The 223,647-nt window shown below is 63.6% G+C and carries 224 protein-coding genes, 3 tRNA genes and 7 pseudogenes (1 of these 234 running past the window's edge); 110 read left to right on the forward strand and 124 right to left on the reverse strand.

What is annotated here, in order from left to right; genetic code table 11:
* Positions 1–163: 163 nt before the first annotated feature.
* The 5 genes from ACODNH_RS09185 (at position 164) to ACODNH_RS09205 (ending at position 6,728) form a co-directional block, all read left to right on the forward strand.
* Positions 164–676 (forward strand): DUF58 domain-containing protein, encoded by a 513-nt coding sequence (locus tag ACODNH_RS09185; protein WP_434531275.1) that lies wholly within the window; start codon positions 164–166, stop codon positions 674–676.
* The gene (locus ACODNH_RS09190; protein ID WP_306709567.1) at positions 673–2,907 is read left to right on the forward strand and encodes a transglutaminase domain-containing protein; all 2,235 of its coding nucleotides are present in this window, start codon (positions 673–675) and stop codon (positions 2,905–2,907) included. Before ACODNH_RS09185 ends, ACODNH_RS09190 begins: the two co-directional genes overlap by 4 nt.
* A gap of 44 nt (positions 2,908–2,951) precedes the next feature.
* Complete coding sequence (gene yciH, locus ACODNH_RS09195) at positions 2,952–3,245, forward strand: stress response translation initiation inhibitor YciH (RefSeq protein WP_004516073.1); 294 nt, start codon at positions 2,952–2,954, stop codon at positions 3,243–3,245.
* 248 nt (positions 3,246–3,493) lie between these two features.
* On the forward strand, positions 3,494–5,806 hold the full coding sequence (locus ACODNH_RS09200) for a peptidase (protein ID WP_306709580.1): 2,313 nt from the start codon (positions 3,494–3,496) through the stop codon (positions 5,804–5,806).
* A gap of 40 nt (positions 5,807–5,846) precedes the next feature.
* On the forward strand, positions 5,847–6,728 hold the full coding sequence (locus tag ACODNH_RS09205) for a DMT family transporter (RefSeq protein ID WP_306710467.1): 882 nt from the start codon (positions 5,847–5,849) through the stop codon (positions 6,726–6,728).
* A gap of 5 nt (positions 6,729–6,733) precedes the next feature.
* Here ACODNH_RS09205 and ACODNH_RS09210 read toward each other — a convergent pair whose 3' ends face one another.
* Complete coding sequence (locus ACODNH_RS09210; RefSeq protein WP_004590650.1) at positions 6,734–6,898, reverse strand: DUF7331 family protein; 165 nt, start codon at positions 6,896–6,898, stop codon at positions 6,734–6,736.
* 122 nt (positions 6,899–7,020) lie between these two features.
* Between ACODNH_RS09210 and thiD the strand changes: the two genes are divergently transcribed.
* Both thiD and ACODNH_RS09220 read left to right on the forward strand, forming a co-directional pair.
* Positions 7,021–8,406, forward strand: coding sequence for a bifunctional hydroxymethylpyrimidine kinase/phosphomethylpyrimidine kinase (gene thiD, locus ACODNH_RS09215; protein WP_306709582.1), 1,386 nt, complete (start codon positions 7,021–7,023; stop codon positions 8,404–8,406).
* A gap of 75 nt (positions 8,407–8,481) precedes the next feature.
* Positions 8,482–9,117: a DsbA family oxidoreductase gene (locus ACODNH_RS09220; protein WP_306709583.1), complete on the forward strand. Its 636-nt coding sequence runs from the start codon at positions 8,482–8,484 to the stop codon at positions 9,115–9,117.
* A gap of 36 nt (positions 9,118–9,153) precedes the next feature.
* Here the strand turns inward: ACODNH_RS09220 and ddh are convergent, their stop codons facing one another.
* Complete coding sequence (gene ddh / locus ACODNH_RS09225) at positions 9,154–10,080, reverse strand: D-2-hydroxyacid dehydrogenase (RefSeq protein WP_306709586.1); 927 nt, start codon at positions 10,078–10,080, stop codon at positions 9,154–9,156.
* Between the two features lie 8 nt (positions 10,081–10,088).
* Here ddh and ACODNH_RS09230 point away from each other — a divergent pair, with 8 nt between their 5' ends.
* Positions 10,089–10,319: a universal stress protein gene (locus tag ACODNH_RS09230; RefSeq protein WP_373567967.1), complete on the forward strand. Its 231-nt coding sequence runs from the start codon at positions 10,089–10,091 to the stop codon at positions 10,317–10,319.
* Between the two features lie 31 nt (positions 10,320–10,350).
* Here ACODNH_RS09230 and ACODNH_RS09235 read toward each other — a convergent pair whose 3' ends face one another.
* The 4 genes from ACODNH_RS09235 to ACODNH_RS09250 form a co-directional block, all read right to left on the reverse strand.
* Complete coding sequence (locus tag ACODNH_RS09235; protein ID WP_306709588.1) at positions 10,351–10,869, reverse strand: HPP family protein; 519 nt, start codon at positions 10,867–10,869, stop codon at positions 10,351–10,353.
* 74 nt (positions 10,870–10,943) lie between these two features.
* A complete protein-coding gene (locus ACODNH_RS09240; RefSeq protein ID WP_306709590.1) occupies positions 10,944–11,711 on the reverse strand; it encodes a hypothetical protein in 768 nt (255 codons plus the stop codon).
* Between the two features lie 62 nt (positions 11,712–11,773).
* On the reverse strand, positions 11,774–12,121 hold the full coding sequence (locus tag ACODNH_RS09245; protein WP_306709592.1) for a thioredoxin family protein: 348 nt from the start codon (positions 12,119–12,121) through the stop codon (positions 11,774–11,776).
* A 77-nt stretch (positions 12,122–12,198) separates the two neighbouring features.
* Positions 12,199–12,759, reverse strand: a complete 561-nt coding sequence (locus ACODNH_RS09250) for a sugar O-acetyltransferase (RefSeq protein WP_306709594.1) — start codon at positions 12,757–12,759, stop codon at positions 12,199–12,201.
* A gap of 165 nt (positions 12,760–12,924) precedes the next feature.
* Between ACODNH_RS09250 and ACODNH_RS09255 the strand changes: the two genes are divergently transcribed.
* The gene (locus ACODNH_RS09255) at positions 12,925–14,901 is read left to right on the forward strand and encodes a DUF460 domain-containing protein (protein ID WP_306709596.1); all 1,977 of its coding nucleotides are present in this window, start codon (positions 12,925–12,927) and stop codon (positions 14,899–14,901) included.
* Positions 14,902–15,018: 117 nt separating this feature from the next.
* Entirely contained in the window at positions 15,019–16,065 is a 1,047-nt protein-coding gene (locus ACODNH_RS09260; protein ID WP_306709598.1) for a sensor histidine kinase, read from the forward strand.
* 11 nt (positions 16,066–16,076) lie between these two features.
* On the opposite strand, the gene ACODNH_RS09265 is transcribed toward ACODNH_RS09260, so the two are convergent.
* From ACODNH_RS09265 to ACODNH_RS09295, 7 genes are all read right to left on the reverse strand, one after another.
* Positions 16,077–16,322 (reverse strand): DUF7470 family protein, encoded by a 246-nt coding sequence (locus tag ACODNH_RS09265; RefSeq protein ID WP_004590621.1) that lies wholly within the window; start codon positions 16,320–16,322, stop codon positions 16,077–16,079.
* Positions 16,323–16,360: 38 nt separating this feature from the next.
* Positions 16,361–16,771: an SCP2 sterol-binding domain-containing protein gene (locus tag ACODNH_RS09270; RefSeq protein WP_005537091.1), complete on the reverse strand. Its 411-nt coding sequence runs from the start codon at positions 16,769–16,771 to the stop codon at positions 16,361–16,363.
* Positions 16,772–16,888: 117 nt separating this feature from the next.
* Entirely contained in the window at positions 16,889–17,611 is a 723-nt protein-coding gene (locus tag ACODNH_RS09275; protein WP_306709601.1) for an ABC transporter ATP-binding protein, read from the reverse strand.
* A complete protein-coding gene (locus ACODNH_RS09280; RefSeq protein ID WP_434531276.1) occupies positions 17,608–18,420 on the reverse strand; it encodes an ABC transporter ATP-binding protein in 813 nt (270 codons plus the stop codon). Before ACODNH_RS09280 ends, ACODNH_RS09275 begins: the two co-directional genes overlap by 4 nt.
* Positions 18,413–19,522, reverse strand: coding sequence for a branched-chain amino acid ABC transporter permease (locus ACODNH_RS09285; protein ID WP_434531277.1), 1,110 nt, complete (start codon positions 19,520–19,522; stop codon positions 18,413–18,415). Before ACODNH_RS09285 ends, ACODNH_RS09280 begins: the two co-directional genes overlap by 8 nt.
* Positions 19,519–20,436 (reverse strand): branched-chain amino acid ABC transporter permease, encoded by a 918-nt coding sequence (locus tag ACODNH_RS09290; RefSeq protein WP_434531278.1) that lies wholly within the window; start codon positions 20,434–20,436, stop codon positions 19,519–19,521. Before ACODNH_RS09290 ends, ACODNH_RS09285 begins: the two co-directional genes overlap by 4 nt.
* Positions 20,437–20,466: 30 nt before the next feature.
* Positions 20,467–21,759 carry an ABC transporter substrate-binding protein gene (locus ACODNH_RS09295; protein WP_306709609.1) on the reverse strand — a complete coding sequence of 431 codons (1,293 nt, stop codon included), beginning with the start codon at positions 21,757–21,759 and terminating at the stop codon, positions 20,467–20,469.
* Positions 21,760–21,899: 140 nt separating this feature from the next.
* Between ACODNH_RS09295 and ACODNH_RS09300 the strand changes: the two genes are divergently transcribed.
* Entirely contained in the window at positions 21,900–22,871 is a 972-nt protein-coding gene (locus tag ACODNH_RS09300; protein ID WP_306709610.1) for a proline racemase family protein, read from the forward strand.
* Between the two features lie 71 nt (positions 22,872–22,942).
* A complete protein-coding gene (locus ACODNH_RS09305) occupies positions 22,943–23,779 on the forward strand; it encodes a proline dehydrogenase family protein (protein ID WP_306709611.1) in 837 nt (278 codons plus the stop codon).
* Positions 23,780–23,803: 24 nt separating this feature from the next.
* Here ACODNH_RS09305 and ACODNH_RS09310 read toward each other — a convergent pair whose 3' ends face one another.
* Both ACODNH_RS09310 and ACODNH_RS09315 read right to left on the reverse strand, forming a co-directional pair.
* The gene (locus tag ACODNH_RS09310) at positions 23,804–24,451 is read right to left on the reverse strand and encodes a hypothetical protein (RefSeq protein WP_434531279.1); all 648 of its coding nucleotides are present in this window, start codon (positions 24,449–24,451) and stop codon (positions 23,804–23,806) included.
* 220 nt (positions 24,452–24,671) lie between these two features.
* Positions 24,672–25,388: a helix-turn-helix domain-containing protein gene (locus tag ACODNH_RS09315; RefSeq protein ID WP_005537081.1), complete on the reverse strand. Its 717-nt coding sequence runs from the start codon at positions 25,386–25,388 to the stop codon at positions 24,672–24,674.
* Positions 25,389–25,578: 190 nt separating this feature from the next.
* Between ACODNH_RS09315 and ACODNH_RS09320 the strand changes: the two are divergent.
* The 8 genes and pseudogenes from ACODNH_RS09320 to ACODNH_RS09355 all read left to right on the forward strand — a co-directional run bounded on the left by ACODNH_RS09320 (position 25,579) and on the right by ACODNH_RS09355 (position 32,537).
* Positions 25,579–27,103: pseudogene (locus ACODNH_RS09320) on the forward strand (aldehyde dehydrogenase family protein).
* On the forward strand, positions 27,096–27,224 hold the full coding sequence (locus ACODNH_RS09325) for a hypothetical protein (RefSeq protein ID WP_306709614.1): 129 nt from the start codon (positions 27,096–27,098) through the stop codon (positions 27,222–27,224). The pseudogene ACODNH_RS09320 and the gene ACODNH_RS09325 overlap by 8 nt, the downstream one beginning before the upstream one ends.
* Positions 27,225–27,346: 122 nt before the next feature.
* Positions 27,347–27,634, forward strand: coding sequence for a translation initiation factor eIF-1A (gene eif1A, locus ACODNH_RS09330; protein ID WP_004516096.1), 288 nt, complete (start codon positions 27,347–27,349; stop codon positions 27,632–27,634).
* 42 nt (positions 27,635–27,676) lie between these two features.
* Positions 27,677–28,612, forward strand: coding sequence for a serine/threonine-protein kinase Rio1 (gene rio1 / locus ACODNH_RS09335; RefSeq protein ID WP_306709618.1), 936 nt, complete (start codon positions 27,677–27,679; stop codon positions 28,610–28,612).
* Between the two features lie 275 nt (positions 28,613–28,887).
* The gene (locus ACODNH_RS09340; RefSeq protein WP_434531280.1) at positions 28,888–29,937 is read left to right on the forward strand and encodes a two-component system sensor histidine kinase NtrB; all 1,050 of its coding nucleotides are present in this window, start codon (positions 28,888–28,890) and stop codon (positions 29,935–29,937) included.
* A 231-nt stretch (positions 29,938–30,168) separates the two neighbouring features.
* Positions 30,169–31,302 (forward strand): hypothetical protein, encoded by a 1,134-nt coding sequence (locus tag ACODNH_RS09345; protein ID WP_306709622.1) that lies wholly within the window; start codon positions 30,169–30,171, stop codon positions 31,300–31,302.
* A gap of 118 nt (positions 31,303–31,420) precedes the next feature.
* A complete protein-coding gene (locus tag ACODNH_RS09350; RefSeq protein WP_005537076.1) occupies positions 31,421–31,969 on the forward strand; it encodes a KH domain-containing protein in 549 nt (182 codons plus the stop codon).
* 127 nt (positions 31,970–32,096) lie between these two features.
* Positions 32,097–32,537: an acyl-CoA thioesterase gene (locus ACODNH_RS09355; RefSeq protein WP_306709627.1), complete on the forward strand. Its 441-nt coding sequence runs from the start codon at positions 32,097–32,099 to the stop codon at positions 32,535–32,537.
* 72 nt (positions 32,538–32,609) lie between these two features.
* Here ACODNH_RS09355 and ACODNH_RS09360 read toward each other — a convergent pair whose 3' ends face one another.
* The 5 genes from ACODNH_RS09360 to ACODNH_RS09380 form a co-directional block, all read right to left on the reverse strand.
* Positions 32,610–32,873: a hypothetical protein gene (locus ACODNH_RS09360; RefSeq protein WP_004959237.1), complete on the reverse strand. Its 264-nt coding sequence runs from the start codon at positions 32,871–32,873 to the stop codon at positions 32,610–32,612.
* Complete coding sequence (locus ACODNH_RS09365; RefSeq protein WP_306709630.1) at positions 32,870–33,106, reverse strand: hypothetical protein; 237 nt, start codon at positions 33,104–33,106, stop codon at positions 32,870–32,872. The genes ACODNH_RS09360 and ACODNH_RS09365 overlap by 4 nt, the downstream gene beginning before the upstream one ends.
* Before the next feature lie 80 nt (positions 33,107–33,186).
* Complete coding sequence (locus ACODNH_RS09370; RefSeq protein WP_306709632.1) at positions 33,187–33,384, reverse strand: hypothetical protein; 198 nt, start codon at positions 33,382–33,384, stop codon at positions 33,187–33,189.
* A gap of 340 nt (positions 33,385–33,724) precedes the next feature.
* A tRNA-Thr gene (locus ACODNH_RS09375) sits at positions 33,725–33,796 on the reverse strand.
* Between the two features lie 67 nt (positions 33,797–33,863).
* The gene (locus ACODNH_RS09380; protein WP_306709634.1) at positions 33,864–34,520 is read right to left on the reverse strand and encodes a DUF7114 family protein; all 657 of its coding nucleotides are present in this window, start codon (positions 34,518–34,520) and stop codon (positions 33,864–33,866) included.
* Positions 34,521–34,580: 60 nt separating this feature from the next.
* On the opposite strand from ACODNH_RS09380, the gene ACODNH_RS09385 reads away from it, so the two are divergent.
* Positions 34,581–35,255 (forward strand): enoyl-CoA hydratase/isomerase family protein, encoded by a 675-nt coding sequence (locus ACODNH_RS09385; protein ID WP_306709636.1) that lies wholly within the window; start codon positions 34,581–34,583, stop codon positions 35,253–35,255.
* Between the two features lie 38 nt (positions 35,256–35,293).
* On the forward strand, positions 35,294–36,064 hold the full coding sequence (locus ACODNH_RS09390) for a DUF3105 domain-containing protein (protein WP_434531281.1): 771 nt from the start codon (positions 35,294–35,296) through the stop codon (positions 36,062–36,064).
* Between the two features lie 22 nt (positions 36,065–36,086).
* Here the strand turns inward: ACODNH_RS09390 and ACODNH_RS09395 are convergent, their stop codons facing one another.
* Positions 36,087–36,920: an NAD+ synthase gene (locus ACODNH_RS09395; protein ID WP_434531282.1), complete on the reverse strand. Its 834-nt coding sequence runs from the start codon at positions 36,918–36,920 to the stop codon at positions 36,087–36,089.
* 207 nt (positions 36,921–37,127) lie between these two features.
* Here ACODNH_RS09395 and ACODNH_RS09400 point away from each other — a divergent pair.
* The 10 genes and pseudogenes from ACODNH_RS09400 (at position 37,128) to ACODNH_RS09445 (ending at position 44,651) form a co-directional block, all read left to right on the forward strand.
* Positions 37,128–37,198 (forward strand) — tRNA-Gly (locus ACODNH_RS09400).
* 151 nt (positions 37,199–37,349) lie between these two features.
* Positions 37,350–38,356 (forward strand): annotated as a pseudogene (locus tag ACODNH_RS09405) (AAA family ATPase).
* A gap of 185 nt (positions 38,357–38,541) precedes the next feature.
* On the forward strand, positions 38,542–38,850 hold the full coding sequence (locus ACODNH_RS09410; RefSeq protein ID WP_004516108.1) for a 30S ribosomal protein S24e: 309 nt from the start codon (positions 38,542–38,544) through the stop codon (positions 38,848–38,850).
* Positions 38,851–38,985 (forward strand): 30S ribosomal protein S27ae, encoded by a 135-nt coding sequence (locus tag ACODNH_RS09415; RefSeq protein WP_004590578.1) that lies wholly within the window; start codon positions 38,851–38,853, stop codon positions 38,983–38,985.
* Positions 38,986–38,994: 9 nt separating this feature from the next.
* Positions 38,995–40,656: a bifunctional N(6)-L-threonylcarbamoyladenine synthase/serine/threonine protein kinase gene (locus tag ACODNH_RS09420; RefSeq protein WP_306709648.1), complete on the forward strand. Its 1,662-nt coding sequence runs from the start codon at positions 38,995–38,997 to the stop codon at positions 40,654–40,656.
* Positions 40,657–40,854: 198 nt separating this feature from the next.
* Positions 40,855–41,130 (forward strand): DUF5808 domain-containing protein, encoded by a 276-nt coding sequence (locus ACODNH_RS09425; protein WP_004590574.1) that lies wholly within the window; start codon positions 40,855–40,857, stop codon positions 41,128–41,130.
* Positions 41,131–41,244: 114 nt separating this feature from the next.
* Positions 41,245–41,916, forward strand: coding sequence for a non-canonical purine NTP pyrophosphatase (locus ACODNH_RS09430; RefSeq protein ID WP_434531283.1), 672 nt, complete (start codon positions 41,245–41,247; stop codon positions 41,914–41,916).
* Positions 41,906–42,028, forward strand: coding sequence for a hypothetical protein (locus ACODNH_RS09435; protein WP_306709653.1), 123 nt, complete (start codon positions 41,906–41,908; stop codon positions 42,026–42,028). Before ACODNH_RS09430 ends, ACODNH_RS09435 begins: the two co-directional genes overlap by 11 nt.
* A complete protein-coding gene (locus tag ACODNH_RS09440) occupies positions 42,018–42,815 on the forward strand; it encodes an SDR family NAD(P)-dependent oxidoreductase (protein ID WP_434531284.1) in 798 nt (265 codons plus the stop codon). Before ACODNH_RS09435 ends, ACODNH_RS09440 begins: the two co-directional genes overlap by 11 nt.
* A gap of 132 nt (positions 42,816–42,947) precedes the next feature.
* Entirely contained in the window at positions 42,948–44,651 is a 1,704-nt protein-coding gene (locus ACODNH_RS09445; protein WP_434531285.1) for a methyl-accepting chemotaxis protein, read from the forward strand.
* Positions 44,652–44,667: 16 nt separating this feature from the next.
* Here ACODNH_RS09445 and ACODNH_RS09450 read toward each other — a convergent pair whose 3' ends face one another.
* The 3 genes from ACODNH_RS09450 to ACODNH_RS09460 all read right to left on the reverse strand — a co-directional run bounded on the left by ACODNH_RS09450 (position 44,668) and on the right by ACODNH_RS09460 (position 47,367).
* On the reverse strand, positions 44,668–45,144 hold the full coding sequence (locus tag ACODNH_RS09450; RefSeq protein WP_306709659.1) for a DUF7384 family protein: 477 nt from the start codon (positions 45,142–45,144) through the stop codon (positions 44,668–44,670).
* 384 nt (positions 45,145–45,528) lie between these two features.
* Positions 45,529–46,194, reverse strand: coding sequence for a potassium channel family protein (locus ACODNH_RS09455; protein ID WP_306709661.1), 666 nt, complete (start codon positions 46,192–46,194; stop codon positions 45,529–45,531).
* Positions 46,195–46,251: 57 nt separating this feature from the next.
* Positions 46,252–47,367: a hypothetical protein gene (locus ACODNH_RS09460; RefSeq protein WP_434531286.1), complete on the reverse strand. Its 1,116-nt coding sequence runs from the start codon at positions 47,365–47,367 to the stop codon at positions 46,252–46,254.
* Between the two features lie 379 nt (positions 47,368–47,746).
* On the opposite strand from ACODNH_RS09460, the gene rnz reads away from it, so the two are divergent.
* Positions 47,747–48,682, forward strand: coding sequence for a ribonuclease Z (gene rnz, locus ACODNH_RS09465; RefSeq protein ID WP_306709665.1), 936 nt, complete (start codon positions 47,747–47,749; stop codon positions 48,680–48,682).
* 42 nt (positions 48,683–48,724) lie between these two features.
* Positions 48,725–49,798, forward strand: coding sequence for a Gfo/Idh/MocA family protein (locus ACODNH_RS09470; protein WP_306709667.1), 1,074 nt, complete (start codon positions 48,725–48,727; stop codon positions 49,796–49,798).
* Between the two features lie 9 nt (positions 49,799–49,807).
* On the opposite strand, the gene ACODNH_RS09475 is transcribed toward ACODNH_RS09470, so the two are convergent.
* Positions 49,808–50,419: a DJ-1/PfpI family protein gene (locus ACODNH_RS09475; RefSeq protein WP_373567959.1), complete on the reverse strand. Its 612-nt coding sequence runs from the start codon at positions 50,417–50,419 to the stop codon at positions 49,808–49,810.
* Positions 50,420–50,527: 108 nt separating this feature from the next.
* On the opposite strand from ACODNH_RS09475, the gene ACODNH_RS09480 reads away from it, so the two are divergent.
* Together ACODNH_RS09480 and ACODNH_RS09485 are read left to right on the forward strand one after the other, a co-directional pair.
* Positions 50,528–51,406: a PhzF family phenazine biosynthesis protein gene (locus ACODNH_RS09480; protein ID WP_306709672.1), complete on the forward strand. Its 879-nt coding sequence runs from the start codon at positions 50,528–50,530 to the stop codon at positions 51,404–51,406.
* Between the two features lie 59 nt (positions 51,407–51,465).
* Complete coding sequence (locus ACODNH_RS09485) at positions 51,466–51,837, forward strand: VOC family protein (RefSeq protein ID WP_306709674.1); 372 nt, start codon at positions 51,466–51,468, stop codon at positions 51,835–51,837.
* Positions 51,838–51,870: 33 nt separating this feature from the next.
* Here ACODNH_RS09485 and ACODNH_RS09490 read toward each other — a convergent pair whose 3' ends face one another.
* From ACODNH_RS09490 to ilvA, 5 genes are all read right to left on the reverse strand, one after another.
* Positions 51,871–53,349: a transporter gene (locus ACODNH_RS09490; RefSeq protein WP_306709676.1), complete on the reverse strand. Its 1,479-nt coding sequence runs from the start codon at positions 53,347–53,349 to the stop codon at positions 51,871–51,873.
* A gap of 349 nt (positions 53,350–53,698) precedes the next feature.
* Positions 53,699–53,780 (reverse strand) — tRNA-Ser (locus ACODNH_RS09495).
* A gap of 29 nt (positions 53,781–53,809) precedes the next feature.
* Positions 53,810–54,013: a hypothetical protein gene (locus ACODNH_RS09500; protein WP_306709678.1), complete on the reverse strand. Its 204-nt coding sequence runs from the start codon at positions 54,011–54,013 to the stop codon at positions 53,810–53,812.
* A gap of 99 nt (positions 54,014–54,112) precedes the next feature.
* On the reverse strand, positions 54,113–54,322 hold the full coding sequence (locus tag ACODNH_RS09505) for a DUF1328 family protein (RefSeq protein ID WP_004590543.1): 210 nt from the start codon (positions 54,320–54,322) through the stop codon (positions 54,113–54,115).
* A 253-nt stretch (positions 54,323–54,575) separates the two neighbouring features.
* Positions 54,576–55,787 (reverse strand): threonine ammonia-lyase, encoded by a 1,212-nt coding sequence (ilvA, locus tag ACODNH_RS09510; RefSeq protein ID WP_306709680.1) that lies wholly within the window; start codon positions 55,785–55,787, stop codon positions 54,576–54,578.
* Between the two features lie 287 nt (positions 55,788–56,074).
* Between ilvA and ACODNH_RS09515 the strand changes: the two are divergent.
* Positions 56,075–57,708 (forward strand): annotated as a pseudogene (locus ACODNH_RS09515) (potassium channel family protein).
* A 193-nt stretch (positions 57,709–57,901) separates the two neighbouring features.
* On the opposite strand, the gene citZ reads toward ACODNH_RS09515, so the two are convergent.
* The gene (citZ, locus tag ACODNH_RS09520; protein ID WP_306709686.1) at positions 57,902–59,047 is read right to left on the reverse strand and encodes a citrate synthase; all 1,146 of its coding nucleotides are present in this window, start codon (positions 59,045–59,047) and stop codon (positions 57,902–57,904) included.
* Positions 59,048–59,281: 234 nt separating this feature from the next.
* Here citZ and ACODNH_RS09525 point away from each other — a divergent pair, with 234 nt between their 5' ends.
* On the forward strand, positions 59,282–60,505 hold the full coding sequence (locus tag ACODNH_RS09525; RefSeq protein ID WP_434531287.1) for a potassium channel family protein: 1,224 nt from the start codon (positions 59,282–59,284) through the stop codon (positions 60,503–60,505).
* Here ACODNH_RS09525 and ACODNH_RS09530 read toward each other — a convergent pair.
* Entirely contained in the window at positions 60,502–60,762 is a 261-nt protein-coding gene (locus ACODNH_RS09530) for a DUF7536 family protein (protein ID WP_434531288.1), read from the reverse strand. The genes ACODNH_RS09525 and ACODNH_RS09530 overlap by 4 nt on opposite strands.
* A 99-nt stretch (positions 60,763–60,861) precedes the next feature.
* Here ACODNH_RS09530 and ACODNH_RS09535 point away from each other — a divergent pair, with 99 nt between their 5' ends.
* Positions 60,862–61,818: a succinylglutamate desuccinylase/aspartoacylase family protein gene (locus ACODNH_RS09535; RefSeq protein ID WP_306709690.1), complete on the forward strand. Its 957-nt coding sequence runs from the start codon at positions 60,862–60,864 to the stop codon at positions 61,816–61,818.
* Positions 61,819–62,013: 195 nt separating this feature from the next.
* Positions 62,014–63,078, forward strand: coding sequence for a pyridoxal-phosphate dependent enzyme (locus ACODNH_RS09540; RefSeq protein ID WP_306709692.1), 1,065 nt, complete (start codon positions 62,014–62,016; stop codon positions 63,076–63,078).
* Here the strand turns inward: ACODNH_RS09540 and ACODNH_RS09545 are convergent.
* From ACODNH_RS09545 to ACODNH_RS09555, 3 genes are all read right to left on the reverse strand, one after another.
* Entirely contained in the window at positions 63,075–63,278 is a 204-nt protein-coding gene (locus ACODNH_RS09545) for a hypothetical protein (protein WP_306709694.1), read from the reverse strand. The two genes, ACODNH_RS09540 and ACODNH_RS09545, sit on opposite strands and share 4 nt — an antisense overlap.
* Before the next feature lie 56 nt (positions 63,279–63,334).
* Positions 63,335–63,541 (reverse strand): hypothetical protein, encoded by a 207-nt coding sequence (locus ACODNH_RS09550; protein ID WP_306709696.1) that lies wholly within the window; start codon positions 63,539–63,541, stop codon positions 63,335–63,337.
* Between the two features lie 257 nt (positions 63,542–63,798).
* Positions 63,799–65,064 carry a tRNA(Ile)(2)-agmatinylcytidine synthase gene (locus ACODNH_RS09555; RefSeq protein WP_306709698.1) on the reverse strand — a complete coding sequence of 422 codons (1,266 nt, stop codon included), beginning with the start codon at positions 65,062–65,064 and terminating at the stop codon, positions 63,799–63,801.
* 129 nt (positions 65,065–65,193) lie between these two features.
* On the opposite strand from ACODNH_RS09555, the gene ACODNH_RS09560 reads away from it, so the two are divergent.
* Positions 65,194–66,162 carry a transcriptional regulator gene (locus ACODNH_RS09560; protein WP_306709700.1) on the forward strand — a complete coding sequence of 323 codons (969 nt, stop codon included), beginning with the start codon at positions 65,194–65,196 and terminating at the stop codon, positions 66,160–66,162.
* Positions 66,163–66,220: 58 nt separating this feature from the next.
* Here the strand turns inward: ACODNH_RS09560 and ACODNH_RS09565 are convergent, their stop codons facing one another.
* A complete protein-coding gene (locus tag ACODNH_RS09565) occupies positions 66,221–66,469 on the reverse strand; it encodes a glutathione S-transferase N-terminal domain-containing protein (RefSeq protein ID WP_306709703.1) in 249 nt (82 codons plus the stop codon).
* Positions 66,470–66,554: 85 nt separating this feature from the next.
* Entirely contained in the window at positions 66,555–67,106 is a 552-nt protein-coding gene (pyrE, locus tag ACODNH_RS09570) for an orotate phosphoribosyltransferase (protein WP_306709705.1), read from the reverse strand.
* A gap of 86 nt (positions 67,107–67,192) precedes the next feature.
* Here pyrE and glmM (ACODNH_RS09575) point away from each other — a divergent pair, with 86 nt between their 5' ends.
* Entirely contained in the window at positions 67,193–68,572 is a 1,380-nt protein-coding gene (glmM, locus tag ACODNH_RS09575; protein WP_306709707.1) for a phosphoglucosamine mutase, read from the forward strand.
* On the opposite strand, the gene ACODNH_RS09580 is transcribed toward glmM (ACODNH_RS09575), so the two are convergent.
* From ACODNH_RS09580 to ACODNH_RS09610, 7 genes are all read right to left on the reverse strand, one after another.
* Positions 68,557–69,708 carry a DUF7118 family protein gene (locus ACODNH_RS09580; protein ID WP_434531289.1) on the reverse strand — a complete coding sequence of 384 codons (1,152 nt, stop codon included), beginning with the start codon at positions 69,706–69,708 and terminating at the stop codon, positions 68,557–68,559. The two genes, glmM (ACODNH_RS09575) and ACODNH_RS09580, sit on opposite strands and share 16 nt — an antisense overlap.
* The gene (hisI, locus tag ACODNH_RS09585) at positions 69,708–70,070 is read right to left on the reverse strand and encodes a phosphoribosyl-AMP cyclohydrolase (protein WP_053966672.1); all 363 of its coding nucleotides are present in this window, start codon (positions 70,068–70,070) and stop codon (positions 69,708–69,710) included. Before hisI ends, ACODNH_RS09580 begins: the two co-directional genes overlap by 1 nt.
* Before the next feature lie 47 nt (positions 70,071–70,117).
* Positions 70,118–71,143 carry an A24 family peptidase gene (locus ACODNH_RS09590; protein WP_306709713.1) on the reverse strand — a complete coding sequence of 342 codons (1,026 nt, stop codon included), beginning with the start codon at positions 71,141–71,143 and terminating at the stop codon, positions 70,118–70,120.
* A 102-nt stretch (positions 71,144–71,245) separates the two neighbouring features.
* On the reverse strand, positions 71,246–71,635 hold the full coding sequence (fer1, locus tag ACODNH_RS09595) for a ferredoxin Fer1 (RefSeq protein WP_306709715.1): 390 nt from the start codon (positions 71,633–71,635) through the stop codon (positions 71,246–71,248).
* 125 nt (positions 71,636–71,760) lie between these two features.
* Positions 71,761–72,969 carry an inorganic phosphate transporter gene (locus ACODNH_RS09600; RefSeq protein WP_434531290.1) on the reverse strand — a complete coding sequence of 403 codons (1,209 nt, stop codon included), beginning with the start codon at positions 72,967–72,969 and terminating at the stop codon, positions 71,761–71,763.
* Between the two features lie 54 nt (positions 72,970–73,023).
* On the reverse strand, positions 73,024–74,181 hold the full coding sequence (locus tag ACODNH_RS09605) for an inorganic phosphate transporter (protein ID WP_306709718.1): 1,158 nt from the start codon (positions 74,179–74,181) through the stop codon (positions 73,024–73,026).
* 152 nt (positions 74,182–74,333) lie between these two features.
* Complete coding sequence (locus ACODNH_RS09610; protein WP_434531291.1) at positions 74,334–75,206, reverse strand: hypothetical protein; 873 nt, start codon at positions 75,204–75,206, stop codon at positions 74,334–74,336.
* A 110-nt stretch (positions 75,207–75,316) separates the two neighbouring features.
* On the opposite strand from ACODNH_RS09610, the gene hisA reads away from it, so the two are divergent.
* The gene (gene hisA, locus ACODNH_RS09615; RefSeq protein ID WP_434531292.1) at positions 75,317–76,051 is read left to right on the forward strand and encodes a 1-(5-phosphoribosyl)-5-[(5-phosphoribosylamino)methylideneamino]imidazole-4-carboxamide isomerase; all 735 of its coding nucleotides are present in this window, start codon (positions 75,317–75,319) and stop codon (positions 76,049–76,051) included.
* Here hisA and ACODNH_RS09620 read toward each other — a convergent pair.
* Entirely contained in the window at positions 76,048–79,740 is a 3,693-nt protein-coding gene (locus tag ACODNH_RS09620; protein ID WP_434531293.1) for a glycoside hydrolase family 97 catalytic domain-containing protein, read from the reverse strand. The genes hisA and ACODNH_RS09620 overlap by 4 nt on opposite strands.
* Positions 79,741–79,891: 151 nt before the next feature.
* Between ACODNH_RS09620 and ACODNH_RS09625 the strand changes: the two genes are divergently transcribed.
* Positions 79,892–80,494, forward strand: coding sequence for a class I SAM-dependent methyltransferase (locus ACODNH_RS09625; protein WP_306709725.1), 603 nt, complete (start codon positions 79,892–79,894; stop codon positions 80,492–80,494).
* Between the two features lie 7 nt (positions 80,495–80,501).
* On the opposite strand, the gene ACODNH_RS09630 is transcribed toward ACODNH_RS09625, so the two are convergent.
* Positions 80,502–80,894 (reverse strand): nuclear transport factor 2 family protein, encoded by a 393-nt coding sequence (locus tag ACODNH_RS09630; protein WP_306709727.1) that lies wholly within the window; start codon positions 80,892–80,894, stop codon positions 80,502–80,504.
* Between the two features lie 97 nt (positions 80,895–80,991).
* Here ACODNH_RS09630 and mutS point away from each other — a divergent pair, with 97 nt between their 5' ends.
* The 9 genes from mutS to ACODNH_RS09675 all read left to right on the forward strand — a co-directional run bounded on the left by mutS (position 80,992) and on the right by ACODNH_RS09675 (position 91,522).
* Positions 80,992–83,757 carry a DNA mismatch repair protein MutS gene (mutS, locus tag ACODNH_RS09635; protein ID WP_434531294.1) on the forward strand — a complete coding sequence of 922 codons (2,766 nt, stop codon included), beginning with the start codon at positions 80,992–80,994 and terminating at the stop codon, positions 83,755–83,757.
* A gap of 74 nt (positions 83,758–83,831) precedes the next feature.
* Positions 83,832–85,772 carry an ATP-binding protein gene (locus ACODNH_RS09640; RefSeq protein ID WP_434531295.1) on the forward strand — a complete coding sequence of 647 codons (1,941 nt, stop codon included), beginning with the start codon at positions 83,832–83,834 and terminating at the stop codon, positions 85,770–85,772.
* A 99-nt stretch (positions 85,773–85,871) separates the two neighbouring features.
* Positions 85,872–86,888, forward strand: coding sequence for an ABC transporter ATP-binding protein (locus tag ACODNH_RS09645; protein WP_306709734.1), 1,017 nt, complete (start codon positions 85,872–85,874; stop codon positions 86,886–86,888).
* Between the two features lie 19 nt (positions 86,889–86,907).
* Positions 86,908–87,753 carry an ABC transporter permease gene (locus ACODNH_RS09650; protein ID WP_306709736.1) on the forward strand — a complete coding sequence of 282 codons (846 nt, stop codon included), beginning with the start codon at positions 86,908–86,910 and terminating at the stop codon, positions 87,751–87,753.
* Positions 87,754–87,860: 107 nt separating this feature from the next.
* Positions 87,861–88,700: a LolA family protein gene (locus tag ACODNH_RS09655; protein WP_306709738.1), complete on the forward strand. Its 840-nt coding sequence runs from the start codon at positions 87,861–87,863 to the stop codon at positions 88,698–88,700.
* 61 nt (positions 88,701–88,761) lie between these two features.
* The gene (locus ACODNH_RS09660; protein ID WP_306709740.1) at positions 88,762–89,946 is read left to right on the forward strand and encodes a LolA family protein; all 1,185 of its coding nucleotides are present in this window, start codon (positions 88,762–88,764) and stop codon (positions 89,944–89,946) included.
* Between the two features lie 363 nt (positions 89,947–90,309).
* Positions 90,310–90,681, forward strand: coding sequence for an ArsR/SmtB family transcription factor (locus ACODNH_RS09665; RefSeq protein ID WP_049909028.1), 372 nt, complete (start codon positions 90,310–90,312; stop codon positions 90,679–90,681).
* 1 nt (position 90,682) lies between these two features.
* Positions 90,683–90,994, forward strand: coding sequence for a DUF7521 family protein (locus ACODNH_RS09670; protein ID WP_306709744.1), 312 nt, complete (start codon positions 90,683–90,685; stop codon positions 90,992–90,994).
* Between the two features lie 78 nt (positions 90,995–91,072).
* Positions 91,073–91,522 carry a hypothetical protein gene (locus tag ACODNH_RS09675; RefSeq protein WP_306709746.1) on the forward strand — a complete coding sequence of 150 codons (450 nt, stop codon included), beginning with the start codon at positions 91,073–91,075 and terminating at the stop codon, positions 91,520–91,522.
* A gap of 14 nt (positions 91,523–91,536) precedes the next feature.
* Here ACODNH_RS09675 and ACODNH_RS09680 read toward each other — a convergent pair whose 3' ends face one another.
* From ACODNH_RS09680 to ACODNH_RS09695, 4 genes are all read right to left on the reverse strand, one after another.
* Positions 91,537–91,737, reverse strand: a complete 201-nt coding sequence (locus ACODNH_RS09680; protein WP_004959541.1) for a hypothetical protein — start codon at positions 91,735–91,737, stop codon at positions 91,537–91,539.
* A 64-nt stretch (positions 91,738–91,801) separates the two neighbouring features.
* Entirely contained in the window at positions 91,802–92,308 is a 507-nt protein-coding gene (locus ACODNH_RS09685) for a hypothetical protein (protein ID WP_434531296.1), read from the reverse strand.
* A gap of 95 nt (positions 92,309–92,403) precedes the next feature.
* Complete coding sequence (locus tag ACODNH_RS09690; RefSeq protein WP_306709752.1) at positions 92,404–93,669, reverse strand: HAD family hydrolase; 1,266 nt, start codon at positions 93,667–93,669, stop codon at positions 92,404–92,406.
* Between the two features lie 108 nt (positions 93,670–93,777).
* Positions 93,778–93,921 (reverse strand): hypothetical protein, encoded by a 144-nt coding sequence (locus ACODNH_RS09695; RefSeq protein ID WP_306709754.1) that lies wholly within the window; start codon positions 93,919–93,921, stop codon positions 93,778–93,780.
* A 135-nt stretch (positions 93,922–94,056) separates the two neighbouring features.
* Between ACODNH_RS09695 and mutL the strand changes: the two genes are divergently transcribed.
* The 3 genes from mutL (at position 94,057) to ACODNH_RS09710 (ending at position 98,518) form a co-directional block, all read left to right on the forward strand.
* Positions 94,057–96,207 (forward strand): DNA mismatch repair endonuclease MutL, encoded by a 2,151-nt coding sequence (gene mutL, locus ACODNH_RS09700; RefSeq protein WP_434531297.1) that lies wholly within the window; start codon positions 94,057–94,059, stop codon positions 96,205–96,207.
* Between the two features lie 79 nt (positions 96,208–96,286).
* The gene (locus tag ACODNH_RS09705; RefSeq protein ID WP_434531298.1) at positions 96,287–97,231 is read left to right on the forward strand and encodes a sugar kinase; all 945 of its coding nucleotides are present in this window, start codon (positions 96,287–96,289) and stop codon (positions 97,229–97,231) included.
* Positions 97,232–97,432: 201 nt separating this feature from the next.
* Entirely contained in the window at positions 97,433–98,518 is a 1,086-nt protein-coding gene (locus tag ACODNH_RS09710) for an aminomethyltransferase family protein (RefSeq protein ID WP_306709761.1), read from the forward strand.
* A 6-nt stretch (positions 98,519–98,524) separates the two neighbouring features.
* On the opposite strand, the gene ACODNH_RS09715 is transcribed toward ACODNH_RS09710, so the two are convergent.
* The 5 genes from ACODNH_RS09715 to ACODNH_RS09735 form a co-directional block, all read right to left on the reverse strand.
* Positions 98,525–99,127 (reverse strand): IMPACT family protein, encoded by a 603-nt coding sequence (locus ACODNH_RS09715; protein WP_306709763.1) that lies wholly within the window; start codon positions 99,125–99,127, stop codon positions 98,525–98,527.
* A gap of 63 nt (positions 99,128–99,190) precedes the next feature.
* Entirely contained in the window at positions 99,191–99,526 is a 336-nt protein-coding gene (locus ACODNH_RS09720) for a 2Fe-2S iron-sulfur cluster binding domain-containing protein (RefSeq protein ID WP_306709766.1), read from the reverse strand.
* Complete coding sequence (locus tag ACODNH_RS09725; protein WP_306709768.1) at positions 99,526–100,029, reverse strand: ACT domain-containing protein; 504 nt, start codon at positions 100,027–100,029, stop codon at positions 99,526–99,528. Before ACODNH_RS09725 ends, ACODNH_RS09720 begins: the two co-directional genes overlap by 1 nt.
* Before the next feature lie 75 nt (positions 100,030–100,104).
* A complete protein-coding gene (gene hisB, locus ACODNH_RS09730; protein WP_306709770.1) occupies positions 100,105–100,692 on the reverse strand; it encodes an imidazoleglycerol-phosphate dehydratase HisB in 588 nt (195 codons plus the stop codon).
* Between the two features lie 42 nt (positions 100,693–100,734).
* Entirely contained in the window at positions 100,735–101,496 is a 762-nt protein-coding gene (locus ACODNH_RS09735) for an alpha/beta fold hydrolase (RefSeq protein WP_434531299.1), read from the reverse strand.
* An 82-nt stretch (positions 101,497–101,578) separates the two neighbouring features.
* Between ACODNH_RS09735 and ACODNH_RS09740 the strand changes: the two are divergent.
* Positions 101,579–103,442 (forward strand): annotated as a pseudogene (locus ACODNH_RS09740) (cation:proton antiporter domain-containing protein).
* A gap of 18 nt (positions 103,443–103,460) precedes the next feature.
* Here the strand turns inward: ACODNH_RS09740 and ACODNH_RS09745 are convergent.
* The 4 genes from ACODNH_RS09745 to ACODNH_RS09760 form a co-directional block, all read right to left on the reverse strand.
* Complete coding sequence (locus tag ACODNH_RS09745; protein ID WP_306709776.1) at positions 103,461–103,652, reverse strand: DUF7511 domain-containing protein; 192 nt, start codon at positions 103,650–103,652, stop codon at positions 103,461–103,463.
* A gap of 350 nt (positions 103,653–104,002) precedes the next feature.
* Positions 104,003–106,786, reverse strand: a complete 2,784-nt coding sequence (gene alaS / locus ACODNH_RS09750; protein WP_306709778.1) for an alanine--tRNA ligase — start codon at positions 106,784–106,786, stop codon at positions 104,003–104,005.
* A gap of 64 nt (positions 106,787–106,850) precedes the next feature.
* The gene (locus tag ACODNH_RS09755; protein ID WP_306709780.1) at positions 106,851–107,480 is read right to left on the reverse strand and encodes an archaellin/type IV pilin N-terminal domain-containing protein; all 630 of its coding nucleotides are present in this window, start codon (positions 107,478–107,480) and stop codon (positions 106,851–106,853) included.
* Positions 107,481–107,572: 92 nt separating this feature from the next.
* Complete coding sequence (locus ACODNH_RS09760; protein WP_306709782.1) at positions 107,573–108,550, reverse strand: replication factor C small subunit; 978 nt, start codon at positions 108,548–108,550, stop codon at positions 107,573–107,575.
* Positions 108,551–108,629: 79 nt separating this feature from the next.
* Here ACODNH_RS09760 and samp2 point away from each other — a divergent pair, with 79 nt between their 5' ends.
* From samp2 to ACODNH_RS09775, 3 genes are all read left to right on the forward strand, one after another.
* Complete coding sequence (gene samp2, locus ACODNH_RS09765; protein WP_306709783.1) at positions 108,630–108,830, forward strand: ubiquitin-like small modifier protein SAMP2; 201 nt, start codon at positions 108,630–108,632, stop codon at positions 108,828–108,830.
* A 25-nt stretch (positions 108,831–108,855) separates the two neighbouring features.
* Positions 108,856–109,236: a GNAT family N-acetyltransferase gene (locus tag ACODNH_RS09770; RefSeq protein ID WP_306709785.1), complete on the forward strand. Its 381-nt coding sequence runs from the start codon at positions 108,856–108,858 to the stop codon at positions 109,234–109,236.
* A gap of 75 nt (positions 109,237–109,311) precedes the next feature.
* Positions 109,312–109,887 carry an RDD family protein gene (locus ACODNH_RS09775; RefSeq protein WP_434531300.1) on the forward strand — a complete coding sequence of 192 codons (576 nt, stop codon included), beginning with the start codon at positions 109,312–109,314 and terminating at the stop codon, positions 109,885–109,887.
* A 2-nt stretch (positions 109,888–109,889) separates the two neighbouring features.
* On the opposite strand, the gene ACODNH_RS09780 is transcribed toward ACODNH_RS09775, so the two are convergent.
* From ACODNH_RS09780 to larB, 4 genes are all read right to left on the reverse strand, one after another.
* On the reverse strand, positions 109,890–111,287 hold the full coding sequence (locus tag ACODNH_RS09780) for a phosphoglucomutase/phosphomannomutase family protein (RefSeq protein ID WP_434531301.1): 1,398 nt from the start codon (positions 111,285–111,287) through the stop codon (positions 109,890–109,892).
* Between the two features lie 91 nt (positions 111,288–111,378).
* Positions 111,379–111,663: a GIY-YIG nuclease family protein gene (locus ACODNH_RS09785; RefSeq protein ID WP_434531302.1), complete on the reverse strand. Its 285-nt coding sequence runs from the start codon at positions 111,661–111,663 to the stop codon at positions 111,379–111,381.
* Between the two features lie 27 nt (positions 111,664–111,690).
* Positions 111,691–111,840 (reverse strand): DUF7563 family protein, encoded by a 150-nt coding sequence (locus ACODNH_RS09790; protein ID WP_420182198.1) that lies wholly within the window; start codon positions 111,838–111,840, stop codon positions 111,691–111,693.
* A gap of 102 nt (positions 111,841–111,942) precedes the next feature.
* Positions 111,943–112,707, reverse strand: a complete 765-nt coding sequence (gene larB / locus ACODNH_RS09795; RefSeq protein WP_434531303.1) for a nickel pincer cofactor biosynthesis protein LarB — start codon at positions 112,705–112,707, stop codon at positions 111,943–111,945.
* A gap of 290 nt (positions 112,708–112,997) precedes the next feature.
* On the opposite strand from larB, the gene ACODNH_RS09800 reads away from it, so the two are divergent.
* On the forward strand, positions 112,998–113,165 hold the full coding sequence (locus tag ACODNH_RS09800) for a hypothetical protein (RefSeq protein ID WP_004517708.1): 168 nt from the start codon (positions 112,998–113,000) through the stop codon (positions 113,163–113,165).
* Between the two features lie 47 nt (positions 113,166–113,212).
* Here ACODNH_RS09800 and rpiA read toward each other — a convergent pair whose 3' ends face one another.
* Complete coding sequence (gene rpiA, locus ACODNH_RS09805) at positions 113,213–113,899, reverse strand: ribose-5-phosphate isomerase RpiA (RefSeq protein WP_306709797.1); 687 nt, start codon at positions 113,897–113,899, stop codon at positions 113,213–113,215.
* Between the two features lie 58 nt (positions 113,900–113,957).
* Between rpiA and ACODNH_RS09810 the strand changes: the two genes are divergently transcribed.
* Positions 113,958–114,134 carry a hypothetical protein gene (locus ACODNH_RS09810; RefSeq protein ID WP_373567960.1) on the forward strand — a complete coding sequence of 59 codons (177 nt, stop codon included), beginning with the start codon at positions 113,958–113,960 and terminating at the stop codon, positions 114,132–114,134.
* Between the two features lie 83 nt (positions 114,135–114,217).
* Positions 114,218–115,531 carry a phosphoglucosamine mutase gene (glmM, locus tag ACODNH_RS09815; RefSeq protein WP_434531304.1) on the forward strand — a complete coding sequence of 438 codons (1,314 nt, stop codon included), beginning with the start codon at positions 114,218–114,220 and terminating at the stop codon, positions 115,529–115,531.
* A 192-nt stretch (positions 115,532–115,723) separates the two neighbouring features.
* On the opposite strand, the gene ACODNH_RS09820 is transcribed toward glmM (ACODNH_RS09815), so the two are convergent.
* The 8 genes from ACODNH_RS09820 to ACODNH_RS09855 form a co-directional block, all read right to left on the reverse strand.
* The gene (locus ACODNH_RS09820; RefSeq protein ID WP_044952319.1) at positions 115,724–115,882 is read right to left on the reverse strand and encodes a DUF7563 family protein; all 159 of its coding nucleotides are present in this window, start codon (positions 115,880–115,882) and stop codon (positions 115,724–115,726) included.
* 206 nt (positions 115,883–116,088) lie between these two features.
* Positions 116,089–116,673 carry a DUF7090 family protein gene (locus ACODNH_RS09825; protein WP_306709802.1) on the reverse strand — a complete coding sequence of 195 codons (585 nt, stop codon included), beginning with the start codon at positions 116,671–116,673 and terminating at the stop codon, positions 116,089–116,091.
* 46 nt (positions 116,674–116,719) lie between these two features.
* The gene (locus ACODNH_RS09830) at positions 116,720–117,157 is read right to left on the reverse strand and encodes a DUF2391 family protein (RefSeq protein ID WP_306709804.1); all 438 of its coding nucleotides are present in this window, start codon (positions 117,155–117,157) and stop codon (positions 116,720–116,722) included.
* Between the two features lie 264 nt (positions 117,158–117,421).
* Positions 117,422–118,099: a uracil phosphoribosyltransferase gene (gene upp, locus ACODNH_RS09835; protein WP_188852436.1), complete on the reverse strand. Its 678-nt coding sequence runs from the start codon at positions 118,097–118,099 to the stop codon at positions 117,422–117,424.
* Between the two features lie 40 nt (positions 118,100–118,139).
* Complete coding sequence (locus ACODNH_RS09840; RefSeq protein WP_434531305.1) at positions 118,140–120,941, reverse strand: TRAP transporter permease; 2,802 nt, start codon at positions 120,939–120,941, stop codon at positions 118,140–118,142.
* A complete protein-coding gene (locus ACODNH_RS09845; RefSeq protein ID WP_306709810.1) occupies positions 120,938–121,426 on the reverse strand; it encodes a DUF1850 domain-containing protein in 489 nt (162 codons plus the stop codon). Before ACODNH_RS09845 ends, ACODNH_RS09840 begins: the two co-directional genes overlap by 4 nt.
* Positions 121,427–121,487: 61 nt before the next feature.
* Entirely contained in the window at positions 121,488–122,528 is a 1,041-nt protein-coding gene (locus ACODNH_RS09850) for a TAXI family TRAP transporter solute-binding subunit (RefSeq protein ID WP_434531306.1), read from the reverse strand.
* A gap of 199 nt (positions 122,529–122,727) precedes the next feature.
* Positions 122,728–123,420 (reverse strand): type 1 glutamine amidotransferase domain-containing protein, encoded by a 693-nt coding sequence (locus ACODNH_RS09855; RefSeq protein WP_306709814.1) that lies wholly within the window; start codon positions 123,418–123,420, stop codon positions 122,728–122,730.
* Positions 123,421–123,677: 257 nt separating this feature from the next.
* Here ACODNH_RS09855 and ACODNH_RS09860 point away from each other — a divergent pair, with 257 nt between their 5' ends.
* Positions 123,678–124,376 carry a DUF5828 family protein gene (locus ACODNH_RS09860; protein ID WP_151101502.1) on the forward strand — a complete coding sequence of 233 codons (699 nt, stop codon included), beginning with the start codon at positions 123,678–123,680 and terminating at the stop codon, positions 124,374–124,376.
* Positions 124,377–124,569: 193 nt separating this feature from the next.
* Here the strand turns inward: ACODNH_RS09860 and ACODNH_RS09865 are convergent, their stop codons facing one another.
* Complete coding sequence (locus ACODNH_RS09865; RefSeq protein ID WP_306709817.1) at positions 124,570–124,851, reverse strand: hypothetical protein; 282 nt, start codon at positions 124,849–124,851, stop codon at positions 124,570–124,572.
* Between the two features lie 126 nt (positions 124,852–124,977).
* Here ACODNH_RS09865 and ACODNH_RS09870 point away from each other — a divergent pair, with 126 nt between their 5' ends.
* Complete coding sequence (locus ACODNH_RS09870; RefSeq protein ID WP_306709819.1) at positions 124,978–126,177, forward strand: inorganic phosphate transporter; 1,200 nt, start codon at positions 124,978–124,980, stop codon at positions 126,175–126,177.
* Between the two features lie 4 nt (positions 126,178–126,181).
* On the opposite strand, the pseudogene ACODNH_RS09875 reads toward ACODNH_RS09870, so the two are convergent.
* A pseudogene (locus ACODNH_RS09875) lies at positions 126,182–126,396 on the reverse strand (hypothetical protein).
* Positions 126,397–126,572: 176 nt separating this feature from the next.
* Between ACODNH_RS09875 and ACODNH_RS09880 the strand changes: the two are divergent.
* Positions 126,573–127,256: a hypothetical protein gene (locus tag ACODNH_RS09880; protein WP_306709823.1), complete on the forward strand. Its 684-nt coding sequence runs from the start codon at positions 126,573–126,575 to the stop codon at positions 127,254–127,256.
* Positions 127,253–127,852, forward strand: coding sequence for a DUF6517 family protein (locus ACODNH_RS09885; RefSeq protein ID WP_306709825.1), 600 nt, complete (start codon positions 127,253–127,255; stop codon positions 127,850–127,852). The genes ACODNH_RS09880 and ACODNH_RS09885 overlap by 4 nt, the downstream gene beginning before the upstream one ends.
* A 42-nt stretch (positions 127,853–127,894) precedes the next feature.
* On the opposite strand, the gene ACODNH_RS09890 is transcribed toward ACODNH_RS09885, so the two are convergent.
* From ACODNH_RS09890 to tnpC, 4 genes are all read right to left on the reverse strand, one after another.
* The gene (locus ACODNH_RS09890) at positions 127,895–129,760 is read right to left on the reverse strand and encodes a carbon starvation CstA family protein (protein ID WP_306709827.1); all 1,866 of its coding nucleotides are present in this window, start codon (positions 129,758–129,760) and stop codon (positions 127,895–127,897) included.
* Positions 129,761–129,934: 174 nt separating this feature from the next.
* A complete protein-coding gene (locus ACODNH_RS09895) occupies positions 129,935–130,909 on the reverse strand; it encodes an ArsA family ATPase (RefSeq protein WP_434531307.1) in 975 nt (324 codons plus the stop codon).
* The gene (locus ACODNH_RS09900) at positions 130,909–131,205 is read right to left on the reverse strand and encodes a hypothetical protein (RefSeq protein ID WP_004517689.1); all 297 of its coding nucleotides are present in this window, start codon (positions 131,203–131,205) and stop codon (positions 130,909–130,911) included. Before ACODNH_RS09900 ends, ACODNH_RS09895 begins: the two co-directional genes overlap by 1 nt.
* Before the next feature lie 230 nt (positions 131,206–131,435).
* Positions 131,436–132,890: an IS66 family transposase gene (gene tnpC / locus ACODNH_RS09905; RefSeq protein WP_434531308.1), complete on the reverse strand. Its 1,455-nt coding sequence runs from the start codon at positions 132,888–132,890 to the stop codon at positions 131,436–131,438.
* Positions 132,891–132,943: 53 nt separating this feature from the next.
* Between tnpC and ACODNH_RS09910 the strand changes: the two genes are divergently transcribed.
* Entirely contained in the window at positions 132,944–134,218 is a 1,275-nt protein-coding gene (locus ACODNH_RS09910) for a CobW family GTP-binding protein (RefSeq protein ID WP_434531309.1), read from the forward strand.
* Here the strand turns inward: ACODNH_RS09910 and ACODNH_RS09915 are convergent.
* The 3 genes from ACODNH_RS09915 to ACODNH_RS09925 all read right to left on the reverse strand — a co-directional run bounded on the left by ACODNH_RS09915 (position 134,215) and on the right by ACODNH_RS09925 (position 135,280).
* Complete coding sequence (locus tag ACODNH_RS09915; RefSeq protein WP_434531310.1) at positions 134,215–134,421, reverse strand: hypothetical protein; 207 nt, start codon at positions 134,419–134,421, stop codon at positions 134,215–134,217. The genes ACODNH_RS09910 and ACODNH_RS09915 overlap by 4 nt on opposite strands.
* A gap of 100 nt (positions 134,422–134,521) precedes the next feature.
* On the reverse strand, positions 134,522–134,935 hold the full coding sequence (locus tag ACODNH_RS09920) for an SRPBCC family protein (protein WP_306709836.1): 414 nt from the start codon (positions 134,933–134,935) through the stop codon (positions 134,522–134,524).
* Between the two features lie 30 nt (positions 134,936–134,965).
* A complete protein-coding gene (locus ACODNH_RS09925) occupies positions 134,966–135,280 on the reverse strand; it encodes a hypothetical protein (RefSeq protein WP_434531311.1) in 315 nt (104 codons plus the stop codon).
* Positions 135,281–135,403: 123 nt separating this feature from the next.
* On the opposite strand from ACODNH_RS09925, the gene ACODNH_RS09930 reads away from it, so the two are divergent.
* The gene (locus tag ACODNH_RS09930; RefSeq protein ID WP_005536916.1) at positions 135,404–135,616 is read left to right on the forward strand and encodes a hypothetical protein; all 213 of its coding nucleotides are present in this window, start codon (positions 135,404–135,406) and stop codon (positions 135,614–135,616) included.
* Positions 135,617–135,669: 53 nt separating this feature from the next.
* On the opposite strand, the gene ACODNH_RS09935 is transcribed toward ACODNH_RS09930, so the two are convergent.
* The gene (locus tag ACODNH_RS09935; protein ID WP_434531312.1) at positions 135,670–136,041 is read right to left on the reverse strand and encodes a cupin domain-containing protein; all 372 of its coding nucleotides are present in this window, start codon (positions 136,039–136,041) and stop codon (positions 135,670–135,672) included.
* Between the two features lie 50 nt (positions 136,042–136,091).
* Complete coding sequence (locus tag ACODNH_RS09940; RefSeq protein ID WP_434531313.1) at positions 136,092–137,480, reverse strand: hemolysin family protein; 1,389 nt, start codon at positions 137,478–137,480, stop codon at positions 136,092–136,094.
* Positions 137,481–137,578: 98 nt separating this feature from the next.
* Here ACODNH_RS09940 and ACODNH_RS09945 point away from each other — a divergent pair, with 98 nt between their 5' ends.
* From ACODNH_RS09945 to ACODNH_RS09955, 3 genes are read left to right on the forward strand one after another with little or no spacing between them, the layout of a single operon-like run.
* Positions 137,579–137,857, forward strand: a complete 279-nt coding sequence (locus ACODNH_RS09945) for a glutaredoxin family protein (RefSeq protein WP_188852411.1) — start codon at positions 137,579–137,581, stop codon at positions 137,855–137,857.
* Positions 137,857–138,366 carry a redoxin domain-containing protein gene (locus tag ACODNH_RS09950; RefSeq protein WP_434531314.1) on the forward strand — a complete coding sequence of 170 codons (510 nt, stop codon included), beginning with the start codon at positions 137,857–137,859 and terminating at the stop codon, positions 138,364–138,366. Before ACODNH_RS09945 ends, ACODNH_RS09950 begins: the two co-directional genes overlap by 1 nt.
* A gap of 2 nt (positions 138,367–138,368) precedes the next feature.
* Positions 138,369–138,953: an L-threonylcarbamoyladenylate synthase gene (locus ACODNH_RS09955; protein ID WP_434531315.1), complete on the forward strand. Its 585-nt coding sequence runs from the start codon at positions 138,369–138,371 to the stop codon at positions 138,951–138,953.
* Positions 138,954–138,987: 34 nt separating this feature from the next.
* On the opposite strand, the gene ACODNH_RS09960 is transcribed toward ACODNH_RS09955, so the two are convergent.
* Both ACODNH_RS09960 and ACODNH_RS09965 read right to left on the reverse strand, forming a co-directional pair.
* Positions 138,988–139,650 carry a CRISPR-associated protein Cas4 gene (locus tag ACODNH_RS09960; RefSeq protein WP_434531316.1) on the reverse strand — a complete coding sequence of 221 codons (663 nt, stop codon included), beginning with the start codon at positions 139,648–139,650 and terminating at the stop codon, positions 138,988–138,990.
* Positions 139,651–139,768: 118 nt separating this feature from the next.
* On the reverse strand, positions 139,769–140,389 hold the full coding sequence (locus ACODNH_RS09965; RefSeq protein WP_306709848.1) for a conditioned medium-induced protein 4: 621 nt from the start codon (positions 140,387–140,389) through the stop codon (positions 139,769–139,771).
* Positions 140,390–140,533: 144 nt separating this feature from the next.
* Between ACODNH_RS09965 and ACODNH_RS09970 the strand changes: the two genes are divergently transcribed.
* Positions 140,534–142,621 (forward strand): (Fe-S)-binding protein, encoded by a 2,088-nt coding sequence (locus tag ACODNH_RS09970; protein WP_306709850.1) that lies wholly within the window; start codon positions 140,534–140,536, stop codon positions 142,619–142,621.
* A gap of 46 nt (positions 142,622–142,667) precedes the next feature.
* Positions 142,668–142,871, forward strand: a complete 204-nt coding sequence (locus tag ACODNH_RS09975) for a hypothetical protein (RefSeq protein ID WP_306709852.1) — start codon at positions 142,668–142,670, stop codon at positions 142,869–142,871.
* A gap of 110 nt (positions 142,872–142,981) precedes the next feature.
* Here ACODNH_RS09975 and ACODNH_RS09980 read toward each other — a convergent pair whose 3' ends face one another.
* Entirely contained in the window at positions 142,982–143,731 is a 750-nt protein-coding gene (locus ACODNH_RS09980; protein ID WP_306709854.1) for a potassium channel family protein, read from the reverse strand.
* A gap of 72 nt (positions 143,732–143,803) precedes the next feature.
* On the reverse strand, positions 143,804–143,941 hold the full coding sequence (locus ACODNH_RS09985) for a hypothetical protein (protein WP_306709856.1): 138 nt from the start codon (positions 143,939–143,941) through the stop codon (positions 143,804–143,806).
* A gap of 179 nt (positions 143,942–144,120) precedes the next feature.
* Here ACODNH_RS09985 and ACODNH_RS09990 point away from each other — a divergent pair, with 179 nt between their 5' ends.
* The 6 genes from ACODNH_RS09990 to ACODNH_RS10015 all read left to right on the forward strand — a co-directional run bounded on the left by ACODNH_RS09990 (position 144,121) and on the right by ACODNH_RS10015 (position 148,931).
* A complete protein-coding gene (locus tag ACODNH_RS09990) occupies positions 144,121–144,849 on the forward strand; it encodes a competence/damage-inducible protein A (RefSeq protein WP_306709858.1) in 729 nt (242 codons plus the stop codon).
* Positions 144,850–144,895: 46 nt separating this feature from the next.
* Entirely contained in the window at positions 144,896–145,876 is a 981-nt protein-coding gene (hemB, locus tag ACODNH_RS09995) for a porphobilinogen synthase (RefSeq protein ID WP_434531317.1), read from the forward strand.
* 103 nt (positions 145,877–145,979) lie between these two features.
* A complete protein-coding gene (locus tag ACODNH_RS10000) occupies positions 145,980–146,675 on the forward strand; it encodes a DUF4129 domain-containing protein (RefSeq protein WP_434531318.1) in 696 nt (231 codons plus the stop codon).
* Entirely contained in the window at positions 146,672–147,199 is a 528-nt protein-coding gene (locus tag ACODNH_RS10005; RefSeq protein WP_306709864.1) for a DUF7269 family protein, read from the forward strand. Before ACODNH_RS10000 ends, ACODNH_RS10005 begins: the two co-directional genes overlap by 4 nt.
* Positions 147,196–148,452 (forward strand): DUF58 domain-containing protein, encoded by a 1,257-nt coding sequence (locus ACODNH_RS10010; protein ID WP_306709866.1) that lies wholly within the window; start codon positions 147,196–147,198, stop codon positions 148,450–148,452. Before ACODNH_RS10005 ends, ACODNH_RS10010 begins: the two co-directional genes overlap by 4 nt.
* Complete coding sequence (locus ACODNH_RS10015) at positions 148,449–148,931, forward strand: DUF7519 family protein (RefSeq protein WP_306709868.1); 483 nt, start codon at positions 148,449–148,451, stop codon at positions 148,929–148,931. Before ACODNH_RS10010 ends, ACODNH_RS10015 begins: the two co-directional genes overlap by 4 nt.
* Before the next feature lie 71 nt (positions 148,932–149,002).
* Here ACODNH_RS10015 and ACODNH_RS10020 read toward each other — a convergent pair whose 3' ends face one another.
* Both ACODNH_RS10020 and ACODNH_RS10025 read right to left on the reverse strand, forming a co-directional pair.
* Positions 149,003–150,352: an ATP-binding protein gene (locus ACODNH_RS10020; protein ID WP_306709870.1), complete on the reverse strand. Its 1,350-nt coding sequence runs from the start codon at positions 150,350–150,352 to the stop codon at positions 149,003–149,005.
* The gene (locus ACODNH_RS10025) at positions 150,352–151,962 is read right to left on the reverse strand and encodes a methyl-accepting chemotaxis protein (RefSeq protein ID WP_306709872.1); all 1,611 of its coding nucleotides are present in this window, start codon (positions 151,960–151,962) and stop codon (positions 150,352–150,354) included. Before ACODNH_RS10025 ends, ACODNH_RS10020 begins: the two co-directional genes overlap by 1 nt.
* A gap of 464 nt (positions 151,963–152,426) precedes the next feature.
* Here ACODNH_RS10025 and ACODNH_RS10030 point away from each other — a divergent pair, with 464 nt between their 5' ends.
* The 6 genes from ACODNH_RS10030 (at position 152,427) to ACODNH_RS10055 (ending at position 158,267) form a co-directional block, all read left to right on the forward strand.
* On the forward strand, positions 152,427–153,755 hold the full coding sequence (locus tag ACODNH_RS10030) for an ammonium transporter (RefSeq protein WP_306709875.1): 1,329 nt from the start codon (positions 152,427–152,429) through the stop codon (positions 153,753–153,755).
* On the forward strand, positions 153,748–154,110 hold the full coding sequence (locus ACODNH_RS10035) for a P-II family nitrogen regulator (RefSeq protein ID WP_005536890.1): 363 nt from the start codon (positions 153,748–153,750) through the stop codon (positions 154,108–154,110). Before ACODNH_RS10030 ends, ACODNH_RS10035 begins: the two co-directional genes overlap by 8 nt.
* 9 nt (positions 154,111–154,119) lie before the next feature.
* Positions 154,120–154,578 carry an HTH-type transcriptional regulator Lrp gene (gene lrp / locus ACODNH_RS10040; RefSeq protein WP_434531319.1) on the forward strand — a complete coding sequence of 153 codons (459 nt, stop codon included), beginning with the start codon at positions 154,120–154,122 and terminating at the stop codon, positions 154,576–154,578.
* A gap of 120 nt (positions 154,579–154,698) precedes the next feature.
* Positions 154,699–156,054, forward strand: a complete 1,356-nt coding sequence (locus ACODNH_RS10045) for a substrate-binding protein (protein WP_306709880.1) — start codon at positions 154,699–154,701, stop codon at positions 156,052–156,054.
* Positions 156,055–156,094: 40 nt separating this feature from the next.
* Positions 156,095–156,739: a chemotaxis protein CheC gene (locus tag ACODNH_RS10050; protein ID WP_306709882.1), complete on the forward strand. Its 645-nt coding sequence runs from the start codon at positions 156,095–156,097 to the stop codon at positions 156,737–156,739.
* Positions 156,740–156,911: 172 nt separating this feature from the next.
* Positions 156,912–158,267: a substrate-binding protein gene (locus tag ACODNH_RS10055; protein WP_434531320.1), complete on the forward strand. Its 1,356-nt coding sequence runs from the start codon at positions 156,912–156,914 to the stop codon at positions 158,265–158,267.
* A gap of 264 nt (positions 158,268–158,531) precedes the next feature.
* Here ACODNH_RS10055 and ACODNH_RS10060 read toward each other — a convergent pair whose 3' ends face one another.
* The 3 genes and pseudogenes from ACODNH_RS10060 to nasA all read right to left on the reverse strand — a co-directional run bounded on the left by ACODNH_RS10060 (position 158,532) and on the right by nasA (position 164,468).
* Complete coding sequence (locus ACODNH_RS10060) at positions 158,532–160,298, reverse strand: nitrite/sulfite reductase (protein WP_434531321.1); 1,767 nt, start codon at positions 160,296–160,298, stop codon at positions 158,532–158,534.
* Positions 160,299–160,720: 422 nt separating this feature from the next.
* Positions 160,721–162,042, reverse strand: a pseudogene (locus tag ACODNH_RS10065) (MFS transporter).
* 320 nt (positions 162,043–162,362) lie between these two features.
* Positions 162,363–164,468 (reverse strand): assimilatory nitrate reductase NasA, encoded by a 2,106-nt coding sequence (gene nasA / locus ACODNH_RS10070; protein ID WP_306709891.1) that lies wholly within the window; start codon positions 164,466–164,468, stop codon positions 162,363–162,365.
* A gap of 177 nt (positions 164,469–164,645) precedes the next feature.
* Here nasA and hemL point away from each other — a divergent pair, with 177 nt between their 5' ends.
* Positions 164,646–165,983 carry a glutamate-1-semialdehyde 2,1-aminomutase gene (gene hemL / locus ACODNH_RS10075; RefSeq protein ID WP_434531322.1) on the forward strand — a complete coding sequence of 446 codons (1,338 nt, stop codon included), beginning with the start codon at positions 164,646–164,648 and terminating at the stop codon, positions 165,981–165,983.
* 1 nt (position 165,984) lies between these two features.
* A complete protein-coding gene (locus ACODNH_RS10080) occupies positions 165,985–166,797 on the forward strand; it encodes an HVO_0234 family beta-propeller protein (protein WP_306709896.1) in 813 nt (270 codons plus the stop codon).
* 36 nt (positions 166,798–166,833) lie between these two features.
* Here the strand turns inward: ACODNH_RS10080 and ACODNH_RS10085 are convergent, their stop codons facing one another.
* Complete coding sequence (locus tag ACODNH_RS10085) at positions 166,834–167,943, reverse strand: PAS domain-containing response regulator (RefSeq protein WP_306709898.1); 1,110 nt, start codon at positions 167,941–167,943, stop codon at positions 166,834–166,836.
* A 235-nt stretch (positions 167,944–168,178) separates the two neighbouring features.
* On the opposite strand from ACODNH_RS10085, the gene prs reads away from it, so the two are divergent.
* Positions 168,179–169,033 carry a ribose-phosphate diphosphokinase gene (gene prs / locus ACODNH_RS10090; RefSeq protein WP_306709900.1) on the forward strand — a complete coding sequence of 285 codons (855 nt, stop codon included), beginning with the start codon at positions 168,179–168,181 and terminating at the stop codon, positions 169,031–169,033.
* A gap of 162 nt (positions 169,034–169,195) precedes the next feature.
* Here prs and ileS read toward each other — a convergent pair whose 3' ends face one another.
* Both ileS and ACODNH_RS10100 read right to left on the reverse strand, forming a co-directional pair.
* Positions 169,196–172,420 carry an isoleucine--tRNA ligase gene (gene ileS / locus ACODNH_RS10095; protein ID WP_434531323.1) on the reverse strand — a complete coding sequence of 1,075 codons (3,225 nt, stop codon included), beginning with the start codon at positions 172,418–172,420 and terminating at the stop codon, positions 169,196–169,198.
* A gap of 82 nt (positions 172,421–172,502) precedes the next feature.
* Positions 172,503–172,673, reverse strand: a complete 171-nt coding sequence (locus tag ACODNH_RS10100; protein WP_306709906.1) for a DUF4177 domain-containing protein — start codon at positions 172,671–172,673, stop codon at positions 172,503–172,505.
* 100 nt (positions 172,674–172,773) lie between these two features.
* Here ACODNH_RS10100 and ACODNH_RS10105 point away from each other — a divergent pair, with 100 nt between their 5' ends.
* Genes ACODNH_RS10105 through ACODNH_RS10115 form a run of 3 tightly spaced genes read left to right on the forward strand, consistent with a single transcriptional unit; the run spans position 172,774 to position 174,631 of the window.
* On the forward strand, positions 172,774–173,397 hold the full coding sequence (locus ACODNH_RS10105) for a uracil-DNA glycosylase (protein ID WP_306709908.1): 624 nt from the start codon (positions 172,774–172,776) through the stop codon (positions 173,395–173,397).
* A 34-nt stretch (positions 173,398–173,431) separates the two neighbouring features.
* Positions 173,432–173,860, forward strand: a complete 429-nt coding sequence (locus ACODNH_RS10110) for an HIT family protein (protein WP_306709911.1) — start codon at positions 173,432–173,434, stop codon at positions 173,858–173,860.
* A 42-nt stretch (positions 173,861–173,902) separates the two neighbouring features.
* A complete protein-coding gene (locus tag ACODNH_RS10115) occupies positions 173,903–174,631 on the forward strand; it encodes a ParA family protein (protein WP_434531324.1) in 729 nt (242 codons plus the stop codon).
* Here the strand turns inward: ACODNH_RS10115 and ACODNH_RS10120 are convergent.
* Positions 174,628–175,002 carry a universal stress protein gene (locus ACODNH_RS10120; protein ID WP_306709915.1) on the reverse strand — a complete coding sequence of 125 codons (375 nt, stop codon included), beginning with the start codon at positions 175,000–175,002 and terminating at the stop codon, positions 174,628–174,630. The genes ACODNH_RS10115 and ACODNH_RS10120 overlap by 4 nt on opposite strands.
* A gap of 386 nt (positions 175,003–175,388) precedes the next feature.
* Between ACODNH_RS10120 and ACODNH_RS10125 the strand changes: the two genes are divergently transcribed.
* Positions 175,389–176,126, forward strand: coding sequence for a ribonuclease H-like domain-containing protein (locus ACODNH_RS10125; protein ID WP_306709917.1), 738 nt, complete (start codon positions 175,389–175,391; stop codon positions 176,124–176,126).
* 95 nt (positions 176,127–176,221) lie between these two features.
* On the opposite strand, the gene ACODNH_RS10130 is transcribed toward ACODNH_RS10125, so the two are convergent.
* From ACODNH_RS10130 to ACODNH_RS10140, 3 genes are all read right to left on the reverse strand, one after another.
* Positions 176,222–176,527 carry a hypothetical protein gene (locus tag ACODNH_RS10130; protein WP_306709919.1) on the reverse strand — a complete coding sequence of 102 codons (306 nt, stop codon included), beginning with the start codon at positions 176,525–176,527 and terminating at the stop codon, positions 176,222–176,224.
* A gap of 145 nt (positions 176,528–176,672) precedes the next feature.
* A complete protein-coding gene (locus tag ACODNH_RS10135) occupies positions 176,673–176,840 on the reverse strand; it encodes a hypothetical protein (protein ID WP_306709921.1) in 168 nt (55 codons plus the stop codon).
* A gap of 136 nt (positions 176,841–176,976) precedes the next feature.
* Complete coding sequence (locus ACODNH_RS10140) at positions 176,977–177,609, reverse strand: rhomboid family intramembrane serine protease (protein WP_306710473.1); 633 nt, start codon at positions 177,607–177,609, stop codon at positions 176,977–176,979.
* Positions 177,610–177,699: 90 nt separating this feature from the next.
* Here ACODNH_RS10140 and ACODNH_RS10145 point away from each other — a divergent pair, with 90 nt between their 5' ends.
* The gene (locus ACODNH_RS10145; protein WP_306709923.1) at positions 177,700–177,990 is read left to right on the forward strand and encodes a hypothetical protein; all 291 of its coding nucleotides are present in this window, start codon (positions 177,700–177,702) and stop codon (positions 177,988–177,990) included.
* 8 nt (positions 177,991–177,998) lie between these two features.
* Complete coding sequence (locus ACODNH_RS10150) at positions 177,999–178,448, forward strand: GIY-YIG nuclease family protein (protein ID WP_306709925.1); 450 nt, start codon at positions 177,999–178,001, stop codon at positions 178,446–178,448.
* Here the strand turns inward: ACODNH_RS10150 and leuS are convergent, their stop codons facing one another.
* The 5 genes from leuS to ACODNH_RS10175 form a co-directional block, all read right to left on the reverse strand.
* Positions 178,449–181,127, reverse strand: coding sequence for a leucine--tRNA ligase (gene leuS, locus ACODNH_RS10155; protein ID WP_306709927.1), 2,679 nt, complete (start codon positions 181,125–181,127; stop codon positions 178,449–178,451).
* Positions 181,128–181,402: 275 nt separating this feature from the next.
* Entirely contained in the window at positions 181,403–182,449 is a 1,047-nt protein-coding gene (locus ACODNH_RS10160) for an ABC transporter permease (protein ID WP_306710475.1), read from the reverse strand.
* Positions 182,450–182,459: 10 nt separating this feature from the next.
* Positions 182,460–183,740, reverse strand: a complete 1,281-nt coding sequence (locus ACODNH_RS10165) for an ABC transporter permease (RefSeq protein ID WP_306709929.1) — start codon at positions 183,738–183,740, stop codon at positions 182,460–182,462.
* Complete coding sequence (locus ACODNH_RS10170) at positions 183,737–185,293, reverse strand: ABC transporter ATP-binding protein (protein WP_306709931.1); 1,557 nt, start codon at positions 185,291–185,293, stop codon at positions 183,737–183,739. Before ACODNH_RS10170 ends, ACODNH_RS10165 begins: the two co-directional genes overlap by 4 nt.
* Positions 185,294–185,459: 166 nt before the next feature.
* Positions 185,460–186,623, reverse strand: coding sequence for a BMP family lipoprotein (locus ACODNH_RS10175; RefSeq protein ID WP_373567961.1), 1,164 nt, complete (start codon positions 186,621–186,623; stop codon positions 185,460–185,462).
* 157 nt (positions 186,624–186,780) lie between these two features.
* Here ACODNH_RS10175 and ACODNH_RS10180 point away from each other — a divergent pair, with 157 nt between their 5' ends.
* Entirely contained in the window at positions 186,781–187,974 is a 1,194-nt protein-coding gene (locus ACODNH_RS10180) for an inorganic phosphate transporter (RefSeq protein WP_434531325.1), read from the forward strand.
* A gap of 26 nt (positions 187,975–188,000) precedes the next feature.
* On the opposite strand, the gene ACODNH_RS10185 is transcribed toward ACODNH_RS10180, so the two are convergent.
* Both ACODNH_RS10185 and ACODNH_RS10190 read right to left on the reverse strand, forming a co-directional pair.
* Complete coding sequence (locus ACODNH_RS10185) at positions 188,001–188,432, reverse strand: universal stress protein (protein WP_434531326.1); 432 nt, start codon at positions 188,430–188,432, stop codon at positions 188,001–188,003.
* Positions 188,433–188,743: 311 nt separating this feature from the next.
* On the reverse strand, positions 188,744–189,340 hold the full coding sequence (locus ACODNH_RS10190; protein WP_434531327.1) for a homing endonuclease associated repeat-containing protein: 597 nt from the start codon (positions 189,338–189,340) through the stop codon (positions 188,744–188,746).
* Between the two features lie 133 nt (positions 189,341–189,473).
* Between ACODNH_RS10190 and ACODNH_RS10195 the strand changes: the two genes are divergently transcribed.
* The 3 genes from ACODNH_RS10195 to fer all read left to right on the forward strand — a co-directional run bounded on the left by ACODNH_RS10195 (position 189,474) and on the right by fer (position 191,617).
* On the forward strand, positions 189,474–190,082 hold the full coding sequence (locus ACODNH_RS10195) for an IMP cyclohydrolase (RefSeq protein WP_306709940.1): 609 nt from the start codon (positions 189,474–189,476) through the stop codon (positions 190,080–190,082).
* A gap of 83 nt (positions 190,083–190,165) precedes the next feature.
* Complete coding sequence (locus tag ACODNH_RS10200; protein ID WP_434531328.1) at positions 190,166–190,864, forward strand: metallophosphoesterase family protein; 699 nt, start codon at positions 190,166–190,168, stop codon at positions 190,862–190,864.
* A gap of 90 nt (positions 190,865–190,954) precedes the next feature.
* On the forward strand, positions 190,955–191,617 hold the full coding sequence (fer, locus tag ACODNH_RS10205) for a ferredoxin Fer (protein WP_434531329.1): 663 nt from the start codon (positions 190,955–190,957) through the stop codon (positions 191,615–191,617).
* 14 nt (positions 191,618–191,631) lie between these two features.
* Here fer and ACODNH_RS10210 read toward each other — a convergent pair whose 3' ends face one another.
* Positions 191,632–192,807 carry an aspartate kinase gene (locus ACODNH_RS10210; protein WP_434531330.1) on the reverse strand — a complete coding sequence of 392 codons (1,176 nt, stop codon included), beginning with the start codon at positions 192,805–192,807 and terminating at the stop codon, positions 191,632–191,634.
* A gap of 200 nt (positions 192,808–193,007) precedes the next feature.
* On the opposite strand from ACODNH_RS10210, the gene ACODNH_RS10215 reads away from it, so the two are divergent.
* Positions 193,008–193,406, forward strand: coding sequence for a hypothetical protein (locus tag ACODNH_RS10215; RefSeq protein WP_434531331.1), 399 nt, complete (start codon positions 193,008–193,010; stop codon positions 193,404–193,406).
* Positions 193,407–193,412: 6 nt separating this feature from the next.
* Here the strand turns inward: ACODNH_RS10215 and ACODNH_RS10220 are convergent, their stop codons facing one another.
* The 4 genes from ACODNH_RS10220 to ACODNH_RS10235 form a co-directional block, all read right to left on the reverse strand.
* Positions 193,413–194,387, reverse strand: coding sequence for a YndJ family protein (locus tag ACODNH_RS10220; RefSeq protein WP_434531332.1), 975 nt, complete (start codon positions 194,385–194,387; stop codon positions 193,413–193,415).
* The gene (locus ACODNH_RS10225; RefSeq protein WP_434531333.1) at positions 194,384–195,058 is read right to left on the reverse strand and encodes a DUF4166 domain-containing protein; all 675 of its coding nucleotides are present in this window, start codon (positions 195,056–195,058) and stop codon (positions 194,384–194,386) included. Before ACODNH_RS10225 ends, ACODNH_RS10220 begins: the two co-directional genes overlap by 4 nt.
* A gap of 233 nt (positions 195,059–195,291) precedes the next feature.
* Positions 195,292–196,683, reverse strand: a complete 1,392-nt coding sequence (gene thrC, locus ACODNH_RS10230) for a threonine synthase (protein WP_306709952.1) — start codon at positions 196,681–196,683, stop codon at positions 195,292–195,294.
* Positions 196,684–196,748: 65 nt separating this feature from the next.
* Positions 196,749–197,138 carry a helix-turn-helix domain-containing protein gene (locus ACODNH_RS10235; protein ID WP_434531334.1) on the reverse strand — a complete coding sequence of 130 codons (390 nt, stop codon included), beginning with the start codon at positions 197,136–197,138 and terminating at the stop codon, positions 196,749–196,751.
* Between the two features lie 504 nt (positions 197,139–197,642).
* Between ACODNH_RS10235 and ACODNH_RS10240 the strand changes: the two genes are divergently transcribed.
* Positions 197,643–198,476: an orotate phosphoribosyltransferase gene (locus ACODNH_RS10240; RefSeq protein ID WP_434531335.1), complete on the forward strand. Its 834-nt coding sequence runs from the start codon at positions 197,643–197,645 to the stop codon at positions 198,474–198,476.
* Between the two features lie 88 nt (positions 198,477–198,564).
* Here ACODNH_RS10240 and argF read toward each other — a convergent pair whose 3' ends face one another.
* The 11 genes from argF to ACODNH_RS10295 form a co-directional block, all read right to left on the reverse strand.
* The gene (gene argF / locus ACODNH_RS10245; protein ID WP_434531336.1) at positions 198,565–199,461 is read right to left on the reverse strand and encodes an ornithine carbamoyltransferase; all 897 of its coding nucleotides are present in this window, start codon (positions 199,459–199,461) and stop codon (positions 198,565–198,567) included.
* Position 199,462: 1 nt separating this feature from the next.
* Positions 199,463–200,524, reverse strand: coding sequence for a [LysW]-lysine hydrolase (locus ACODNH_RS10250; RefSeq protein ID WP_306709960.1), 1,062 nt, complete (start codon positions 200,522–200,524; stop codon positions 199,463–199,465).
* On the reverse strand, positions 200,521–201,648 hold the full coding sequence (locus tag ACODNH_RS10255) for an aspartate aminotransferase family protein (RefSeq protein ID WP_306709962.1): 1,128 nt from the start codon (positions 201,646–201,648) through the stop codon (positions 200,521–200,523). Before ACODNH_RS10255 ends, ACODNH_RS10250 begins: the two co-directional genes overlap by 4 nt.
* The gene (locus ACODNH_RS10260; protein WP_306709964.1) at positions 201,645–202,505 is read right to left on the reverse strand and encodes an acetylglutamate/acetylaminoadipate kinase; all 861 of its coding nucleotides are present in this window, start codon (positions 202,503–202,505) and stop codon (positions 201,645–201,647) included. The genes ACODNH_RS10255 and ACODNH_RS10260 overlap by 4 nt, the downstream gene beginning before the upstream one ends.
* An 18-nt stretch (positions 202,506–202,523) precedes the next feature.
* A complete protein-coding gene (argC, locus tag ACODNH_RS10265) occupies positions 202,524–203,561 on the reverse strand; it encodes an N-acetyl-gamma-glutamyl-phosphate reductase (RefSeq protein WP_306709966.1) in 1,038 nt (345 codons plus the stop codon).
* Positions 203,558–204,454: a lysine biosynthesis protein LysX gene (gene lysX, locus ACODNH_RS10270; RefSeq protein ID WP_306709968.1), complete on the reverse strand. Its 897-nt coding sequence runs from the start codon at positions 204,452–204,454 to the stop codon at positions 203,558–203,560. The genes argC and lysX overlap by 4 nt, the downstream gene beginning before the upstream one ends.
* Positions 204,455–204,538: 84 nt before the next feature.
* A complete protein-coding gene (gene lysW / locus ACODNH_RS10275) occupies positions 204,539–204,703 on the reverse strand; it encodes a lysine biosynthesis protein LysW (RefSeq protein ID WP_004959888.1) in 165 nt (54 codons plus the stop codon).
* A 165-nt stretch (positions 204,704–204,868) separates the two neighbouring features.
* Positions 204,869–206,368, reverse strand: a complete 1,500-nt coding sequence (gene argH, locus ACODNH_RS10280) for an argininosuccinate lyase (RefSeq protein WP_434531337.1) — start codon at positions 206,366–206,368, stop codon at positions 204,869–204,871.
* A 4-nt stretch (positions 206,369–206,372) separates the two neighbouring features.
* Complete coding sequence (locus tag ACODNH_RS10285) at positions 206,373–207,635, reverse strand: argininosuccinate synthase (protein ID WP_306709974.1); 1,263 nt, start codon at positions 207,633–207,635, stop codon at positions 206,373–206,375.
* A 400-nt stretch (positions 207,636–208,035) separates the two neighbouring features.
* Positions 208,036–208,821: a hypothetical protein gene (locus tag ACODNH_RS10290; protein ID WP_306709976.1), complete on the reverse strand. Its 786-nt coding sequence runs from the start codon at positions 208,819–208,821 to the stop codon at positions 208,036–208,038.
* A 137-nt stretch (positions 208,822–208,958) separates the two neighbouring features.
* Complete coding sequence (locus ACODNH_RS10295) at positions 208,959–210,053, reverse strand: helix-turn-helix transcriptional regulator (RefSeq protein WP_306709978.1); 1,095 nt, start codon at positions 210,051–210,053, stop codon at positions 208,959–208,961.
* A gap of 158 nt (positions 210,054–210,211) precedes the next feature.
* On the opposite strand from ACODNH_RS10295, the gene ACODNH_RS10300 reads away from it, so the two are divergent.
* The 5 genes from ACODNH_RS10300 (at position 210,212) to ACODNH_RS10320 (ending at position 216,060) form a co-directional block, all read left to right on the forward strand.
* A complete protein-coding gene (locus tag ACODNH_RS10300; RefSeq protein ID WP_005536815.1) occupies positions 210,212–210,400 on the forward strand; it encodes a DUF7554 family protein in 189 nt (62 codons plus the stop codon).
* A gap of 40 nt (positions 210,401–210,440) precedes the next feature.
* Complete coding sequence (locus ACODNH_RS10305) at positions 210,441–210,950, forward strand: 2'-5' RNA ligase family protein (protein WP_306709983.1); 510 nt, start codon at positions 210,441–210,443, stop codon at positions 210,948–210,950.
* A 189-nt stretch (positions 210,951–211,139) separates the two neighbouring features.
* Positions 211,140–211,562: a PPC domain-containing DNA-binding protein gene (locus ACODNH_RS10310; protein WP_306709985.1), complete on the forward strand. Its 423-nt coding sequence runs from the start codon at positions 211,140–211,142 to the stop codon at positions 211,560–211,562.
* Position 211,563: 1 nt separating this feature from the next.
* Positions 211,564–215,751: a DNA-directed DNA polymerase II large subunit gene (locus ACODNH_RS10315; RefSeq protein WP_434531338.1), complete on the forward strand. Its 4,188-nt coding sequence runs from the start codon at positions 211,564–211,566 to the stop codon at positions 215,749–215,751.
* Positions 215,752–215,844: 93 nt separating this feature from the next.
* Entirely contained in the window at positions 215,845–216,060 is a 216-nt protein-coding gene (locus tag ACODNH_RS10320; RefSeq protein WP_434531339.1) for a hypothetical protein, read from the forward strand.
* 32 nt (positions 216,061–216,092) lie between these two features.
* Here ACODNH_RS10320 and serA read toward each other — a convergent pair whose 3' ends face one another.
* Together serA and ACODNH_RS10330 are read right to left on the reverse strand one after the other, a co-directional pair.
* Positions 216,093–217,679: a phosphoglycerate dehydrogenase gene (gene serA, locus ACODNH_RS10325; protein WP_434531340.1), complete on the reverse strand. Its 1,587-nt coding sequence runs from the start codon at positions 217,677–217,679 to the stop codon at positions 216,093–216,095.
* A gap of 146 nt (positions 217,680–217,825) precedes the next feature.
* Positions 217,826–217,993, reverse strand: a complete 168-nt coding sequence (locus tag ACODNH_RS10330; protein WP_164734753.1) for a DUF7556 family protein — start codon at positions 217,991–217,993, stop codon at positions 217,826–217,828.
* Positions 217,994–218,366: 373 nt separating this feature from the next.
* Here ACODNH_RS10330 and ACODNH_RS10335 point away from each other — a divergent pair, with 373 nt between their 5' ends.
* The 4 genes and pseudogenes from ACODNH_RS10335 to ACODNH_RS10350 form a co-directional block, all read left to right on the forward strand.
* On the forward strand, positions 218,367–219,212 hold the full coding sequence (locus tag ACODNH_RS10335) for a CBS domain-containing protein (protein ID WP_306709995.1): 846 nt from the start codon (positions 218,367–218,369) through the stop codon (positions 219,210–219,212).
* On the forward strand, positions 219,209–220,945 hold the full coding sequence (gene glyS / locus ACODNH_RS10340) for a glycine--tRNA ligase (protein WP_434531341.1): 1,737 nt from the start codon (positions 219,209–219,211) through the stop codon (positions 220,943–220,945). Before ACODNH_RS10335 ends, glyS begins: the two co-directional genes overlap by 4 nt.
* Entirely contained in the window at positions 220,946–221,545 is a 600-nt protein-coding gene (locus tag ACODNH_RS10345; RefSeq protein ID WP_306709999.1) for a dolichol kinase, read from the forward strand. It abuts the gene before it with no gap.
* Positions 221,546–221,611: 66 nt separating this feature from the next.
* Positions 221,612–223,647 (forward strand): annotated as a pseudogene (locus ACODNH_RS10350) (DEAD/DEAH box helicase); it runs 462 nt beyond the window's last position.

Raw genomic sequence — 223,647 nt, forward strand, 5'->3', positions numbered from 1 at the left:
CTGCCGGCGACGGTGGCGTACCGGGTCACTTACACAGCCCGGGGTGAGCAACGGGTTGGCCCCATCGAGGCGACGGTGACGGACGCGCTGGGACTTATCGGCGAGAGCTACACCATCGAGAGCGATAGCGACGTACTCGTGTATCCGCCCGTCTACCGACTGGGTGGCACAGACGCGTTCGCACGAACGTTCACGCCGGAGAGCGAGGACCGGCAGTCGTTTCGACCGGCTACGCGAGTACGTCAGCGGCGACTCGCTACGGGATGTTCACTGGAAATCCAGCGCCAAGCGCGAGGATCTGTTAGTCAAGGAGTTCGCTGATGACCGGAGCGACCGGACCCTGCTCGTCGCTGCGGAGGCCCGCGAAGGCCATGCCGACGAAATGGCCGCCGCCGCAGCAACGATCACGATGGCCGCGCTGGAGAGCGGTCTCGCGGTCGAACTCGCCGTCCCGAACGGCACGGTCGAGCAGGGGTACGGCGACACCCACCGGACGCGACTGCTCGAACTGCTGGCCCGGGCTGACGCGGGCCAGACCGGCCGGGTGGATGACGCTGACGTGGTCGTCACGGCCAACGGCGACGGGGTCACGGTGTCGGTCGACGGCCGCCGCCAATCCTTCGCTGCTGTGACCGCCAGTCAGGACAACCCCATTGCAGGCGAGGTGAACGGATGAGCGCCGGCGTCGCGGAACGAGTCCGCCGCCAAGTCCCGTGGAGTGGGTCACGAATACTGGCATTGCTTGCGGCGGCGCTGGCAATCGGCGCGCCGCTGCGGACGATGTACTATCTCAGCGACGTGGTCGGCGACCCGACCCTGTTTCTGGCGCTCACCGCGCTCTCGCTTGTCGGCGCGACGCTGCTGGCCCGTGTACTCAGACCGCCCCTCGCGGTCGGTGTCGGCGCAGTACTGTTCGCCGGGGGACTCATCGCATACATACTGAACCTCTCGACGAATCCGGCGATAGCGGAGCTTCTGGGCGACACCGCCGCCCTGCTGACCGGGCGGTCGCTGCTCCAGATCGCCAAAGTTAGGCTGTGGGTGCTGTCGTTCGCGCCGGCACCGGTGTTTCTGACGTGGTACTTCGCGCTGCGGCGCTGGTACGTGACGGCGACAGTGGCGGCCGGCACAGCGCTCGCGTTCTTCGCTCTGACGACCGACGCCGGTGTGGTAACGACGCTGCTGGGTGTGGTCGGCATCGCAGCGACGATCGGCTTCGGGACGCTCGATACGCTGTCGGCGGACGAGTCGGCAGACCTGACGAAGCGGCCCGACGCGCTGACTGGCAGTGACGGAACGGAGCACGCGGACGATGACGGCGACGGCATCGACGCCGGGCGGCGCGCTGTCCTCGAACAGTTGGCGGCGATAATCGTGATCCCGACGGCGCTGTCACAGGTGCCGATCACCCGAGACAGTTTGCTGTCGTACGACGACGGATCAGAGGGCCAGACTGTCGAGGGGAGCCTCTTCGACGCCGGAGAGTCCCTTTCAGTACGCGGGAGCATCTCGTTGACGCCGGAGATCCGGTACACGGTCGAAAGCGAGGAACCGCGCTACTGGCGGGTCGCCTCTTACGACCGCTACACCGGCAACGGGTGGGTACGGACGGAGAACCCGATCCCGTACGACGACCAGCGCCTCGACTCTCCTGAGGGAGAAACCCGGACGCTTCGACAGGAGTTCCGGGCAGAGTCGACCATCGGGACCGTTCCGGCTGCTTGGAAGCCCGTCCGCTACTCGGGGGAGCCGTCGGTATCGGTCTCCAGCGAGGGCGGGTTCCAGCCCGACGGCACGCTGTCGACGGGCGACAGCTACGAGGTCAGGAGCGAACTACTCGTGGCGGCCCCGGACGGGCTGCGCGAGGCCGGCACTGACTACGACGATACGACTGCGGAGCTGTACACTCAGCTCCCCGACAGCACGCCGGACCGGGTCGCGGAACGGACAGCGATTCTCACCGCGAACGCCGAGAACCCCTACGAGACGGCGCTTGTCGTCGAGCGGTGGCTGCAGGACAGCAAGAACTACTCACTTGACGTCGACCGCCCCGATTTCAACGTCGCGGACGCCTTCCTCTTTGAGATGGACGAGGGGTACTGCGTCTACTTCGCGACGACGATGGTGACGATGCTCCGGACCCAGGGCATCCCGGCACGCATGACCGTCGGGTACACCGCCGGCCAGCGAATCGACGAGAACCAGTGGGTCGTGCGCGGGCTCAACTCTCATGCCTGGGTCGAGGTGTACTTCCCCGAACAGGGCTGGGTACAGTTTGACCCGACGCCATCCGGGCCGCGTGAGGCGGTCAGACAGCAACGTATCGAAGACGCGAGTTCGGACGAATCGTCGCCCACCGTCGGCGACGGGAACCCGGTAGAGCAGTACACGCCATCCGACACGTCGACGCCCGCCCCGCTGACTGAGACCAACGGGACCGAGACCGAGCCGACGGAGACACCAACGGCCACGGAATCCGACACACCCACCGGCACAGCAGGGGAGTCAGACACGGACGAGAGAAGGGAGCTGCGCCTGCCGGAGCTCCCGTCGCGCGAGGAGATGACCCTCGGGGTCGTCGCGTTGCTCGGCATCGCGGCGGGCGCGCGCCGGTCCGGCCTCAGCGAGCGAGCCTACCGGGCGGTGTGGCTGCGCTACCAGCGCCGTGTGGACCCCGAGACCGACGTCGAGCTGGCGTTCCAGCGGGCTATGTATGTCCTTGCGAAAGAACACCGAAGCCGCAAGGGCGGAGAGACGGTACGGGCATATCTCGACGCAATAGGGGCCGGCGACCGGGTCCGGCGGCTGGCGACGTTACGGGAGCGACTCCGGTACGGCGGTGAGATCGACGAAGCGATTGCCGACGAAGCCGTCGAAATCGCCGACGGGATCGTCTCCGAGCGATAGTCCCCGACAGTGTTTAATAGGTCGTGTTCGTAGGCGCGATTGTAATGTCGGAAGTCTGCTCGACGTGCGGGCTGCCTGAGGAGCTCTGCGTCTGTGAGGACGTCGCTAAGGAGTCCCAGGAGATTAACATCCGCATCGACGAGCGCCGTTACGGGAAGGAGGTAACGATTATCGAGGGATTCGACCCGAAAGACGTCGACATGGACTCACTGTCCTCAGACCTCAAATCAAAGTTCGCCTGCGGTGGCACTGTTGAGGACGGGCAGATAGAGCTCCAGGGCAATCACACGGGCCGCGTCGAGGATTTCCTCCGCGACAAAGGTTTCAACGTCGCCTGAACTCCTGACTGCCAACGGTTCTCGTGAGAGCGCCGTGGCAAGCCGCTGCTGTGTCCTGCTCGCCAGCTTTTCAGCCCGGTCTGCTCGCGAGTGGTCGCTGCGGTCGGCTACGAGTGGTTCAGGCCTGACTGTTTTTTGCCATCGTGGGAGCTCCCGGCAGCGGTCGGTCAACCCAAGTGTTGGTGCATGATACCGACACCCAAAATCGGCGGTCAAGTATTTCAACCACGGGGCGGTAACTGTTTGCAATGTTCGGTGTACCCCGGCGGGTGGTGGCCGTCGGACTCGTGGTGCTTCTCCTTGGTGGGGGGATCGCGTCGCTCCCGGCGGCGGCGACCGCTGACCACGGGACGGTGGCCGGGGCTACCGACGGAGCGGCGGCTGGAGCCGACGAAAACTGTACGTACAAAACCGAGACGACATCGGCTCAGCGTGGACAGGCAGTTGAGGCGGTGCAGTCGTCGACAGCCGCCAGCGAGTCGAATGGCTCGATACTCCGGACGGGAAGGGCCGAGACGTATCGACGGCAGCCGCGCGGACAGGGTGGAGACACAACCGGAATGGCAGCCCCAGCAGAGGCCAACATAGAGACGGGGACGGCCACGTCGGGGACGACACAGACCAGCGACGGTGACGTGATTCAGCAGACACAGACCTACGCACGTGTGACCGAAGAGCCGGGTGAAGTCGCGGTGACCGTGGCCTACGAGGTCCCAGACCGGGTCGTCAGCCTCGAAACGCACGTCCCAGCAGAGGCGACAGTGACCGAAACGAGCGGATTCGAGCGCCTCAACGAGTCCGTGTACGAGTGGGAAGAAACGACAGATACGGCGACGATCAGCTACCACATTAACCCGAATCAGACCATCAAAAAGAGCGGTCCAGAGGGATCCGAGGGCCGATATCTCAGCGTCGATACGGGCGAGTGGGCGCTGCTCACGCGGTCGCGAACGCCGACGCGCTGGCGCTACACTGGCCAGGACCCCGTCAGGTACAACCGCACGCTCCAGACGGCAGGCCCGGGTGCGGCGGGCGAGGAAATCGTGTATCTCGGCGAAGTGGCGACCTTCGAGGAGACGGCACACAACCAGACGTTCACACTGGCTGTCCCGGAACGGGCGACGATGACAGCCTCGCCGATTTCAGTCCTCGACTCGATGGCGAACGCGTCGAACGCTCTCCGAGTGGGTGACCGTGACGAGCAGGTGTTCGTCGTCGCCGCGCCGTCCGGGGCTGTCGACTGGGGCGTCGAAGGGTATCAGATCGGTGACGCGGATATGTGGGTCCAGTCCCGGCAATCGCTGGATACCGCCAACAACGTCTGGCTCCACGAGTACGTCCATAGCCGGCAGGCCTACGAGACGACACGGGAGACGCGGTGGACGGTCGAGGGCTGGGCGACATACTACGCTGCGGCCCTGACGCTGGAACAGAACCGGATCGGGTTCGACGAGTTTCGGGCACAGCTTGCAGCAGGCGGGCTGCCAGTCTACAGCGACGTGACATTGACTGACAGGTCAAGCTGGACGACCAATGCGAACTACAGGAAAGGGGCGCTCGTCGCCGGGCGAGCGGATGTCCATATCCGCTCGGCTACTGGCCGTAACCAGACACTCCAGAGCGTGTTTCAGTCGCTGAACGGCTACCGTGACCCGGTCACGCAATCGCAGTTCCTCACCGAGTTCGAGGCCGCTGGCGGGGAAACCGTCCGGAACACGACCGCGACGGAGACCGAGACGACAGCGACGGTGACGATGTGGAACGGGACGACACATCGACGCTTGTTCGGCGCGATTCCCGCCCGTATCGGCTACAGCCTGCCACCGGTCGATCAGACGGACGCCTACCGCGCAGATAGTCTCTACCGGTCGAACGCACCGGTTGGCGGGAGCGAACCGATCCGGCTGGCGACCAACGAGACGCTCGCGGTCGATGCGGTCGTCGAGAACGCCGGCGGTGAGGCGGGGGCGTACAACGTAACGCTCGCGGTCAACGAGACCGTCGTCGCCGCGAAACGGGGCCAGATCGAACCAGGGGTACGGACCGAGGTCGAAGTGTCACACACGTTTGCCGACCCTGGCCGATACGTCATCAGCGTCGACGGCGATACCGTCACTATCGTGGTGACGGAACCGGCAGCCGCCAGCGTGACCGACGTCACCGCGAGTTCGAGAGAAGTCAGGCAGGGTGACAGGGTCGACGTGACCGCTACTGTCGCCAACGACAACGGTATTCCGGGGACGATAGCGGTCGAGTTCCGCCGCAACGATGTCGTGTTCGCTGAGCAGCGGCTGTATCTCCCGCCACAGGCGATGAGAACGGTCGCGCGGACAGTCACCCTTGACGAACCCGGAACAGTGTCGCTATCAGCGGGTGACGGACGGAACACGACGATGGTCGATGTGGTCGTTTCGACGAGAACGGCGGCATCAACGTCGACGCCGACGGAAATGCGCACAGACAGACAGACGACAACTGGAACGGGCGACGGCTTTACCGCGCTTGTAACCGGACTCGCAGTGTTACTTGCGGTGCTGATTGCCCGTCAGCGTCGTTCCTGACACGAGCCCGAAGGGAACAGTTATTGCGGTCGGCCGGTCGTTGTCAACCGTGAACGTCGGAATCGCGTACGCCATCCTGTCGGCGCTGGTGTTCGGGGTATACCTGTTCGTGATGAAGCGGTGGTTCACCGAATACCCATCTCCCGTGTTCCTGTTGCTTACCTACAGCCTGGTCCCCATCGTCTACCTCCCGATCGTCTTCATCAGCAACGAGCCATTCCTCCCGGCGGGAAACCGTATTAACGTCCTCTCGTCGATACTCGCCGTGACGGCAGTGACGGCAGTGGGACTGCTCACCCTCTTTCGGGCGATCCGCGTCGGCGAAGTCTCCTACGTTTCGCCGATCAGCAAAATCGTTCCCGTGTTCGTGTTGCCGCTGGAAGTCGGCCTGCTGGGCCAGCACCTCTCACCACTGCAGGTCGGCGGCGTCGTCGTCGCGACCGCCGCCGTCTACGTCGCGAACTGGCAGGGCACAGCGTTACTGGCCCCGCTCAAACGAGCCCGACAGTCCCGGCCCGCACAACTGGCGCTGCTATCGGCAGCGGCGTTCGCACTCGTCGATGTAAGCAAGCGGGTACTGATGCAAGAACTGGCTATCGAACCGACGACATATATCCCGGTGATGGCCGTCGGCATCGCCGCGTTGATGACCCCGTTCGCGTTCCGGTACCAGGTCCCACCGGGGTGGCGAGGGGACCTCCCGAAGTTCGTCGTCGCGGCGATGTTCGTCGCCTACGCGAACCACATCGTGTTGCTGTCTTTCCAGTTGCTCCCAGCGAGTATCGTCTCACCTATCGTCAACGGGCAGGCTATCGTCGCCGTCATTCTGGGTGCGATTGTTCTCGATGAGGCGCAGTTCCGAGCACGCCTGGCCGCTGCGGGGCTGGCTATCGTCGGTATCGCAATGATATCGGTCGGATAGAACGGTTAGGCCGACTTTCGCTCCGAGGAGCAGCCAACCTGTACCGCATAGCTCGATTGAAGCCACGCGGTCGGGTTCTCGGTGTCGTAGACGACGACGTCGCCGCCGCCAGTAGTGAAGCTGCCGTACTGCTCGTCGGAATCGGTAGTATCGCGCGACGCTGGTTCCATTGTGGTACAAGGGCACATCCGACACAGCGCTACATAAATGTTTCTCAGATGTGGTATGAAGTATTATTAGCATACTAGGATTTACCCGCATGATATCGTCCTACTGAGAGACCAGCACCGATATGTGGCCGCCGGCAAAGGCCTCAGACATGACACGAACGGACGCCCCAGTAACACCGCCAGTCGTGCTGACCGTCGCCGGCAGCGACTCTGGTGGCGGGGCCGGCATCCAGGCCGACCTCAAGACCATCGAGGCCTGTGGCGGCTTCGGGACCAGCGCGATCACGAGCGTGACGGCACAGAACACCACGGGCGTACAGGGCCAGCATCTGCTCCCGATTGAACAGATCGAGGCCCAGATCGAGGCGGTCACGGAGGATTTCGACGTGGCCGCGGTCAAGACGGGGATGCTCGCGACCAGCGACGTCATCGACCTAGTCGTGGACCACGCCGCCGACCTGCCGAATCTCGTCGTCGACCCGGTGATGGTGGCGGCTTCGGGCGACCGGCTACTGGCCGCCGAGGCCGAAGACGCCTACAAGACTCTCATCGCTGAAGCGACGGTTGTCACGCCGAACGCCGACGAAGCCGCCGTCCTGACCGGGCGCGATGTCGACGACCCTGCGGCCGCGGAACGGGCAGGCCGTGACCTCGTTGAGATGGGAGCCGACAGCGCGCTCGTGAAGGGGGGACACGTCCCAGGCGACGCCGTCGTCGACACCCTCGTGACCGAGGACGGGGTGACGACGTTCCGCCACGACCGCATCGACACCGAGGCCACTCACGGCTCCGGCTGTACGCTCTCTTCGGCCATCGCAGCACAGCTGGCCCACGGCGACGACCTGCCAACGGCGGTCGGAAGTAGTATCGACCTACTTGCGAGCGCGGTCCGGTACAACGTCGACGTCGGGGAGGGCCCAGGCGCGGTCCACCACCTCGTCCAGACGCGCAACGACGCTGCGCGCCATCTGACGAGCGAGGCCGTCGAGCGGGCTGTGTCGGCGCTCGTCGATGCGGACGTGTCGGCGCTGGTCCCCGAGCGAGGGCTAACCGTCGCCGGCGCGACACCCTACGCAGAGACACCGGACGCGGTCGCCGCCGTCGAAGGCCGTATCACCCGGACGATGGACGGCGTCCGGCCAAACCGCGGCGTCCGCTTCGGCGCATCGACGACAGTAGCTCGCGCCCTGCTTGCTGCCCGGGAGCACGACCCAGCGGTCCGGTTTGCCGTCGACTGCCGGCTGACCGACAGCATCGAGGACGCGCTGGCGTCGCTGGACGGGCCTGTCGCTGCGTACGATCCCAACGAGCGACCGGACGGGGTTTCCGACGACGCTATGGCGTGGGGCGTCGGTCAGGCATTCGAGACCAGCGAGGGGACACCGGTCGCCGTCGTCGGCCGCGAGGGCGTGGGTACCGATGGGCGCGTGACACTGTTCGCAGCGGACGCTGACGACCTCGTCTCCCGGGTGGAGACCGTCTACAGGACCATCGAGGACGACGTGTAGCCGGTCAGTCGGTCGTGCGTTGGTCCGACACAGACGGTGGCCGCGTTTAACCGCGAGCAACGCATACCCAGACGTATGAGTGAGACACAGTCGAGCGAGCGGATCACGGTCTTCTCGGACTACGTCTGCCCGTTCTGTTATCTCGGACGCGAATCGCTCAGGCAGTACCAGTCGACGCGTGAGGACGAACTGGAGGTCGATTGGCATCCTTTCGACCTTCGGAGCGGGAAGCGCAATCCCGACGGCTCCATCGACCACACCGTCGACGACGGCAAAGACGAGGACTACTACGAGCAGGCCAAGGAAAGCGTCCGCCGGCTGCAAGCGAAGTACGACGTCGAGATGGATCTGGATATCGCCACCGACATCGACTCGCTGCCCGCCCAGATTGCCTCCTACTACGTCAAAGAACACTACGACTACGAGACGTGGCTGACCTTCGACGTAGCCGTCTTCGAGGCGCTGTGGCAGGACGGACAGGATATCGGCGACGAAGACCTGCTGGTCAATCTGGCCGAGGACGCGGGCGTCGACGGCGACGAAATCCGGTCGGCGCTCGCGGACGACGCTCTCCGCTCTGCGGTCCGCGAGAAATTCACTGCGGCCAAGCGCCAGGGCATCACCGGCGTCCCGACGTTCGCCTACGATGGCCACGCCGCCCGCGGCGCGGTTCCGCCCGAGCAGCTCGAACGGCTGGTCGAAGGTGCCTGAGCGAGGCGAACAAAGCGGCATTGCCTGCGCCTGAGCTCACGCGACGCGGTTCCGCAGTGATTCGCCGTGTGTGACCCGTTCGATGTTTTCCTCAACAAGTGCCGCGATGTCCTCGTGATACCGGCTCGTGGACGCGGCGACATGTGGCGTCACGATGGCCGACTCGTGGTCCCAGAGCGGATGGTCGCTCGGGAGCGGTTCCGCCCAGTGGGCGTCCAGAGCCGCCCCCGCAATCGTCCCGTCGTCAAGGGCGTCCAGCAGCGCGTCCTCGACGACGACCGGTCCCCGGGCGACGTTGACGAGGTAGCTGTCAGTCCGCATCTGTGCAAGGAGACTGGCATCGGCCATGCTCTCGGTCTCCTTGGTGAGCGGACAACACAGCACAACGAAGCGCGCGTCGGCGACGGCGGTGTCCAGTTCGTCGGGCGTGTATACGCGCTCGACGTTCTCGGCGGGATCACCGGAGCGGCGAACGCCGACGACGTCCATCCCCAGCGCACCGGCCCGTTCAGCGACGCCCTGACCGATAGTGCCCAGTCCAACCATGCACACCTGCTCGCCAGTCAGCGTGAACGGCGCGTCGTACGGTTCCTGTGTCCAGTCGTTGTCGCGCTGCCGGTCCCGATAGACGTGGAGGCGGCGGGCGAACGCCGTCAGGTAGCCGACGACAGTCTCTGGGACGGTGTCGCCGTGGATACCGGTGCTGTTCGTCAGCGCCGTCCCGGTGGCCTCGTAGGCAGCCACGTCGAACTCGTCGTAGCCCGCCCGGATACCGTGAACCCAGGTGGCGTCCAGAAACGCGTCCCGCGGCGAGAAGGTGACGACGCAATCACCGGCATCGAATGAGGCGTCGTCGCCGACAATCTCGACGGGAATGTCAGGCCCCTGTAGCGCGGCGACCATCGACTCCAGCGGACAGGCCTTCGCAACCGACTCGTGGACAGCGATTCTGGAGATATCCATATCCGTCCCTGCAGCGGAGACAGTATAGTCCTTTTCCGGAACGCGGCAGGGTCTCCAGCCGATCAGTTCCAACGACTACCGAGCGCGTCGACGCCGTCACGGAAGTTCCCGCGGACCTCGTCGTAATGGGAACCCACGGCCGGACCGGGCTGGACCACTATCTTATCGGAAGCGTCGCGGAGACGGTCGTCCGTGAATCACCAGTGCCGGTGCTGACCGTACAGTTGTCTGAGGAGTAAGCCACGGTGGCCAGAGTCCTGCGTGACCGCATCACCCATCGACCAGGCCTAGCCGGGACGGATTAGTAGCTCGGTGGTACGCGGACAACACGAGCGCGTGGAACGCGACGAGGACACCGACACCGACGACGATGACTGCGACCTGCAGCGGGGTCGAGAGCAGCCCTAGCGAGACGATGAGCGTCGTCGCACAGGCCGGCGCGTGAACCGTATCGGTCGCAATCATCCCCCAGCTCGTCACGACGAGCGAGAGCGTCGCACTCGCAACGAGGCGGAGCCCGGCCATCGAGAACGCCGCCGGGTCCGCGACCAGCGAGACGCCTGTTGCGAGCAGGACGTACGCGACAAGCCCAGCGAGACCGCCGATGAGATGGCTCACGACGACGCTGACCAGTCCTGTCCGGTCGCGGTCCCGCTGAAACGCGAGCATGAACGCAGACGGGCCGAGACTCGGGAAAATAAACGGTTGCCCGGTCACCCACGCGAGCGTTCCGAGGACGACAAACAGCACGCCAGCGTACAGGCTCGTCCCGACCCGATGCCGTCGCATTGCTCCCGGTAGGAAACTGGACGGATAAGACAGTCACGGTCCGACAGAGTCGACCCGAGTGGAGACGACAGCGGTCAGAGAGCCGCCATCGTCGTGTCGTCCTCGCTCGGGGCCGACGGTGGCCGCCCACCACTCTCGCGGAGTTGCTCAAACGCGACTGCGATAACCGCAGTGCTGTACAGCGACAGCAGCGGTTGGAAGACGATAGTCGGTAACTGCGAGGCCGGCCCCGAAAGCGCCAATGCGCCGAGGAGCCCGATAGCTCCGCCGAGGAGCCCCGCAGCAACAACGACGATGAACAGCAGCCCAAACAGCGCTATCCGGTCGCCCTCGGTGAGCCGGTAGCTCTCTTTGAGCGCCGCGATGAAGTTCCGATCTTCGACGATGATGTACGGTGCCATGAAGACGAACGCAACGTACGCAAAGATACCGGGGATAATGAGCAATATCGACCCGATGAACACCAGCAGACCGTAGACGAGTCCGCCGACCAGCACGTTCACCATCGCGAGTGGGACATTCCGTGTGAACGCTCCCTCGGGGAAGCTAGTGCGTGCCCCAGCGACAAACGTTCGGAAAGACACGATAGTGAGATACAGTGAGATCACGGAGCTGACAGCGATACCGGCACCAGCAACAGTAAGCGGGATGTCGAAGGTGAGCGGCATAGCTGCGGCAATCTCACCGTATCCCAGTCTGGCATAGGACGTCGCCAGAATAGTGTTTAGCAGTGCCTGCAAGCTAACTATCAGGGCTAAAAACGCTGCGAGTAGTATCCCGCCGGTACGACTGAACAGCCGGTACCCCGCCTCTTCGAGGGCGGAGCCGATTTGGAGGGCCATCGTCGGACCACTTCGACAAGCAATGGCAAAAGTGTTGCTTCAGTGTGACAATGCAACCCAGTTCACACGTCCGATTCCGACCCGCGCTCGACGAACTCGATCAGGTCCTCAGCCGGGACGAATCCGTCGGCACGGCGGTGAATCAGGTCTCCGTCAGCAAATAGCAGGAACGTCGGCACGCTCCGGACATCAAACGCGTCGACAGCATCGAGGTCGTGTTTCGGATTGAACACGATCACTGTGGCGTCAGTGGCTTTCGCAGCGATGTCAAGTATCGGCTCCATCGACTTGCAGATAGTACAGCCAGTTGTTCGGACCATCACCAGCACGCGGTCATCCGTCGCCAGTACGTCGTCGAGTTCGTCCCGTGTTTCGACCGTCTGAACGCTGTGTTCCGTTTTCGTGTCCATGGGGGCAGTACGTGCCACAGCGCGAAGAACCCCGCGACGAGTCACGCTCGTTCGGCCGCAACTGCTGTCCGGGGCCGTCAGTCCTCGATTTCACGGACGACCGACGCGGGGTTGCCCTGAACGACGACGCCAGCGGGAACGTCGTCAGTGACGACTGCGCCAGACCCGATGACGGCGTCGTCACCGACGGTGACGCCCGGGTTGATGACCGCCTGCCCGCCGACCCAGACGTTGTCGCCGATAGTCACCGGCTTCCCGTACTCGACGCCGCTGCGTCGTTCATCCGGGTCGAGCGGATGCGTCGCGGTGTAGATGTGGACGCCCGGCCCGAGCAGGCAGTCGTCGCCGATATCGACCCGGCAGACGTCCAGTACGACGCAGTCGAAGTTCGCGTAGAACCCCTCACCGACGTGGATGTTGTCGCCGTAGTCACACCGGAACGGCGGTTCGACGTGGCAGTCCGCGCCGACCGAGCCGAACAGGTCCTCGATGAGCGCCTGTCTGGTGTCAGTGTCTGCCGGGTCGGTCTGGTTGTACTCCCGGGTGAGTTCGTTCGCACGCTCACGGGCGGCGACGAGTTCCGGGTCGCTCGCGTCGTAGCGCTCGCCAGCGAGCATCTTTTCTTTTTCAGAGGGCATGCCGACCAGCCTCCGGAGTCTCTCTCGCGGTGCAGCGAGGGATAGTCATAGTGGGCTGTCGAAGCGCCCTGATAAGAGATGTTGGGGTCGGCATCGCGTCCCGAAACACGACCCACCCTGCTAGCCCGGAACGGATTTATAGTCGACCGTCGCCTACCATGGTTCGTGAACCGCACGGCAGCGCTCGACGCAGTCGTCTTCGGTGTCGACATCCAGAGCGGCGACGTGCGCGGCGACGCGCCGTCGTACGCGCTGGTGGTCTTCGACGGGGAATCAGTCGAGCGAGACGTGGTCTCGCGGCGGAAGCTCCGCCGGCGCATCGAGGACGAGGAGCCGGCCATCGTCGCGACGGACAATATGTACGAACTTGCCGAGGACAAGGACGCTCTGATCCACGTCCTCGGGTCCCTCCCCGACGAAACGAAACTGGTGCAGGTGACCGGCGACGAGCGGCCCGAACCGCTTTCCCGGGTCGCCAAACGTCACGGCGTCCCCTACGGCAAGGACCCGATGGAGGAAGCCGAGGCCGCGGCCCGGCTGGCCGCCGCCAACGTCGGGCAGGAGGTGTCCGCCTTCACCGATACAACAGAGGTGAAGGTCTCGCGGGGCCGCTCGACCGGAAAAGGCGGGTGGTCAGAGGACCGCTACACCCGGCGCATCCACGGCGCAGTCCGGAAGCGAACGCGCGATATCGAGTCCGAGCTCGACGCTGCCGGCCTGGAGTACGAGCGGGACGTGACAGAGAAGTATGGCGGGTTCTCCAACGCCGTGTTTCAGGTCTCGGCCCGACCACAGGACATCCCGGTATCGAGAGCCCGGTCGGGCGACACGCGCGTCGAAATCGAGCGACAGCGGCGGGACGGCATCGAGTTCAAGCCGCTCGCGAAACGGCGCGACCACGTCGTCGTCGGCGTCGACCCCGGAACGACGACGGCCGTTGCCATCGTCTCTCTGGACGGCACTGTACTGGACGTGTACTCCTCACGCACTGACGACGCCGCCGCGACGACGGAGTGGATTATCGAACGCGGACGGCCCGTCGTCGTCGCCGCCGACGTGACGCCGATGCCAGAAACGGTCGAGAAGCTCCGGCGCTCCTTCAGCGCCGCCGGCTGGGAACCCGACACCGACCTTCCGGTCGACGAGAAGAAACACCGGACCCGGGAGGAGGCGTACGACAACGACCACGAGCGAGACGCGATGGCCGCCGCCCTCTACGCCTTCGACAACCACGCCGACCAGTTCGAGCGCGTCGCGGGCAAGGTCCCGCCACAGTACGATGTCGGACCGGTCATCGACCGCGTCGTCGCCGGCGAGGAGAGCGTCGAAACAGTGTTGCGGGACCTCGAAGACGACGACAGTGAGGACGAGGACACCACGGCGCACGAACCGCGGGAACTCACCGACGACGAGAAGGAGATCAAGCGGCTGAACGCCCGCATCGAACGGCTCGAATCACACGTTGACGACCTCAAAGAGACAATCAAGCGCAAGGACGACCAGCTCTCGGAGAAGGACAAGCAACTGGAGAAGGCCCGCAGCGAGGGCCGGCGCGAGGTCAGAAAAGACCGCGAGGTGACGCGGCTTCAGCGGCGTAACGAGGCCCTCGAACGGAAAGTCGATGAGGAGGAGGAGAAACGCGAGGCGCTGGCCGACAAGCTCGAGAGGCTGAAGGCGCTGTGGAAGCTCGATCACTCGAACTTCGCCGATGTCTCAGAGAAACAGGAGGGGCTGACCCCGGTCAAGGTGGTCGAACAGTTCACCAGAGACGCCATCGCCGACGCTGATGAACGGTTCGGCCTCGTTGAGGATGACATTGTCATGTTCCGGGACGCCTCGGGCGCGGGCCGGTCGACGGCCCAGCAGCTGGCGGATATCGACCCGAAAATCGTCCTCCGGAACGGGAACCTCTCTGACATCGCCGATCAGGTGCTGTTTGATAACGACATTCCTGTCGCGCCAGCGGAGATGGTCACCGTACAGGAAGTGGACGAACTGGCCGTCACCCGCGAAGGCGAAATCGAGGCGGCAATCGAGGACTGGGAAGAGCGCGCCGCCGACCGCCGGAAGGAGCAGAACGCGGAGATGGTCGACCAGATCATCAGCGAACACCGGGCTGACCGGCCGACGAGCGAGAACTAGGTACTGTGTTGGCGGCCGGTGAACAGTCGCTAGCCGGCCCCGCCACCGGTGCGGGACTGCTCCGACAGCGAGCCAGCCGTACTGCGTAGTTATGTCCTTCGGGTGCGTCTGTCTCGCATGGAAGACCAGTGTCGTGTTCTGGCGGCCGCGGTCGAGACTCTCGACGATGTCTTCTACGTCTACGACGCAGACGGCAAACTTGCGTACTGGAACACTCGGCTGAACGAGCTGTTCGACCTGACGGATAGCGAACTGTCGGGCACAGAGCCGACCGAGTTCTTCGTCGCGGATGACCGGGAAGCCGTTGAAGTAGCTCTCGAGGAGGTGTTCGAGTCGGGTCAAACGACCGTTGAAGCGCGGGCCGAGACGACGGAGGGGGTGGTGACGTTCGAACTCAGCGGCCGGCTCCTCACGGCGGACGACGGCACAGTTCAGGGGTTCAGCGGTGTCGGCCGGGATATTACGGACCGGCGGGAACGGGAGTGGCACCTCCAGCGACAGAACGAGCGGCTCACAGAGTTCGCTGACCTGCTGGCACACGACCTCCGGACGCCGCTTGCCGTCACTAGTGGCCACCTCGAACTCGCTGCCGAGGAGCTGTCGGTCGAGCGTATCAACGCCGCCAGAGATGGGTTAGGGCGGTTAGAATCGATTATCGAGGACCTGCGGACCGCAACCAGAGACGGGGCGCTGGCAGCCGACGAGCAGGCCGTCGATATCGCTGACGTGGTAACGACGGCGTGGACCCACGTCGAGACCGACAGCGCAGTGCTGGAACCTCCGCCATCGATACTGATTGAAGCTGACCCAAAGCGATTGCTCCGACTGTTCGAGAACGTCTTCGCTAACGCCGTCACACACGGGCCTGAGCGCAATGAACGCGCAGCCGATGAGGAAGATGGAGGCGACGCCACCGAAATAACGGTTCGCATCGTACCGACACCCGACGGCTTCGCGATCGAGGATGACGGCCGGGGAATCGCTCCCGACGAACGGGAGCGGGTGTTCGAACCGGGCGCGTCACGGGCGGCTGACGGGACCGGCTTCGGTCTCTATATCGTCAGGACAATCGCCGAAGCCCACGGCTGGACAGTGCGTGTCACAACAGGAGAACACGGCGGTGCACGGTTCGAATTCGATATCGATGCGGACACCGCCTGTTAGTCGTTTCCGCTTCAGGGCATCCCGTCGCCGCCCATACCGCCACCGCCCATACCGCCGCCACCCATACCGCCCATGCCGCCACCAAGTCCGAACGCGCCGAGCAGGCTCGTGACGAGGCCGTAGACGACCAGTCCGAGGCCCCCGACGACGAGAGCGATGCCGACGGCGACGATGGGTGCCTTCCACGCGACCAGACCGATGCCGGCGAGCAACACGACGATACCGCCGATACCAACCGCACCGAGTTTATCCAACATACCCGTGTTGGTCCGGCGGGCGGACAAAAGCCCGTCGGTCAGTACTCGAACTCGGTGTCGACGTTCTGTGCCGCCGCGACCATTTCGGCGATAGTGTCCTGCCGGCGAAGCAGCCGCATCGTGTCGCCCTCGACGTCAAAGGTTCCGTCCATCGCGGCGGCGGAGATGTCGAGGTCGCCCTGCAGCATCGTGACCCACTCGCTGTAGGGGCCACGGAACGCGAAGTCGTACTCGGGGTCTGCGACCGTTCCGGCGGCGGTACAGACGCCGTCCTTGATCACAACGACGAACTGTATCGGTTCACCGGTGTAGGCGTCGTCGGCACGGATTTCGAAACAGAATACAGCGGTGAAGTCGTCAGCGCTGTCAGCGAACGCGGCCCGCTCGTTGATCCGGTCGCGCCACGCGGCGGCCCAGTCATCGGCGTCGGTCGGCAGCGTCACAGTCATTGGCAGGCGGTATGCAAGGGGGGCTTTTCTGTGTTGCCTTGTCCTTTCGAGTGCAATACCCGAGAAGTCATCGCTGTGGCTCCGCGGCGAACGCGAGGAAAACTGTCGAGCGAGGTCTCAGCGGCGTGATTCGCCGCCGAGATACAGCCGAGACACCTCGGGGTCGTCGAGCAGCGAGTCGGCCTCACCCTCGAACTTGACCGTCCCCTGGTCAAGGACGAACCCGCGGTCGGAGATGCCCAGTCCCTCACGGGCATTCTGCTCGACCATCAGGATCGACGTGCCGAGTTCGTTGACTGTCTCTACGTCGTCGAACACTTCCTTGGCCGTGTTGGGAGCCAGCCCGGCACTTGGCTCGTCGATGAGCAACACGTCGGGCTCCATCACGAGCGCGCGGGCGAAGGCCAGCACCTGCCGCTGGCCGCCCGAGAGCGTCTTGGCGTTCGCGGTACGCTTGTCGTCGAGGATCGGGAACCGGTCGTACAGTTCGGCCACGGTCTCGTCGAGGCCGCCGTCACGAGCGACTCCGCCCATCCGGAGGTTCTCGTCGATGGTCAGCGAGCCGAACACGTTCTCCGTCTGTGGGACGTAGCCGACGCCGATACGGACGATGTCCTCGGGGGCCATCCCGCCGATTTCGCGGTCGCCGAGACGTACCGAGCCGGTCCAAGGCTCCAGCATACCGAACACCGTCTTGAGAACGGTAGACTTGCCGGCCCCGTTCGGGCCGACGAGACAGGCGATTTCCCCCTCGCCAAGGGTCAGCGAGAGGTCATCGAGCACCTGTACTTCGCCGTAGCCGCTGTCGACGCTGTCGACAGTGAGGATGGGGTCGGTCATTCCGACGGCCCTCCCAGATAGGCGTCGATGACGCGCTCGTCGCTCCGGACCGCCTCGGGTGGCCCCTCAACGAGGACACTTCCCTGATTGAGGACGATAATCGGGTCGGCAAGCCGCATGATGAAGTTCATGTCGTGTTCGATGATGAGGAAGGTGATCCCCTCCTCGTTGAGTTCCTCGATGAACCCGGCGAGTTTGTCGGCCAGCACGGGGTTGACACCGGCGACAGGCTCGTCGAGGAGCAGCAGATCGGGTTCGGCCATCATTCCGCGGGCCAGTTCGACCAGTTTCATCTGTCCGCCCGAAAGATCCGTCGCAGGCTGGGTGGCCAGATCACCGATCTCGAACCGTTCGAGCATCTGCTGGGCCTGTTCCAGCGATCGCCGTTCCTCCTGTTCGACGGTACTTGGCGATGTGAACAACGGGATTATCGATTCCCCGGTCTGGTTGTGTGGCCCCACCAGCAGCGCCTCCCGGACGGTCATCCCCTCCGGTTTTCGTGGCGTCTGGAACGTCCGGATCATCCCCTGATCGGCGATTTCGTGGGGCTTCTGGCCAGTCACGTCGACGCCGTTGACCGAGACGGAGCCTGCATCAGGCTCATAGAAGCCCGAGACGAGGTTGAACAGCGTCGATTTACCGGCCCCGTTCGGGCCGATGAGGCCCGTAATCGTGCCGCGTTCGACCTCGATGGACGCGTCGTCCGTTGCCACGAGGCCGCCGAAGCGTTTCTCCAGCCCCTCAGCACGGAGAACGGGGTCGGCCTTCCCGAGGACGGGGCCGTCGGAGACGAGCGACTGCTCACTCATCGCGACCGCCCCCCAGCGAGTCGGGCCAGATAAGTTCGCGCTCCGGCGGGAGAATCCCCTCCGGGCGGAGCCTGACGATGAAGATGATGAGCAGCCCGACCAGCATGAGTCGGAAGGGCGCGGCACCGATTGGTAGCGCCCCGGTGTCAGTCAGGAAGCGCGTCCCCTGCTGGATAGCGACGATTGTAAACCCACCAAGCATCGCGCCGCGGTCGCTGCCAGTGCCGCCGAGGATAACGGCGACCCAGACGTAGAACGTCGTGATGGGCTGGAGGTCCTGCGGGCTGACGAACAACACGAGATGGGAGTAGAACACGCCCGCAAGCGCCATGATGAGGCTCCCGATGACGAACGCCTGCATCTTGAACGCGAACGTGTTCTTGCCCAGCGTCTCCGCAAGGTCCTCGTCGGTCCGGATTGTCCGGAGGACGCGGCCCCACGGCGACTGGTGGATGCGCCGGAGGAACAGGTAGACGGCCGCGACGATCACTGTGACGAGGACGACGTTCAGGAAGCTGGTGACGACCGACTGACTCATGTTGAACACCGGCGTCCCGCCCACGTTGAACACGTACGGGTAGGTCAGGTCGCCGAGCACAGGCCAGTCGGAGAAAAACAGCGGGATGCCGGTCAGACCGGCGCTGCCCGCCGTCCACTGCGATTCGTTGAGGATGAAGATACGCACGACCTCCGCGAGCCCCAGTGACGCGATCGCGAGGTAGTCATCGCGGAGTTTCAGCGTCGGATAGCCGATGAGTACCGCGAGCACCGCGGCGAGGGCGAGACCACCAAATAGCGCGACGACGGGGCTAACACCGCCGGAGATCGGTGAACCGGACGCCGTCAGCAGTGCGGTCCCGTACGCGCCGAGGCCGAAGAAGGCCGCGACGCTGAAGTTGATCATGCCACCGTACCCCCACTGGACGTTCAACCCCATCGAGAGGAGCATGTACATCGCCGACAGTCCGATGAGATACAGCAGGTACGCTGGTGCGAGGACGCCGGTCAAAACCGCCACGAGCAGGAGCGCAGCGAGCGCGCCGAGCAGTCCCACGACGCCCTTCTCACGAGGCGAGTACGCACCGACATCAAGCGTGCTCATGTCATATCACCTGCGATGCCGCGGGGCCTGACAAGCAGGACCGCGACCATGATGACGAACGCAACAGCCGGCGCGTAGGCGTTACTGATCGGAAGGCCAACATCGCTAAGCAGCGGCGTCAGTTCATGGAGCATCCCGATGAGGAGCCCACCGAGCATCGCGCCGTACACCGACCCGATACCGCCGAGGATGACTGCGGCGAACACGACCAGCAGAATGTTGAACCCGATGCGCGGGTCGAGCTGGCTGTACAACGCGAGGAAGACGCCGCCGGCGGCAGCCAGGGCGCTTCCGACGACCCACATGACAAGGATGACGCGGTCAGTTCGAATACCGCTCACGCGTGCGAGATCGGGGTTGTCAGCTGTCGCACGCATCTTCCGGCCCAGCGTCGTCCGCTGGAGCAGGAGATGTAGGCCGGCGACGAGAACCGCCGCGCTGACGATGATCGCAACGTCTCGCTGTGTCACGGCGACATCAAGTGTGTCAAGCAGCACCGGAATCGGCCCGCTACGGCGGATATCGTACTGCAGGAAGTCCGTCCCGAAGGTCGCCTGTAGCACCGCGCGGTAGACGAACGCCACGCCGATGCTCGTGATGAGCAGCCCGATTGAGTCCGTATCGAGGGGCTTGTACACGAAGATATGGGTGAGGACGGCAACGACGGCGGCAAGCGCCATCCCGACCGCCAGAGACAGGAAGAACCCAACCGGGAGACCGAGAACGGTGCCGCCGAGGCCGCCGAACACACCGAACGCGACGAACGCCCCGTAGGCACCGAGCGTCATCGTATCGCCGTGTGCGAAGTTCGCAAAGTCGGCGATGCTGTAGACCAGCGAGAGACCGATACTCCCGAGGATGATGATACTACTGAAAACGAGCCCGTTTGCCAGGTACTGTAATATCTGCGCCATTGGTGAAAATGGGAAAGGGTTGTGGCCGCGTTAGCCCTCGATAAAGCCGCTGGATTCGTACGCGTGGTCCACAACTTCGAACACCTGCAGCAACCCGACGGGATCACCGTTCTCGTCAAGGTCGATGGGGCCGCTCACGCCGGTATAGTCCACGTCCGACGGAGAGCCACCGTTGGCCAGAATTTCGTGTGCATCCTCGTAGGTGGTCGCCTCCTCACCCTCGGGACGAGTCACGTCCCGGACGACCTCCATGAGCGCCGAGCCCGTGAACTCGTCGGCGGCTTCGATAGCGAGTGCGCTGACGACCACCGCGTCGTAGGCATAGGCCGACCACGACGTTGGTTCCTCGCCGAAGCGCTCTTCGAACTCTGAGACGAACGCCTGGTAGTTCTCGGCGTCCTGCGGGACGCTCGGAACCACAGCTTTCATTCCGTTGAGGCTACCCTCGGGAGCGGATTCGAGGACTTTTGGGCCCTTGACACTGTCACCGCCGTACCAGGCGGCTTGGTCGGTGACACCCAGATCGAACGCCTCCTGGGACATCGTTGCGAACTCCGGCTGGTAGGTGATGAACACCCACGCGTCAGCGTCGGTGTCAGACATCGAGGAGATGGTGCTGCTGTAGGAGGATTGGCCCTGATCGTGGGGTTCATTGTAGACAATCTCCCCGTCGTAGGCTTCGATGAAGGCCTCACCGACGGACTGGCCGTAGTCGTTGTTAATCCAGGCCAGGGCAGCGGACTCGTTGCCGTCCTCGTTGAGGAGCGACGAAATTGCCTCCGCCTGAGCCTTGCCGGCCGGTGGCATCCGGAGCAGGTCCGGGAAGTTCGTCAGGTTCGGGCTAGTGCTGTTCTGGCTGATCTGGACGACGTCCGTGTTCTGGACGACGCTCTCGTGGATGGCCGTGCTGACGCCGCTCCCGACAGTGCCGATGAGCAGCGGGACCCCTTCCTGATTGACGAGCGTCTGGGCTGCGCTGACCCCACCCTGACTCGTACTCTGGTCGTCCTGCTGTGAGATCGCCAGTTCGCCGCCACTGACACCGACGGAGTTGATATCGTCGAGCGCGATTTCCTTGCCGCGCTGGTTCCGCTGACCGAACGCCGACAGTGACCCGGAGAGGCTGTCAACCATCCCGATGGTGTAGGTTTCGGACCCGGAGTCCGTCGAGGAATCCGTCGCGGAATCCGTCGATTCGCCGTCACCCCCATCACCTTCGTCGGGAGCACCACCGGAACAGCCGGCGAGGCCGACGAGCCCGGCACTGGCAGCGGCTTTGATTACGCTTCGCCTGTCAATCGAACGCGTGTCATGGTCGTTCATGGTATACTGATATCCTTTTTCGTAAGTCCCTGTATAACCCTGTCACCGTCCATGGTAGGCACCATGTTCTCCACGGCATACGAGAAGCCGTGAATTAATACTTCTGGAACGCGTTTGCCGCATAGAGTATCGCTACGGCTATGGAACGAACGGAGTTCATCACGGTAGACACGCACACGGGTGGGGAACCAACACGCATCGTCCTCGACGGTATCGAGGCCAACACGCTCACCGGAGCGACCGTCCGGGAGAGACGCGACCAGTTCAAAGCCACGGCTGACGGCGTCCGGAAACTCCTCATGCAGGAGCCCCGCGGACACGCAGGCATGTTCGGAGCAGTCCCGGTACCGACCGACCGGGCTGACCTCGGGGTTTTCTTCATGGATACAGATGGCTATCTGGACATGTGTGGTCACGGCCTCATCGGAGTCGTCACCGCACTCATCGAACGGGGCGAGCTTCCCGAAGTGCCAGAGCTGACTGTCGAAACCCCCGCCGGACTGGTCGACGTGACGGTCGAGATAGCTGACGGCGTCGTCCGTCGCGTTGCGTTCGAAAACGTCGACAGTTACGTCTGTGAGACGGTAACCGTCGAACAGGACGGCGTCCCGGTCGAAGCTCGTATCGTCTATTCCGGGAACTACTTCGCCGTCGTCGACGCTGACAGTCTCGGCGTCACGCTCAACAGCGAGGACGCCACGCAGTGTATCGACCCCGCACTGGAACTCCGCCGAGCAGTCAACGACGCCGCACCCGAGGACCCAGTCACCGGTACGCGGGCGACCGTCTCAGCAGTCGAACTCACAGCTGGCGGCGACGGCGACCGGAGCTGTGTGGTGTTCGCCGACGGCTCCGTCGACCGCTCCCCCTGTGGAACAGGCACGTGTGCGCGGTTGACGCTCCATCACGTCGACGGCGACCTCGCCGTCGGCGAGCGTGTCGAAGTGACTGGCCCGGTCGGGTCGACATTTGAGGGGTACATCACCGATACCAGCGTTGACGGAGGGGTAACCGTGACCAGCCCGGTCGTCTCGGGTACAGCGCATATCACGGGCGAGCACACGTTTTACCGGGACGACGACGATACGCTCGGCAGTTTTACTCTCGTTTGATTTCAGGCGTTATAGACTGATTTTTTTGGTAGGGGGTGCGTTTAGGCTGATATAGTGGCGTAGTTTCGATAATGATTCCGCCGATAGCAAACAACTTCGTCGCCGGGGAGACAGCGCCGGGGGCGCTCGACCACGTCGCTTCGCTCAACGATGACGACGTCAAGGGCATCCTAAATCTGCTTGGCGAACACTACGACGAGCGCCAGCCAGCCGACGAGGACGCAGACCAGTACATCGAGTTGGTCAAGGAAATCGACAGGAGCGGCCTCGACTGCTGTATCTCAGTCAAGCCCTCGCAGATCGGACTTGACGTTGGCGACGACGTATTCGTCGAGAATCTTGAACGTATTGTCGCAGCGGGTGACGACCGTGATGTCTTCGTCTGGGTCGATATGGAGGACTACACTACAACCGACGTGACCCTTGACGCGTACGAGCGACTCGTTACGGAACACGAGGGCGGCGTCGGCGTCTGTACGCAGGCGAACCTCAAGCGGACGCCCGAGGACCTCGAACGGCTTGCACCCCTTCCCGGGAAGGTCCGACTAGTCAAGGGAGCCTACTCCGAGCCAAAGAGTGTCTCCTACAAGAAGAAAGAGCGCGTCAACGAAGCCTATCGAGACTGTCTCGAACTGATGTTCGAGGAGTTCGAGGGCGGCGTCGCCGTCGGCAGCCACGACCCGGCGATGATAGACTACGCGAAGGACCTCCACGACGAGTACGGAACCGACTACGAGGTGCAGATGCTGATGGGCGTCCGCGACGACGAACAGCGCGACCTCGCCGCCGAGGGCGTCCCGATGTGGCAGTACATCCCCTACGGCGACAAGTGGTTCTCCTACTTCTACCGGCGCGTCCGCGAACGCAAGGAAAACGCGCTGTTTGCTGTCCGAGCCGTGTTGAGTTAGAGTAGCTGTTGGCTACGTGCTGCCCTATCCTTCGAAGCAGGCAACGGGATTCCCATTCTCCCACGGGTCGGGGTCTAGCGAATCGGCCCCATCGAAATCGTTCCGGGTCGTTCTGGCACGGACGGCCCGTGTCGAGCTGACATAGTACGTGACATATTGAGTTATATAGTCGAAGTCCATCCCGGGGTGAATCCGTCCGGAGCCGATGTACTGCAATCGGATGACAGCCGAATTAGTTGGCCCCGGGGCGACCCAGGTACTCTGGACGGAGATGTCGAACCGCGTCAGGTAGCTATCGGGCTTGCCGTCAGTCGTCATGTCAGTGTTCGCTACCATCTCGGCGTTCTGCCGGTAGGCCAGTTCGAACGCGGTGACGTACTCGACCATGCTCTGGCCCGCTAGCTCCGATGGCGGCTGCCCAGGATACGCACGGGGAGCAAGCGACCCCTCGCGGTCGATTGGTTCAGCAATCGGTCTCGAAACGGCCGAACAGGACACGTTCGGGGGCGTTTCCGGAATCTGGGTTGCCCATCCAGTGGCCGATGTCGGTGTCTCTGTGGCTGTCAACGTCTCAGTTGAGTCAGTCCCGTCGAGAGTGCGACATCCGGCTGTGGAAAGCCCCACCCCACTGGTGCTGAGTGCCTTCATAAGATGACGGCGTGTTATCTCCATAGCACACGTGGCAGTAGCATCTCCGGTAGTAAACGGTTTCAGGACGTTCAAGAATACGTTTGAGCCACCCCTCTCATTGATCTGAGTGCAACAGAGTGACCTATTCTGCTCAGTCAATCCGAAAGCAAACGGTCCTCACTGAGAGTCGAATTCCCGTTGTCAACGCTCTGGGTCGATTGACGGAGAACCGGTGCGAGCGGCTCTACACCCTTCCGCTGTGCTACTGGTCCGGATCGAGCAGTTTCGCTTCTGCTTTCCGGAGGTGTTCGAGCAGCGTCGTCTTCGAAACGCCGAGTTTCGACGCGAGTTCGCGTGTCGAGATACCCCGTGGCCACGCGTAGTAGTCCTCCTGTCGGGCAAGTTCGAACGCCTCGCGCTGGCTGTCCGAGAGGCGGTCCATCCGTCGGAGTTGCTTCGGATTGCCGCCGCCAGCGGATGTGATTCGTGTGACTTCGATATCGGCCGACTGCTCCTCGCGGATTTCGTCGAGAAGTGACTCGGCTTCGTCACGGGAGTCCGGGAAGAACACCGGCCAGTGCTCGCGACCGTGCCGGACCCGAACCGGGTCGTTGTGGATGAACCCCCGCGAGAGCAGGCTGTCGCTGATGGTGTTGTCCGGGTCGTACTCGACGAACAATTCGCGGGTCGTGTTCCCCGGCGACGAGCCTGTGCCGGTCGCGCCGTGGCGCTCGCGCAGCTCCAGCACAGAGTCTGTCAGTGACGAGTCGCGAGTCGCATCGATGAGAGCCTCAACGTCGCTAATACTGTCGGCGTATGCGGTGAACAGGCCCTTCACGCTACCGTTCTGTGTGTTGTACACGCCGTGGGCCAGTAGCCCAGCCGCCGTCTTGTCGGTGACTTCGAGCGTCCAGCAGTCCGGATGCCAGATGCTCAGGGTAAGCTGGAGTCCCCCGTGTTGTGATTGTGCGTTACTCATACTGAGCGCCCTCCGTATGAAGGGATGCTAGGGATAGCCACGATGTGGATGCAAATAAAGGTGCGGTTCATAAGGGGAACACCGACCATGGGAGATAATGCCTGATTATGGATGACATATCAGGTTATTGCCGTCCCCCCTGACCATGGACGGTGGAACATATTGGTAGGGGACGCGTACAGTACCTATCATGAGTACAGACGACTCACGTCGACACTACATCGACGGTGAATGGACGACAGGCACCGGCGACGAAACGTTCACAAGTCAGAACCCGGCCACCGGCGAGGCACTCGCCTCGTTCCACCGCGGAACCGAGGCCGATGTCGACCGCGCACTGGCCGCGGCAGAGGACGCCTACGACGAGTGGCGCTCGCTCTCGCACATCGACCGCGCGGAATACCTCTGGGACATCTATCACGAACTGCGTGACCGCCACGAGGAACTCGGCGAAATCGTCACCATGGAATGTGGTAAGGAGATCAGCGAAGGGCTGGCCGACGTCACCGAGTCCTGGCATATGGTCGAGTGGGCCGCTGGCAACGCCCGTCACCCCCACGGCGACGTGGTACCGTCGGAAATCGCCAGCAAGGACGCCTACATGCGGCGCAAGCCGAAGGGCGTCGTCGGCTGTATCACCCCGTGGAACTTCCCGGTCGCCATCCCGTTCTGGCACCTCGCAGTGACGCTGGTCGAGGGCAACACCGTCGTCTGGAAGCCCGCCGAACAGACCCCATGGTGTGCCCACATCATCGCTGAGATGTTCGAAGACTCGGGCATCCCGGACGGCGTGTTCAACCTCGTGCAGGGCTACGGCGACGCCGGCAACGCTATCGTCGAGGATGACCGCGTCGAGACGGTCCTCTTTACCGGGAGCGCCGAAGTCGGTCACAAGATCGCCTCCAAGGTCGGTGGCGAGCCCGGCAAGATCGCCGCCTGCGAGATGGGTGGGAAGAACGCTGTCATCGTCACGGAGGAAGCCGACCTCGACATCGCCGTTCACTCGGCAGTGATGTCTCAGCTTCAAGACGACTGGCCAGCGCTGTGTCTCCTCGGAGCGCCTCATCGTCCACGAAGACCTCTACGACGAATTCAAGGAACGGTTTGTCGACGTTGCCGAGGACATCGCCGTCGGCGACCCACTGGAGGAAGACACCTTCATGGGGCCGCTCATCGAGGACGACCAAGTCGAGAAATTCAAGCGCTACAACGACCTCGCCCGTGAGGAGGGCGCGAACGTGCTCGTCGACCGCGCCGACCTCGGTGCCGAGGAGATTCCCGATGGCCACGAGGAGGGCCACTGGGTCGGCCCGTTCGTCTACGAAGTCGACTACGACGAGGACCTGCGGTGCATCAACGAGGAAGTGTTCGGTCCCCACGTCGCGCTACTTGAGTACTCGGGTGACTTCGACAAGGCGCTGGAGATGCACAACAGCGTCGACTACGGCCTCGCCGGCGCCATCATCTCCGAGGACTACCGCCAGATCAACCAGTTCCGCGACGAGGCGGAAATCGGGCTCGCCTACGGCAACCTCCCGTGTATCGGTGCGGAAGTCCACCTGCCCTTCGGCGGCGTCAAGAAGTCCGGCAACGGCCTCCCGAGCGGCCGCGAGGTCATCGAGGCTGTCACCGAGCGCACCGCCTGGACGCTGAACAACTCCAAGGACATCGAGATGGCACAGGGTCTGTCGGCGGACATCATCACCGATGAGTAAGTCCGTCCAGTCGCCGGAGATCGGTTCCATCTGCCCGCGCTGTCGCGGCGAGACGACGACGGCGAAAGGCATCGAGACCTGCACCGACTGCTCGTGGGTCGGCTGCCTCGGCGCTGACTGACGCGACGACCGCGGTTTTCTATACGGCCCCAGCGTCTGTCCCACGCCGTGACGGGGGCCACGGACCGGGTTCATGGTCCAACTTTTCCAAACCTTAAACCTCTCCCCGTCGAAGTACCGAATATGAGCGACAACGACAGCAGAAAGAACCTGCGGATGCCGGAAGAGGACGAGGTGTTCGCCGTCGTCATGGACATGCTTGGCGCGAACCGCGTCAAGGTACGCTGTATGGACGGCGTCGAGCGCACAGCCCGGATTCCGGGCAAGATGCAAAAGCGGATCTGGATACGCGAGGACGACGTGGTCCTCGTCGAACCCTGGGACTGGCAGGACGAGAAAGCCGACATCACGTGGCGCTATGAGAAACAGGATGCCGACCAGCTACGCGAGGAGGGACATATCCAGGAGTAGCCTGATTATGTATCTGGCTGCGCGCTCGACGGAGGCACAAGCGTGACAGAGGGGCAGTTCGGCCTGCTCGATACGGACGACGTCGACTCACCGGGTGACGAGTGGGAAGAGGTCGACGTTTCCGACACGGAAGCCGACCGCATCGCCCGCAAACGGGACCGCGAGTTCAGCGAGTTCCGTGAGCGCATCAAGGACGCTGACCAGTTCAAAGTCGAGGCCAGCGTTTTCGACGACGCGACCTACGGCGCACTGTACAAGCTCGTGCAGGACGGCCACATCGACGCCTTCGGCGGGCCGATCTCGACCGGCAAGGAAGCCAACGTCTACACGGCCCTATCGGGCGAGACAGAGGTCGCCGTCAAGGTGTACCGCATCAACGCCTCCGATTTCAAGGATATGCGGAGCTATCTCGACGGCGACCCCCGCTTCGAAGGGATCGGCTCGGACAAGAAGAAGGTCGTCACCGCGTGGGTCCGCAAGGAATCGTCGAACCTCAAGCGTGCCCGTCGGGCCGGCGTTCGGACGCCGGAGCCCATCGCCGTTGAGCGGAACGTCCTCGTGATGGAGTATCTCGGGACCGAGGAAGGCCGTAGCAAGCGTCTCAGTGAGGTCCACATCGAGAACCCCGAGACAGCCTACGAGGTCGTCAAGGAGTACACCCGCCGGCTGTACGACGCCGGCCTCGTCCACGGCGACCTCTCTGAGTACAACATCGTCTTCCACGAGGGTCAGCTGTATATCATCGACCTCGGGCAAGCGGTGACCATCCACCATCCTAACGCCGACGACTTTCTGGAACGGGACTGCCGCAACGTCGCGAACTTCTTCGCTAGGCAAGGCGTCGACGCCACGCCAGAGGAACTGCTCGCGTACGTCCGAGAGTACGCGACGCCGAAAGACAAGGCCGACACCGCGCCGGGGAGCAACGATGACGCCGTTCCGCAAGGAACACCGGCCGACCGTCGCGACGACGAGTAGTCACCATCGTTCTGCTCGCATGGAGAGATTTTTGCAAGTGAGAACGTGTTTCCGTGGCTATAGGTGAAGTGCGATTAGTACCAGTCATGCCGACGGTTTCTGGAGAGATATCCACAGTACTGCGCGTCTTTCACCCGGTTTCTCACAACTCATTTGATTGTGAAAACCACAGTGCGTAAACTGTTAGCTCTTGAATATATCAGCATGAGTTGCGTGTCACAGTGCTTTTCATGCTGGCTGAGTCGCCATTGGCCTAGCCCAAGTAGGTGCGACTGATGGACACCGACCCAGCAGACAGCAGTTCGGACCAGCAGACAGCACACAGCGGCGACTCGGTGTCTGAGCGCCTCATCGAGGGACTGTCTTCGCATGCTGTGTTCATGCTCGATACAGATGGTACCATTACGACGTGGCCCGAGCCAGCAGCGTCGCTGTACGGCTACGACCGGGTCGCGACGGTCGGCCAGCACGTCGACATGCTGTTTGCCGACCCTGAGGAGATAGAGACAACCGTTGAGTCACTGCTGACGGAGGCGGCTGACGGCCCCGTCGAGACACAGCACTGGCACCGGCAGGCTGATGGGTCCGTGTTCTGGGCAACCCTCTCGCTCTCGCCGCTCGGGGACGGAGACCCGGAGGGGTTCGTCGCAGTCAGCCAGGATACCACCGAGAAACACCAGTACGACAAGATGCTCGAACGCCAGAACGATCGGCTCAAGGAGTTCACCGACATCCTCGCTCACGACCTGAAGAGTCCACTCAGTGTTATCTCCTCACGGGTACATCTGGCCCGCGAAACCGGTGACGAGGAACACCTCGACGCGCTCGAAGAAACAAGCGACAGGATGGCCCGCCTCGTCGACGACCTGCTCCGTGTTGCCAAGCAGGGAAACGTCGTCACCGACCCAGAGACAACGAACGTACGGGCCGTTGTTGACACCGCCTGGGAGGGGAGCGGCGAAAGCACCGACCGAGGCACGCTCCATTACGCGGATATCGGCGCAGTGAGCGCAGACGCCGACCGCCTCATCGAACTGTTCGAGAACCTCTTTCAGAACAGCATTCGACACGGCGATGGGGCCGTTATCGTCCGCGTCGGTCCGCTTGAGAACGGCTTCTACGTCGAAGACGACGGCCCGGGGATCCCAGCAGAAATCAAGGACGATGTGTTCGACCATGGATTCACCACTGCCGAGGACGGGAGTGGCTACGGACTCTCTATTGTCCGAACCATCGCAGGCGCACACGGGTGGGACATCCTCGTCACCGACAGCAACATGGGCGGGGCACGGTTCGAAGTCACCGGTGTCGAGTTTCTGGGCTGACAGCGGGATCGGCAGACCGCTGTTCCGGTGCGGTGTCCGGTCCCCGCTTCACTCGTCTATTGTGGACGAGACCCCCCGTTCGAGCGTTCTCCTCGTGGGTGAGTATCCCACAGAAGCAGAAGAACAATAACCGATGGGGCAGTGATGCCCAACGACGAGAGACCGCCACGGCTACACGACCCCCGCCATCCACCCATGGGACGCCCTCCAACCCCCACGACCGGACAGATAGTGCCGCTCGTTGTCCTGCTCGGGATAGCCGCCCTTGTTGCCGTCTCCGGAGTCGCCACCGGCTTCAGCAACGCGGTACCCAATGAGACACACTCGGGGAGTACCACACACAGCCACGCCACCACAACCGAGGCAGCGACGCCACAGCCAGCGTGTTCGGTGCAAGACGAGCACCCAGACATGCCGGATACAGGCTCGGCATCCCACTATATCGATGGACTTGGAGCCGCATCGACAACCAACTGGACCGCCGGTGAAACCCTGCGTATCGGCGCAGACGGGGACTGTTCGCTCGGCGTCCGTGCCAACGACACCGCGACACTGACCGCGGCGACAGTCAACACCAGTCAGGGGACTGTGACCGGTGTCGTCGACGTGGGTCGCGGCGGAGCGTTTCGGGTTGTCGAGCGCCCTGACGGAAACACCACAGCGTCAGTCTCCATCCGGAATGTCGGCCGGGAAAATAACGACCGTGTCGACATTGTCTCGACGAACGAGAGCGGAACAATGGTGACTTCCGAGCGCGTCACAGCTCCTACCGGTCGGTTCTTCGTGGTCGAAATCCAGTGGTATCCAAACGGGACCGCACAGGTCGCGCTGTGGGATACTGACCGGCAGCGCCAGCAACGCGTGACCAGAACGGTTTCGACCAGCGCTGAAACCTCCTTCTGGCAAGTCCAGCTCGACGGCCGGGCGTATCTCGACGAAATCGCAGTTGGGTCCCACAACACGGAGCCGGCCGACACCGGGGAGGCTGACAACGGAGAGGCTGACACCGAAGACAGCGAGCAGTCAGCAGCAACGCCCGTCCAGTCCACAGCCTCAGCGGCGCAGAGTGATGAAACAGGGACACCGGAAACCTTCAGTTACAATGTCGGGCCCGAGGAAAGCGAGCCCGAAGAATCCCAGTCCGGCCTCTTTTTGGGTCCACTCATAGCGATAGGTGGGGCACTCATGTACCGGTATGCATACGGTGTCACGAAGTTCAACGAACAGATGGACGCCATCGGGAGCACAACCCGCTCCGGCGAGGTCGAACCCGCCGACTGGAACGTCGTGCTTACGAAACTGGTCGGTGCGGCCGGGAGTATATTCGGCCTCATCTGGTTTCTCACCACGGTATTTGATGGCTGACCGGCCACACCTCGCCGTGTAGTCTGCAGTCCGAACCGGCCGACGGTGAGGTACGGTGCCGAAGGCTCCGGACGCCGAAGTTTTAAACAGGCAGACCCTCCTACAGAGAGGTATACTTATGCAACACGTGAAGATTCCGCAGGACCGTATCGGTGTGTTGATCGGCGAGGGCGGTGAGACCATGCGCGAAATCGAGTCGCGCGCAGAAGTCCGGCTGGATATCGATTCCGAGGACGGCACGGTGAAAGTCGAGTCCGTCGGCGATCCCGTGACGGCGCTGAAAGGCCCCGACATCGTGAAGGCCATCGGCCGCGGATTTGCGCCCGACGACGCGCTGGCGCTGCTTGAAGACGACATGATGATGTTCGAACTCATCGACATCGAGGCCGCCTCCCGCAACAAGAACGACTTCCGACGCCAGAAGGGTCGTCTCATCGGCGAGGGCGGCCGGACGCGGGAGCTCATGCAGGAACTCTCCGGCGCCGCCGTGGTCATCTACGGGTCGACGCTTGGGATCATCGGCGGCCCCGAACAGGTCGACGCCGTGCGAGAAGCCGCCGAGATGATTCTTGACGGCGCGCCCCACGGCTCCGTCTACTCGTTCCTCGAACGCAAACACAACGAGATGAAGCACAAAGGCCTCGAATATCACCAGTTCACCGGGTAATTCCGGTAGTTCGACTGCGTGACTGGCGCTTGCGCCTCACGGCGACAGTATAAGCACGTACGGTTGCCGTCAGGTCCCATCAGGGGCGCACCACACCGTTTTGCCGGCACAGGCTCTACGAGGAGGTATGCCGACCATCGCCGAGACGCACATCGTCAACCGCGAGCGCGTCCAACCGACCCACGCCAACAACTACAACAGCGCCCACGGGGGAATCGTCATGAAGTGGATGGACGAGATCGGCGCTATGTCGGCCATGCGGGCCGCCAGAGAATCCTGCGTGACCGCGCAGATGTCTCGCGTCGACTTCGAACGACCGATTCCAATCGGCGACACTGCCCTCATCGACTCCTACGCCTACGCTACGGGCCGAACCAGCGTCCGAGTCCGCATAGAGGTCGCGCGCGAGGAGCCACACACGGGCGAAACTGAGGAGACGACCAGCGCGTACGCCACCTTCGTCGCCGTCGACGACGGGAAACCGACGCCCGTCCCCGAACTGACTGCCGAGAGCGAGGAGTGCAAACGGTTGCGCGAAACGGCACTTGCAGAAGAGCCGGATCAGTAGCAGTCGACAACCGGTAGCATAACGTCACCGCCTGGCCACTAACTGCGGCTCTCTGTAGTCGAGTAGCGACTGCTACGGTGTTTCAAAGTAATCGAGCATATCCAGCACCGCGCCCATGATGAAACTGATGACACTGATGACCAGAACAAGCCCAGTGAGAAGTGTCGAAATCGGAGGGTTCAGCAGAAACTGGAAGCCAGCGATAAAAACGCAGGTAACCATCCCGACGACCAAGAGAAACGACCCTGCGCTTGGGTCCTCACCGGTGAGAAATTCGAGGCCATTGAGGAAGCCCGACGTCTGTGGCTGTTGTTCCTCAACGACGTCCTCACTCATTGGTCGGCCTCAGACTGTGCCGTCGCTGCCTCCTGAATAATCTGTACGAGATGCGATACCCAGAGTCCGCCGGTAAATCCGAATAGTGCGGAGACGACGACGGCTTTGGTGAGGGTGCCAAGCGGAGAGGCTGCCGCTACCAGACAGAGCGCTCCGAAGAGGAGCATCATGCCGTACTGGATTCTTGTGTCGAGGTCAATGCGTGCAATGGTCTGCGTGAAGCTTGAGCTCATATGGCGGTGGTGGTGGCTGGTCGGGACGTGATTACGCGGCGGTTGATACATGATGTGAATCGACGGCAACACCTGGGCAGTTAGCGTCCGCTTGGAGCAGCCGTTTGATTTCGCGGTGCGAAGTGAGGCCGCGGATGTGTGGGCCAGAAACCGATAAACTGGTCCGACTGTTTGTCGCCGCGGAGGGCGTAGAAATACAGCGTCAGCGCAACGGACGCCGGAGCGGCGGTCGCTTCAGCTTGCGAGGCCGCGTCTATCTTTCCCTGCGTGGTACTCACATGCAATGTTAGGCCTACTCCGGTATATCCCTTTGCAAGGGGTCAGCAGAACTGGCGACCTCAAATGTCCCCAGTCGGTCAACCGTCGGGATTGCAACTGCCACTAGCAACACTATCCACTTACGAACCACTAGGAGCCTGCGCGGTTGGTTCTCTTGGAGAAAGTCTCATTGAAACACACGCGGCGGGATTGCGCAGAGATGAAACTCCACGAAGCTCGTTCGTCGCAGAAAGCATAGGCTGGAATTTGAACCAGAGATTCAAATCCTGGAGCAGTCTCTCACATCGACACGTGACGTGGCGCGACGAGACGCGCTACTTGCAGGTTGTCTCCAAGAAGAGCCTAGGCCGGAATTTGAATCCGGGGTCTCGTCCTTACCAAGGACGCGCTTTACCGCTAAGCTACCCAGGCACGCATCAATGTGTATCCGGCAATTGTCTAAAGTCGTTTCGATTCGGGGCCGGTGTGTCGATTAGTATCAGTGGTCGGCGGCGGCCTCGGTTCCGTCCCCGGATGGCTGTTCGGCCCCTGCCCGCGCTCGGAGCGCATCGGCGACCTCCTCACCGAGCAACTCGTCGTTCGGTGGAAGGCCGTCGACGGCCAGTTCAGTCGCGTACTCGCGGAGTGTCGGGGTGGGTCGGATGCTTGCGGCGGTAACACCGGCGACCACGGCGAGCTCCAGAATGTCCGTTTCGAGCGCGGTGTCGAGGCTTTCATCGTCAGTCGTCTGACGGACTGTCTGGTCGTGGCCGAACGAACGGACGACAGAGACAGCGGCGTCGGCAGCTTCGGTTCTGGCAAGTAGGTAGAACCCACGCGAGACGAGGATATCGGCGATGAGGATATCCAGGTCGGCTGTGTCGCGGTCGCCGTTGACCCAGGGGTCGTCGTGGGCCAGTTGGCGAGTGAGCGAGAGCCCCTCGTAGATGAGTTGGACGCCGGCGGCTCTGTCAGCGACGCCGTCAGCCAAGTCAACCGGTGGGTCGCTGGTTGCGCCCGCGCTGACGAGCGTGAGGACGCCTGGCGCCAGCGACGCGTCGTCAAGGCGAGCGTCGATCCGCTCGTGAAGCCGGTCAGGCTCGACATCGTCGACCGCCGCCAACGCCGCTCGGCGAACTGCCGCCACTTCCTCCATTATGAGGGTCTAGCGACGGGAAGGGCAAAGACCTTTGGAAACCGCAGAGTCACAGCAGCCATGGTACAGACCACGAGCGGCGATGATATCCGGACCCTGACGCTCGACCGGCCCGACCAGCGTAATGCGCTGACCAGCACGGCGCTGCGTGACCTCGAAGCGGCAGTCGAGTCAGCGACCGAGCCAGTGCTGTATCTCCACGGCGCTGGCGAGGCGTTCTGTGCCGGCGCGGACCTGGACGAGGTCAAGGCTCTCGATTCAGAGAGCGCTGAGGCGTTCGCAGCGCTGGGTCAGCGGGTCGCCCGGACGCTCGAATCCTACGACGGAGCGGTCGTCGCCGGTATCGACGGCGCAGCACGGGGCGGCGGCGTCGAACTGGCGCTGGCCTGTGATATCCGTGTCGCGACGCCAGACACGACGCTGGCGGAAACAGGGGTCAAACTCGGCCTCTTTGGTGCGTGGGGCGGGACAGCGCGGCTCCCCGACATCGTCGGGACCGGCGATGCGCTCGACATCGCGCTCTCCGGCCGAACGCTCGACGCCGAGACGGCGCTACAGATGGGGCTGGTCTCGCGGGTGGCTACGGAGCCTCGGGCTGTCGCTGAAGAGGTGGCGGCTGTCGATGCGGACGCGCTTCGAGTGCTGAAGGCACGGATGCGAGACGATGCGGACAGGGAAACACAGGAGCGCCGCGAACAACAGGCCTTCGCCGACCTCAACGCGAAGCCTGAGTAGGAAAGGGTACAAGACGACGCCTCGCATACGGACCGCCAATGGTCGACTGTGAGTACTGCGCGGAATCGTTCGACGGTGACGACGCCTATCTCGACCACCTCGCCGAGACCCACGACGGCGAGCTGGGTGCGATTGACCGACGGCGCGTCGAGGAGCACACCGGTGATGAGGCGGGGAATGCCCTCTCGGTCGGGCCGATTGTTATCGGCGTTGTCGTGGTGTTTGCTATCGGGCTCACAGTGTACGTGACTCAGTTGAGCGGTGGCGACGGCGGCAGCGACGCAGACCTCATTGGGACAGCGGGCGCACAGCCGCTTTCGGCAGTCGAAGCCACTGGGGTCGAAGCGTCGTCACTGGACGACACCGGCGACAGTGACCGACTGGCCGGTGTCGAACAGTTCCCGAACCGGGGGAACAACCACGTCGAAGACGGGAGTGCGATCGACTACCAGCGGTTCCCGCCGCTCTCTGGGACACATTACGCCTCAGCGGAGGAGGCAGGCTTTTACGAGGCGACACCACTGCTTGGCTCGCTCGTCCACACGCTCGAACACGGCGCGGTTATCGTCTACTACGACCCCGACGAGGTCTCGCCTGCAGCCAGACAGAGCCTTCGAGAATTCTCCAGTGTCCATACCGGCACTTGGCGGAGCGTCGTCGCCGTCCCGAACCCCAACGACGACCCACGAGCGACCTACGTTGTGACGGCATGGCAGCACGAACTAACGATGGACAGCTACGACGCCGAAACGATCCACGCATTCCTCTCGGAGTATCTGGGTCGCGGCCCGGAGAACCCGGTTCGCTAGCGGCTAAAACGAGGGGAAAGGATCAGTACAGCGGGTCCGGACCCGGCGGCATCGCTCGCTTGTGGGCGCTCGATTCGTACATCTCGCGAACAGTCTCGACGACATCGATCGGGACACCGAGCCGGTCGGCTGTCGCGGCCGCCGGAACACCACCGTCGATGTGCAGAGCAAGGATGGAGTCAAGTGTGTCGTAGTCCATCCCCATCTCGTCGGCGTCGGTCTGACCGGCCCACATCTCGGCGCTGGCGGTCTTCTCCGCAAGGTCATCGGGAACGCCGACGTGTTTCGCCAGCTGCCGGACCTGTTGCTTGTACAGCGCCGCGATGGGATGGCAGTCGACCGCACCGTCGCCGTACTTCGTGTAGTAGCCGACCAGCGCCTCGCTCCGGTTCCCGGTGCCCAGAACCAGCGCCTGCTCGTGGTTGCCGACGAGATAGTTCAGCACCGCCCGACAGCGAACCCGGAGGTTGCCGACGGCGAGCTGGTCGCCCTCGGCGTCGGGGTAGGCGTCGAGGAACGCGTCGACCAGCGGATTGATCGCGATGACGTCGTACTCAATCCCAAGCAGGTCGTTTGCCACCCGCTCGGCGTCGCTCATGTTGTCAGCACGGTTGACCTCGCTGGGCATTACGAGTCCGTGAACGGCGTCACGGCCAAGCGCTTCGACGGCCAGATGCGAGACGAGCGTGCTGTCGATGCCGCCCGAGAGCCCCATCGCCACGGTGTCGACACCGGCGGCGTCGACCTGTGCCTCGATGAACGAGGTGATATGGTCGCGGTGCGCCTCCAACTCAGCCTCGGAGAACGTCAGGTTCAGCGGCTCATCGGCACGGACAATGGATTCGGCCGTTGCCATGTCTTCTAGTTGGACGGACGGAACTAATACCCATCTATCGACGTGATATTTTCGGACACGCGTCCAGTCAAAACGCTACGTTCAAGTGCAGTCACTGTTGACAGTTCGGTACGGGGTTCGCAGGTCCGACTGACCTGCAGTCTACCACAACGCGCCGGTGGTGAGCGGTTCCGCAGGAACCGCGAGCCTCGGCGCCGACTGCAACGAGCGCCGGTGGTCCAGTGGTAGGACATTGCCTTCCCAAGGCAATAGCCCGGGTTCAATTCCCGGCCGGCGCATTCCTTGCATTCATTCGCCGCCCGATGTTCGCGAACCAGTGGTTCGCTCACTCCCGGCCGGCGCACTCCCTTCTGTCGTTTGCCACTGTGAGCGACACAACCCGCGGACCGCGGGATACTTGTTGGGGCCGGGCATATCCAGAGCCAACAGATGGACGCGCCGCTGTGGACGGAGACACACGCCCCGGAGTTGTCGGATATCCGCCAGCCAAAGGCTCGCGAGCACCTGCAGGGAGCCATCGAGGAGCCGATGAATCTCCTGGTCCACGGGCCGAAAGGAAGCGGGAAGACGGCCGCTGTCCGGGCCTTTGCCCGGGAGGTCCACGAGAATCCCGACGCGGACTTTACCGAACTCAACATGGCCGATGTGTTCGGCATGACAAAAAAGAGGTCGCGAACGACCCGCGGTTCGCGTCGTTCATCGACAGCAAGCGACGGCGCGAGTCCTCGAAGGCCGACCTCATCAACCACGTGCTCAAGGAGTCCGCGAGCTACTCGCCGGTGTCAGGCAGCTACAAGACCATTCTGCTGGACAACGCCGAAGGGATGCGCGAGGACTTCCAGCAGGCACTGCGTCGGGTGATGGAGCAGTACTACGAAGCGACGCAGTTCGTCATCGCGACGCGTCAGCCCTCGGCTGTTATCCCGCCGATTCGCTCGCGGTGTTTCCCGGTCGTGATGCGCGAGCCGACCCACGAGGAAACAGCCTCGGTACTGGAGGATATCGTCACCGCAGAGGGCGTCGATCACGACGACGACGGTATCGAGTACGTCGCCGGCTACGCGGAGGGGGACCTCCGGACAGCAGTACTGGCCGCCCAGACTACCGCTGAAGCCGAGGGTGAGGTGACGATGGACGCCGCCTTCGAGACGCTGAACGCCGTCGAAGCCGACGACCAGGTCGAGCAGATGATCGACGCGGCCGAAGACGGGCGCTTTACCGACGCTCGATCGACGCTCGATGACCTGCTCGTCGACGAAGGGTACGGTGCGTCCGACATCCTCGATGACATGCTGGAAGTGGCCCGGTCACGCTACTCCGGGGACCGGCTGGCCGAAATCCACACGATGGCCGGCGAGACGGATATGGCGCTCGTCGACGCGGCAAACGAGCGAATCCATCTCTCACACCTCCTCACACAGCTGGGCGGGCAGTAAGGGCCGGCGTCCAGCCGCTATCGCTCTGGCAGTGTTGTACCGGACACAGCTAAGCGCTACAGCACGTTCTCGTTCCATCACCGAACCACGGCACGGCGCGGCCACACGGAATCGCGGACGGAGACGGCGTCAGCCGCTTCGAAATCCTTTTACGCGCTTCGGCGGGTAGATACGGACAACGAACCATGGATATCGACATCATCGAAGAAGACGAGAATCCCATGTTGCACCGCACGGACGTCCGGTTCGAGGTCGTCCACGACGAAGCCACCCCTTCCCGTCTCTCTGTCCGCGACTCTCTTGCGGCCACGCTGAACAAGGACGCCGAAGAAGTCGTCATCCACAAGCTCGACACCAAGTTCGGGATGCGGAAGACGGTCGGCTACGCGAAGGTCTACGACAACCCCGAGTACGCCCGCGACGTCGAGCAGGACCACATGCTCGAACGCAACAAGATCGTCGCTGACGGCGAAGAGGAAGCGGAGGAAGCATAGATGCCACACAACGAGTACTACAGCGACGACGGCGAACTCGACCGTGAGACCTGTCCTCGGTGCGGTGACACCGTCCTCGCCGAGCACGAGGACCGCCAGCACTGCGGCAAGTGCGGCTACACCGAGTGGAAGTAAGGCCGCCCGATGCGTATTCTGGGTATCGAAGGTACTGCCTGGGCAGCCAGTGCTTCGGTGTTTGAGACGCCGGACCCAGCGCAGGTAACCAACGACGACCACGTTTTCATCGAAACTGACGCGTACGCGCCAGACAGCGGCGGCATCCACCCGCGCGAGGCCGCCGAGCATATGGGCGAAGCCATCCCGACCGTCGTCGAGACGGCCATCAAGCACGCACACGAGCGAGCGACTGCTGGCGGGGTGGACGGGAGCGGCGAAACCGGTGCACCAATCGACGCCGTCGCCTTCGCTCGTGGCCCTGGACTGGGACCCTGCTTGCGAATCGTCGCCACAGCCGCTCGGGCGGTCGCCCAGCGCTTCGACGTGCCGCTGGTCGGCGTGAACCACATGGTCGCCCACCTCGAAGTGGGCCGCCATCGCTCGGGCTTCGATTCCCCGGTGTGTCTGAACGCCTCCGGCGCGAACGCCCACATTCTGGGCTACCGGAACGGCCGGTACCGCGTGCTGGGCGAAACGATGGACACCGGCGTTGGCAACGCCATCGACAAGTTCACGCGCCATATCGACTGGTCCCATCCCGGCGGACCGAAGGTCGAACAGCACGCCCGGGACGGCGAGTACCACGAACTGCCCTACGTCGTCAAGGGGATGGACTTCTCCTTCTCGGGCATTATGAGCGCCGCCAAGCAGGCCGTCGACGACGGGGTCCCGATAGACGATGTCTGTCGCGGGATGGAGGAGACCATCTTCGCGATGCTGACGGAAGTCTCCGAGCGGGCGCTGTCGCTGACCGGCGCTGACGAGCTGGTGCTTGGCGGCGGCGTCGGCCAGAACGACCGCCTCCAGCGGATGCTCGGCGAGATGTGCGAGCAACGCGGGGCAGAATTCTACGCTCCGGAAAGCCGCTTCCTGCGGGACAACGCGGGGATGATAGCGATGCTCGGCGCGAAGATGTACGCGGCCGGCGACACCATCGCCATCGAGGATTCCCGAATCGACTCGAACTTCCGGCCCGACGAGGTGGCCGTCACCTGGCGCGGGACCGAGGAATCGGTGGACAGCTATCGGGTGGCAGCCAACGAAGTCCAAGGCGCGGAGGCGACCGTCCGCTTCGACGGTGATCGAGTTATCAAGGAGCGCGTGCCGCGGAGCTATCGCCATCCGACGCTGGACGAGCGCCTCAGGATTGAGCGGACCCGGCAGGAAACCCGGCTCACCAGCGAGGCGCGCCGACACGGCGTCCCGACGCCGCTGGTCCGAGATGTGGACCCTCAAGAGTCGCGCATTGTCTTCCAGCGCGTGGGCGACATGGATCTCCGCGAAGGGCTGTCCGAGGCGCGTGTCGCGGACGTTGGCCGCTGGCTCGCTCGCATCCACGACGCCGGCTTCGTCCACGGCGACCCGACGACGCGGAACGTCCGAGTGGGTAGCCACAACGACCAGGCCAACCGGACGTTCCTCATCGACTTCGGTCTCGGCTACTACACACAGGAGGCCGAGGACCACGCGATGGACCTCCACGTCCTCGCCCAGTCGCTCGCCGGAACCGCGGACGACCCCGAGGCGCTGCTGTCGGCCGCTGAAGACGCCTACCGGACTGAGAGCGACCACGCCGACGCGGTGTTCGCCAGCCTCGACGATATCGAGGGTCGAGGTCGGTACCAGTAGGGCTGTGCGGTGGCAGCAGCGGTTAGAGTCCGGCGGCGAAGCCGCCGGTTCCCCGGAATCGCTACTGGCGATTCCGGCCTTTTTCGCCCACGTTTTTGCAAGCGGGGGTACCCGCAGGCCGCACCGGGGCCGAGGACACCCCTCGCAGCAAAAAGGTGGTGGACAAATGGTTTAACCTCGGCCCGAATAGAACGCAGTATGGCAGAAAAACCCCAGTCGGGAACGTTGTTCGGCGTGCCGTACAACTTCGAACGACCGAGCCTCAAGCGGTTGGTGTCGGCCTATTGGAAGCCAGGCGATGACATGCTGGTCGAAAAGCCATTCGGGATCGGCTACACCCTGAACCTGGCGAACTGGCGCTCGTGGGTCGTGCTGGCGGTCGCTGGCGTGATGCTGTATCTCGAACGCGGCGGCAGCAGCGAGGAATTCGAGTCCGAGAGCGAGGACGAACCGGTCGAAGTCGTCGTCGACTGAGACGGGGTGTAGCGAGGGTCCGGTACGTACCTGGCACGGCCCGGAAATAATCTACAGCAGTCCGCCTGCGCGGAGTTTCGACGGCTCTTTTATCGCCGGTCGCCGTGTGCCGGTATGCTCAATTTTGTCACGACCAACCCCGGGAAGGTCCGGGAGGCGACCGAGTATCTCGACGACGATGTCCAGCAGTTCGACTTCGACTACCCGGAAGTGCAGGCCGACGACCTGAGAACGGTCGCAGCCGAGGGCGCGCGAGCGGCCTATCGGGCGGCTGGCGGGCCAGTCATCGTCGATGACGCGGGACTATTCATCGACGCCTTCGATGGGTTCCCCGGCCCCTACTCCTCGTACGTCGAGGACACCGTCGGCGTTGATCGCGTCTGGCGCATGACCGAGCTGGAGGACGACCGCGGTGCGGCGTTCAAAACGGTCATCGCCTACTGTGACGGCGAGGGCTTCGAGGCGACGCCGGATCCGGACGGTATCGACCGCGAGGACCGGCGCGGACAGGACCTGTCAGCCGACGACCGCGGTGCGGCAACGACGGACGAGCAGGTTCACGACGGGAGCGCGGCGCAGAGCAGCGAGACAGTGCCGGTCAAACTGTTTGAGGGGCGCGTGAACGGCGACATCGTCGCCCCGCGCGGCGAGGGTGGGTTCGGCTTCGACCCCATCTTCGAGCACGACGGAGCGACGTTCGCGGAGATGAGCACCGAGCAGAAGAACGCGATTTCTCATCGCGGGCGGGCGCTGGCGAAGTTCGCGGAGTGGTACGGTGAGCGGTAGCGAACCGTCCGTCGAGAGATGCAGTGCATCCCTCGGAAGTTCCAGCGACGGGGGGCCGACGGTGCTGGAACCCGAAGCGACAACGGTCGCGGAGTGGTACGGTGAGCGGTAGCGACGTACCGGTCGTCGGGACCGGTGGCACCGCCTTGATAACCGGTGCGTCAGCGGGCATCGGCGAAGCGTTGGCACGCGAGTTCGCCGCACGCGGACACGACGTAGTGCTGGTCGCCCGGAGCGAGGGGAAACTGGAGCGGTTGGCCGACGACCTCGAAACGAGGAGAATCACGGCGACGCCCGTCGCAATGGATCTCGACCATGCGACGGCCGCCGAGGATCTGTACGAGGAGGTGACCGAGCGCGGTCTGGACATCGATGTCCTCGTCAACAACGTCGGCGTGGGGACCTACGGACCGTTCGCCGAAAGCGACCTCGACGCGGAGCGAACGCAACTGCGGCTGAACGTCATGCTCCCCGTCGAGCTGACGCGGCTGTTCATCGACGAGTTCGACGACGGTGGCGCGGTTATCAACATGGGGTCAGTCGCCGGGTTCCAGCCGGGGCCGAACCTCGCCGGCTACTACGCGAGCAAGGCGTACATCAACAGCTTCAGCGAGGCGCTCGCCGAGGAGTTTCGGGGGACACCAGTCGACGTGACGGTGGTCTGTCCCGGCCCGGTCGACACCGAGTTTCAGGAACGAGCCGGGATGGAGGATTCGACGGTCGGGTACGTCGCCTCGAATACGCCCGAAGCAGTCGCATCGGCAGCCTACGAAGGGGCCGCCGCTGGCGAGACAGTCGTCATTCCACAGCGGTCGATGCGGCTTGTCGACCGACTGGTACGGGTGACACCCCGCTGGGTCGTCCGGCGCGTTGCAGCGCTGGTCAATCGGGACAGATAGAGAATCAGTTCCGAAACTGCTCTTGATTACAGCATCCATATCGTCTCCAAACTGTTTTTTGGCCACTAACCCCTTTTCAATCTCCGAGAATTAGACTCGAACCTTATTATACACTGTAAAAAAAAGGTGCGTATGCTCACAGACCCCGTCAGACAATACAAAGCGGTGATACGTGGATCGCTTGATGTTTTTGGCGTCTCCGGTTCAGTCGAACGGAAGGTGCTCGCGGCCGTCGGGTTGCAGTTTGTCGCCTCGGTCGCACTGGCAGTTGTCTCGCTTGTCGCTACCGGGACCGTCAGGTTCGTCGTCACTGGCGTATTGCTCGCTGGCGCTATCGTTGCGTTCGCCAACACGGTGTTCATCACCCGCGAGGATTTCGTCGAGCCAATTACAGCGATGGCCGCAGGTGCGGACCATATCGCCTCTGGCGAGCTCGATGTAGAACTGCCCGAGAGCGAGCGTGACGACGAGGTTGCCGAATTGCTCTCGTCGTTTCGCTCGATGCAATCCTATTTGCTGACAGTGTCCGAGCAGGCCGACGCGCTCTCCCGGCAGGAGTTCGACGCTGATATTCTCGATGAGGACGTGCCCGGAGCTTTCGGTCAGTCACTGGAGCAGATGGCTGCCAGTATGGACGATTACACGACCGAACTCCAGACGATGACCAGCGACCTCGAACGGCGCTCCCAGGCGCTCAACAATCTCGTCGTCGCATTCGGTGACGCTGCCGAACAAGCGAAAGACGGGGACCTGACGGCCACTATCGACGATGACTTCGCGGCCGACGACGAGCAGTTCGACGCCGTCGTCAAGAACTACAACGACCTCGTGACGACGCTGGGAGAGACGGTCGCAACCGTCGCCACGTTCGCAGAGGACGTCGACGAGACGAGCGATCACGTCACCCGGAGCGTCAAGGAGATAGACGACGCGAGCGACGAGATCTCCCGGTCGGTGCAGGAGATTTCGGCTGGAGCCAGCCAGCAGGCGTCGCGCCACGACGACGTCGCATCCGAGATGAACACACTATCTGCCACCGTCGAAGAGATCGCCGCGACCGCGGAAAACGCAGCCGACACTGCCGAGAAGGCGACACGGCGTGGCCGCGAGGGACGTGCGGACGCCGAGCAGGCGATCGACGAACTCGACGAGATGGAAGCTCGTATCGACGACATCGCCGTCGCGGTCGAAAGTCTGGTCGACCAGATCAGCGAGATCGACGACATCGTCGAGGTCATCACGAACATCGCCGAGCAGACCAACATGCTCGCACTGAACGCCTCCATTGAGGCGGCTCGTGGGGACGGAAGCGGTGATGGATTCGCCGTCGTCGCCGACGAGGTGAAAACACTCGCAGAGGAGACCCACGACGCCGCGACGGACGTGTCGGACCGCATCGAAGCGGTCCAGAACGAGGCCGGCGAAACCGTCAGCGACGTGGAAGCGACAAACCAGCAGGTGACAGATAGTGTTGCGACCATCGAGTCGGCGCTCCGGGACTTCGAGGATATCGTCGACGTGCTCGGCGAAGTTAACGCCTCGATTCAGGAGATATCGGGCGCCACCGCCGAACAGGCAGAGACCACGCAGGAGGTCGTCGATATGGTCGACGAGGTCGCGGCAGTGAGCGAACAGACCAACGAGGAGTCAGAGGCCGTTGCCGCCGCCACCGAGGAGCAGACAGCGACGATTACCGAAGTGACCACCGAAGTACAGGAGATGGCAGCCCAGACCGATGACCTGCGTGAGGTGCTTGCGGTGTTCGACATCGATGAGGGCGCTACTGGGCCATCAGGGTCGGTCTCCGCAACCACGGTAACGACGGCTGACGACTAAGCAGCAAAATCACTTGCTACGCACGTGGGTCCAAGTCTGGGCCGGGATACTCGCCATCTTCGACGACGGGGTACAGTGACTCCGGGTCGAACAGGCGAGCGAAGGCGTCCGGCGGTCTGACACTCAGAGACATATGACGGTTGAGTGACGCGCTGGTCCGAGCGCTGCGCAGGTCGTCCGCATATGAAAGCAAGTGCTGTGCGCCACCCCGGTAGGCCGAGGCCAGCGCAGGATGGTCGCTGGCCGGGTGATCCACGATGTCACAGTCGGACTCGATCCGTGCCCGCCAGGCAGTTGCCAGGTCCTCATCGGCGAGGTCCGCGATAACAGCGCTGGCATCGTCTAATAGGTGGTCACTCGCGACAAGCGTGACCCACGAATGCCGGCGGATGTGGTCGATAGCAGCACGTGCATCGCTCTCTGGCCCACACAGTAAGTCGGCGGCGAGGACATCGGCATCAGCGACGACACGCGCCGGCGACGGCTCATGCATCGCCGTTGTCCTCCGCACGGTGCTCTTCGAGGGCCGCACAGACACCCTCAACCGTGGTCTGGTGGTCCGCCGCACGTTCGAACAGCGTCGCCCAAGTCATAGCAGGAGGCAGTGGCTGAACAGGCAAAAATCCGTGCCGTCTGTCGTCTGTCTGTCGCTTGTCTGACGGGCATTTATGCTTACCGATAGCATTCCACCGGTACGGGCGCGCTTCCACGGCTCCAGTGGATGTCGGTGACACTGCGTGCCATCCTATCCTCCCCAGGCGCGCCCGGACACCGCGATCCTCCCTTTCATATTCTACTCCCCCCGGCCTTCGTCGAAGACGGCGGGTGCTGTCGATTTAAAAGAGACTACGACGACGCGGGATGGCATCCCGGAATCTCAGGCAGACGCGTCGCCCCGGAGCGTCGCTCGAATGTCGTCCAGCCCGCCGGGATCAGCCATGATCGCGACACTGTCGCCGGGTTCGATTTCGGTCTGTGGGAGCGGAATCGTCATGGGTTCGTGGTCCGTGCCGTGTGCGTAGATGTGCGCGTCGCCGGGAAGGTCCACCTCAACAACCCGTTTCCCGATGAACGGGGAACCGTCGGGAATGCGGATACTGGCGACCGAGAGTTGTTCGGTCAGGTCAGCGAGGACGTTGAAGTCACCGCCCAGTAGTGCCGTCTTCGCGCCGGCCGCGCCGAGTCGCTCGGGGTAGATTATCTCGTCCACGTCAGCGGCGTACTTCTCGTAGATTTCCTCGCGGTAGTCGGCGTCGATCCGCAGGACGGTCCGACAGCCGAACTCCTTGCCGATCATACAGGCGGTGAAATTCGTGTTCAGATCGCCCGTGAGACCACCGATAGCGTCCGCACTTTCGATGCCGGCATCGACAAGGACGCTCTCCTCGTTGCCGTCACCCTGGATTGTCTCGAATCCGGTTTCCGTGGCCCGTTCGAACTTCACAGGGTCGTTATCGACGATAACGACTTCGTGACCCTCGCTCTGCAGAATCCGTGCGGTCCGGATGCCGACGCGGCCATAGCCAACGATAACGAACTTCATGGACTACGGTACGACGGCCACCATTAAAAATGTGAACGGGTGACAGGGTGGTGCGGGTTAGGCTTCTGTCGTCGCGTTTTCTTCAGTCGCGTTGTCCGTTTCGTCAGTCTCGTCCGTTGACTGCTCTTCGGTCTCGTTCACTGGCGGTTCTTCCGTCTCGTTTTCGGGCGGCTCTTCGGTTTCGTCTACTGGTGGTTCCTCGGTCTCGTCCGCGGTCGGCTCCCCGGTCTCGTTCGCTGGTGGCTCCTCGGTTTCGTCTGCTGGTGGTTCCTCAGTCTCGTTCGCGGGCGGCTCTTCAGTTTCGTTCTCTGCCGGCTCTTCGGTTTCGTTAACCGGTGGTTCTTCAGTTTCGTTCGCTGGCGGTTCCTCGGTCTCGTTCGCTGGCGGCTCTTCAGTCTCGTTCGCTGGCGGCTCTTCAGTCTCGTTCTCTGCCGGCTCTTCGGTCTCGTTTTCGGTCGGCTCTTCAGGTACATCGATAGCAGACTCGATGGTAATCTCGGCGAACGCACCGTCATCGCGCGTGAAGACGCTGTGGGTGTACGTATCCAGCTCGATATCAGTCGTGTCGACTGTGAACGTCACGTCCGTGGATTCGTTCGCGTCAAGGGTCACGGACTCAGAGGCGAGCGGCTGGCCACCCAGTCGGAACTCGACGGTTTGTGTCGTGTTGAAGCCGTTCGGGTTGGTGACGGTCGCGTTGACGGTGACGTTGTCACCGGCAGTGACGTTCGTCGGCGCGTCGAGGCTATCCAGCGTGAACGAATCGGAGACGGTAACGGGAGCGACCTGCCCATCATCGCTGGTGAAGACACCGTGGCGGTAGTCCCCAGGTTCGATGTCCGTCGTGTCCGCGGAGAACTGGACGGTTGCGCTCTCGTTGGGCGCAAGCGTGACCAGCGTCCGGTCGACAACAGCTCCATCGAACCGGAACGCCACGGATTCAGTCACCGAGGTGTTCTCGTTGTTCGTGACCGTCGCAGCCACGTCAGCAGTCGAGTTCGGGGCGACGCTCTGCGGTGCGGTCAGGGAGTCGACGGTGACTCCTGTGTTCCCTGCCTGTTCCAACGGCGATTCCTGTTGCGCTGTCACGCCCGGTACAGCCCCGACCTGTGCGGTGAGGCCGCCGACGACGAGTAGCGCAGCGAAAACGGCGAGTGTGCGAGTGTTTATCATAATTTGGTTCTGGAATGATCGGACGACAATGCGAACGATTCGACGGGTGAGTAACACATAAACCGGCGAGACAGTTCAATAGAATATAACCACCTGCTAAGTCAGCCCCCTGTTACCGCCGGATCGGGAAAGTAAGACTGACCGACACTTACCCAGTATTAAATTGTTTTGCTGGTGATTAAGCTCTTGACAGAGAGGAGGCAAGATGGTCTGAGAAGGCGGAAAGCGGCCGTTGGTGTCGGTCAGTGCGAATAGCTGTGTCACCACTGGATACACATACGCCCGTCCCAGCGACCCGACCGCATCGGGCGAAGGGTGCTACCACACCCGTGGCGCCGCCCTTTCGACACCGGTTTACCCGTCGACAGTAGAGGATGCGATGACCATGCGCGTGACGTTTCTCGGGACGAGTGGGGCCGTGCCGACGACCCAGCGCAACACGAGCAGCATCTTCGTCAACCGCGACGGCGATTACCTCCTCTTCGACTGCGGCGAGGGCACACAGCGACAGATGATGCGCTTTGGCACCGGCTTCGCTATCGACCACCTGTTCGTCACGCATCTCCACGGCGACCACGTCCTCGGGATTCCGGGGCTGCTCCAGACGTGGGATTTCAACGAGCGCGAGCGCCCCATCGCCATCCACGCACCGGCGGGCACGCGCGGGAACATCAAACAGCTCATTCAGGCCAACGGGACGACGCCTTCGTTTCCCGTCCGCATCAACGAAGTGTCGGCCGGCGACGTAGTCCTCGATCGGTCGGAGTACGAGATTCGGGCAATTGAGACGGCCCATCGCTGTGCTAGCGTTGGGTATGTCCTCGACGAGGACGACCGGAAAGGGAAGTTCGACAGGGAGAAAGCCGAGGAGGAGTTCGGCATCCCGCCGGGGCCGAAGTACTCCAAGCTCCACCGCGGTGAGGCCGTCGAACACGAAGGTGAGACTATCCAACCAGAGGCTGTCGTCGGTCCGGCCCGCCCCGGCCGGCGATTCGTCTACACCGGCGATACGCTGCCGACGGAGAACGTCATCGAGGCGAGTGAGGACGCGGACCTGCTCGTCCACGACGCTACCTTCGCCGAGGACCGGAAAGAGCGAGCGAAGGCGACGGCGCACTCAACCGCCCGGGAAGCCGCCGACGTGGCGCGACAGGCCGGCGCGTCAACGCTGGCGCTGACCCATATTTCGACGCGCTACGCCGCGAGCGCCGACGAGCTAGTCGACGAAGCCCAGGACGCGTTCGACGGCGAGGTCGTGCTCGCCGAAGACGGGATGGAGCGCCGCGTCGAGTTCCCGGACGCGGACGAGTACTGATGAGATAGTGCAGCATTTATTCCTCGAAGCGATAACGAAGCCATGACACACAGATTAGTCCACGTCGGTCTGGGGGGCCAGGGGTCCACCTGGGCAACAGACGCGATTCCGCCGAACGTTCACGACGACCGAATCGAGGTCGTCGCCGCGGTCGATACCGACCCGGAACGACACGAACTGGCCGAGCGGGAACTCGGACTGTCGCCCGAGGAGTGCTACACCGACCTCGAAACCGCGCTCTCGGAGCGGCCGGCCGATATCTGTTCTATCGTGACACCGCCGTCGACCCACGAGGCCGTCGTGGAGACGGCACTCGCCCACGACCTGCATATCATCTCGGAGAAGCCAATTGCTGATACACTGGAAGCGTCGGTCCGTGTCGCCGAGAAGGTCGAGGAAGCCGGCAAGAAGATGGGCGTCACGATGAGCCACCGGTTCGACCGGGACAAGACGACGTTCCGCCGGGCCGTCGAGGAAGCCGGCGACATCGATTATCTGACGGCCCGGTACACGGGCAACGTCCGCGAGCGCGGCTTCTACGCCGACTACGTCTACGAGATGGACAATATGCTCCTGCTCGACGGCGCAATTCACCACCTCGATATCCTCGCGTCGCTGGCCGATTCGCCCTGCGAGCGGGTGTACGCCGAGACGTGGACGCCGGAGGAAGCAGACTACGACGGTGACTGCAGCGGCCTCGTGACGCTACACTTCGCCGACGGGACCCGCGCCCAGTACGAGGGCAGTTACGCCAACGCGACGACGCTGAACGGCTGGGGACACGAACAGTTCCGCGCCGAGTGTTCGGATCAGACGGTCCTCCTCGACCGCCGCGATGTCGAGCGGTTCCATGCCGACGCGTACGACACCGGAAACTTCGAGAGCATCGGCAAGGGCGACGGCAAGACGGTGCCGCTGGCCGAACGGCCCCACTGGAAGAACGCCTGGCTCATCGAGCAGTTCTGTGACTGGATCGACGGCGGCGAGCCGATGCCGACGAACGTCGACAGCGTCCTCCAGTCGATGGCCATCGTCTTCGCCGCCATCGAGAGCAGCGAGACCGGCGAGGCCGTTGACGTGCAGGCGCTGCTCGACGACGCCCGCGCGAACGCCTGATTTCAGGCGCTACGCCGATTCACCCCGGAACACGTCACCGCGGGGCTCGTACTCCATCTCATCACAGACAGTTTCGGCCACATCCGCGCCCCACTCGCGTTCGACGAGGTGGACGGCGAGGTCTAGCCCGGACGTGACACCGCCACAGGTTAGAACATCGCCGTCGTCGACGACCCGGGCGTCAACCACCGTCGCATCGGTCGCTCGCAGGTCCTCGATTGCGCCGCCATGTGTCACTGCGGGTCGACCCTTGAGCAAGCCGGCCCGGGAGAGAACCATCCCGCCGGTACAGACGCCGGCGACAGTCGTACCCCGGTCGTGTGCCGCTGCGACAGCGTCGGGCAGGTCCCCGCGTTCGGTCTCCGTCCAGACGCCGGCCTCGCTTCGGTCGTTCCACCCGCCGCCGGCCACGACAAGCAGGTCTGGGGTCACGTCGGCGAGCGGGCCGTCGGGTTCGACCCGGAGTCCGTGGCTCGCAGTGACCGTGTCCGACTCGCTCACCGAGCGAAGCGTCACATCCCACGATGCGCCAAAGCGCGCCGCGTTCTCGAACACCTCGTAGGGCCCGATGGCGTCCAGTTCGTCGAACCCGTCGAAACAGGCGATTGCAACAGTGTCCATGCCCATAACACGGCTGACAGCGAGAAATAGCCCGGTGGCTTCGAGGGACTCGGTACCACCTGACAGGTATTCGGAGTGTTCTTTGGGAGCGACGCCGAGCGAATAGGTATGTCCCACCCGTTTCACATCGTCGACGTGTTCGCACAGGAGCGATACGCCGGGAACCAACTCGCCGTCGTGACCGACGCCGGCGACCTCCACGAGGACGAAATGCAGGCCATCGCCGCCGAGATGAACTACTCCGAGACGACGTTCGTTACTGGCGAGCCGACCGACGGTGCGTGGCCGGTCCGCATCTTCACTCCCGCCGCCGAGATACCCTTCGCCGGCCACCCGACCCTCGGAACGGCACAAGTCATCCGGGACCACCTGGCCGACGGGAACCCCGAAACAGTGACGCTGGACTTGCCCGTCGGTGAAGTCCCGGTCGAAGTGCGAGAGCGCGACGGGCGCGAAACCCTGTGGATGACGCAACAGGCCCCCGAGTTCGGCGAGCAGTTGGCCCACGAGGACCTCGCCGCCGTGCTCGGTCTGCCGGCTGACCGACTGGACCACGACTGGCCAGTCGAAATCGTCTCCACGGGGCTGGCGACGATTGTCGTCCCGGTGGCCGACCGCGAGGCGCTGGAAGCCATCGACCTGGACCGGGACGCCTACGACGCCGTGACCGGCGACCGAGAGGCAAAGAACGTACTCGCCGTCTGCCGAGAGCCCCGAAGCGACGACAACGATCTCGCCGTCCGCGTGTTCGCGCCGTTCTACAACGTCCTGGAGGACCCCGCGACAGGCTCCTCGAACGGCTGCCTGGCCGCGTATCTCGCCCGCCACGAGATGCTCGGCAGCCCTGCCGTCGAGGCCCGTGTCGAGCAGGGCTACGAGATGGGGCGACCGTCGCTATTGCATCTCTCCACTGACGGTAGCGGCGAGGATATCAGCGTCCGGGTCGGCGGCAGCGTCGTTCCCGTCGCTCGCGGCGACCTGCTGTAAGCGGCCGCGATAGCTGGGTTACCGGCACACTCATTTCGCCCCGTCCATAACGCCGCGGCATGGACCTTGCACACACCGCGATCTGCGTTTCGGACCTCGACCGAGCGATGGCATTCTACGACGCGCTGGGCTTCGAGGAGACCAACCGCTTCACGCTCGACGGCGTCGATAACGTCTACCTCGGCCGGGACGGCGACGGTGATCTGCAACTGCGCCACGACCCCGACCGGACCACCCCGGTCGCGCCGAACCGCGCCGACGTGGACCACATCGCGTTCACCGTTGATGATGTTGAGGAAACCTTCGAGACAGCCATCAACGCCGGCGCTGCGCCGGTGCTCGAACCGACACAGATTGATGCTGCCGATGCCTTCGCCGCCTTCGTCGAGGACCCCGAAGGGTACACGCTGGAGTTCTACCGCTGGCTCTGAGTAACGGCATCCGTAGGAACGAGCAGGTGATGGTCACCCGAACAGGGAGCGAGCGCGACTGCGCCACAGCGTTGCCGTCCGGGCGGCGACGAGTCGGGCCGGTGTGGACACGGCGACAAGGAAGCCGCCGAAGCCGACGAGACACGTCGCGGCGGCCAGGCTAGCAACGACAATCGGGGAGAGGCCGGCACGGGTGAGGCCGGCGACCGTTCCGGTCGTGAGTGCGAACGAGACGCCGAGGCCGACGGTGAGGGCTGCCGCCACCCTGGGTTCGATCGGAATCCGTCCGAAGACAGACCGGGAGTAGTAGAGGACGTACCCGAAGATGACCAGATTCATCACGGCGTATCCGGCGGCCCCGGCGACCGCTCCGAACTCCGCACCAAATATCGCTGGGACTGGAACGCTGAACACCAGTCCGTAGAGCTTCGTGCGAAAGCTCACGCTCGGTTTCCCGACACCCTCGATGGCGTGTGAGGTGAGCGTCCAGAAACCCCGAAGGATGTTCACGCCACCGACGAGCAGGACGGTCGCCGAGAAGACGGTCTCCGAACCGGCGAAGGCGATCCGCGCGACCACGTCGTGGGCGGCCAGCAAGTAGCCGAAGACAACGAAGGTGACACCCGTCCCGCCGGTGACCGCGCCGTCGAGATATGCGAGCTGCATATCGCCAGCGGAGGAATCCCCACTGACCTTCGTGAGCAGCGGGGAGGAGAGCCGCCAAGAAATCGTCGCGCCGAAGTCGGCGAACCGGTCGGCGGCCTCGTAGATGCCGACGGCCGCCGGGGTCGCGACGATGCCCAGCACGTACACCGGCATATTGTACGACAGGCGGTCGAAGACCTGGTCCGGGACACTCCACTTGGCGAAGTGCCACGCGCGTTCGGCGGCGTGTCGGCCCGGCAACGTCGGGACAACGCCCAACGCGACGGCAACGGGGACGAGCACTGCCAGCCGAACCCCAGCGACAACGAGCAGCAAATCGCCAGCGGTCGCCAGTGTCGAGGCCAGCGCCAGCAAGATGACGAGTTGGATAGCGCTCTGCGTACTGGTAAGCCATGTTTCCACGCTCGGATAGCCGATGGCACCGACTAAACTCGTCACAATCATCGACAGCGCGACCGCGAGGGCGTACAGTCCGACAGGGGCGAGCAGTCCCGGTGACACCACCGTATTGCGGACGATGACACCGGCCAGCGCAGCCACGGCCACACCGGCGATGAGGAGATAGCCGAGGGCGAATAGCAGTGCCAGTCCGAGGTACGGGCCGACGGCTTCGCCCCGTTCGCTGCCGACCTTCTGCAGCGTCTGGCTGATGCCCCGAATCGGGCGGAGGATGAGCGAGACCGAGATGCTGATGAAAAAATACGTGCCGGTCGCCCCGGGCGACGTGACGAATGCGTAGACGATGCCGCTGAGAACGAACAGCGTCGTCGAGAGCAACGCTCCACTGGTCGTCCGAATCGAGGAGTCCAGCAGGTCTATTTCGTCACCGTCGCGCTGTTCGACCATCGACCAAGTATCAGTGCTGGGGGCGTGAAAACGGTGGGGTGGGTCGATGGGGAGAGACGCACCGATGTGCCAGAAGCGGGCGCTCCTCACTCGCAGTCAGTCGCAGAAGACGCCCGCTCACGGTTCACTTCGTTCACCGTTTGCGTTTTCCGAGGTTCTCACGTCGTTCGAACCTCGCTACGCCAGGACAGGGATTTGAACAGATGGTAGACGTTCCGGGCGTGTGGCCTCCACTTCGTTCGGCCGTTCCGGGGCTGCGACTACCGTGCTCAAATCCCAGTTGTCAGCGTTTCACGACTGCTGGCTCGGTCGTCGCTGTCGCTCCTCACTCGCAGTCAGTCGCAGAAGACGCCAGGACTGGGATTTGAACCCAGAATCCCGAAAGGGAACACGCTTTCCAGGCGTGCGCCTTACCGTTCGGCCATCCTGGCACGTACTTCAAGAGTGCGAGGGCGGGCGATTAAGGGCTTTCGTTTCCGAACAGCCGGGGTTGCATACGGTATGAGGCGAGCGTCGCCCCGACACCGACGGCGACAGCGACACCAGCTTTGGCCGATATCGACACCGGCGTCCCGGCCAGCAGTTCGTAGCCCTGGATGAGAACCAGAAACGCGAGGGTCCCAACGACGCCCCACAGAAGGCTACCCTTCGTTCGTGGGTCCATCAGCTCTCCCCGCTCCGTGCTGTTGTGTCGGCAGGTACTGTACGTGCAGACCATCGCATACACAAAATGGTGGTCGCTGCGACTAAAACATCGCCGGAATCAGAGCAGGAGCGTGACGAGCGCCAACACGAGGAAGATGACGATGAGGAACTTCGCGACGCGGAAGCTCAGCCCGGCGATGCCACGGAACCCGGCAATCCCAGCGACGACGGCGAGAATCACCAAGACGACCGCGTAGTACAACAGCCCGCCACCGGACTGCAGCGGCACGGTCACAGTCGATGGCGCAGCGAACGGGAGTGCTACCATCCAGACCACCGGTTACGGGGATGTCGAGAGATCTGGAGCACAGTACTAGCGTGCAGCGATGCCAGTGATGACATATACACCTGTTCCGGCCGTTGCAGCGCCAGTGTTGTGCTTGCGAGGGCGAGACAGTGTGCAGTGGAACCGGTCAGAAACGGTCCCGTTGGGTTGCGATGACGCGGGCGTTGATAGGTCAGGCCCTATTGGTCCAGCAGGGCCTTCATATGCAGGCCATCTGGTGTCTCGGGCGGAGCAGTCAGACGAGCACGTCGACCTCGTACCCTTCGTCGGTGAGCGCGTCGATGAGTTCGTCGACGTGGTCGTGGCCGCGGGTCTCAAGGTCCAGTTCGACCTCGGCCGAACTCATCGCCACGTCGCGACTGGTCCGGTCGTGCTCGATGCCGTAGATGTTGACCTGCTCGCGTGACAGGACCTCGACGAGTTCTTCCAGCGCGCCGGGGCGGTCCTGAAGGACGGTTCGGATTTTGAGATAGCGACCGGTCTCGACGAGGCCGCGCATAATGACGTTGGTCAACATGTTCAGGTCGATATTCCCGCCACACAGCGCGGGGACGATCGTCTCGTCGTCCTCGAAGTCGAACTTCTCCTCCATGACAGCAGCCAGCGCAACGGCACCCGCGCCCTCAGCAAGCGTTTTCGAGCGCTCTAACAGCGTCGTCAGCGCGACAGCGATTTCCGAGTCTGACACCGTCACGACCTCGTCAACGCGATCGCTGATGACGTCGAACGTCTGCTCGCCGACAGTACGGGTGGCGATGCCGTCGGCGATGGTCTCGACACTATCACGCTCGATGCGGTGGCCCTTCTCCAGGGATTCGGCCACGCTGGAGGCCCCCTCGGCTTGCACGCCGATGACGCGGATGCGTTCGTCCTTGCCTTTGAGCGCTGTGGCGATGCCGCTGATGAGCCCGCCGCCGCCGATAGGAACGACGACCGTATCAACGCCGGGGAGATCCTCGTAGATCTCCAGTCCGATGGTCCCCTGTCCCGCCATTACTTTCTCGTCGTCGAAGGCGTGGACGTAGGTTCGGCCCTCCTCGCGTTCGAGTTCGTGGGCGTGTTCGGCGGCTGCGTCGTAGTCCCGGCCGTGGAGGACCACGTTGCCGCCGTAGCTCCGGGTCGCCTTCACTTTCGAAACCGGGGCTCGTTCCGGCATCACGATCTTCGAATCAACGCCGATTCGCGTGGCGGCCAGCGCGACCCCCTGAGCGTGGTTGCCGGCACTCGCTGTGACGACACCAGCCTCCCGTTCAGCGTCTGAGAGCGACGCGATACGGTTGGTCGCACCCCGTATTTTGAACGACCCCGTGCGCTGGAACAGTTCGAGTTTGAGATGGATATCCGCGCCCGTCATCGCGGAAAACGTGTGCGAGTAATCAAGCGGTGTGTGTCTGGCCGTCTCGGAGACGGTGTCCTGTGCCGCGAGGACATCCTCAAATGAGAGCATGCGAGTGGCTATTCACCGGACCATGTTATACTGTGGGCCGACTATGCAGTCTCGGCAGATGTTACAGTTGCAACTACACGGGTAGTGGCCTGAAACGGAAAGGGGGAGCGTGTGACTGCACGCGGGAGAACGAACGCGATTGACTTAAATCCCGTCGTAGCGCGGTGAAAGTGAAAGTGCAAGACAGCATCCGGGTAGAGTTGCGCACCGCTACTGCTCGTCACAGGACGCGACCGTCGGCTAGCCGGACAGAACTGTTTTACACTCGGTATCCCAGAACGTAGTAGATGGATACCTGGCTGCGACGGACGCTATTGTATATCGTCGCGCTTGGCGGCATCATTCTGGGGTATGCGTTTGCATACGACTACGGAATGGTGGCGTTTGAAAACGATCCGCAACCGTTCCTGCGGTCGCTTCGCGTCGTGGTCGAAACGTTCACCACGACCGGGTACGGCTCGGACGCACCATGGAGCACCACGGAGATGCGGCTGCTCGTCATCGTGATGGATATCACCGGCGTCGTGCTCATTTTCCTCGCACTTCCGGTGTTGCTGTTTCCGCTGTTCGAAGAGGCGATGGCGACGAAAGCTCCGAACACCGTCGAGAACGGCCTCAGCGATCATGTCGTTATCTGTCAGTTCTCCCCCGCGGTGAAACGCTCGTCACCGAACTCGACACCTGGGACGTTGACTACGTCATCGTCGAACCAGACCGGGACCGGGCTAACGACCTCTATGAAGACGGGTACTATGTCATCCACGCCGACCCACAGTCCGTCGATGGACTCGAACGAGCCCATCTGTCATCCGCCCGCGCACTGGTCGCTGACGCGTCCGACCAAGTCAACACCAGTATCATCCTCACTGCCCGCGAGGTCGACGAGTCCGTCCAGACCGTCAGCGTTGTCAAGGAGCCCGACCGCGCGAAGTACCACGACCTCGCCGGCGCCGACGCCGTCCTATCGCCGCGCGGACTGCTCGGCGAGAGCCTCGCGAGCAAGGTGACGACCGGCGTCTCGACGACGCTCGGGGACTCGATAGAGATCGGCGAGGACTTCGACATCGCCGAACTGCCAATCCACCGCGGGAGCGATCTCGTCGGAACGACGCTGGCCGACAGCGGCATCCGCGAGGAGACCGGCGTCAATGTCATCGGCGCGTGGTTCCGTGGCCAGTTCGTGAGTCCGCCCGACCCCGACGCCGAGCTTGACGGTAGTACAGTCCTACTGGTGTCGGGGACTGAGTCCCAACTGGAGCAGCTCAAACAGCTGACCCTCTCCAGCGTGCGTGGCTTCCGCCGCGGAGAGACGGTAATCATCGGTGCCGGCGAGGTCGGCCAGACGATCACGTCAGCGCTTACGAACGCCGGGGTGCCGCATACGGTGCTTGATCAGACCGACGCACAGGGCGTCGATGTCGTCGGCGACGCGACAGATCCCGAAGAGCTACGACACGCTGGCGTTGGCACAGCCAGAACGGTTATTCTCGCCCTGTCGGAGGACACCGATACCGAGTTCGCGACACTTGTCATCCGTGACCTCAACCCGGACGTCGAAATCATCGCCCGTGCCGAGGAAAGCGAGAACGTCCAGAAAATGTACCGGGCGGGCGCTGACTACGTCCTTGCGCTGTCAACGGTCAGCGGCCGGATGCTTGCCTCCACAATTCTCGAAGACGAGGACGTTATCTCGATGGACCAGCAAGTCGAGGTCATCCGCGTCGCCGCTAACGGCCTCGGAAATACGACGATCGGCGAGGCCGATGTCCGCTCACGGACAGGCTGTACAGTCGTCGCCATCGAGCGCAACGGCGCCGTCATCACCGACCTCGGTCCTGACGTGACTATCGAACCGAGCGATAAGCTCGTCATCGCCGGCACCGACGACGGCGTGACGCGGTTCAAGTCGGTGTTTGGCTAACCACCTTTTTCAGCGTCGGGTCGCCTTCGGCGACCACTCCTCGAAAAACGTGGGCGAAAAAAGCGCGAATCGCCTCGCGATTCGCGTGAAACCGCGACCAAGGCCGCGGTATGCTCGTCTCGCTTCCCTTCTTCGCCTTCGCAAGCGGCCACGCGGTAGTAACAGGTTAGTGACGACTGACAGCGGGGGCGTCCTACCGCTCGTCCAGCGGCACGAACTCCGTCTCGTCGGTGTTCTTGCCGACGTAGCGGGCGCGGGGTCGGATCAGGCGGTTGTCCTCGATGTACTCGAAGACATGGGCGACCCAGCCACCGACCCGGGACATCGCGAAGATGGGGGTGTAAATGTCGATGGGGATACCCATCTGGTAGTAGGTCGACGCCGAGTAGAAGTCGACGTTCGGGGCCAGTCCCTTCTCTTCCATGAGGTAGTCCTCGATGGTGGTCGACATCTCATACCACTTGAGCGTCCCGGCGGCCTCGCCGAGTTCCTTCGAGCGCTCGCCGAGAATCTTCGCGCGCGGGTCCTTGACGTTGTAGACGCGGTGGCCGAAGCCGGAGACGCGGCGGCCCTCGTCGAGGGCGTTCTTGACCCAGTCGAGCGGGTCAGATTCGGCGTCGTCGACCTCCTTTAGCATCTCCATAACGTCCTGATTCGCCCCGCCGTGCAGCGGTCCCTTCAGCGTCCCGATAGCGGAGGTGACCGCGCTGTGAACGTCCGACAGCGTCGACGCCGTCGTGATAGCCGAGAACGTCGAGGCGTTGAGGCCATGGTCTGCGTGGAGCACAAGCGCCTGGTCGAACACGTCGGCGAGCACGTCGTCCGGCTCCTCACCATTGAGCATGTAGAGGAAATTCGCCGCGTGGTCGAGGTCGTCGCGGGGTTCGACGGGTTCCTTGCCGTCGCGGATGCGCGTGAACGCCGCGATGATTGTCGGGATTTTAGCCGTGATCCGCCGTCCAGTTTCAAGATTGACCGTCTCGTCGGTCGGTTCGGCGTCCTCGGGCGCAGGGTCGAACGCCGAGAGCATCGACACCGCAGTCCGGAGCGCTGCCATCGGGTTCTCGTCCGCTTCGGCGAGCTGTCGCACGGTCGAGATGACATTGTCGTCCACGCCGCGTGCGTCCACCATTGCCTGCTTGAACTCGGAGAGCTCGTCCCGGTTCGGCAGGTGGCCGTGCCAGAGCAGGTACAGCACCTCTTCGTAGCTGGCACCCTTTGCGAGGTCCTCGATGGTGTACCCCCGATACACGAGTTTGCCAGCGTCGCCGTCGATAACGCTGAGTTCGGACTCGGCGACGATGACACCCTCGAGTCCCTTCTTGAGGTCGTCGGACATACGCAATCAGTTCCCTACCTTCCGGGAAAAACATTTTCTTTCTGAGCGTGTGTGGCACAATGTCAGAGAACAGTTATTGGACGACTGTCCAGCAGCTTCCCGTCAAATCCGGGCTGGTGTCCCAGCATATCACCCACACTTGTGTGCAAACGGCCAGTCACGACACATATCGGGGCGCGCTATCTCGCCACACAGTGAGGAACGTTTTTGCTCGGGGCCATCGAACCGGCGGCTATGGACCCGACAGGGACGGTCGAGTACGAACCGGTCAGCGTCAAGCAGGTGCTGGCCGAGATGAAAGACACTGCCGAGTTGCTCATTGACCTCTCGTATTCGGCTGTTCTGCTGGGTAGCGACGACGTGGCTGCGGAGGTGCTGGAATTAGAGGAGAAAATGGACGTGCTCCAGTTGCGCGCGCGCATGAGTCTCCTGATGGCCTGCCGGTCGACGGCGGACGCGGAATCGCTCGCCCCGGTTCTGGGGATGGTTGGGGCCGCTGAGAAGATCAGTGACGCCGCCGGCGACATCGCCAAAATAGTGCTAGAAGATATTGGCCTGCCGGATACAATGCGGGCGGCCCTGCCCGAGGCCGTCGAGACGCTCGTGCGGGCGACGATCGGTTCAGGCTCTCCGCTAGCCGATGAGACGTTGGGGAGCTTGAATCTCGAAACCGAGACGGGTGTCCGGGCGCTGGCGATCCGACGGCAGGGGAACTGGTTGCTCAACCCCGACCGGGAGACGCGCCTTGAAACGGGCGACGTGGCGCTGTTCCGGGGGCCGGAGGACGGTATCTCCGAAGTGTATCAGGACGCGATGGGCGAGGTGTACGAACCGCCGGAGCCACCGGAAGGAGGCGTTCGAGACCTCGAGCGGGCCGTTGACTCCATCGTGTTGATGAAAGACATGGGCGAACTGGCCGTCGACCTGGCCTACGGCGCGGTTCTGTTCGACAGCACGGAGGTCGCCGAGGAAGTCGTCGAACTCGAAGCCGAGGTCGATGCGCTGCAGTCACGGTTCGAGGCCTGGACGCTCCGGGCCGCCGCCGACATCGACGACCCAGTCTCCCTGCGGGGCCTCGTCCATCTGGCCCGGTCGACGGAGGTCGTCTCCGACGCCGCGCTGGAAATGAGCGAGGGTGTCCTGCGAGGGCTGTCGACGCATCCGGTCGTCGCTGAAGCTGTTCAGGAATCCGACGAGATCATCGTCCGAACGACGGTGTACCCCGATAGCGACCTTGCGGGGACGACCATCGGCGACGCGGAAGTTAAGACGGCGACGGGCATGCGGATCATCGCGATACGGCGCGGCGCCGGGGAGAGCGAGCGGACCGGCCGCGAGGGAGGCGACTGGGTCGTCTCACCGGGCCCGGAAACGCAGATTCAGACGGGCGACGTACTCATCGCAAAGGGGACTCGAACCGGCGGCGACCGGCTTACGGACCTAGCAAAGGACGCCTAGCTCTCTACTTGTCTGGCGAGTCGCACGGCCGATACGGCCGTGAACAGCGCTGTCAGCAGCCCACCAAGCGACGTCACGAGAACGAACGCCAGCGCCACGTAGAATCCAATCGGCCGCTGGGCCCCTGGCAGGACGAACAGGGCGAAGAGCCCCGCCGTGAACAGGCCAGCGAGCACAAAGCCGATTTTCGCGTTGCGTGGCACGTTCAGCGCCGCGACCATCGCCGCTTTGCCGCTCTGTGGCTCGGACTGGGACACAGCTGCCGATAGGGTCGGCGGCCCCAAGATGCCGTCGGTCCGGCGCAACTGTTGGCGAAATCCGAACCAGTAAAGGCTCCCAAGGCAAACGTGGGAACAATGGTTACTTTCGGTACGGCGACCGCCGCTCCCGGTGAGAAAGACACGGGGCGGCTGGAGGTCGGTGAGACCCGTGACGGGTCGACGTTCGGGCTACCGGTCGCCGTCGTCAACGGTGTCGACGACGGACGGACGCTCTACATACAGGCGGCCAGCGACGGTGACGAGCTGAACGGTGTCGGCGTCATCCAGCGGACGCTCCCACAGCTCGACCCGATGGAGCTATCGGGGACGATTCTGGTCTGTGGCGTCGTCAACTACCACGCGTTCCAGGTCGCCGAGCACCGCAACCCGGTCGACGACACGAAGATGAATCGGGCGTATCCGGGCGATAAAACAGGGACATCGAGCGAGCGCATCGCCGCGGCGACGTTCAACGCCGCCATCAGCGCTGATTACGTGCTCGACCTGCATCAGGGGTCGACCTCGCAGATGATCGACGAGGTGCGGGTCCGGTGTGGCACCCGGCATCGCCTCCACGAGGAGTGTCTCGAACTCGCGAAAGTGTTTGGCTGTGGCTACATCCTCGACCAGAAAGGTCCCGATGGACAGCTGGCTCGCGCTGCCCCTGACGAGGGCGTGCCAACAATCGACCCCGAACTCGGCGGCTGTGTCGGGTGGGACGAAAACTCCATCCAGCGCGGCGTCGACGGCATCTTCAACGTATTGCACTACTACGGCTTCCTCGATGGCCACCACGATACGCGCCCGCAGACCCGCGCTTCCGGGTTCGAACAGTACGGCTCTCCCGTCGGCGGCCTCATCGACCTCAAACCCGACCTCGGGGACCGCGTCGCCCGCGGCGAGACGCTGTTCGAAGTGACCGATGTGTTCGGCGATCCGAAGGCCGAAATCACCGCCGACTCCAGTGGCGTGTTCTGGCGTGCCCGCCGGCTCCCGCAGGTCGCGACCGGCGAGTACGTCTGCTCGGTCGGGACGAACATCGATACCTACTAGGACTCGCGTTTTTATCCGGGGGTTCGCGTGGCACAAAGCGCTGCGTATGCCCGCTCACAGACCTGCCTTTCCCCGTGGCGGCCGACGGAACGGCCGCCCGGCCGCCGCTCTGTTCGCTCCGCCGCGGCCACAGACACCGACTACTGTGGCCGGAGATGCCGCCGGTTTTTGAACGATGGGTGCTCCAGTGCATCTATGCGCACCTGTAGTGCCTGCGACCGGGAGTATCCGCGTGCAGAACCCTGGCGGTGTTCCTGCGGGGCACCGCTCGACTATGCCACGCAGCCGCTGCCCGATAGCCGACCGGGCCAGTTCTCACGGACCAGCGGCGTCTGGGACTTCGCCGAGTTCCTCCCGATGGATGAGCGAGTCAGCCTCGGCGAGGGCTGGACGCCGCTGGTCGACGCGCCCGAGTGGGACGCCACGTTCAAACTAGAGTATCTCCACCCGACGGGGAGTTTCAAGGACCGCGGCGCCGCGACGGTCATCGCCGAAGCGCTCGACGTCGGAACCGACCGCGTGCTCGAAGACTCCTCGGGCAACGCCGGGCTGGCGGTTGCGTCCTACGCGGCGCGGGCAGGGCTGGACGCGGAGATATACGTCCCCACGAGCGCGAAGGACGCAAAGGTTCGCCGCATCGAGCGGACTGGTGCGGACGTGGTTCCAGTTGAGGGGAGTAGAGAGTCCGTAACCGAAGCCTGTATCGACGCTGTAGAGAACGGGGCGGGCTGGTATGCCAGCCACGCCTGGAATCCTGCCTTCTTCGCCGGGACAGCGACAGCCGCCTACGAAATCGCCGCCCAGCGGGACTGGAGCGTTCCGGACGCCGTCGTCACGCCGCTCGGTCATGGGACGTTGTTTCTCGGCCTCTACCGCGGATTTCAGGCGCTGGAGCAAGCTGGATGGACGGACGCTATCCCGCGTATACTGGGAACGCAAGCGGTCGGGTACAGTCCCATCGCTGACGAAGAGGGGAATACACCCGATGACGCTGCCGCCAATGACCTCGCCGACGGGATCCACATCCGAGACCCGCCACGCGGCCGGCAAATACGGCACGCTATCAACGAGACCGAGGGTGCCGCCGTCGCCGTCTCCGCGGCGGCAACGGAGCGGGAACGAGATCGGCTCGGTGCAGCGGGGTTTCACGTCGAGCCGACGTGTGCGACGGCGACAGCGGCGCTACCCGAGTTCAGAGAGCGGGGAGAACTCCAGGACGGTGACGACGTGGTTGTCGCGTTGACCGGGCGAAACGACTAGCGCATCAACAGCGTCGATACTGGAAAGTCGGCATCAACGGAGAGCCACTGATCCTCTACATTTGTCGTGTCGACATCTGGCGCGTAGCAGATGAGTCGCTCGCTGCCGTCGGGACGGGAGCGTACCACGGCAGGCAGCGTTTCCTCGTCAGCGTCAGCCGCTGCCGTCACCTCGCTCGTCGACCGGGTATCGGAGTCCATGTTCCGATTCACGACAGGTGTTATTATTGTTACCTGTCGGTTATCGGGTGTAAGGGCTACTGAACGTCGTCGAGAGAGACGAGAAGGTCCGACGAAACAGCCAGCCAGTTCCCTTCCAGTTCGGAGCCCGTACTGCCGGGCGGATACAAGATTGAACGCTGGCCGCCACCCGCAGCCGGCTCGTGTTCGACAGTCAATAGTTTCTCGGTGGCCTCGCCGTCCGTCGTATTTTGCTGCCGGGCATCTGACCGCTCAGGGCACATGGCCGCAGATAACAGTATAGCAATATTGTTATCCGTAGTCTAAATCGGGATATATCCCCGTATTACCGGAATATTCGTGGTGCTTACTGACCGGTAGCCAGTTCGAACCAGATAGCAGACACAACTGGAGCCGCAATCGATCGCTGGGCGAGAAGTGTACACGACGAGATCACGTCGCGTGCGAATTGGTGGCGCCTACTTCGGGATAGTATCGGCCCCGAGGTGCAGATGGACCGGTAACCCGAGATAACTCCGTCTCAGCGAGACGGGTGGGTTGGCGCATCGAACCCGCCACGGACCAGCGGCTTCGCGATATGGCGGCGCGCGACCGGCGGGACTTCGTACCACCCGCGTTCCAGTCCCCGCTCGATGGACTCCTCAGTCTTGCCATCAGCGCTGGTCCCGCAGTCCCGACACCGATAGCCCTGGTTCCGGCCGGCGGATTTCATTGACCGGCCACAGTCCGGGCAGTCCGGTGTAACGGATTCCGTCCGAACGAGGTCCCGGACCGCGAACTTCTCCAGTTTGAGCGTCCCGTCGCTCACTTCACCACAGGCGGTGAGTCGGTCGCCGGCTTTGAGCGAACGAACCCGGTCGCGAAAGCCCTTTGTCGGCTCGAAGGCCGCACAGTCGAGGGTCGCGCCGTCGCCTTCGAGGGTGAAAAACACGTGTCCCCCCGCCCGCGTTTCGGGGGCCTCGACCACATGGCCGGTGACGCGGTAGGCGCTGTCGGCCGTGACCGCGTCGACTGTCGCATCCTGTAGATGTACGTCGGTCCCCTGGTTCGTCACGAACATCGCTCGGCGGGCGATGGGTTCGCTGTCGATTGCATCCGCGACGGCGCGGCAGGCGGTTGAGTCGTCGCCGCGAATCCCGTAGAGAATCGGACACGGTGTCCGCGGCACACAAACCGGATAGCCCGACTCTCGGTCGACAGTGTCCCACACGTCCGGGTAGTACTCCTCGGCCGCGGCGCGGACGCTCTCGCCGTCGACCGCCCGCTCAGTGCCCCACCGGTCTTGCTCCCGGTAGGCGATGTGTTCGTAGGTCCAGTCCGACAGCGCGGCCCAGGCTCCGACCGCCGCGAGCGCGCCGACGAGTCCGCGGCCGTTGCCCCGCTGGCAGCGAGCGAACCCCACCACGTCAGCTAGCGTCGTCGCGGCCATCGGGTCCTGTATGGACCGGATTGTTTCACGGGCGAACGTTGCGACCTGCGGTGGGACAGCGTCGGGGTCGCAGTCGGCGACGATAGCGCCGGGGTTGGTCCGTGGGTCGTCGGTCTCAGCCATGTCGAGCACATCCTCGGCCAGTCCAAGCGCTCTGTCGGGGTCGAGGTCCGTATGCACCGCTAACGCCGCGTTCCCGCGAGTCTTGTGTTCGACGGCGGGGTTCAGACGGACGAGGAGCAGTCGCTCGACAGTCCCCCCAGCGTTCCGGATCGACTCGGCGAGGGTCGCGGCAGCGTAGGTCGTACACATTCCCCGTTCGCGCGAGTCCGTATCATCGAGGCCGACGACGGTCACGCTACGGTGTAGCCCCGAAGCGGTCAAACGCCTTTCGTCACGGGCCCTCGATTCGGCTTGAGAGGTCAACGGACGGCGCAATACATATAATGGGTGAGCGGGCTAGACTCAGTAGAGGTACAGAGTACTATGTCACGGTCGGCGCTGGTGGAAAACGTCATGGCGATGCTCGAAGACGCTGGCTTCCTCGTCAGCGACCGCTGTGCGATTCGGCCGAAGAGTTTCGACATCGCTGCCCGTCGCGGTGAGGACGTGTTGCTCCTGAAGATACTGGGCAACATCGACGCCTTCGACGCACAGACCGGAGGCGAGATGCGGCGACTGGGCACGTATCTGAATGCTACCCCGATCGTGATTGGCCTCCGAACGCGCGACGAGGAACTGAAACCTGGTGTCGTCTACTTCCGGCACGGCGTCCCCGTGCTGTCACCCGACACCGCGATGGACCTGTTCGTCGAAGAGGTCCCGCCACTCATCTACGCCGCGCCGGGCGGACTCTACGTCAACATCGACTCCGAAATCCTCGCCGACGTGCGCGAGAACCGCGACTGGTCGCTTGGCCGTCTGGCGAAAGAGCTGGGCGTCTCCCGGCGGACAGTCTCGAAATACGAGGACGGGATGGACGCCTCCGTCGAAGTGGCCGCCGAACTCGAAGACCTGTTCGACGCGCCGCTGACCTCGCCGGTGAGCGTCCTCGAAGGCGCCGAGGAAGTTCGTGACGACGAGCCGACACCGGACGATCCTGATGTCGCGCCGGAGGACGAGCCGATTGTGACAGTGTTCACCCGCATCGGGTTCGAGGTCCACCCGACGGACCGCGCGCCGTTCAAGAGCGTCAACGAGAGCGACGACGAGCATGGGCAGGTCCTTGCCGGTCACTCGGCGTTCACCGAAACCGCCGAAAAGCGAGCGCGAATCATGTCGTCGGTCGGTGAAGTGACCCGGACCCGGTCGGTGTACGTCGTCGACGAACTCCGGCGGGAGTCTGTCGAAGGGACCGCGCTCATCGAGAAAGAGGAGATGGAGAACATCGAGGACGCCATCGATCTGCGCGACCTGATTATGGAGCGCGGCGAGGACCGCGAAGAAGTGGCCTGAGCGGGCGCTATCAGTCTTCGTTGCCAAATGAAAACGAGAAACAGCGTAAGCGCCGGGTTTACTGTCCGTACGTCTCTTCGAGATATTCGACGATATCGTCGGATTCGGGCATTCCGTCGACGCCGTTGTCCTCGTCGATGAGTACCGGAACACCGGTCTGGCCCGAAACCTCCTTGACTTCGGTCCGGTCGCCGTGGGACCGCGGGACCATGTGGGACTCGTAGTCGAGTCCGAGTTCGTCGAGCTTCTTGATTACCTTCGCACAGTACGGACAGCCTTCGAGTTCGTAGAGTTCGAGATTGGCCATTGCACACGCAAATAGGCGAGCCAGCGTCAAGAACACATCGGTGGTGTGTCCCAGCCGCGCACCGTCGGCAGCAGTTCCACCTGCGCTACGCGTCGATGTCGTCGGGTGCGTCGGCGAGCAGGTCCGACGCGGTTACGAGCGAGGACAGTTCGAGGTCGTGGTCGGCGAGGTTCTCGCTGGCCCCTTCCTCCCGGTCGACGACGACGAGCACTCGGTTGACGACAGCGCCAGCCTCGCGGAGTGCCTCGGCGGCGTCGACCGCGCTCTGGCCGGTCGTGGCGATGTCTTCGAGGATGATGACCTCCTCGCCGTCGGTCAGGTCGCCCTCGATTCGGTTGCCCGTGCCGTACTCCTTGGCCTGCTTGCGGGCGATGACGTAAGGAATCCCAGTTTCGACGCTAGTGACCGCGACCAGCGGGACCGCACCGAGGGCGACGCCGGCCAGGGTGGCGTCCGTGTCCCAGTCGGCGATGCGCTCGGCGAATGCCCCGGCGATGAGGTCCAGACAGTCCGGGTTTGTCTCGAAGACATACTTGTCGACGTAGTAGTTCGACGTGCCGCCGTGGGAGAGCTCGAACTCCCCGAATTTGACGGCTTCAGCGTCTCGTAGCGCCGCGATGAGTTCGTCGTTTGCCATACGCTCACTGAACGGTCACGGGGCTAATGACTGTTGGATTCAGACAGCGACATTCCTAAGCCCTTCCGCCTCAGACACTCGCTCGAATGCAAGTGTTCGGGTCGAGCGGCGTCCGAGGTGTCGCGGGCGATGAGCTGACACCGCGGTACGTCCTTCGGGTTGCACAGGCCGCCGGGGACGTCTGGCGTGACGACCACGACCGCGTGGCGATCGCCCGGGACACGCGGACGACCGGGCGGACGTTTATCAACGCCGCGACAAGCGGGCTGACGGCCGTCGGGTTCGATGTCGACCGCCTCGGCGTCGTGCCGACACCGGGACTGCAGGCCTACTGCGAGCGTGAGGCCGTCCCGGGCGTGATGATTACCGCGAGCCACAATCCGGCCGCGTACAACGGCGTGAAGCTCATCGGCGCCGACGGGGTTGAACTGACACGGAGCACGCTCGACCACGTCGAGCAGTCGCTCCGGGACGACACTCCAAACTACGCAGACTGGGAGACAGTCGGGTCAGACACCGCCATCGAGAGCGCCCGCCGCCGATACCGCGAGCAGGTGCTTGCTGCCGTCGACCGCGACCGCATCGCCGACGCCGACCTCACTATCGTCGTCGACTCCGGCCACGGAGCTGGCTCTCTTACAAGCCCCGACCTGTTCCGCGAACTCGGCTGTGAAGTCCACACCGTCAACACCCAGCCCGACGGCCACTTCCCCGGCCGTGACCCCGAACCCGTCGCCGAGAACCTCGAAGACCTGCGGGCGTTCGTCCGCGCGACCGACGCCGACCTCGGATTCGCCCACGACGGCGACGCCGACCGCGGGATGTTCGTCGACGAGACCGGTACACACATCGAAGGCGACGCCGCGCTGGCCGCGCTTGCGGCGGCGAAAATCGAGTCCGGCGACGGCGTCGTCTCGGCGGTCAATGCCTCCCAGCGACTTGTCGACGTCGTCGAGGACGCTGGTGCGACTCTCTCACTGACTCCTATCGGCTCGACGTATATCGTCAGTCGCATCCGCAAACTCCAAAACGAGGGGACCCACGTCGCGATTGCCGGCGAAGGCAACGGCGGCATCCTCTTCCCCGACTACCGTATCGCCAGAGACGGCGCGTTCACCGCCGCGAAGTTCCTCGAACTCGTCGCTGACCGGCCCGCAAGCGAGGTTGCCGCGGACTACGACGACTACTACAACGTCCGGCGGAACCTCGAATACGAAACCGAAGAAGAGCGCGAGTCGATGCTCGAAGGCATCGAGGCCCATGCAAACGAGGCGACAGCCGACCTCGACACGACAGACGGCTACCGCCTCGACTACGGCGACGGCTGGGTACTTGCCCGACCGTCCGGGACGGAGCCCGTTGTCCGGGTCTACGCCGAAGCGCGCACACTTGACCGCGCCGAGGAACTCGCCGAAACGATGGTTAGCCGAGCGACCCAGCAAACAAATACTTACAGCGGCGAATAGGTGTCCAGCGCGTCATCGATAGCCGCTCTGGCCTTGTGGGCGGCCGACAGTTCCTGTTCGACAGCACCGCTTGCCAGCCGCTCGCGTTCGGCTTCTGTGAGTTCCGAGCGAGCGAGAGCGCTCTCCCGGAGCCGCTCGTAGTCGTCTCGCTCCGCGAGTCCACGCACCGCCCGGAGTGCGGCGACAACCGACTCATCGGCGAAGCGGGCAACAACCGAGCGGTACGCTTGGCAGAGCCATGGCAGAGCGGTCGCCGATGGCGGCGGCCAGTCGATCCGCACCGGCTCGGCGTCAAGCCGCCGAAGATACGTCTGCCGGGTGGCGACGGTGCTGCGGAGCGCTGCGGTGTCGTCGACGTAGTGGTCCAGTTTGGAGGCGGAGTAGTCAGCGTACTCCAGTAGTTTCGGAATCGGCTCAGTCCCGGCGTCGTGCTCGCGAACGTACGTCAGCAGTTCTGCGGGTGGGGACCTGAACTCGACTAGCGGATACGCGTCCGCTCGCTCGATAACCGCCAGCACGTCTCTGGCGGGCGTGTTGCGGCGAAATTCAGTGAACGCCTCGGTGACGGCGTCGTTGTAGCGCTCGATTGGCTCACGAAGGTGCTCGACCGGGGCATCGAGATCGGCGTCGCCGAGCCGCTGGAGGCGTTCGAGGTCATCGATGCGGTCGCTCAGTTCGTCGCGTCGACGGCCAGCGTCCGTTCGGGCTTTCTTGTACTGCTCACGTGCGTCATCGAGTTCGTCGAGGCGCCCGACGAGGTCGCCGATAGGGGAGAGCATCTCGCGAGCCTGCTCGAAGTCGCTCTCGGTGAGCCGCCGCTGCTGAAGGAAATCGTCGATTTCTTCGAAGGTCTCCCGTTCGGGCAGGTCCTCTGGGAGGTCGTCGGTCAGCGTTCCGACCTGACCCTGAAACTCCATGAACGCCTCGAAGTCACCACCGCCGGTCGCCCGACCGTCGTAGCTTTCGAGCAAATTCCACAGTTCACGGTAGATCTCACGGCAGTCACGGAGTGCGTCCGCACCGATTTTCTCGACGCGCGCCTGTGCTCGGGCGTACGCATCAGCGGCCTGTTCGAGTTCCGCCACGGCGTCGGGGGGTCCCGCGCCGCTTTCGATCTCAGTATCGGATCGTGCCATTAGTACACGTCGTCTGGGTCGAACACTTGCTCACCGACCGTCTCGCCATCGACAGTTCGGTGGAAACAGGACTCGTAGCCGGTGTGGCAGGCCCCGCCAGTCTGGTCAACGATGTACAGCAGCGCGTCCCCGTCGCAGTCGACCCGCACTTCTTCGACGGCCTGCGTGTGGCCGCTCGTCCCGCCCTTGTGCCAGAGTTCGTCCCGGCTCCGCGAGTAGTAGTGGGCCTCCCCCGTCTCGCGGGTCTTCCGGAGCGCTTCCTCGGTGACGTAGGCGAGCATAAGCACCTCACCGGAGTCGGCGTCCTGCGCGACCGCCGGGATGTACTCCTGCTCGTCGAATGCGAGGTCGACGTCGGTCATACTCGGGCCGAGGTGTGTCCGCAAAATAGGTCTTCTGCTGTCAGGGGTCAGGCCAGCCCGACCGCCTGCAACAGCGAGAACAGCACGTCGCCATAGGTGAGCGAGACGACCAGTCCGGCGAACATCGGGACGAGGAACGGAATCCCCGGCGATATCCACACCTCGTCCTGTTCGACAAGTACATCCAGCCCGTCGCGGAGTTGGGCCGGCGATGTACCGTAGGCCGAGTGATCGATATCGTCAAGGAACCGCTCGGCACCCCACGGGTCGTCGGTTTGGTCGGGATGGGCCGCCCCATCGGCCCCGGCGACGTGGGCTGACGGTTCGGCCACATCGCCGGACGCCGGGTCGCCGTCATCGGTCACCAGAGAGCCGTCGCCGGGGTCGTTCGGGACCGCTGGGAGGGAGGCCGGACGCCGATGCTGCTCGGGGTCGGCACGGATATCAGCGAGCGAGCAACCGCGCCACTGGAGGTACATCCGGAGGGCGTCGAGGTCGAGGCCACCACGGTCGAACCCATCGGGCGATTCGAGCAGTCGACCGTACTCCTCGGTGACGTTGGCGGCATTGACGGGCCGGCCGATGAACATCGCCAGCGAAAATCGCCCCCGGGCGAGGTTCCCGGCAGCGACAGCCAGCGGGTAGACAACACCGGCAAGCACGGTGTTTGAGAGTATCGTCAGCGAGAAGACGCCGATAGCGGTCTGCTGAAGCGGGAGGGCGACGCTCGGTATGGGCAGGTAGTACACCGGATAGACGGGAAAGAGAACGGCAATGAGCATGAACGCCTTCGCGTCAGCACCGCCGAAGCCGCCGATGAGCCAGAAGCCGTACGACAGCGGAATAACGAAGCCGAGACTGATCGCGACCCTGATAAGAAACAGCCGCTGGCCGACTGCTGTCGGGCCGGTCCAGACGGTGTAGGCGTCCCACAGCAGGAGTACGACCGCCAGCACGGCAAGCGGGGTCCAGGTCCGGTTGGGCACCCGGCGAGTTTTCACGTCGCGGTAGGCCGCCCACCCGAACACCGGGACGGCGACCAGCCGAAGCAGGTCCGGTATCGACCCGAGCACGGCTATAGGCAGTACAGCGGCCCCCCTAATGGTTCCGGTACGACGGCTGTCGGTGGCAGTTGCTGCTGGAAGAAGAAAGTGTAGTGCGCTGCAGGAGCCGCGTTAGATGACGCGGTTCTGCAGGTAGTCGAGATGCTTGGCGTTGTAGACGATCTTGACCTCGTCGGCGTCCGGACTGCCGATACAGGTCAGGCGAACGTTCTTGTCTTCGACTTCCTCGTCGCTGAGGATCTGCTGCATGTCCATGTCGATGTCGCCTTCGAGGACGATAGCAGCACAGTTCGCACAGGCACCGGCACGACACGAGAAGGGCCAGTCGTAGCCCTGTGCCTCAGCGGCCTCAAGGATGTACTCGCCTTCGTTCACGTCGAGGGACCCGTAGTCCTCACCGTCGAGGTCCATATCTGACGCCTCTGCGAAGACGTCGTCGTCGTACATGTCCCAGCCGTTATCATCCACTACTTCGTAGTTAAGGTACTCTACCGTGGGCATCACCTGATTGGTTCGAACCCCGCCCTGTTAGACTTTGCCCTTCGGTTTTAGATCGTGCAAAATAATGAGGGACAACGCGGGGATTCGTCGTGAATCGAGGACAGCTGTTCGGGGCCGATTCTAGCTCAGGCGATCGGCAGAAACCTGAACACCAGATACGCCGCGAGCGTCGCAATCGAGGGGACGACATTCTGGAGGAAGATCACTCTGGCAGTCGTTCCGGGTTCGAACAGATCCGACGCTGACGGGATGTCCTCCTGCGACTCCTCACCGATGGGCTCAGTCTCTGCCTGCTTCGGCGTCCCCTTTTTCCCGCCAACAGTCGGGGCGTCCGCGGCCTCCGCGTCAGTGGTCAGCGCACCAACGGAAGCGGCGGGAGACTCGCCCTGCACAGTGTCCGAAAGGCTCGTCGTTCGCGTCGCACGGCCCCAGCCGAGCCCGACGATGCTCATCGTGGCGATGATGACGAAACTCGCTGGGATACCCAGTGCAGAGAGGAAGGTGACGATGGTTGAGGCGACTGCCGCGACGACGATGGCAGCGACCAGCGGGAGGTCGGTCAGGTCGTTGCCGACCGTGTCCATCGTCCGGCGGGCGATGGTGAACGCACCGAGGCCGATAGCGCCGCCGCCGAGCAGAATAGCCGGGTACAACTCCAGTGAGCCGTTGCCCACGAGGGGCGCAACGGCGTTGGCGACGTTTGACGCCCCCGCCGAGAAACCCATGTAACAGCCGATACCGATGACGACGACGGTCCCGACGAACTCACGTGGCGTCGTGTTCTCGCCGAGCGCCGGCCGCGGAATCGCACCAGAGCGATCGAAATCCAGTAGCGACCCTTCGCTCTGTGAGACGGCGAACCACTCGACGAGTGTCGGGTAGAAGTACCGTCCGATAACGCCGCTGACCCAGAAGGCGATAATCGGCGAGACGAGCCGCCATGAGACGATTTCGAGCATCAGAGCGGCGTTCAACGTCCCGCGGGCAAGTCCCAGGCCGGCGATAGCGCCAACGGCCGTCATCGACGTCGACGCCGGAACCCCGACCACGTTCGAAAGGAACAGCGCGACACCGATGAAAAACAGGACAACAATGCTGATCAGCGGCGAGAACTGCGTGGCGACGAGGTCACTGCCCAGGCTCTGGACGACGGCCGGGCCGACGATGAGCCCACCGGCCATCGCAAATATCGTCATCAGGGCCGCTGCCGAGAGTTTCGAAAGCGTGTTGGACCCGACCGCAGGCCCGAACGCGACACCCGTGGACGACCCCCCGATATTGAAGCCGACGAAGATAGCGACGATGATGCCGAGCGCGAAGAGAACCTCAACCATACGTAGGACAGACGTGGCGGGGAGTAAAGGGCACGGTCTGGCGTCCGGCGGCGACTAGAGGACGTACTGGAAGACCAGATAGGAGGCGACCGCCGAGATGCTTGGGGTCAGTATCCACAGCATCACAACTCGGCCCGTCGCTGCGGGGTTGAACAGGTCGGCGGCGGTGGTCGCCGATTCGGGAGCCTCTTCGCCGATTCCTGGGACCTCGGACTCCCCGCCGGCCGACGGGCTGTCCTCGTCGTGGTCGGCCGCGAGCGCGTTGACCGAGACGCCGCCGTCGCCGCTAGCGGCTGGCGTGCCCTTGACCGCCGCGCCGGCAGCGTCGGTCAACGTCGTCGTCCGGGTCGCCCGGCCCCATCCCAGGCCGACGACGCACATCGTCGCTGACACCGCGAGACTCGCGGGGATGCCCGCAGCCGACAGCAGGCTTATGATTGTCGCGCTTACCGTCTCGACGATGAGCGCTGCGAGAATCGGCAGTTCGGTGAGGTCGTTGCCGACCGTATCGAGGGTCCGCCGGGCGATGGTGAACGCGCCCACGGCGATGGCACCGCCGGCCAGAAGCACGCCGGGGTACAGTCCCAGCGAGCCGTTACCCACCAGCGGTGCGACGGCGTTTGCGGTGTTCGACGCCCCCGCCGAAAAGGCCATATAGCAGCCAATGGCGACAACGAGGAACTGCCCGATACGCTCGCGTCGGGTCGTCTCCGGCCCGTCAGTCTCGAAGACAATGCGGGCCGCCAGATGCGGGTAGAGGTAGCGACCGACGACCGCCGATAGCCAGAACGCGATGATGGGGGCGACCAGCCACCAAGAGACGATGCGCCCCATCACGTCCCAGTCGATGGTGCCGCTCGCGACGCCGAGGCCGGCGATAGCGCCCACGGCGGTCATTGACGTCGAGGCGGGCACACCGAAGAGGTTCGAAACCAGCAGCGCCAGCCCCACAAAGAAGAGGACCGTCACGCTGGCAAGCAGCGTGAACTGGCTGCTCGGGACAATCTGCCCACCCATCGTGTCGATGACCTCGGTCCCAACGGTCGCGCCGCCCAGCACCGCGAAGCAGGACATCAGGGCGGCAGCCGTGACCTTCCCGATGGTGTCCGACCCCACTGCCGGACCAAAGGCGACACCGGTCGAGGACCCACCGATGTTGAAACCGACGAAAATGGCAACCAGAAGCCCAACAGCGAAGAGAATCGAAACCATGTCCAACAGCAAACTCCGACGGGTCTAAACAATACCGTTCGTGACCGCTCTCGGGGTCAAACGGTTCGCGTCGCGATGTCTCGTCATCTCAGACCGCAGACATCCCGTAGACAATCCTCGCTATCCAATGGATAGCCGGGCGTCACAGCCACTCAGTCGCGGTCGTCATCGCCGTTGTCAGCCGGCACCGTCTCCTCGACTTCCGACGCTGTCTCCTCGACCTCACTCGCCGTCTCTTTGGCCGCTTCGACCTCGTCAGTGACTGATTCAGCGGTCTGTTTCGCGTCGCTGGTCTTGTCCTTGACCTCAGTCGTCTTGTCTTTCACTTCAGTCGTCCTGTCTTTCGCGTCCGTCGCCTTGTCCTTGACCTCAGTCGTCTTGTCTTTCACTTCCGTTGTCTTGTCCTTGACTTCGGTCGTCTTGTCCTTGACTTCGGTCACCTTCTCGGCAGCGTCCTCATCGCCGGTCTCGGTCGCAGTCTGTTCGACTTCGTCGGCCGTCTGCTCGACCTCCTCGGCTGTCTGTTCAACTTCGTCGACGGTTTCTTCGACCTCGCCCGCGGTCTGTTCCACCTCGTCGGCCGTCTGCTCGACTTCGTCCGCTGTCTGCTCGACGTCCTCTACAGCCTCGTCAACCGTTTCAGCGGCGGTTTCGACCTCGTCAGCGGTCGTTTCCAGCTCTTCGGCGGTCGTCTCTAGTTGCTCGGCTGCCTCTTCGAGCTCAGCGGCCTTGGTGGCGACATCCTCGTTCGTCCGCTCGAGAACGTTCGCGAGGACGAGGAACTGTAGCAAGCCGACAACGACGAACGCCGAAATGGCGATGCTCGCAGCGGTCGCAAGCAGTGACTCCGTGCCAGCACCGAGCGGCAAAACACCGAACGCGGCCAGTCCCCAGGCCAGCGCCAGCCCGACAGCGACGACCAGCACGGCCTGTTCGAAGAGTTGATATTCGCGCTCGTACCGCCCGAACATGATTGCTTCGAGCCGACGGGCGAGCGGTGTGAGGACAGCTGTTGCGATAACCATAGCTGACCTTTCCTATCACAGCGTAAAAGCATGGGGGTACACTGGGTCAGGCAGCCGACTGTACGTATCGGACCGACACGCTTTCGACGGCTGCCACCGGAGCAACGGCCATGTATCCCGATTTCGAGGTCGTTCCCGCGGTCGACATGCAGGACGGACAGGTGGTCCAGTTGGTCGGCGGCGAACGCGGCACCGAGAAAACCTACGGTGACCCGGTCGAGGCCGCACAGCGATGGGTCGACGCCGGTGCGCGGACACTCCATCTCGTCGACCTCGACGGCGCGTTCGAGGGCGAGCGACAGAACGCGGCGGCCATCGACGCCGTCCTCGACGCGGTGGGGTCTGACGTGGACGTGCAGCTCGGCGGCGGCATCCGGACCGCCGAGGACGCCATCTCGCTGCTTGACCGCGGGCTTGACCGCGTTATCCTCGGCACGGCGGCCGTCGAGACGCCGGAAATCGTCGGCGAAATCAGCGACGAACACCCCGGCAGTGTCCTCGTGAGCCTCGACGCAAAGGACGGCGAGGTCGTGGTGTCGGGCTGGACCGAGGGGACCGGTCTGGACCCCGCCGACGCCGCCGAGCGGTACGCCGACCTGGGGGCCGGCGGCATCCTGTTTACCGACGTGGACGTGGAGGGACAGCTCGACGGGGTTCGGACCGAGCCGGTCCGCCGGCTGGTCGATAGCGTCGACATCCCCGTCATCGCCAGCGGCGGCGTCGCGACCATCGACGACGTGCTGGCGCTCCGGTCAGCGGGGGCCGCCGCCGTCGTCGTCGGCAGCGCCCTCTACGAGGGACAGTTCACGCTCGACGCGGCGATTGACGCCCTCGACGAGGGCTAATCGAGCGAGACGAACGGCAGCGTCGCCCGCGAATCGGCGCTGTAGGCTAGCGCGTCGGACTGGCTGACGCCCTCAGGCGTCGCCAGGTCCATGATTCGCGGGGCGTTCTCGACTGCGTCCGGCTTCGCACCGCCGAAGACGTAGCCCTCGGCTTCTTCGGCGACGGGCCGTAGCGACCCGCGGTCCTCGGACTGCACCATCGCGACGACTTCCAGATCCTCCGCGTCAGTGCCGCCGACGGCTTCCCTATCGAGAGAGAGCGTGACTGTCCCAGCGTCCACGTCGACGGCCTCGCCGAGTGAGACCGCGTCCCCGTCGGCGTCGGTCAGCGCCGCGCCGCTGGCGTCGACCGCGCTCTTTGAGAAGCCGCTGATTTCGATGCGGTACTGCCACGGGTCCTCGAAGTCGACGTTCGCGCCGAGGTCGTCGAGGCTACTCGTCGACCCGCTGTCGGCGGTCGGGTCGCGCAGCCAGAGGACGAACCACTGCGGCGAGAAGCCGCGGCTACTACCGAAGGCGTTGTAGAGGTTTGCCACCTCGAAAGTAAAGCGGTGGAGGCTCGGCGTCTGCTCGATAGTCAGCGACTCCAAGTCGAACGCGCCGTCCTCGAAGTCACCGCTGGTCGGATACGTGTACCCGCCGGGACCGGTGTCGTCGCCGGACGGGTCGGCGAGTTCGGCCACCGTCGCCGGCGGTTTGACCGTCACTGTCCCGCTTGCGAGCGTCGTGCCGTCGGGGAGCGTGACCGCCACGTCGTAGTCGCCGGCCGTGTCGATGCTGTAGCCGAAGTCGTAGGTGGCGTCGCTAGCGTTGGGCGGGAAGCGGACGTTCTCCGTCCCGACGGCCTCGCCGTCGACGCGGAGCGTTACCGTGGTCCCACCGATGAACGCCCCGTCGTTGCGCCCGGTGGCTTGGATGAACGGCTCCTGAATGAACACCTCGGCGCTGATATCGACATCGACGTCCTGTTCGGGCCGCTCGTACTCCGGCAGGTCGTTGATCTCCTGACCTGTGGCGCGCCGGAAGCGGACAGCCGTCCCGCCGCTGCCGACCATCGACGCAAGCAGGGTCGTGCCCGGTGTGACGATGGCCTCGTCGATGCGAACGTCGGTCAGGTTCTCGTCGTAGGCCGCGTCGATGCCGTCGGCATAGATTTCGGCGACGTACTTCGGGCCGTTGGGGCCGTTGCCCGTTCCGTTCTTCTTGCCGTTGTCGTTCCCCGGCCCCCGTCCATTGCTGTCCGACGCGGGTGAGAGGAACTCCAAGGGCACGTCGACGGCGCGGCCGCCCTCGTCGGTCATCGCGCCGAGATACCACTCCTCGTCTTTCTGCCGTGCAGTGACCATGTAATCGCCGATCTCGGCGTCGATGACGCGCGTGTCGTCCCAGCCGGCGGCCGGCACGTCCTCGATGAACTGGAACGCGTCGACGGTCTCACCGCGGATGGGAGCGGTCTCGGGTTCGGGCGTCGATTCGCCGGACTCGGTGACGGCCACCGAGTCGAGATTGAAACCACCGGTGTCCTCGGCGGTCAGCGAGAGCGCGATTTCGTCCTCGTCGCCGGACAGCGAGACGGTCGTCGAGACGCTCTCCCAGATGTCCCAGTACTCGGTGGGTGGGAACGTTAGCTGGCCGGCCTCGCTGCCGTCGACCAGCACCGTTGCGGTGCGGTCAGTATCCGGACCGACGGCGTTCTCCTCGGCATCGCTGGCGTACCGGAAGTGGATGTCGTACTCGTCCTCGCTGGCGTCCTCGACGGTCCATGAGACGGTCGCGCCGGGCGCGGCGCTGTTGGGATCGATGGCGACGTACTGCTCGCCCTGGGCGTTGGCCCAGCGGGCGGCCGTCGAGAACCCGTCGAGGTCCCCCCATTCGGCCTGGGCGACCTCGCCGACAGCGGTCATCGACGGCTGGTCGGCCAGGTAGGAACTGGGCAGGTCGGCGGCCATCTGGAGGCCGCTGAAGTACGTCGGATACATCGCCAGTTGCTTGGCACGGGTGGTCTCGATGCCGCCAGAACCGGAATCCATGTCGAAGATGCCCGGCGTGTACTCCACCGGCCCGCCCAGCATCCGTGTGAAGGGGAACGTGACGTGGTGTTCGGGGCTCACGTCGCCAAAGGCGTCGTACTCCTGGCCCTTGACGCCCTCGCGGGTCATCAGGTTCGGGTAGGTTCGCCGGCGGCCGGTCGGATGAATCGGCTCGTGTATATCGAGCATCTGTCGGTTGGCCGCCGCCGTCTCGGCGACCAGCGTGTGGTGGTTGACCAGTATCTGGTTGTGGTGGCTGTAACTCTCGCCCGCAAGGTCGCCGCTGTCGGAGACGTAGCCGCTCTTGATCGTTCGGATGCCCAGCTCGTCGTACAACGAAAATGCCTCGTCGAGCTGTGATTCGTAGTTCCGGAAGTCACCGGCCGTCTCGTTGTGCATCGTCATCTGGGTCGGCGGGTCGAGGCTCGCGCCGTAGTCGGTCACTGCCGCCAGATCGAAGTCCGGATACGGTGTGGAGAAATCGAAACTGCTGCCATCGCCCGGATAGCTCGACCAGCCCTCGTTCCAGCCCTCGACGAGGACGCCGGGGATGTCGTGCTCGCTGGCGAAGTCCATGTACTGCGTGGCGCGCCCGGTCTGTGCGCCGTGGTTGCCGGTCTGTGGACCCTGATACTCCCACTGTGCTCGGCCGGTAATCATCAGCCACCAGACGCCAATGAACTTTTGCGGCTCAATCCAGTCGACACCCTGCGTGAACACCGCCTCGTCGTAGTCCTCGTTGAGATTGACGACGAGGTTCGACTCGATGAGGTCGCCGGCGCTGGTCCCGACCTGTACCGTTCGCCACGGGGTAACGTGCGGGGCCGAGGCTGACACCTTGGTACCGTCAGGTAGCGGTGCGAGCGTTGACTCGAATACTGTATCGCCGCCGTCCGACGGCGTGAGTGCGAGCGAGGCGTAATCTGTCAGGTCTGCCTCGTGAACGGCCACATAGTGGTCGTCGTCGGTCTGCATCGTCATCGGCGTGTGGACGCCGTCGAAGCCAGTGCCGTCCAGTTCGCCAGCGACCTCGCTCAGCGGCGTCTCGGCGTACTCCACCTCGAAGTTGTTGTAGTCGTTGGGGATCCACCAGGAGGTGTAGTCCCCGGCGAAGTTGTACTCGGTCCGCTCTGACGTGATGACAAACTGGTCGCCAAAGGGCTCTCCAAAGATGAACCGGAAGCCGACACCGTCGTCGAACACCCGGAAGACGATCGTCCCGAACCGCTCCGGCCCGGACGACTCCGCAACTCCCAGACGTAGCTCCGTGTACTGCTCCTCGATTTCGTCGTACCGGTCCCACACTGGCGTCCATGACGAATCAACCTCGGTCCGTTCGCTCCCAGTCACGACAAGTCCCGAACGGAACGCGTCCTGATTCTGGAACTCAAAGCCCAGTTCGGATTTCCCGATGAGCGCCATCCCCTCGTGTAGAATTTCGTATGTTGCCACACCGTCGCTGACATCTACGGTGAGTGTTACTGCCCCGTCGGGTGATGAGACAGTCTGTGTGGCCGAATCGTCGCCCGCTGTCACCTGTGCAGCAGCGTCGTCGGAGACGGAGACCGAGAAGGCCGATGCGGCGAGGAGCGAACCGACCCCACCGAGGAACTGTCTGCGGCTCGGGTTCGATTTGGGCTGTGATCTTTCTTCAAACATCGAGTTGGTTCTGCCGTGGGTCAATAATAAAAGTTCACCTAGATTACGTACCAGTTGATCAGTGAGTCGTCGAATGCCACCGCGCTATCGCGTTACAGTCGAAATAGAGAGGTGGCTGAACGCCTATCCGGCTCGCACACATAGTGTAGATATGGACCGCAACGAGGTTCGCCACGCGTGGGACAGCGTCTCCGAGACCTACGCCGAACGGCGCGACCCGACTGGGTCGGACGCAGCCCTGCTCGATGACTTGCTCGAACGACTCCCCGAAGCGCCAACGGTCCTCGACGTGGGCTGTGGCGACGGCGCGCGGACGCTTGCGAACCTTCCGCCGAACAGCATCGGCCTCGACTTCTCCCGTGCGGGCCTGGCCCTCGCAGCAGAGACAGTGCCGGAGAGCCGGCTTGTACAAGGAGACATGACGTCGCTCCCGGTTGCGACCGACAGCGTGGACGCCATCACGGCCTACCACGCCGTCTTTCACGTCCCGCGGGACCAGCACCCGGCGGTTTACCGGGAGTTCGCCCGCGTGCTCCGTCCGGGCGGTACTGTGTTGATGACGCTGCCAAGCGGCCAGTTCGAGACCGTCCGGCGCGGCTGGATGGGCGGGTCGATGTTCTTCTCAGCGCCAGGTCGGCGGGCGACGCTCGACCAGTTGGCCGACGCCGGCTTCACTGACACGGAGACCGTCACTGCGACGGACCCCCTCGGGAGCGATAGCGAGTTCGTCTTTGCCACGCTCGGCGGCGATTAGCGGCCGCCTACTCAGCTAGCTCGTCAGCAGTGCTGACGTGCATCCCCACGAACTGCCACGGGCGGTCCCCATCAGTGGCTTCGAGCGTCCCGCTCCAGCGGGTGTCGTACGCGTGGTGGACGCCATCCTCGGTGTCAGTCCAGCACAGTGTCACGTCGTCGCTGAACCATGCGTAGCCCTCGCGTTCTGTTACCCGGAGTGCATGGCTCTCGACAGTCCAATCGCCCGTCGTCTCGGTCTGGTTCTGCAGTCCTATCTTGATAGCGTCGGTCCCGACCAACTGCTCGGAGATACCGAACTTGACCACCGAGCGGTCCGCGTCGTCGGCGAAGAAGGAGCCGAGCTGATTGCCGGCCCGCAACGCCGCGTAGTACGCCTCGATAGTCTCAGTCGCGTCCATACTTGGCTCTACGGCCTGTGGCCCCTTCACTGGCTACGCCCGGCGGCCGCTCTCCCGACCCGCAATCCTTACGCCGCGGACGGCCACACGGACGTGTATGACAGAGGCGACGGGAATCGTCGGGGAGTTCCTCACACTCAAGGAGGGGACCGACGCGGACCTGCTGGCGATGCAGTGTGGCGACTTCTACGAATTTTTCGCCGAAGACGCCGAGATCGTCGCCAACGAACTCGACCTGAAGGTGAGCCAGAAGTCCTCGCATGGCTCGTCGTACCCGATGGCAGGGGTCCCGGTTGACGACCTGACGCCGTACGTCTCCGCGCTGGTCGAGCGGGGCTATCGAGTCGCAATCGCCGACCAGCACGAGACCGAGAACGGCCACGCTCGCGAGGTAACGCGGGTCGTTACGCCCGGGACACATCTGGAGACCGGCGACGAGTCGGCGCAGTACCTCGCCGCGGTGGTTCGAGAGGCCAGCCGAGACGGCGGTGACACCTACGGCATCGCCGCGACGGACGTGACCACGGGTCAGTTCCAGGTCACACAGCTCGACGACGCCGACGCGGGCGAGGCGCTGACAGAGCTGTACACGTTCGGGCCGGCCGAGATTCTTCCCGGCCCGGAGCTCCGGAACGACGACGAGTTCTTAGACCGCCTGCGCGAGCGGACGGACGCGGCGCTGACGCTGCACGACTCGGCGTCGTTTGAGCCGGGGCGAGCGGGCCACACCGTCCGCGAGCAGTTCGGGAGCGAGACGGTCGACAGCGTCGGCATCGGCGATCAGGACGTGGCACTGCGGGCCGCAGGCGCGGTGCTTTCCTACGTCGAGGACACCGGTGTCGGCACGCTAGCGGCGGTCACGCGCCTGCAAACGTACGGCGAACGCGACCACGTCGACCTTGACGCGACGACACAACGCAACCTCGAACTCACCGAGACCATGCAGGGCGACAGCTCGGGGTCGCTGTTCGACACTATCGACCACACGGTCACGGCCGCTGGCGGACGACTGCTCCAGCAGTGGCTCCAGCGACCCCGTCGAAACCGGGCCGAACTCCAGCGCCGGCAGTCCTGCGTGGCGGCGCTGTCGGAGGCAGCGATGGCCCGCGAGCGGATCCGGGAGACGCTATCGGATGCGTACGACCTCGAACGGCTGGCCGCGCGGGCCACGTCGGGGAGCGCCGACGCGCGGGACCTGCGAGCAGTGCAGGAGACGCTTTCAGTGCTCGGGCAGGTCGCCGACGCCGTTACCGATACCGAGCGGCTGGCCGAGTCGCCGCTTGCCGACGCCCTTGACGGAGCCGACCGCGAAGCGGCTGACGCACTGGCCGCGGAACTCGACAGCGCACTGGTCACGGACCCGCCGGGGACGGTGCGCCAGGGTGGCCTGTTCAAGCGGGGGTACGACGACGACCTCGACGCAGTCATCGACGAGCACGAAGCCGCGCTGGAGTGGCTGGAAACGCTGCCGGACCGTGAGAAGGAGCGGACCGGCATCACCCACCTCTCGGTCGACCGGAACAAGACCGACGGCTACTACATTCAGGTCGGAAAGAGCGAAACCGACGCTGTCCCTGAAAAGTACCAGCATATCAAGACACTCAAGAACTCCAAACGCTACACGACGCCCGAACTCGACGAGAAAGAACGGGACGTGCTGCGCCTGGAGGAGCGCCGCCACGACATGGAGTACGAGCACTTCCAGCGGCTCCGGGAGCGCGTGGCCGAGCGTGCGACGCTGCTGCAGGACGTGGGTCGGACGCTGGCGGAACTGGACGCCTTCGCGTCACTGGCAGTCCACGCCGTCGAGAACGACTGGACCCGTCCGGCGGTCGTCGACGGCAACGAACTGTCTATCGAGGCCGGCCGCCATCCGGTCGTCGAGCAGACCACCGAGTTCGTCCCGAACGACCTCTATATGGACGACGACCGGCAGTTCCTCATCGTCACCGGCCCGAACATGAGCGGGAAGTCGACGTATATGCGCCAGGCCGCGCTAATCACGCTGCTCTCGCAGGTGGGCAGTTTCGTCCCGGCGCGGTCGGCAACCGTCGGACTAGTGGACGGCATCTTCACCCGCGTCGGCGCGCTGGATGAGCTCGCACAGGGCCGCTCGACGTTCATGGTCGAGATGCAGGAGCTATCGAACATCCTCCACTCGGCCACCGAAGAATCACTCGTGATTCTGGACGAGGTGGGCCGCGGGACCGCGACCTTCGACGGTATCTCTATCGCCTGGGCCGCGACAGAGTACATCGTCAACGCCATCCGGTCGAAGACGCTGTTTGCGACCCACTACCACGAACTGACGGCGCTGGGCGAGGAGCTGCCGACCGTGGAAAACGTCCACGTCGCGGTCGACGGCGAGCCCCGGTCTGCGGGCAGCGACGGCGACGTGACGTTCCTCCGAACGGTCCGGAACGGCCCGACTGACCGCTCCTACGGCGTCCACGTCGCCGACCTTGCTGGCGTCCCCGAACCAGTCGTCGACCGCTCGCAGGCAGTGCTGGACCGGTTGCGCGACGACAAGGCCATCGAGATTCGGGGCAGTGAGCAGAACGACAGCGGGACGACACAGGCCGTGTTCGACCTTGATTCGGGGCAGTTCAGGGACGGCGCGGCTCAGTCCGAGGACGCAGCAGCCGGTTCGGCGGCTGAGCCGGTTGCGACCGACGGCAACCCCGAACACGCTCCCGACGGGTCCGTGGCTGAAGCCTCAGATAGCGACGCGGCAGCAGCGTCGCGCGATCCTGAAACTGAGGCCGTCCTCTCGGAACTGACGGAACTGAATGTCAACGAGACACCACCGGTCGAACTGATGGCGAAAGTACAGGAGTGGCAGGCCGAGCTGGACGACGAGTAGCAGACAGCGCCCGATTTTCAACGAAGATACTCACGGCGGAAGGTGTATACGGGAGTTGTCACTGCTAGAATGCAATGACCGACCGGATTCGCGTTCTCCACGTCGACGACGAGCCGGCTGTCGTCGAAGCGGCCACAAGTGCGCTGGAACAGGCGCACTGTGGTATCACGGTCGAGACGGAGACGAACGTCGCCGACGGCCTCAAGCGACTTGACGAGGGTGCGTTCGACTGTGTCATCGCCGGCTACGACCTGCCGGGGCAAACCGGCGTCGAGTTCCTCGATGCGGTCCGCAAACGATCACCGGACCTGCCGTTCGTTCTGTTCGCCCGCGAGGGGAACGAAGCGGCTGCCAGCGACGCGATTTCCGCCGGCGTCACCGAGTACCTCCGGGCTGACGGCAGCGCGGAGCCGTACGCACGACTGGCACACACCGTCGTCAACGCCGTCGAACGGACAGCCGACGATATCAAACACACACAGGGCTCACGTCGTGAGCGTGCTATCGAGGAACTACACTCCACCGCCAGGGCGTTCATGCGAGCCACGACTGCTGATGCGGTGGCGCAGGTCACAGTGGACGCAGCTCGGACGATCCTCAATATGCCGGCCAACGCGGTTCACTTCGCTGACGGCGACAGTCTGTATCCGGCCGCCTGGACCAATCAGGTAGAAGAGCTCATCGGGACACCACCGGTCTTCGAGCCCGGAGATGGCCTCGCATGGCAAGCCTTCGAAAGCGGCGAAACGCAGGTTCACAACGATGTCGCGTCAAGTCCAGCCCGGTACAATCCGGACACGGACATCCAGAGTGAACTCATCCTTCCGCTGGGTGACCATGGTGTTCTCCTCATCGGGTCGTGTGTGACAGGTGCATTCGATGACACAGATGTCACACTCGCGCGGACGCTCTCAGTCCACGCGACAGCGGCGCTTAGCCGTCTCGACCGCGACCGCCAGCTCCGCGAAGAGCGCGAGTTCATCGATCAGGCGCTCAATACGCTTGACGACCTGTTCTACGTCATCGACACGGACGGGAGCCTTCGGCGGTGGAACGAGCGCATCCCTGAAGTCACAGGATACAGCAATGACGAGATTGACGATATGCCCGTCTCCGATTTTTTCCCGGGTGACGAGCATGAGACAATCGCTGCGGCAATAAATGAGACGCGAACCAGCGGCCGGGTGACTGTTGAAGCGGAGATTCTGACTGCCGATAGAGAGCGGATTCCGTATGAGTTTGCCGGAACCCAGCTGACCGACGCTGATGGGGCACCCGTCGGGACTGTGGGTATCGGTCGGGATATCTCCCAGCGCAAAGCGTACGAACAGCAGTTAGAACGCCAGAACGAGCGCCTCGACGAGTTTACAAGCATCGTCAGCCACGACCTCCGAAACCCGCTGACTGTCGCGGAGGGGAATCTGGAACTGGCCAGAGCAGAATACGACAGCGACGCTCTCGACAAGGTGTCACGCGCCCACGAACGAATGCGAGCGCTGATAGACGACCTCTTGGCGTTTGCACGCGCCGGCGAAACGGCGACCGACCTCGAATCTGTCGCGCTCGCCGGCATCGTTGAGGAGTGCTGGCAGAGTGTCGAAGATGACCGGGCAACACTCGTCGTCGAGGGTGACCTGCGGGTTCGGGCAGATATGGCAAAACTCCGGCGGCTGTTAGCGAACCTCCTTCGAAACAGTGTTGAACACGGGACCACAGGCGCTCAGACGACGGCTGACGACAACACCGACCACAGTGGCGGGAGCGCAACTGTACGAGTAGGTGTCATTGAGGATACGGACCGACACGGGTTCTACGTCGCCGATGACGGTCCGGGCATCCCGGCGGCCGACCGTGAACAGGTGTTTGAAGGGGGCTATTCGACCGGCGAGAGCGGGACCGGGTTCGGACTTAAAATCGTTCAGCGGATCGCTGAGGTCCACGGATGGACGGTTACAGCCACCGAGAGCGAGGCCGGCGGCGCGCGGTTTGAGGTGACGGGTCTCGAACCTGCTTGAGCAGACAGACCAGTCGCCGAGTGCGGGACAGTGCCACCGACGGCAGACCCGCCGCAAGACGTGACTGACCTTTTGGTTCTGAAGCCCTCAGTGATGGTAATGTCATCCCAGCGCCCTCCGCGGCAGGGCTCGCGGACCACCAAGCAGTCAGCTGCGCCGAGGGACGGAGCGACGCCCGCGCTCGCCGTCGAGGGGTTGTCAAAGCAGTTCGGCAGCGGTGCCGACGCGGTGACGGCCGTCGACGACGTGTCGTTTCGCATCGAGCAAGGGACGGTCGTCGGCCTGCTGGGGCCTAACGGTGCGGGCAAGACAACGACAATAAAATCAATTCTCGGGCTGGTGTTGCCTGATTCCGGGAGGATTCAGGTTCAGGGTATCGACATGAGCGAGCACCCGCGAGCGGCCTACCGTCACGTCGACGGGATGCTTGAAGGGGCGCGAAACGACTACTGGCGGCTGACCGTCCGGGAGAACCTGCGCTATTTCTCGACCATCAAGGGCGTCAAGCCGGATGCCGTCGCCGACCGACACGAGCGCCTGCTGGCGAAACTTGACCTTCTGGAGAAGGCCGACGAGCCCGTTCGAGACCTTTCCCGCGGGATGAAACAGAAGGTGTCGCTGGCGAGTGTGCTGGCCAGCGAGTCCGATCTGGTGTTTCTCGACGAGCCGACGCTGGGACTGGATGTAGAAAGCTCGCTGACGCTACGGCGGGAACTGCGCCGCATCGTCGACGAGCGTGACCTCACGGCCGTCGTCAGCAGCCACGACATGGACGTCATCGAAGATGTCTGTGACCGGGTCATCATCATGAACGAGGGGAAGATTATCGCCGACGATAGCGTGCCGGCCGTGCTCGACCAGTTCACCGCAAACGCGTTCGCCGTCACCAGTCCCGACATCACCGATGGTCTGCTTGCGATCATCCGGGAGCGCTTCGAGGTGGTCGAGGTGACGAGCACCGAGCGGGGCCGGCGCGTCGAGGTAGCGACCGACAGCGACGGGTTCTATCGCCTGCTGGCCCTGTGCCGGGACCACGACGTGACGCTTTCAGCCGTCGGCACGGTTGAACCGGACCTGGAAGACGTGTTCGTCGAAATCACGGGGCAAGGACGATGAGGGAGGCGGGGCTAGGACGATGACCGCGAGCGCCGACACGCACGCGGACGACAGTGACGGTGCGAGCGGCCAGACCGTCGGGGCCGCCATGCAGGCGGGCTATCTCGACCTCGCGCGAGCGGTGCTGTACCGCGAGTATCTCATCTTCGTCCGCTATCCGGCCAACGCCGTCGGCGGCATCGTCATCTCGGTGTTCTTTTTCGGCCTGCTGTTCTACGGCGGCCGGATGCTTGCCGGGCAGGCAATAACGGATTCTATCGAGGGGATCATCGTCGGTTACTTCCTGTGGTCGCTTTCCGTCGGTGCGTACCAGGCAATCTCGAACGATATCGGGAGCGAGGCCCAGTGGGGAACGCTCGAACGGCACGTTATGACGCCGTTTGGCTTCGCGCCGGTCGCGTTCTGCAAGGGCGTCGCGAAAGTCGTCCGGACGTTCATTACCTCGACCGTCGTGCTGGCAGTGATGCTGGCGATTACCGGAACGACGCTCCAGTTGAACGTTCTCACCGTCGTCGTCGTCGCATCCCTGACTATTGCTTCCGTGCTGGGGCTTGGGTTCGCTGCCGGCGGTGTTGCGGTGCTGTACAAGCGTATCGGGAACTGGCTCAATCTGCTCCAGTTCGGGTTCATTGTCCTCATCTCCGCGCCAGTGTTCGAGCTCGGCTGGACGCGGGTCCTGCCACTGGCCCACGGAAGCGCGCTCCTCCAGCGGGCGATGGTCGACGGGACCCGGCTCTGGCAGTTCTCCGCTACCGACCTAGGCCTCCTCGTCGGTGTCCCGTCCGGCTACGTGTTGCTGGGCTACGTCGTGTTTCAGTACACGACCCGACGGGCCAGACGGCTCGGCGTACTCGGTGACTACTGACTGGCGTAGACAGGTGCTTTTACTTATGATGCCGATAATTTGATAGATAACACTGTCGCTCGGACTGCACACACAGCGCCGGGCGGTCTCTGCCCCGTACTCCAGCTATGGTCACTCGACACTTCTCAACGGAGCAACTTGTCCCCGCCGTCGCGACAGTCCTTGTTATTGGTGTTCTAACTATTTCGGCGTGGTCGCTCGTGGCCACGAGCGGCGGCACCGCCGACCACCCGCAGATCGATGCGGACGTCCAACAACGCTACGAGTCGATAGACGGTGTCAACGCGACCCAGACGACAGTCATCTCACGGAACGGGACGGTTGCAAGCCGAACGACCTACCACGCGACGCTCCAGCCGGGGACGGAGAGAAAGCGGCTCGTACCCATCAATAGTACGGCACAGGCGAGTAACGTGCGGATCTCGGACGGGTCAACGCTATGGCTGTACAACGGCCGTCGTGAAAGTGCGACACGAGTTCCCCTCCCCGAGACTGAGTCTGACAGGGGTGAACGGCTACAGCGCCTGTTCACGAAACTCGATGAGTCGAAAACGGACCCGCAGTCGGTTGAACCACTGCCTGTTGTCCCCCAGAGCGAACGGCGGCCAGTCAACTCGACCGAGGAGATGACCGTCCGCTACCGGGGCACGGAACCAGTTGACGGACGCGAAGCGTACGTCGTCCACGTGACGCCAAGAAATGAGACAAAAGCATACGAGCAAACAGTCTGGGTCGAAACACAGCGGTTCTTCCCGACAAAAAAGCGGACTGCCTGGACAGCAAATGGAAAGCACACAGTTGTGACGACGAGGTACGCGAACATCTCGTACGACACCGATGTGTCCAGTGACGCATTTTCCCCCGACTTCCCGGATGATACAACTGTCAGTGATCCGGAACCAGCAGATAGGAGGTTTTACTTGCGCTGCCAATTATGTGCTACATAATATTGTCGCTCAAACAGATCGAACGTAGCCGGACACTCCCCTGCGCCCGGTAGCCCGAGAGATGGTCACTCGACACCTCACATCGGAACGACTGGTGCTCACGATCGCGACAGTGGTCGTCGTTGGTGTGCTTGCTGTTGCGATATGGTCGCTCGCATTCGCGAGTACCGGGACCGCCGATCAGCCACAGATCGATGCGGACGTGCAGCAACGCTACGAGACGATAGACGGCGTCAACGCGACACAGACGACGACTATCACTCGGAACGGGACGGTCGCGAGTCGGACAACTTACAACGCCGTGCTCCAGCCGGGGACCGAGAAGAAACGGCTGGCAGTCGTCAACAGCACCGTCGAGCGATACGGTCTCCGAATATCAAACGGCTCGGCACTGTGGCTGTACGACCAGCGCCGCTCGAGGGCGACACGCATCTCTCTCAGCAGGACCGGGTCAGACCAAGGTGAGCGGCTACAGCGTCTCTTTGCGAATCTCAACATGGCCACACCGGGCGACACGACGAGCGACCCACAGTCAGTTGAGCCATTGCCTGTCGTTCCCCGCGGCGAGCAGCGGCCGACCGGATCGGCCGGTTCGATGACCGTCAGCTACCGCGGTACTGAATCACTCGATGGGCGTGAAGTGTATGTCATCCACGTGGCACCGAAAGATGGCACAGCGGCCTACGAGCAGACGGTATGGGTAGACACAGAGCAGTTTTTCCCGGTCAAAAAGCGCACTGCATGGACAGCCGACGGTGAGCGCACAGTCGTGACGACGGCGTACACCGACATCACCTACGATACCGGTGTGTCCGAAGACGTGTTTACCCCCAGCTTCCCGGACAACATGACTGTCACTGTCCCAGAGACGCCGGAAAGACAGACCTACGAGTCGGTTGGTGCCCTCAAAGCCGACACCGAGATTCAGGTTCCGGAGCCCGACATCCCGCCGGGATACGAACTGACCTATGCGACACAGACACAGGGACGGGTCCACAGCGTCGGCCTCCGCTACATGAACCGGACCAGTCTGATCACTGTTGCTAAGTACGACCGGCCGGGTGTCGGGGACAACGCCAGCGAAGGGGTAACAATCGACGGGCAGCCAGCACAGGTCAGCTACGGGCTGACAACATCAGTGTCGTGGAGTTGTGAACGCTACCGGTACACGATTCGCGGTGAGGGCGTGTCCGCGGACCGACTCATCACAATCGGTCAGTCAGTCGGTTGTCCCAGCGGCAAGTGAACAGCCACGCTGGCATATCAAGCCGCCGTTTTCTGGGTCAGAAGTTCGACTGCACGTTATATTATGGAACCCCTCCTTGCTTTGAGTGCAGCGGCCCTAACAACACCGTGCCACCAACGCCCTCCGGTGATGGCCGCTGTCTGTCCACCACACTGCCCTAGGGTTCCCCGGGCTGCCACCCCGGGAAGGAATGTGGGCCAGGCCGCCTGCAAACTGGTCCCCCACCGTGCCCCACCTTTGCCCGAAGGCGATGCCCTGACTGCGCCGGTCCCCGCTGACACTGCGCCCTTCTCTACCGCGACTGACTTCTGACTCGGAAACTGACAGGACCTTTTATTCGGGGACGGGACGTTGGTCCAGTACGTGAGTGAGGACCCGGCCGTGGGCGACATCCTCGACCTGCTCAGTGACGAGTACGCCCGGGACATCCTCGCAGCAACGAGTGTCAAACCCATGTCCGCGAAACAGCTCGCCGACCAGTGTGAGATGTCACAACCGACCGTGTACAGACGGGTCGAGTGGCTTCAGGAGTACGGCCTCATCGAGGAACAGACCCAGATAGAGACGGGCGGCAACGACTACAGCGTGTTCGCTGCCACGCTCTCGGAGTTCTCACTGGCGCTTGCTGACGGTGATTTCGAAACCGAAATAGAGCGGGCCGAACCGCCGGCGTTCCCGGGACAGGACGAACAGGACACCGCGGACCGATTCACAAAAATGTGGGAGAATCTCTGATATGGTCGCCATAGAGACGCTCATGAACTGGCTCATCACCGCCCTGGCGTTTGGCTCGACTGTACTGGGTGGGTACGTCGGCTACCAAGCCTATCGGGGGTATCGGCGGCACAACAGCCGCGCGATGCAGTACCTCTCGCTCGGACTGTTCTGTCTCACGGCGGTAGCCTTCGTTGTCGCGTTCGCCGGCTCAGTCCTCCTTCGCCAGGGCCTGCTCCCCAGTCAGTTCCAGCAACCGCTGACACTCGTCACCCGTGCCTTCCAGTTCGTCGGCGTCCTCTTTATCGCGTACTCGCTTCACTCGCGGGAGTGAGGTTCCGGGTGGTCTGCCGGGTTGGCCACGCACTTCAACGCCGAACATCTCAAGTCTATCCGGTCGGAAGCTGTACCTATGGCACAGACGCCGGAGGGACGGCCGACAGTCCGTATCGACGGGGCTGACCCGCTATTGGTTCCATGGGACGTGGCACCCGAACAGCTCCCGTTCGATGTCGTCCGCGGGCCGGTCGCGTTCGAGTGTGCCTCCGGCGACCGGATTGAACGAAAGTACACCGGCATCAAGGTGTTCGATCTGCTGGAGGCGGCGTCGATGCCCGGCGATACGACCCACGTCCAGTTCGAATCGGCAAACGGCGACCTGGCGTGTATCCCGCTTGCCGACCTCAACGGCGCGGTCCTCGCGCTGGGCGACGGACCCGGGACTGAGCCGGGGCGACCGCGGTTCGTCTCGCCCCACGTGCTCGGCCCGCGAACCGTGAAGAACATCTGCCGACTGCGGCCGCGGACGCTCGCCGCCGGCGCTGATCGTGAAGCCTACGAGCGGCTCCCGCTGGACGGCTGACGCTGGACAGCGGGCTATTCCAGCAGGCCGATATCCTTTGCCAGACGGTCGGCGAGTTCTTCCAGTACGTCGGGGTCGACCTCGGCGACCGGGTCGCCGTCGTGAAGTTGCTCGTTGTGGCGCGCGACGGCGTCCTCGACGTCCTCGAACGCGACCGATGTCCGTGTCCCACAGGCCTCACACACGACCGGAATTTCGGGCTGGTCGGTTGTCATTGGCGGCAGTTTCGTTCGCTCCCCGATAAACGGACCGGAGCGTTCGCCAGACACGCACCCGTACTCACTCTAGAACGCTTTTCGGCCGTTTAAGATAGAACGCCTGCTCAGTGACGCGTTCGTACACCGCATACAGCGTCTCGACTGCGGCCGGGTCGGGGTCGAACTGCAGATGCGGGGCCATGTGGTACGCCTTGCAACTGGTCAGGAAGAAGTACAGCGTCCGGTGGTGGGCCGGCGTCGCGTCGATGACGCCCATCGATTGCTCGCCCAGATCGCCGGAAAAGTCGTTGAGCAGGGCCGCGATGTCGTCGTTCAGCTGCTCGTCCGGGCGGGTGAGCGGCGCACCGAGGGCCTGCTGGAGGAACTCGCTCGTCGCCCGCAGGAAGGGGTTCGAATCCATACCCGTCGGGTCCACGGCGCTGAACGCATCGTACAGGTCAAGCAGCGCAGTCAGTTCGTCGTCAGTCAACGCGATGGGTTTGACGGGGTCACCCTGCGGGAGCGAGTAGTCCGGGAAGGAGTGCGACTGCGGGTCCGGTACCTGCCCGAACACGGTATCGAGACTCATGGGGGCAGTTCGGTCGGCGGCGGCCTAACTGTTGGGTGGGAAACCCCTCCGATTCAGTCAGCCGAGACCCTCAGAAAACGGGGAATCATAGCTCACTAGCCCTGCTCGTTCAGTTGCTCGACGAGACTGATACCGTAGGTAGTCCGTAGCACCGTGCTGGCGTCGCCGGCCTCGTACACCAAGTCGTCTCTCGAACTGACGTGGTCGAGCACATCGGGCGAGGAATGCGCGGGGGCGGCGGCGATACCGGCGTCGTTCTCGTCGACCCAGCGCATCACCCGCAGGTCGCTCTTGCTGTCACCCATCACGAGCGCGAACGGGTCGTCGATGCCCAGCACGTCGAAGGCTTCCTCGACGCCGGCTGACTTGTCCAGTTCGAGGCTCACGAGTTCGGCCGCGTCGCCCTCGTAGTAGCCCAGGTCAACGCGTTTGAGGATGTCGCGGAACGCCTCGGGCGCGTCGTCGATGTCGGCATCGGTCGACAGGTCGCCAGCCTCCAGCACGGCGAGAATCTCCGGGTCACGGCTGAAGTAGGCCCGTGCGTAGCCTGCAGGGTCGTCGACCGCGGTGTCAACCTGTCCAGCGATGGCGTTGCCGACCAGCCCGCAGAGGTAGCGGAGGGACTCGTCGATGATTTCGACGGCGTTGTCGCTGCCGACCTCGGCGTTGGGTTTCAGCGTAACGTTGAATTCGTTGCCCTGGAGATGGCAGCGCTTGCCGACGGCGTCGGGGGCTTCCGAGAGGACCCGCCGGCGGACAGCCTCGAACACGTCCACGACTGCATCGTCGAGGCGTTCATACAGGAGTCGCTTGGTGTTCTGGCCGTGCTTGGGCGTGAATACCCCGTTGCCGGACTCGTAGACGATGCTCATCTGCCCGGAAGAGACGAGGTCGTTACCCAGCCCCTGTATCATGAACCCCTTAACGTTCTCCAGGGTCTGGCCGGTACAGACGACGATAGGGATGCCTGCTTCGTGAAACTGGGTCAGAAGATACAGCGTATCGCGGGGGATTTCGTTGTCGGTGTCGCCGGCCGACCGGAGCGTCTCGTCGACATCCAGCACGAGCACATTCACTGATCGGTCGTACTTCGAGTAGAGGTCGAGCGCGGTGAAGGCCTCGTCGCGGGTCAGCCGAGCTGCGATTTCCGCGTAGGTTTCGCCGGTCCCGGGAAACTCGTCAGCGATATCGGATTTGAGGGCGTCGAGGCGGTCACTGGCGGTTTCCCACTGTTCCAGCGCAACGGTCGAACTGAGCGGGGGAAACAGGTCGACGAACTCCTGATAGCCGCGCAGCGTCGTCGTGTCTACGCTCTTGTAGAGGCGGTAAAGTTGGTCGTATTGTTCCATGTCGAGGTCCACAGGATAGTGGCGACTGACGGCGAGCGTACTTTAGCTATCGGGTTTGTGGTCCTCACACACGACAAAAAACAGCTGGTTTGCCAACACCGTGACGGGGATGCGCCGCTGCTACGCCTCGTCGCCGCCGTCGGTCAGCACCTCGGTTTCGGGCGCCTCCTCGTTGAGGAAGGATGGGAGTTCCTCCTCGTCCTCGTCAGTTGCCTCGTCGTCCGTCGTCGCTTCGGTCCAGGAGCGTTCTCTGTGGTGGCACATGGGTCAACACCGTGCGAGGCTCAGGACTGTGTTGTGTTAACTATTTTCATGACTGTACTGATAGGCGCAGTCGAGGGCAGACAGTATCAAGTCGCTCCGACCGTTAGCCGGTGGCAATCACATGCGGAGGCACGTATGACCGATATCCAGCGACTCGACGACCAGACCGTCGAACGCATCGCGGCCGGCGAGGTGGTCGAGCGGCCGGCCTCCGTCGTCAAGGAACTGGTCGAGAACGCGATCGATGCCGACGCGAGCCGGGTCGACGTGGTTGTCGAAGCCGGCGGAACCGACGGAATTCGCGTCACGGACGACGGCGTCGGGATGGGTCGCGAGGCTGTCGAGACGGCCGTCAAGGAACACACCACGTCGAAGATCCGCGATATCGCAGATCTGGAAGGCGGCGTGGGAACGCTCGGATTCCGCGGCGAGGCCCTGCACGCGATCGGGGCGGTCTCACGGCTGACGATCCGGACCAGACCCCGCGGCGGCGATGTGGGAACCGAACTGGTGCTCGAAGGTGGTGACGTCACGTCAGTCGGCCCCGCCGGCTGTCCAGAGGGGACGACAATGGCGGTCGAGGACCTCTTCTATAACGTCCCGGCCCGCCGGAAGTACCTCAAACAGGAGTCAACGGAGTTTGCACACGTCAACACCGTCGTTGCCAGTTACGCGCTGGCGAACCCGGACGTGGCCGTCTCGCTGACCCACGGCGACCGTGAGACGTTCTCGACGACCGGCCAGGGCGACTTGCGTGAGACGGTGATGTCTGTCTACGGCCGGGAGGTGGCCGAGTCGATGATCTCGGTCGGTGCGGGTTCAGGAGCGAACGCGGAGGGGGACGGGACGGACAGTTTCCCAGACGGACCGCTCGACGGCGTCTACGGCCTCGTGTCACACCCCGAAACGAACCGCGCCGGCCGCGAGTACCTCTCGACGTACGTCAACAGTCGCTACGTCAGGGCCGGCACCGTCCGGGACGCCGTTATCGATGCCTACGGTACCCAGATCGCACCGGACCGCTACCCCTTCGCTGTCCTCTTTCTGGACGTTCCCGCAGGCGACGTGGACGTGAACGTCCATCCCCGGAAAATGGAGGTCCGCTTTGCCGACGACGAGGGCGTTCGGGAACAGGTTCGGACTGCAGTCGAGGATGCGCTGTTGCGGGAGGGGCTGCTGCGCTCAACAGCGCCGCGTGGCCGGTCAGCACCCGAGCAGACGGAAATAACGCCGGAATCAGATGGAACGTCCGATAGCGAGGAGCAGGCGGACTCGAACGGCCGAGATGCCGGAGACGAAGCAACAACGTCGGGACAGACAGCCACCACCGCAGCGGAGAATAGTGCTGAGGCACCAGCACAGGAGCCAGAGACTGCGCCTACAGCCCGACCGGATAGTACCCAGACGGAGACAGGGGATCGCCAGTCAGCCGACACAGCCCCATCAGTTCAATCAGCAGATACGAAACAGTCCTCTGAAACCAGAACAACGGACGGTACGTCAAGCGAATCTGAGACTACTCAGACGGGGGGCATCGTTTCGGGTGGAGATAGTGACGGTGGACACCCTGACGCGTCTGCAGCGGGCCAGACAGAGACAGAGCGCGGGGAGCGGAAGTTCACCGGCGGACAGGAGCAGGCACGTCTCGGCGACGAGCCGGAGGCGACCCACGAGTCGCTGCCCTCGATGCGGATTCTCGGACAGTTAGCCGACACCTACGTCGTTGCGGAGACGGACGATGGCCTCGTGCTGGTCGACCAGCACGCGGCCGACGAGCGGGTCAACTACGAACGGCTCAAGGCTAAGTTCGAAGGCGAAACGACGACACAGGCACTTGCTAACCCTGTCGAACTTGAACTGACCGCCCGCGAAGCTGAGGTGTTCGACCGGCGCAGCGACGCGCTGGCGAGTCTGGGGTTCCACACGGCACGCACAGGTGAGCGAAGCGTCGAGGTCCGGACCCTCCCGGGCGTCATCGCCGACGCGGCCGGGCCGGATATCGTCAGGGACGTGCTCGGTGCGTTCGTCGCCGGCGACGACGAAGCGGCGGCGACAGTCGAAGCGGCGGCCGACGAACTGCTCGGCGATCTGGCATGTTACCCCTCTGTGACCGGGAACACGTCGCTGACGGAGGGGTCCGTCCGGGAGCTACTCGCCGCGCTGGACGAGTGTGAGAACCCCTACGCGTGTCCACACGGACGACCGACGGTCATTCACATCGACCGGCAAGAACTCGAAGACAGGTTCGAGCGTGATTACCCCGGGCACGGCGGTCGGCGACGATAGCGAGGGAGGACGGCCCGTCCCTGGCACAGCAGTCGATACAGCCGATTAAACTAAACCTCCGTCTCCCGATGCACGCGGTATGTCACTCGTAACGTTCGGTGAGACTGCTCTCAGATTTGCCCCTCCAAGCGGACAGCGGTTCGAAACAGCCCGCGAGGCGTCGATTCGGGTCGACGGGACCGCAAGCGGGGTTGCGGCGACGGCCGGCCGACTCGGGGCCGACACACGGTGGCTATCGAAGGTTCCGGACACACCACTGGGGCGGCGCGTCGTCGCGGAGCTCCACGAGTTCGGGCTGGAGACGGACGTTGTCTGGGCAGACCCGGACGCCGGACGGCAGGGGCTCACGTTCCACGAGGACGCGGACCCACCCCGTGCCGAGCGGCTGCTACAGGACCGCAGCAACACCGCGATGGCGACGCTGACCCCCGGCGAGCTGCCGATGGGCGAGATACAGAACGCGGACGTGGTGTTCACTTCGGGCGCAACCCTCTCACTGTCTGACACAGCCGCCGACACGACGGGAGCGTTGCTCAGAGCGGCCGCAGGGATGCGGGCATTCGATCTCGATTTCCATCCCGGGCTGTGGGACGCCGAGGATGCCCAGGACGCGCTTGCAGACCTGCTGCCGGCCGTCGATACCCTCTTTGCCGCCGAAGAGCAGGTTTCCGCAGTGTTTGACACGACAGGGAGTCCGCGCGAAGTCGTGCACACGCTCGCAACGGAGTACGATCTCACCCGCGTGATTCTCACTCGGAGCGAGTACGGCGCGGTGGCCTATCACGACGGCGTCATTCACGAGCAGGATGCCATCGAGACGTCCGCAGTGGACGAAGCAGGACAGCACGAGGCCTTCATCGGTGCAACGCTCCAGCAACTGGCCGCCGGTGCTGACACGGACGAAGCGCTGCTCCATGGTGTCGCGGCAGCAGCGCTGTCTCGAACAATGTCCGGACCGTTGACCCCACTCGAACCGTCTGAAGTTGAGCGGCTCGTCGATTCACAGCAGTCCAGACGGCCGTAGAGGCCAAGACTCGGACTGTTTTAACAATTGTAGCGCTGACACTGCTGGTCGGAGTCGGAGTGGTGGGGGAACAACTACTGGGTAGTCACCGGTGATACGCACCGACGTTCTGGCGATGACTGCGCTGCTCGCGGTGACTCTCCTCGCACACCGACGGCGCTAACGGGACGTTTTTCCCCACGAGGGCCGCATACCCGTACAATGACTGTTCTCGAGTCCGTTCACGAGGCCCACGAAGCGACGTTCAGGGAGGTCGGTGGTCGGCAGGTCGTCGACAACTACGGGCGACCGGAGCGGACCCACCGCGCGGTTCGGAACGTCGTCGGCGCGATGGAGTACGGCTACGGCGTCATCGTCGTCACCGGCGAGGACCGCGTCGACTACGTTGACAACGCCGTCTCGAACCGCGTGCCAGACGAGGACGGCGCAGGCTGTTACGCGCTCTTGCTTGACCCCGATGGTCGCATCGACACGGACATGTATGTGTACAACGCCGGCGAGCGCCTGCTCGTGTTCACGCCGCCCCAGAAGGCCGAGGAACTGGCCGCGGAGTGGGCGGATAAAACGTTCATTCAGGACGTCGAGTTCGAGGAAGCGACTGACGACTTCGCCGTCTTCGGCGTCCACGGGCCGAAAGCGACAGAGAAAATCGCCAGCGTCCTCCACCAGACCGGCACCCCGCCGGCACCGCTGACCTTCGAGCGGGGCGAACTCGGCGACGCAGGCGTCTCCGTCATCCGGACGGACGACCTCACTGGCGAGGAGAGCTACGACGTGGTCTGTAGCGCCGACGACGCCGAGGCTGTCTTTGACACGCTGGTCAACCGCGGGCTCAACGCCGTCCCCTTCGGCTACCAGACCTGGGAGACGCTGACCCTTGAGGCCGGGACGCCCCTGTTCGACACCGAAATCGAGGGCGCGCTCCCGAACGACCTTGGCCTGCGGAACGCCCTGGACTTCGAGAAGGGCTGTTACGTCGGTCAGGAGGTCGTCTCCCGTATCGAGAACCGGGGCCACCCCACGCAGCGATTGGTCGGTCTCGCCGTCGAGGCGTGCCCGGACCCCGGTGCTGCGGTGTTCGCCGGCGACGAGCACGTCGGCGACGTGACCCGCGCCGCACAGAGCCCGATGCGGGAAGCCCCGATTGCACTGGCGAACCTCAGCTGGGACCGACCCGACGAAGCGTTGAAAATCCGCATCGACGGTGAGCCGGTCAGCGCCCAGCAGGTCGACCTGCCCTTTATCGACGGCTCGGCGCAGTCGGCGCGGCTGCCGACCTACGAGTAGCGAGGATTACTCCAGTTCGATAGCGGCCCGCCCGCTGGTCGCACTCCTTATCCGGTCTCGCAGTTCGCTGCCCTCAACAGTAGGGACTCGAACGTCGAAGACGACCTCGGCTTCGTAGTCAGCCTCGAATTCCACGCCCGCGGATTCGAGCAGGCTCCGAACACTGCCCGAGTCGTCGTAGGCGACGGTCACAGTGAACTGCTCGTGGGGAACTTCCTCGACGACACCAGCGTCGTCAACGCCGTCCTTCACCGCTCGGGAGTACGCACTGGCGAGGCCGCCGACACCGAGGTTCGTCCCGCCGTAGTACCGCGTGACGACGGCGACAATGTTCTCAATGTCACGCTGCTGGAGGACGTTCAGCGCGGGGTCGCCGGCGCTGCCGCTTGGTTCGCCATCGTCACTGGAATACTCCCGGAAGGGATCGGATCGGACGCGGTAGGCGGGGACGTTGTGGGTCGCATCGGCGTACTCCTCTCCGACGGCGTCGACGAACGCCTCGGCGTCTTCGACGGTTGTCGCTGGGGCGACGTGGCCGATGAACTCCGAACCCCGCACCTCGAAGCGCGCCTCGCCGCGGCCCGGAACGGTCCGATAGCTGTCCGTCACGGGCCGGCGTACGCCCGGCGGCGGAATAGCGTTTGTCGTTCGCTCCCTGCGTGTGGCATAAAATCAGTCCGCCTCGTCGCCAGCCTGTCGCGACCCCCAGACCCTTTTTTCCAGCAGTTTGACCCGCATTCCGTCTCGAACCTGCAGCTGACAGGAGAGCCGGGGGTAGCCAAATCGGTCGGCGAGGTCGTCGTGCCAGTGATCGGGATCAGGCGGTTCGGCGAGACGGACGCCGCAAGTGGCACAGATGCCGCGGCCGCCGCAGTTGACTCGCTTGGCGTAGCGGCCGTGTGGCGAGAGGTCGGCATCGAGAAGCACATCACGGAGGACAGCCCCACGCTCGGCGGTGAGTTCGTGGGTCTCGCCGGTAGGCGTCTCGACGGTGAGCGTTGCCGGCATTATGCTAGTTCGATAGTCCGAACGAACGCCAGTCGACGGATTTCGTTGATGAGGTCGCCGGGGAGTTCCTCGTCGGTGATGACGTACAGTTTCGGTTCATCGGTGAACTCAGGGTCTTCGCTCAGGACCTGCCGGATAGAGATACCGTGGTTGGCAATAGCCGACGTGACAGTCGAAACAATGCCGGACTCGTCGGCGGCCCGGACGGTGACAGTCACCGCGTGCAAGTCGAGCACCGGCGCGAGGTCAAGCAGGCTCGGCACAGAGGAGATATTTCGGAAGATACGCCGCAGGTCGTCGTCGGCGAGAATCGCGTCCGTCGTGGCGTTGACTACCCGGCGGTCGACGTCGGCCTCGCGGGCGATACCCGTGTTCGGGATCTCGATGCCGCCGGAGACGACGCGGCCGTCCTCGTTGACCGAGAACCCCCGTTCCAGCAACAAGCGGATGACGTCCTGCTGGCCGGGAGAGTCCTCGAATTTCTGCATAATCTCATCGAACATACGGAGTGGTGGACGTGAGGCCACTAATCGGTGCCGGCAGCAGTTGAAATAGGGGCGGGCCCGCGTTGCAGTCGACTATAGCTCGCCTTTCGTACTCGCCACGTCGGACCGGCGCTCGTCGATCCGGGTTGCGTCGTCAAGCGCCCGGGCCAGGCCCTTGAACAGCGCCTCTATCTCGTGGTGGGCGTTCTCGCCGTCGACACCGCAGTGCAGCGTTAGCCCGGCGTTCATCGCCAGCGAGCGACAGAAATGCTGGGCCATGTGGCTGGTCATCCCGCCGACAGAAGCCTGTGAGAACTCGCCGTCGAACGCGAAGTACGGGCGGCCGGAGATATCGACGACGACGCTCGCAACGGCCTCGTCAAGCGGGACCTTGCAGTCGGCGAATCGGCGGATGCCGCGCTTATCGTCCAGCGCCTCGGTAAACGCCTCGCCGAGCGTGATGGCGACATCCTCGACGGTGTGGTGGTCGTCGATGTCCAGATCGCCGTCACACTGCACGGTCAGGTCGAACAGCCCGTGCGTCGAGAACGAGTCGAGCATGTGGTCGAAAAAGCCGATGCCGGTGTCGATGGTGCTGTCGCCGTCGCCGTCAACGTCAAGCGTGACCTCGATGTCTGTCTCGGCCGTCGTCCGCGTGACGGCTGCCGTCCGGTCAGTCATACTTCACACGTATCAGGCCGCGTATTTGTGGATTGCGTCCGGTCACTCGGTCTGTTCGTCGAGCAGCGCCAGCAATCGGTCGGTCACCGCCGGCGCGTGCTCGATGAAACAGCAGTGGCGACCCTCGACAGCTTCTCCGGTGCCGCGGGGGAGGTCGGCCGAAAGCGACTGAACGGCCTCCGGCGACACAACGGGGTCGTCCAGCCCGTAGTACACCTCGGCAGGCTGGGTGATTTCGTACAGCGGCGGCGCGTCGAAGGTCGCCATTGCGTCGGCCTGCGCATCGCGGGCCGCGCCGGTCGCGTCCTCGTCGGCGCGCCAGTCCGCAATTCGCTCCATGAGGTCCGGATCGTGTTCGCGGAACGCCGGCGAGAACGCGCCGTCGAGCGACGACGGGGCATCGAGTGCAAGCGCGTCGAGTGCGTCCCGCTCAATCGCATCGCCAGATCCGGCCGTGCAGTACAGCGTCAGCGAGCGGGCGCGGCTGTACTGGTGGGCATACTGGAGCGCGACCATCCCACCGAGGCCGGCCCCGACGAGGTGTGCGCTCCCGACGCCGTGATCGGCCAGCACGGCTTCGAGGTCAGCCGCCAGCGTTTCCACATCGTATGGTCCCGCGGGCGCGTCCGACCGGCCGGTCCCACGGAGGTCCCACACCACCGTCTCATATGGGCCGGCGATAGCGTCGTAGTGCCAGCCCCAGAGCCACGCGCCGTACCCCACGTCGTTGATGAATACGACGGTCGGGCCGTCGCCGTCGGCTTCGTAGTAGAGAGACACGTCACGGTTGCGTGCGGTCGGCATTGGCTGTCGGTTCCTTCGCCGATGGTGTGTCTCTTTCGGTGAGTAGGTCTTTAGCGCTGGCTGTCGAAGGACCGCCAGTCCTGTGTCCGGAGCAGAATCACTTATCGGCGCCGTCGTGTTGGTCGTGAGTCTGGGGGTCGCCGCGCAACTGGTCGGCGACTGGCTCCAGATCCCGAGCGTCGCGTTCCTGCTAGTCGCCGGTGTCCTCGTCGGCCCGCAGGCGTTCGGGCTGGTCGACCCCGCGATATTCGGGCAGGCCGGGTTACAGGCTATCGTCGGCCTCAGCGTCGGTATCATCGTCTTCGAGGGGGCGTTCCACCTCACTGTCGAGCGAGTCCGTGAAGCGTCCAGAGAGTCGCTTGGACTGGTGACAATCGGCGCGTTCGTCTCGCTTGTCGGAACCGCCATCGCCGTCAAAATCGTGTTCGAGACGACATGGCCGGTCGCCATCCTCGTCGGGAGCCTGCTTATCGCCACCGGGCCGACGGTCATCACGCCAATCATGCAGGTGGTTCCGGTGCGGGACCGGGTCGCCGCGGCGCTTGAGACTGAGGGTATCATTAACGATGTGACCGCTGCCATCCTTGCGGTAGCGACGTTCGAGTTCGTCATCGCGAGCCAGTCCTCACCGGTGGTCGTCATCGAGGCGTTCGTCGCCCGACTGGCTGTCGGCCACGTCGTTGGCATCGCCGTCGGCGGCGGCACCGCACTACTGCTCCGGCGGTGGCATCTGTCAGCGGACAATGCCCTCCAGAACGCCCGGGTCGTGGTCCTGACCGCGGCGCTGCTAGCGTACGCGCTCGGGAGTATGTGGCTCTCTGAGGCTGGTATTGCAGCCGCCGCCGTTTCCGGTATCATACTTGGAAACGCCGATATCCCTCACGAAGAAGCGATCGCTGAATTCAAAGGCGGTATTACGCTGTTTGTGCTCTCGTTCGTGTTCATCGTGCTCGCGGCGCAGCTCTCACTCGGTGACCTGCGTGCGCTTGGTGTCGGCGGGCTCGTCGTCGTCATCGTCGTCGCTGCGCTCGTCCGGCCGCTTGGCGTGTTCCTCTCGACACTGGGTGGCCGACTGACCGTTCGAGAGCGGATGTTCGTTGGCGGGATGGGGCCACGCGGTATCGTCCCGGCCAGCGTCGCCACGCTGTTTGCCATCGAACTGCGTCCCGAGAACCCTGAAGCTGCGACGGTCCTCGTCGGAACTGTCTTTCTCGTTATTTTCGCGACCGTCATGTTTCAAGGCGGGCTGGCCCGTCACTTCGCGCAAGCGCTTGATATCCTTCCCATGCAAACACTCATTGTCGGTGGCGGTCGTGTCGGCCGGGAACTGGCAGTACGGTATGAGTCACGCGGTGAGGAGGTCGTCCTCATCGACAGCCACGAGGACACCGTCGAGCGGACCCGAGCCAACGGCCACCGCGTCGTCCACGGGGACGCGACGAACGCGAACGTCCTCGAAGAAGCAGGGGCGAACCGGGCGTCCGTTGTCGTTGCTGCGACCGCGGACGACGACGTGAACTTGCTCGTGGCACAGCTGGCGACAACCCGATTCGACGTCGACACCGTGGTCGCCAGAGCGAACCAGCCGGACAACGTCGAGGCCTTCGAGGATCTTGACGTCGAGACGATATCCGCCGGCTTCGCCGTCGCCGACGCAATCGACGACGCGGTCGAGCGACCGGCGCTGGCCCACTGGCTGTCGGACTCCGGCCGAACGGGGGACGTACTGGAGGTCGAAACTCAGGAACAAGTCGCTGATCGACCGGACGATAGAGGAGACCGCTGACAAACTCCCGGACGGCTGTCTGGTCGCAATGGTGAGCCGCAACGGAACGGATAGAGTCCCCGACAGCGATTTCCGACTCGCGAGTGGCGATCACTTGACGCTCGTTTGCGAGACCAACGAGGCGATGCAGGACGCCAGAAGACTATTTCAGGGCGGCTAGCCGGACGGCGCGTACCGCTCAGCGCAGTTCGTCGAGCGAGACGGTCGCCGACCGGTCCGCAGTGACCCACTCGGTCACGGACTGCTGGCGATCCGAGGGGAAGATCGTCAGCTCTGAGGGGTTCTCAGGGTCGTCGTACAGGTAGTCCAGTTCGAACTCCGGCGTTTCGTTCAGATCAGTGTCCGACAGGGGTGACGTGGTAGCACTCATTATTCAGGTAGCGTGGGTAGCACTGCAGTTTGTACACAGTTCGTCGGGAGCACGGCCGCTGGCAGCGGGCACACTGGTCCCACACCGCCGACACGTCCGTTGTGACCGAATGTACTCGGTATGAGACCGAATGTGTGCGATGTCACGTTCTCCGCGCATATCTGCTATAGATGGGCAGTTACTAAAAATACTTTTGGAAACTCATCCAGATATACCTAATACAAGTAAATGTAATTGTATCTGTTGGGGGTATTCGGCGCGTTCGGGCAGAATATTGAGTCCCAATCGGACAACTGTCCGAAGTAACGGAGCGAGAGACAAAGTCGGCGGCGAGAGAAAACAGGGACGGTTCAGGCGTTCGCGACAGTTCGGAGGATCTCCGGTGCGTCGTCTAGCGCGTCGTCCAGCGCGTCCGCATCGGGGCCGCCGCCCTGTGCGAAGTCCGGCGGGCCGCCGCCGCCGCCGCCGACGCGACCGGCGAGTTCGCCGACGACTTCACCGGCGTCGACATCGACGCCGTCTGGCACTGAGACGACGAACTGCGCACCGTCGAGTCCCGAGCCAAGCACCGCGATGTTACCCTGCTCGACGATAGCGTTCGCCTGCGCGCGGAGTTCATCCATGTCGGCGTCGATGCGCCCGACGACGGCGGTCGCATCGCCCACGTCGACTTCCTCGTTGTCGCTGCCGCCGCTGGCACGGGCCTCAGCGAGTTGTTCTTTGAGTTGTTCGATCTCCTTGCCACGGGCTTTCCACTCGTCGAAGAACCGCTCGGCAGTCTCCGGGACAGAATCGGGCGCGACGTCAAGGATATCCGCGGCTTCGGTGAGCGCGTCCTCGGTGCGCTGGGTGGCCTCGATGGCCGCGTTGCCCGCCGCGAACGTCAGGCGGATGACGCCGTCCTGAATCCGCTCGGTGTTCAGGAGCTTGACAGCCCCGATATCGCCCGTTCGGGCGACGTGGGTGCCACCACAGGCCTGTACGTCGTCGCCGACGGTGATGAGGCGGATCTGCTCGCCGGCCGGAATTCCACCCTGATAGAGGTCGAAGCCGTACCGTTCCTCGGCATCGTTGCGGTCGGGCCATTCCTGCGAGACGGTGATGTTGTCCTGAATGATGTCGTTTGCGAGGCGTTCAATCTCCTTGACTTCCTCGCGACTCACCGACTCGTAGTGGCGGATGTCGATGCGGGCTGAGTCGGTGCCTTTCTGCGCACCGGCCTGTCTGACGTGCTCGCCGAGTACCTGCCGGGCGCTGTGGATGACAATGTGGGTCGCCGTGTGGTGTTGCATCAGGCGTTGGCGACGGGTCGCGTCGACCTGCCCGCGGACGAACTCGCCCTTGCCGGGGTCGTCGTCGCAGGTGTGGACGATAACGTCGCCGTACTGCTGGACATCGGTCACCTCGGCAGAGACGTCGTCGGTCGACAGCGTCCCCTTGTCCGGCGGCTGGCCACCACCTTCGGGGTAGAACATCGTCTGATCGAGCACCACGTCGTAGGTGTCCTCATCGCGGTCGAAGACCTCGAGAACGACGGCCTCGAACTCGGTCCGCTGCTGGTCTTCATAGTAGAGTCGGTCGGTCTCCGGCAGTTCTTCGAGTCGGTCCTCGTAAGGGGTCTGTGACTCGTCGGTGGCGGTGTCGTCGCCGCCGTGGCGCTGGGCGACAACCGCATAGAAGTCGTCGGGCACGTCGACCGCGACGCCTTTCTCAGCGGCAATCTCTTCGACCATGTCCGGCTGGATGCCGTGGGAGTCGTACAGTTCGACCAGTTCCGACGTCGGAATCGGCTCGCCCTTTTCCGCGTACTCGTCGGCTAGCTGGCGGACGCGCCGGCCACCGCGGTCCAGCGTCTCGCGATACTTCTCGACCTCAGTGCGGACGATATCGCGGATGGTGTCGCGGTTCTCGTAGTCAAGCCGCTCGGCCTGCATGTCGACGAGTTCGTCAAGCGGCGCGTCGACACCGACGCCGTCGACCAGTCGCTTCGTCCGGCGCAGCACCATCCGGGCCAGATAGCCCGTCCCAACGTTCGACGGGACGATGCCGTCGCCGAGCATATACGCAAGCGTCCGGCAGTGGTCGGCGATGGCGTAGATGTCCTCAAGCGGGGCCATCAGGTCTCGCATCTCCTCGACCTCAACACCGACCTCGGCGGCGATGGTGTCGCGTTCGGCTTCGATGTCTTCGGCCTCGTCGATATCCATCCGGCCAGCCAGTTTCGCGGCCTCGTGGACGATGCGCTCTTCCTCGTCGGTGAGTTCGATGCCGGCGTTGTCCTTGAGGAAGGCGATCATATCGGGGTAGACGGCCTCGTACACCGTCGGCGTCCCCTGGCTCATCCAGGTCCAGCGTTCGAGCCCGTAGCCGGTGTCGACGATGTAGGTATCCATCGGCGAGTACCGATTGCCGTCTTTCATCTCGTATTCGCCCTCAGGGTCCTGCTCCATGGACATGAAGACGAGCGTCGCGAGTTCGGCCCCGCGATAGATGACCTCGATGGCCGGACCGGCGTTGCCGCCGCCGACCCACGGGTCCTCGATGTAGACGATTTCGTCTAGATTTGCCCCCATTTCCTCGAACAGTTCGTCACAGTACCGGACAGTTTCGTCTTTCCAGTACACTTCGCCCTCGTAGGCGTACTGCTCGGGGTCTTCGATGTCCTCACGCGCGTTGAACGCGTGGTGGGCCATCATTTCGAAGGCCATCGTGTGCCGGCCGGTCTTCCCGACATTGTCGATGTCCTGCATCCGGATACAGGGCTGGCTGATACACAGCGGGTTCGCCGGCGGCGGCGTCGTTCCCGACGTGACCAGCGGCTGGAAGTCGTAGATAGATGCCTGGGTCAACAACACATCGTCGCGCCAGCGATTCGCTGCCACCGGGTACGGATCGATGCGGTCGTGGTCACGGTCCTCGAAAAAGGAGAGGAACGCCTCGCGCATCTCCGTCAGCGAGTGGGACTCGTCGAAGCCGGGGTTGTCGATGAAGTCGTACTCCGCACACGGCGGTTCGCCGCAGGTCTCGCGCTTGACACGGGACCAGAACATATCGCCACAGGAGGCACACTCCTGTCTGTGGAAGCCTTCCTCTTCGAAGTAGTCGAGTTGGTAGGCCTCATCGAGGTCGCTCATTGGTGTTCAGTTGGCCCACGTTCGCCTAAAACTGTTCCGAAGGGGCCGGCGGTATCCTTGGCCGTCAGAGCGTGACTGAGGATTCCCCGGAAAGGGTCTTCGGCACGACGACTTCCTCGGTCGTCATCCCGCCCGCTGGCGAGGTAATACGCAGTGTCGCAGTCTCGCCTTCTGGCAGTTCCTCACCGAATGGCACAGCGCTAACGGAGTTATCGGCACCGAGGTCAAGCGTTATTCTGAACCGGTCTTCAACGTCGTTGAGCACTGGTTGGGAGCCGTCGTTATCCTGCACGGTCGAAACAGCGAAACGACCATCTGGGTTACCGTCTGCGCCGCCAGCCGCAAGCTGGTAGTACGACCCGCTCGGGCCAATCCACTGGATCGTTGTCTTGTCTAGATCAACGTTACTTGCTCCTGGCGCTCGCCTGACAACGATATCGACCACGCCGACTTCGCTGTTACTGGTGAAGTGATCGCCGGTCATGCCAACGACCTGAATTCGGTTCGTCGTCGAATCGCTAGACTGCTGGCCCGTCGCCTGCGCAGAATTCTGCAGGAACCCCGCAGTGTTGATGAGTACGCCCGCTGCGATTGCCGCGACCAGCACCATCGCGATAAACACGATGAGCGTCCCGATCCCGACCTGTCCGCGGTCCTCGCTCGTCCCCTGCGTAGATGGTCGTAAACGTTGCATTTCAGTTGTTGATACTATTAGACTCCTTTCATCATAAAGCTCACCTGCCAGTTATCAGGTGTGAGAAATTGGAGTGGCGCGGTATGAGACCCTTACTCGTCCTGTGCGAGCGAGGCCAGCATCGCTTCGAGTTGCACGCGCTCGTTCGCACCGCGGGTGATCCGATAATCGGTTTCGCCGATGCGTTCGAGCACCCGGACGGCTGCCGCATCGTCGATATCGAACTCCCAGATAGAACGGTGCAGTTGGTCGATGATGTCGCCGCCGGCGATGCCCTCCTCAGTCAGCAGTCTATCGAGGGTTGCCCGGGAGGCGGTAAAGTCGCCGTCTAGCGCCGACTGGACCATCGTGCGTATCTCTTCCGGACGGGCTGTCGAAGTGATAGCGTACACCGCCGATTCATCGACTGTGTCGCCGCTGACCGATGCGGCTTGCAAGCCGTTGATAGCTTTCCGCATATCCCCGTCGGCGGCGTAGATGAGCGCGTCCAGTCCGTCTTCGGTCAGTTCGATGTCCTCTTCGGCAGCGATGTTTCGGATTTCCTCGGCAACGGCATCGTCTGCCAGCGGCGAGAACCGGAAGACTGCACAGCGGGACTGAATCGGGTCGATGATTTGGCTGGAGTAGTTACACGAGAGAATAAAGCGAACGTTGTTCGAGAACTGCTCCATCGTCCGGCGCAGCGCCGACTGTGCGTCGCTGGTCAGCGCGTCGGCCTCGTCAAGGAAAATAATACGGTACTCGACGCCGCCGAAGCTCGTCCGAGCAAAGTTCTTGATGCGGTCCCGGACCACGTCGATACCACGCTCGTCGGAGGCGTTCAGTTCGAGAAAGTGCTCGCGCCAGTCATCGCCGTACAGTTCGCGGGCGATAGCCGTCGCACACGTGGTCTTCCCTGTCCCCGCGGGGCCCGAAAACAGCATGTGGCTCAGGTCGTTACGCGAGACGTAGCTCTTGAGCCGCCCGACGATGTTCTCGTGGCCCATCACGTCGTCGAGCGTCTGCGGGCGGTACTTCTCGATCCAGACCTCCTCGCGTCCCGCCCGCGACTCGGACTCGGCCTCACTCATGGACGATTGGAAGCGTGGGCCGGTCTTAAACCCCGCGAGAGTCGACAGTCTCAGGTACGTCGGTGGAGTACGGCCGGGTATGCACGTCACCGTCGAAATCGCCGGCGAAGACACCCACAAACTGGAGGTGGACGCGGACGCGACATACGGCGATCTGCTCGCACCGGTCGATCTGAGTCCCCACGAGGTATCGGTCCTCGTCGACGGCGAGCACGTGCCGACGGACCAACCAGTCGAGCACGACCACGTTCGGGTCGTCAGGCTCATCAAAGGCGGATGAGCCGCTGAACAGCGACCCCACAGCTATGCACGTCCGAACAGCGACCCCCGACGAAGTGCCAGCGGTGATGAACGTCCTCGACGGGGCGGTCCTCTCGATCGACGTCGAGACCGTCCGAGCGGGTGCTGAAGACGGGAGCACACTCATCGCAGTGTCCGGTGACAACGAGACGGATGGGCGCGTTCTCGGCGCACTCGTACTCGACGGAACGCACATCGAGGCCGTCGCTGTCCGTCGCCGTCGTCGCGGCCAGGGCATCGGGACGGCGCTCGTCGAGGCCGCACTCGACCGGCGAGACCGACTCACCGCCGAGTTTGACACCGACGTTCAACCGTTCTACGAGGCGCTGGGGTTCGACACCGACCCGCTGGACGAACCAGACCGCTACCGTGGCAAGCGTGAGTAGGAGCGGCAATTCCGCAGAACTGTTCCCACAGCGTCCTAACATTTTTTATATGGTTTCGAGAACGGTTTTAAGACAATGGCAGCAACTGTCGCTGAAGACGCAGTCGAAGCGAGGGACGACCGAGTCGTCGCATACCTCATCGATTTCGCCATTCTGAGCGCCGTCGCATTCGGGTTGTGGCTCGTCACGTTCGTTCTCAACACGGTCCTCTCAATAGGCGCGATGGCCGCCACCACTCCCGGGGATCCGGGCGCGATGGGCGGTGGATCGATGCTGGCTGCAGGGCTCTTGGGGATCGTCATCAACTTCACCCTGTGGATCGCGATCGGTGCGGTACTCGTCTACTACTTCGGGTACTACGCGATGGACAACGAAACGGTCGGGAAGCGATCACAGGACGTCGCCGTCGTCGATGAAACTGGTTCGCCGCCGAGCCAGCGTGACCGACTGATCCGAACGGCAGTGCTGCTCGCCCCGTTCCCGATTATGCTCCTTCTTGGCGGAATTCTCGGTGGGTTCGGGTTCGTCTTCGCACTCGTTCTTATGATCGGCTGGCTCCTCATCGAAGCGGCCGTTATGCTCGTGAGCGACGACGCACAGCGCCTCGGCAACCGCGTGGCCGGCACGTACGTCGTCAGCGCAACCAAGTGAGGTCAGACCAGCGGTTCGACCAGATTACGACCTGCCTCTAACAGGTCATCGACGCGTTCCGCGCTCGATGCTTCGGCGTAGACGCGGAGTTTCGGCTCTGTCCCGGAGGGCCGCACCAGCACCCACGTCCCGTCTTCAAGCCTAATTTTGAACCCATCGACCGTGTTGATGCCGTCGACGGCGACCCCAGCCAGCGTGTCGGGAAGTGCGGTTTCGAGGTCGTCGAGGACTGGCTCCTTTCGGTCGTCCGGGCAGTCGACGCTGATCCGGTTCTGGTGGATTTCGCCGTGTTCGTCCAGAAGTCGGTTGACACGAGCATCAAGCGGTTCCTCGCGCTCGGCGGCGGCGGCGACCAGCGCCACCAGCACGCCGTCCTTGTTCCGCAGGTGGTCCGGCAGGCCGAAGCCGCCCGATTCCTCGCCGCCGAACAGCGCGTCGTGGTCGGCCATCGCCTCGGCGACCCACTTGAAGCCGACGGCGACCTCATGGACATCCTGACCGTGGGCCTCGGCGACGCGGTCGACGATACTGGATGTCGAGACTGTCCGAACGACGTCGCCCGTCCCGTCCTCAAGCAGAAAGTCGTACATCGCGGCGAAAAACAGGTTGGGGTCCAGATAGCCGCGGTCAGGTGTGACGACGCCAATGCGATCGGCGTCGCCGTCGTTGATAATCCCGAGTGCGGCGTCACCCTCGCTGACTTCGCTGACGAGTCCCTCAGCGTTCTCCGCCGATGGCTCGGGCGATCCGCCGCCGAACTCGGGGTCCTGCACGCAGTTGAGACGGGTCACGTCGGCCTCGGCCGCTTCGAGCAGGGCGTCGGTGACGCCGCGGCCGCTGCCGTACAGCGCGTCGTAGGCGACCGGCAGGCCATCGAGGCCAGTGTCGACGTATTCCAGTGCGTGGTCGTGGAACGGGCTGATGAGGTCTTCTTCCGTTCGCTCGCCCCACTCGTCTTCGGGCAGCGGGTCGAGGACGTCGAGGTTCGCCTCAAAGGCGGCCGTCCAGTCGGGCAGCGCCGGCGACCCGTCGCCGGGGATGAACTTCACGCCGTTGTACTCCGGCGGGTTGTGGCTGGCCGTGATCTGGAGCGCCCCCGCCAGATCGCGGTCTTTCACCGTCCAGGCGAGGATCGGCGTCGGCGTGTCCCGGTCCGGCAAGAGCACGTCGAAACCGTTCGCACGCAGGACATGTGCGAGTTCGTCGGCGAACCCGGGCGAGGTCTCGCGGGCGTCGTACCCGATGGCAACGGTCCCGGTCGCCCCGCGCTCAGCGAGCGTCGTGGCGACGGCCTGCCCCACCATCCGAACCCGCGGCTTCGTGAACACGTCCAGCGTCGCCCGCCAGCCGTCCGTCCCGAAGGCGATTGCACCTGCGTCGGCATCCGCGTCGTTATCCATATCCCGCGGTTCTCAGCCCCCAGACAAAAAGTCACGCCTCATCGGTGAGCTGTCATGTTACCGGTATCGGCAGCGTGCGGTGAGCGACAGCTCAGATATCGAACTCCGCTTCGGCGTCGTTGGATTCGACGAGCCGTTCCTTCTCCGCTCTGGAGTACTGCTTGATTTCGTACTCACGGCTCATCGCGTCGGACTGTGAGTCAAACGACTCAACGTGGATTAGTTCGACCGGGGTTCGGCCGCGCGTGTACTTCGCGCCGTTGCCGTCGTCGTGTTCGCGGACGCGGCGTTCCACATCGGTCGTGTAGCCGGTATAAAACGTGTTGTCGCTACAACGGAGGACATACACGTGGTAAGGGCTCCGCGCGGTAGTCATCGCACGATGCTGGTGGCCCAGTGGGCCTCACACTTGTTGGGCGCGCTCTCTCGATACCTCGGCAATGCCAGCGTTTGCCGAGCAGTTCGGACACGCCCGGATATGTCCACGTTCATCCGCGAACACTCGGGCGAACTGGTCTGAGACGTGCGCGCCGCAATGATCACATTCAGGCATCGTGTTCGTCGGCGACACCACCGCCGACGTATACGCGTACGCGCGTTGTTCCCATAGCTCTTTACCCAAATACTTGGGTATACCCGCGGCCGGCGAGGGGGGTTATTCCCGCGCATTGTCGAGCTGTCTGGCGATTAGGCCCGCCTGCGTTCCGGCAGTGAAGCCAGCGTCGATATTCACGACAGAGAGGGCTGTGCAGGACTGGAGCAGCCCCGAAAGGGCTGCCTCACCCTCGCCGCTGTGGCCGTAGCCGGTCGAGACGGGCAGGCCGATGACCGGTACGTCGACGAGACCGGCAACAACCGTCGGGAGCGCACCTTCGCGGCCCGCCGCGACGATGAGCACGTCCTGCTCCCGGAGGCCATCAACCGCATCGATCGTCCGAGCGAGGCTCGCAACGCCAACGTCGTCGATACGGGTCACAGTTACGCCCATCTCCTCGACAATGAGCGCGGCCTCACCGGCCGGAACTGCATCGGATGTCCCGGCGGTGACGATACCCACTGACGCGTCCAGCGACGGACGTTCGAACGCGGGCGTTGTCGCCACCAGCCAGTTCGAGCGGTCGTCCCAGCGAACTGTTGCGTCCGGAGCCGTCTTGTCTAATCGCTCACGAACGGCCGTTGCAGTGGACGTATCGAGTCGTGTCACGATAGCCCGGTCCGTCGTTTCGATAGCTGTCGCCGCCAGGTCCGCCACTTCCGTCGGTGTCTTCCCATCCGCGAGGACTGCTTCGGGAACGCCCGCACGATCCTCCCGGGCAGCGTCGAACCGGCCGGCCCCGCTGGTCGCGTAGCCCGAAAGCGCCGCCTCGGCTTCCGTCGGGGAGAGGTCGCCCGCCGCAACCGAATCGAGTATATCGCGCATAGGGTCCATTCAGTGGTACGGCCACTCCTATCCGTCGGTCCGGGACAGGCGTATCGCTCGAATCAGGGTCGGATTTAGTGGGAGCGCGCGTGAGCGACGCTCGACCGGTGTAACGCGACAGTAGGCATCTGAGTCAGGCCGAAGGACGTATACTGACGGGTTCATTCGGACACAATCACGGATTTATATGGGGTTATGTGTCGTATAACGCCTCAAACTGCCGGTAATAGGGTCGAGAGCGAACTAATTGGAGAAAGTATATAAGTAACCCCCGTCGATACCTCGTCTGTATGGCAGACCTAATCGTCAAAGCCGCCGTTAAGGAAGAGCTCAACGACATGAACGTAGCGTCCGACTTCTACGACGCACTCGACGAGGAAGTCGAGGAGCTGCTTCAGGACGCAGCCCGACGAGCTGACGAGAACGACCGGAAGACGGTCCAGCCGCGCGACCTGTAAGGTCGTTTCAAGCAGCGTATTTTTTGACGCAAACCGACCAGCGACAGCTATTCCGAAAGCGCTCGGACAGTGACGCCGTCAGCAGTGCCAACGTGGATCTCGTCAGCCATATCCACGAACAGCCCGTGCTCGACGACCCCGGGGAGCGCAGCGAGGTCGCTGGCGAGCGGGGCGGGGTCGCCTATAGAATTGAAGTCACAGTCGAGTACGAGGTTTCCGTTGTCGGTGACGACGGGGCCGTCCTTGCGTTCCGCCCGCCGAAGCGACGGGTCACCGCCAAGGTCTTCGACCGCCGTTGCGACCGTCGATCGGGCCACCGGGAGCACTTCGACGGGGACAGGGTGTGAGAGTACGTCCGCCTCCTTCGTCGGGTCGGCGACGACGAGGAAGCGGTCAGCACTCGCGTCGACGATTTTCTCCTGAGCGTGCGCCGCGCCACCGCCTTTGATCAGATTACCGCCGGCTACCTCGTCGGCCCCGTCGATGGCGAGGTCGACCGACACGTCATCGAGGTCCCCCAGCGGGATGCCACAGTCCTTGGCCAGCTGACGGGATTGAAACGACGTGGGGACGCCGACAACATCAAGTCCGGCGTCGACCGCCCGTCCGATAGCACGGATAGCGTGGGCTGCTGTCGACCCCGTGCCGAGGCCGACAGCCATGCCATCTTCAACTGCCTCGGCTGCCGATTCCCCCGCTGCCTGTTTCGCCGCGTCGGAGCCGCCCTGTTTCATATGCGGTGGGTCGACAGACGCGGACAAAACGTTTGTTCTCCCAGCCGCAAGCGCCCGTATGACCGACTGCACGTACTGTGGCTGTCCGGTCGAGGCCCACGACCCGGTGTTCCTCAGCGATTCGCCCGAGGGAGAGCCGACAGCACAGTTTTGCAACTACGGCTGCCTCTCGGCTCACATCGACGAGGCAGACCTGACGACCGGCACGGCCTGTGAGTGGTCACCGACGCGGTAGCGGCACGGCGTCGGCACTGCCAGCCCGCAGTACCTGTCCGATGCCGGATGGATTTTAGGGGCGGCCCGACCCAGAGGGCAGTAATGACACAGTTCGGAACGAGCGGGATTCGGGGTCCCGTCGGCGAGACGGTTACAGCCGAGTTGGCGCTCTCAGTGGGGCGAGCGCTTGGCATCGACTGCGAGCGGGTGGTCGTGGGCCGGGACCCGCGAGCGAGCGGCGAGTACCTGCAAGCGGCGCTGGTGGCCGGGCTCCGGGAGAGCGGCGTCGACGTGATCGACCTTGGCGGCGCGGCGACACCGACTATCGGACGAGCGGTGGCGTGGCAGGACGCCGACGCCGGTGTCACAGTGACGGCGAGTCACAACCCGCCAGAAGACAACGGTATCAAACTCTGGCAGCCCAGCGGGCAGGCCTTCGACGCGGACCTCCGGGCGACGATTGAACAGCGACTGGACGAAGATGCGTTCCAGCCAGCGGCGTGGGACGAGAGCGGTAGCCTAGCGTCCCGGGATGTCAGCCAGCGTCACGTCGACACGCTACTCTCGGAAATCGGCGAACAGGACCTCGACAGCCACGTCATTGTCGATCTCGGCAACGGCACGGGCCGGGTCAGCGTCGACGCGCTCTCGGCGCTGGGCTGTTCTGTCGAGACGCTCAACGGCCAGCCCGACGGCGCGTTTCCCGGTCGTCCCTCGGAGCCGAAAGCCGAGAACTGCGAGTCGCTTTCGACGCTAGTGGCTGAATCCGATGCCGACCTCGGCATCGCACACGATGGCGACGCCGACCGGATGCGGGCGGTCGCGGCCGACGGGACCTTCCTTTCCGGCGACGTGTTACTGGCCGTGTTCGCCCGTACTGCAGCGTCACCGGGCGAGCGGGTCGCTGTCCCGGTCGATACGAGCCTCGCCGTCGAGGACCACCTCAACGACATCGACGTGTCTGTCGAGTACACCCCGGTTGGGGATGTGTACGTCGCCGAGGCCGCAAGCGCCGAGGGTGTCGCCTTCGGCGGCGAGCCAAGCGGTGCGTGGATCTGGCCCGAGCGAACGCTGTGTCCGGACGGTCCGCTGGCGGCCTGTACCGCCGCAGCATTGGACAGCGAGCGCCCGCTGGGCGACCGCGCCGCCGACGTGCCGGAGTACCCCATCCGCCGGGACAGCGTCGAAACCGACGAGAAGGAGACCGTGATGGACCGCGTTCGAGAGACAGTGACCGATGCCTACGACGACGTGACGACGCTCGACGGCGTCCGTGTCGACCTCGGCGACGCGTGGTTCCTCCTGCGGGCCAGCGGAACCCAGCCACTCGTTCGGATCACCGCTGAAGCCCGCGATCCAGACCGTGCTGACGCGGTGTTCGAGGAGGCACAGACACGCCTGACAGACGCGCTATAGTAGCCATTGAAAATCAATACACACCCGATCACACGACGGCAGTGCGATCGGTGTGTAAATCGTTTCAACTGTTACTATAGTATAGAGCCTGAAACAAGGATCACGGCAAAACAGCGGTTGATAGCGAGTTCGACCGGGGAGGAAAGCGTCCCCGCAACCATCAGGTCACAGGGCGACCGTTCCTGACCGGTTCTATCCGCGACGTGTGGACCGGGCCTCACGGACGTCTGCCCCGTCGCGGATCTTGTCCTCACACTGCGGACAGACCCTGGGCTTTTCGACCCCGTTTGGCGTGAACACACGCGCGTAGTCAGCCGTTACAAAATTACCGCAGTTCTGGCATTCCGGCATACAACCCTGTATGTGGGTTATACCCTCTTAATTGTTATTGGTCTGGTAAGTGTTCGCATACGAGGTGTTGGCGGCGCTACCGGGTCAAAACGCCATTTCGTTCGAAAGAAGGAAACGCCATCGACGGACACGACGGGCAGCTGAATGTCGTTCAGTTACCACAAACTCATCGACGGAGCGGCGGATTCGGGACAAAGCGTGTCCGGTTACGCTTTGAAGCTACTGGTAATGGTTCCGTCTTCGGACAGTTCGATGACACCGTCGAAGAGGTCCCGGAACGCCGCGACCGTCTCCTCGTCGTGGACCTCGTCGGCGAGGTGGAACATCCCGACAGCGTCGTATTCGTCTAGCAGGTCGAGGATATCTTCGACAGCCGACAGCGCGCCGTCCTCGTCGGCGTAGTAGATGAGTTCCGTCAGCGAGTCGAAGGTCACCCGGAGTTTGCCGTCATGCTCCTGCAGGAACGTCTCGGCCTCCGAGACAATCCCGGAAAGGTCGTCGGGCGCGGAAACGTATCGGACGCTTTCGGACTGGCGACGGGTGTAGCCGCGCTCGACCGACAGCGTGTCGAGGATGGTCGCTTTCGACTCATCGACCTCGTAGTACTCCAGTTTCTGTTTGACCTCCCGGGCGGTAGTCCGGGTCGATATGACGAGCATCGAGTCCGTATCGGTCGCAAGGAAATCCGTGTCCAGTCGGTCCGTCTCACCGGTACTCGGATGCAGGAGCAGTACCCCTGTGCCACCCGGAACGGTCTCCGGCGCGTTGTCGATAGCCAGCGTATACTCCATATGCACATCAAGGAGAGTGGAACCCAATTAAGTGTGCGGGTCCCGGTCAAAACACGCTGTCCGCCGTCGCGGCCCCGACGACGCTGAAAATTGCACCGACAGTGATGGCTTTCAGCGTCGTCAGAAAGACGGCCATCGGCGTCGGGTCCGGCAGAACCCCGCCGTCGACGAGGAACGTATCCGGGGCAGTCAGCGCCACCGCGAGGATAGCGACCGAGCCGAACGCGACGCCCATCAGTGAGACGAACCGGACCGGAATTCCGGCGACCTCCGCCTCGGTGTCCACGTCGCGGTCGGCGTCGGCTTTGTACAGCGCCCCGTACCCGATAGCGAACACGATACCGACGACGAGCACCGCGTGATACCAGGACATGTTCTCGGCCAGTACCCACACCTCCTCGGTCACGACGAACGGTCCCGCGAGCAGGAACCCGCCGACGAGTTGCTGGGCAGTGTCCGCGACCCGGTATCGGCGTCGAGCCATACCGGGTTGCTGTCCCGTCAGCAGGAAAGTCTCCCGGTCCGCCACTGTCCAACAGGAACCACGTCCAACCGCCGCGGGGCGGTTCACGGCCGTCTTTCTCGTTTCAACTGGACAGAAAATATGCCACCGTCCCTCGGTTTCCAGGTGAAGCAAGGGGGTACAGCGGCTGTGAGTGGACGGAAAATCACGACATCATCGGCTGATTCGGGCCGTGAGTAAAAACGTTTCGTCCCACAGCCGACAGGTCGAGCAGGCCAGGACGGCTTACGTCGTCCGGAAGGCGCGGTCGCCGGCGTCGCCGAGCCCCGGAACGATGAACCCGTCCTCGTCGAGTTCGTCGTCGATAGCGACGCTGATGATGTCAGCGTCCGGCTGCGCCTCCGAAACGCGGACGATACCCTCCGGTGCGGAGACTGCGGCCAAGACGAGCAGGTTCTCCGGCTCTGTCTTCTCCGAGGTGATGTAATCGAGTACCGTGGCCATCGTTGACCCGGTCGCGAGCATCGGGTCCGCGATGATGACGGTGTCGTCCTCGGTGATTTCGGGCAGTTTGACGTATTCGACGGAGATGGGGAACTCGCCGTCGTCGTTCATCCCAGCTTCCTCATCACGGCTGGCGGAGATGACGCCCTGTCGGGCGCGAGGGAACGCTTTGAGCAGTCCCTCGACAAACGGCGTCGCAGCACGGAGGACGTTGACGATAACGACGTCTTCGAGTCCTTTGACGCGCTCGCCCATCGTCGTGGTCAGTGGCGTCTGGATTTCTGTGTACTCAGTCTCCATCCGGCCATCAATGATCTCGTAGCCACAGATACGGCCGAGACGGACCAGTCCCTTCCGGAAAGCGACCTGTTCAGTCTCGACGTTTCGTATCCGAGTCAGTTCATCTCGCGCCAGCGCGTGCGTGACGACAGAGGCGTCGCCGCGCTGTTCGATTGGCATATCGTGCCCGTTGACCCCCGATGGGTTAAACGGTTCTCACTCAGGCCGGCTCAGCCGTGCCAGACTGTCGCGCAGGGTCACCGCCGCGCTGGCGGTTCTTCGCCATGAGGAAGAGGAACAGAACGAGGCCGATACCGCGAAGCACAACGTCGAGCAGCACCGTCATCTCGCCACCGGCGATGCCGACGAGTCCGAGGAGGTCGTACACACCGGACACCGCGAGACCGGGAGCCATCAGGAGCAGCGAACTGAACGCGAACGCCGCGCGCTCGCCTCGGGAGACCGGCGCGTACGCGAACCCGATGACCGTCGCGGCCAGCGCGATAACGCCGAGGAAGACACCGATAACGGGTATCACTATCTCGGGGATTGCGTAACCGACATCGAGAAGATCCGCAGTCCCGACGACCCGGTACTTGTCCCCGACACTGAGGTCAGCAGCATCAGGGTTGCGCCGAAGCAGAATGATGCCCGGCGAAACGATGAACGCGAACGGGACGATAGCCTTGTTGAGCGAGAGCGAGAACGCCTCGATACCGGTCTCGAAGGCGTCGGACTTCGCGACGCCGGAGGCGGCGTAGGCAGCCACGGCGACCGGCGGCGTGATGTCGGCGATGACGCCGAAATAGAGGATGAACAGATGCGCCGCGAGCAGCGGGACGCCGAACTCGGTCAGCGCCGGCGCGAGCAGTGAGACGAGGATAATGTAGGTTACCGTCGTCGGCATCCCCATCCCAAGGATAATTGAGGAGAACGCGGTGACGAGCAACAGCAAGACCAGCGAACCGCCGGCGACGGCCGTGATGAGCGAGACGAGGTTCGGGCCGAGGCCGGAGACGCTGATGACGCCTGGGATGATACCGGCAGCGGCGACGGCGATGACGACCGGCACCGCAGTTCTGGCCCCGCTTTCCATCGACTTCCCGAGGAAAACGCCAAGCTTGTACAGTCCGTTCGATGCCAGATCTGGGCGACCAGCAGCGTCAGCGGTCGTTTCGGCGGTTTCGTCGACAGCACCGTCGAACGACAGCAGCGGCGAGTCGAGTCGGGGCCGCGTAATCAACGTGATGACACCGGCGAGAATCATCAGCGTGCCGACGTTACCGAGGGTGGCCGAAAGCGCGGAGCCAAGTGGTTGTGGACCGGGGAGTGCAAGCGCACCCTCTGTTGTCAGGTCTGCCGCAACAAGTCCATCAATACGGTCGAACAGCGCCGGGAACGCTGTAGTGGTCTGTACAAACCGATTGAACAGGTACCCGAAGATTCCTTCCCCAGTGAGGAACTGCGTGAGCGTCGTCAGCCCGAAGAGAGACGCAAATATAGCGCCGAGTCGGGCACGCGTCTCATCGCTGTAAGCCGCGATAAGTGCGATGAGCGCACCGATAGCGATGAGTGTGAACCACGCCGAGCGGGCAACCGACAGCCGCTCGATGATGAGGTAGTACAGCAGGAGGCCCAGCGGGACGAGGTAGAACCACCCGCTTTTGAAGTGACTCCGGAGGTTGACCAGTTCGGAGGGGTCGAGACCACCGATGTTCTCCTTGACCGCCTCGAAGTGGACCATTACCCAGACGCCGAAGAAGAAGACGATAGCGGGAATCGTGGCGACGACGATGACGTCAGCGAACGGCGTTGCCGTGTACTGGACAATGAGGAATGCGGCGGCCCCCATCACCGGAGGGAGAATTTGACCACCCGATGAGGCAGAGGCCTCGACACCGCCGGAGAACTCCGGCGAGTAGCCCGACCGCTTCATCAGCGGAATCGTGAACGCACCGGTCGTCACCGTGTTGGCGATGGACGAACCCGAGATGGTCCCCATGAAGCCGCTGGCGAGAATGGATGCCTTCGCGGGGCCGCCCTTCCGCGTCCCCGTCGCGCCGTACGCGAGGTCGATGAACCACTGTCCCGCGCCGGACATCTCGAGGAACGCGCCAAAAAGAATGAAGATGTAGATGAACTGCACGGAGACGGTGACCGGAATCCCGAACACCCCGTTTTCCGTGTTGTACCAGAGGTTCTGGATGATAGAGGGCCAGGACAGTTCCGGGATGGAGAGGACGCCGACGTAGGCGGCGTCCTGTGGAATGAGGACTCCGAAGCGGGCGTAGACGACGAAGGCCGCGACGATGACCATCAGCCAGAGGCTGATCGCCCGGCGGGTCGCTTCGAGGACGAGCAGGACGCCGAGCACGCCCAGCACGAACGCGTAGGAGGTGTCGGCGAGCGGTCCGAGCAGGCCCGCTATCGGCTCCAAGAAGGTGAATACTTCCTGAATGGGGCGGCCACGTTGAACACCCAGCGCACGCATGCGCTGGATCTCGTTGAAGTCAGTGATGAAGTACGCGGCCGACAGCACCGACAGGACAATGAAGGCGAAATCCGAGGGCGTCACGCGGTTCATTTCGGCGTCGAGGAACGCCCAGGCGAGGGCGCTCCCGATAGCGTGAACGACACGAGAGACCGGGTGCTCCGCACCGAGTTTCTCGTCGACCAGCGATCCGAGCGCGATACAGCGCCGGGAAAGTGGGCCGTCACCGGTACTGCCGGGATACAGCAAGAACGTCAGAATGAGGCCAAAGGAGACGTGAACGGCGTTGATCTGGAGCAGTTGCAGGGACGCGAACACGACATCACCGACGCCGGGGAGCGAGAGCGAGAGGACGAAGCCTTTCGCCGCGAGCCACATCTGAAACACTGAAAACGAGATGCCGATGAGCGCAACGAGGACAACTGCCCAGCCTGTGAGCGAGCGTTTCCGCTCGATCTCCTGCAGTACTTCGTCGACTTCCTCGTCCGATACGGCCTCCCCGCCGTCGTCAGATCGTGTGTTTTCAGTCATGTGTTGAGCTGGTCTGTCGCAGCACCGAACGCCGAGCGCTGGGTCACGTAGAGGTGGACCGAGCGGCCGTTGGTGCGGGCTACCAAGTCGTAGGTTTCGGCTCCGACGTGAAGTTTATGTCCTGCAACATCACCGGGAGAGACTGTCACCCGCGTGTAGTTGCCCGGCGGGTCGAACACGTACATTCCGTCCTCGCGGGTGACGTTGGCTCGGCTCGGGAGCCCCCAGCCGAACGATTCGAACTCCATGCGGGTCATCTCGAGGTGGTCACCACGGACCGTGTACTCGTCGTAGACGCGCGTTTTTTCGACACTATGCATGTATTCCAGCGCCACGGTCGTACCGTCTTCGACCGGGGCCGTTAGATACTGCTCACCGGTCTCGGCGTCTTCAACGACCAGTGCACGTCCGCCGGGGAGCGCTGCTACAGTCCCGATGAGGAGGAGGGCAACGAGCACCGCGATAGCGACGTATCGTCGTCTCATTCCAGTTGGTGAGTAATAGAAGGTGGTTAGTTAACGATACGGATGGCGTCAGCCGGCGACGTTATGCGTCGAAGTAGGCCGCTGCGCCAGGGTGGAGTTCGATGGACATCCCGTCCTGTGCGGAGTCCGCGCTGATGAAGTCTGTCTTGATAGAGAGGTCGTCGACGTTGTCGAAGATAGCGCCGGTGACCGATTCGACCGTCCCTTCGGGCTGTTCGGCGTTCGTCGCAATCATCGCCTGCACAGCGATTGTTTCGACAGCCTCGTCGACGCCGGTGTAGGTGTCGGCAGGGATGGTGTCGTCAGCGAACCAGGAGGCGTCCTCCTTCGCTGCGGCACGGTTGTCGCCGGAGATGGGGACGATGACGAGGTCGTTGGTGTTCGCGAGGTCCTCGATTGCGCCAACCGGCCAGCCACCGACGACGAACGCAGCGTCGATATCGCCGTTCCGGAGCTGATCGGCGGCCTGAGAGAATGAGGCGTTCTGCTCGTTGTAATCGGAGATACCGACTGACTCCAGAATCTGGTTCGCGTTGACCTGGGTTCCGCTCCCGAGGTCGCCAGTGTTGATCGTCGCCCCTTCGAGGTCAGAGAGCTGCGTGATGCCCGTGTCCGCGAGGGTAACGACTGTGATGGTCTCCGGGTACAGGGTCGCAACGCCTTGGAGGTTCTCGACGGCGTTGTCCTGGAACGCATCAATGCCAGTGCCGTTCTTCGCGAACGAGGCGATGTCGTTCTGGATGAGCGCGAAGTCGGCGTCGCCGCTGGCGAGACTACCGACATTTTCGACGCTCGCACCGGTCGACTGGACGTTCAGCGTGAAGTCCGTGTTGTCCTCTACGACCGTCTTGAACTCGTTCGAGAGCGGGAAGTAGGTTCCACCGGTGCCGCCAGCGTGCCACGAGAGGCGGGTTTCCATATCGCCTTCGGTCATCTCGCCTTCGGTCATGCCACCGTCACCTTCAGTCATCTCGCCGTCGCCCTCTGTCATTTCGCCGTCGCCGCCATCGCCGCCGTCGCCGCCGCCACAACCGGCGAGAGCTGCGACACCTGCAACGCCTGCTGTCTTGAGGAACCGCCTGCGTGTGGAGTTGTTAGTCATACGTATGTCTACGTCACACGGGGGCTTCAAGAAGGTTAGCTAGTACACAGTCGTTATTTGACTATATTGTGCGATATCGTATGCCACTGTGTTCTCCGGGACGGCGACTGGGTGAGAAAACATACCCAGGCCGGACATACTCGGCTCCGAGAAATTCAGCTGAATTGATGTGTGTCAGTGGTCGGTGGGCGTCCGGTCGTCACGCCGACGTCTCGATACCGAGTTCGTCGAGGAGCGTCCGGGCGGCCGCAGCCGACGACGGCGGGCCACGAGCCGTGATGAGGTCACCGTCGACCGTGACGCTGGTGTCAGCATCGAGTTCGGCATCCCAGTCCGCACCGATGGCCTTCACTTCGTCTTCGACCCAGTACGGGAGCTTGCGGCCGTCGGGGAGCAGGTCGTTCTCGTCGACGATGCCCTCCTCCCAGGCGTTCGGGAAGCCAGTGACGGAGCGGCCGTCAGCGAGGAACTCGCCGTCGGTATCGCGGGTGAAGGCCAGAATCCCGACTGTGTGACAGACGACGAGGGCCTTCCCGTCGTCGCCGGCGACGCTCTCGCGCAGCAGTTCGCGGGCGTGAACATCCTGCGTGACGTCCCACTCCGCGCCGTGGCCGCCGGGGAACACGACGGTGTCGTAGTCCTCGGCGTCAGCCTGTGCCAGCGGAATGGGGTTGTTCAGGCGCTCGTCGGTCTCGTGGACCTCTCGAACGTGCTCCGAGAGGTCTTCGCCGACTTCTTCGGGGTCGACGGAACGTTCGTCAAGCACCGGCGGCTCGCCAGTCGGTGTCGCCACCGTGATATCCAGACCGGCCTCTGTGAGGGTCGTCAGCGGCTCGATACATTCTTCGCCCCAGTACCCGTGTTCACTTACGACGAATAGTGCGGATGTCATCAAACTACTATTCGCGTGCAATCCTTATAAGCGGCCGTTCGGTGTTGAGCGAAGTGGGGCGAACAAGCAGGCGGTTATCCAGTAGAAATACGTCGTCTACGTGTTGATATCGAGGGCCGGGAGGGGACTGGTGGGAGAGTATCACGGCTGCCGTCACGGCGGAAACGTTTAACCCCACTGAGCAGCAATCCGCTGTGTACAGATGGACAGCCCACTGCAGCAGGTCCCGCGGCTGTCATAGACCGATCTATTATACCATGGCAGACATCGAAGAGAGCGTTTCAGGATTCAAGACGAAAGGCGGCTGGGTCGACATCGTCGAGCACGGCGAGCGCATCACACAAGCGCTGAAAGACATCGCTTCGGGCGAAGCCGTCGACGAGGACGCCCTCAGTGAGTTCGACGAGTGGCGACCCAAGAGCCACGAACGACTGGACGAGGACGTCAACGAAAAAACCGCTGACCAAGCAAGCGTCGACGAGGGCAAGGGGGAACAGGCCGGCAAGGGGCCGGATGAGGACCTCCAGACCGCTGGCGAGAAACTCAGCGAGTCCTACGAGAACCTCGACGAACCGGACGAGGCGATGGAGCGCTGGAGCGAGTCCGTCGACTACGTGGCCCGCGCGGCCGACTCCGCCAGCCGGAAGGCCCTGCGAAAGGTCGAGGACACCGTCTATCGCAACGTGATGACACAGATCGCGCCCTACTATTTCGACAACGACCTTATCAGCGCGAACCTCCGCCGCGTCGGTGACGGCGACCGTCCCGAGTACGTCTTCGAGGTCAACGTCAACGACGACGACCTGAAGATGCGCGTCTCGAACAAGCTCGCTGACTTCGAGCAGGCCGTCGACCGCTGGCACGTCGATACCGAGAAGGTCACCGAGGCTGTCGAGGCCGCTGAGGGTGTTGATGCGGTCGAGACGGGGGACGAGACGGACGCAAAAACGAACTAAGGCGGCGTTCCTGCCGCCGGCATCGATTTTGTGTCCGAGAGGCGAAGACGAACTAAGCTCGCCGCTGGGCGAGCGGCATCGGCTTCCAGCATCGTCGACGCAAAAACGAACTAAGGCGGCGTTCCTGCCGCCGGCATCTATTTTGCGTCCGAGAGGGAAGGCGAACGAAGCACGAGCATGGCCACACAGACGGTTAGATAGCGTCGTCGGGGTCGTGTTTCTCGGCCATCCGTGTCGCCTCAGCCTCGTACTGCGCCTGCAGGTCCGGGTCGTCGACGGACCCGAGGTTGTCCGGGTCAGCATCGACGGCGGCCGTGGTCTCCCGCACATCAGAGAACGAGGTCAGCGCCCGCTCCTTGCGGAAGTACTGTTCGCCGTCGGGCGTCGCGTACGTGAGAATGATGAGGTTCTGTTCGTCGTCGGAGTAGGTTCGTTCGACCAGCCAGACGCGGACAGTCTCTTCAGTGGCGGACATACGGGACCGAACCACGCGCTACCACCTGAACGTTTGCCCGTGACGCCCGTTCCCGAGTCGATAGTCGGCCTCACAGGGGCGCGCGAACGGTAGGCTCATTGCAGGGCGGGGCAAACGCCGTGACAGATGGTCGCGACGAGTACGATTGCGACGCTTGTTGTCGCGTCAGCCGCGAGTCTGTTTATGGCCTGGGCCATCGGTGCTGGGTCGTCCGGGTCCACGCCGTTCGCACCGGCCGTCGGGGCGAACGCGATTTCGGTGATGCGGGCCGGGTTCTTTGTCGGCATCCTCGGACTGGCCGGTGCGGTCCTGCAGGGGGCCAACGTCACAGAGGCCGTCGGGAGCGAACTCGTCCTGTTCCCGAGCGGTGGCGGTCTCTCGGCTATCGCCGCTATCGTTGCCCTCCTCACCGCAGCGGTGCTGGTCGCCGTCGGGATTTTCACCGGCTACCCCATCGCGACGGCGTTTACCGTTACCGGCGCGGTCGTCGGCGTCGGGCTGGCGATGGGCGGCCAGCCGGCGACGGCAAAGTACATCGAAATCGTCTCGCTGTGGGTCCTGACCCCCTTCTTCGGCGGGTCGGTCGCCTTCGTGACAGCATGGTCGCTCCGGCACGAAGCCACGACCGAGGAACGGCTCGTGCCACTGCTGGGGGGGCTGGTCGGTGTGATTCTGGCGAATATCGAGTTCGTGCTGCTGGCACCGGGCAGTGAGCAGGCGTCGGTCGCCCGTGCCATCGCACGGGCTGTTGGGACGCCGATACTCCCCTCGATGGTCGCCGCAACGCTCCTCATCGGGGTACTCGCGGGGGGACTGCTGTACCTAGATATCAGGGCGGACGCGGCCGCCGGGCAGCGGCACTTCCTGCTGGTGATGGGCGGGCTCGTGGCCTTCTCCGCCGGCGGGAGCCAGGTCGGCCTGGCGCTGGGACCGCTGGTCCCGCTGCTCGGAGAAGGACCGACAGCCGCCATTCCCATCACCGGTATCCTGTTGTTCGGCGGCCTCGGCCTCCTCGTTGGGTCCTGGACGGGCGCACCGCGGATGATAAAGGCGCTGGCACAGGACTACTCCTCGCTCGGGCCGCGGCGTTCTATCGGCGCGTTGATTCCGAGCTTCATCATCGCGCAGGCGGCCGTCTTCTTCGGCATCCCGGTGTCGTTCAACGAGATTATCGTCTCTGCTATCGTCGGCTCTGGCGCGGCCGCCGGCGGTGGCGAGGTCAGTCGGGAAAAGATGGGGAAAACAGTACTTGCCTGGATCGGCTCGCTAGCGCTGGCGTTCGCGCTGAGCTACGGACTCTTCTGGATCATCGACGCGGTGCTCTGATCGGTCAGCGACCCCAGACGTAGCGACTGACGACCTCATTCACTCTGGTCGAAAGACGGCCCATCCAGGCCTCAGGCGAGACGCGCTCGATGTCCCGCTGGTCGACCTCAATTCGATCGTCTCCGAAGGGGTCGTGAGGTTTTTCCCCGCATTCTCGTCAACGGCGTCGACAACGACGCTCATCGAGCACCGGCCGCAGGCCTCGGTGTCTTTCGCCATGATTGTTGGTGAGCAATTGAACGGCCAGCAGCAAAAACCTGCCGCGGCGGTCGTGTACGGCCAATGGACGACCGTCGGCTGACCGACGCGCTTAAGACCCCGACACGGCATCGCCATGGTATGACCTACCGCGGCAGGGGACCAGTACGAACTGAACGCCTACGTGACTCACCACGATGAGCGAGGAAGCCGAGTCCGAATCAGGCGAGGAGTCAGCTGACTACGGTGCGGACAACTGGGAGGACCCCATGACTGGTGCAGTCCCGAAGTCGGAGCTTCCCGACGAAATCATCGAGGAAGTCCCACACTGGACGGACGATCCCTACTTCGACCGGGTGAGCGACCGCCTGATGTACAACTATACGCTGGAACGGGACCACCGGCTCCGGGGCGAGCGCTGGGACCTCTACGGCGAGATGCGGGTTCTCAATCAGAAACAGTTCTTCCACCCAGCACTGTCCTACGGCGACCACGAGTCCGAGGAGTACCTTTACGCCCGCCGCGTCGAGCGGCCGACAGTCGGCGAACTGAAGCGGCTGGTCGAACTCGGCCACGACCTGGCCGACAAACGGGTCACGCCGAACGAAGAGCACTACCGAACTGACTTCACGTTCGTCCTCGTCGCCGACGAGCTACCCGACGAGGTTCGGTCGTTCGTTGAGGGCCAGCGCGAGCGCACGCTACTGAAATACGGCTACTACGGTCACTACGAGGTCAATCTGGGCGTCGTCGTGCCGGACAAGCAGGAGGCTGTTGCTGGCGAAGCCGCTGACGTGGTCGAAGCGTTCGTCCTCTGGGAAGACGTGACCCAGTCCGAGGAAGGGATGCTGTCGCGACTCGCAAAGCGGTTCTGGAAATGACGCTCCCGACTCGGCGCGGCTTCGTCGTCGGCTGTGTGGCGACGCTGGCCGGCTGTAGCGTCCTGCCGGAGGAGCGCGAGGCTATCGAAGCCAGCGCGGCCGCGCCGGCAGTGCTCCCCGAGTCCAGCGGCTACTCACTCGTTGCCGAGGATAGCCGCACCATCGAGACGACGGTGACCGTCGATTTCTCCGGGGACGTGGAGCTAACGTCGCGGCAAGACGTGATTGCGACGGTTTTCCAGCGCGTGTACGAGTCAGCAACCGGAGGTCGGTTTGGCCTCCTGACCGCCCCGGCCGTGCGAGTCGTCGACCAGCCCGAGGTCGTCCGTGACCCGCTGACAGCGGTGGACAGCGCCCGGATCGTTTCGCTTGCGATGGGTACCGATGTGGACACCGTTTCGGAGTGGCGCGAACGCGGCGCAGAGACGCTTCTCGGGACCGAAACGACGCGGACGACAGCGACGGCAACGGTCGACGACAGCGAGCGGAAGCTCGCGCGGGTTCGCGTCCGTGCCGGCGAAGACGCGGTGACGGCGATAGCGACTGTCTCGGACGACGACGCGCCGCCGTTCGGCGTGGTCACACGGGACGTGTAACTGTCGCTATCGACGGTAAAAAACGAAAACGGAGTCGCGGTGTCAGTCGTCGCTCGGTTCGACGGCACCGCCGCCGTAGCTCTCGCGGACGGTGCTGATGTTGTCGTATCCCTTCTTGACCAGCGCCAGAGCGAGGCCGATGAGGGTCAGTGCCAGAAGCGTCTGGATAATCGTTGCGAACAGTTGCACACCGCTCGCACCGCCCACGATAATCGTCTGGTAGATGTTCTGGTAGAACGCGAGCCAGCCGAGGCCGAGCACGGTTATCGCCACCATGATCGCCATCGGAACTCCGGTGGAGTACAGCTGTTTGCTCTTGTCCCAGTTAGCCAGCCAGACCGTCCCGGTCAGTAGTGCGAGCGCGGCCAGTAGCTGGTTCGCGCCACCGAACAGCGCCCACAGGACGACCCACTGGCCGGAGACGACCATCACGTACGCGAGGCCACACTGGATAATCGGGTTCGTGTACCGGCCGCGGCCGAGTTCACCCAGCGTTGAACGGATGCCACCGCCCACATTGAGCCCGCTCGACGTCTGACCGGCCGGCAGGCCGACGATTTCTTCCATCATGTAGCGGCCGAGTCGGACAGCCGTGTCAGTAGACGTAAGCAGGAAGCTCACGAGGACGAGTGCCATGAACGGTGCGCCAAAGCTCTGTGGGAGGCCGAGGCTCGTCAGGATAATGCCACCACCGGTCGCGAAGTTCGGCAGCGCCGCGCCGATACCGCCCGCGGGGTCGGGGAAGCCGGCGACTGCGAGCGTCGACAGCGCGACGGCCGCGAGCAGGCCCTCGCCCAGCATCCCGCCGTAGCCGATGAGGCGGGCGTCGGTCTCCTTATCGAGTTGCTTCGCCGTCGTCCCGGAGGAGACCAGCGAGTGGAAACCGCTGATGGTTCCACAGGCGATAGTAATGAACAGCAGTGGGAACAGCGGGTACAGGCCCGCACCTTCGACACCCCAGAAGCCGTTGAACGCACCCAGCGAACTGTCGATGACCAGCGGCTGGCTCGACGAGCCGAGGATGGTTCCGACGATAATGGCGAGCAGCGCGCCGCCGACGCCGGTGTACAGCAAGAACGAGGAGAGGTAGTCACGCGGCTGGAGCAACACCCACACCGGGAGCGCGCTGGCGACGGCGGCGTAGGCCATGATGACCGGGATCCACGCCGCAGTGTTGCCGCCCAGTGCGCTCGCGCCAGGCACCCAGGAACCGCTCCCACCCAGCAACACGATGACGGACATCTCCGCGGTCCGTTCGGCCGTCGGCTCGAACAGGGCAATCGGGAACTGAATCCCGGCGAAGACGCCGGCGAAAACGCCTGCAACGAACAGGACTGTCCCCGGGATGAACGGGCCGTTGAGCTGGTAGAGGTACACGCCAAACGCCAGCGCGAGAGCAATGTAGACCATCGACGCCGTCACCACCTCGGGATAGGCGTTGAACACGATCCCGACCACCAGCGCAAACACTGCGACGACGAGGATAATCGTCAGGAACGCGAACCACAGGAGCATGTTCTTCCCGCCCTCGCCGACATACTCACCGACGATGTAGCCGATGGACTTCCCCTCGTGTCGGAGTGACCCCGACAGCGAGACGAAGTCGTGGACGCTGCCCATCAGCGGGTTGCCGATGGCGATCCACAGCAGTGCGGGAACCCATCCCCAGATGGCCCCCGCAGTAATCGGTCCGACAATTGGTGCCCCACCCGCGATACTGGAGTAGTGGTGACCCAGCAACACCGGTTTCTTCGACGGGACGTATTCCTGCCCGTCTTCGTACTTGTGTGCCGGTGTCTCGTTGTCGTTATCGAGTTCGAGGAACCGCGCGAGGTACTTCGAATACCCCAGATACCCCACGCTGAACGTCACCAGTACTGCCAGGACGATCCAGATTACCTGTGTCATGGATATGCATGAATGGTAACCAACATCAAGCTATTAATAGTTATTATATATTTCTTATACTTCTCAAGTCCGTCAGAACCCGCTCGGGCACACAGCTCCGGCTGTCAACGAAAAATCCAATATCCGATTACTTATCGGTTATGCGCGGCCCACACATGAGCGGCGGTCGGTGATTCAGACGAACGTGGGCACCTCGGCGTCCGTTTCGACATCGAGTTCAGCAGCGACATCATCGAGCAGGTTGCCTTTCACCTCCGCCGTACGGGTCGTGATTTCCGCGACTAACGGCGGGTCGAGCGTCTCACGGACCTCCTGTAGCCGCTCGTTCTCGGTGGCGACGCGGTCCCGGAGATACCGGGCCCCACGACCTGCCTCGTCGGGGTCCGGTTCGGGCGTGAGCTTGTTCGCGACGAGCCCCCGAACCGAGAGGTCGCGCTCGCGCATCTCGGCGATGGCGCGCCGTGTCTCATTGACCGAGAGCTGGTCGGGGTTGAGCACGAGGAAGAAGGCGGCGTCGGCCTGAAGCGCGCCGCCGGCGAACTCGAAGAACTCCTTACGGTCCTGCAGGCGGGCGAGTACCGGGTCGCCGTCCATCACGCGCCGTGGCTCGTTGTTGCCGATGGCGGCCTTCTCGAAGAGGTCGATGCTCTTCTCGCGTTTGTGCATCAGTCGGTCGATCCACCCTTCAAGGAACTCCGGCAGACCGAGCAAGCGGAGCGTGCTGCCGGTCGGCGAGGTGTCGAAGACCACCCGGTCGTACGGGTCGGCGTTGCGCATCACGTCGACGAAGCGGTCGAACAGCGCCGACTCGTAGGCCCCTGGCGTCTGGTGGGCCATCTCTAGCTGCTGGTTGATTTCGTTGACCATCGCCGCCGACACCTGCTCGGAGAGGTCGTTTCGGATGCCGTCGAGGTGGCGCTGCGTCTCGGTTTCGGGGTCGATCTCCATCGCGTCGAGGCCATCAATACCCTCGACGGATTCCGGGTCGTCGCTGAACTGCTGATCGAACACATCCGAGACGGAGTGGGCCGGATCCGTCGAGACGACGAGCGTATCAAGGCCGACTCGCGCGGATTTCACTCCGTAGGCACAGGAGACGGTTGTCTTGCCGACCCCGCCCTTGCCGCCGAAGAAGACGAACGGCTCCATCAGAAGTGGTACTGCTGGCCTTTGCGTTCGATGTACGAGCCCCGGTCCCACAGCCGCCGCTCCCAGGCCTCGAAGGTGTCTTCGAGGTACGGCAGCAGTTCGGCGGTGTAGTACGACACCGGCGACGGGATGCCGAAGGCATCGGGGAAACAGGCCAGCATGAACGCGTCTTCGGTGTCCTCGGCCTCCTTCTCGATTTTCTCATAGGCCGGGTGCGTTATCATGCCGTGGTACAGTCCACGGGCCCACTCCCGTAGCGTCCGGCGAAAGCGCTCGATTCGGTCGGCCAGTTCCATCGTGGGTCGTGTGTGCGAGAGGCACGGAGTAAAAGCTGTCGCAGTTCCCCGTCGACAGTGCCCACGCGCTGTAGCGCGACAGCGGTCGTGTTTGACCACCGGAAACAAGGCGCGATTTGAAGGGAGCCTGCCCACAACGGGAGGTATGCGCGACACCATTCCCGTCACGATTCTCTCCGGGTAGTTGGATAGCAGGACCAAGAGTTACCGCTCAGTGATGCCTCTCGTCCTTACTTGAGCTCTCTCCCACCGAGAATTGACTGGAGCTGTTCTGGTGGATCAAGTCCTCTCCGCTTCCATGTCGCCAGCATCGTTGTTATCGTCTCGTGAATCTGGACCCCTTCCGCCGACCGAAGGGTCCGAAACATCTTCCGAAGGACTACTTGCTCGCGCAGAGCCCGCTCTGCGCGATTATTCGTCGAATCGACATCCGGCTCAGTCACGAACGTAAGCCAGTGACCCAACCCGTTGCTGATCTTCTTGATCAGCTTCTGAACCTCTCGAGCCTCGTAATCTTCCCTAATCAGGCCCTCCAAGTGCAACGACGCTTCCGCCCGCTTCTGCTTGCGGGCGGAAGCGGACGGCTCTTCGCCGACGAATGTCGTTAGATCGTCGTGGAGTGTGTGTAACTCCCCAGATAGCCGCTCTGCTTCCTCGTGCCGTTCAGCGACGTACTCGGCTTCTCGCAACAGATGAGCCCAGCACCGCTGAAGTTTGGTGTGGTAACTCGAGTATGCTGACCAGCCGTCGCAACTGAGCGTCGAGTCCTCGGCGAATTCCTCGCCGAGGACGTCCTCTAAGACCTGACTTCCACGGCTCTCATCAACCCAGAACAGCACTTCGTCATCAGTGACGAACGTCCACGCCCAGTGTTGTTCTCCATCAACCGGAAAGCCTGTTTCGTCACAGTAAACGACCTCACTCTCCCGAATCTTCTCTTTAACGTCGTCGTATGCGGGTCGCAGCCGGTCTGCGACCCGCTTGGTCATGTTGTAGATCGTCCGGTGGGAGATCGGAAGATCGAGCTCCCAGTCAAACAGCTCGGCCTGTTTCCGGTTCGGCAGTCGTTGATGGAACCGACCGAGGGCGGTTTGGGCCATGATATTTGGCCCAAACCGCCCCTTTTCGGGACAGTCAGGATGTTCAGCAACGACCTCGTTTCCACAGGAGCAGTGGTGTTTGCCGAGTTTGTACTCGGTAACAGTAGTTGGAACGGGAAGCGGTACGTCGATAATAGTCCGTGAAATGTAGCTATCAGGGCTAGAAAGGGTTTGCTCACAGTCTGGACAGAATCCCTGATCGACGTGGATCGTCTCTTCTGGTTCAGGTGCTGTTCGAGTAGTTCCCTCGTGACCTTCACTGCGTCCAGGCGATGAGTCGCTGGCGGCGTCAGAATCGCCGCCAGCGTCGTCTTCATCAGATTCCTCGTCTTCGTCCTTGGTTTGGCCGTCATCGCCTGGTGAATTACCCGCACCGCCCTGTTTACTGGGTGGTGTGTTTGGGTTTTCGTACTGCTTGAGGCGAGCCTCAAGCTGTTCGATCTCTTGTTGTTGTGCAGTAATCTGGCGTCGTAGAAGCCGGTTCTCGAGCTTTTCGATTACGAGCTCCTGGCGGAGTAGCGAACTATCGTCGGTGCGGATCACGGAATCTATTGATTCCGTTGATCCGCGACTCCCCAGCGACACAGTAGTTCAGTACTGGTGAACGATCTATGAGACTGCTACGAAATCGTCTCAGCATGGAACTGCTATCCAACTACCTCTCCGGCAGCCTCGGGGCCGGGAAGACGACGCTACTGAACCATCTGCTGACTGAGGCCGGTGACCGCGACATCGCCGTCCTCGTCAACGACATGGGAACCGTCAACGTCGACGCGGAACTCATCGCCGAGGGGTCCGAACTCGATGTGGACGACGGGGTCGCGGAGCTATCCAACGGCTGTATCTGCTGTGAGCTACAGGACGACCTCGAAACGGCAGTCGTCCGGTTGGCGAACGACCGCGACTTCGACGCGCTCGTCGTCGAGTCCTCCGGCATCTCCGAGCCAGCGCCCGTGGCGCGGCTGTTCACCACCGAATCGCGCGTGGCTGCGCTGTATCGGGTCGACACGCTCGTGACGGTGCTGGATACGCGATTGTTTCTCGATTCCTTCGCCGGCGAGACGCCCGAGCGCCGGGGGGTCGTGGAAGCGAACACCGGTGGAGACAGCGACGACACAGCGGCCGACGACGCCGACCGCCCGCTCTCGGACCTGATGGTCGAACAGGTCGAGCTGTCGAACCTTGTCGTGATGAACAAGACGGACCTCTGTACGGACGGGGAGCTGGACGAAGCCGAGGAGCTGGTGCGGGCGCTCCAGCCCGACGCCGAGACCATCCGAACGACCTTCTCACAGCTGGACCCCGACCGGCTGTTCGACCGCGGCCTGTTCGACCAGACCGAAATCAACGACTTGCCGGGCTGGAAGCGAGCCCTGGCCGGAGCCGAACACGGCGGCGACAACCACAGCCACGAAACTGATTCCCATGAGGGCGACAACGGTCACGAGCACGACGGCCACCATCATCCCGAGGAGGTGTACGGCGTCACCTCCTTCACGTACCGCCGCCGTCGGCCGTTCCACCCCGACCGACTCGCCGACGTGCTGCGGGACCTGCCGCCGGGTGTCGTCCGCTCGAAGGGGACCGTCTGGCTGGCAGGCACTGAGGTACGGGTGGTCATCGGCCAGGCCGGTCCTTCGATACGGGCGGAAGCACAGGGCCCCTGGATTGCGAGTCTCCCTGAAATTGAGCAGGATATGTACCGCTCGAACCGGCCGGAACTTGACTGGCACGACGAGCACGGCGACCGTCGAACGGAACTGGTGTTCATCGGAACTAACTACGACGAAAACACTCTTCGGACAGCGCTGGACGACGCGCTGGTGACAGATGAAGAATGGACCGAGAACGAGGGGGTCACAGGTCCGTTCCCGACGGAACAGGGCGAGGAGACGGTGATACGGAGCCCCTAACAGGCGCAGTCACGACCGGCCGCGCGCTCGAAGCGCATCTCCTCGCCACAGTCCGGACAGACCGGCTCGCCCTCCAGTTCGACATCCCTGATGCGAACGCTGCAGTCGTCACACCAGTACGCCCCTTTCGACCCATCGTCGGGGCGGGACTTCGTCTCCGGCTGTGAGGTGAGTGCCTCCTTGACGCTGTCGAGGATGCTCATGGTTGTATGTGTAGATTAGAGCTACTAAACGTACCGTGGTTGTGCGCAGTTGTCTCACGGGCATCAATAAACCGGCCGGACAGGAGCGGCATCGGCCGATTCAGCCCCCGGGCACATCCGCCGCCAGTTCCTCGATAGCTCGCTCTATTTCGTTGCCGCGCTTCCAGGCGGCGATGCGGTCGGCAAAAGGGAGCGGCAGGTTCAGCGAGACGGTCGACCGCATCGTGACCCGAGAGCCGTTCTCCTCCGGTACGACAGTAATCCGGGTCTCCAGATGGTCGAACGGACCGACCTCGCCCTCAGCGGTGTACCGGAGTCCGTCGTCCCGCGACTCGAAGCGCAGCGGCACTGACATCCCCGGGCCAGCGGCGGTGACGAGCGTTCCAGTCTCTGTTTCCTCGACAGCCGTCACCGTGAACGTCCCCTCCGCCGCCACGACCGCCTCCGGCGAGAGCGTGCGGTGGACAGCCGGCGGCCGTGCCATCACGAACCGAGAGCGTTCGACCTCGCGCATACCAGTCCACATGCGGACCGGGGTAGTAAATCACAGGGCCAGCGGAGCCGAGACGCCGACCAGCAACACAGCGAAGCCGACGCCGATGTAGATGAGGCGCTGAAAGCGAAGCTCCGGGGCGATCTGTACCGAGGGCGGCGGCGCAGTCCAGACCAGTCGGTGATACGAAACGGCGGCGACAGCGACGGTCCCGGCTGTCGAAACGATCAGACCGGCCCACACCGGAAGCCCGTAGGCGAGGCCGTACAGCGGGCCGACGGAGAACAGCAACATCACCGCCGTCGCGGTGCAGACGAGAAACGGGACCGGGTCAACCGGATCCCCATGGCGATTTGGAATCTTCATGTGTTGTGTTAGGCTCCGAATGTGTTTAGTTGCGCGACTTGGCCGCGCCCGGCTAGAGTTAGCGGAGCGAACGCACCGGGGACTGCCAAAGAGCTAAGGGGAGTCCCGTTCGTGTTCGTGGGCATGAGCGACGCGAACGGGTTTGAGGAGGGGGCGAGCGGGTCACAGGGTGACCCACGGGTACTTATCGCGATGAACATTGTGCTCTCGACGGTGTTTTCGGCCACTCTCGTCTGGGGCCTGAGCGTCATCGGCGCGGCGGAACTCACGGCGATCAACGTTGCGACCGGCGCGATACTGCTGTTTGCGCTGACCTACGCCATCACCCTCCAATAGCGGTCCGACATTACGCCCCAGTAGCGTTCTGCGGTACGACTGTGACCCCCGACTTACTCGGGGTCGTAGGGATGGACATCATCCACCGCAGGTGCACCGACGACGAGCGTCCGCACTGGTTCGGTCGCCGACTCTGGGTTGTTCGCCCGCTGGGGGCTGTCCGGCTCGACGACGAACGCCTCGTCTTCCTCGACCTCGTAGGTCTTCTTGGGCGTCTCGACAGCCAGCGTCCCAGAGAGGACGTAGAACAGTTCTTCCTGATTGTCGTGATAGTGGTACGCGAGCGGAATGTCCTCGCCGGGGGAGACCTCGTAAAGGTTTACGGCCGCATTTTCGAGGCCAGCTGCATCACTTATCGACCGCTGGACGCTGGGTCGGTCCGGTGTCGGTTCGATGTCGTCGACCGCGAGGTGATGATAACCCATGTCATCCCTGTCGGCGGCGACCGACCTAAAACAACTGCTCCCGCAGGTGCTCAGTCCGAGGCTCCTTCGGCGTCGACCGGCTCCGTCTCATCGGTTTCGAGGCGGACGACGCGAGCTTTCATGATGCGCGTGTTCTCGACCTGTTCGACGCGGATTTCGACGCCGTCGTAGGTGATGGTCTCGCCCTCCTCGACCAGTCGGCCCGCCCGGTTGAATATGAAGCCGGCGATGGTTTCGAACTCCTCGCCTTCGGGCAGGTCCAGGTCCAGCGCTTCGTTGACCTCCTCGATGTTGACCTCACCTTTGACTGTGACCGTGTCGTCGTCGACGTACTCGATGGGCTCTTCCTCTTCGCCTTCGAGTATCTCGCCGACGATCTCCTCTGTCAGGTCCTCCATCGTCACCAGCCCCTCGGTAGTCCCGAACTCGTCGATGACGATGACCATGTGGAGGCGCTCGGCCCGCATCTCGGTCAGGAGGTCGTCGACGTTCTTTGACTCGGGGACGTGCAGGGTTGGCTCGATGAGGTCCTCAAGCTCCATATCGCGGGCCAGCGCCTCGCCGTAGTTGAGGTCCCGAACGAGGTCGCGGATGTGGATGACGCCGATAACGTTGTCCAGACTTCCCTCGTAGACCGGAATACGGGCGTGTCCGCTCTGGATACACGTCTCAAGGGCCTCCTCGACGGATGACTCCTTGGCGACGGCGGTCATGTCCAGCCGCGGCGTCATCACTTCCTTGGCGATGGTGTCGTTGAACCGGAGCGTGCGCTGAAGCATCTCCCGTTCGTCCTCGTCAAGGACGCCCTCGCGCTCACCTGTCTCGATAATGTCCTGTATCTCTTCGCGGGTGACATAGGAGGTCTCGATGGCGGAACGGCCGCCGGTGATCTTGTTGACGACGCGAGTGAGGTAATCAAACAGCAGAATAAGCGGGAGCAACACCCTCTCGGCGGCCTTGAGCGGCTTGGAAATGCGCAGCGCCCACGACTCGGTGTTCTCCACCGCGTAGCTCTTTGGCGCGCTCTCACCGAACAGGAGCACGATGGCGGTGACCCCGAACGTCGCGATGGCGACAGCCAGCCCCTGGCTCTCAACATACATCGCAAGGAGTCCAGTAGCGATGGACGACATCGCGATGTTGACGAGGTTGTTGCCGACGAGAATCGTCACAAGCAGGCGGTGGGGGTCTGATTTGAGTTGTTTGAGCGTCTTCGCACCCGGAACGGCATCCTCGACAAGCGCTTCCGTCCGGTGTGCAGGCAGCGAGAACATCGCAATTTCTGAGGACGAAAAGAACGCTGAGAGGACAACCAGTGCGACGAGCGTGACAATACCAGCGACGAGCACCGCGTCTTTTGGTATTGGGACGCCGACGATTTCGACGCCCTGCAGCATCGCTGTAGACAGCTCAAACGGCGCAGGTGGATCCAGGGCCATCAACGGTCGAAATTGTAATGGGCGGGGATTAAGGCTTGTCATGGAGGGGTTGCCAGCGAAGCCCTTACACGGCTTTCACGCGTATCGCCGTATAGAGTATGAGCGAGTCCGACATCACGCTGTACCGGTTGCAGGCGTGTCCCTTCTGCGAGCGCGTCGTTCGGAAGCTGAACGAGTACGGTCTCGATTACCAGTCACGGTTCGTCGAGCCGATGCACGCCGACCGCGACGTGGTCAAGCGACTGTCCGGCAAGCGAACCGTCCCGGCCATCGTCGACGAGAACACCGGCGTCACGATGTCCGAGAGCGCGAACATCGTCGCGTATCTGGAGCGGACATACGGCGAAGGCGAGGAGACCGCTGGGGGTGTAGCCTGATGGACCTCGACTTCGATATCGTCGATCTCGATCCGGTCGATCACCCCGAAGAAGGCGACACTGCGCCGGATTTCACACGCCCGCTCGTCAACGACGAGTTCTGGGAAGACGAATCGCTCGCGTCGGTGTGTGCCGACAGTGACCGGGTCGTGCTCGTGTTCCACGCGATGGATGGCGCGTTCCCGGCGACGTACATCTGGAACGAGGTTCGCGACCGCGCATGGCACGAACAGGCCACCGTCGTCGGCGTCTCCATCTCGACGCCGTACGAGCACAAGCAGTTGCTCGAAGAGCGAGAGATCGAGGGAGACTACCGGCTGTTCTCGGACCCGGCTAACGGCGTCGCAGAAAAGTATAACATCGACATGGCCCTTGACGGAATGACTGGAATCGAGGAACCACGCCCGTCGGTGTTCGTCCTTGATAGCGACCGGACCATCGAGTACGCGTGGGTGGCCCAAGAATGGCCCGACTTCCCGGACTACGAGGACGTCGAGGCCCAGCTCTAACGATGGCGACAGTCGACGACGCCGCGGTAGTGGTTCGCGACGGAGAGCTGGTCGTGTATCCGACGGAGACGGTGTACGGCCTCGGCGCGGACGCGCTCGACGCTGCTGCCGTCGAACAGGTGTTCGACGCGAAGGGCCGCGAGCGTGACAAGCCAGTGTCGATGGCCGTCCCCGACATCGAGTCCGCACGCGAGTATACGCGGCTGAGCGACCGTGAACTGGCGTTCATGCGGGCGTTCCTCCCCGGCCCGGTCACCGTTGTCGTGGAGCGCCGCGACGTTGTCCCGGACGTGCTGGTCGCTGGCCGGGACCACGTTGGGGTCCGCATCCCCGACCACGACCTCGCACTCGAACTGCTCGCCGAAACCGGGCCACTCACGGCAACGAGCGCTAACATCTCTGGGAACCCAAGCGCCCGCTCAGTCGACGACCTCGACGCTATCCGTGACCGTGCTGCCGTCGTCCTTGACGCCGGCGAGACCGACGGCGGGACCGGTTCGACGGTCGTGAACGTCGACAGCGGGACGATTCATCGCCACGGCGCACGCGCCGACGCCGTCGAGTCGTGGCTCGAAGGCCGGAGCTGATACCCGCCCGGAACTGTCCGGGTGGCCGTCTGCCTTAGCGTAGCATTGACCGTAGCGCCCGTGTTTTCACCCCGCAGTCGTCGCTGAACTCACAGGGCTTGCACTTGGCGTCGTTTCGCACCCGCCCCGGCGGCCCGTCGATGCTGTTGGCGGTTCTGACCGCGCGACGGTAGATCCCTGCTCGCCGCGCGTTCACCTTGATTCGCCGGATGTCGCCGTAGGCCGGGTACTCGGCGTAGGCGATGTCGACGTCACGCTCGCGCTCCCAGGAGAGTGCCTTCGCGGCGGCGACCAGCCGCACGGTCTGGGGCTCCCAGACACCGTTCTCTGGCGGCCGACCGGCAAACACGAGCGACGGGGCGGGGCCGTCCTGCCTGGCGACGATCTTGTGTGCGATCCCGCGGGCGTCCTTGCCTTCGAGATACGCGTCGGTCGCTGTCGGGGCGACCAGCGCGTTCCAGTCAGCCAGCCGCTCTCGAAGCCCTCTGAGTCGATCACGGTACTCGTCCGGCCCCACTTCGATGGGGGCTGCCAGCAGGGCGGCGTCGTCGGTCAGCAGCCGCTCGTACTCCCGTGCGAGTCGGCGAACCGACTCGATTTCGTCGGGAATCTCGCTTGCGCCATCGCGGCGGCGATAATAGAGCTTCCGCGGACAGTAGGCGGCCGTTTCCAGTTCCCTGAACGTGTGGGTTGACATGGGCCGCCATGGTCGTGTTCTCCCACAAGAAGGTTCGGCGCACCGCCGGCTGTTGAAACAACTGTGCAGTTAGCTACCTTTACCGCGACTGGAAACAACTACAAAAGGTATCCGAGAGTTACATTGACACGTCAGCGCCGGAGTCAAGCGAATCAATGTCTTCAGTGGCCTCGTCAAGGCCGTCATCGCGGAGACCGGCGGCGTGCTGTGTCGACAGGCCAGCGTCGGTGAGTACATCTTCGAACTGGCTCTGGAATCGGTGGGAAACGCGACGAGCGGCGTCCTGTGCGGCGACGACACGCCGGTAGTGGGCGGCCCGGGACTCGCCGATATTGAACTCGGCTGCGAGTTCGGCGACGGACGGGTCGTTGTCGGCGACGCGACGGCGGAACTCGGCGAGGTCAAACGGTGCCTCTGTGTCCGCATCGCGGAGGAGGTGCAGGTCGAGTCGGCCCTCGACCACGTCAGGCTCGTCCATGCCGATCTCGGCCGCGATAGCTCCGTCGTCGCTCCCCTCGTAGAACAGTCGGACCACTGTCACCAGGGCCTCGTCAGTGAGTTCGGTTTGGAACTCATATCGCTCGCGCATCCGCGCGATGACATCACCGAGTCGATCCGCGACACCGGCCTCGTCAGTATCGGCCAGGGACCCTCTCGACGCCTCCTGAGACTCCGTCACAGCTTCCTCGCCGGAGACGTCCATGAAGATGTCACGGAGTTCTTCGGTCTTCTCGTCCATCGAACATGAAACTACTTCTCAGAAGGCATATATCTGTCGGATGGACAACGTAACGCAGCGGAAACTTTCAACGATTTCCTAATTCTCGCAAGACTGCACCGGGGCGTGGCAAGATTTAAGCGGACACAAAGCACGTGTTAGCGTATGTCATCTATACTCCAGACGACCACGCGCCCGACGTTCTGGCGTATCGGCGGCGTGGGAAAGGCGCTGTTCTACTATCTGGCAGCGCTCGCCGTCATCGTCTTTCTGTACGGTGTGTACAACCGCGTCACCCGCTATGCCAAGGGCAGCGAGGACCCCTTCGAGCGACTGGACGACCTGCCCCAGCGGACGGTTGCGGCGGCGCAGTTAGCGCTGTCAAACCGGAAGCAGTTGGACCGCGACACCGTCGCTGGCGTGATGCACGCGTTCGTCGTCTGGGGGTTTCTGACGCTGCTCATCGGAACGACGATTCTGGGTATCGATATCGACCTCTATCGGCCGCTGACCGGTGAATCATTCTTCGTCGGCCAGTTCTACCTCTCCTATTCGTTTGTCATGGACGCGATGGGGCTGTTGTTCGTCGTCGGCGTCGGCGTCGCGCTGTGGCGACGCTACGGCCGCAAGCTGGACCGCCTCCACGACCGCCACACCTCCCGTGAGGATGACCTGTTTCTCGGCTCGTTGTTCGTGCTGGGTGTCGGCGGCTACCTCACGGAAGGCATTCGAATTCTCGGCACGTCGACGGTCCGGGACGTTTCTTTCGAGACGGTGAGCTTCGTCGGCTGGTCAGTCAAAGAAGTACTTGTCATGGCCGGGATGACACCGGAGATGGCAGCGGGCGCGTACCCATTTGTCTGGTGGAGCCACTCGCTCGTCGCGCTGTGGTTCGTCGCCTGGATCCCCTACGCGAAGCCGTTCCACATGCTCTCGTCGTTTGCCAACCTCGTCGCCCGCGACGAGAAAGCAGGCGTGCGACTGCCCGGCGTGCCAAGCGATGCAAGTCCCGATGAGATCGGCCCCAGCGACATCGACGACTTCTCCTGGAAACAGTTGCTCGACCACGACGCCTGCACCAAGTGTGGCCGGTGTTCGTCCGTCTGTCCGGCAAAAGCCTCCGGGCGGCCGCTGGACCCGCGAAACGTCATTCTGGACCTGAAACGCTACCGCGAAGAACGCGACGCCGGCGGCGAGGACGTGCCTATCGTCGCCGACGGCGGCACCTCGGTCATCGACGCCCATACGATGGAGTCCTGCATGTCCTGTATGGCCTGTATGGACGCCTGCCCGGTCGACATCGAACACGTCACGCAGTTCACCGAGATGAACCGCCGGCTCACCGAGGCTGGCGAGATGGATGAACACGTTCAGGACGCGATGATGAACGTGTTCCAGCACGGCAACACCTTCGGCGACCCCGAGCGTGCCCGGCCGGACTGGGCCGACGACCTCGATTTCGAGGTGCCGGACGCCCGCGACGAGGCGGTCGAATACCTCTGGTACGTCGGCGACTACCCCAGCTACGACGAGCGCAATCAGAAGATAGCGCGCGCGCTGGCTCGCGTCTTCGAGGCCGCCGGTGTCGATTACGGCATCCTCTACGAGGCCGAGCAGACCGACGGTAACGACGTGCGCCGCGTCGGCGAGGAGGGCCTCTACGAGATGCTCGTCGAGGACAACGCCGAGGCGATTCTGGACTGTGAGTTCGGGTCCATCGTCACGACGGACCCCCACGCCTACAACACGTTCATGAACGAGTACCCCGAGTTCGAGGCCTGCGAATGGGGCGAAGACGACGTGTTCCACTACACGCAGGTCGTCGCCGATCTCGCAAGTGGCGGCGCGCTCGGCCTCTCCGGGACCGAACTTGACTACACGGTCACGTACCACGACCCGTGCCACCTCGGGCGGTACAACGGCGAATTCGAAGCCCCGCGGGACCTCATCCGCGCGACCGGGGCCGACCTCCACGAGATGCCGCGCAACAGGGACGACTCCTTCTGCTGTGGCGGTGGCGGTGGCGGCCTCTGGATGGACCTCGAAGAGGAGACGAAACCCAGCGAGGAACGCCTCCGCGAGGCCCTCGAAGACACCGAGGCAGGCGCGGCGGTCGAGAAGTTCGTCGTCGCCTGCCCGATGTGCATGACGATGTACGAGGATGGGCGCAAGACCGGTGGGTACGAGGACGACCTCGAAATCGTCGGCGTGACCGAGTTGCTTGCTGAAGCGGTCGGCGAAGAGAGAGTCTGATCGCCCGGATATAAATTTCCAAGTAGCTGAAACGAAAAGGACGGCTATGGCCCTCCTTCTAGTGGCAGGATTACCCGGCGCAACGGAACTCATCGTCATGGTGATGGTACTAGCGGTGTACATCGGACTGCCAGCCGCCGGCATGATACTCATCTATAACTTTCTCGACGGCAAACGCGGCTACGAGAAACGCATTTCCGAACTCGAACGCCAGGTCGAGACACTCGAATCCGAGCTATCCGATGAGTAACGACCGACTCGGTAGCTTCTGTTTGTTGACTTCCTGTCGCAGATGTGAACGCCCCATGATCGCTGTCGGCGTGACCGAACTGCTGACGTAAGCGGCCAACAGGGCCCGGCTCACAGCCGTTCGCAGACCTGTTTTCCGCTCACCACCTCCGGGATTATCACCTCGTCCGCCCCGACGCGGCGGGCCACGGTCTCGTCCTGCTGATCGCCGGCTCGAACGATAAGCCGGACCGTGGGCGCGAGCTGGCTCGCCAGCACCGCTATCTGGATGTTTGCGTTCGTGTCGTCGATTGCGCCGATGACCGTATCGGCTCGCTTGACACCTGCATCTGTCAGCGCGTCCTCACGGCTCGCGTCGGCCTCCAGCGCGAGATGCCCGTCGTCAAGTGCCCGTTCGTACTGTTCCGGCTGCTGTTCGATAACGACTACTCGGGAGTCTGTGTCGCCTATCTGCTCCGCGACGGTCTGTCCGAACGTCCCGTAGCCACAGACGACGACGTGGTCGTCTAGGTCCTCGATTTGCTGTGCGATGTGCATGCGTGTGAGTTCCGTCTGAATCTGGCCACCGAAGGCCGCCGACAGCGCTGTCTCACCAGTCCACAGACCGGCGACGACGAGACCGGTCAGCACTACGATGGCGTAGCCTTTGACCAGCCTCGCAGGCCCGTCGTGGCTCTGAAAGTGGAGTTCGATGCTCGTGGGGTCGAGCAGCCAGAACAGCGCGTTGACGACGCCGACGCCGCCGAACGTGACAAAACCGGCCACGCCAGCGACGACCAGCCCGACGAACGCGAGAACCGGTTTCAAGAGTTGCCGGAGCAACGACCGGTCCGTGTCTGCACTGCTGTCACTGCGTTCCATTGCTGTAGCTGTCTACCGAAAGTCGCGGCACAGCGCCGCCGAAAGCGACGCTGACGTGGTTCGCCGCCGAGCTCAGTCTGTCGACGTCTCGGCGGGGGATGTCTGTGGCTCCTCGACGGACGCTACGTCGCCGCGGTCTGTGTCCGGCACACGGCTTCGGTTCGGGTAGACCCGCTTGACACAGTCAGTGCAATTGGTGACAAGTACCATGCTTTTCATTTGCCGGACCGAGTATATGTATGTTGTCGGAATATGGCTAAACGAGATATAATGTCATTATACACCACTGCCAGACAGTCGGCACAGAGCAGGCTGGCACTATTGGGGCCGATGTCCACGTGCGCGTTCCAGCCAAACCCTTAACGCCGCCAGACTCTCACAGCGAGATAATGGAGGTCGCACTGCTCACTGTCGGTGACGAACTGCTCGCTGGCGACACGGAGAACACGAACGCGTCGTGGCTGGGCCGCCAGCTCACGGCCGCGGGAGCCACCGTCACCCGCGTCCTGACTATTCCTGACGACGAAGCGGTCATCGCCGACGCCGTGGCGCGGTATCACGACGCCTTCGACGCGGTCATCGTCACCGGTGGCATCGGCGGGACGCCCGACGACATCACGAAGGCCGCCGTAGCGCGGGCGTTCGACCGCGACCTCGTCGTTCCCGACGACGTGCGGGCACATCTCGAAGCGAAGGCTGAGCGCTTTGCCGACGACAACCCCGAGATGGTGGACCGGTACGACATGGATCTTGACCTCGACGCGTGGGCCTCGGTTCCCGAGGGTGGGCAGGCATTGCTGACGGACGAGAGCTTCGCCGCCGGCTGTGTTATCGACCGTGTATACGTCCTGCCGGGCATCCCTGAAGAACTGAAAGCGATGTACGAGACCATCGCCGACGAGTTCGACGGCGACCGGACGACAGAGACGATTCACACGCCTGCACCCGAGGGCGCATTGGTCACCCACATCACGGCGGCCCGCGAGCAGTTCGAGGTGGCTGTCGGGAGCTATCCGCGCAAGGACGACACGCCGGGACGGGTGAAGATTACCGGCGACGACCCGGCGACCGTCGCCGACGCGGCGGCCTGGCTCCGCAAGCACATCGAGACGGAGTAGGTCGGTAAGCGGTGGGTTCATGCCGGCCACGGACTGAAATGGCGGTATGAACCTGACACAGCGCCCCCGCCGCCTGCGAACCGACGGCGTACGACCGCTGGTGCGTGAAACGGAGGTCACAGCGTCGGACCTCATCGCCCCGGTGTTCGTCGACGCGACGACCGACGAGCGCGTCCCCATCGAGACGATGCCGGGCCACGAGCGCGTCCCCGTTGCGGACGCCGTGGATCGCGTCAAAGAAGTTCTCGAAACCGGCGTCGAAGCAGTGATGCTGTTCGGCGTCCCGGAGTCAAAAGACGAACGCGGGAGCCGTGCCTGGGCTGAGGACGGCGTCGTGCAAGAGGCGACCCGCCAGATTACCAGCGAAACCGACGCTTACGTCATCACGGACGTGTGCCTCTGTGAGTACACCGACCATGGCCACTGTGGCGTCCTCGAAGACGACGCGGCCGAGGACCCCCGGCTGACGGTGCGCAACGACGAGACGCTCGACCTGCTGGGGAAAATCGCCGCGAGCCACGCCGCGGCCGGAGCCGACATGGTCGCGCCGTCGGGGATGATCGACGGCATGGTCGGCGCGATCCGGGAGGCACTGGACGCACAGGGCGATACCGACGTGCCCATCATGAGCTACGCCGCCAAGTACGAGTCGGCCTTCTACGGCCCGTTCCGGGACGCCGCCGACGGTGCGCCGGCCTTCGGCGACCGGCGGCACTACCAGATGGACCCCGCAAACGCACGCGAGGCCCGCCGCGAGGTCGACCTCGACGTCGAACAGGGCGCAGACGTGCTGATGGTCAAGCCCGCTCTGCCGTATCTGGATATCGTCAAGGAGGTCCGGGAGTCCTACGACCACCCCGTTGCCGCCTATAACGTCTCCGGCGAGTACGCGATGTTACACGCCGCCGCCGAGAAGGACTGGCTCGACCTCGAAGCGGTCGCCTACGAGTCGCTGCTGTCCATCAAGCGGGCCGGTGCAGACCTGATTCTGACTTACTTCGCAGAGGACCTCGCGGACGAACTCTGAGCGGGACCAGTCCATGGGTGTACCCGTTCGAACCGCGCCCGTGGAGCGTTCCAGCGAGCGACAGGTCCCTAACCTATTCATGTGCCAGGGGCGGAGTGGCCGTATGCAGCGACAGTCCCTCCTCGTGGCGGTTGTCGCCGCGATTGCGGTGCTGTCGTTCAGCGTCGGGGCCGCGAGCCTGGACGCTGCTACCAGGTCCGATCAAGCGGAGATGACCCGGGACGACAGCGAGATTGACAACCCAGACGGACAGGGCCTCAGCGACCCGCCAGGAAGCATCGATCCGCCCGAAAGCGAGAACGGCGCTCGGGCGCTGCTGCCGAGTGTCCCCGCCCCGGCGGTCGGTGCGCTCGCCGTCGGCCTTGCGGTCGGGCTCGCGGTCCTGTGGCGACTGGCCGGCCAGAGTCGGACAATCGACGAGGCGGGCGGCGAGACGACGGCCGTCGCAACGGCGGAATCCGCGAGGAGTCCGTCGCATAACGCTGCTGAGATCGATATCCCGCTCACAAACGACGTGTACCGCGCGTGGGCTGCCCTCGAAAACGCAGTGGCCCCAGAAGGCAGTTCCTCGACGCCACAGGACATCGAGGCGGACGCGACAGCTGCCGGTGCCGACCCCGACGCCGTGGCCTCGCTACGGTCGGTGTTCGAGCGAGTCCGTTACGGCCGAGACCAGCCGGACGCAGATCTGGAATCGCAGGCCCGCAAGGCGCTGGAACAAGCGACCGACGATACGGACGACATCGTGACGAATCCTGACGATATCGAAGACGAATCGGGAACGGAGGCCGAGACGTGACGCTGCGCCGGGTTCCGCTAGCGCTCGGCCTCGTCGCGACAGCCGTCGGCGTCGGCCTCGCCGCTCTCGGCGCGCCACTGTTGCCCGCCGGCGCTGTCTCGGACCTCCCAATCCTCGCCGCCGCCGTTTTCGCTGGCGGTGTCGCGCTGCTGGCGCTCCTCGTCCGCTCCCTCGACAGCGACCGCGGGATGGCGCTCCCGGACACTGACAGCCAGTACGTCACGGTCCCCGGCGACGAAATTGACGAAGCGCTTGATGCTGGGGCCGGACAAGAAGCCATCCGGCAGCGCGTCGAGGGAGTCGCAGTCACCGTCCTCCAGCGTGACGGCTTCTCGCCCGAGGAGGCAAAGTCGGCGCTGCGCTCGGGCGCGTGGACGGACAGGGAGCCGGCTCAGGAACTGTTCGACGGCACGCCGATATCGTTCCGGGCGCGGCTGTCCGGGTGGCTCTCGGGTACCCCTCCGTTCCAACGGCGTGTCGCCCACGCAACGGCCGAACTCCGACGGCGCGACGAGGAGCGATGAGCGAGGTCCACCGAACCGGCCGCTGGTTCGGGCTGGCCGGGGCCGCGCTAGTCGCCGTCGGGGTCGGACTCGTGGGGCAGGTCCCAGCGCTCGTGTTGCTGGGTGGGCTCGGTGTCACGCTGAGCGCGTACGACCGGGTCGCCGTCCCACCGGCGGCGAACGTGACGATACAGCGGTCGATCACACCGACCGAGCCGGCGCTAGGTGAGCGGGTGACCGTCGCGCTCACCGTCCGAAATGACGGATCGCAGACGATTCCGGACCTCCGGCTCGCCGACGGCGTCCCGGATTCCGTCCGCGTCGTCGAGGGGTCGGCGTCGCTGGGGACGGCGCTGCGCCCCGGCGCGTCGACGACAATTACCTACGAGATCACCGGTGGAACAGACCGGTGCGTGTTCGACCCGGCGACAGTCGTCGTCAGGGACGTGGTCGGCGTCGTCGCCCGACGAACGTCCGTCACGGCCGAACCCGACACCGTCACCTGGGAGCAGCCGGCCAGTTCAGCCCTGTTGCCGCTGGTCCCGGCGGTTGCCCGCCGGCCCGGGACGGTTCCCGTCGACGAGGGCGGCGAGGGAGTCTCCTTCTATGCAGTCAGGGAGCACCGCTCGAACGACCCGCTCTCGCGCGTCGACTGGAACCAGTACGCCCGCACCGGCGACCTGCGGACCGTCGAGTTTCGCCGCGAACAGTCGGCGACGGTCGTCGTGGTCGTCGACGCCCGATCAGCCGCCGCGCTGGCCCCGCGACCGGATGCCGAGACGGCAATCGAGCGGTCCACAATGGCCGCCGTCGCGCTCGTCGAGGGGCTCCCGGAGGACGGCCACGAGGTCGGCGTCGCGGCGTACTCGCCACATGACGCGTGGCTCGCACCGGGTACGAGCGCCGCACACCAGCAACAGGCCCGGGACCTGCTCAGGACCGACCGCGCGTTCGCCGCAACGTCAGTCACCCGAACACCGGATACGACGAAACTCATCGCACAGTTGCCGACAGCGGCGAACGTTGTCTTCCTCGGCCCGCTGTGTGACGACGACAGCGAGGCGCTGGTCCAGCGACTCGCCGCCACCGGCCATCCAGTGACGGTCCTGAGCCCCGACCCGACCGCGACAGATACGGCAGGCCACCGGCTGGCGCGGCTCGAACGCCGCGAACGCCTCCGTCGGTTGCGAGCCGCTGGCATCGCCGTCCACGACTGGCCCGCGGCGGAGCCGCTGGAACGAGTCACCGAACGGGTCCAGCGGGGTGGCCAATGATTGCGCGAACTGGAGCCGTCTGCGGCGGTGCGGCGCTGGCGGCGGGCGTTGTGACGCTGTTCGTCGCCGGTATCAGCGCCGTCTCGACTGCCGCCGCCCTCGTCGGCGTCGTGCTGCTCGCTGGCGGCCAACTGATTCAGTCCGGCCGGCTGGTCGACCTCGCCAGCGCGTCGCTGTTTCTGGCGCTACTGGTAGCCGCGCTTCAGGGGGCAACGACAACGACAGTGCTGGTCGCCGGCGGCGCAACGGTGCTGGCCTGGACGTTTGCCCATGCAGCTATCGACCTGTACGCGGACCTCGGAACAGCACCCGGGACGCCCGTCGAACTCACCCACGTCGCGGGGACGACGGGGCTAGTCGGGGGGAGCGTTGTGGTGACGACGCTGCTCTTCCAGATTGACGTGCCGCCGCTGTCGCCGCTGGCGCTGGCAAGCGTCGTGCTGGGCGCAATCGCACTCACCGCGGCGCTCAGGCGATAGCGGTCGAGGCTGTTCCGGTCACGGCCGGCTGTGGCTACTGGGACAGGGTACTTCTGAGAGCGTCGCAATGACTACCGCGTCGGCTCAGCCGCTGATTCCGGGGCATCGAGCACCGTAAGCACATCCTCGGTATCGGCGTCGGATAGTGGGAACCGGAGCGAGACAGTCGTCCACCCATCGGTTCGGTCGTACTCGATGCCGCCGCCAGCCGTCTCGGCGACCCACCGGGCGAGCCAGATACCGAGGCCGCTCCCGTGCTGGAGGTTCGTGATGTCCGCGTCCTCGAACACGACGGCCCGCTCGGCGGCGGGAATACCGGGGCCGTCGTCGAGAACACGGACGAACGCGTCGCCGTTGGCCTGTTCGGCTGTGATTCGGACGGCCGTACCCGGCAGTGTGTGTTCGACTGCGTTCTCGACAAGATTGTCGACGGCGTCGTAGACGGCCGTCCCACCAGTGACAGGGAGTGTGCTCGGGAGTGCCGTTTCGACCGGTGCATCCGGGCGATAGCTATCAGCGACAGACCGGGCCAGTGCCGCCGCATCGACCGGCTGGTCGGCGTCCACATCGAGCGCGGTTTCGACGCTCCGGGCCTTCTCGCTGACGGCGGCGAGGCGGTCAGCCGCGTCGAGGGCGCGGGACGCGGCCAGCGAGACAGACGAATCGGCTGCGTGGGCACGGACGTATTCGGACGTCCCGAACATGACAGAAAGCTCGTTCCGGAGATTGTGTCGCAGGACGCGATGGAGAACACGGAGCCGTCGCTTTTGCCGCCGGCTGTCCGTTACATCCGTGTACATCGCGAAGCCACAGCGGCGGCCGTCGGCCGTGTCGTACGGGACACCGCGGTAGATGAACTCGCGGCAACCGTCGGCTGTTTCCCGGGAGACGACAGCGTAGTTGACTTCGCCGGCGGCCGTCCGCTGGTCGTAGTTGACCGCCTCTTCAACGCGGTCGCCGGGAACGATGTACTCGTTGAGGGGTTCGCCGACGATTTCCTCGCGGTCGTATCCGAAAGTCTCGACGAACGCGGGATTGACCGTCCGCACAATCGGGACAAAATTGACGATTTCGAAGCCGACGACCGCGTCTTGGATGAGGTCGAACAGGTGCTGAAACGGGTCGGCTGTCTCGGCCGTTTGGCAGAGCGAGCCGACCACGGACCCGTCGTCCGCGGTCGTAAGTTCAAGCGTAACCGGACGAGAGCGCTCGCTCTGGCGCAGTGTGACCTGGCAGGTCCGTGTCACCTGGTCTGAAGCACTACTGACGGCCTGTCTGGCTGCGGTCAGTGTCTCGCGATCCTCGGCTGCGACCAGCGCGTCGATGGGTGTGCCGACAAGTTCGGCAGGTGTTCGGTCGAGCAGTGCAGCGAACTCATCCGTCGCAAAGGTGAACCGACCAATGTCATCGATACCGAACATCAGTTGTCTCTGAGCTGGAGGAAGGGTGGGCCCGACAACCGAGAGACCGACTGTTTCGTCCCCACAGTGCCACGCGGCGAGGCCGTGAGCGTCAGGTACTCGCGACCGTCAGTCTGTGTCAGCGTGAGTTCCTGATCGGCAGCACCCGAGTAGAACGCCGCGAGCGTGGCCGGGACCGCGTCGTCGTCGATGACGTTGACCACTGTGTCGTGGGGTTCGAAGACACCGTCGTCGTTCTCGTACCGGGCCTCTCTTGCAGCCTGTTCGCCCATCAGCTGTATTTCTCCCTGAATGTTCCCGACGATAACCAGCGGGGCGTCCCGTCTGGTCGCCGTCGTCTCGTTGGCAGTGGCAAGCGAGGTCCGTTCGAGGTCGAACACGTTGTATCGGGCATCCCAGTTGCCGAACATATCGAGGATGAACAGGGCGTCGTCGTCGAGCGCGTCTTCGAGCGAGTGGTCGGTCGCCGCGAACGCGGCGGCCAGCGTCGACCGGTCCAGTGACGGCGGCGGCGTCAGCGAGACGGCCCGGCCGGCGGCGACAGCCGTCGCGCATAGTTGCGCAACGACCCCGTCGACCTGGGTCCCGTCAGCGTATCGGAAGACAGCCTGGCCGCCCATGACGAGACCGCCGCCACAGAGGTCGTCAAGGCCGTCGATACCGGTCGAGACTGTCGGCGCGTCCGCCAGTCGGTTCTGCCGGTCGGCTTCTGCAGCGGCGAGCACGTCGTCGATCTCGTCCAGCATCGCGGTCTGCTCCGAGCGAGCGGCACGTATCTCGGAGAGGTCGTCTTCGATAGCAGCGGCGCGGTCCGACACCGTCTCACACCGCTGGGCGACCGCTTCGCTCGTCGTCGCCTGCTCGTCGGTCGCCGCCGAGACGGATGCGATGCCGTCGGCCGTTTCCGCGACGGTGTCCGCCACGTCGTCGAGGCGAGCCATCGCCGTGCTGACCTGCTCGGCCCCGGTATCGATACCGTCGATAGCTTCGTCGAGTTGGGCAACGGTGTCGTCGGTGGCGTCCCGAACCGCAGCCAGCGTCGTCTCGATTTCCTCAGCCTGCTGTTGGGACTCCTCGGCGAGTCCCTTGATTTCGTCTGCAACGACGGCGAACCCGTCCGTATCGGTGGTGCCGCTTGCCCGCGCTGCCTCTATCGAGGCGTTCAGCGCGAGCATGTTCGTCTGGTCGGCAATGCGGTCGATGCCGGCCAGCGCATCGGCGATACGGTCGACCTGGTCCTGCAGGGCGGCCACCTCTGTGGCGACCGCCTGGCCCAGTTCGCGGACCTCGTCCATCGACTCGATGGCGTCGGCTGCGGCCTCCCGACCATCGTTTGCCGCATCCGTTGCCCGCTGGCTCTGCTCGCTGACCTCGGTCGCAGTCGCAGCGATTTCTTCGATTGTAGCCGAAAGCGACGACACCTCATCGGCGATCCACTGTGCGTCGGTCGCCTGTGCCGTTGCACGGTCGTCAATTGCCGCGAGCTGCTCGCCGACAGTCACCGACGCCGCCTGAACGACATCGAGTGCGCCCTGTGCGTTCGCGACTGCCCGTTCCTCTGTCACGGCCGTCGACTGGTCCGGAACGGAGGGGTAGTGGTCCGAAGCCATAATCAGCTATGAACCCTCCGAAGCATAATCGACTTGTACAGTTTATCGGCATATTGTGCCACGTCTCCCCACTGTTTTCCGGACATTTATACTAAATCCGAATCTGTGATCGCGAGGTATAACCCTGTTGTCGCTGGCAACACCCGCCAGCCGAGAGCGCGCGCAAGCAAAAACGGCCTATTTGGCCCCCTGCGGCCGGAACCGGGGTCGACAAACGTCCAAAATCCCAGTGTGCATATACGGACTTTCTTTACGGAGAACAACCTTATATCCATAATATCATACCATAATCTGGACGGTCGTCTACCACATCCCCTCTAATTTCCGTATTCATAAAGGCAAACCTTATGTAGTGCTGTTACCAGACCCTTTCTCGTGAAAGAGTTGAAGAAGTTGAGCCAGACTGGGGGTAAGTTGGACATGCAGACGGCAGTCGATAACAAAACGAAACAGGTGAACTAGAAATGAGCTACACTGCACTACAAGTAGATCCGACCGTACTCGCAGAGGGGGTTAACCTGCTGTGGGTCCTAGTGGTATCGTTCCTGATCTTCTTCATGCACGCGGGCTTCGCCATGCTTGAGGCGGGCCAGGTGCGCTCGAAGAACGTCGCGAACCAGCTAACGAAGAACCTTCTGACCTGGTCGGTCGGTGTGACGGTGTTCTTCCTGATCGGCTCAGGAATCAGTGCGCTGGTCGGCGGCAGCGGCTTCTCGCCCGCCTTCGGTGCCGGGGCCGCAAACGACTACGTCGGCTGGCTGTTCGGTGCCGTCTTCGCGATGACGGCAGCGACCATCGTCTCCGGTGCGGTCGCCGGACGAGCCAAGCTCCGCGCGTACATCACGTACACGTTCCTGCTGGCGGCGGTCATCTACCCCGTCGTCACCGGGATCACGTGGGCTGGCGCGTACATTAGCTTCGGCGGCGAGGCATTCCACGACTTCGCCGGCGGGATGATCGTCCACGGCATGGGCGGCATCGCGGGCCTCACGGCAGCGTACGTCCTCGGCCCACGCATGGGTCGGTACAACGAGGATGGCTCCGCAAATGTCATCCCGGGCCACTCACTGACCTTCGCCGTTCTAGGAACGCTCATCCTCGCGTTTGGCTGGTACGGTTTCAACGTCGGTACGGCAGCGACCGTCTTCGTCGTTGAGGACGGATCGCTTGCCCTCGGTGCGTTCGCAACGGTTGGCCGTGTCGCGATGACGACGACTATCGCGATGGCCTGTGGTGCGATGGGTGCCGGACTGGTCGCGTGGCTGAAGACCGGGAAGGTCGACACCCTATACGTGGCAAACGGTCTGCTGGCCGGGCTGGTCGGTATCACGGCGATCCCCGACACCACGACGTGGTGGGGCGCAATCATCGTCGGTGCCCTCGCAGGCGGACAGCTGCCGGTCGTGTTCAGCTTCATCGAGAACCGAATGAAAATCGACGACGTCTGTGCCGTCTTCCCGGTCCACGGTAGCGCCGGTGTGCTCGGCACGCTGTTGTTCCCGTTCGTCGCCACGCCCGGAACGGTCGGGTCGGTCGCTAACGCCTTCATCGCACAGCTGATCGGCGTCGTCGCCATCGCGGGCTGGACGATTGTCGCAACCGGGGTCGTCTGGTACGCGCTCAAACTGGCCGGTCAGGCCCGGGTTACGCCCGAACACGAGCAGGAAGGGCTGGATGTCAGCGAACACGGCGTCGAGACCTACCCCGAGTTCGGTGGTGGCGAGAGCGTTGTCGCCGATGGTGGTAAAGTGAGCCCGAGCATGCATACTGACGGAGGTTCCCAAGATGACTGAAACCGACGACTCAGAGATCAAGATGGTAGTGGCAATGGTTCGACCGGACAAACTCGGCGACGTAAAGAAGGCGCTGGCTGAGGTCGGCGCACCCTCGCTGACGGTGACGAACGTGTCCGGCCGCGGCTCACAGCCCGCAAAGAAGGGGCAGTGGCGCGGCGAGGAGTACGTCGTTGACCTGCATCAGAAGGTCAAAGTCGAGACGGTGGTTGCCGACATCCCCGCAAAGGATGTCGTCGATGCCATCGCCGACGGTGCCCACACCGGCGAGAAAGGTGACGGCAAGATATTCGTCCTCCCCGTGGACAACGCCTACCAAGTCCGAACCGGCAAAGAAGGCCCAGAGGCAGTCTGAGCGGACGAGATGGTCGATGATACCGACAGACAGGTAGTGAACGCACTGCTCCAGGACGGCCGGGCGAGCGCCCGTGATGTCGCCGCTGCAACCGGCATCGCGGCGACCACGGTGTCACGCCGGATGGACGACCTGGAGGCGACCGGTGTGATCGACGAATACACCATCGACATCGATTACGGGGCGCTGGGCTACGACGTGACTGCCGTGTTCCAGCTCTCCGTCGAGGGCGACGGGCTCGGACGGGTGGTGGACCAGTTACGTGATCGACGCGAAATGGTCGCGGTTTACGAAGTGACCGGCGACCACGATATCGTGGCCGTCGGGAAGTTCACCGACACGCAGTCGATGAACGAACGGATAAAAACGCTGCTGACCGACGAGGATATCCGATCCGCCTCAACGTCAGTCGTACTGAACACGGTGTGTGAGCACGAACAGTTCCCGGTCGGCGGAACTGACGCCTGAGCCGACGCCATCTGTTTTCCGACTGCAATCACAGCAGTGAGTAGCGTCTCGTGGCGGTTTGGAGGTCTAGTGATCGATGAAGCAAGGTTTAATTACAGCAGTAGTAATATATTTTTCATCATGGATTGGGATACGCGGGGGGTAACAGTGACGCGACGAGAGCTACTCGGGGCCGTCGGAGCGAGTTCGCTTGCCGGACTCGCTGGCTGTGGCGGGGACGGTCGCGCCACGACGCCGACAAGCAGTACAGAGTACGCGAATCAGCCGGTCGACGACAATCAAGTGACGATTGGACTCACAATCCCGCAGTCAGGACCGTTCTCGCCGGTTGGGACCGGCCAGCAGCGCGGCTTCGAGCTGGCCATCGACCACCTCAACGAGGGCGGCGGCTGGGTTGACACCGATGCGTGGCAGGCACTGTCCGGGGGCGGAATTCTCGGCCGGACAGTCGAGAGCGTCATAGCTGACACGGAGTCCAGTTCGGAAACAGCCCGGGACGTGGCGGAGACGCTAGTCGAGCAGGACGGGGCCGTGATGGTCGCTGGCGGCGGGTCGACGAACACGGCCCGAGAGCTGCTCAAGTACTGTCCGACCCGCGGCGTGGTCCATATGCTCGGGTTCGCGCCCGGGACGAACGTCACGGGTATCGGCTGCTCGCGATACGGGTTTCAGGAGATGCACAACAGCCGGATGGCCGCCAACGCGCTGGTCCCGGTGTTGACCGAGCGGTCCGAAGGGCGAACGGAGTTCTACCAGTTGTACGCCAGTTCCGATTTCGGCTTCACACAATCCGAGCAGTTCAGGCGCCGGTTTCAGTCGGAGAACTGGAGCGAGATGAGCAAGACGAAGACACGGGTCGGAACGGAGAACTTCAGGCCACAGTTGCGGGAGGCCGTGGACGCTGACGTCGATGCCATCGTGTTGTCCTACCGCGGGCGCGACGCGGTCACTGCGCTGAACCAGGCGAAGGACATCGTTCCAGAAGAGATGGGTATTGTCATGCCGATTGTGAGCCGGCAACTTGCCCGCGATGCCGGTGCCGACATGGCCGGTGTCGTCGGTACCATTTCGTGGGATTACAGCATCGATACGCCACTTTCAACAGCATTCACGGAGTCGTTCAATGCGGCGTATGCCGCCGCCGAGGCCCGAGTCCCGTCGGATCAAGCCCGACTGGCCTACGCACAGATGCTCCAGTACGCCGCGGCCGTCGAGCGGGCCGGGACGTTCGAGCCGCCGGCCGTCATCCGTGAAATCGAAGATACCACGTACCAGGCCGGACGCGGCGAGGCGACGCTACGGGCATGCGATCACCAGTCTATGGGGCCCGTTCCCGTCGTCGAGGGCTCCAGTCAAGGTCCCGAAGTACTCGACGTCATCGAGATTTCGACTGACGTCGGGTACGGCTGCGAGGAGTATCCGGCAAGCGAGTGTACTGACCTGGGGCCGTACGAACCCGAGACAGCCGACAGCTGACGGGCGGTGGCGTTAAGCCGCTTGCGACGTTCCAGAAGATATGGGCTTGAAAGTGGACGTGCGGAAGCTGGACCTTTTCAATCAGATGGCAAAAGAGGGGTCTGGGACAGTCGCGGAGAACCTCGGTCAGTTGACCGGGCTCGACGCGACAGTTCGGACCTCACAGATCAATTTTCTCGACATCGAAGACGTCAAAACACACATCGGCGACGACAAGGGCGTCGGCATTTATGTCGAACTGAACGAACCGCCCTACGGCTACGTCCTGTTTCTGCTCGAACCGGCCGACAGCAAGCAGATGGCCAGCGCGATGATGGGTGGCATGGGTGAGCCAAGCGAGGGCGAGGGGTTCTCCGACATGGAACGGTCGGCGATGCAGGAGATCGGCAACATCATGACCTCCGCGTTCATCGACGGGTGGGCCAACGTGCTGGAGACGACCATTGATATGGGGACACCGAACTTCGTGTTCGGCCCGGCCGACGGCATCATCGACGAGATGGGTGGCTGGCCGGACTCTGATCTAGTGTTCGTCGTCGACTCGCGTATCACTGTCGACGACGGTGACCTCGGGATGACCGTGTACACGTTCCCCGAACTAGAGGACCTCGTCGCGCTGATTCAGGATATCGACCTCGACACCGACGTGGCGGTAGACACCGAAGCCAGCGATATTCTTGACTGACAGCGGCACCCTATCTCTGCACCCCCTGTTCACCGCGTGGCCAGAGTAGATCTGATCGCCGATCGGACAGCCTGCGGTCCGTCGACACCCGATACCAGCTCCGCCTATGCTAATTGGTTACCCATTTCTATTGAAATAAGTATTATATATATTTATCATCAAAACAGCTGGTATGGGATTGGAAAAAGGGGGAGAGGCAGTTGACAGGCGGTCCGTACTACAGATTGCCGGTGGAGTCGGTAGCGCGGGGCTTGCCGGGCTAGCGGGGTGCCAAGGCGGAGGATCGAGAGCCGAAAACACACCGGAGCACCCACCGCTCGGGAACTATCCGGTCGACGGCGACGCGGTCACGCTCGGCTTCAATGTGCCACAGTCCGGGACCTACGCCGCCGAAGGGCGCGACGAACTCCGAGGGTATGAGCTCGCTGTCACGCACCTCAACGAGGGCGGCGGCTGGGTCGGACAGGGTTCCTTTGACGTACTCAGCGGCGATGGCGTGCTCGGAAAGACCGTCGAGTACGTCACTGCAGACACGGAGACGAAGCCGGATGTCGCGACGGCCAATGCAAAGGAGATGATCGAGCAGGACGACGTCGTCATGTTTTCCGGCGGCTCATCCAGTTCCGTCGCCATCGCTCAGCAGGAGGTTGCACAGGCCCAGAAAGTTCCGTATATGTGTTGTCTGACACACTCGAACGACACGACAGGGACGGACTGTGTCCGCTACAGCTTCCGGGAGATGTTCAACGCGTACATGACCGCACAAGCGCTGCTTCCGGTACTCAAGGAACGGTTTGGCCGGGACGCCCAGTACGTCCAGATCTACGCGGACTACAACTGGGGGCAAACGATGGAGTCGTCAATCCGTGATTTCTTCACGTCGAGTGGCTGGGTCGAACTCACAAGCATCCCGACACGTCTCGGGACGACGAACTACGAGGAACCGCTCAAACAGGCCCGGGACGCCGGTGCGGAGGTCGTCTTCCTTGACCACTACGGACTTGACGCCGCGAACTCACTGACAAAGGCGCAGGAAATTCTTCCTGACGAGGTGGGGATTGTGGTGCCGCTGTACAACCGTATCGTGGCGCAGAACGCCTCGAAAGCACTCGACGGTGTCGTCGGGACAGTTGCGTGGGATACCAGCATCTCGTCTGACCTCTCCAATGCGTTCAAGAACGCCTTCACCGCCGAGCACGGGAACGCACAGCGGCCCTCCGGCGTGGCCCATCTGGCCTACGCACAGACGCTCCAGTACGCTGCGGCCGTCGAGCGGGCCGACACGTTCTACCCGCCAGCGGTTATCCGAGAGCTGGAAGACCACGAATACTCGGTCGGGCTGGGTAGCCAGACGATGCGGAGCTGTGACCATCAGGCCCAGCGTGGCGTGCCGGTGGTCGAAGGGCTTCCCGAATCCGAGCAGTCACTCGGTCGGTTTTACGACCTGCTCAGGGTTACGAAAGCGGTCGGATACGACTGTGACGGCGGCCCGGCCGTCGAATGCGAACTCGGAGAGTATGGGGACTAGAGCCGGATCTCAGCAATGCTGAGTAACGGCAAAATACGGCATACGGAGAACCGAGCGGGGACATGGACACGAGCAGTCCCCAGTTGTCAGAGGCAGACGGACGCGCCCTGAGACGGGCGCGTCACGTCGGCACATCCGGCCGTTCGGAGCCGGGGCCGCGTTACTCCAGTAGCTCCGGTGCCGCGTCGTATGCCACCTCCTGGACCGCGGATTCCGACGGATCATCGCCGTCGTGGTCGGTCGAACAGTCTGTCTCAGCCATAGTCAGTCGTCCGCCGAAATCGGCTGCCCCTCGGCGTCGGTCGGGGCCGGGCTGTCGCCGTCGTCGAAGGGATACCACGACTGCTTGCCATCAGCCAAGCACGGGTCGGTGTATCCCTCGACCTCTTCCGGTTCGGCCAATTCGACGATCGTCTCGTGACCGGTGGCGTCGACCCACTCCCGGAACGTCTGGCCCTCCGAGCGGAGCGCGGCGTAGGCCTCGACGATGTTGGCGATCATCCCCGGGACTTCGTCTGCGGGGACGCGCTGGCGGACCCACTCGATGAACGTCGGCTCCGCGCCGATGCCGCCGCCGACGCCCACGTCGACGGCTTCGACCATCTGGCCGTCCTTGCGGGCTCGCATCCCCTGTAAGCCGATGTCGGCCGTCATCGCCTGGCCGCAGTCGGCCGTACAGCCCGAGAAGTGCATCTTGATGCGGTCCACGTCATCGGGCATGTCGACGTTGTCACCGAGCCAGCGGAGCAGGCGGGCCATCCGCGCCTTCGTCTCTGTGAGCGCCAGCGAGCAGAACTCCGTCCCGGTGCAGGCCATCGCCCCCTGAACGAACGGGTTCGGTTCGGGCGAGTGTTTGTCCAGTAGCGGCTCGTTGAGGAGATTCGAGAGGTTCCCGTCGGGCACGTCCATGATGAGCGGGTTCTGTCGGCGGGTCAGGCGTACTTCGCCGGAGCCGTAGGCATCAGCGAGGTCCGCGAGTTCGATGGCGTCCTCGGCGGAGAGTCGGCCCACGGGCACCGAGAGCCCGACGTAGTTCTTGTCGTCTTGCTGGTCGTAGACACCGACATGATCGTGAGCCCCGTGTTCGGCCGACTTGCCGGCGTTGTACGTGTACTCCCCGCGGAAGTCGGTGCCAGCGGTCTCGAACTCGAAATCAAGCCGTTCGTCGAGTTCCTCACGGATGGCGTCGGTACCGTGTTCATCGACGAAAAAGCGTGCGCGGTTCTTCGAGCGGTTCTGACGGTTGCCCGCCTCGTGGTAATACTCAACGAAAGCCCGGACTGTCTCGACGGCGTGTTCGGGCCGGATGAACAGGTCCAGCGGACGGGCCTCGCGGGGTTCGCGACCGCCAAGGCCGCCGCCGACGCGGACGTTGAACCCCTCTACCTCCTCGCCACCGATGAACTTGTGGGCCGGCTCTAGCCCGATGTCGTTGATGCTGTCCTGAGCACACCCCTGCTTGCACCCCGTCACCGAGATGTTGAACTTCCGGGGCATGTTAGCCAAGTCGTCGTCGTCGCGGATGGTCTCCTGAATCTCGTCAAGGATCGGTCGGGACTCGACGAACTCCTCAGCCTTGCCGGCGACCGGACAACCGGAGATATTTCGCATCGTGTCTCCGCCCGCCGAGCGCGAGGAGACGCCGACGGCTTCGAGTTTCTCCCAGATTTCCGGGATATCTTCGAGCTTGAGCCAGTGCAGTTGGATGGACTGGCGGGTGGTAAAGTCGATCCAGCCGTTGCCGAATTCGGGGTTCTCCACCGGTCCCTTCGCATATTCGCGGGCAACTTCGCCGATGGCCCGGAGTTGGTCGGGCTTCAAAACGCCGCCACAATTTGTCAGCCGCATCATGAAATACGACTCCTGGCCGCCGCGGTGGTGGAACACGCCCCAGAACTTGAACCGCGAGAACCACTTCTCGCGTTCGTCCTCGGGAATCGACTCCCAGCCACTCTCAGCGAACTCCTCTAGTTTCTCCCGTACCTCGTCACCGTACAGCTCCGCCTTGTACTCCTCTTTTTTATGTGCCATCTTCGATCACCCTCTCTCTTGATATATGTGGTTTTTTATCACTCATAAGCATCTGAATGTCCGCTAATTTACGTCTAATTACTTAGCTTGGTGACTTATAACACTAATCGTTAAAGAAGTAAAGAGTGAGAGTGGGTTCGACAACAGCCGTCCAGAATTATACCGTCTGGGAGGTGTTTAAAGAGGTTATACACTACACAGACAGAACGGACGAAACCGCAGTACGGCAAGCGACTGACTCGTCGAGAGCCAGAGTTGTCTTTCCGAGAAACTCCCCGAGGACAGGTCACCGGATCGGGCTGGACCCGTAGAACTGGGGTGTCGGTCGCGCGTGCGCTGAACCGGAGCAGACGGACGCGACACGCAACGCAGCAACTGTAGTAGTGAACGCGTGTGAAGTAAACGAGAGACCGTAGAGTGCGTCAGTCGTCGCCGGAGGCGACAGTCGGGCCTTCCTGCGTACTTCCGACGAACCCGGCCGTGTTAGCGATTTTCGCAATCTCCGGTCGGAACACCCACGCCGACAGGGCGACGATAGGTATCATCGTGACAGCGGCCACGGAATACCCCAGGTGGAGGTTCGCCAGCCATGGCGCGGAGTAAAACAGCGGGTAGACAATCCCACCGACAGTGCCGACGCCGCCGACGACACCGGCGACCGAGCCAGAGTCGTTGGGGAACATCGCAGGCACCTGCGCGAAGATAGCGCCCTCAGCCCAGGCACAGCCCGTGCCCACGAGGAAGCCGATGACGACAGCGTTCAACAGCACCCCAGAGAGGCCGGCCAGCGTCATGGCGAACATCATCACCACAATGAAACAGAGCCCGAGGAACGTCCACTGTCCGCGGTACTGGCCCTTGAAGAACGGCAGGATGTTCTTTTCTTTGCGGGCCAGCAGGTCGCTGCCGTAGCCACCGAACGGCCGGAGCAGCCCCGCGGCAATCGAGAACGTCGCGGCGAAGGTGCTTGCGATGACGAGGTTGTCCTGATTGAACGCCTCACGATAGTAAGTAGCGAGCCACCCGTTCATCGACAGTTCCAGACCGAACGACATGATGTACGCGGCGGCGAGGACGACAGTGCCGTACCGCGTGGCCGTGTGCAGCCAGCCTTTGAAGTTGGTGTTCTCTTTGGTCGCCTGTCGTTTTGCATCGGTCTTCGCGGCCTCGCCGAGCGTGTAGTAGGCGATTGCGAGGAGAATAGAGACGATACCGGTGTAGAAGAACGCGGCTCGCCAGTTGGTCGAGAACAGCGGGCCGCTCCAGCCGGAACCGAACACGCGGGAGAGATCAGTGCGCCGCCGGCGGCCCCGGCGTTCCCGACGCCGGCATAAATACCCTCAGCCAGACCGAGATTCTCTTCCTCGAACCACTCGGCGACGTGCTGGATGCCGATGACGAACGTGATGCCGGCCGTCGCCACGATGAGTCGCAACACGAAGAACACGGAGTAGTCCTGTGCGAAGGCGCTCCCGATCGAGAACACGCCGACGTAGGCCAGCACGATGGCGAAGATAGCCGGCGCGCCGAACTTATCCGAGAGCCAGCCGGTGAGCATCCGGCCGAATGGCGCCATCCAGATGGCCGAGCTCGCCAGAATACCGATCTCCGCCGTCGACAGTCCGAACTCCTCGGCCATTGGACCGGTGAACGGCGCGAACGAGAACCAAATAAGGAACGAGAAATTGAAGCCGATGGTCGCCAACAGTAGCGTCCGGTACTTCGTCATCTTGATCAGTCCCATGCCGACACCCCAGTTACGGACCGCGCGTTATCTACGTCCATTACCGAAATTTTGTCCACCAATTCGATTTTATTTTGGATGTGTGCCCACATCAGTACATGATAGGCAAAATACTCGTCATTAAATAACATTACCCCTTTACAAAACGGCTATTCTAATCTGCCTGAGTGGATAGACTGGAAATATATCATCGGATATCCCCTGTTTAAGGCCATTGAACGCCCAGCGTATGGAGGAATAATTGGACATATTTAGATTAATTCGAACGGTACTGGAGAAGCGCGTGTTGCCGAGATGTCGGAAGCGCGCCCCATATCGGTTCAGTCGGCCGTGGCCGGCGGCAATTCGGCCTCCGGGGCAATGAGGCGGGCGGCACACTGCTTAAAGTTCGGCTCGTCGGACTGAGGGTCCCGGTCCGAGAGCGTCAGCCGGTTCGTCGCCGGGTGGTGAATCGGGAGCCACACCATCCCGTGGGGGACGCCCTCGTCCCGGTCGATGGCGACCGTCGCGGAGCCCCGACGGGTCTCGACGGTCAGCGTCCCGTCGGTGACGAGGCCGCTGTGTTCCGCGACCGTCTCGGGATGGATGCGAGCCACCAGCGGGCCGGCCTCGCCGCCGCGGGATCGGACGCCGGTGTTGTACCCGTCGGCCTCGCGGGCGGTGTTCAGGGTCAGCGGGTAGTCGTTGTCGGTTGGTTCCGGGAGCGACCCCTGGCGGCCGGTCGAGAACTGTGCCCGACCGGACGGCGTCGGGAACGACCACGATTCGTCGGCATGGTAGCGGTAGCCGCCGGCGCTTTCCTCGTCCGGCGCGGGCCACCTGACGGCGTGGCTCTCGTCGAGGCGCTCGTAGGTGATGCCCGAACAGTCAGCGACCGTTCCTGCAGTGAGCGATGTGAACTCGTCGAAGACATCCGACGGATCCGGCGACGTGCTTTCGAACAGGTCGGGGAACAGCCGTGAACCGATGGTGGCGATGATCTCCAGATCCGACCTGACCCCGCTCGGTAGGTCGGTGGCCGACCGAACCCGGGAGATGGTCCGCTCCATGTTCGTCGTCGTTCCGTCGCTTTCCCCCCACGTCGCGGCGGGCAGGACCACATCGGCGACCTCCGTCGTTTCGGTGTGGAAGGCGTCCTGCGCGACGACGAACGCGTCTTCGAACGTCTCGCGGACGCTCTCTGCCTCGGGCATCCCGGCGACGGGATTTGTGGCGACAGCCCAGACGGCCTCGGGATCATCTTCGAGCATCCCGACCGGGCCGGGGCCGGTGTCGTCGGGCAAGCGGTCCACCGGCACGTCCCAGTGGTCGGCGACGAGGCGACGGGGGTCCGGGTCCTCGAAGGCTCGCTGGCCGGGCCAGGTCCCCTTCGAGGAGCAGATACGGGTCCCCATGGAGTTGGCCTGGCCGGTCAGCGAGAACGGGCCCCCGCCGGGCCGGAGGTTCCCAGTCGCCAGCGTCAGGTCGATGAGCGCCCGGGCGGTTTCGGTCCCCTGGACGTGCTGATTGATGCCCATGCCCCAGTAGACGAGCGCCCGCTGGTCCATCGCGTCGGCAAGCAGGTCCACGTCGGCCATCTCGACACCGGCCTCGGCGGCGGCATCGGCGGCATCGGGCAGCGTCGCGAGCAGGTCCTCGAACCCGTCGGTCGCTTCGTCGACGAATTCGCGGTCGACACGCCCCGTCTCAACGATACGAGCGAGAACAGCCCGGGCCAGCGCGAGGTCCTTGCCTGGGGCAGGCGCGACGTGGTGCTCGGAGTTCTCCGCAGTCTCGGAGCGGACCGGGTCAACGACAATGATCTCCACACCGTCTTCATCGGCGGACTGCTGGACCCAGCGGAACAGCACGGGGTGGGCGACCGCCGGGTTCGCCCCCCAGACGACGTGGCGGTCGGCATCGCTGATGTCGGCGTACGTACACGGCGGGGCGTCGCTGCCGAAGGCCTGATAGTAGGCGGTGACGGCGCTGGCCATGCACAGCGTCGTGTTGGCGTCGTAGTTGCGCGTGCCGAAGCCGCCGCGGGCGACCTTCCCTAGCGCGTAGGCGGCCTCGTTTGTCTGCTGGCCGCTACCCAGTATCGCGACGGAGTCAGGGTCCTGCTGGTGGGCGGCCTGAAGGCCCTCCACAGCGCGGGCCAGCGCCACGTCCCACTGGGTCTGGCGGAGTTCGCCGTCACTGCGGACCATCGGCCGGGTGAGCCACTCCCCGTCGGGGGCCTTGCTCTCCCGGAGACCACGGGCACAGGCGAGTCCCTGGCTGACTGGATGCGCGGCGTCGCCGCGAACAGCGTCGATACCGTACCCCTCGTCAGCGCCCTGGTGCATGTGCCCGCAGCCGACTGCACACCGCATACACGTCGTCGGCACCCAGTCGCTCACAGCCGCCCACGCGCCGTCCCGACGCCCATTTGTCCAGCTTGGCATGATATTACAGTACGTTCAGATGCCATTATCGTGTTTGCATAGAAGAACACACACTGTATAACAGTAACTCTTTACGAAATACTTATTTCAACGGTAAGTCCGTGACGTACGTCCACCAAGTCGATTGCACCGCCAGGTAACAACAGTTTCTTTCTGACAGCGGTCAAACGGCAGCGTATGAACCACGAGCAGTCACGAGCGCTGTACGACCGCGCCCTGTCGGTGCTGCCGGGCGGCGTCAACTCCTCCGTGCGAGCGACGCGGCCCTATCCGTTCTTCGTCGAGAAGGGGGACGGCGGGCACGTCATCGACGCCGACGGGAACCGATACATCGACTTCGTCATGGGCTATGGTCCGCTGCTGCTGGGCCACAGCCCGCCCGAACAGGTCCAGTCGGCCATCCAGCAACACGCCGCCGAGGGGCCGATGTACGGCGCACCCACTGAAGTCGAGGTCGAACTGGCCGAGTTCGTCACCCGGCACGTCCCCAGCGTCGAGATGCTCCGGTTCGTCAACAGCGGGACCGAGGCAACGGTCTCGGCGGTCCGACTAGCTCGTGGCTACACGGGACGGGACAAGATCGTTGTGATGCAGAGCGGCTATCACGGCGCACAGGAGTCCACGCTGGTCGAGGGCGAGGGCGACCACACGGCCCCGTCCAGCCCCGGTATCCCCGAGAGCTTCGCCGAGCATACGCTGACTGTCCCGTTCAACGACGAGGAAGCCGCCCATGAGGTGTTCGAGGAACACGGTGACGACATCGCCGCGGTGCTCACCGAACCCATCCTCGGGAACTACGGCATCGTCCACCCGGTCGAGGGCTACCACGACACGCTCCGGGAGCTGTGTGACGACCACGGCTCCCTGCTGATCTTCGACGAGGTCATTACCGGCTTCCGCGTCGGCGGTCTCCAGTGTGCCCAAGGCGCGTTCGACATCGACCCCGATATCACCACCTTCGGGAAGATCGTCGGTGGCGGCTTCCCGGTCGGGGCAATCGGCGGCAAAAGCGAGATCATCGAGCAGTTCACCCCTGCCGGCGACGTGTTCCAGTCCGGGACCTTCTCCGGCCACCCCGTGACGATGGCGGCCGGCCTGGAGACGTTGCGGTATGCGGCTGAACACGACGTATACGACCACGTCAACGACCTCGGCGAACGACTTCGAGCGGGCTTGCAGGATATCCTCGAAGACCAAGCTCCCGAGTACACCGTCGTCGGTCGAGATTCGATGTTCAAGGTCATCTTCACCCGTGATGGTCCGGATTCGTTCGAGGGGCAATGTGAGGCTGGCTGCCAGCAACAGGAGTCCTGTCCGCGCTTCGAGTACTGTCCGAAGACCGGCCACGACGTGACACAGGCCGAGACCGAGCGATGGGAGCGGCTGTTCTGGCCCGCGATGAAAGACCAGGGCGTGTTCCTCACGGCGAACCAGTTCGAGTCACAATTCATCTGTGATGCCCACACAGGTGAAGACATTGAGAATGCGCTCGAAGCGTACAAAGAGGCGATATGAGGTGAGCGACGACGACATCGCACTTTCGGAGAAGCGGATGTACGGGGCGAAGCGCCCGGAGACCCACGCGTACGTCGCGTCGGGACTGGGCGTCACCCGCGTTGAGACGGCTGGTGGCCAAATCGGACGGTTCAGCCTGAGCGAGCGATGCAATGCCCGTGACGTGGCCGGCGCAAGCGGTGAAGTCGCGGTCGCCACCGACGAGGACGTGCTCGTGTTGACTGACGACGGCTTCGTCTCGACTGGGTTCGGGCCGGCCACCGCCGTCGGCTACGACGGCGACGGACTGCTCGCGGCCGGCGACGGCCGTGTCGCCCGCTACGACGATGGCGAATGGACCGATATCGGGAGCGTTGACGACGTGCGCGCCATCGACGGCGACCGCCTCGCCGCGGCAGACGGCGTGTACGCCCTGCCGTCGCTCGACCGGCTCGGTCTAGTGGATGTGGCCGACGTGTCCGGCGACTACGCCGCGACCGAGAGCGGGCTGTACCGCTACGAAGGCGAGAGCGCCGACAGCGAGTGGATCGAGGTCCGGTCGGGTCGGCACATGGCGGTCGCAAGCGACGGCGAGCAGGTACACGCTGCCGCGGTGGACGGGCTGTACGAACTGACCGACGGATCGTGGGAGCCGTGTGCGCTCCCCGTCGACGAGCGTGTGATGGACGTGACCCACGGCGACGACACCTACGCTATCACCGAGAACGGAACCTTCCTCGTTGCAACCGCGGCCGAGGCGACAGCCGACGGGCAGGGTGGCTGGCGACAACGCTCGCTGGGCGTCCCTGACGTTGTCGGCGTTGCCGTCGCCTGATCCGGCTTCACAGAATAAGCCGGCGGCCGGACTTTCTTACTGCGGTATTTGCTGTCTGTCGGCTTCTTTCAAAATAATCCCGTACCCCCGGAGCGCCCCGGACTCGTCAAAACTCGCGGAGAACGTCATGTCTGTCCAGCAGCGCGTGCCGTCCTGTCGGATCTGCAGCCCTTCGTGAGAGGCAGACCCCGCTGTTTTCGCTGTTTCGAGGAGCTGCTCCGGGAGGCCGTTCGCTATGTCTGACTCCTCAAAGAACGTCGAAACGTGCGCTCCAAGGATCTCTTCGACATCGTAACCCGTGAATTGTCGGGCACCATCGTTCCAGCGAGTGACGTAGCCCTCGTGGTCAAGGGTGAAGAAGGCGTGGTCGTCCATGGCCTCGATAAGAACGTCGAACTGAGTGCTCTGCCCCATCAACTGCATCCGTTCGGGTGTGATGTCCCGCGCTGTACACACGATTACCCCGTCGTCAGCGTAAGCCAGACGGTGGTTGGTAACGAGCCTGTCTCCGCCTTTCATCAGCCGAACGGTTTCGCCCGACCAGTACTCGTTTTCTTTGACCGCTGGGATGATGTCGTTCTCTAGCCGGTCCGCTTCGTCGTCGTGGTACAGGATTGTCCAGTGTTCACCGTTCAGTTCATCCTGCTCGTATCCAAATAGGTCCGCAAAGGCAGGGTTCACATACGAGAACGCCCCGTCCGGATCGATGAGACTAATGCCTTCGCTGGCGGTTTTCATCGCCCTGTAGCTACGATCGATTGTCTGGACAGCCCGGTACCGTTCAATGAGGTTCGTGATCCGATTGGCCAGGATGGCGTACTGGTCGATCCCGTGCTCCTTCTGGATGTACTCCGTCACACCAGCGGTAATGGCTTCACTCGCGATCTCTTCGCTCCCTTTGCCAGTGAAAAGGATGAACGGCAGGTCGGGTTGCTCCTGGCGGACTGCAGCTAGGAACTCCAGCCCGTCCATTCCCGGCATATCATAGTCTGAGACGATACAATCGATGTCCTCCGCCCGAAGAATCGCAAGACCATCGGTCCCGCTCGTTGCTGTTTGAACTTCGAACCGTTCGTCTTCTTGTTCAAGAAACTGGGCAGTCAAATCCGCAAAATCAGGCTCGTCATCCAGATGTAATATCTTCATTATTGTGGAGGGGCTGTCCTGTTCGTACTGTGGAATCGAACAGGGATAAATATCTGATCTAGTTATAAATTATATTATGAAAGCATGCCGCTGTGGCCCAGAATATGCATTATCACGCAAGCCGCGTAGGTGTCGTATCTATGAGTGTCAGGTGTGATATATTGTCAGAGGCGGGAGTCAGCCACGATGTCGGGGAATCGAAAAGAGGTTTAGCCCGGACAGCCACCCACCGCACATGATTATCCCCGGGGCAGACACGCAGGCGTTCGCGGCGACCCTCGCCGAAGCGACGGGCGAGCGGCTGGGACGGGTCGAGTATGAGCAGTTCCCCGACGGTGAGCACGTCGTCAAAGTCCCCGAAGCACTCTCCGGCGAGCGTGCTGTCGTCGTCGCGTCTACCGTCGACAGCGACGCACACCTGCAGTTGCTCCAGTTGCAGGACGCGGCCCGCGAAAGCGGCGCGAGTGAGGTCGTCACCGTCATCCCGTACATGGGCTACGCCCGCCAGGACGAGGCCTTCAAACCCGGCGAACCGGTGTCCTCGCGGGCGATGGCCCGCGCCATCTCGACGGGGACCGACCGCGTGCTGACGGTGAACCCCCACGAACCAGCCGTCTGTGACTTCTTCGACGTCCCAGCCACCAACGTCGACGCGGCAAGTGTTCTCGCCGACCCGCTGCCTGCGGACCTGCGGGACCCGCTCTTTCTCTCGCCCGACGAAGGCGCAATCAACCTCGCTGAGACGGTCCGGAACGCCTACGGCGAGGGTGAGACGGACTTCTTCCAGAAGGATCGGGACTACGATACCGGCGACATCGAAATCAGCCCCAGCGACGCGCCAGTCGAGGACCGGGACGTGGTGCTTGTCGATGACATCATCGCCACTGGGTCGACAATGAGCGAGTCCGTCGGCGTCCTCGGAGACCGCGACGCCCGGCGGGTGTACGTCACCTGCGTCCATCCGATGCTCGCCAGCAACGCCCTGACGAAGCTCAACAGCGCCGGCGTCGAAGCCGTCTACGGGACGGACACGCTCGAACGTGCCGTCAGCGAGGTCAGCGCCGCGCCGGTCGTCGCAAACCAGTTGTAGTCACTCCTTGTTTCGCCTCTAGCGCAGGAAGTACTCCAACGCTTCCGCAGCCGCCATACTCTCGACTGCTCCTAGTCGCCGATCGCCTGTTCTGAGGGCGCTCGCCGGTCGCGTGCCGGACTAGTCCGACGCTTCCGCAGCCGCGACGGCTCTCGGCTCCTCTTAGTCGCCGCTCGCCTGTTCCGAGGCCTCTCGCTGGTCGGCCTCGCACGGCGCAATCGCAATCTCCATATCAGTTCCTTCGACGTCCCACGTCTTGCGGTGGCCGTCCTTGACGCCGGCGAGTTCATCAGCCCGGACCTCCTCTTTAATCAGGGCTTCGTGCTCGCGGACCAGCGAATCGACGCGCTCGTCGTCGATAGCCAGATCCACGACAATGCGCTCCTCGATGTCCAGTTCGAGGTCCTTGCGCATCTCCTGCACCCGGCGGATGACCTCGCGGGCGTACCCCTCGCTCTCGATGTCCTCGGTGAGCGTGGTGTCAGCGTAGACGACGCCGCCGCCGTCGAGTGCGGTGAACTCTGTTCCGGTGACGCCGTCGGGCGTCTCGCGGCGGAACTCCACCATCTCCTCGGTGAGGGCGATATCCTCGTCGAGCGCGTCGCTCACTGTGCCTTCGAGGGTATCGAGTGACTGCTCGGTGACGCGGGCCTCGTTGAGCGCGTTCATCACACGGCCGGCGTCATCGCCGAAGGCCGGGCCGAGTTCGCTCATGTCGGCCTCGGCGGAGTACTGGAGTTCGCCCCACTCGTTGTCAGCGCCGACGACCTCAACGGCGCGGGCGTTGAGTCGGTCGGCGATGATTGCTTCCTGAGCGCGGACCGCATCGGCCACGTCGTCGCTGTCCACATCGACGATGACACGAGTGACGGGCCAGCGGAGTTTACGTTCGGCCTGCTGACGGGCGTTCGAGCCCGCTTCCTCGACCTCGCGGACGACCTCGATCTCGCGTTCGAGCGCGGGGTCGTGAAGGTCGGCGTCGACCTCTGGCCAGTCGCACATGTGGACCGTCGGGTGGCCGGCGTCACCGGTGAGCGCACCGTACACTTGCTCGGCCACGAACGGCGTGAACGGGGCAAACAGCGCGGCCACGGATTCGAGCACACGGTAGAGGGTGGCGTAGGCCGCCTGCTTCGAGGCGCTGTCCTCCTCTTCCCACATCCGCTCGCGGACGACCTGAATGTAGAAGCGGGAGACGTCCTCGACAACGAACTCGAGCAGTTCGTCGACCGCTTTGTCGTTCTCGAAGTCGTCCATCGAGTCGGTCATCGCCTCGGTCACGCTCTGGAGTCTGGAAAGCACCCACTCGTCGACGAGTTCGAGATCGTCGCGGACGTCCTCGACCGTCGTTTCCTCGGGGTCGAAGTCGTCGGCGCGCATGTACGGCAGCGGGAACCGGGCGACGTTCCAGAGGATGTTCAGCCGGCGCTGCATCTCGGCGGTCTCCTCCCACGAGAAGTTCATGTCCTCGCCCTGCGCGGTCACCGACAGCAGGAACAGTCGCATCGGGTCGCGGCCGTGCTTCTCGATGACCTCATGGGGGTCGATGAGGACGCCCTTCGACTTGGACATGCCGCGGCCGTCGGGCATGTTGGCGTAGCCGTGCATCAGCACCTGCTTGTACGGGATTTCACCGGTTGCGGCGGTACTCATGCCCAGCTGGGACCAGAACCACCCGCGGGTCTGGTCGTGGGCCTCCATGATGAGGTCGGCGGGCCACAGTTCATCGAAGTCCTCGGTCTGCTCGGGGTAGTTGACGGTCCCCCACGTCGCGACGGAGGAGTCAAGCCACACGTCGAACACGTCGCCGACGCGGGTGTAGGTCGTGCCGTCCTCGGTGATGGTGAGGTCGTCGACCGTGCCCTTGTGCAGGTCGACGCTCTCGGGGTCGATTTCTTGCTCGACCCGCTCGGCGAGCTCCTCGCGGTCGCCGACGACGATGGCGTCGTCCATGTCACCGCTCCAGTCTTCAGGAAGCCAGATCGGAATCGGAATGCCCCAGTAGCGCTGTCGCGAGACGTTCCAGTCCGGCGCGTCCTCGACGAAGTCACGGAAGCGGTTGTCGCGGGCCCACTGTGGGTACCACTCGCTGTCCTCGATGTTCGCCAGCAGTTCGTCCTTGATGTCGGTCACTGTGATGAACCACTGGTCGGTGACGATGCGGACGATGTCGGTGTCACAGCGCCAGCACTGCCCCTCGCGGACGGTGTGGCCTTCCTCGCTGGAGAGCAGGACGCCCTTGTCGTCGAGGTCATCGATGACATCATCGTTGGCGTCGCGGACGAAGGTGCCGGCGTACTTGCCCGCGGCGTCGGTGTAGACGCCGTCTGAGCCGACCGGACAGAATATTTCGAGGTCAAGTTCCTGGCCGCGTTCGAAGTCCTCCTCACCGTGGCCAGGCGCGGAGTGGACGAGACCAGTGCGGTCGGCCTCAACGTAGTCGGCGGTGTACACCTGCCCGGAGCCTTCACCCTGTGCGTGGTCCGGCACTTCCTCGGCCAGCGGGTGGTCGTACTCCCAGCCGACCATCTCCTCGCCGGACAGCGTCTCGACGACCTCGTAGTCGTCGTACCGGCCGGCCTTCAACACGTCCTCGACGCAGGCTTCGGCGAGATAGAGGCGTTCGGTGTCGCCGTCTTTCTCGGCGTCGACGCCCACGTATTCGAGGTCGCCGTCGGCGGCGACGAAGGTGTTGGCGACGATAGTCCACGGGGTCGTCGTCCAGATGACCAGACTGCCCTCCGTGTCGCTCAAGGGGAACTTCACGTAAATCGACGGCTTGCTCACGTCATGGTACTCGACCTCGTTGTTGGCGATCCCGGTCTCACACCGTGGACACTGGTTGATGGAGCGCTGGCCCTGCTCGACGAGGTCGCGCTCGTGAGCCTGCTGGAAGCCCCACCAAGCGGCCTCCATGTACTCTGGGTTGACCGTCTTGTACGGCTCGTCCCAGTCCATCCAGACACCGAAGTCCTGAAAGTCCGTCTGGAGGCCTTCGAGTTGCTCTTCGGCGAAGTCTTTGCACTCCTCGATGAAGTTCTCCTCACCGAACTGCTCGATGTCTTTCTTGTTCTCGAAGTCGAGGCGCTCCTCGACTTTCGTCTCGATGGGGAGGCCATGCATGTCATAGCCCGGCCGGTCAGTGACGTTGTAGCCCTGCATCCGCAGGTAGCGGATGTAACAGTCCTTCAGGGTCTTGTTCCACGTCGTCCCCATGTGGGCCGCGCCGGAGGTGTAGGGCGGCCCGTCAACGAAGAAGTAGTCCTCGCCGTCGGCCCGGTGGGCCTTCGTCTGCTCGTAGGCGTCGACATCGTCCCAGTACTCGAAGACGCCGTCCTCGACGGCGTCGGGGTTGTACTGGTCGTCGACAGCGGCGAAACGTTCCATACCGGCACATTCGCCGCCTCCAATAAAGGACAATCGGTTATGTGTGTGCCGTTCGGACGGTACGGCCCCAATGTGGCGCTGGTCAGCGCTCGCGCTGGAGCAGTAACCCGGCTGTCTGCCCGCTGTTTTCGGTTATCGGTGCGACAACTTCCCAGCCGTCCGCGCCGAGGTCGTTCAGTTCGTCTGTCGGGACGCTACTGCTTCCGAACATCCCGGTGTCGATATCGAGCGTCTTGTATTCGTAGGAGGGCATACAGGCGTCGTGACAGCGGCCACCAGCAAATGTCTTGGGCTCCGGGGCGGCGCATGCGCTGACCGCCACCGATTTGCCACGCACAGCCCTCACGTCGCATGTGCCAAAGTTCCCCGATGGAGCGAAGCGAAACGCCCTCGCTGAGGGCTGTCGGCGCTGCCCCGAACTCGCCGACAGTCGGACCTGTATCTCGTGGGGCAACGGCCCGCTGTCAGCCGACCTCGTCGTCGTTGGCGAAGCCCCTGCCGAGGGGGACCCCGAGGCCGAGCACTGGCAGGGTGGCAACCTGACCGGCATGGCCTACACCTCGCGGCGATCCGGGCGGAAAATCCGGGCAGTGCTCGCCGACGCCGGGTTCGGCCACGACGACTGCTACTACACCAACGCGGTGAAGTGCCATCCGCCAGGGAACCGCGACCCGACCGAGACGGAGCTGGCGAACTGCCGGCCCTACCTCGTCAGAGAGGTCGAGACGGTCGAGCCGGCGGCGGTCGTGACGACTGGAAAACACGCGACGAAGACGGTACTGGCGCTGGACGACAACAGCCTTGACAGCTTCCTCGACAGCGTGCTCGACCCGCGGCAAAGCGAGGCTCTGTGCGTGCCCGTGGTCCCGCTGCTCCACCCGTCGTATCAGGAAGTCTGGCTCTCGCGGCTGGGCTACGACTACGGGGGGTACGTCGACGCCATCGCTGAGACGGTCGCGCGCGTCGCCGACACCTAGAACCTTCTTGTGACCGCCGGACGCAGGGACGACTATGAGCGAGGACTGCATTTTCTGTCAGATCGTTGCCGGCGACATCCCCGGCCGCACCGTCTACGAGGACGACACCGTGCTGGCGTTTCTGGACGCCAATCCCCTTTCGCCGGGACATACGCTCGTTATCCCGAAGGACCACCACGAGCGGTTGAACGACACGCCCGCCGATGTGGCGAGTGCGGTCATGTCGACCCTGCACGAACTCGTCCCCGCCATCGAGGCGGCCGTCGACGCCCCCGCCAGCACGGTCGCGTTCAACAATGGCGAAGTGGCCGGTCAGGAGGTCCCCCACGTCCATGGCCACATTATCCCGCGGTTCGAGGACGACGGCGGCCGCCCGGTTCACGTGCTGGTCAATGACCGCCCTGACCTCTCCGATGACGAACTGGACGACATCGAGTCGGATATCGTCGCCGAGCAAGCGTAAAATTCCGCATCTTTTTATCGAAAGATACGCCAACAGCGACGCATGGGGGTTTCGACGCTCGCGTTCGTCGGGTGTACCGGTGGGGCTGGAACGACAAGATTGACAGTCGAGACGGCGGCGACGCTGGCCCGGGGTGGACGGTCCGTCGCTGTCGTCGACGCAGCCTTTGGCACACAGGGGCTGGCAACATACGTCGATGGGCGACTTGACGCCGACGTGACTGCGGTGGCCGTCGGCGACGTTCCGGTCGACGACGCGCTGTTCGAGTGGAGTATCGACGCCGACGGGCGGGTCGCGCTCTGTCCGACCCACGCGCCGTTCGAGCGCCTCGCTCGCGCGAAGTCAGCCGAGAACGCACAGACGCTCGAACAGGCTATCGAGGAGCTAGCCGACCGGTTCGACCACGTCCTGCTCGATGTGCCACCAATCGCGTCGAATCAGGCCGTCGCCGCTGCAACAACCGCACAGCGGCGGGCGCTCGTGGTGCCGGCCAGCCAGCGCGGTAGCGACCTGCTTCCGCGACAGCAGGGCCGACTCCGTGACATCGGAGCGCCGGCATCAGCCATTGTTGCCACCCGCGTGCACGGCGATACCGACGAATCCGTCGAGGATGCAGCACATACGGTCCCACACATCGAGACGAGTGCGCATAGACCTCTTGTGACGGACCCGGATACCGATGTTGCCCCGACTGTCGCCGCACTGGCCGAGGACCTGCTCGATATCGACCTCGGTCTGACCTTCGAGGACGACAGCCTGTTCTCCCGCTAGGGAAGCGGGAGGACGATGACGGGGCGGTCAACGCGGGCGAGGAGGTTTCGGGCCGTCGACCCGACACCGTCACTATCGTCGGAACCGCGATGTGGGCCGATGAGGAGTTCGTCCGGGTCGTGCTCGGCGACAGCCGCCAGTATTTCCGTCACGGGCTCGCCTTCCCGTGTCTCCGTTGCGGGCATAAACGGCGCGAGCCGCGAGCGGGCGACGTTGACGGCGTCACCCGCGTCACGTGATGGGGCATCGGGGTCGCGGACGGCGACCACGACAATGTCGTCATCACCTGCCGGGTCGAGCCGGTGCTGGAGGTAGTCAGCGGCGGCCGCGGTGACGTGAACCGAGCTTGTGGCGAGCAGAAACGTCGTCATGGACGACTCTGCGGCGTCGCTCGGCTTCGGGCTTTCGTTCGTCAGCAACGCACCAAGGACAACTATACAGGTAGCAACAGACTCGGGGGCGTAGCATACACATAGTGAGTGGCTACTCATATACGGGACTCCTTGCGAAGCCATGACCCTATCCGAAACCCCGGACCCGATACGGTTCGTCTGTCCGTTCTGTGAGCGGACGTTCGACCGGCCCCAATCAGTGTGTGATAGCTGCGATAGCACAGTCGTCGTCTCCGTGGAAAGTCAATCAGTGTACGACAGCATCCTTCCGATGTGTGGACATTAGGACGGGTGGAACATGACGTACCGGTCGTCTGTCACGCGCACCGACGGGCTTACATACAGCCCAACCTGTACCCGAGAGCGTGCGCGTCGAGAACAGTTTCATCGGTACCGACGGCGTCGGGGAAAAGACCGAGCAGTCCATCTGGGAGCAGGGCGTCACCCACTGGGACGAATTCGAACCGTCCGTCGTCGGCGGCCAGCGCGGCGACCGGATCCAGCAGTTCATCGACGAGGGGCGCGAGCGGGTGGCCGAGACCGACGTTACCTACTTCGACCATGCGTTTCCCAGCAGCGAGCGCTGGCGGCTGTACGAGACCTTCCGCGAGCGGGCCTGTTTCTTCGACATTGAGACGACCGGGCTCGACCAAGACCACAATCAGGTGACGACAGTGAGCCTCCATCAGGACGGGGAAACACAGACACTCATCGCCGGTGACGACCTGACTGCCGAGAACCTTCGGGCCGCGTTCGACGGTGCGGACTTGCTGGTGACGTTCAACGGCAAGCGCTTCGACGTGCCCTTCCTCGAAGCGAACTTCGACGTCGACCTCAACCGCCCGCATCTGGACCTGATGTACACCTGCAAGAAGATCGGACTCTCCGGCGGGCTCAAACAGGTCGAGCAGGACATCGGTATCGAGCGGGACCGGCCAGACATCTCGGGCCAAGACGCGGTGCGACTCTGGCGGGAACACGAGCAGGGCAGAGATGGTGCACTCGAAACACTGGTATCATACAACCGTGAGGATACGGTGAACCTCAAGAAATTGGCAGAAACCGCCACCGAGAGGCTTGACGATCAGGTTTTTGTCGGCTGATGGCGAGAGCGTGAATCGTCACCACACCCCCATTGTTTCAGGTGGAGCGGGGCGGCGGTTGACAGCCGTAGAGTGGTAGCGAGAGTATTGCCGCGCTATCGACTCCAGAACGGCGTGTACCCGTGGCCGAGGACGATAGAAGCCACGTGCCAGGCAACGAGTTCGATGACCAGCGACGTATCCTGCCCCGTACCGATGCCGTAGAGCGATGGGAGATACAGCAACGGCAGCAATACCGCACCCCAGAACGCAAACGGTCGGACACTGACGAGTGTCACGGTCCAGACCCCGCGGGCGGCGAACGCAAGTGCGTTGAGATATCGACTGGGGTCCGCCAGTCGAAATCTGTCGGTGTCGCCCTGGTGGGGTAGCGGAGGACTATCGCTGCTCGATGACCCCACCCTCACTCCCCCTGTCTGGCCTCGGTATCATTAATCAAACCAACAGTATACCGCACCTAATCGGTGGTCACTACACAGATAGACGACTGCGCCAGCGTGTCTATGTGTATTCATGTCCACAGGTACTGTCATTTTGTGACAGGAATTACACTGGATTCACGGCGTCCTCACAATCCGGGCACGCGGCGAGCATCCGCGGCCAGTCGCCGGCCCTGTCGTACGCAATGACGAGGTTCGCTGCGGGAATCGTCACGTCACAGGCTGGACACTTCCCGAGCGGTGGGTCGGCCGTTTCTGTGTCACTTTTCCACATACATCGAGCTACGCACTCAATACATATTGTTACCAGGCTCCTACAGGGTGGAACCACGTCTTCACCGTCGTCCCGCAGCAGCGACGCAACCAGTCGTTCAATGTGGTGAATCGGCCGAAAACGGAAGCGGCCAGGTTCAGTAGTTCGGGGCCTCGGGAGTCTGTGGCGAGTCCGTCGGCCGCAGCAGGTGGACGCGCCCGGCGAGGAACCCAAGCAAGAGGCCGGTGAAGTGTGCGATGAGCGCGACGCCGGGGTTCGCGGTGGCGAGCGTGATCGCCGCGGCGACAACGCCAGCCAGTGCCAACTGAACACGCGGTGCGAGTTCGAACCCGCCGATGACAGTGTCCGTCAAACGGTTTGCGGCGAGCAGATATCCAAAGAGCGCAAACACCGCGCCGCTGGCCCCGAGGACGGAGACGTGGCTGACCATCCCGGGAACATGCGGGCCGACAAGGCTGGTAATCGAAACCTGCGAGACGCCGGCGAGCGCGCCGGTCGAGACGAAGAAGGTGTGGAATCGGAGCGGCGACGTCCGGCGTTCGAGGACGACGCCGGCGAGCGCCAATCCGACAGCGTTTGCGAGGAGATGCGACAGGCCAGCATGTGCGTACACGCTGGTGATAAGCGTCCAAGGGCGACTGAACAGCGGCGGGGAGAGGGCGAACAGGCTCCGCGGGGCGGTCACGACGCCGGCGGCCTGCTGTGCGAGGAACACAGCAACGATGACGGCCAGCGTGACCACGGTCGGGCTTTGTCGCAGCGGCTTCATCGTGCCGATATTGTCGCTCTCGACACAAGAAACGCTCGGACAGCCCTCCGTTTCAGAACGCATACGTGGCATCGTCGCGTTATGTCGTGTATGTCCGAACTGACCAACGCCCTCACTGCGGCGTTCGCAGACGAGACCGACGACAAAATCGCACAGACGGCCGCCGAGAACATCGCCGACTTCGCCGAGGAGTACGACGAGGACCTGACGAGCGACCGCGTCACCGGCCTGCTCGCGGACGCGCCTTACGACGGGTTCGACCGCCAGTTCAACTGGGTCATCGGCGAACTCGCCGCCGAGAATGAGGACTGCACCGACTCCCGAGCGTTCCGTATCGATGGGTTCGGCGAACTTGCCGCCGACCCGGATGTCGGGACCTGAGGGGGCGCATGCCTGGCGGAACCTACACGCTGGTTCTCGAACGGGGCACCAGCGGGCCGATTGCAGTCGGGGCGCTTGGTGAAATCACGTTCCCGGCAGGCTGGTACGCCTACACCGGGAGCGCGCTGGGTAGCGGCGGCTTCGGCCGCATCGACCGCCACCGCGCAGTCGCTGCCGGCGACAACGACACCCGGCACTGGCACATCGACTACCTGCTCGGTGACGTGGCGACGACCGTCGACCGGGTCGTCACAACCGAGGCCGATATCGAATGCGCCGTCGCCAAGCAGATCGACGGGCCGACAGCGGCGGGGTTCGAGGGTATCGACGCCTTCGGCTGTTCTGATTGTGACTGTCGTTCGCACCTGATACACCACGAGCAGCGGGAGAAACTGGTCGATGCGGTGACTGATGCCCACGAGGCCGCCCAAGAGGGGGCAGCAGCCGCGACCGAGTAGTCAGGAGATGTGAATCGCGGGCTTGTTCGGTCGCGCTTTGGCTGCGAGGTCGTCGTCGGGCGTGGCCCGCCGGACGACGACGTCACAGGCGAACTCGTCTTCGAACAGCCACGCGGCCTGCTGGAGCGTGTCGAGTTCGCGCTCGCCGTCGATAATTGGTTCGAGTCCCGCCCCGCGGTCGGCCAACCGGTCGGCGAAATCGGCGGCTGTGTCGCCGTGCTGTTTGATCGCTTCGTCAGCCATGATTTCACCGACGATGGCGTCGTCGGGGTCGGACTCGCGGGCGATCTCGTAGGCCCGGTACTTCCAGTCGGCGGCGACGACGAGTTCGATCTCGTTCGGTTCGTCGATGTCGACGACCTCCGTGATCTCGCGCACGTCGTCGATCGTTCGCCGAACGACCTGCCGCTCGATGCGGTAGTCGTCCACGTCCCGGAGCGGTTCCGGCCACCGACTCTCGGCGACGAGACCGTCCTCGTCGAGCAGTTGCCACATCTCCTCGGCGAGAAACGGCGCGATAGGCGCGACTAAGCCGGCGAGCACCCGCAGGCCCCGGCTGTAGGCGAACTGGTACGGGCGGTCGTAGCCCGCGTAGCGCCCAAGTAGCCGGGCAAAGCGCTGTATCTCGCCGATGACGCGATGGAAGCGAAAGCGGTCGTACTCCTCGGTGACCGCTACGATGGTCCGGTCAATTTCCCGCTCCAGATACGCGTCGTGGTCGGTGCTCTCAGTCCTGGTCTCCGTTCGGTCAGTGTATTCCGTGACAAGGCGATACAGCGTCTGCTGGAAGTCGTAGGCCGTCGAGACGTCCTTCACGGTCCACTCGAAGTCCTGCGAGGGATGGGCCGCCGAGAGGACGAACAGCCGCGTCGTCTCGGCCCCGTACTCGTGGGGCGCGATGTCGTTGCCCTTCGATTTGGACATCTTCTCGCCGCTGTGGAGCACCGTCCCCTGATTGATGAGCCGCTCGACCGGCTCCTCGCGGTCGAGCAGACCGATATCCGACAGGGCGCGGGTGAAGAAGCGGATATAAAGGAGGTGGAGGACAGCGTGTTCCTCGCCGCCGACGTACACGTCGACCGGGAGCCACTCGTCGGCAGTTTCCTGGTCGAAGGGAGCATCTTCGAAGTGTGGAGACAGGTATCTGAGAAAGTACCACGAGGAGTCGACGAAGGTATCCATCGTGTCCGTCTCCCGCACCGCGTCGGCCCCGCAGTCAGGGCAGGTCGTCTGCTTCCACTCGTCGGCCGCGTCGAGCGGGTTCCCCGTCGTCTGGACGTAATCGGGCAGTTCCACCGGGAGGTCTTCTTCCGGAACCGGGACGTGGCCGCAGTCGTCGCAGTGGACGATGGGAATCGGCGTCCCCCAGTAGCGCTGGCGGGAGATGAGCCAGTCCCGCAGGCGATAGGTCACCGCGGACTCGGTGGCCTCGTCCTCGCGTAGGCGCTCGCGGGCGGCGGAACTGGCGAGGCCGTCGTACTCGCCGCTGTTCGTGAGCATCCCGTCACCGGTGTAGGGCGCGTGTGGCAGATCCGTCCCGCTGCCGTCGACCGGTTCGACGGCCTGCTTGACGGGCAGGTCGTGTTCGTCGGCGAAGGCGTGGTCCTGCTCGTTGTGGGCCGGCACGCCCATGACCGCGCCCGTGCCCACATCGTCAAGGACGTAGGCCGCGACGTACACCGGCAGTTCCTCGCCGGTGTAGGGGTGGGTTGCAGTGAGGTCCGTCTCGACACCGCTCATCCCGGCGTCGTCCGTGCTCGCCACCGAATCCACGTACTCGGCGACATCGTCGTCTTCGTCTGCCAGCGCACGTGCGAGGTCGTGGCCCGGCGACAGCGCCAGATACGTCGCGCCGTACACCGTGTCGAGTCGCGTCGTGAACGCCTCAACGGTGTCGTGGTCGTCGTGGCTGACTGAGAAAGCGACGCGCGCGCCCTCTTGTCGACCAATCCAGTTACGCTGACTGTCCCGAACGCCGTCGGGCCACCCCTCGAGGTCGTCCAGCCCGTGATACAGCTCCTCGGCGTAGTCGGTGATGGCGAAAAACCACTGGTCGAGGTCGCGCTGCTCGACAGCTGTTCCACAGCGCCAGCAGACGCCGCCGCCCTGGGTGTGGCTGTGGCCGGTGCTGGCGGTCGTCCCGCCTTCGTCGGCTTCCGGCGGCGTTTCGACCTGCGCGTCAGCAAGCACTGTCTCACAGTCCGGACACCAGTTCACCGTCGCCGCGCCGTAGTCGACCAGCCCCTCGTCGTAGAACTGGGTGAACAGCCACTGGTTCCACTGGTAGTATTCTGGGTCACAGGTAGTGATTTCCCGGGACCAGTCGTAGCCAAAGCCCATCTCCTGGAGATCATCTTCCATCTGGTCGATACACGTCCGGGTCCAGGATTCTGGGTCAGTGTCCCGTTTGTAGGCCGCGTTCTCCGCCGGCAGGCCGAACGCGTCCCACCCCATCGGGTGAAGGACATCGTCGCCGGCCATCCGCCGGTACCGAGCATACGCGTCCGTAATGGCGTAATTTCTGATGTGCCCCATATGCAACGAGCCGGAGGTGTAGGGAAACATTCCCAGCACGTACGTCGGATCCGCAGCGTCGGTCGGGCACTCGAAAACGTCCTCCCGCTCCCAGGCCTGCTGCCAGTACTCCTGAACCCGAGCGTGGTCATATCGGCGCGACATTTATTATCTCGTCCTGTGCTTGCCGCGCACATCAGTGTTCGGCTAGGGAAGGCGGCTGGTCCCGATTGGACTGCTCCTGTGTACAGCCAGAAAGCCCCTGCTGTCTCGGCTCCCGCGCCTCGCTGTCGTTCGAGAGAGCGAAGCTCTCTCGTGATGACGAAAGACGCTTTGCGTCTTTCGAACCGCCCCCGAGTTCAGCAACCGGGGCTTTCTGGCTGTTCAAATTTGATCCACTACTGCGGGCAGAAACAAGCCCAGAAAAGATTGTTCCTAGTTCATTCCTCGCCAGACTCGTAGTGGTCACCGGCGGCTTCGGGCAGCCGCGTCTTGCCCACCAGAGCGAGCACGACGATGACGGCGACGAACGGAATGGTCTGGACCAGCGAATCGGGGACAGCGATGACATCGGCCGTCTGAAGACGCAACTGGACGGCATCAAGGCCGGCAAACAGCGTGGTCGACAGCAATGCGCCGACCGGGTTGTAGTTGCCGAACAGATATGCGACGATGGCGATGAACCCCTTGCCGTTGACCATCGTCGGGCCGTTGCCGGTGAACTGGCCAATGTTGATCGCCAGCGCGGCCCCGCCCATCCCCGAGAGGACGCCGGAGAGGAGCACGGCGGCGTATCGGACGCGAGACACGTCGACACCGGCGGTGTCGAGCGCTTTCGGGTTCTCGCCGGCGGCCCGGACCCAGCGGCCGAACGTGGTTCGGTTCAGGACGTACCACGACGCCGCCACGGCGAGGAACATAATGTAGACGGCGGGCGAGGCGTCGAACAGTGCGCCGAAGAACGGAATCTCGGCCAGCGTCGGGACCGTGATCGTGTCGAAAGTACCGACGCTACTGGTGTTTGGCCCACCGTAGAACACCTGCGAGGCGAACGGCGCGAGTCCGAGTGCAATGAGCCAGACGGCCAGCCCGGCGATAATCTGATCAGCGCGGAACTCGATGCAGACGACGGCGAATACGCCCGCGAGGAGCGTCGACGCGACGATGCCGACGAGGAACCCGAGCCACAGCGAACCGGTGGCGTCGGCTCCGAAGATGGCTGCGAAGGCTGAGATGATGAGCAGCCCCTCGAGCCCGATGTTGATGATACCGCTCTTCTCGGCGAAGATGCCACCCAGCGCGGCCAGCACGATCGGAACCGAGAGCCGCAGTGTCGAGGACAGCGTCGATTTCGAGGCCAGCACCCAGAATATCTGCCCGGGCGTCGACGCCGGCGCAAAGAGTCCGAATCCGGCAAGCACAGCCAGTGTGAGGAACGCTGCGGCGGCGATGAGGACCCGACTTGAAGCCGAGCGAAGTCGATCGATAGCGCTGTCGTTAGTCATCAGCACCACCTCCCGCGGTCGCGGCGGCCGGACTGTCTGGCTCACGCGTCGCGAGCCGCCGGCCGATGATACGGAAGAATTCCGGCATCGCGACGAACAGGATTATCAGTCCACGGAGGACGCCGACGAGCTGTGGCGGCACATTGGTCGCAAACGCCACCACGTTCGAGCCGGACTTGAGGACGCCAAAGAGCAGCGCGGCGAAGACGGCCCCGATCGGATTGTTGCCGGCAAGGATAGAGACGGTGATCCCGTCGAAGCCGTAGCTCGGAATGCCAGTCTGGAACTTTCCGAGGGTCATCATCACGAATACGGCCCCGCCGATGCCGCCCAGTGCGCCCGACAGCGTGAGCGAGGTCAGGATAGTCCGGGCGGAGTCGACGCCGCCGTACTCCGCGGCCGCGGGCTGGATACCGGCGGTCCGCAGGTCGTAGCCGAAGGCCGTGTGTTCGAGCAGGTAGTAGACGCCGCCGACGAATGCGAGTGCTATCAGGAGTGCGAGCAACGAGAAGTCCGTCCGCGGGTCGAACAGGATCGATGGGAACTGTCCCTCGACGGGCAGGGTCGGGGTCTGTGTCGCCTGGCTCGTCGGGTCGGCGAAGTGGTTTCGGACGAGATACAGCGTTACCCGAACAGCGACGAAATTGAGCATGATAGTTGTAATGACCTCGTTCGCGTCGGCGTAGGCTTTCAGAGCGCCGGGTATCGCACCGTAGAGGCCGCCGCCGATTGCGCCAGCAAGCAGCCCGAGCGGAATAAACAGGATGAGCGCGATCGTCCCAGAGACCAGCGAGCCGGCCCACAGCACTGTCAGTGCGGCTGCCAGTGCGCCGATGATAAGCTGGCCCTGCGTCCCGATGTTGAAGATGCCCGCACGGAACGCTAAGGCTACCGAAAGGCCGGTAAACACCAGTATCGTCGTCTCGCGTAGCGTCGCCGCGAACTGCGCGTTCAGCGGCGACCAGCTGCCGGCAAAGGGATCGCCCAGTGCGCCGAGGAACAGCCGGTTGAACACGTAGAACGGGTCGTAACACAGCGTCGTGGAACCGAAGGTGAGCACCGGCGACCGACACGTCGCCATCAGCCCCGCGGCAGTGACGATAACCGTCCCGACAACGAGAGAGAGCAACAGCGCCGAGACAGCGATGAGAATCCGCTCGCCGACTGAGGTCTGGCCCAGCCTGATGAGGCGCTGTCGGTACTGTGACCACCGGTCGTTTGAGTCCGATGTCGGCGGGTCGTCGCCGTTCCGCGACGGGCCGCTATCGCTCATTGATCGCCCTCCCCGTTCGCCGCGATGGTCGGGACGGCGTCAGGTTGCTGCCCGGCCATCAACAGCCCGAGCTGTTCTTCGGTCACACGCTCTGGATCCACGATATCGACAATCTCTCCCTCGTAGACGACAGCGAGGCGGTCGGAAAGCGACTGGACCTCATCAAGATTTGAGGAGATGAGCAACACGGCCCGGCCCGCCTCTCGGAGCGCGTTGATCTGGTCATGGATGAACTCCATCGACCCCACGTCCACACCGCGAGTGGGGTGGGAGGCAACGACGAGACGCGGGTCCCGCGCGAACTCCCGACCGACGACGAACTTCTGCTGGTTCCCGCCGGAAAGGGACTTGGCGTGGGCGTTGGCATCCGGTGGCCGAACGTCGTACTCTTCGATAATTTCTTCCGCGTGGTCGCGCGTGTGATTCCAGTCGATGCGCCCGTTCGAAGTGTAGTCGGCCGCGTGCTGGCTCCCCAGCAGGCCGTTCTCGACGAGATTAAAGTCCATCACCAGTCCACGCTCCTGTCGGTCTTCCGGGATGTAGGCGAGCCCGGACTCGATTCGTTCCCGGCGGCTGTCGGTGGTCCGGTCAACGTCGTCGTACATGATCGTTCCCTCGTCGGGCATCTGGAGCCCGGTAATCGCCTCGACCAGTTCCGACTGGCCGTTCCCATCGACGCCGGCGATGCCGAGTACCTCGCCGGCCCGGACGTCAAGCGAAATCCCGTCAACTGCGCGGACGCCCCGGTCGTCCTCCACAACGAGGTCCGAAACCTCAAGGATAGACCGGCCCGGCTCGGCTGGGTCCCGGTCGAGGTCCAGCAGGACTTCCCGACCGACCATCATCTCGGCCAGTTCTTCCCGAGTGATGTCGCCGGCCGGCACGGTCCCGACGTTTTTCCCCTCGCGCAGGACAGTGATTTCATCAGCAGCCTCCATCGCCTCGCCGAGCTTGTGCGTGATGAAGATAATCGTCTTGCCCTGGTCGGTCAGCTCTTCCAGCACGCGAAAGAGGTCTTCGACTTCCTGTGGTGTGAGTACTGCCGTCGGTTCGTCAAGAATCAGGACATCTGCGCCACGGTAGAGCGCTTTGAGGATTTCGACGCGCTGCTGGACACCGACACCGACATCTTCGATGCGGGCGTCGGGGTCCACGTCGAACCCATACCGTTCGGAGAGTTCACGGACCTGTTTTCGGGACTGTTCGCTGTCAACTGTGAGTCCAAGCCACTTGCGGGGCTCGTTCCCAAGCGTGATGTTCTCGGTGACGGTCATCGGATCGACCAGCATGAAGTGCTGGTGGATCATGCCGACACCTTCGTCGATGGCGTCGCGCGGCGAGTCGAACTGCTGTGTCTCGCCGTGCACGTTGACCGTCCCCTCGGTGGGCTGGTAGAGCCCGTAGAGGACGTTCATCAGGGTGGTTTTGCCCGCACCGTTCTCGCCGAGCAGTGCGTGAACCGTCCCCTTCTCGACCGCCAGATCGACATCGTCATTCGCGACTACCCCCGGAAACCGCTTTGTAATACCATCGAGGTGGACGGCCTGTTCCATACTCTGAGCCGTTACCTTCCCGTTGTTTTAACTTCACGGTTCCACATGTCTGCCAAAAATATGCGGCAATTACGTGTGTGGCCGCGGTGACTCTGTTGTAGATTTTGTCCGGATCGTTCCGACCGCAAAGCCGGAATGTGCCGGTAAATCGATCCAGCAATTCGCCTCAGGCGTTGTCGGGGTCAGTCGGCACGCTGATGTCGCCGCCGATGATGCTCTGGCGGACTTCGGACACCTCGTCTTTGACGCTCTGTGGGATTTCCGAACCGAGCTGCTGACCGTACACCGCTTCAACGCCGTTCTGTTCGAGGCCGAGGGTGTTCACAGTGCCGCCCTCAAAGTTGTCATTCGTTGTCGACTCAACGGCAGTGTAGACGGCGTTATCGACCCGTTTGACCATGCTCGCGAGGATAATATCGCTGAAGTTCTCTTTCGTGACCGACTGGTCACGGTCGACGCCGACTGCGAAGCGCCCGGCCTCCTGAGCCGCACGGAACACGCCAGTTCCGGTGTTGCCGGCCGCATGGTAGACAATGTCCGCACCGGATTCGTACATCGAGAGGGCCGCCTCCTGCCCGCCGGAGGGATCGTTGAAGTCGCCGACGTAGGCTGACTGGATGTCGACGTCCTCCTCTGCGTGCTTGACGCCGGCTTTGTAGCCGGCTTCGAAGCGACCGATGAGGTCACCCTCGACGCCGCCGACGAAGCCGACGCTCGCGGAGTCACTCTGCGTGGAGCCGGCTCCAGCCGAGAAGTCCTGACTGGTCAGCTTCGCGGCCATCAGCCCGATGAGGAACGAGCCCTGATGCTCACCGAACACGTACGAGCCGACGTTGTCCGCGTCAACGACGGAGTCAACGATCATGAAGTCCTGCTCGGGGTACTGTTCAGCGTTCTCGGTGAGGGCGTCCGCCTGCAGGAAGCCGATACAGCAGATGAGGTCGTAGTTCGGGTTCGAGGACTGCGCATACTGTTGCTGGAGGCTGCCGAAGTCCTGTACCGCTTCCGGCTGCGACTCATCGTATTCGATGTTTAGCTCGTCTGCTGCCCGGATAGCGCCGGTCTGAGCCTGATCGTTGAACGATCCGTCACCGAGCCCGCCCGTCGCGTACACCATTCCGATACGAGCAGCCGGACCGCTGTCACCGTCGCCACCGTCCCCGCCATCGCTGTCGGTGTCGCCGCCGCTGCCGTCGCCGCCATCGCCACCGAGGCAGCCGGCTAACCCGATTGCGGTTGCGGTACCAACACTACTGATGAACGTGCGCCTTCGCTGTGACATGTCCCACCAGCGGTGTCGATAGGCGTTAAAGACTTCGGTGTCGCACATTAGCCACAACGGCGACAAATCATGGCAAGGCGGGCCGATCACCGTTCGACGCCGACGCCGCGGACATTTTATGTACTGGGTGTGAACGGCTGGCAATGACAGTCTGGTCGCGTTCACACAGCAACAACTGGCAGGCCCCAACGGGGCCCGGCACGCGGTGACCCCCGTCGTCTTCTGGGCGCTAGTCGCCCTCGCGACGATCACCGGGCTGGTGACGGCCTGGACACTCGGTGCGAACAGCAACTCACCGCCGTTCGCGCCGGCTATCGGTGCGAACGCCATCTCGACGATGCGTGCTGCCTTCCTGATCGGCATCCTCGCCGCGATGGGGGCACTGACCCAGGGCGGGAGCATTTCGGAAACGGTCGGCGCCGGCCTCATCGACGGTGCCACGATCACATCGCTCGCAGCCGTTGCCGGACTGTTGACCGCAACCGGATTCATGGCGTTTGGAATCTACTCGGGCTACCCCGTTCCGGCGGCGTTCGCGACGACGGGCGCGATGGTCGGCGTCGGCCTCTCGCTCGGCGGGCAGCCGGTGTTCGACACCTACCGTCGCATCGCCATATTCTGGCTGCTCGTCCCACCTGTGTCGGGAAGCCTGGCCTACCTCACCGCGACAGTGTTGCGCCGGGACGACATCCCCGAAACGGTCGGTGTCCCGCTGCTCGCCGGCGTCGTCGGGGGTATCGTCGCCAACGTCCAGTTGAGCATCATCCCGTCGCCGGCCGGCACCGAACAGGGCTCGCTGGCCGGCTTTGCTGCAATGGTGGCTGGAACGGATATCGCCGCCGTCGCCGCGACGCTACTGGTCGCCGCCGGGAGCTTCTACTACATCCGCCTGCAGACACAGGCCTCGGTCGATAAAGGTATCAAGACCTTCCTCGTCGTTCTCGGGAGCGTCGTTGCCTTCTCCAGTGGCGGGAGTCAGGTCGGCCTCGCAACCGGCCCGCTGGAGAACCTCTACCGCGCCGAACTCGGCCTGCCTGGATTCGTATTGCTGGCGCTCGGTGCAGCGGGTATCCTCGGTGGCGCGTGGATGGGCGCACCCCGCCTGCTACAGGCGACCTCCCGCGAGTACGCGCAACTTGGCGTCCGCCGGTCCATCGCGGCGCTGGTCCCCGGCTTCATCATCGCACAGGCTGCTATCGCGCTTGGCATCCCCATCTCGTTCAACAACATCATTATTTCCGGGGTCATCGGCGGCGGCCTGGCCGGCGGCTCCGCCGGCGTCTCTCGCCGGAAAATAGGTGTAACTGTCGGGTTCTGGCTCATCACGCTCGTCACCAGCGTTGTGATCGGCTTCGGCGTGTATCAGGTGCTGGAAGCGATCCTTGGGAGCCAGGTCTGAAAAAAAGGCTGTCGGCCAGCAACGCGCTACCGGACGACCGTCACCGTCACCGGCGCTTCGCTAACGACCGCCGTCGCCACGGTCCCCAGCAACCGCCGGGCAATCTCGTTTCGCGTCCCGCCGTGGCCACCCATCACCACCTGATCCACGTCAGCCTCCTCGACGTAGTCCAGAATCGTTTCGGCCGGGTCACCGGTCTCGACGGCCGTCTCGACCTGTTGGCCGGCCTCGCTGGCCTGCTGTGATGCCCGGTCGACGAGTTCCGTTGCCCGCTCGTCGGCGGCCGCTTGGCGCTCCGCATCTGGTTCGAGTAAGCCGCCTTCGCTCATCCCCGTATCGAGCGGCGCAACGACGTTCAGGACCGTAATCCGGCAGTCGAACGTCTCCAGCGCGTACGTCAGCGCCTCATCAGCCAGCGGTGAGCCGTCCAGCGGGACAAGGACGTGTGTCGGTGTCATATGTTTTCTCTGGGAGGTAGCTACAAGTAGCAAGGGGCAAGCCGGTGCTTGCCAGACCCGTGTCACACCTGTTCCGCATGGATTCGAGCCAGAGGAAGACTCGCTTCGCTGTGCGCGACTGGCAGGGTTCGAGTTCGTAGCTACAATCTCATGGCTCGTGAGTGTGCTCGCGACAAAAATAGTCCATCCTGGATTCGAACCAGGGTCGAAGCCCCCAGAAGGCTTCAGGATTGGCCTCTACCCCAATGGACTGATTACAATATTCAGTATCCGGCTGCCGTATTTCAGTGTTGCGGAGTCAAGCGGCTATGTCACTCATCGCCATCCACCTGCCCGGCTGTTGTCGGTCGAACCCCAGTCGGAACCTCATGATGTTCTTTTCTATGGCAGTTAGCACAGAGGATGTCACACTTGTCCATCTCAGCGCGGAGCTTCGACTTCGAGAAGCCGTATGTGATCATCTTGGAGATAGTCATCTCTTTGTCTGTATCGTCGCGATGGTGAAAGTCAAGACACGCTGGATCAGCCTCTCCACAGCGACAGCAGCCGTCACTATCTCGTTTGTACTCATACACCCATGCCCGGTGTTTTGCCCGCCGGTTCAGGGTTCGTTGTTGATTCCGGTCAGCGTTTTTGTAGTGCCATCGCTGGTCCTGAGAAAGGTCAGCCCACGAAGAACCATTGGGGAGCGAAACGTCGGCAGGTTTCGTACCGAGTCGAGAACCACGAGAATGATTGGTCTCTAATCCGGCAGCCTTCTTCGCACCGTTCCAGCTATCCATCACCCGCTGAATCGTGCCAGATGCCGGCGTCACGCCAAGCTCCTCGTACTGCGCTTTCGTCGGCGACTCACCTAGTACCACAGCGGCACTGCGGAGGGCTCGAACACAGTCCTCTTCGCTTGTCACGATATCAATTTGTCATAGAATTGTATTTCAAATTACCTTTTCGGCGGTCACAAAATGGTCTAAGCGAACGGCTACTGTGACACCACGAACGAACATCGACAGCGCTTTTTCGGGGTGCTGTGCACACTCGCGTATGTACGTTGGACGATTCGTCGTCGTCAGTCCCGAGGTCGGCGCGTACCGCGTCTCCTCGCGCTCGTTCCCCAACCGCCAGGCAGTCCAGCGCGACGGGACAGTGACCGTCGAGCCGACGCCAGACGCGCCAGAGACGGACAACCCATACATCTCCTACAACGGAGTCCGGGTCACCGAGCACGGCGCAGTCGTCGGCAACGGCTCCCACGTCGACCCAATCGCGGAGAAACTCGAACTGGGCTATCCGGCGCGGGACGCCATCGCGGAGCCGCTCCTCTCGCTCGACTTCGAGAAGGACGACTACGATACGCCGCGGGTCGCCGGTATCGTCGGTGTCGATGCGGCGGACCCGACGACGAACGCCGACGGGCCGGGCGCAGTCATCGGGACTGTCCGTCGGGACGCGCTGCTCGTCGAGGAAGTCACCGAGCCGACGCTGGTGGCGACATACGAGGAGAACAGTCCAACAGCGTTCGATCTGGCCGCGACCGACGCCGGCGAGGTAGCCCGCGAAGTGTACGACCACGAGTACGAGCACGCCGTCTGTTCGGCCGGCGTCGCGGGGTCGGCAAGCGAGTTCGACGTGGCAGTGTACAACGGCGAGTGAGCGGATGACCGCGAACGCACGGCGGACACAAATACTGAGCCAGGACTGACACTCAAGACCCCACAGGGGGTAGAGCACTAGTAATGAAACTCGGTATCCTCTCTGACATCCATGGCAATCGGGTGGCGCTCGCGGCGGTGCTTGCGGATATGCCGCCAGTTGATGGGCTGGTCTGTGCGGGAGACGTAGTCGGCTACAACCCCTGGCACGCCGACTGTGTCGACGCGATGCGCGGACACACCGACGCGCTCCCTGCGGACGTTCCCTGGCCGACCGAAGAAGTGCCAACGGTGATGGGCAACCACGACAGAGCCGTCGCTGCCGAGACGCCGTTCGCGTTCAACGGGATGGCGCAGGCCGGCGTCGAACACGCCACAGAACAGTTGTCCGACGAGCAGATCGAATGGCTGGCGGCGCTGCCCGACGAGCGCCGCGTCAGTGACAATCGAGTGAAACTCGTCCACGGCCACCCCGACGACCCGGACCACTACACATACCCCGAGGAGTTCGGCCCGGACCTGCTAGGCGACGAGGACGTGCTCGTAATGGGTCACACGCACCATCAGCATCACGAGGTGTACGAGGACGGTATCGTAATGAACCCCGGCAGCGTGGGCCAGCCCCGCGACAAGGACCACCGGGCCGCCTACGCCGTGCTCGACCTTGCAGAGATGACTGTCGAGGAGCACCGCGTGGCCTACGATACGAGTGCGGTCATCGACGCGGTTACCGACGCTGACCTGCCGCGGCAAATCGGCTTCCGACTGACGCAGGGCCGGTAGCCACAGGAACGGCACGGCGTCCGTCGCCGGCAGCCTGCAGATACTGCAGCGGGACGAGAGAATTTATGTCCGTGACCGCTACTGTGTGGCGTGGAATCCCCATTCGAGGTCCTCGGAATCACGCCGGACGCCGACGACGGGGAGATCGTCGACGCGTACCGCGAGCGGGTGAAAGAAGCACACCCCGATCAGGGCGGGTCAGCGGCTGAGTTCCAGACGGTCAAAACGGCCTACGAGCGGCTGCAGAATGGATACGAGCCCGGGGACCCGCTGCCCGATGAGACAGCGGAGCCTGAGCCCGAGGCCGAAGAGGCCCCGCCGGAACCGGACGACCCGATGGTGGAGTTTCTCAACTTCGAGGTGCTGGAGGACCACGGCTGGGCACTCGGAGACGAGGACCTGTTCGCGAAAGCCGCCGACACGAACCTGCAATCGACTGATTTCGGACGGTTCTACGTCGACCCGAACGACACGCTGCTGGAAGCGGCCGAAAAGAACGGCTTCGCGTGGCCCTTTGCCTGCCGCGGCGGCGCGTGTACAAACTGTGCAGTGGCAGTCGTCGAGGGTGAGATGCCGTCACCAGCGAGCCATATCCTGCCGCCCGAACTCACCGAGAAAGGCATTCGCCTGTCATGTATCGCCGCACCGGTGTCTGACGACGCGAAAATAGTCTACAACCTGAAACATCTCCCCGAAGTCAGCGAACTCCTGCTTCCCGCGAGCCGGTTCGAGCAGGCCTCCTCAACCGATTAAAAAGAACCCAGCGCTCAGAACACGTCCTGCACGAGCGAGAGGGCTTGTTCGCGGTCCTGCCACGGGACAAACACGGAAACCGACGTCGCGGACGTAATCACGTCGTAGAGATGGATATGGGCGTCGGCCAGCGGTGCAACGACCTGGTGGGCGAGCGCCGACTGGCTCGGGTCGCCGCCGGTGACGCGGATGACGGCGATCTCGTCTTCGACAGTAACCGACGAGAGCGTCTCATCGTCGACGATACGGGCGTGCAGCAGTGCTTCGGCCTCCTCGGCGTCGTCTTCGTCGACGTAGAACGTCAGCGAGTCCATCCCCGAGGAGTTGGCCTCGATGTTGATCTCCTCGTCAGCGATAGCACCCGACAGGTCCGCGAGAATGCCCGGGCTGTTACGGATAGCGCGGCCGGCGACGGTCACGCAAGCGATAGGCTGTTCCTGCAGGTCGATAAGGTTCTGGAACTCACCCTCGATGGACGTGCCACCGGCGAGCAAGTCGCCGTGCTGGTAGTGGACGACGCGAACGCCGAGGTCGTCGCTCTTGTAAGACAGCGCCGACGGCGCGACCACCTCGGCCCCACGGAACGACAGTGAGCGGAGTTCATCCACGGAGATTTTGCCGACGTTCCGAGCGCCTTCGACGACGCGTGGGTCCCCGGTCATGACGCCCTCGACGTCGGTGACGATGACGACTTCGTCGGCGTCCATGTAGTCGCCCATCATCACGGCGCTCGTGTCGGAGCCACCACGACCGAGCGTCGTCACGTTGCCCTGGTAGTCCTCCGCGAGGAAGCCGGTAATGACCGGGACGACGTCCTTGAGCTGGCCGGCCAGCGCGTGGGCGCGCTTCTGTGTCTCCTCAACGTCGACCTCGCCGTACTCGTCAGTGATGATCGGCCAGTCCTCGCTGCCGGGTTCGAGGAAAACAGCCTCGATGCCGCGGGCAGCGAGTGCCCCTTTGAGCATTCGGACGGAGGTCCGTTCACCCATGGAGACGATCTCCGCGCGGTCCGCGGAGTCTGCGTCGTAGTTGATCTCGTCGAGCAGTTCGTCGGTTGTGTTGCCCATCGCAGAGGCGACGATAGCGACTTCGTGGCCCTGCTGGACGGCAGCGGCAATCGAGTCTGCGGCCCGGTTGATTCGGTCGCCGCTACCGAGGCTCGTCCCACCGAATTTGGCGACTACGCGCATGCTACCACCGTGTCCGTGTGTACGTGAACCATTGCCCTCGCGTTATCCGTCGCTCGGGATAACTGTGTTCATCTGTGACTGCATCCCACTGTTGACAGCGACCGGAGATTCCGTCGTGTGAAGCCCTACTGCCGCGAAGGCGGACGCGGTCCGGCGCGTCCGACACACCGTTTATTTGCGTGGGGTTCCCACGCACATGTATGCATATCCGCGACGCTATTGAGGATGACGCCGAGCGACTGGCCGCCCTCGCTGACGGGCCGCCGGACGTGATGCGAAACCTCGTCCACGACCGGACCGTCCGCGTGGCCGAGGAAGACGACAGCATTGTCGGGTTCGTGAGCTTCGACGCCGAACGTGGGACCGTCCACGTGACACAACTGGCCGGGTCAAGCGACGCCTGCGAGGAACTCCTGACCGACCCGATCGAGTTCGCGCGCCGGGAACACATGACGGTCGAACTACTGCTCCCGGAGAACGAATCGCAAGTCAAGGCCGCTGTCGAGGCGGTCGGGTTCACCTCCACCGGAAACGGTCCCCGGTTCGATGGACAGGAGACGACGCGCTACCGGTTAGAACCGGAGCGAGCGGAACACTGATCGGCGTCAGGGGACCGAGAGCCGCCAGCCGAGCGTCGCACACAGCCCGAACCCGAAGGCGTTGAGCGAGCCGTGGAGCGCAACCATCGTCGAAATTGTCAGCCCCAGCGATCGGCCGGTGAACGTCGAGACGCCGTAGCCGAGCGCGAGCGCCATTGAAACGGGAAGTGCAACTGCCGCGATGCCGAGCAGGACCCCCTGTGGTCGGGGACAAGAAGGGACGACACGGCGCAAGACGACAGCGCCGAAGGCCGCGACGGCGACGGTAAAGAGGCTCACTGCGACGACCTCCACCAGCGGCGAGAAGGCGATTCCGACCGCGATGAGTGCCGGACCGACGAGGATGACACCGACAACGGTTCGCAATCCCCGCGAGTGGTAACCGAGATGTCGGCCAGTCAGTCCTGTTGCGAACGGAAGGACGAACCCAGCGTAGTGGAAGTGGACTGCCGTCAGTCGGATGATGACGCGGTCGAACCAGAGGGTCAGGTCAAGATGGGCCAGCAGGAGCGCGACCGAGCCCACTGAGACGTAGGCGAAGCCAGCGTCGATAGCGGTCTCCGGGAGCACCAGACCGCCCCGAACCCGAGTCCGTGCAAGCGCCGCGAGTCCGAGGAGGCCGGTGACAGCCAGCCACGGCGTTGCGAGCACGGCAGCCAGCGGTGCTGGTGACGGGACGATCAGCGAGACCGCGAGCAGGAGCGCGCCGACCGGCTGGAGCCAGATGGCAGCGGTCGTGAACCGACTGGCAAGCGCCTCGAACGCCCCAGTCACTGCAGTTCGGAGGGCGAGCGGGACCAGCACGAGCGGCGCGAGCGCGAGCGCCCGTTCGATAGCGTCCAGTTCGCCGGTAGCCGTCATCACCAGCCAGACCACCGCGCCAAACACCGCGCTCAGGTCTGCCACGGCGATGCCGCTGAGAGACGGCTGGGCGACGCTGTCGAGTGCTGACTTCCGAGACCCAGCGACGCGGTCGCTCATCGCGGGGGGAGTCGGTCGAGTCCGCGGACGATTCGAAGGTCATCGGGCGTCCCACCGCCGGCGGTCTGGTCCTGCGTGAACGTTCCGCGGTAGCCGAGCATGTGTCCAACGAGGTCGTTTTCGACGGTCGCGGTGACGTGGTAGCGTTCGTCGGTTTCGTCGTAGCGGTCACGTACCTCGACATCGGCGGCCAGCGGCCCCGGCAGGGGAACGTAACGGTCCCCGAGCCGAGCCCACTGCCGACCGCCGGCGACCACGAGGGCCCCATCCTCGACCCGCGGGTGGAGTTCGCTGGCGATCCGGCCGTGTGTTCCCAGAAAATCGAGCAATCGCTCGGCCTCGGCGTCCCAGACGGTCAGCGAGTCGAACAGCCGGGTGGTGTCGCCGAATTCGAAGGCGCGGCGGGTCGTCATGGCCTCGTGACCACCGTCCGTCGTATAGGCGACCGTCGTCACCGAGAACGGCACGTCCTCGCCGGCTTCGGGGAACAGCATATTCTGGGTCGTCATCGCGTACAGCGCCGGCAGGACCAGCGTTCCACGGGTAATATCCATCTCGCCACGGCCGACACAGACCGTCCCGTCGTCCGGAGCGAGGCTGTACCGGTCACGGACCTTTGGGTGGAGGTCAGCCGCGGCCTCGCCCAGCGCCCGCTCGTAGACGCCCGTCACAGCACTCCCCCGGCCGGTGGCGTCCCCAGCGCAAGCGGCGTCTCGACAGCAGTGTTCCGGCACGGCACTCCCGACGCGCCCCGCGTCTGTGCGTCCATTGGTTAGCTGTTCCCGGGGGAGATGGATATTTCTACTGGGTAGAAGACGGAAAATACTGAGCAAAGAGCCAGCACAGTCAGTTTTCGACCAGAAAGTCGAGCAGAGCCTCGTTGTTGGCGGCCCGTTCGCTCAGATTATTTTTTCGAGCGGAATTTGCGGTAGAGATACGCAACGCCAAGACTGCCGGCGACCAGCGTCGGGACCAGCGGCGCGTCGGCAACCTTCGACACCTGTCGCCGAACCGTCTGAGTGACTGACGACGGTTCTTCGATGAGGTCCAGCACGGCCTCGGTGCTGTTAGCGACCGGCTCCGGCTCGTTCCCGGCCTCGGCGGCCGCTTCGGGGTCTTTGAGCAGGTGGCCTGTGGTCAGGCAGACGACCGACTCGTCGCTGTCGACCTCGCCCTCGCGCCGGAGTTTCCGGAGGCCGGCGACGGAAGCGGCAGAGGCCGGTTCGACGCCGACGCCTTCCCCGGCGATGTCGCGCTGTGCTTCGGTAATTTCCTCGTCCGAGACGGCGACGGCAGTGCCGCCGGTCTCCCGGATGCCCGGCAGCGCCTTCGGCGCGTTGACCGGATTGCCGATGCGGATGGCGGTCGCGCGGGTCTCGACTTTCTCCCAGCGGCGGGTGTCCTCGTATCCGTTCTCGATGGCCTCGACCATCGGAGCGGCTCCCTCGGCCTGCACACCGGTGAGTTTGGGCACCTGCTCCTCGGTTATCGCGCCGGCCTTGACGAGTTCGCGGAAGCACTTGTACAGCGCCGCGGTGTTGCCAGCGTTGCCGACCGGCAGGACGATGCGGTCCGGATACTCGCCGTTGTCGGCGTAGAACTCCTCCATGATCTCCAGCCCGATAGTCTTCTGGCCCTCCAGACGGAAAGGGTTCAGCGAGTTCAGCAGGTAGGCCTCGCCGCGGGCGGCGAGGTCCTGCACGATGTCGAGACACTGGTCGAAGTTGCCGTCAACCTCCAGAATCCGGGCCCGGTGGAGGCTTGCCTGTGCGATTTTGCCAGCCGCGACCTTCCCGGCGGGCAGGAGAACGAGCGTCTCCATTCCGCCGCGAGCGCCGTAGGCTGCAAGCGCCGCGGACGTGTTGCCCGTCGAGGCACAGGCCAGTCGGTCGACGCCGACTTCCTGAGCGACCCGGACACCGACGGTCATGCCGCGGTCCTTGAACGAGCCGGTGGGGTTCATCCCCTCGTGTTTCACGCGGAGCGCGTCGACACCGATGTCGTCTTTCAGGCGAGGCATCTCGTGCAGCGGGGTATCACCCTCTGGGAGCGTGACGCCCTCCTCGAAGGGCAGGGCGGCGTTGTACCGCCAGACCCCCGAGCCCTCGAACTCGTCGAAGGTCGGCAAGTCGTCGTAGCGGACCTCGAGCAGGCCATCACAGTCGTCGCACGTGTAGCGAATCGCGTCGAAGGGAGCGAACGTCTCACCACACTCGATACAGGCCAGCCAGACGCCGTCATCGGCAACCGGCGGCACATCGTCGGTGAGTTGCAGGTCAGCCATTGTCGGGACCATGCCCCCAGTGGGCAAAAGTCGGACGGTTGTCGGCCATATCGTCGGCGCTCACGGTGCGGCGGCTATCACTCGCTGGGGCTAGCGTCGAATTCGTCGATACGGTGATGGACCGCGGCAGTCCACTCGTCAAGGGTCTTGTGCATCAGTTCGCGGGCCTCCGACAACGGTGTCGCAGTGTACTGGTAGACGTGGCCGCCGCCGTCGAGCAACCGCCGTTTCCGCGTCGCGAGCCCCTTCTCGCGGAGCGTTGACAGCGACCGGTTGACGTTCGAGCGGTCCCGGCCGAGTTCGTCAGCGAGTTCTTCGACAGTACTTGCAGGTGTCTCAAGCAATGTCTGATACGTCCGTACCTCGTGTTCCTGAACGCCGAAGACGGAAGCCATCACATCTGAGAGATTCGGTTCGTCGTCGACCATCAGCTCGTGGAACTGGTTCGGAGACGGGTTGACAGACATACCCATTTGTATTATTCCAATCCCGATAAACTGGGCCGTTACCTCAACCTCACCGCTATGGCACCGGCCCTGACCGCGTCCATCCGATTCCGAGCCGTCGGCGATAGCTCGAGAACCACTCCCCTGTGACCAGTTGTCTCATATATCAAACTGGGTACTGTTTCAGGTGGAGAATTGCTCTAAGACGGAATCATGGCTGTCGGAAAGGATAGTTACGCTCGTTTTACTCTCGTTTTGAGTTACAAATCAAAAGAGTTAACACTCGCAAACTGGTGTCAGTTAAAAAGAAGTAAGCGTATTTCTCCTCGTAGTGCCCAAGTTGCGATGAGGACGCTACTACTTCCCGATCCTAGAAACCAATGAATTACAGGAGTTTCGACCATCTCAGTTCGGATACGCAGGAATGGATCGTCGATCTACCGGACGACCTGGATCTGATCGTCGGAATACCCAGAAGCGGAATGTTCAGTGTCGAACTTACTCTCACTGCATCTCAATCTCCCGATGACGGATATCGACGGGTTACGGGAGGGGAGACTCCTACAGACGGGGGAACGATACGACGGCGAGTTCGACCTCTCGAAGTTCTCGAAGATACTAGTCGTCGACGACACCGTCTATACCGGAAGCGAAATGACCGGCGCGCAGTCGACAATCGACGGGTTCGATCTGTCCGCGGACGTGTACTACGGCGCTGTGTACGTGGACGAGGGCTCCGAACAGTTCGTCGATACGTATGCCCAGACCTTGGCGTTCCCGAGAGTATTCGAGTGGAACATGATGCACCACGACTTCCTCGAGGACTCCTGTGTTGACCTGGACGGCATCCTCTGTCGCGACCCGACACCCGAAGAGAACGACGACGGGCCGAAATACCGGGAGTTTCTTTCGACTGTCGATCCGATCTGTGTTCCCTCGGTGGAAATCGGGCAGATCGTTACCTGTCGGCTGGAGAAGTACCGCAACGAGACTGCCGCCTGGCTTGACGAACACGGAATCGAGTACGACGAACTGGTGATGATGCAGTATCCGGACAAGGCCACACGGGTCGCCGCAGGCAACCACGGCGAGTACAAGGCCACAGTGTACCAGTCCTCGGATGCCAAACTGTTCATCGAGAGCTCACACTCTCAGGCGCGGACGATTGCCATCCAGACGAGCAAACCCGTCTACAGCAAGGAGCAAAACCGGATGCTCCAGCAGGGGTATCTGAACCGCGTCGCCAGAAACGGCCAGATGTCTATTGAAGCTGTCAAATCTGACCCACTCAGATACGTCGAACAGCTTAGGGCAGACCCCGTCGACTTCGTCAAGCGGGCTTCGTCGGTGTTTCTCTAGACCACGTTTTCCCGGTTTGGTGAGCGCTACACGCGCACATTCGCGCAAAGCATGGGGAAAAGCCGTCCCCTACTTCGCTCGGGACGGTCTACGCCTGCTCAGCTAACCACGCGAGCAGCCCCTTCTGAGCGTGCAGGCGGTTCTCCGCCTGATCCCACACGACGGCGTTCTCCGACTCGATGGCGTCGTCGGTGACCTCCTCGCCGCGGTGGGCGGGGAGGCAGTGCATGAATGGTCGGTCCCCGAGCAGATCCGTCGTGATCTGGAAGCCCTCGAAGTCTTCGAGTTTCTGGCCGCGCTGGTCCTCCTGTCCCATGCTGACCCACACATCTGAGTACACCACATCAGCGTCAGCCACGGCGGCTTCTGGGTCGTGGGTCGTCTCAGGCGCGTTACCGAAGCCGGCGGCACGGGCGGCCACGTTGTCGGAGATGCCGTAGCCCTCCGGCGTTGCGACAGTGAGGTCGAGGCCAACCATCGCCGCGCCGATGACGAACGACTGGCAAACGTTGTTGCCGTCGCCGACCCACGCCACTGAGACATCCTCGAAACCGCCGAACCGCTCGCGGATGGTCAGCAGGTCGGCGAGCGTCTGGCAGGGGTGGGCGTCGTCGGTCAGGCCGTTGATGACCGGAACTTCGGCGTACTCGGCCAGTTCCTCGGCGTCCGCGTGGTCAAACACGCGGGCCATGATGAAATCGACGTAGCGCCCGAGCGCACGGGCGGTGTCTTTCACCGGTTCGCCGTGGCCCAGATGGATGTCGTCGGGACCGAGGAACACGGCGTGGCCGCCCAGTTGCGTCATCCCCGTCTCGAAGGAGACTCTGGTTCGGGTCGACGGCTTCTCGAATATCATGCCGAGCGTCTGCTGATCGAGCAGGTCACTCTGACTCCCCTCGCCGTGGTCGGCCTTGATAGCCGCGGCACGGTCGAGGACGGTCGCCAGTTCGTCGGTCGTGAGGTCGTCGACGTCGAGTATGTCCATGTCAGTCCTCCAGCAGGCGTTCGGTCGCGGTTTCGAGCACCGCGACGGAGCGGTCGTACTCGTCGAGCGGGAGGTGCTCGTTCGGTGCGTGGTCGAGGTCCGAGTCGCCAGGCCCGTATGTCACCATCGGACAGTCCCACGTCTTCGCGTAGACGTTCATGTCGCTGGTGCCGGTCTTGCGGAGCAGCGTGGGCTCGCCGCCCACCTGCCGAATCGCGGCCCGGAACGCCCGAGCAGCGCTGGTCCGGGGGCTCTGCATCACCGGCTCGACCTTGTCGTCCCAGTTGACCGTGCCGTTCTCCAGGAACCCGTCGGCGATTTCGCGGATCTCATCGGTGCTGTACTCCGGTGGGACCCGAAGCTGGACGTCCATCGTCGCCTCGACGGAGAGCCCGTCGCTCGACGTGCCGCCCTTGAAGTCGACTGGCTTGCAGGTGACGCGCTCGAAGACGGGGTGCCACTCGTCCGTGGCGAACTCGTCGTCGACCGACGACCACCAGTCGATAGCGTCCTGAATGGCGTTGTTCTCCGGGCGCGAGGAGTGGCCGGACTCGCTGGTAGCAACGTATGTCCCGGCCAGCAGCCCGCGATATCCCAGCGTGATGCCCTCCCAGCCGGAGGGTTCGCCGTTGATGACGGCACCGGGTGCCGACTCGCGGTCCTCGACGAGGAATCGAGCGCCTTTCGAGTCGACCTCCTCGCCGACGACGCCGACGAAGGAGGCCCCGGTGCGGACGGCCGCGACGGCCATCGCACATAGCGGCCCCTTCGCGTCGACGCTTCCGCGGCCCCAGAGCACGTCACCCTCATCGCCCTCCTCGACGCGAACCGGGATGTCGCCCGGGACAGTGTCGATGTGGGAAGTGAGCAAGACGCCGTCGTCAGCGGGCGCGCGGACGTTACCGACCTCATCAAGCCACGCCTCGCGGCCGTGGGCCTCGAAGAACTCGACTAACCGTTCGGCGGCCTCCGTCTCATTCCGCGAGACAGACGGGATGCGGACGACAGCTTCGAGCAGGTCACGTGCCTCGGTGTCAGCCTCGGGCGTCGCGGCTTCGCTCATCCCACCACCTCCGCCATCGCGTCAACGACGGCGTCGGCGTGGTCCTTGTCAATGGTCAGTGGCGGGAGGAGACGGATAACCGTGCGGCCGGCCGGCAGCGCGAGCACCTGATGGTTCAACGCGAGCTTTTTCAGCGCCGCGTTCGCCCCGCGGCCGACCTCGACACCGATCATCAGCCCCTCGCCGCGGATGTCCCGCACGTCGTCGCCGATAGCTGCTTCCAGTTCAGTCAGGAGGTAATCGCCGATAACAGCGGCGTTGCCGGGCACCGAGTCCTCGATAATGGTCGAGACCGTTGCGCCGGCAGCCGCCGAGATGACCGGCCCGCCGGAGAACGTCGAGGCGTGGGAGCCGTAGTTCTCAGCGATCCAGTCGCGACACAGCGTCGCGCCGATGGGGAGGCCGTTGCCCAGCCCCTTCGCCGCGGTTATCATGTCCGGCGCAACGGCAGCACGTTGGGAGTTCCACAGCGCACCGGTCCGGCCCATTCCGGTCTGGACCTCGTCGAAGATGAGCGCGGCCCCGGCATCCTCGGTGATCTCCCGGGCGTCTTCAAGATAGCCGTCCGAGGTGGGGTTGATGCCGCCTTCACCCTGAACCGGTTCGACAATGAACGCGGCGGTATCCTCGTCGACAGCCTCGTCGAGCGCCTCGCTGTCGTCGTAGGGGACGAACTCCACATCGCCTATGAGCGGCTCGTAGGGTTTCTTGTACTTGTTCTTCCACGTGGTCGCCAGCGCGCCCATCGTCCGGCCGTGAAAGCCCTGCATCGTCGCGACAATCTTGGAGTTGCCGGTTGCCGACCGGGCGAACTTCAGCGCGGCCTCGTTGGCCTCGGTCCCGGAGTTACAGAGCCAGGTCTTGTCGATCGGGTCCGGTGCAGTCTTTGCAAGCAGGTCGTACAGCGCCGTCCGTTCGGCGTTCGGGTACGACGCCTGGACGTACGTGATCTTCTCTAGCTGCTCGCTGACGGCGCTCTGGACCGCCGGGTGCTTGTGGCCCAGCGGGACACAGGCGTAGGACGCGCCCATGTCTAGGTACTCTGTGCCGTCGTCGTCGTAGACGTAGGCACCGTCGCCACGTTCGATCTGGATAGGTTTCTCGTTGAAGACGAATCCGCTCATTGTTCCTCCGTCGCTGTCTGGTCTGTGTCCTGTTCGAGTGCGCTCGCGTGAACGTGGGTTCCGCCGCCGTCAAGCGCCGAGAGAATCGGTGACTCGGCGTTGGCGTCGGCCACCACGACCTCCGATGCGCCGCCGTCGAGCGCCTCCTCGGCGGCCATGATTTTCCGGCCCATGAATCCCTCTGCAGCGTCTTCAAGAGCGTCCCAGTCGCTTGCCGTCTCGACCGATTCGATGAGCGTCGACGGGTCATCGGGGTCCGCGTAAACGCCCTCCACGTCAGTCAACAGCACCAACTGTGCGTCGAGTTCGCCGGCGATGGCCGCCGCCGAGCGGTCGGCGTCGGTGTTGACGGGAATTACTTCACCGTCGTCGTCCCCGGCCATCGGCGGTGCCGCAACGGGCGTGTAGCCATCCGCAAGCAGCGACTCAAGCAGGTCGCCGTTGACCTGCTTGGTCGTGCCCGAGTGGTCGCCGCGGCGAATCTTCTTTTTCCCGTCCTCGACGACCCGCACTGCGGACTTCCGCGGTCCGTAGAGCAGTTTGCCGTCGACGCCGGTGAGACCGACCGCGTCGACGCCCTCGCTCTGGAGGCCGGCGACGAGCTGGGTGTTGAGATGCCCAAAGGCCATTTCGAACACCTCCATTGTGGTCTCGTCGGTGAACCGGCCGACGACGCCCGACGGCGTCTCGACGTATTCGGGCTCGACGCCGAGCCGTTCGAGCGTCTCATCGACTTTGGTGGAGCCGCCGTGTACCACGACGACCTGCTCACCATCGGCCACTAACGATGCCACGTCCGCAAGCGCCCCCGCAGGGTCGACCGCGCGAGCGCCACCGACTTTGATAACGACTGTCATAAGAACTCAGGTCAGGGGTTACGGTGCGCCGACGGGGTGGAGCCCCTGGAACTCTAGGCCCGCCGTCTCTTCAATGCCGAGGGCGACGTTGGCCGCGTGGACGGCCTGGCCCGCCGACCCCTTCATCATGTTGTCGATGGCCGAGAACACGACTAGCCGCTTGTTGCCGGGGTCGAGTTCGAAGCCGACCTCGGCGCGGTTCGTCCCCGCGACCGACTTCGGTTCGGGGTAGCGGTAGACGCCACCGCCGCCGGCGACGAGTTCAACGAAGGGTTCGTCCTCGTACTCGCCGCGGTAGGCTCCCCAGAGGTCGCCTTTCGAAACAGGCCCCTCGGGGAAGACGTGACAGGTCGCGCTCGCGCCGCGGATCATGTCCACCGCGTGGACGGTAAACGACACGTCGATGCCGAGGAACTGCTGAATCTCGGCCTCATGGCGGTGGCCCGTGGGCGCATACGGGCGGACGACGCCCGAGCGCTCGGGGTGGCTCGAGGCCTCGCCGCCGCCGGCCCCGCCCTCGCTGGAGCCGACCTTCACGTCGACGACGATCTGCTCGTCGCCGGAGAGGATATCGGCCTCGAACAGCGGGAGCAGGCCAAGAATCGTCGCCGTGGCGTTACAGCCGCCGGAGGCGATGAGGTCCGCGCCTTCGAGGTTGTCGCGGTTGAGTTCCGGCAGCGCGTACTCGCTCTGTTCGAGCAGGTCCGGGCGCGTGTGCCCGTCGTACCACTCGTCGTACTGGGCCTCGCTATCGAGCCGGAAGTCCGCTGAGAGGTCGACGACCGTGCCGGCGGCCTCTTGGAACGCGTCGATCTGCTCCATCGAGACGCCGTGGGGCGTCGCGGCGAACAGCACGTCGACCGACTCCAGGTCCGACGGCGAGGAAAACCGCAGGTCCGAGTGGCGAAGGTTCGGGTGCGAGTGCCCGATGGTTTTGTTCTCCTTCGAGCGGCTGGTCGCCTGCGCCAGTTCGAACTCGGGGTGGCCGTCCAGCAGGCGGAGCAGTTCACCGCCCGTGAAGCCGGAGCCGCCAACGACGCTTGCCGTGTACGTCATGCTGTCACCTCGGCGTCGGCATCCGTCGCCGCCTTCTGTTCGAGCCAGTCGACGACCTTCGCGGGCACGTCCACGTCGGTGACCTCGTTCAAGGCCTTGAACTCGACAGTGTGGTTGACCTCGTGAACCGTGTAGTCCTCGAACTCTCCACTTTCCTCATCGATACCGACTTCCATCAGATCGATTCCAAGCAGCCCGCCACCGACCGCGTCGGAGGCCTTCTCGACCAGTTCCAGCGCGCGGTCGTCGAGTTCGAACTCGGCGGTCTCTGCGCCCTTGGCGGCGTTGGTGAGCCAGTGATCCGAGGAGCGCACCATCGCCGCAATGGGTTCGCCGTCGACAGCCAGCACGCGCATGTCGCGGCCGGGTTTTTCGACGAACTCCTGTACGTAGAAGATCTTGTGCTCGTAGTGGCCGAGTGTCTCCTTGTGTTCGAGGATAGCCTCGGCGGCCGAGCGAGAGTCGATCTTCGCCATCAGGCGACCCCACGAGCCGACGACCGGCTTCAGGACGCAGGGGTAGCCGAACTTCTCGATGGATTCCAGCGCGGCGTCCTTCGTGAACGCCACGTCGGTGTTCGGCGTTGGTACGCCCGCGGCCTCTAGCGCGAGGCTGTTGTTGACCTTGTCCGCGCAGGTGTCGGCGACCTCGGGGCCGTTGACCACGGGCACGCCGTAGGCCTCCGCGAACTTCGTCGCGTACACGCTGCGGCTGGTCGCCAGACAGCGGTCGACGACGATGTCCAGATCCTCGAAGGCCTCGGGGGCCTCGTGGATGTTGAACTGCTGTTTGCGAACGTCTATCTTCTCGATCTCGTGGTCGCGCTCGCGCAGTTCCGACAGGAGCAGCTTCTCGTCCCGGCGGATGCGCGAGTAGAGGAGTCCGACTTTCATATTGAGTCCTCCGTGGGTTCGCGGCTCGCAGCGCCGAGCGCCACGGTCACGTACGGCGTCGAGCGCCGCGCCACCGCGAACACCTCACTCACCCCAGTCCTCTTCGAGCTCGGGTGCGCTGTCGAGCTCGACGGGATCGGCGCCGACGACTTCCAGCTCGGCACCGCAGGTAGCACAGTCAACGATCTCTCCGACTTCGAGGTTGTCGTGCAGGGACACGTCCGCCCCACACTCGATGCATTCTGCCATTGTAGTTCATCCTGTGACAGGGATCCACTTAAAGCCTTCGAACATATCAGAATAGTTTAACGATACATACCGCCCTCTAATCGTATCAAAGCTCCAAATACGCCACGTTTCCGAGTCGTGTATCAGAAGTATGGTATAGTTGTCCCACGAGGGGACGGTGGTCGTTCAGACATATCGGTCCACCTCCGTCTGGCGGCGGTCAGTCGCCTGTGAAACCGCCTGCCGGCGGTCAGTCAGTGCCTCGTTGTCGGCGGCGAGGGCGTCTTCAGCCAGCGACACCTGCTCGACGACAGCGTCGGGAGCCGGGCCACCGCGGGAGTCCCGCATCGCGACACTTTCGGCTGGGTCGAGTGCGTCCGCCAGCGCGTCGCGGTCGACGTAGGCTGACAGAGGCTCGTCCAGCACGTCCTCGGCGACGGCCGACAACGCCTCGTAGTCGGGTGCATCTTCCGCAGGCCCCAGGCCAGCGGCGGCCTCGGCAACGACCTCGTGAGCCGTGCGGAACGGCACACCGGCCATCGCCAGCAAGTCCGCCACGCCAGTCGCCGTCGCAAACCCATCAGTGGCCGCGGCTTCGAGCGTCTCGGCGGGCCAGTCGGCGGTCGCGACCGCGCCAGCGGCGACTTCCACGCTCTCGGTGACGCTGTCGATTGCGTCCCAGGCGTGGCGGCCAGCACGCTGGAGGTCACGGTTGTACGCGCGGGGCTGGCCCTTGAGATTTGTCAGTAAGCCGTTCAGCCCGGCGACGGCGTCGCCGGTGCGTCCACGGACCAGTTCCAGCGTGTCGGGGTTCTTTTTCTGGGGCATGATCGACGACGTCGAGGCGTAGTCGTCGTGGAGGTCGACGTGACCCTTGCTCGCCATCACGACGATATCTTCGGCCAGCCCCGACAGATTCGTCGCCAGCGTGGCGACGGCGCTGGTCGTCTCGACGAGGAAATCGCGCGTCGCCGAGGCGTCCATCGAGTTTTCCGCCACCGAATCGAACCCAAGCAATTCCGCCGTGCGCTCGCGGTCCACGTCGAAGGGCGTCCCGGCGAACGCGGCCGACCCCAGCGGGTTCTGGTTGACCCGTTCGTAGGCATCCAGCAGCCGCGTGGTGTCGCGCTGGAGCGCCTGTTCGTAGGACAGCACCCAGTGGGCGATCGTCGTCGGCTGGGCGGGCTGAAGATGCGTGTAGCCGGGCATCACCGTCTCGCGCTCGGCGCGAGCCACTTCGATGAGTTGCTCGCGGGCACCGATGACAGTCTCGAGGAGGGCCAGTATGTCTTCGCGCAGGCGGTAGCGGATACAGGCCGCCACCTCGTCGTTGCGCGAGCGGGCGGTGTGCATCTTCCCGCCGTCCGGGCCGACGCGCTCGATGACCGCGCTCTCGATGGCTTCGTGAACGTCTTCGCCGTCAGGTAGCGCGCCGTGGCCCGCGTCTTCCACGTCCGCCAGCGCGGCCAGCACCTCGCCGGCCGTCTCGCGGTCGATGATCTCCTGTTCGGCCAGCATCACGACGTGGGCGCGGTCGACCGCGAGGTCGGCCGCGAAGATGCGCTCGTCGTCGGACAGCGAGGAGAGGAACGACCGGGCGGGCCCGCCCGCGAAGCGGTCGCGGCGGACGACCGTCTCGTCGTGGTCGTCAGCGTTTGCCGTCTCGTGGTCCTCGCCGTCGCTCATTCGCTTACTCCTCCGTATCCTCGCTCGCGGCGTGGTCGCCGCTGCCGTCCGTCACGGCGGCCCCTTTCTTCGCGTCGTCCAGAATCTTGTTCGCAAGGCGAGACTGGAAGCCGTGGTACTTCGCGACGCCGGTCGCGTCCTGTTGGGTGATACCGCCGGAGACATCCTCCTCGTTGAACGAGGCTGCCGACTCGCTGTAGACGGCGTAGTCCGATTCGCGCGAGACCGGGCGGCAGTGGCCGCCTTCGAGTTTGACCGTAACGGTCCCGGTGACGCGCTCGTTAGTGTCGTCGATAAACGCTTCGAGCGCCCCCGTCAGCGGTGCGTCGACGAGCCCCTGATAGGCCTTCTGTGACCACTCTTGATCGACCTGGGCCTTGAACTGGCGCTCCTCCTGCGTGAGGACGAGCCCTTCGAGCGCCTCGTGGGCCGTCAGCAGTACCGTCGCTGCGGGGTGTTCGTAGTTCTCGCGGACTTTCAGCCCGAGCATACGGTCCTCCATCATGTCCGTGCGACCGATGCCGTGGGCCCCCGCCTGCTCGTTGAGTTGTTCAATGAGTTCGACGCCGCCGAGTTCCTCGCCATCGACGGCAACGGGAACACCTTCCTCAAATTCGACCTCGACGAGTTCGGCGTCCTTGTCCGAGGGGTTCTCGGTCCACTTGTAGATGTCGTCGGCTGGGATGGTGCTCGGGTCTTCAAGTTCGGAGCCCTCGATGGAGCGGCTCCAGAGGTTCGTATCGATTGAGTAGCGGCCGCCGTCGCCGCCCTCAACGGGCAGGCCCTTTTCGGCAGCGTACTCGTTTTCCCACTCGCGGGTGAGCCCGAGTTCACGCACCGGCGCGATGACATCGAGGTCAGAGTCGCGCCAGACGGACTCGAAGCGGAGCTGGTCGTTGCCCTTGCCGGTACAGCCGTGTGCGACGGCCGAACAGCCCTGCTCCTCGGCGACCGAGAGAATGGCTTTGGCGATGACCGGGCGCGCGAGGGCGGTCCCGAGCGGGTAGCCCTGATAGTCGGCGTTTGCCTTGACGGCCTCCATACAGAGGTCCGCGAACTCCTCGGTTGCGTCGACGACGTGCTGTTCGACGCCCAGCGCTTCGGCTGTTTCCTCGGCCTCCTCGAACTCGTAGTCGGGCTGGCCGACGTCGACGGTGACGCCGATGACTTCGTCGTAGCCGTACTCTTCTTTCAGCAGCGATACGCAAACTGTCGTGTCGAGCCCGCCCGAGAAAGCGAGCGCGACGGTTCCGTTTCCTTCTGGCATGGATGTGTTCTGAATTGGTTCCGTGGTGTGCCTGTCGGTTTCTCGATCGAACAACAGATCGAGTATCCCATCGAACCGACGACGACGGCGTCTAGCGACGAAACGAACCTGTCGAGTGAAGAGTAAGTAGTAGTGGGCCTAGAAACGGCCCGGTCGTCGTCGTCGTGGGGAGAAACGGAGGGACCCCTCGCTGTCCGCAGCGAGCATCGTGGAGAGGGGGGTCCGCGTCATGTACTTTCTGCTGTGTGACTCGGGTACTAATAGCTTCCGTGTTCACAGTGGTGTGAGTGTGGGCAACAGACACATATTCTCAGCAGCCATCACGTCGCCCGTAGCGACCAGTGGCGGCACACAGATCGGCAGGTACAGACTACAAACAGCGTATTCGCCTTCTCTCGCGTTATTGGCCAGCGTCAGTAGTGTCGGACCCACCACCCGGCTGCTCGGTTTCCCCGCCATCGGTGGCCGTCTCGTTGGCTGGCGTAGCATCGGTATCGTTCGTCCGTTCACCCGCCGGGGTCCGCTCCGGCCCGGTCCCCGGACGGTCGTCCATCTCGGTTCGGTTCGCCACGTCGCCGCCGCGGCCGCTGGCAACGTCAGGTCGAGCCTGCTGCCCGACGTTCGGCCCGGCGATACCCTGTGCGATAGCGGCGACTTCCGGACCGCTTAGTTCGCTCGCGCGCTGTGAGAGGGTTTTGATCGCCGCCGCGTCGATGCCCTTCTTCTCCAGCGCTTCGGCAGGGAGCTGGCTGGCGGTTTCGTTCGTCTCGTCTGCCAGTCGCTGGACGTTCTTCGTTTCAGCGTGGAGCTGTGCGGCCTTCGCCCGGTACTCGCCCTCGCTCATCGAGTCGTTCTCGCGGGCTTGCTCCAGCGCCTGCTTGCGCTGCTGGAGTTCTTCGAGTCGGGACTCGGAGTCGCTCACCTGCTCTGCGACGACGGACGCCTTCGCATCGTCGGTGTTCGCCTGCGCGATGCGGATGCCGAACGTCCGGGACTGGACCTCGCCGTCCAGTTCAGCCTCCTGCACGCTGACGACGCCCGCCAGCTGTGCGCCGGGAGCCGTCGCGTTCTCATCGGCCTGTTCAGGCACCGCTTCCGTTTCCTGTGCCATCGTTGCGGCAGGTACCGCGGCGAGCGTGCTCACCACGAGCAGCAGCGCCAGCACTACCGGAGTCGTTCGTCTCATTATATCCACTACTTGTCCACCCAAGACCCTATAAACAGACATCAGTGATGCCGGGTTAGCGCCGATTAAGCCGAATTAAAACCGCAATACTGCGCTCGTGCCAACTGACAGGTTCCGGTGAACGGTCGGTGCCTTTATTACTCTGTTTCGCCGTCGCTGTCGGTTCCGTCGCCCCCGCTGCCGTCACCACCAGTCACGTCAGTGTCCGGCAACGTCACCACGTTTTCTCGGCCGATACGGAACGTCTCGACTTTGTCCTCATCGCGCAGACCGCCGATGACCTGACTCGTCTTGGCGTCGGTCCAGTCGAGTTCGCCGGCCACCTGCTGTTGTTTGAGCCGCCCGCCGTTCGATTCGAGGAGTTGTAGGACCTGCTCTTCGTTGCTCAGGAGTTCGGCCGGCGGTGCGCCAGCGTCGGCGTCCGTGCCAGCGGCGGCCTCCGCTTCTGAATCATCTGATTCAACCATCGACGCCGGAGGTTCGGCTGGCTCACCGCCGCCAAGGATGCCGTATCGTCGAAGGGCATACGCCCCGGCGGCGATACCGACGAGCGCGAGGATTCCACCGACGAGGAGGCCGTTCGACCCACTGTCACCGCCAGCGCTGTCCCCCGAAGTGACAACCACTCGTGGCTCCGATTCCCCGAACGTCTGTTGGCCGCGCCAGGTGACAGAGTCGTTCTTCCGTTCGTCGGCCTGTGGCGCGACGGAGTCGGCCTGATAGCCTGCCGGCCAGCGGACAGTCAGGGAGGTCTCGCTGTCCAGAAACAGCCCAGAGAGCGCGTCGCCGATTTCGAGGCGGTTGTCGGAGACGCCAGCGAAGTTCGTCCACTGGAACCGGTAGGTGATGACGCCGTACGTCTGACCGAACGTCTCCTCGCGTGCGCTCACGGAGACGTTCTCGATGGCCATCTCGCGGCCGGTTGCGTTCTCCGCGGCCCCAGCAGTGCGTTGCATCCGACTCTCGAAGCGCTCCGTGTACGCTGCAGGGTTTGCCTGGATATCCGCTCGCAGGTCCTCAAAGGCCTGCGTGGCGTTGTCGTCGTCTAATCGGATACGGTAGGCGACCGTCCAGTCGGCGGTCCCATCGGGGCCCACGTCTGCGGTCATCACAACTACGTCCGCGTCGACAGACTGCTGGCCGAGGCTGCCGAAACCAGCCCCGGTCGCTGTCGGTACAAGCAGTGCTACCGCGACGAAGACGACTACTAGCGTTCCAGCGCTCCGACCCATCCTACCGCGGCTATCCCCTCGGCAGGTATATCGTTTATTGCCGATTGAGTGAACTGATACTCAGCGACCTTACATCCCATGCCACGCTCGTGCCCGAGCCTGACTCGCCACCTCCCACGGCCACAAGGGGTTTGCCCCGCGAGAGAGTCCTGTCGAGCATGGACAGAGCAAAACTCGACGTGGACACCCTGCTGAAGATTGTCCTCGTCCTCATTGTTGTCTGGTTGGTGCTCGAGGTACTCGATACGGCACTCGGGCTGTTGACTGGCCTGCTCGGCATACTTCAGCCGTTCCTCGGCGTGATTCTGGTCGTTCTCATCGTCCTGTGGCTGGTCGACCGACTGTAGGACCGCGCTCTTTTTCCCGACAGCAAGCGACCCGCTCACTGTGTACAGCATCAACGTCCCGCTCCCGTCAGCAGTCACGTCGCTGGCGGCCGACCTCGCGTCGGACCTGCCGCTCGCACAGCGACGGGGACGGGGCGAGCACACGCTGGTCGCCAAGCGACTGGGCGACGGCGACCACACAGCCTACGCGCGACTGGAAGCGCAGGGGCGTGAGGCGCTTCGCGGCCAACCGGCATTCGAGGCGAAGATTGCAGGCGTCGAGCAGTTCGAGACGGCCGTGACCGGGCCGTCGCCGGTGGTGTATCTCGCCGTCGAGAGCCCCGGACTGGTCGCCCTGCACGAGCGGCTCTGCGAGCGGGTCGACCCGGTCGACGAGATGGAAGGCGACGAGTACGTTCCGCACGTAACCGTCGCCCGCGGCGGGGACCGCGACGCGGCCGCACGGCTGGTCGAGCGAGACATCGAGCCGATCCGGTGGACCGTCGACGAACTCGCCTTCTACGACGCCGACCGGAACCAGCCGGTCAGTCGAGTGTCGCTGCCGGGGTAACTCCGGTCAGTCGTCTGTCCTGGCACAATGGCGAACAGGCGGCACACGTCGACCCCGGCGCGGTGGTGCCGCACAACCGCTCAGCGCGCCGGGCCGTGGCTATGTCACAGCGGCCGTGGTCTCGGCTTCGGATGTAAACGGTTGGACCGAAAGCAACGCTTTTGGAGCGGCCTGCCATCCAGTACAGATATGGATTACCGCGAAGTCGACAGTACGTCCGAGTTCGTCTGCCGACTGGAGCATGGTGGGGACTGGCGCGCGCAGATCGAGGCCTTCGCAGACGAACAGGACATCGACGCCGGCTTTTTCTACGGTCTTGGGGCAGTGCAGGACGCGGAACTCATGTTCTACGACCAAGACCGGACCGAATACGACTCACTGACTTTCGACGAACCGCTTGAGGTCGCCGCCTGCATGGGCAATATCTCGCATCTCGATGGGGAGCGGTTCGCCCATACCCACGCCGTCCTCTCACGGCCCGACGGCGAGGCAGTCGCCGGCCACCTGAACGCCGGTACCGTCTGGGCGGGTGAACTGTACGTCCGCGGGTTCGATACAGAACTCCGGCGGGAGCACGACGAGCCGACCGACCTGGACCTCTGGAATATCTAAGATGCGGGAGGCCGACGAACAGTACTTCGAAACGCTCGAAACCCAGCTCGAAGCCGCCTTCGACGTCGCCGAGCGGGCCAAAGAGCGCGGTGGCGACCCGAAGCCCGAAGTCGAGATTCCGACCGCTCGTGACATGGCCGACCGGGTCGAAAACATCCTCGGCATCGACGGCGTTGCCGAGCGAGTGCGGGAACTGGAGGGGCAGATGTCCCGCGAGGAGGCCGCGCTGGAACTGGTCGAGGACTTCGTCGAGGGGACTGTCGGCGACTACGACAGCCGCGAGGGGAAAGTTGAGGGCGCGGTCCGGACTGCTGTTGCCCTGCTGACCGAGGGTGTCGTCGCCGCCCCGATCGAGGGCATCGACCGCGTGGAACTGCTGGAAAACGACGACGGCACGGAGTTCATCAACGTCTACTACGCCGGCCCGATCCGCTCTGCCGGCGGGACTGCACAGGCCCTCTCGGTGCTGGTCGCCGACTACGCTCGTGCACTGCTGGGCATCGACCAGTACAAGGCCCGCGAGGAGGAGATCGGCCGCTACGCCGAAGAGATCGACCTCTACGACAAGGACACCGGCCTCCAGTACTCGCCAAAGGAGAAGGAGACGAAATTCATCGCCGAGCATATGCCGATCATGCTCGACGGCGAGGCAACTGGCGACGAAGAGGTGTCGGGCTATCGGGACCTCGAACGGGTCGACTCGAACTCCCCGCGTGGCGGGATGTGTCTGGTACTGGCCGAAGGGATCGCGCTGAAAGCGCCGAAGATCCAGCGCTATACTCGGAACTTAGACGAGGTCGACTGGCCGTGGCTGCAGGACCTCATCGATGGGACCATCGGCAAGGACGAAGACGGGCAGGAAGACGGCGCAGACGAGGCGAACGACGACGACGGTGGCGATGGCGCGGACGACGACGGTGCGGACGACGCTGCCGGGCAGGCGGGACCGCCGCGGGTCGACCCCGCCGACAAATACCTCCGGGACCTCATCGCCGGCCGACCGGTGTTCTCCCACCCGTCGAAGGCGGGCGGGTTCCGGCTTCGCTACGGCCGGTCACGCAACCACGGCTTCGCAACCGCCGGCGTCCACCCGGCAACGATGCATCTCGTCGACGACTTCCTCGCGACCGGGACCCAGATCAAGACCGAGCGGCCGGGGAAAGCCGCCGGCGTCGTGCCGGTCGACACTATCGAGGGGCCGACCGTGCGCCTAGCCAACGGCGACGTGCGCCGCATCGACGATGCCGAAGAGGCACTGGCAGTCCGCAACGGCGTCGAAAAAATACTCGACCTGGGCGAGTACCTGGTCAACTACGGCGAGTTCGTCGAGAACAACCACCCACTCGCACCGGCCTCCTACACTGTCGAGTGGTGGGAGCAGGATCTTGACGCTGCCGGCGCGGACGTGCAGGCGATGCAGGATTCACCCCACATCGATCTCACGGACCCGAGCGCCGAGGAAGCCATCGAATGGGCAACCGAGTACGACGCCCCGCTGCACCCGAAATACACCTACCTCTGGCACGACGTAAGCGTCGACCAGATGTGTGCGCTCGCCGACGCCGTCGAGGACGCACAGGTCGCGCAGACCGACGGTGCGTACGCCGACCCGGAGATGGACGGCACGGCGGGCGACGCACACAGCGACGACGGCGCGCTTATCCTTCCACGGAGCGACGCCGTCCAGCAGACACTGGAACACCTCCTCATCGAGCACACACAAGACGAGGACACGATTACGGTCACCGACTGGGTACCGCTGGTGCGGACACTCGGGTTCTCCCGGTCGCTGGAGCGCGACTGGGCACCGTCGGAACTCTCCGAGCACGCGCGGACCTACGGCGAGAGCGAGTCGGTCGACGCCATCGGCGTTGCCGAGGACGCCGAGCAAGAAGACGGCCAGAACGCCATCAAAGCGGTCAATGAGATCGCGCCGTTCCAGGTCCGAGAGCGTGCCCCGACCCGCATTGGCAACCGGATGGGTCGCCCCGAGAAATCAGAGCGTCGGGACCTCTCGCCGGCCGTCCACACACTCAGCCCCATCGGCGAGGCCGGCGGCGCACAGCGGGACGTTGCCAAGGCGACGAAACACGCCGACGACATGAGCGACACGCCCGGCCGCGTCGAAGTGGAAGTAGCCCGGCGGCGCTGTCCCAGCTGCGGGAGCGAGACCCATCAGGCGAACTGTGCCGAATGCGGCGGGACCACCGAGCCGGTGTACGTCTGCCCCGACTGCGAAACCGAGGTCGAGCGCGACGAGTCCGGCCGCGCGGAGTGTTCCCGGTGTGAGACGCTCGCCTCGCCGACCCAGTACAAGGTGCTCGACCTGCAGGAAGCGTATCGGGACGCCCTGCAGAACGTCGGCGAGCGCGAGACGGCCTTCGAGCAACTGAAAGCGGTCAAGGGGCTCACATCCGAGGAGAAAGTCCCGGAGCCGATGGAGAAGGGTATCCTCCGGGCGAAACACGACGTCTCGGCGTTCAAGGACGGCACGGTCCGCTACGACATGACGGACCTTCCCGTGACGGGGGTCCGGGCCTCGGAACTGGACGTCTCCGCTGAGCGACTACGGGGACTGGGCTATACAGAGGACATCCACGGCGACCCGCTAACCCACGAGGACCAACTGGTCGAGCTAAAGGTACAGGACATCGTCCTCTCAGACGGCGCGGCCGAGCATATGCTCCAGACCGCCCGCTTCGTTGACGACCTTCTAGAGCAGTACTACGGGCTGGAGCGGTTCTACGAGTTCGACGACCGCGAGGACCTCGTCGGCGAACTCGTATTCGGAATGGCCCCCCACACCAGCGCGGCGACGGTCGGCCGCGTGGTCGGCTTCACCTCCGCCGCCGTCGGCTACGCGCATCCGTACTTCCACGCCGCCAAGCGACGGAACTGCTTCCATCCGGACACCCGGCTGTGGTACGAGGATGAGGGTGGCAACTGGGAATACGGCACCATCGAGGAACTGGTCGAAAACCGGCTGCACGACCCCGAAGAAGACGACTTCGGGACGCTCGTGCAGGAACTGGACGGCGACCTCACCGTGTCGTCATTGGATGATGACGGTCCCTGTCGCCAGCCCGTGGACGCCGTCTCGAAACACCCCGCGCCGGACCACCTCGTCGAAGTAACCGTCGGTGACCGGACGCTCCGTGTCACGCCCGACCACACGATGCTCCGGGCCGGTCAAGATGGGATCGAGGAGGTCCCGGCCAGCGACCTGACTTCCGGTGACAATCTCCCCGCATACGACGGCGGCGAGACGACCACGATGACAGCACGCGGCGAAGCCTCGACGGAAGCCACTGACGGCGCAGCACCCACAGACACCGTCGAAGCTGTCGAGTACGTCGAAAGCGACATCGACCACGTCTACTGTCTCACGGTCGCCGACACGCATCGGGTGGCCGTCGAAGGGACCTACGTCGGGCAGTGCGACGGCGACGAGGACTGTGTGATGCTCCTGATGGACGGCCTGTTGAACTTCTCGAAGTCGTACCTCCCGAACCAGCGTGGCGGACAGATGGACGCCCCGCTGGTGATGTCATCGCGTATCGACCCCAGCGAGATCGACGACGAGGCCCACAACATGGACATCATGGACGCCTATCCCCGGGAGTTCTACGAGGCCACCCGCGAGATGAAAGACCCGACCGAGGTCGAGGACGTGATGAAAATCGCCGAGGAGACGCTGGGGACCGACCGCGAGTACACCGAGTTCCGCCACACCCACGACACGGCGAACATCGCCGCCGGGCCGGACCTCTCGGCGTACAAGACGCTCGGCTCGATGGAGGACAAGATGGACGCCCAACTGGAGATTTCTCGGAAACTGCGGGCCGTCGTCGAGAGCGACGTGGCCGAGCGCATCATCGAGTACCACTTCCTGCCAGACCTCATCGGGAACCTCCGGGCGTTCTCCAGACAGGAGGTCCGCTGTCTGGACTGCGGGGAATCGTTCCGCCGCGCGCCCCTGACCGGCGACTGCCGGGAGTGTGGCGGCCGAGTCAACCTCACCGTCCACGAGGGGTCGGTCAACAAGTACATCGACACGGCCATCCGCGTTGCCGACGAGTTCGGTGCCCGCGACTACACGAAACAGCGGCTCAAGATTCTCGAACGGAAGATCGAGTCGGTGTTCGAGAACGACCACAACAAGCAGTCAGGTATCGCGGACTTCATGTGAGCGACAACGGTCACCCGGATTTCTCAGGGTGACAGACGAACGCGTGACAGCCGTCCGACGGGTGTTTTTGCCTGTGGCGGTCCTGTCACGGGTATGGCCTCGTCCCGCGATTCAGCGCCGTCGTTCGACTCCGGGGACCGGTCGGGGAGCCCGTTACCGTCACCCCGGCAGACACCCAGTACGATCTATCAGATACAGATCGCGCTGTTGCGCTCACAGGTGGCCACGCTGGAAACCGCGCTCGAACAGGAACGCGAGCATCGTCAGGCTGTCGTCGACCGGTACGAGCGCCTTCTCAACGGGGAATAACCTGTAACTGGCTGTCGGAAAATTCTGCTGTGTTACTCGTCGCCGAGTTCGACGTAGGTCGTTTCGATGATGCGGCTGTCGCCGTTAAGCCGCTCGATAATGTCCTGTGGCGGTTGTTCGTCGAGGTTGTAGACGGACAGGGCCTCCCCGCCAATGGTCTCGCGGCCGTTGAACATCCCGGCGATGTTGATATCGGCCTCGCCCAAAACCGTCCCGATGAACCCGATAGTGCCGGGCTCGTCGCGGTTGCGGACGACCAGCATGTGCCCGTGGGGCACCGCCTCGATTCGGTGGTCGTCGATACGGACGATACGGGGTTCCTCGCCGCCGAACTGGGTCCCACAGACGGAGACAGATTCCTCACCGTCCGAGACGGTGACAGTGATGAGGCTCTGATAGTCCTCGGAGGTTCGGGTCTTGGACTCGGTCACGTCGATGCCACGGTCCTTGGCAATCTGCGGGGCGTTGACGGCGTTGACCTGCAGGTCCGAGGGCGCGAACACACCCTTCAGCGCGCTGGCGGTGACGTACTCCACGTCTTCCTCAGCGATGTCGCCAGCGTAGGTGACCTGCACTTCGGACATATGGCCGCCGAACAGCTGGACCGCAATGCGACCAGCAGTGTCGGCGAGATCGAGGTACGGCCCGACCTGTTTGAACGTCGCCTCGTCCAGCGACGGCGCGTTGAGGGCGTTGGCGACGGGCTGGCCGTTGGCCGCGGCGATTATCTGGTCGGCTGTGGAGGTAGCGACGTTCTCCTGTGCCGCCTCCGTCGACGCGCCCAGGTGGGGCGTGACGATGATGTCGTCAACATCGAGGAGCGGGCTGTCGTCTGGCAGGGGTTCTTCGCCGAACACGTCGAGTGCAGCGCCTTTCAGAACGCCGTCCTCGACGGCCTCAGCAAGGGCCGGCTCATCGATGATGCCCCCGCGGGCGCAGTTGACGACGTAGCCACCGTCGAGCAGGGCGAGTTCATCCTCGCCGATCATGTTCTCCGTCTCGGGGGTCAATGGCGTGTGGATCGTGATGAAGTCGGACTTGGCGAGACAGTCCTCGAGGTCGTCGACCAGCTCCGCGCCGAACTGGTCGGCGCGCTCCTGACTGATGTAGGGGTCAAACGTGACGATGTCCATGCCGAGGCCGCCCAGCCGTTTGGCGACCTGCTGGCCGACGCGGCCGAAGCCGACGACGCCAAGCGTCTTGTTGTTGACTTCCGTGCCGAGGAACTCGCCTTTGGCCCATTCACCGCTTTTCAGGCGGTCATGGGCCTGTGGGATGGACCGAGCGGTGGCAAACGCCATCGCAACGGAGTGTTCCGCGGCGGCGCGGACGTTGCCCTCGGGGGCGTTGGCAACGATGACTCCGTGATCGGTCGCGGCGTCGATGTCGATGTTGTCAACGCCGATACCGGCCCGGCCGACGATGATGAGGTCGGACGCGGCCGCAAACACTTCTTCAGTGACTTCGGTGCCCGAGCGGACAATAAGCGCGTTCGCGTCGGCCACCGCATCGAGGAGGGCGTCGCCCTCGACCTCGTAGGCTGTTTCGACGTCGTGGCCCGCCTCACGGAGTCGCGTGAGACCGGCGTCAGCGATAGGGTCCGTAACGAGTACCTTCATACCGAATCGAACTTACTGGGGCGGCATAACGCTTGTTTTCTCCGTCCGAGCAACTGCGTACGGGGACTCAGCTCAGAGCAGCAGCGCCACTGGGACAGTATTGTCTCGGGTAGAGCCACCCAAAAAATGAACTGACAGATTGCGACCTATCGCCAAGCCGGAAGCGAGGCAGCGTCCGCGAGCGGGGTTGTGAGATAGGCGTCATCTCGGGTCACGTCGGCGAGGATAAACTGGTCCGTTGGACCCTCTTCGACGGACGCCATGATGTCTCCGTCCGCAGCCATCTCGACCGGAACGACAGTATCCGACTCCATGCATGATAATATGTAACAACCATATAAAAATTTAGCGAAACCCATAGAGGGGAACAGTATGACCCAGACCCAACTGTCTGACAATAGTTCGTCTTTTGTCAAGACTGGGACAGAGTGGACCATAGGACAGCACACATAGAGCCTTATATTTCAACCATCAGTACCTGTGTCCGGGTTTTTGTTCAAGCCCAGATACGAGAGGTCGATATGGCAGAAGACGTAGTTGTTTCCGAGGCGGTGCGGTCGTTCGGTTTCCAAGATAGCGCCTGTACGTCAATCAAGGATAACCGATGGCCGCCGAGCGTGCCACCTGAATGTCGAAAACGGACGGATGTTAAGGACTTAGTAGATGCGGGCAGGAAGTTCTGGCAGTATGAACGTCGCAGACGCTATGACGCCACGCTCGGAGGTTGTCACGGTTACTATTCCTGGTACCCGTGATGACGCACTGGAATACCTCCAGGAGCAGGCTTTCTCGTCGGTCCCGGTTATCAAGGAGACCGACGACGGCGAGGAGTTCAGAGGGATTATTTCACGCGATGCGCTCATCGAGAGTCCCGACGAGGACCAGCTCGCGATCCTCGTGGAAGAAGTACCGACAATCAGCGGAGACACGTCCATCGAGGCCGCCGCACAGATGATGGTTGAGGACGGCGAGCGACGCCTCCCCATCGTCGATGGCCAACTCAAAGGAATCATCACGGTGACCGATGTGATTCGGTCCATCGCCAACGGCGACGTCGATGGCGGCGAGATCGTCGACGAACTTGCCAACCGCGACATCAACTGCGTGTACGAGGGCACGCCGCTGACTGTCGCTGAACGGGAGCTTTCCCATGCGAACGTCCCCTACGGTATCGTGCTCGGCGACGACGGCGATATGTCGGGGATGCTCACCGAGGTCGACATCATCGCGGTCGCCCGCGTCGTCGAGGGCGAGGACGACACCGGCGACTCCATCGCCAACCAAGACGACGACTGGGCCTGGGAAGGGATCAAAGCCGTCGGCGGACGGTATATGCCCACCCGTAACGTCGAACTCCCGGCTGAGCCCGTCCGCGAGTTCATGACCGCCGACGTCGTGACGGTGAACAAGCGCCGCACCGCTGAGGAGGCGGCACAGCTGATGATCGAGCACGACATCGAGCAGATCCCGCTGCTGTCTGGTGACGAACTCACCGGCATCGTACGGGATATCGACCTGCTGCGAGGCCTATGAGCGAAGGCGAACGACTTACCGAGCTGGCCAAGCGTCGCGGCTTCTACTTCCCCTCTTCGAGCGCCTACGGCGGGGCGGCGGGCTTCTGGACCTACGGGCCACAGGGCGCTGCGCTGAAATCAAACATCGAGGACGCCTGGCGGGACCGCTACGTCGTCAAGGAAGGCCACCAAGAGATCTCCGCGCCCGACGTGATGCCCGAACCCGTCTTCGAAGCGTCTGGGCATCTCGACGGCTTCGACGACATGATCGTCGAGTGCGGCGAGTGTGGCGCGACCCACCGCGCGGACCACCTCGTCGAGGACAACACGGACATCGAGGAGGCCGAGTCACTTCCCAACGAGGAGGTAATGGACCTCATCGCCGACCACGGCATCGAATGTCCCTCCTGTTACACGTCCCTAGCCGACCAGCCGGTCGACAACTTCAACCTGATGTTCGAGACCAACATCGGCCCAGGGTCATCGTCACCGGGCTATCTCCGCCCGGAGACCGCACAGGGCATCTTCGTCGAGTTCCCACAGCTCTCCGAGTACGCCCGGAATCAGCTCCCCTTCGGCGTCGCCCAGATCGGGAAGGCCTACCGGAACGAGATCTCACCCCGGAAATCGCTCGTCCGCGTCCGGGAGTTCACCCAGGCCGAACTCGAACACTTCATCGACCCCGAGGAAGACGAACCGCCGCTTGACGAAGTGGCTGGCGTGACACTGCCGCTGTACTCCGCCACCGAACAACAGGCAGAGGACGGCGGTCAGCGCGAACTCACCGTTCGCGAGGCCGTCGACGAGGGCGTCGTCGAAAGTGAGTGGGTCGCCTACTACCTGGGCGTCTCCAAGGAGTGGTACGAGCGCATCGGCGTCGACATGGACCGCTTCCGCTACCGCCAGCACCTCGCGGGCGAGCGCGCTCACTACGCCTCTGACTGCTGGGACGCAGAGAGCGAGGTCGACGGCGACTGGATCGAGATCACCGGGTTCGCCTACCGGGGCGACTACGACCTCTCGAAACACGCCAAGCACTCCGGCGAGGACTACACCGTCTTCAAGCAGTACGACGAACCGATCACCGCCGAACGGGCGACCGTCGACCCCGACATGGGCTACCTCGGGCCGGAGTTCGGCGGGTCGGCCGGCGCGGTCGCCGACGCGCTCGAAGCGCTAGCCGAGCGGAATCCGGACGCCTTCGACGGCGACGAGGTCACCGTCGAGGTCGACGGTGAGTCCCACACTGTTCCTGTCGACAAGACGAACTTCAGCGTCGACGAGGTCACCGAGAACGGCGAGCACATCCGCCCGCACGTCGTCGAACCCTCTTTCGGCGTGAGCCGCATCATCTACACCGTCCTCGCACATTCCTACGAGACCGACGAGGTCGACGGCGAGGAGCGGGCATACCTCGACCTCCCGCCGGAGCAGGCACCGACGACGGTCGGCGTCTTCCCGCTGATGGACAAGGACGGGATGGCCGACCTCGCCACCGACATCGCCGAGGACCTCCGAACCGCCGGCCTCTCGGTCACCTACGACGATTCCGGTGCCATCGGACGGCGCTACCGCCGACAGGACGAGGTCGGCACGCCCTACTGCGTCACTGTGGACTACGAGAGCTTAGAGGACAACGAGGTCACGGTGCGCGAACGAGACACGACCGAGCAGAAGCGCCTCCCCATCGACGGGCTCGCCGACCGGCTCGAACGGCTGGCAAGCGGCGAGCTAACCTTCGACGACCTGTAGATGGCCGACGAGGTAGCCCGGCGTCTCGTCCACGTCACCGGCGCGACGGTGCCGCTGGCGCATCTGCTCCGCCCGGACCTGATCACGTGGCGCGTGGTACAGGCGTTCTTAGCCGTCGCGCTGGCCGTCGTCCTGATTCTCGAAGCCGTACGGCTGACGACCGGACTGGACTGGGTGGTGTACGACCGGCTCACCCGCGAGTACGAGCAGGACAACCCCGCCGGCTACGCGCTGTACATCGTCGGGATAGCCATCGTCGCTTTCGCCGTCGAACTCCCGAGTATGAGCGTAACGGTCGCCGTCCCAGCGATGTTGATGCTTGCCATCGGCGACCCCATCAGCGGCCTGCTGGGCTCCAGCGACGCCAGCAACATTAAACAGGCCTGGGTCCTGCTGGTGATGTTCGGCGTCTGTACGCTGCTCGCCGCACCGTTCGTGCCTCCTGCCGCCGCCGTCCTCGGCGGCGTCGCGGCGACGTTCGCCGACGGCGTCAAGCCACGAATCGCTGGCTACGTCGTCGACGACAACTTCTCGATTCCAGTGTTTGGCGCACTGGCGATGTGGGTCGGCGTCCAGTACCTGCCCGGGATCGGACTCTGAACCCGCTCGTTCACTTTCACCGCGGTATCTGAACGCTTAACCACCGGCGGGACAAACGCGTGGGTAATGGCGACCACCGACGCCGGTGGCGAGCACGTCGAGCGCCCGCTGGTGACGCCGGAGTTCCTAGAGAACCGCCGCTACCAGACTGAACTGGCGGAGACGGCGAGCGCCGACCACACGCTCGTCTGTCTGCCGACCGGACTGGGCAAGACGACTGTCTCGCTGCTGGTGACCGCCGAGCGACTCGACGCCGTCGGCGGGAAGTCACTCATGCTGGCCCCGACGAAGCCGCTGGTCCAGCAACACGCCGAGTTCTACCGCGAGGCGCTCGAACTGGACGACGAGGATGTCGTCGTGTTCACCGGCGAGGTCCGACCCGACGACCGGGCAGCGCTCTGGGACGACGCCCGCATCGTCATCGCGACGCCGCAGGTCGTTGAGAACGACCTCGTCGGTAACCGCATCTCCCTTGCTGACGTAACTCACTGTACCTTCGACGAGTGCCACCGAGCGACTGGCGACTACGCCTACAACTACATCGCCGACCGCTACCACGCCGACGCCGAGAACCCGCTGGTAACGGGGATGAGCGCTTCCCCGGGGACGATGAAGAAGCCATCCTCGAAGTGTGTGAGAACCTCGGTCTGTCCGACGTTGCCGTGATGACCGAAAACGACGCCGACGTGGCCGAGTACACCCATGACACCAGCGTCGACTGGAACCGCATCGAACTCCCCGAGGTTGTCGTGGAAATCCGCGACGCCATCAACGAGGTCATCAAAGACCGCCTGTCACAGTTGAAGGAACTCGGCGTCACGAACAAGTCCTCGGCGGACATCTCCGAGCGCGAGATACAACAGATTCAGGGTCAACTCCGGGACCTGATGAACAACGACCAGAGCGAGGGGTATCAGGGGATGAGCCTCCTCGCCGAGATCCGCAAGCTCCGGACCGCCGTCACCTACGTCGAGACCCAGAGCGTCGAGTCCCTGCGGCGGTACTTCGAGCGCCTGAAGGAGGCTGCTCGCTCCTCCGGGGCATCGAAGGCCGATCAGCGCCTTGTAAGCGAGCCGAAAGTCCGCGAAGCGATGCGGAAAGCCGAGTCCTACAACGACCTGCACCCGAAGTTCCGCCAGACCCGGATGTTGCTCGCGGAGACGCTCGGTATCGAGAACGGCGAGCGCGTTATCGTTTTCACCGAGTCCCGCGATACGGCTGAGACGCTCGTTGACTTCCTCTCGGACCACTTCACGACACAGAAGTTCGTCGGCCAGAGCGACACCGACGGCAGCGAGGGGATGACACAGACCCAGCAACAGGAGACGCTTGACCGGTTCCGCAACGGCGAGTTCGAGGTGCTCGTCTCGACATCCGTCGCCGAGGAGGGGCTGGACGTGCCAGAGGTTGACCTCGTACTGTTCTACGAACCAGTCCCGACCGCGATTCGGGCCATCCAGCGGAAGGGGCGGACCGGACGCCAGGCCGAGGGCCGCGTCGTCGTCCTGCTGGCCGAGGACACCCGCGACGAGGCGTACTTCTGGAAGGCCCGCAACGACCAGAAGCGGATGAAACGCGAGCTGAACGAACTCAAAAGCGTCGCCGGCGAACTGGAGGCCCGCCTCGACCAGACCGGTCTCGACGAGTACGAGGACGCCGAGGGGACCGCTTCGAGTGGAACCGACGAAGCGGAAACCGCCACACGGCAGTCGGACTCCACTGGAAACGGGAGGGGTAGCACAGCTAACAAGTCTGCCGATGGGAGCGACAGCGGGGACGGCCAAGCCGGGCTGGACGCCTTCGCGGCGGAGTCGTCTGCGCCGGACGACGAGGAGGCTGGTAGCGGAGAGCAGGACGAGGCGACCGACGACGAGGGAACGGTCGCCAGCGCCGGCCGCGACAGTGAGGACGACCCCGTCGAAATCGTCGCCGACCAGCGGGAACTCGACTCGAACATCGCCCGGGACCTCTCGACACGGGACGGAATCGAGACCCGACTCGAAACGCTGGCCGTCGGCGACTATGTCCTCTCGGACCGGGTGGTCATCGAGCGAAAGACCGTCGCTGACTTCATGGACACGCTGACTGGCGGGGACCGGTCG

This window comes from Haloarcula sp. NS06, from assembly GCF_051122755.1.
Lineage (GTDB): Archaea > Halobacteriota > Halobacteria > Halobacteriales > Haloarculaceae > Haloarcula.

Coding starts and splice junctions, on each gene's coding strand:
- larB (WP_434531303.1), bottom strand. CDS start 112,707: ATGCGCGATATACTCGATTCGGTTGCGGCGGGCGACCTCTCCCCGACG.
- ACODNH_RS10030 (WP_306709875.1), top strand. CDS start 152,427: ATGAGCTACACTGCACTACAAGTAGATCCGACCGTACTCGCAGAGGGG.
- ACODNH_RS10120 (WP_306709915.1), bottom strand. CDS start 175,002: ATGACGACGTTTCTGCTCGCCACAAGCTCGGTTCACGTCACCGCGGCC.
- alaS (WP_306709778.1), bottom strand. CDS start 106,786: ATGAGCGACCTCGATGAGGCCTACCAACTCGACTACTTCGAAGAGGAA.
- ACODNH_RS10255 (WP_306709962.1), bottom strand. CDS start 201,648: ATGAGCGGATTCGTCTTCAACGAGAAACCTATCCAGATCGAACGTGGC.
- ACODNH_RS09240 (WP_306709590.1), bottom strand. CDS start 11,711: ATGGCCCTCCAAATCGGCTCCGCCCTCGAAGAGGCGGGGTACCGGCTG.
- ACODNH_RS09780 (WP_434531301.1), bottom strand. CDS start 111,287: ATGGATAACGACGCGGATGCCGACGCAGGTGCAATCGCCTTCGGGACG.
- ACODNH_RS09200 (WP_306709580.1), top strand. CDS start 3,494: ATGTTCGGTGTACCCCGGCGGGTGGTGGCCGTCGGACTCGTGGTGCTT.
- ACODNH_RS10220 (WP_434531332.1), bottom strand. CDS start 194,387: ATGAGCGACCGCGTCGCTGGGTCTCGGAAGTCAGCACTCGACAGCGTC.
- ACODNH_RS09925 (WP_434531311.1), bottom strand. CDS start 135,280: ATGAAGATTCCAAATCGCCATGGGGATCCGGTTGACCCGGTCCCGTTT.
- hemL (WP_434531322.1), top strand. CDS start 164,646: ATGAACCACGAGCAGTCACGAGCGCTGTACGACCGCGCCCTGTCGGTG.
- ACODNH_RS09380 (WP_306709634.1), bottom strand. CDS start 34,520: ATGGAGGAAGTGGCGGCAGTTCGCCGAGCGGCGTTGGCGGCGGTCGAC.
- ACODNH_RS10235 (WP_434531334.1), bottom strand. CDS start 197,138: ATGTCTGTCAACCCGTCTCCGAACCAGTTCCACGAGCTGATGGTCGAC.
- ACODNH_RS09630 (WP_306709727.1), bottom strand. CDS start 80,894: ATGGACGCGACTGAGACTATCGAGGCGTACTACGCGGCGTTGCGGGCC.
- ACODNH_RS09910 (WP_434531309.1), top strand. CDS start 132,944: ATGGAACTGCTATCCAACTACCTCTCCGGCAGCCTCGGGGCCGGGAAG.
- ACODNH_RS09955 (WP_434531315.1), top strand. CDS start 138,369: ATGGCGACAGTCGACGACGCCGCGGTAGTGGTTCGCGACGGAGAGCTG.
- argH (WP_434531337.1), bottom strand. CDS start 206,368: ATGAGCGACGGCGAGGACCACGAGACGGCAAACGCTGACGACCACGAC.
- ACODNH_RS09775 (WP_434531300.1), top strand. CDS start 109,312: ATGGCAGCAACTGTCGCTGAAGACGCAGTCGAAGCGAGGGACGACCGA.
- ACODNH_RS09475 (WP_373567959.1), bottom strand. CDS start 50,419: ATGGACACTGTTGCAATCGCCTGTTTCGACGGGTTCGACGAACTGGAC.
- ACODNH_RS09870 (WP_306709819.1), top strand. CDS start 124,978: ATGGTCGCGACGAGTACGATTGCGACGCTTGTTGTCGCGTCAGCCGCG.
- ACODNH_RS10035 (WP_005536890.1), top strand. CDS start 153,748: ATGACTGAAACCGACGACTCAGAGATCAAGATGGTAGTGGCAATGGTT.
- fer1 (WP_306709715.1), bottom strand. CDS start 71,635: ATGCCCACGGTAGAGTACCTTAACTACGAAGTAGTGGATGATAACGGC.
- ACODNH_RS09640 (WP_434531295.1), top strand. CDS start 83,832: ATGACCGACCGGATTCGCGTTCTCCACGTCGACGACGAGCCGGCTGTC.
- ACODNH_RS09560 (WP_306709700.1), top strand. CDS start 65,194: ATGTCACGGTCGGCGCTGGTGGAAAACGTCATGGCGATGCTCGAAGAC.
- ACODNH_RS09770 (WP_306709785.1), top strand. CDS start 108,856: ATGCACGTCCGAACAGCGACCCCCGACGAAGTGCCAGCGGTGATGAAC.
- rpiA (WP_306709797.1), bottom strand. CDS start 113,899: ATGAAACAGGGCGGCTCCGACGCGGCGAAACAGGCAGCGGGGGAATCG.
- ACODNH_RS09625 (WP_306709725.1), top strand. CDS start 79,892: ATGGACCGCAACGAGGTTCGCCACGCGTGGGACAGCGTCTCCGAGACC.
- ACODNH_RS09275 (WP_306709601.1), bottom strand. CDS start 17,611: ATGACCGACCCCATCCTCACTGTCGACAGCGTCGACAGCGGCTACGGC.
- ACODNH_RS09390 (WP_434531281.1), top strand. CDS start 35,294: ATGGTCGACTGTGAGTACTGCGCGGAATCGTTCGACGGTGACGACGCC.
- ACODNH_RS09420 (WP_306709648.1), top strand. CDS start 38,995: ATGCGTATTCTGGGTATCGAAGGTACTGCCTGGGCAGCCAGTGCTTCG.
- ACODNH_RS09685 (WP_434531296.1), bottom strand. CDS start 92,308: ATGAGTCTCGATACCGTGTTCGGGCAGGTACCGGACCCGCAGTCGCAC.
- ACODNH_RS09470 (WP_306709667.1), top strand. CDS start 48,725: ATGACACACAGATTAGTCCACGTCGGTCTGGGGGGCCAGGGGTCCACC.
- ACODNH_RS09605 (WP_306709718.1), bottom strand. CDS start 74,181: ATGGTTTCGATTCTCTTCGCTGTTGGGCTTCTGGTTGCCATTTTCGTC.
- ACODNH_RS09315 (WP_005537081.1), bottom strand. CDS start 25,388: ATGAGTAACGCACAATCACAACACGGGGGACTCCAGCTTACCCTGAGC.
- ACODNH_RS10300 (WP_005536815.1), top strand. CDS start 210,212: ATGGACAGAGCAAAACTCGACGTGGACACCCTGCTGAAGATTGTCCTC.
- ACODNH_RS09800 (WP_004517708.1), top strand. CDS start 112,998: ATGGCAGACCTAATCGTCAAAGCCGCCGTTAAGGAAGAGCTCAACGAC.
- samp2 (WP_306709783.1), top strand. CDS start 108,630: ATGCACGTCACCGTCGAAATCGCCGGCGAAGACACCCACAAACTGGAG.
- ACODNH_RS09830 (WP_306709804.1), bottom strand. CDS start 117,157: ATGGCTCGACGCCGATACCGGGTCGCGGACACTGCCCAGCAACTCGTC.
- ACODNH_RS09355 (WP_306709627.1), top strand. CDS start 32,097: ATGCCGACCATCGCCGAGACGCACATCGTCAACCGCGAGCGCGTCCAA.
- ACODNH_RS09735 (WP_434531299.1), bottom strand. CDS start 101,496: ATGCCGACCGCACGCAACCGTGACGTGTCTCTCTACTACGAAGCCGAC.
- citZ (WP_306709686.1), bottom strand. CDS start 59,047: ATGTCCGACGACCTCAAGAAGGGACTCGAGGGTGTCATCGTCGCCGAG.
- ACODNH_RS10015 (WP_306709868.1), top strand. CDS start 148,449: ATGATTGCGCGAACTGGAGCCGTCTGCGGCGGTGCGGCGCTGGCGGCG.
- ACODNH_RS10150 (WP_306709925.1), top strand. CDS start 177,999: ATGCCTGGCGGAACCTACACGCTGGTTCTCGAACGGGGCACCAGCGGG.
- ACODNH_RS09960 (WP_434531316.1), bottom strand. CDS start 139,650: ATGTCAACCCACACGTTCAGGGAACTGGAAACGGCCGCCTACTGTCCG.
- ACODNH_RS10115 (WP_434531324.1), top strand. CDS start 173,903: ATGGGGGTTTCGACGCTCGCGTTCGTCGGGTGTACCGGTGGGGCTGGA.
- nasA (WP_306709891.1), bottom strand. CDS start 164,468: ATGCCAAGCTGGACAAATGGGCGTCGGGACGGCGCGTGGGCGGCTGTG.
- pyrE (WP_306709705.1), bottom strand. CDS start 67,106: ATGGCAAACGACGAACTCATCGCGGCGCTACGAGACGCTGAAGCCGTC.
- ACODNH_RS10185 (WP_434531326.1), bottom strand. CDS start 188,432: ATGACACCGACACACGTCCTTGTCCCGCTGGACGGCTCACCGCTGGCT.
- ACODNH_RS09820 (WP_044952319.1), bottom strand. CDS start 115,882: ATGCCGGAATGCCAGAACTGCGGTAATTTTGTAACGGCTGACTACGCG.
- ACODNH_RS10000 (WP_434531318.1), top strand. CDS start 145,980: ATGCAGCGACAGTCCCTCCTCGTGGCGGTTGTCGCCGCGATTGCGGTG.
- ACODNH_RS09880 (WP_306709823.1), top strand. CDS start 126,573: ATGAGCGAGGAAGCCGAGTCCGAATCAGGCGAGGAGTCAGCTGACTAC.
- hisI (WP_053966672.1), bottom strand. CDS start 70,070: ATGACCGACGTCGACCTCGCATTCGACGAGCAGGAGTACATCCCGGCG.
- ACODNH_RS09455 (WP_306709661.1), bottom strand. CDS start 46,194: ATGAAGTTCGTTATCGTTGGCTATGGCCGCGTCGGCATCCGGACCGCA.
- ACODNH_RS09710 (WP_306709761.1), top strand. CDS start 97,433: ATGACTGTTCTCGAGTCCGTTCACGAGGCCCACGAAGCGACGTTCAGG.
- ACODNH_RS10200 (WP_434531328.1), top strand. CDS start 190,166: ATGAAACTCGGTATCCTCTCTGACATCCATGGCAATCGGGTGGCGCTC.
- ACODNH_RS09485 (WP_306709674.1), top strand. CDS start 51,466: ATGGACCTTGCACACACCGCGATCTGCGTTTCGGACCTCGACCGAGCG.
- ACODNH_RS09980 (WP_306709854.1), bottom strand. CDS start 143,731: ATGGAACGCAGTGACAGCAGTGCAGACACGGACCGGTCGTTGCTCCGG.
- ACODNH_RS09210 (WP_004590650.1), bottom strand. CDS start 6,898: ATGGAACCAGCGTCGCGCGATACTACCGATTCCGACGAGCAGTACGGC.
- glyS (WP_434531341.1), top strand. CDS start 219,209: ATGAGCGAAGGCGAACGACTTACCGAGCTGGCCAAGCGTCGCGGCTTC.
- ACODNH_RS09650 (WP_306709736.1), top strand. CDS start 86,908: ATGACCGCGAGCGCCGACACGCACGCGGACGACAGTGACGGTGCGAGC.
- ACODNH_RS09930 (WP_005536916.1), top strand. CDS start 135,404: ATGAGCGACGCGAACGGGTTTGAGGAGGGGGCGAGCGGGTCACAGGGT.
- ACODNH_RS10290 (WP_306709976.1), bottom strand. CDS start 208,821: ATGAGACGAACGACTCCGGTAGTGCTGGCGCTGCTGCTCGTGGTGAGC.
- ACODNH_RS09410 (WP_004516108.1), top strand. CDS start 38,542: ATGGATATCGACATCATCGAAGAAGACGAGAATCCCATGTTGCACCGC.
- ACODNH_RS09425 (WP_004590574.1), top strand. CDS start 40,855: ATGGCAGAAAAACCCCAGTCGGGAACGTTGTTCGGCGTGCCGTACAAC.
- ACODNH_RS09845 (WP_306709810.1), bottom strand. CDS start 121,426: ATGAGACGACGATACGTCGCTATCGCGGTGCTCGTTGCCCTCCTCCTC.
- rnz (WP_306709665.1), top strand. CDS start 47,747: ATGACCATGCGCGTGACGTTTCTCGGGACGAGTGGGGCCGTGCCGACG.
- mutL (WP_434531297.1), top strand. CDS start 94,057: ATGACCGATATCCAGCGACTCGACGACCAGACCGTCGAACGCATCGCG.
- ACODNH_RS09430 (WP_434531283.1), top strand. CDS start 41,245: ATGCTCAATTTTGTCACGACCAACCCCGGGAAGGTCCGGGAGGCGACC.
- ACODNH_RS09245 (WP_306709592.1), bottom strand. CDS start 12,121: ATGGACACGAAAACGGAACACAGCGTTCAGACGGTCGAAACACGGGAC.
- ACODNH_RS10210 (WP_434531330.1), bottom strand. CDS start 192,807: ATGCGCGTAGTCGCCAAATTCGGTGGGACGAGCCTCGGTAGCGGCGAC.
- ACODNH_RS10310 (WP_306709985.1), top strand. CDS start 211,140: ATGGATTACCGCGAAGTCGACAGTACGTCCGAGTTCGTCTGCCGACTG.
- ACODNH_RS10215 (WP_434531331.1), top strand. CDS start 193,008: ATGCATATCCGCGACGCTATTGAGGATGACGCCGAGCGACTGGCCGCC.
- ACODNH_RS09340 (WP_434531280.1), top strand. CDS start 28,888: ATGGACACCGACCCAGCAGACAGCAGTTCGGACCAGCAGACAGCACAC.
- ACODNH_RS09620 (WP_434531293.1), bottom strand. CDS start 79,740: ATGTTTGAAGAAAGATCACAGCCCAAATCGAACCCGAGCCGCAGACAG.
- upp (WP_188852436.1), bottom strand. CDS start 118,099: ATGCCAATCGAACAGCGCGGCGACGCCTCTGTCGTCACGCACGCGCTG.
- ACODNH_RS09445 (WP_434531285.1), top strand. CDS start 42,948: ATGCTCACAGACCCCGTCAGACAATACAAAGCGGTGATACGTGGATCG.
- ddh (WP_306709586.1), bottom strand. CDS start 10,080: ATGGATATCTCCAGAATCGCTGTCCACGAGTCGGTTGCGAAGGCCTGT.
- ACODNH_RS09915 (WP_434531310.1), bottom strand. CDS start 134,421: ATGAGCATCCTCGACAGCGTCAAGGAGGCACTCACCTCACAGCCGGAG.
- argF (WP_434531336.1), bottom strand. CDS start 199,461: ATGGACATACTCGACGTCGACGACCTCACGACCGACGAACTGGCGACC.
- ACODNH_RS10240 (WP_434531335.1), top strand. CDS start 197,643: ATGACGGATATCGACGGGTTACGGGAGGGGAGACTCCTACAGACGGGG.
- ACODNH_RS09760 (WP_306709782.1), bottom strand. CDS start 108,550: ATGAGTGAGGCCGAGTCCGAGTCGCGGGCGGGACGCGAGGAGGTCTGG.
- argC (WP_306709966.1), bottom strand. CDS start 203,561: ATGACGTACACGGCAAGCGTCGTTGGCGGCTCCGGCTTCACGGGCGGT.
- ACODNH_RS09490 (WP_306709676.1), bottom strand. CDS start 53,349: ATGGTCGAACAGCGCGACGGTGACGAAATAGACCTGCTGGACTCCTCG.
- lysX (WP_306709968.1), bottom strand. CDS start 204,454: ATGAAAGTCGGACTCCTCTACTCGCGCATCCGCCGGGACGAGAAGCTG.
- ACODNH_RS10330 (WP_164734753.1), bottom strand. CDS start 217,993: ATGGAGTCGGATACTGTCGTTCCGGTCGAGATGGCTGCGGACGGAGAC.
- ACODNH_RS09310 (WP_434531279.1), bottom strand. CDS start 24,451: ATGGAGATAACACGCCGTCATCTTATGAAGGCACTCAGCACCAGTGGG.
- ACODNH_RS09885 (WP_306709825.1), top strand. CDS start 127,253: ATGACGCTCCCGACTCGGCGCGGCTTCGTCGTCGGCTGTGTGGCGACG.
- yciH (WP_004516073.1), top strand. CDS start 2,952: ATGTCGGAAGTCTGCTCGACGTGCGGGCTGCCTGAGGAGCTCTGCGTC.
- prs (WP_306709900.1), top strand. CDS start 168,179: ATGATTATCCCCGGGGCAGACACGCAGGCGTTCGCGGCGACCCTCGCC.
- ACODNH_RS09890 (WP_306709827.1), bottom strand. CDS start 129,760: ATGACACAGGTAATCTGGATCGTCCTGGCAGTACTGGTGACGTTCAGC.
- ACODNH_RS09865 (WP_306709817.1), bottom strand. CDS start 124,851: ATGTCCGCCACTGAAGAGACTGTCCGCGTCTGGCTGGTCGAACGAACC.
- ACODNH_RS09785 (WP_434531302.1), bottom strand. CDS start 111,663: ATGACTACCGCGCGGAGCCCTTACCACGTGTATGTCCTCCGTTGTAGC.
- ACODNH_RS09825 (WP_306709802.1), bottom strand. CDS start 116,673: ATGGAGTATACGCTGGCTATCGACAACGCGCCGGAGACCGTTCCGGGT.
- eif1A (WP_004516096.1), top strand. CDS start 27,347: ATGAGCGACAACGACAGCAGAAAGAACCTGCGGATGCCGGAAGAGGAC.
- ACODNH_RS10335 (WP_306709995.1), top strand. CDS start 218,367: ATGAACGTCGCAGACGCTATGACGCCACGCTCGGAGGTTGTCACGGTT.
- ACODNH_RS09325 (WP_306709614.1), top strand. CDS start 27,096: ATGAGTAAGTCCGTCCAGTCGCCGGAGATCGGTTCCATCTGCCCGCGC.
- ACODNH_RS09235 (WP_306709588.1), bottom strand. CDS start 10,869: ATGCGACGGCATCGGGTCGGGACGAGCCTGTACGCTGGCGTGCTGTTT.
- ACODNH_RS10285 (WP_306709974.1), bottom strand. CDS start 207,635: ATGCCAGAAGGAAACGGAACCGTCGCGCTCGCTTTCTCGGGCGGGCTC.
- glmM (WP_306709707.1), top strand. CDS start 67,193: ATGCAAGTGTTCGGGTCGAGCGGCGTCCGAGGTGTCGCGGGCGATGAG.
- ACODNH_RS10195 (WP_306709940.1), top strand. CDS start 189,474: ATGTACGTTGGACGATTCGTCGTCGTCAGTCCCGAGGTCGGCGCGTAC.
- ACODNH_RS09395 (WP_434531282.1), bottom strand. CDS start 36,920: ATGGCAACGGCCGAATCCATTGTCCGTGCCGATGAGCCGCTGAACCTG.
- lrp (WP_434531319.1), top strand. CDS start 154,120: ATGGTCGATGATACCGACAGACAGGTAGTGAACGCACTGCTCCAGGAC.
- ACODNH_RS09270 (WP_005537091.1), bottom strand. CDS start 16,771: ATGACTGTGACGCTGCCGACCGACGCCGATGACTGGGCCGCCGCGTGG.
- ACODNH_RS09645 (WP_306709734.1), top strand. CDS start 85,872: ATGTCATCCCAGCGCCCTCCGCGGCAGGGCTCGCGGACCACCAAGCAG.
- ACODNH_RS10170 (WP_306709931.1), bottom strand. CDS start 185,293: ATGGAACAGGCCGTCCACCTCGATGGTATTACAAAGCGGTTTCCGGGG.
- mutS (WP_434531294.1), top strand. CDS start 80,992: ATGACAGAGGCGACGGGAATCGTCGGGGAGTTCCTCACACTCAAGGAG.
- ileS (WP_434531323.1), bottom strand. CDS start 172,420: ATGGAACGTTTCGCCGCTGTCGACGACCAGTACAACCCCGACGCCGTC.
- lysW (WP_004959888.1), bottom strand. CDS start 204,703: ATGGCAGAATGCATCGAGTGTGGGGCGGACGTGTCCCTGCACGACAAC.
- ACODNH_RS09385 (WP_306709636.1), top strand. CDS start 34,581: ATGGTACAGACCACGAGCGGCGATGATATCCGGACCCTGACGCTCGAC.
- ACODNH_RS09295 (WP_306709609.1), bottom strand. CDS start 21,759: ATGAACGACCATGACACGCGTTCGATTGACAGGCGAAGCGTAATCAAA.
- ACODNH_RS09265 (WP_004590621.1), bottom strand. CDS start 16,322: ATGTTGGATAAACTCGGTGCGGTTGGTATCGGCGGTATCGTCGTGTTG.
- ACODNH_RS10345 (WP_306709999.1), top strand. CDS start 220,946: ATGGCCGACGAGGTAGCCCGGCGTCTCGTCCACGTCACCGGCGCGACG.
- ACODNH_RS09895 (WP_434531307.1), bottom strand. CDS start 130,909: ATGGAGCCGTTCGTCTTCTTCGGCGGCAAGGGCGGGGTCGGCAAGACA.
- ACODNH_RS09755 (WP_306709780.1), bottom strand. CDS start 107,480: ATGCAACGTTTACGACCATCTACGCAGGGGACGAGCGAGGACCGCGGA.
- ACODNH_RS09365 (WP_306709630.1), bottom strand. CDS start 33,106: ATGAGCTCAAGCTTCACGCAGACCATTGCACGCATTGACCTCGACACA.
- ACODNH_RS10085 (WP_306709898.1), bottom strand. CDS start 167,943: ATGAAGATATTACATCTGGATGACGAGCCTGATTTTGCGGATTTGACT.
- ACODNH_RS09480 (WP_306709672.1), top strand. CDS start 50,528: ATGTCCCACCCGTTTCACATCGTCGACGTGTTCGCACAGGAGCGATAC.
- glmM (WP_434531304.1), top strand. CDS start 114,218: ATGACACAGTTCGGAACGAGCGGGATTCGGGGTCCCGTCGGCGAGACG.
- ACODNH_RS09920 (WP_306709836.1), bottom strand. CDS start 134,935: ATGCGCGAGGTCGAACGCTCTCGGTTCGTGATGGCACGGCCGCCGGCT.
- hisA (WP_434531292.1), top strand. CDS start 75,317: ATGTATCCCGATTTCGAGGTCGTTCCCGCGGTCGACATGCAGGACGGA.
- ilvA (WP_306709680.1), bottom strand. CDS start 55,787: ATGCTCTCATTTGAGGATGTCCTCGCGGCACAGGACACCGTCTCCGAG.
- ACODNH_RS09680 (WP_004959541.1), bottom strand. CDS start 91,737: ATGACAACCGACCAGCCCGAAATTCCGGTCGTGTGTGAGGCCTGTGGG.
- ACODNH_RS09360 (WP_004959237.1), bottom strand. CDS start 32,873: ATGAGTGAGGACGTCGTTGAGGAACAACAGCCACAGACGTCGGGCTTC.
- ACODNH_RS10145 (WP_306709923.1), top strand. CDS start 177,700: ATGTCCGAACTGACCAACGCCCTCACTGCGGCGTTCGCAGACGAGACC.
- ACODNH_RS09655 (WP_306709738.1), top strand. CDS start 87,861: ATGGTCACTCGACACTTCTCAACGGAGCAACTTGTCCCCGCCGTCGCG.
- ACODNH_RS09565 (WP_306709703.1), bottom strand. CDS start 66,469: ATGGCCAATCTCGAACTCTACGAACTCGAAGGCTGTCCGTACTGTGCG.
- ACODNH_RS10020 (WP_306709870.1), bottom strand. CDS start 150,352: ATGTTCGGTATCGATGACATTGGTCGGTTCACCTTTGCGACGGATGAG.
- thiD (WP_306709582.1), top strand. CDS start 7,021: ATGTGGCCGCCGGCAAAGGCCTCAGACATGACACGAACGGACGCCCCA.
- ACODNH_RS10140 (WP_306710473.1), bottom strand. CDS start 177,609: ATGAAGCCGCTGCGACAAAGCCCGACCGTGGTCACGCTGGCCGTCATC.
- ACODNH_RS09965 (WP_306709848.1), bottom strand. CDS start 140,389: ATGGACGAGAAGACCGAAGAACTCCGTGACATCTTCATGGACGTCTCC.
- ACODNH_RS09985 (WP_306709856.1), bottom strand. CDS start 143,941: ATGGTACTTGTCACCAATTGCACTGACTGTGTCAAGCGGGTCTACCCG.
- ACODNH_RS09810 (WP_373567960.1), top strand. CDS start 113,958: ATGACCGACTGCACGTACTGTGGCTGTCCGGTCGAGGCCCACGACCCG.
- ACODNH_RS09855 (WP_306709814.1), bottom strand. CDS start 123,420: ATGACATCCGCACTATTCGTCGTAAGTGAACACGGGTACTGGGGCGAA.
- ACODNH_RS09950 (WP_434531314.1), top strand. CDS start 137,857: ATGGACCTCGACTTCGATATCGTCGATCTCGATCCGGTCGATCACCCC.
- ACODNH_RS09935 (WP_434531312.1), bottom strand. CDS start 136,041: ATGGGTTATCATCACCTCGCGGTCGACGACATCGAACCGACACCGGAC.
- ACODNH_RS09600 (WP_434531290.1), bottom strand. CDS start 72,969: ATGGTTGAGGTTCTCTTCGCGCTCGGCATCATCGTCGCTATCTTCGTC.
- ACODNH_RS09725 (WP_306709768.1), bottom strand. CDS start 100,029: ATGTTCGATGAGATTATGCAGAAATTCGAGGACTCTCCCGGCCAGCAG.
- hemB (WP_434531317.1), top strand. CDS start 144,896: ATGAACCTGACACAGCGCCCCCGCCGCCTGCGAACCGACGGCGTACGA.
- ACODNH_RS09970 (WP_306709850.1), top strand. CDS start 140,534: ATGTCATCTATACTCCAGACGACCACGCGCCCGACGTTCTGGCGTATC.
- ACODNH_RS10055 (WP_434531320.1), top strand. CDS start 156,912: ATGGGATTGGAAAAAGGGGGAGAGGCAGTTGACAGGCGGTCCGTACTA.
- ACODNH_RS09675 (WP_306709746.1), top strand. CDS start 91,073: ATGGCACAGACGCCGGAGGGACGGCCGACAGTCCGTATCGACGGGGCT.
- ACODNH_RS10010 (WP_306709866.1), top strand. CDS start 147,196: ATGAGCGAGGTCCACCGAACCGGCCGCTGGTTCGGGCTGGCCGGGGCC.
- ACODNH_RS09850 (WP_434531306.1), bottom strand. CDS start 122,528: ATGACTAACAACTCCACACGCAGGCGGTTCCTCAAGACAGCAGGCGTT.
- ACODNH_RS10260 (WP_306709964.1), bottom strand. CDS start 202,505: ATGACAGTCGTTATCAAAGTCGGTGGCGCTCGCGCGGTCGACCCTGCG.
- ACODNH_RS10100 (WP_306709906.1), bottom strand. CDS start 172,673: ATGCCCTCCTACGAATACAAGACGCTCGATATCGACACCGGGATGTTC.
- ACODNH_RS09305 (WP_306709611.1), top strand. CDS start 22,943: ATGATTCCGCCGATAGCAAACAACTTCGTCGCCGGGGAGACAGCGCCG.
- thrC (WP_306709952.1), bottom strand. CDS start 196,683: ATGGTCCCGACAATGGCTGACCTGCAACTCACCGACGATGTGCCGCCG.
- ACODNH_RS09705 (WP_434531298.1), top strand. CDS start 96,287: ATGTCACTCGTAACGTTCGGTGAGACTGCTCTCAGATTTGCCCCTCCA.
- ACODNH_RS10025 (WP_306709872.1), bottom strand. CDS start 151,962: ATGGCTTCGGACCACTACCCCTCCGTTCCGGACCAGTCGACGGCCGTG.
- ACODNH_RS09945 (WP_188852411.1), top strand. CDS start 137,579: ATGAGCGAGTCCGACATCACGCTGTACCGGTTGCAGGCGTGTCCCTTC.
- ACODNH_RS09280 (WP_434531276.1), bottom strand. CDS start 18,420: ATGAGTGAGCAGTCGCTCGTCTCCGACGGCCCCGTCCTCGGGAAGGCC.
- ACODNH_RS09350 (WP_005537076.1), top strand. CDS start 31,421: ATGCAACACGTGAAGATTCCGCAGGACCGTATCGGTGTGTTGATCGGC.
- leuS (WP_306709927.1), bottom strand. CDS start 181,127: ATGTCGCGCCGATATGACCACGCTCGGGTTCAGGAGTACTGGCAGCAG.
- ACODNH_RS09505 (WP_004590543.1), bottom strand. CDS start 54,322: ATGGTAGCACTCCCGTTCGCTGCGCCATCGACTGTGACCGTGCCGCTG.
- ACODNH_RS10050 (WP_306709882.1), top strand. CDS start 156,095: ATGGGCTTGAAAGTGGACGTGCGGAAGCTGGACCTTTTCAATCAGATG.
- ACODNH_RS09415 (WP_004590578.1), top strand. CDS start 38,851: ATGCCACACAACGAGTACTACAGCGACGACGGCGAACTCGACCGTGAG.
- ACODNH_RS09790 (WP_420182198.1), bottom strand. CDS start 111,840: ATGCCTGAATGTGATCATTGCGGCGCGCACGTCTCAGACCAGTTCGCC.
- ACODNH_RS10060 (WP_434531321.1), bottom strand. CDS start 160,298: ATGGCACATAAAAAAGAGGAGTACAAGGCGGAGCTGTACGGTGACGAG.
- ACODNH_RS10175 (WP_373567961.1), bottom strand. CDS start 186,623: ATGTGCGACACCGAAGTCTTTAACGCCTATCGACACCGCTGGTGGGAC.
- ACODNH_RS09660 (WP_306709740.1), top strand. CDS start 88,762: ATGGTCACTCGACACCTCACATCGGAACGACTGGTGCTCACGATCGCG.
- ACODNH_RS09840 (WP_434531305.1), bottom strand. CDS start 120,941: ATGACTGAAAACACACGATCTGACGACGGCGGGGAGGCCGTATCGGAC.
- ACODNH_RS09900 (WP_004517689.1), bottom strand. CDS start 131,205: ATGGAACTGGCCGACCGAATCGAGCGCTTTCGCCGGACGCTACGGGAG.
- ACODNH_RS10250 (WP_306709960.1), bottom strand. CDS start 200,524: ATGAGCGAAGCCGCGACGCCCGAGGCTGACACCGAGGCACGTGACCTG.
- ACODNH_RS09975 (WP_306709852.1), top strand. CDS start 142,668: ATGGCCCTCCTTCTAGTGGCAGGATTACCCGGCGCAACGGAACTCATC.
- ACODNH_RS09525 (WP_434531287.1), top strand. CDS start 59,282: ATGGACCCGACAGGGACGGTCGAGTACGAACCGGTCAGCGTCAAGCAG.
- ACODNH_RS09940 (WP_434531313.1), bottom strand. CDS start 137,480: ATGGCCCTGGATCCACCTGCGCCGTTTGAGCTGTCTACAGCGATGCTG.
- serA (WP_434531340.1), bottom strand. CDS start 217,679: ATGAAGGTACTCGTTACGGACCCTATCGCTGACGCCGGTCTCACGCGA.
- ACODNH_RS09540 (WP_306709692.1), top strand. CDS start 62,014: ATGCGCACCTGTAGTGCCTGCGACCGGGAGTATCCGCGTGCAGAACCC.
- ACODNH_RS09720 (WP_306709766.1), bottom strand. CDS start 99,526: ATGCCGGCAACGCTCACCGTCGAGACGCCTACCGGCGAGACCCACGAA.
- ACODNH_RS09990 (WP_306709858.1), top strand. CDS start 144,121: ATGGAGGTCGCACTGCTCACTGTCGGTGACGAACTGCTCGCTGGCGAC.
- ACODNH_RS09260 (WP_306709598.1), top strand. CDS start 15,019: ATGGAAGACCAGTGTCGTGTTCTGGCGGCCGCGGTCGAGACTCTCGAC.
- ACODNH_RS09535 (WP_306709690.1), top strand. CDS start 60,862: ATGGTTACTTTCGGTACGGCGACCGCCGCTCCCGGTGAGAAAGACACG.
- ACODNH_RS09860 (WP_151101502.1), top strand. CDS start 123,678: ATGGCAGACATCGAAGAGAGCGTTTCAGGATTCAAGACGAAAGGCGGC.
- ACODNH_RS09290 (WP_434531278.1), bottom strand. CDS start 20,436: ATGGCGCAGATATTACAGTACCTGGCAAACGGGCTCGTTTTCAGTAGT.
- ACODNH_RS10110 (WP_306709911.1), top strand. CDS start 173,432: ATGAGCGAGGACTGCATTTTCTGTCAGATCGTTGCCGGCGACATCCCC.
- ACODNH_RS09250 (WP_306709594.1), bottom strand. CDS start 12,759: ATGCCCTCTGAAAAAGAAAAGATGCTCGCTGGCGAGCGCTACGACGCG.
- ACODNH_RS09610 (WP_434531291.1), bottom strand. CDS start 75,206: ATGGTTATCGCAACAGCTGTCCTCACACCGCTCGCCCGTCGGCTCGAA.
- ACODNH_RS09285 (WP_434531277.1), bottom strand. CDS start 19,522: ATGAGCACGCTTGATGTCGGTGCGTACTCGCCTCGTGAGAAGGGCGTC.
- ACODNH_RS09450 (WP_306709659.1), bottom strand. CDS start 45,144: ATGCATGAGCCGTCGCCGGCGCGTGTCGTCGCTGATGCCGATGTCCTC.
- ACODNH_RS09190 (WP_306709567.1), top strand. CDS start 673: ATGAGCGCCGGCGTCGCGGAACGAGTCCGCCGCCAAGTCCCGTGGAGT.
- ACODNH_RS10165 (WP_306709929.1), bottom strand. CDS start 183,740: ATGAGCGATAGCGGCCCGTCGCGGAACGGCGACGACCCGCCGACATCG.
- ACODNH_RS10295 (WP_306709978.1), bottom strand. CDS start 210,053: ATGGGTCGGAGCGCTGGAACGCTAGTAGTCGTCTTCGTCGCGGTAGCA.
- ACODNH_RS09550 (WP_306709696.1), bottom strand. CDS start 63,541: ATGTGCCCTGAGCGGTCAGATGCCCGGCAGCAAAATACGACGGACGGC.
- ACODNH_RS09695 (WP_306709754.1), bottom strand. CDS start 93,921: ATGTGCCACCACAGAGAACGCTCCTGGACCGAAGCGACGACGGACGAC.
- ACODNH_RS09545 (WP_306709694.1), bottom strand. CDS start 63,278: ATGGACTCCGATACCCGGTCGACGAGCGAGGTGACGGCAGCGGCTGAC.
- ACODNH_RS09220 (WP_306709583.1), top strand. CDS start 8,482: ATGAGTGAGACACAGTCGAGCGAGCGGATCACGGTCTTCTCGGACTAC.
- ACODNH_RS10045 (WP_306709880.1), top strand. CDS start 154,699: ATGGATTGGGATACGCGGGGGGTAACAGTGACGCGACGAGAGCTACTC.
- ACODNH_RS09745 (WP_306709776.1), bottom strand. CDS start 103,652: ATGAGTGCTACCACGTCACCCCTGTCGGACACTGATCTGAACGAAACG.
- ACODNH_RS09670 (WP_306709744.1), top strand. CDS start 90,683: ATGGTCGCCATAGAGACGCTCATGAACTGGCTCATCACCGCCCTGGCG.
- ACODNH_RS09300 (WP_306709610.1), top strand. CDS start 21,900: ATGGAACGAACGGAGTTCATCACGGTAGACACGCACACGGGTGGGGAA.
- ACODNH_RS10315 (WP_434531338.1), top strand. CDS start 211,564: ATGCGGGAGGCCGACGAACAGTACTTCGAAACGCTCGAAACCCAGCTC.
- hisB (WP_306709770.1), bottom strand. CDS start 100,692: ATGACTGACCGGACGGCAGCCGTCACGCGGACGACGGCCGAGACAGAC.
- ACODNH_RS10135 (WP_306709921.1), bottom strand. CDS start 176,840: ATGTGGAAAAGTGACACAGAAACGGCCGACCCACCGCTCGGGAAGTGT.
- ACODNH_RS09500 (WP_306709678.1), bottom strand. CDS start 54,013: ATGGACCCACGAACGAAGGGTAGCCTTCTGTGGGGCGTCGTTGGGACC.
- ACODNH_RS10320 (WP_434531339.1), top strand. CDS start 215,845: ATGGCCTCGTCCCGCGATTCAGCGCCGTCGTTCGACTCCGGGGACCGG.
- ACODNH_RS09460 (WP_434531286.1), bottom strand. CDS start 47,367: ATGATAAACACTCGCACACTCGCCGTTTTCGCTGCGCTACTCGTCGTC.
- ACODNH_RS09580 (WP_434531289.1), bottom strand. CDS start 69,708: ATGGCACGATCCGATACTGAGATCGAAAGCGGCGCGGGACCCCCCGAC.